The sequence below is a fragment of the Marinifaba aquimaris genome, assembly GCF_013328345.1.
GTDB lineage: Bacteria > Pseudomonadota > Gammaproteobacteria > Enterobacterales > Alteromonadaceae > Marinifaba > Marinifaba aquimaris.
This window is the reverse complement of the sequence record NZ_JABULX010000001.1, coordinates 1-230,686: the sequence shown is the minus strand read 5'-3', so window position 1 is coordinate 230,686 and position 230,686 is coordinate 1. Positions and strand designations below refer to the sequence as shown.

Below are 230,686 nucleotides of genomic sequence, written 5' to 3'. Positions count from 1 at the left end.
GCATTACCACTGGTAGCAACATTGACACCGATGATTTGCCCTTGTTCGTTTAATACTGGTCCACCACTCATGCCCGAGTTGATTGCACCAGTGAAATGAATTCGCTGGTAGTAGCTTTTATTAGTAATACCGTTGTAAATACCGGGAACCACTATCATGCCGTAATCACTTGGGTTACCAATTGAGTAGGCCTGGTTACCTTGGATAGGTTCAGCTTGGGCTAACTCAAGCGGTTTAACTTGATGAGTTGTTTTTAATAGAGCTAAATCGTTGACGATATCGAAATTACTGATACTCGCGCTGTGTCTTTGTTTATCTGCTGTTTCAAGTTCAATTTTGTAGTGTTCTGGTTGGTGAATAGCATGTGAGATAACGTGAAAGTTAGTCGCTACTGTTTTACTGTCTGCAACGTAAAACCCTGAACCTATCGCAGTTTTGTTACCACTACTGGTTTCAATTACTTGCACTTGTACAACTTGCTGAGCATATTCGCTGAACAAGCTTTGTGCGTCATTATTTGGCTGATTAATTGCCTCGTTGGCACTTAACGATTTCGAATACGTAAAAAGTAAGAAAATCAGATAGATAAAAACGTGTTTGCTGCACGCCATAATAACAAGGTCATCCTTAGAGTTTGCAAGAACCAATCAAAAGATAGGTTAGAATGACTTAAGAGTACCACAGTCGATTGTTTAATAACTAGTGATAGAAAAATAGAAATAGATTGGCAATAAAATGCGTAAAAAAGAGATAAATAAGAGAGTTGGGTAAGTGAGCAAGCACTTACCCAATATAACTTAGCGTTTTAAAGCGTCTGTTAAATGTGGCTGAATTGTTTTTAAGATATTCGCCACTACTTTAGTATTACCAGCAACGATGTTACCTGATACTAAATAGTTATGACCGCCAACGAAGTCTGTCACTACGCCACCCGCTTCACGAACGATTAGCTCGCCCGCTGCAGTATCCCAAGGCTTTAAGCCTAGTTCCCAGTAACCATCAACACGACCTGCTGCAACGTATGCTAAGTCTAGTGCTGCTGAACCAGCGCGGCGAATATCCGCTGTAAATTGGAATAACGCATTGAACGTTTCTAAGTAAGCTGGTGTGTGTGATTTGTATTTGAATGGGAAACCTGTTGCTAACAAAGTGCCATTTAAATCTTTAGCACTAGCAACACGGATACGGAACTCGTCTAATTGAGCGCCTTTGCCACGACAAGCAGTAAATAACTCGTCACGGATAGGATCATATACAACACCCAATTCTGTTTTACCTTTTACACGAAGTGCAATTGATACAGCAAAGTGAGGGACACCACGAACAAAGTTTGTTGTGCCGTCTAGTGGGTCGATAACCCATTGGTAATCAGTGCGTTTACCCGTCTGCTCACCGCCTTCTTCACCAACGAAGCTGTGTTCTGGGTATGATGTTTTGATAACTTCAATGATGGCCGCTTCAGCAGCATGATCAATGTTAGTTACGTAATCATTTTCTGATTTATTCGTTGTTTTAACTAAATCTAACTCTGAAAAACCACGAGCAATAATATGCCCAGCCTTACGCGCAGCGCGTACAGCAATCGTCAGCATTGGATGCATTGTATTAATCCTATCTGTAAAAGAACTTGGTAAGTATAGCGCGCAAAAAGCGCAGCCTGCTTACTTAACTTGACTACGCTTTTGGCCTAGTCGAAAAATCGCGGCGAATTATACATGTATTTATCGAGAAATGCTAAAGGCTAATCATGTATTTGCATTTATTTTCATGTAAAATATTGGCTCTAAAAAATGGCGTAAGGTTTATCATGTTAGAAAATATTCGCGTTGTATTAGTTAATACATCCCATACAGGTAATATAGGTTCGACTGCTAGAGCAATGAAAACTATGGGTTTATCAGACTTGTGGTTAGTTGATCCCGTGTCTGAACCAGATAGTAAAGCGTCAGCACTTGCAGCTGGTGCAACTGATGTATTAGGTAACGCGAAAATTGTATCTTCGTTGGACGAAGCATTAGCCGATTGTTCACTCGTTATCGCAACAAGCGCGCGTTCACGCACATTAGACTGGCCTGTTTTGTCTCCTCGTGAAGCCGGGCGCAAAATGATATCTGAATCAAGCCAAGCTAAGGTTGCGATAATTTTTGGTCGTGAAAATAATGGCTTATCTAATGACGAGCTGCAAAAAGCGCATTTTCATGCGGTTATCAATGCTAACCCTGAATACTCATCACTGAACCTTGCGCAAGCCGTACAAACGGTTTGCTACGAAGTAAGATGTGCTTTTGTTGAGCAACAAGAGTCAAATACTGTAACCGAACAAGAAGCTTATCCGCTCGCTGAAGACTTAGAGCGTTTCTACACTCATCTAGAAAACACGCTGACAGACGTCAACTTCATCGTTAAAAATCATCCGGGTCAAGTAATGGCAAAACTTCGTCGTATGTTTAATCGCATTCGACCTGATTCTCAAGAATTAAATATCTTACGCGGCATACTGTCGTCTGTTGATAAAAATACAAAAAAATAAATAGGAAAACGCAAGCATCATGTTTGAGCGCTTAAAAGAAGACATTAATGCGGTATTCCACCGAGATCCAGCAGCCCGTAATTTCTTTGAGGTATTGACCAATTACCCAGGAATGCATGCTATTTGGTGGCACAGGTTGAGCCATTGGTTCTACAAAAAAGATCTAAAATGGTGCGCTCGAACAGTTTCAAATTTAGCGCGCTGGTTAACTGGAGTCGAAATACATCCAGGTGCACAAATCGGTCGTCGTTTTTTTATCGACCACGGTATGGGGATTGTCATAGGTGAAACGGCGGTTATTGGCGATGACGTGACGCTTTATCACGGTGTGACGTTAGGTGGCACAACTTGGAATAAAGGCAAGCGACACCCAACACTAGAAGATGGAGTGGTCGTTGGTGCTGGCGCTAAAATTTTAGGGCCATTTACTGTCGGGAAAAACGCCAAAATTGGTTCGAACTCTGTTGTAGTTAAAGAAGTACCGGAAGGAGCGACGGTTGTCGGTATTCCAGGACGAATTGTTAACAATAAAACGGATGAGAAGCGTGAAGCCATTGCCAAAAAGTTAGGTTTTGATGCATACGGTGTATCTGACCAAAACCCTGACCCTGTAGCAAAAGCTATCGGTAATATGCTTGATCATATGCATTTAATGGATAGCAAAATGGCTGAGCTTTGCAAAGAAATGAAAAAAATGGGAGCAGATGTTTGTGATCAAGCCTTACCAAACATCAAGGTTGCACCTGAATTTGTGGAGGCTGAACAGGCCGCTGCAACAAAAAGAGAGAAAGAACGCGAATCGTTTGATCCGCAAATTTGATTGCCCCGTAATCTTAATACCTGACTAAATTACTCAAGAATTAATTCTTGACTAAAATAGTCAGGTATGTGAAAATTTATAACAGATTTGACCTCATAATTACGGAGAGACTATGCGATTAACCTCGAAAGGGCGTTATGCTGTAACCGCGATGCTTGATGTTGCATTACATGCTTCAGATTCGCCTGTCCCTCTAGCTGATATATCTGAACGTCAAGAAATATCACTTTCTTACCTAGAACAACTTTTCTCGCGTCTACGCAAACACCAGCTGGTTACCAGTGTTCGCGGTCCAGGTGGTGGTTATCGCCTCGGCTGTGATATGGCTGATATCTCTATCGGCAGCATCATTGCAGCGGTAGATGAATCAGTAGATGCAACGCGTTGTCAGGGGCAAGCCGATTGCCAAGGCGGAGTTAGATGTTTAACTCATAGCCTTTGGGAGGAACTTAGTGGTAGAATCGCCGACTTTTTAGATGACATCAGCCTACAAGAACTCGTTGATAGGCAAGAAGTCAAAGACGTAGCCTCTCGTCAGAACAAGAAAAAGCAGACACACTCTGCTTTCGCGTTGGGTCAAGTTAAATTAGATGAAATTGAATTAGACGTTAAAGTCTAATCGCGTAGAACTACGCCACGGAGATTTAAATGAAGTTACCAATTTATTTCGATTATTCAGCAACAACACCGGTAGATCCTCGTGTTGCTGAAAAAATGATGCAATACCTGACAATGGATGGCCAATTCGGAAACCCAGCGTCGCGTTCGCACCGTTTTGGTTGGCAGGCAGAAGAAGCGGTTGATATCGCGCGTTCTCAAATTGCTGATTTAATCAATGCCGATCCAAGAGAAATCGTTTGGACTTCGGGCGCAACTGAATCTAATAACCTTGCTATTAAAGGTGCTGCTAATTTCTACAGCAAGAAAGGCAAGCACATCATTACAGTTAAGACAGAACACAAAGCTGTTTTAGATACTTGTAGAGAGCTAGAGCGTCAAGGTTTTGAAGTAACTTACTTAGATGTACAACAAAACGGTTTAATTGATTTAGACGTGCTCAAAGCAGCAATGCGTGAAGATACAGTTGTTGTATCTGTTATGCATGTTAACAATGAAATTGGTGTTATTCAGGACATTGCTGCCATCGGTGAGTTATGTCGTGAACGCAAGATCGTATTCCATGTCGATGCTGCACAATCAGCAGGTAAAATTGATATCGACCTTAAGACACTAAAAGTTGATTTAATGTCTTTCTCTGCACACAAAATTTACGGCCCCAAAGGTATTGGTGCGTTATACGTTCGTCGTAAGCCTCGTATCCGTTTAGAAGCTCAAACTCACGGCGGTGGTCATGAGCGCGGTATGCGTTCTGGTACATTACCTACACATCAAATTGTCGGTATGGGTGAAGCTTTCCGTATTGCTAAAGAAGAAATGGCAGTAGAAAACGAGCGCCAATTGGCATTGCGTAACCGCTTATGGAATGGCGTTAAAGATATGGAAGAAGTCTATATCAATGGCGATTTAGAGCAGCGTGTTGCTGGCAATATCAATATCAGCTTCAACTATGTTGAAGGTGAGTCGCTAATTATGGCTTTAAAAGATATGGCTGTATCGAGTGGTTCTGCCTGTACATCAGCGAGCTTAGAACCTTCATATGTATTACGTGCAATTGGTCTAAATGACGAGTTAGCGCACAGCTCAATCCGTTTCAGCTTCGGTCGTTTTACTACTGAAGAAGAAGTTGACCACGCGATTGACGTTATCAACAACTCAATTGGCAAGTTACGTGAAATGTCTCCTTTATGGGAAATGTTCAAAGACGGTGTTGATTTAAATCAGGTTGAGTGGGCACACCATTAATTAATGGGTGTTTGACGAATTAAAGTATTATCGCAAGGTCTAATTTCATGATGGGCTTTGCGCATTATCTACAAATAGTAGAGGTAAATAGTCATGGCATACAGTGATAAAGTTATCGACCACTACGAGAATCCTCGTAACGTAGGTTCTTTCGACAAAAACGATCCTAACATTGCAACAGGTATGGTCGGCGCACCAGCTTGTGGTGATGTAATGAAATTACAACTTAAAGTAACAGACGAAGGTGTTATTGAAGACGCTAAGTTTAAAACTTATGGTTGTGGTTCAGCAATTGCTTCTAGCTCCTTAGTAACTGAGTGGGTTAAAGGTAAAACTTTAGATGAAGCGGCAGAAATCAAGAACACTGATATTTCACAAGAGTTAGCATTACCACCAGTGAAAATCCACTGTTCAATCTTAGCTGAAGATGCAATCAAAGCTGCGATTGCTGATTACAAAGAAAAGAAAGCTTAAGTTTATATAATTAAGGAGTAGTACCCGATGGCTATCAGCATTACAGAAGTTGCTGCAAAACATGTTGAGAAGTTTTTAGTTAACCGCGGAAAAGGCATTGGTCTACGTGTTGGTGTTAAAACTTCAGGCTGTTCGGGTATGGCTTACGTACTTGAGTTTGTTGACCAGCTAAACGAAGATGATGAAGTATTCGAATACTTCGGTGTTAAAGTCATTGTGGATGCTAAGTCATTAACTTATATCGATGGTACAGAGTTAGATTTCGCTAAAGAGGGGTTAAATGAAGGTTTTCAGTTTAACAACCCTAACGTGAAAGATGAATGTGGTTGTGGCGAAAGCTTCCACGTATAAACCATGAACTACTTTGAACTATTCGACTGCCCAGTTAGCTTTGATTTAGACAAGTCAGAGCTAACGCAGCGTTACCATTCTCTTCAAAAGCAATGTCACCCAGACAAACACGCTAATGCGAGTGAACAAGAAAAACTGGCAATTGTGCAAAAAGCCGCACAAATTAACGATGCTTTTGACACGCTAAAGACTCCCATCAAACGTGCTGAATACATGCTGCAACTTCGCGGTATCGATATGCAACACGAAACAAAGACCTTACAAGACCCTATGTTTCTAATGCAACAAATGGAATATCGAGAGCGTCTTGAAGATATCAAAACAAGTGATAATGCACTTGATGAGTTGATGGCCTTTGAAGATGATGTAGCGACTGAGCGTAAGGCGATGCTCAAGCAATTACAAACTCAGATAGAGCAGTTAACTGAACAAGCTGATTTAGCAGCTGCGGATCAGATCCGTAAATTAAAATTTATTGAAAAATTACAGCAAGAGTTGTCGCGCTTAGAAGATGAACTAGTTGAGTATTAATCGACTTAACTTTTTATTTCCTACCTTATTTCATTTAAAATAAGCGCACTCAAAACGGCATCATAAAAATTATGGCATTACTTCAAATATCAGAGCCAGGTCAAAGCAGTTCACCCCATGAGCATAAATGGGCAGTTGGTATAGATCTTGGTACAACTAACTCTCTTGTCGCCAGTGTTCGCAGCGGTGAATGTTTACCGTTAAAAGACGAAACTGGTGAAGTCATATTACCTTCTGTCGTACGCTATCTTGCTGGTGATGAAAAACAAGTTGGCCAATTGGCGTTAGCCAATGCTGAGCTTGATCCAGAAAATACGATCGTGTCGGTCAAGCGTTTCATGGGCCGTGCGGCTAAAGATGCAAAAGCTAGCTTCGCTGATTTACCTTATCAATTTATAGGTGAAGAAGATGCATTAGTTGCATTGCAAACAGCTCAAGGCACAAAATCACCGATTGAAGTCTCTGCTGACATTTTAACTGAGTTAAAAGAGCGAGCTGAAAAAACCTTAGGTGATGAGCTAAAAGGTGCTGTTATTACTGTTCCTGCTTATTTCGATGATGCTCAGCGCCAATGTACTAAAGACGCTGCTGAATTAGCAGGTCTAAAAGTTCTAAGGTTGCTAAACGAGCCGACTGCAGCTGCTATTGCTTACGGCTTGGATTCAGGTCAAGAAGGTATTATCGCCGTTTATGACTTAGGTGGTGGTACGTTTGATATCTCTATATTAAAGCTGCACCAAGGTATTTTTGAAGTCATGGCAACAGGCGGTGATTCAGCTCTTGGTGGTGATGACCTAGATGAAGCCATTGTCGTATGGCTTAAAGAACAGTGGCAATTAACTGATATTTCTCCACGTCTTTCTCGCGTGCTGACTGAAGCGGCCAAAAAAGCAAAAGAACAGCTGACTGACAATGATAAAACGCAGATTGTCGTTGAGCTTGATGACCAAACGTCTAAAGAAATCGAACTGTCAAAAGAGCAGTTTGAAGCGTTAGTTCAAACACTTATTAAACGTACTTTAATGGCATGTCGCCGTGCATTAAAAGATGCTGAAATCGAGACTGACGATGTCATTGAAGTTGTAATGGTCGGGGGTTCAACACGTGTGCCATTAGTACGTGAAAAAGTAGCTGAGTTTTTTGATAAAGAACCACTTACCAGCATCAATCCAGATCAAGTCGTTGCTATTGGAGCAGGTATTCAAGCTGATATTCTAGTGGGTAATAAACCTGACTCAGAGCTAGTACTGCTTGATGTATTACCTCTTTCATTAGGTATCGAAACTATGGGTGGCTTAACAGAGAAAATTATTTCTCGAAATACCACTATCCCCGTTGCGAAAGCTCAAGAGTTTACCACTTTTAAAGATGGTCAAACGGCGATGGCTGTCCACGTTGTTCAAGGTGAACGCGAAATGGTTGCAGATTGTCGTTCATTAGCTCGATTTGAGTTAAGAGGCATACCTGCAATGGCAGCTGGTGCTGCTCATATTCGTGTTACTTTCCAGGTTGATGCAGATGGTTTACTGTCAGTAACCGCTATGGAAAAATCAACCGGAGTACAATCAAGTATTCAAGTTAAGCCATCTTACGGTTTATCGGAAGAGCAAATTGCGAATATGTTAAAAGCGTCAATGGAAAATGCTAAAGATGATATTCGAGCAAGAATGCTAGCTGAGCAACAAGTCGAAGCAGATCGCTTATACGAATCATTAACCAGTGCGCTAGATGCCGATGGTGCGGCTATTTTACCAGAGGCAGAGTTAGCCGAATTACGTCAATCACTAGAGCAGTTAAAGTCTTACCGAGATAACGGTACAGAAGAAGAAATTAAGCAACAAATCAGTGCTTTAGATACTTTAAGCCAAAATTTTGCTGCTGCTCGAATGGATTTATCAGTTAAACAAGCCTTAGCGGGCCAAAATGTAGACGAGGTATAGTCATGCCACAAATCATATTTTTACCACATGAAGAATTATGCCCAGACGGTGCCGTTATTGAAGCAGAAGAGGGCGAAACGGTTTTAAACGTTGCGCTTAAAAACGACATTGGAATTGAGCACGCTTGTGAAAAAGTATGTGCGTGTACCACATGCCATGTGATCATTCGTGAAGGCTTTGATTCGATTGAAGAAAGTGATGAACTAGAAGATGATATGTTAGATAAAGCTTGGGGTTTAGAGCCTGAATCTAGACTGTCTTGTCAGGTTAAAATTACTGATGAAGATTTAGTGGTTGAGATCCCTAAGTACACCATTAACATGGTTTCTGAAAATCATTAAATAAATTACTGATATTCAAATTAAAAAAAGCCAATAACTTTGTTATTGGCTTTTTTATTGGATAGATTATCAGCTTGAAAATATTGGGCCGTAAAGCCTTAGCTATAAAGGGACATCAAGCTGTTTAAAATCTGTTTTAAGCTTCGAATAAGAACTGGTTGCGTTCGATTCGAGATTTGATCCAATTACGGCGAGCCTGTAATAGCTCTCGGTTATCCGCTACTTCAAAACAAACCTGTGTAAAGTTTTTAGCGAGCTCCTTGTAAGTCATCTCACCACGGACAGCCTGATTAGTTAAGGCATCAAAATCAACTTCTGGGTATTTCTTTTCTACTAGAGCACGTACGCTACTTTCGCTAAGACCAGTACTAATTTTAACTGAGCTCAAACGATTGAACTCTTCCGCGGACCACACGCCCTCTAATAAAGATAATAAACTACTACTCATCTTCTTATTCTCTCTACACATAACTTTAAATTTGTATCTGAATTGTATTCTATGTTTCAACTTTGAAACGCTCAAGTATTGAGCGGCCGATAGGTTGAAACTGTGTTAACTTGGTTTGATTTGGTATTAATCTTGTCGCTAACATGCGGTTATTTGTTAGCAAGTGACCTAGATCGTTCTTAAACTAGCTTGCATCGAGTACATAGGTATCTAGTTCGCTCAAGATGGTTTGATGGTGTTGCAAGCGTTTTGCAATAAAATCATGTAACTTAGCTTTATTAACTTCCGCTTGCTCGTTATCAAAGCAACGCAGTGCCATTTTTTGGCAGCTCGCTTTAATCGTTACATTGTCATACAACCTAGCATTGAGATATGCATCGGCATCAGTACCCAATTTATCTAGAATTGATTGAGATGAGGCTGGCACTTGGACAGGTGTTTCAGACATTGCATTAAATGCTTCTGCTGCCCAAATACCTTCCAAGAGGTTAAGAATATTTTTGTTCATTTGTCACTCTTTACTACAGCTTGTAACAGTTTGTATTTTATTAATAGTAAAGAGTGATATCAAAAACACTTTTCATAACTTTTCATGAAAAGATTATAGGTGAGATTAACTTTTCTTGTATTTTGCTGTTTACAAAATGTACACAAGTTTATGAGTTTTCAGCAATTTCTTCGAGCACTTGTAAGCACCAAGTTTCGATTCTTTGTTCACTTAAGTCGTATTGGTTTTCATCATCAAGAGATAAACCTACAAAAAAGGCTTTATCTTCGGTGAGCGCTTTCGACTCTTCGAACTCGTAGCCTGCTACAGGCCAGTAACCAATTCGCTTACAATTGTTGTGCGAAATCGCTTCGTGGAGCATACCAACCGCATCCTGAAACCACTTACCATAGTCTTCTTGATCGCCCTGACCATAAATAGCAACAATCTTATTGTTTAGATCTAATTCAGAAACCTGCTCCCAGCGAGATTCCCAGTCTTCTTGTAACTCACCAAAATCCCATGTCGAAATACCAAAAATCAGTAAGTCGTACTGGGCGGTATCGGTTAATGGAACATCTTTAATATTGTGGATATCAACAATGTCTTCACCAATAAAAGCTTGAATTTTTTCCGCTGTCATTTCTGTGTAGCAGGTAGTCGAGCCGTAAAATAAACCTATTTTCATAATCGTTTTTAAATATGATGCCTAAGTTGAGCGCACGTTTGTTAAGCCTAGATATTGATACTTACAAATTTTGACGAAGATTTAACGACGCCAAGTAAACCAACTGAGCTAAAATATATGATGCGCAAATGGACTTTAAACCAAATAAATATGGGCGCTATTGTAGCAAAACTGCAATCAAACAACATGATGTTTAGTTTTTCTTGATGAAATTCAATACGAAAACTAAGTGACGTCAGATTAAACTGGGTTTGTGAGGGAGTTTATTTTTTATGGGACTATATGCTCAAGCTGTATTAGAAACACAAGTTGGCAAAATTGCAGTTTTTAATAACGAAGAAGCACTAACGGGTATCGACTTATTTGCAGATAGTATTCGTTACCGTATCAAAAATGCCAACGATTTAACTGAGCAGCTTGTCTCACAGCTATCGGCTTACTTTGCAGAGAATTTACTTGATTTTGATGTACCCATATTTTTGCAAGGCACCAGTTTTCAGCAAACAGTTTGGCAGGCTCTGTGTGATATACCGGCAGGTGAGTGCTGGACATATGGCCAACTGGCAAAAGAGTTAGGGACAAGTCCAAGAGCGATTGGCGGTGCTTGTCGCCGTAATCCTATCCCCATTGTCGTGCCTTGCCATCGCATTGTCGCGGCTTCTGGTATCGGCGGGTATTCAGGCCAGTGGCAAGAAGGGAAAAAAGTTGATATCAAAGCTTGGTTATTGCAACATGAGCAAAATCAAATAGATGACCAATCTTGATGTGCAACAACCGCTAGACGACTTTATCGAACACCTTTGGATTGAACTCGGGCTTAGCCAAAACACTATGGCAGCCTATAAAAGAGATCTGAATCAATTCAATCATTACCTTATCCATCAAAAAATAGCATTACTCGATGTTCAAGAGTTGGATGTAAGTGCTTACTTAGTCCACCTCTATGATAAAAACATTGGTGCACGCAGTGTTGCCAGAAAGCTGTCTTGTCTTCGAAAGTTCTATAGCTACTTATTGCTAGAAAAGCAGATTAACCACGACCCATGCGCTAACATTGATAGTCCGAAACAAGCCAAGCCATTACCTAAAACACTGTCTGAAAAAGACGTTGAAGCATTACTTGAAGCGCCAAATGTCGATGATGATATTGAGCTTAGAGACAAAGCTATGCTTGAGTTACTTTATGCGTGTGGCTTGCGGGTGACCGAGTTAGTTTCTTTGCAGCTCGAGCAAATTAATTTAAGGCAAGGGGTGATTCGCGTTACCGGTAAAGGTAACAAAGAACGTTTAGTACCTATGGGAGAAGAAGCCGCTGAATGGTTAGCACAATATATTAAATATGCACGGCCTAACTTAATTGCCGCGGGCCATAATGTGGTGTTTGCATCTAAACGCGGTCAACAAATGACAAGACAAACATTTTGGCATCGCATCAAGTATTACGCCGTTCAAGCGGGCATCCGTTCTGATTTATCGCCTCATACACTGAGACACGCCTTTGCGACACACCTAGTTAACCACGGTGCAGATTTGCGTGTAGTACAGACTTTATTGGGCCATTCAGACCTATCAACTACCCAAATTTATACCCATATTGCCAAAGAGCGACTGCAAAGTATTCACGCTGAACATCATCCAAGAGCTTAACGGTTGGACAAGTTAAATTGTTAAAATATCGTTTCAAAGTTGCATTAGCTCGTGTTTGTCTGTAACTTTTTTAGCATTAGCGCGGTCTTAGTAGATATCTGCGATATTTAAAAAATAAAAATTTGGAAAAAGTATGTTTAAAAAATTACTCCTTTCAGTGACGGCAGCCAGTTTAAGTTTTAGCGCGCTAGCAGCTGAATTATCAAATGAAGTGAAATTAGCCTTAACCGAAAAAGTTCAAGGTTTAGGTTTAGAAGTCATGAGCGTTGAACCTTCACAAATTGAAGGCCTAGTTCAAGTGGCAACACCACGTGGTATTTTCTACTTAAGTGAAGACGGTCAATACTTCATGCAAGGCCAAATCTTCAATATGAATGAAGAAATGCGCAACGAAACTGCTGCAGCCATGCGCGTTTTAGAAGAGCCATTACGCAAAAAGCGTGCTGAGAAACTAAAAACAGTGGCTGACTCTTCAATCGAATTTAAAGCAAAAGATGAAAAATATGTGGTAAATGTCTTTACCGATATCTCTTGTGGCTACTGCCGTAAATTACACAACGAGATGCAAGCTTATAACGATGCTGGCATCACAGTACGTTACTTAGCCTTCCCTCGTGGCGGCTTAAAGTCTAAAGCATTTAGCGACATGGTGAGTGTTTGGTGTTCAGAAGATCAACAAGATGCGATGACTGAAGCAAAAGCAAGAGGCACAATTGCTAAAGCACAATCTTGTCAGCAGCCAGTACTACAACACTACGACTTAGGTGTTGAGTTTGGTGTAACGGGTACACCAGCAATTGTTTTAGATGATGGTTCTATCATTCCTGGTTACCAACCAGCAGCACAATTATTAAAGCGATTAAACGCTTCATAATTTGACCGAAAATTAATATGATAAAAAGCCGATTGAGTTAGCCTCAATCGGCTTTTTTTATTTTTGTCATTCCAACTATCGGTTTTTCCATGTCTGTGCAAATTCAACGTCGCCAATCTGAGCGTGCTTCACTCGATGGAGCACATCAATTTCACCCAACTTTGCAGCGAATCTTACTCAATCGCGGTATTGCTCATACTGATGAGCTTAACTTTTCTGTGCAAGCACTACCCAGACCAGAATTAGCCAATATTGATAAAGCGGTCGCGCTTTTAGTTGAGGCGATTAAAAACAATTTACGCGTTATTGTCGTTGGTGATTTTGATGCCGATGGTGCAACCAGCACGGCTTTATCTTGTTTGGCATTAAAGCAATTAGGCGCAAACAGCATCAACTTCTTAGTGCCGAATCGATTTGATTTTGGCTATGGCCTATCACCAGAAATTGTCGAAATGGCGCACCAGCAAGGTTGTGATCTGATCATGACAGTGGATAACGGTATCTCGTGTATTGCTGGTGTCAATAAAGCGCATGAACTGGGTATTAAAGTTATCGTTACCGATCACCACTTACCGGGTGAGCAATTACCAAGTGCTGGTGCCATTGTTAACCCAAACTTAAATGACTGCCCATTTCCGAGTAAGAATATTGCTGGGGTTGGTGTGGCGTTTTATTTAATGTTGGCATTACGTGCCGAACTTAAAAATCAAAACTGGTTTGAACAACAAGGTATCGTTATCCCGAATTTAGCCGAATTGCTCGATTTAGTGGCACTTGGCACAGTGGCTGATGTCGTGACTTTAGATCAGGTTAACCGCGTGTTAGTACAGCAGGGGATTAATCGAATCCGCCAAGGAAAATGCCGAGCCGGTATTCGCGCTTTACTTGATGTCGCCGAACGCAACCCACAGTTTTTAGTTTCAAGTGATTTTGGTTTTGCCATTGGCCCAAGGCTTAATGCCGCTGGGCGTTTAGATGATATGACGCTCGGTATTACTTGTTTAATGACAGATGATTACGCACAAGCGCAAATGTTGGCGTGTCGATTAAACGAGCTTAATAAAGAGCGCCGTGAAATTGAAAGCGGTATGCAGCAAGAAGCAATAAAAGCCTTAGATAAAACCTTCGTTGCTGAACATGCCAAAGGCATTTGTTTATATGATGCCACTTGGCATCAAGGCGTGATTGGTATTGTTGCCGGACGCATAAAAGAAAATTACTACCGCCCGACTGTAGTGTTTGCACAAGGTGATAATGGCGAATTAAAAGGCTCATGCCGTAGTATTAATGGCTTTCATATTCGCGATTGCTTGGAATATATCGCAGGGCGCAACCCAGATTTAATCATTAAATTTGGTGGTCATGCCATGGCCGCTGGCTTAAGTATTTTAGAAAGCAAATTCGCGCAATTTAAAATGGCTTTTGAGCAAGCCGTTGATAGCTTAATTAGTGAAGATGCGCTTGAAAATGTGATCTTAACCGATGGCGCACCAGCTACAACAGACTACCAAGTTGAAACCGCAGAGTACTTAAAACGCGCTATGCCTTGGGGGCAAAATTTCCCAGAGCCGGTATTTGATGATGAATTTGTCGTGATTAATGAACGCGTCTTAAAAGAAAAACATTTAAAATTGGTGTTACAACACGCATCAGGCATGAGCTACGATGCCATTTGGTTTAACTATGACCAAAGCTTTTGGCATCAAAAATCACATCATCAAATTCGCGTGGCGTTTAATTTAGATACCAATCATTTTCGCGGTAAAACCACAGTGCAATTAATGGTAAAAGCGGTTGAGGATGTTTAATCAGAGATGATTCAAACACAAGGATGTATAAAGCGTAAATGAAATTATTCACTTTTTTTTATTACAGTGGCTTTGAAACTATGCTTAAGGATTTTCCAGATAAAGATCCTTATAAGCTTACCCGAAGTGATATTTCATTCCCACTAGGGCTTTGTTTTGCATGCTTATTTATGTTGATTTTGTTTAAGATTGATGTGTGGGATTATGTTATAGCTAATTGGGATCCTGAGTATGTGAAAGGGGGAAAGTTTAACCCTTTTGCGCCTTCTTCTGTACTGTTCTTTATCTGTTGGTTTTTAACTTCAAGAGGGGTTAAAGCCTATTTTGGTCGGCCTAAAGTACATCAGCAAATAATGGGTTATTACCGCGTCAATGGTCAGGCAACGGATAAATACAATAATTATGGTCGCCTATTATTGTTGTTTATTTTTATCTGCCCGGTTATACCCGGTGTATTAGGTGCGATGGGCTGGGGTTGGTACAGCGCCATCCCGCTTTTACTCTGCTGGTTGGTCATCGAATTACTTATTCGATACGAGTTTGAATGGCGAGTTAAACCGCAGGAAAACCAATAACAATTGATAAAGTAGAATATCTATCGACATAACCCAAGTTATGTTGATGTCTGTGTTAAGTAGTGGGTGACTTTATTTAACATCGTCTTTCCTGCGAAGGCAGGATTTTGTTTATTTCAACCAAAGATAAACTTTAATCGCGATGAGCTTATTTTCTTGATTGGCATTTTTGATACTTTATTTTAGAATATTATTAAGCGTACTATTAAAAGTACTTTTTTGGTTTTTGAGTGTTGAGTGAGGTTTTTATGATTTCCGTGACAGCTAATGAGTTAAAAAAAGGTGGGGTCACTGCACTTGAAAAAGCCATGCAAAGTGATGCTGATCATCAAGTTGCGATTGATGTGCGTGGTAAAGCCAAATATATGGTGCTAGATATTAATGAATATCATGCCTTTCGTGAGTACGAGTTAGATAAGGCGATTAAAGAAGCCGAAGCAGATTATGCTGATGGCAAGTTTAGTGTGGTGGATGATTTTGCATCGTTAGCAGAAGAGTTAAAGCAACTGTCAGAAGCAGAGTAAATGCTTAAGATCATTAGGCCAGTGAGCTATCAAAAAAGGGAAAAGAAGTTTTTTAAAAAACACCCTGAGCTCATCAAGCAATACACCAAAGCCCTTAAGCTATTGAGTTTAGATTTAACCCATCCTTCTTTGCGTTTACATGAGATCAAATCAAAGGCTTGCCATTCAATATCTATCAATATGCAATATCGGGTATTACTCACTCTCAAGGTACTTGAAAATGGTGAGGTGATATTAATTGATATTGGTGATCACGATATTTACCGATAACTTGATTTAAGCTCGAAAAAACGCTCAATATCTCTCAAATTCCGCTTCAATTATTCCCATCTCCCTACTATAAATCAGCGGACTATTTCGCTATAATCGCGCGTCCAATTTTCCCTATTAAATTTATCACTGGAAGCTTATTTTCAATGTTCGAAATTGCACCTATCCAGAACCAAATAAAAGATATCGCTGAGCGCACCGAGTTGCTTAGGGGGTACCTTTGACTTCGAGCAACGCCAAGAGCGCCTAACCGAAGTTGAAAGAGAGCTAGAACAACCTGAAGTTTGGAATGAACCTGAGCGCGCACAAGCCTTAGGTAAAGAGCGTTCTGAGCTTGAAGCGGTTGTTAAAACCATTACTGATTTAACCTCAGGTCTTGATGATGTTGAAGGTTTACTAGAACTGGCCGTTGAAGAAAACGACGAAGACACGCTAAACGAAACACAAGCCGAAGTTGACGAGCTAATCGCTAAACTAGAAAAGCTTGAGTTCCGTCGTATGTTCTCTGGCAAGCAAGATACTTGTAACGCCTACATTGATTTACAATCAGGCTCAGGTGGTACCGAAGCACAAGATTGGTGTGAAATGCTACTGCGCATGTACTTGCGTTGGGGTGAAGCACACGGCTTTAAAACCGAATTAATTGAAGCTACAGATGGTGATGTAGCTGGTATTAAAGGCGCAACCGTTAAATTTACGGGTGAGTATGCCTTTGGTTGGTTACGAACAGAAACTGGTGTTCACCGTTTAGTACGTAAATCGCCGTTCGATTCGAACAATAAACGCCACACGTCATTTGCTTCAGCCTTTGTTTACCCAGAGATTGATGATGATATCGAAATTGATATCAACCCAGCCGATTTACGTATTGATACTTACCGCGCCTCCGGTGCCGGTGGTCAGCACGTTAACAAAACGGATTCTGCGGTACGTATTACGCACTTACCAACGAACATTGTGGTGCAGTGTCAAAGCGATCGTTCACAGCATAAAAACAAAGACCAAGCGTTTAAGCTATTAAAAGCTAAAATGTATGAGTTTGAATTGCAAAAGCAAAATGCTGAAAAACAAGCATTAGAAGAAGGTAAGTCAGATATCGGGTGGGGCAGTCAAATTCGCTCTTACGTATTAGATGACTCGCGTATCAAAGATTTACGCACAGGGGTAGAAAACCGCAATACGCAAGCCGTATTAGATGGTGATTTAGACCCGTTTTTACAAGCTTCATTAAAAGCGGGTTTGTAATTTAACCCGTTGCATAAACCGAATTAATTTTTAAATTATTGTTGGTGATGGGTAAAAAGACCCAAAGCCTTTTTAAGACAGGAACAGACATGTCTGAACAAAATCAAAACGCGCAAGAAGAAAACAAGTTAATTGCTGAGCGTAAAGCAAAATTATCAGCGATTCGTGAAAATTGCGATGCTAACGGTCACCCAAATGATTGGAACCGTGAAAACTACGCTGCCGATTTACAAAGCGAGTTTGGCGAAAAAGAAAAAGCAGAATTAGAAGAGCTTGGCCATGTAGTAGCAATTGCTGGTCGTGTTATGGCAAAACGTGGACCTTTCTTAGCGATTCAAGATATGACAGGTCGCATTCAAGCTTATGCAGATAAACAAACGCAAAAAGACATCAAAGAAAAGTACGGCCAATTAGATATTGGTGACATCATTGGTGCTAAAGGTGAATTACACAAATCGGGCAAAGGCGATTTATACGTAAACATGACTGAGTACAAGTTATTGACTAAGTCATTACGTCCATTACCAGAGAAATTCCACGGTTTATCTGACCAAGAAATCAAATACCGTCAGCGTTACATCGATTTAATGACATCACAACAAACACGTGATGTATTCCAAATTCGTTCAAAAGTGGTTAGCGGTATCCGCAACTTCTTAACAGAACGTCGTTTTATGGAAGTTGAAACGCCGATGTTACAAGTGATCCCAGGCGGTGCGACAGCTCGTCCATTTATCACTCACCACAACGCATTAGACATTGATATGTACTTACGTATCGCGCCAGAGCTTTACTTAAAGCGTTTAGTGGTTGGTGGTTTCGATCGCGTATTTGAAATTAACCGCAACTTCCGTAACGAAGGTTTAAGTACTCGTCATAACCCAGAATTCACGATGATTGAATTCTACCAAGCGTATGCGGATTACAACGACTTAATGGACTTAACAGAAGAAATGTTACGTACATTAGCGCAAGACGTATTAGGCACAACAACGGTTGTGAATACGGTACGCAACGACGAAGGCGAAGTGTTAGAAGAGAAACACTACGACTTTGGTAAGCCGTTTGAGCGCTTAACGATGAACGAAGCGATTTTAAAATATGCGCCAGAGTTAGATGCTGAGGTGATTAATAACCCAGAAGAAAACTTCGAAGCATTAAAAGCCATTGCTAAACAAGTGGGTGTGCCAGAGTCTGATAAGCAAAAAGCTTGGGGCCCAGGTAAGTACTTATGTGAAATTTTCGAAGAAACAGCAGAAGAGAAGTTAGATCAACCAACTTTCATTACTGCTTACCCTTGGGAAGTATCACCACTTGCACGCCGTAACGATGAAAACCCATTCATCACCGACCGTTTCGAATTCTTCGTTGGTGGTCGTGAGTTAGCCAATGGTTTCTCTGAGCTTAACGATGCAGAAGATCAAGCAGCGCGCTTTAAGAAGCAAGTTGAAGAAAAAGATGCAGGCGATGATGAAGCGATGCACTTTGATGAAGATTACATCACAGCGCTTGAGTATGGTTTACCGCCAACAGCAGGTGAGGGTATCGGTATCGACCGTCTTGTGATGTTATTCAGTGATTCACCAACAATTAAAGACGTGATCTTATTCCCGCACATGCGTCCAATTACTGAATAATTTCAGTTTTTAAAAGCATTAAAAAAGCCCGCTGATACCTCTCTATAAAGAGCTATATCAGCGGGCTTTTTGTTTGTTAACTAAAAAGCTAATTAACTAAAATTAGTTTTTAAAGTTCTTAAATTGGAACGGCTGACCTAAATCGGCTTCGCGAATTAATTGCATCACTGCTTGTAAGTCATCACGCTTTTTACCTGTTACGCGTAACTCTTCACCTTGAATTGCCACTTGCACTTTGATTTTACTGTCTTTAACTAATTTAACGATTTTTTTGGCAACGTCTTTTTCAATACCTTCTTTAATCGTCACTTTTTGCGTGCAGGTTTTACCAGAGATCTCAGCTTTTGAAATATCCATCGCTTGTGGATCAATCTTACGAGCAACTAGTTGCTTACGTAAAATATCAACCATTTGCTTAACTGAATGCTCACCTTCTGAGGTTAAAATGACCGCAGGTGATTTCCATTCAAAGCTGGCTTCTACACCACGAAAGTCAAAGCGCGTGCTTAATTCACGGCTTGAGTTTTCAGTGGCATTGCGCATTTCATCTAAATTAACTTCTGATACAACATCAAATGAAGGCATGTTTATTCCTTAATAATTCTATTCACTAAATATGATGGGGTATATATTAGCATGTTCATCGCTTGGCTAAATAAATAAAACATCGTTAGATGTAGCGTTAAATTGCACATTAAAAAAGGCGCTTAAAAGCGCCTTAAATCACAATAGCTAAGCTCAGCTAGTTAGCTTATTCAGCAATAGCAGTAAATGTTACGCTGCCTTGTCGAGGGATCACTTCTAGGTTGTTTTGACCAAAACCTTCTTGTCCTGGACAGTTATGAATCTCGGCATTTAACAAAATAGTACCCGATTCAAGCTGAGCAAATTGCCCGGTACCTGCCACTAAGTTAAGTTGTTCTGTACCTTTTAAAATTTGCCCACCAGAACAAAGTAAGTCACCTTGGGTTGGGATAATAAAGTCGCCAGAAGTATAAATTGCTCCGGTTCTTTCTTTATCCATTAATGTGTGGCTACTTGTCATCGTGTTCAGGTCAAAGTCACCTTTGAAACTGCCTCTAACGACAACACGACGTTTAATTCGTACTTTTTCTTCATGAGAAAGATCTCGCCAGTCCTTGCGAAGTAGTACGATTCGGTATGAGCCCACTTGTTGCGGTGCTTCACCTAGTTGAGGGCGGCTAACTTCTAGTGATTCAATACTGCCTCGAACAGGAATGTATTCACCTTCTATTACGCCTGAGTTCCAAGATGCGAATGCATTAGTCGAGAAAAGGGCAGCAGCGAGTGCTACTGAAGTGAAAGTGTGTTTCATAGTGCTTTCCTTGGTCGTTATGTAAAAATCGCCATATACTCCTTATCTATGGCTGTAAAACCCTAGCTTAAAAAGTCTAATTCGACAACTAGGGTTTTTCTTAAATGTTAACTAAGTCACTGTTTTTATTATTTATTAAGGCTTAATCGCAATCACGTCGCAGCGCAGTAAACTAAAAATACTCTCTGCTGTATTACCGACTATTTTCGCGCTTAATCCCTTACGTCCTACTGTGCCTACTATGACTACACCAGAGCGACTTTTAGCTGCAACACTTGGTATGACTTTGGCTGGATCGCCTGCTTTAATAAAGCATTGTGTTGCCGGGATATCTAAACTTTTTGCGATATCATCAAAGTTATCTCTGAATTCTTTTTCGGCTTTGATTTCTACTTCGTCGGTATATTGCAAACCAAACTCTTTAAGTAGAGCCGATGTTTTTGCGCAATAGACTAAGTTGAGTTTCACCCCTAGATTATCAGCCATATCTTTCGCTTCATGAATGATCTTGCGGTTAAGTTCCCACTTTTCATCACGCTTAGTCGCTAAATCTATACAGGCTAAAACGTTGTTGGCTTTTTTCCATTTCGAAACAGCAGAGATAAAAACCGGTGCTTGGCATTCTCGTATTAGGTGCCAGTCGGTAGAAGTATAAGTGAGGGCTTCAGAGCGCTTACCTGTTTTAACAACCAGCTTGGGATTATTCTTTACCGTAAATTCATTGACCCAGTCATGAATACGCTTTGACCAAATAATTTCAAAACTAAAATCGACTTCACCTTTTAGTAAGCTCTCTACTTGTTTTTCTGCTTGTTGTTCCAGTTGCGCGAGTAATTTGGTTTTGAGTGATTGCGCGTGATCACCAAGCGTTTCTTCATCTTCGTAGATAAAGTAAACAACATGCAAATGGGCGTTGTAGACCTTTGACATGTTCTTAGCTTGGTTAATCGCTATCGGCTCATCTTGGATAGGATCCGCAACGACAAGTATCTGGCTCATCAGGTAACTCCGTGAAAATCTATACTTTCAGTCTAGCCTAATTATTTGCAAAGTTATTGATTTAAGTCAGAATTGTTTTCTAATTGCGTCAAATTTAATAAAAGTGTGACAAATGACAATGAGAGAACATGAAAAGCTAAATTATGTTGAATATGCAGCATTTGATCTAACACAAACCAAGCGTTTTTTTACTCAAGTATTTAATTGGCAGTTTACCGATTACGGGCCTGATTATTGTGATTTTACTGAACAGGGCATTGATGGTGGTTTTTATCGAGCTGATAAAAAGTCAGTGCAGGCACAAGGTGGAGCACTGTTGGTTTTTTACAGTAACGATTTAGTGCAAACGCGAAATAAAATCGTCAAAGCGGGTGGGGAAGTGACTCAAGATATCTTTGATTTTCCAGGCGGCCAGCGTTTTCATTTTACTGAACCAAGTGGTAATGAGTTTGCTGTCTGGAGTGATAATAAGGTTGATAATTAACTGTACCTACTAGGATGTAGGTACGTTATTTCGCAGTTCAAGTAACATTTGATAAGCACTTTCAGCTGACATATGGAAAGGGTCGAAGCATGGCCCACCTGAATATTTTAAATTAATTTTGCTGGTTAATTGGGATTCGGGTACGTAGCCCATATTCCATTGCTCGAATTCTCTATTGGTTATTTCTTTATAATCGAGCAGGATAATATTTTGATGCCTTGGGTCATTGAGAATTGCGCGGTAGGTCTCATTGACATCAGTGCGTGAGCCTTCCAAACATTGTAAAAAGAACTTTCGATTAAAACATAACAAGCCTGTGACATTACATTTCGCATTATTTAGCTTTGCCCCAAGTAGAATATCTTTGATGTCTTGCGGTTCAAATACAGGTGAAGCCTGACTGGCGTATATCATACGTACCAAAAACATAGTCCATTACTCTTTTTCATCTAAGTGGCTAAATGAGTCTAGAAAGCTTTGGTAAAAAAGCCAATTTACTTCAGTGCCAACAAGCGTTTGATGAACTTATCTGCTAATTCATTACTAGGGGCATTCAGTTCATATTTATTGTGGAAAAAAATATGCAGCTCAGTTTGCTTATCTGTTAAATACAGGTTGTAGCCGTCAAAATCTGACTGCGCGTAAAAACCTTGATAACTAAAGCCATCTGGCGTCTTATCACCATTTTTTGAAATCAAATTGAAGGCCTGAAGCACTTTGTGAATATCGATACTGTTTTTCATGATAAAGCCCATTAGCTATTTACTAAAAACATACGTATTTTTAAGCTGTTAACGATCAATTAACCGATTAAAATGGCCTGTAGAATTAGCCTAATTTTGATCTTAGGCTACAAGGCTGACGTAACTTAAACTATATATCATCTAAGAATTATCATTTGGCAAATGCTATGAAGGAAAACGCACCTGTACTCATTACCGGTGGTGCCCAAAGAATTGGTTTAGCAACAGCTAAACTTTTGCACCAGCAAGGAAATAAAGTGGTGATCACTTACCGAACGCCTAAAGATAGTCTTGAAGCACTTGAGGCGATGGGCATCACATGCATTCAAGCTGATTTATCGAGTACAGATGGGGTACAAAGCCTTATCAATGAAGTGAGCAATCGTTATTCGGCGCTCAGTGCTATCGTCCACAATGCATCGGATTGGATGGCGGAATCAGATGCAGACGATCTAGATGTGTTAATGCATAACATGTGGCAAGTACATGTTGCAGCGCCATACAAACTTAATTTAGCGCTTGCGCCTTTGCTAGATAAAGCCGCTGCTACAAAAGGCTACGCTGATATTATTCATATGACAGACTTCGCTGCGCAAAATGGAAGCAATAAACATATTGCTTACGCAGCAAGTAAAGCAGGCCTTGCAAACCTCACCTTATCATTTGCCAAAAAATTAGCACCAGCGATTAAAGTGAACAGTGTTGCCCCTTCTTTGTTAGCTTTTAACAAAGGTGATACAGATGAGTATAAACAGACATCACTTAAAAAGTCGCTACGCGGTATTGAACCGGGTGTAGAAGAGGCGGCTAATGCGATTTCATTTATTTTAAATAGCCAATATTACACTGGGCGCATCATTGAATTAGATGGTGGGCGTCACCTTGTTTGCGGTGGAGATAAAAAATGAGCATGACGATTAAGGAAGTCAGTGAGTTAGATACCTGCACACATTCATCTTATGCGCTAAAAGTACGACAAGCCCTGATTGAACAAGGCTTAGAAACACCAATGTTAGCGAACGGTTTAACTGAAAGTGAGAAACTCGGGCGCATTGAATCGGCAATGACAGATATTGTCACTACACTTGGCTTAGATTTAGCAGACGATAGCTTACAAGATACTCCCAAACGCATAGCAAAAATGTATGTGCAGGAGATTTTCTCTGGGTTGGATTATGACTATTTTCCAAAAATTGCCCTTATCGAAAATAAGATGCAAGTTGATGAAATGGTTAAAGTGGCTGATATCAGTTTAACCAGTACATGCGAGCATCATTTTGTCACCATAGATGGTTTAGCCAGTGTGGCTTATATCCCAAATAAAACCGTGATCGGATTATCCAAAATTAACCGTATCGTACAGTTTTTTGCTCAACGCCCTCAGGTACAAGAAAGGTTAACTCGACAAATAATGGTGGCACTACAAACCTTGCTCGACACTCAAGATGTAGCGGTTGTGATCAATGCGACGCATTATTGTGTTAAAGCTCGTGGAGTGATGGATGCAAACTCATCAACGCGCACTTCTGCGTTTGGCGGTGAGTTTAAAGACGATGTACATTTGCGCCAAGAGTTCTTGGCTCGCTAACTGGTGAGGTGTGAAAAAGATGAAGCAATTTACCCTTTTTTTTGACGGAAAATGTCCTTTGTGTGTTGCTGAAATGAAAAAATTAACGGGCTTTGATAAAGACAACAAGCTCAACTTAATTGATATCCAGCAAGCTAACTTTAACGAGCAGTACCCTGATATTGATAAAAACCAAGCGTCAGCTATTTTGCATGCGATTGACCAAAAAGGTGAGCTCTTGTTAGGCCTAGATGCAACCTACCATGCATGGCGACAGGTCAATCGTCACGCTTGGTTAGTTATTTTACGCTGGCCGGTTATTCGCTTTTTTGCTGATAAAGCCTATTTATTCTTTGCTAAAAATCGCTATCAAATTTCTAAGCTCTTTACCGGTAAAGCCTACTGCCAGCAGTGTGATATCAGTAACCGAAAAGATTGTAATTAGGTAAAGTAAATGAAACCTGTCATTGTCATTATCGGTGCGACCAGTGGTATTGCTGATGCTTTGCTTAATCAATATGCCAAACAAAGCAACTTGTTAGTCACTATTTCACGTCATGATATTGAAACTCGAGATAACCATGTTCACTTTTCAGTAAACTATCAAAATGGTTTACAAGATGAAATCGCCAAAAACACAGCGTTATTGAGTGATTGGCTATTGGAGCATGACGCTTATATCACTCGTGTTTTTATCTGCACAGGTATGCTACACGATAAATCAAAAGGCATGATGCCTGAAAAGAGCTTAGCTCAATGCACTGAAGCGATGTTTGTTCAGCTATATCAAGTTAATACCATCTTGCCGATAACTTGGCTGCAGTCTTTAACGCCTTTGCTCAAACACAAACAAGCTTGCGTAGTATCCGTGTTTTCTGCGCGGGTTGGCAGTATTGAAGATAACCAGTTAGGTGGCTGGCATGCTTATCGCGCCAGTAAAGCCGCACTCAATATGTTACTCAAAAATGTAGCAATTGAATGGGCGAGAACACACAAAAACTGTAAATTAGTGGCTTTTCATCCCGGTACTACAGATACAAAACTCTCTGAGCCATTTCAAAAAAATGTGCCAGAAGGTAAGTTGTTTACAACTGAATTTGTTGCTACTCAATTGCTAACGATTATTGATAATATCGAATTTGATAACCAACTGAGTTATCTCGACTGGCAAGGTAAAAGCATCAAATATTAAAAAGTTTCACCCCATTTTGATCTTTGATGCGTTTTTATGGAAAACAATAAAAGGATCGCTTATGACGTTACTAAAACTACTTTCTATTTCATCACTTATCGCATTGACCAGTGCTTGCGCAACGAGTCCAACCTACCAGATTGAACAGGCTGAGTATTCTAGTTGGGCTGGACATGGCAGTGAAAAATTTCACTACACGCGTAAAAAGACGATTTTACTCAACACTGAAACAGGTGAAACCTGGCATTTGCAGTACCACAATGACAACAAAACACGTGATGGTTATGACTGGGAAAGACTGACTCCACCTGAGCAAGTAACCCGCCCGCAAACTAAAACAGACACTACAGATAATTAACTTTGGACGTTTAGACGTCTAGACGTAGAAATAATTCCACTTTCTGCTATTATGACAACATTCACTACAGGCTAAATCGCTTTAGCCTGTTTTCTCGTGTTAATAGTTGTAGATTGAGAGTGCGTCATGCCTATTAAAATTCCAGATCAATTACCCGCGTTAAAAGTCTTGAATGAAGAAAATATCTTCGTCATGTCTGAATCTCGTGCAAAAGGGCAAGATATTCGTCCGATGGAAATTGGAATTTTAAACCTGATGCCAAATAAGATAGAGACAGAAGTACAACTGCTACGTTTGCTTTCTAACTCTGTACTGCAAGCCAATGTCGATCTGATTCGCATTGATACTCATATCTCTAAAAATACACCTGCTGAGCATATGGATGCGTTTTATCGTTTATTTGACGATATCAAAGGTAAGAAAAATTACGATGGCTTGATTATTACAGGTGCACCCCTTGGCTTGATCCCATATGAAGAAGTCAATTACTGGGACAAGATGACGGAGATCATGGATTGGGCTAAAAAGCATGTCCAGTCAACTCTTTATCTTTGTTGGGCTGCGCATGCTGGGCTGTATCATCACTTTGGTTTAAACCGCGATATTCGCCAAGACAAGCTCTCAGGTGTGTATTTACACCAGTTAACAGACCCGAAAGATCCTTTGTTACAAGGCTTTGATGATGAATTCTGGGCGATTCACTCGCGTTACGCGCAAGTGCCGCTTAGTGGTATTGAAAGCGCAGAGCAGCTTAAACCATTAGCCACTACTGAGCAGGGTGGTGCTTATTTGACTGCAACAACGGATAAGCGCATGGTGTTTATTACTGGTCACCCAGAATACGATGTTAATACCTTAAATGATGAATACAATCGCGATTTAAACGCTGGGTTAAATCCGACAATACCTGAAAACTACTACCCAGATAATGACCCAACAAGAACGCCAAGAAATAAATGGCGAGGCCATGGTAATTTGCTTATTTGCAATTGGTTAAACCACTATGTATATCAGCAAACACCTTATGACTTAGCAACGCTGGGATAATAAAAATTTAACAAAGGCCGATGATTTATCGGCCTTTTTTATTACCCTTACACAATTTAATACAACGACTCAGAGTGCTTTATGACAAAACTAACCGCACAAGATTATATTGACCAATTACAATTACTTGAGCACCCCGAAGGTGGATATTTTAAAGAAGTGTATCGCGCTGAAGGTGAAATTTATGATGAAAGTTTGCCAGAAGGCTGTGAGGATTCTCGCAGTTACTCGACGTCTATTTACTTTTTATTGAAAACTGGCCAGTTCTCAGCTTTTCACAAAATTAATCAAGATGAAGGTTGGCATTTTTATGCAGGCGATAGCCTGATCATTCACATGATTTCTCCATCGGGTGAATACTCGTATGTTACCGTCGGACAAGATATCTTTGCAGCTGAAACGTTTCAATATTTTGTACCCGCTGGCTATTACTTTGCCGCAGAACTGGCAGATAAAGATATAAACCCTGCTAACCAAACTTCTGGTTATAGCTTAGTCGGTTGTACTGTAGCGCCTGGCTTTGATTTTGCTGATTTTGTTATGCCCAGTAAAGCTGAACTCATGGTACAATTCCCGCAACACAAACAGATTATCGAGAAGTTAGGTTTTGGCGGTTAAATGCAAATTAATCGCATAAATATACAAACGCTTACGACGTCCAACGTTAACCGCAGTTTTAAACAAATTACCTAACGAGTAGTAAAAGGTTTTTATCAATGAAGCAACATCCAGCTCGTGCACAAATCGAAGCCATCTTAAAAGAGCGCATTATGATCTTAGATGGTGGTATGGGTACTATGATTCAGTCGTATGGCCTAACCGAGGAAGATTATCGAGGCGAACAATACAAAGACTGGCACCTTGATGTAAAAGGTAACAACGATATGTTATCGATTACGCGTCCTGATGTGATCAAAGAGATCCAAGGCAAGTACTTTGCTGCTGGTGCGGATATCATTGAAACCAATACCTTTAACGCTACGACCATTTCGATGGCCGATTATGAAATGGAAGCCGAATCACGCGCGATTAACGTCGCCTCTGCAAAGTTAGCAAGAGAGTTAGCCGATGAATTTACGGCCAAAGAACCTCATAAACCGCGCTTTGTCGCTGGTGTTTTAGGGCCAACATCTAAAACCGCTTCAATCTCTCCTGATGTAAACGATCCGGGTTACCGTAACATCACATTCGATCAACTTGTTGAAGCTTATGTTGAATCAACTGAAGCCTTAATTGAAGGTGGCGTTGATTTAATTTTAATCGAGACAATTTTTGATACGCTTAATGCCAAAGCCGCTGCATTTGCCGTAGAAGTTGCATTTGAGAATGTCGGTATTGAATTACCTATAATGATCTCAGGTACGATCACTGATGCGTCAGGTCGTACACTTTCTGGTCAAACGACAGAAGCTTTTTATAACTCACTGCGTCACGTTAAACCTATTTCAATTGGTTTGAACTGTGCACTTGGTCCAGATGAATTACGCCAGTACGTTGAAGAGATGAGCCGCGTATCTGATTTTGCTGTGTCTGTTCACCCTAATGCCGGTTTACCAAATGCCTTTGGTGAATACGACTTAAATGGCGCCGATATGGCGGTGCAAATTAAAGAATGGGCTGAATCTGGCTTTTTCAACATTATCGGTGGTTGTTGTGGTACATCACCTGAGCATATCTCTGAGATTTACAACGCCGTTAAAGACATTCAACCGCGTAAAATTGAGCCACGTGAAATCGCATGTCGTTTATCAGGTTTAGAGCCATTATCAATTGAACAAGATTCGTTATTTGTTAACGTCGGTGAGCGTACTAACGTTACGGGTTCTGCCAAGTTTAAGCGTTTGATTAAAGAAGAGCTTTATGATGAAGCGTTAGAAGTTGCCAAAGAGCAGGTTGAAAACGGCGCGCAAATTATCGATATCAACATGGATGAAGGCATGTTGGATTCAGAAGCTGCTATGGTGCGCTTCTTAAACCTCATTGCTTCAGAGCCTGATATCGCGCGTGTACCGATTATGATTGACTCATCGAAATGGGAAATCATTGAAGCTGGCCTTAAGTGTATTCAAGGTAAAGGTATCGTTAACTCTATTTCACTTAAAGAAGGTGAAGAGAAGTTTATCGAGCAAGCTAAATTACTACGTCGTTACGGTGCTGCGGTTATCGTTATGGCGTTTGATGAGGTTGGTCAGGCTGATACGCGTGAACGTAAGTTCGAGATTTGTAAGCGCTCTTATGATGTTTTAGTTGATAAAGTCGGTTACCCGCCAGAAGATATTATTTTCGATCCGAATATCTTCGCTGTAGCCACTGGTATTGATGAGCACAACAACTATGGTGTTGATTTCATCGAAGCCTGTAAAGACATTAAAGATAACCTGCCGTATGCGATGATTTCAGGTGGTGTATCAAACGTATCATTCTCATTCCGTGGTAATAACCCTGTTCGTGAAGCGATTCACGCGGTATTTCTTTACTACGCAATTAAAAATGGTTTAACCATGGGTATTGTAAACGCAGGTCAGCTAGCGATTTACGATGATATCCCAACTGAACTAAAAGACGCTGTAGAAGATGTTGTTCTTAACAAAGACGATGGCGCGACTGAACGATTACTTGATATTGCTGAACAATACCGTGGTACAGGTGCCGTTGAAGAAGATAAATCGGCACAAGAGTGGCGTTCTTATTCGGTTGAAAAACGTCTTGAGCATGCCTTAGTAAAAGGTATTACTGAATTTATCGTAGAAGATACTGAAGAAGCGCGTCTTAACGCAGAGCGTCCACTACACGTTATTGAAGGGCCATTAATGGATGGCATGAACGTAGTAGGGGATTTATTCGGTGAAGGTAAGATGTTCTTACCTCAGGTTGTAAAATCTGCCCGTGTAATGAAACGCGCTGTTGCTCATTTAGAGCCGTTTATTGATGCTGAGAAAACCGAAGCTTCATCAAACGGTAAAATTTTAATGGCGACAGTAAAAGGTGACGTGCACGATATCGGTAAAAACATCGTTGGCGTGGTACTTCAATGTAACAACTACGAGATTGTCGATTTAGGCGTCATGGTACCGGCTGATAAGATCTTAAAAACCGCGATTGAAGAAAAGTGCGACATGATTGGCCTGTCAGGCCTTATCACGCCATCACTTGATGAAATGGTACATGTCGCCAAAGAGATGGAGCGTCAAGGTTTTGATATTCCTCTACTTATTGGTGGTGCGACGACATCAAAAGCCCATACCGCGGTTAAGATTGAGCAAAACTACTCACACCCTGTAGTGTATGTACCAAATGCATCGCGCTCGGTATCCGTGGCATCAGCTTTATTAAGCGATGAATTAAAACCTGCCTTTGTTGAAAAACTACAAGTTGAATATGAAAAAGTGCGTGACCAACACTCGCGTAAAGGCCCGCGTTCAGAAAACGTCAGTTTAGAAGAGGCAAGAGCAAACCGTTATGTACCGAGTTTTGATGAGTACACGCCTGTTAAACCTAAGCAATTAGGCATCCAAGAATTACAAAACGTATCAATTAGCGATTTACGTTCATACATCGACTGGACGCCATTTTTTATGACATGGCAGTTAAGCGGTAAATATCCAAAAATTCTCGATCACGAATTAGTTGGTGAAGAAGCGCGTAAACTGTTTAAAGATGCCAATGATATCCTCGATATCATTGAAAAAGAGGGTAAAGTCAAAGCTAAAGGTATCTTTGGTTTATTCCCTGCAGCATCAGAAGGTGATGACATTTATGTTTATACCGATGAGTCTCGCTCAGAAGTATTAACGCGTTTACATCACCTACGTAGCCAGTCGAAGAAAAAAGACGGTCAATTTAACCGTTGTTTATCAGATTATGTGGCAAGCACAGAATCAGACATTCCTGATTATATTGGTGGCTTTGCGGTAACAGCCGGTATTGGCGCAGACGAATGGGCTGACCAAGTACTTAATGATGATCACGATGATTACACGTCGATTATGATCAAAGCCGTTGCCGATCGTTTAGCTGAAGCCTTTGCTGAATACTTACACGAGCGTATTCGTGTTGATGCTTGGGGTTATGCCGCGGATGAAAAACTTGATAACGAAGATTTAATCCGCGAACAATACCAAGGTATTCGCCCAGCACCAGGTTATGCCGCTTGTCCTGAGCATACCGAGAAAAAACGCTTATGGGATTTACTCGATGTTGAAAACCGCATTGGTATGAAGTTAACCGAAAGCTGCGCTATGTACCCAGGTGCATCCGTCAGTGGTTGGTACTTTGCTCACCCTGAGTCGAAATACTTTGCTGTGGGTAAAGTCAGCAAAGATCAAATCGAGTCTTATGCTGAGCGCACTGGTATGACGGTTGAAGAAACCGAGCGTTGGTTGCAGAGTAATCTTTCTTACGACGTGTAATTATTTTTTACTATTTAATGATGATGGATTAATCTACATCTCTTAAATATTAAGAAATGTAGATCCATAAAGTCTATTCTTATTTATTTTTTGATATAGCTTAATTATTTTAATGGAGCATTGAAGCTCGGTATATATTTTCATTGAAAACTAGGATTTCAAAGATATGAAGCTTACTTACATAGCATTACTATTCACAACAATTTTGTTAAGTTCCTGTATGAACAAAGATGAATATTATTGTTTCATTGATGAAGCCTATCCTGGTAGCAAGCTTTGTTATATAAATACAGGGAATGAAGAAAAGAATAATCACGTAAAGAAAAAAGTTATAGCTTTCCATAAGGAGCCATTAAAACATGCCACAATTAGGGAAGATCTGGCAAAGTCTGTTCCATCTATAGTAGAGTTTGAGAATAGCTTAAATCAGTATCACAAAAAAAATAGTGCTAAAGTCGTTGATTTTGTAATAACAATAGAAGAGTACAGTGCGGTATTCTTCAAAGGTGAAGACTATCCAAAACTATTTTTCAGTCATAAAGATGATTCTTTTATTTTCTTCAATAAGATACCTGATGAACTTGCTGGTCTATCAATGTATCATGAAAAAAACCAACATTGGGCTCTATTGTAATTCCGCATTCTAATTGCAACCTCCAGAGAGGTGGAGCTCTTTTTATCTCCCCTCCGAAGGAATCATTCTATTTCTCAGATCAAAACTCACTTACATATTGTTCATATAATGGAATGTTCATTTATGATGATGCAGATAAAAGATATGAGGAATATGAATGTAGATTAATATTTACTCGATTTATGGAAGCAGGGAGAGGTAGTTTCTGTGGGGAATCTGCTCAACATTTAAATTGGCTTGCAGTTTGTCATCAAGAGTATGGCAAAGAGGATTGTTAGTTTACCCGAGGTTTATTTGAGCCTATTACCTGGATTAATTTAAATTACTCGCTGACAAATATTATTGAAAATTGATAGTCACCATTTTGATAAAGATACCAAATTTTTTACTAAAGCAAACAAAGGTGACTTAGATATGCTATACCAATTATTATTAACTTCTTAGAATTTTAGTTAAATCTTAAAGTTAAACTTCCTTTGAACAAAAAAACAGCTGTTGACGCTTGGTTTATTTTTGTGCCAGTGTAGTACGTAAATAAACCGCCTGTTTCATCTGAAATAGCGCTGATAATAAAAAGGAAGTTTAATGAAACCCAGTTTAAAACCCGCTAACCCTAATTTTTCTTCAGGCCCTTGTACTAAGCGCCCCGGCTATGACTTAGCGAAATTATCGACTGAATCTTTGGGTCGTTCTCACCGAAGTAGTATAGGTAAAGACAAACTTAAAAAAGCCATTGATGAAACAGCTCGTTTGCTTGAATTACCTGAAGGTTACAAGGTGGGTATCGTTCCAGGTTCGGATACCGGAGCGATGGAAATGGCGATGTGGTCACTTTTAGGTGAGCGCCCTGTTGATGTCTTTGCATGGGAGTCATTTGGCTCGGGCTGGGCGACTGATGTGGTTAAGCAGTTAAAACTTGATAATGCCAATATTTATACGGCTGATTATGGTCAGTTACCTGATTTTAACCAAGCTAATCAAGCGCATGATGTGATCTTCACTTGGAATGGCACAACGTCAGGTGTCAAAGTCGCTAATGCAGATTGGATTGAAAATAACCGCCAAGGTTTAACTATTTGTGATGCTACCAGCGCGGTTTTTGCAATGGACATGCAGTGGGACAAAATTGATGTCGCGACTTTTAGCTGGCAAAAAGTCTTGGGCGGTGAAGGGGCGCACGGTGTGCTTATTTTAAGTCCGCGAGCGGTTGAGCGTTTAGAGTCTTACACGCCATCTTGGCCAATGCCAAAAATCTTCCGTTTAACCAAAGGCGGTAAATTAATTGATGGTATTTTCAAAGGCGCAACCATTAATACGCCATCGATGTTATGCGTAGAAGATTATTTAGATGCGCTTAATTGGGTTGATGAAATTGGTGGTTTATCAGCAGCGGTTGACAAAAGTGAAGCTAATTTAGCCGTTATTGAAAACTTTGTAGAGGCGAATGATTGGATTGATTTTCTTGCCCAAGAAAAGGCAATTCGTTCGAACACCAGCGTTTGCTTGGAGTTAAAGGCCGATGCAGAGCAAGTCAAAGTCATGACTAAGTTACTCGATGCTGAAGGTGTGGCTTATGACATCGGCGCTTATCGTGATGCGCCTGCAGGGCTACGTATTTGGTGTGGTGCAACCGTCGAAACACAAGATTTAGAAGTGTTATTACCTTGGCTTACTTGGGCTTATCAAGAGGCGACAGCTTAAAGGCTGTGCTGTTGTAAAAGTTATAATAATCATCAATGGAAGAGACAATGAAAACGATCAGAACTTACAACAATATTGCAGCTAAAGGTATTAATACCTTCCCACAAGAACAATACCAAGTATCAGCTGATGTTGCAGAGCCAACGGCTATTTTATTACGCAGTCACAAGTTACACAAAGAAATTATTCCAAAGTCAGTACTGGCTATAGCGCGTGCAGGTGCTGGGGTTAACAATATTCCGGTGAGAGATTACACCAAACAAGGGATTGTTGTTTTTAATACCCCAGGTGCCAATGCCAATGCAGTTAAAGAGTTGGTACTGGCGGGCTTACTATTGTCATCTCGCGGCATTAGCCAAAGTATGAGTTATGTCGACTCGTTGGCTAATGAAACCGATCCTCATGCGTTACACAAAAAAGTTGAAGCAGGTAAAAAGCAATATGGCGGTGCAGAGTTAGAAGGTAAAACACTGGGAGTTGTCGGGCTTGGGGCGATTGGCGCGAAAGTGGCTAATCTTGCTTTAAGTTTAGGTATGAATGTTATTGGTTACGATCCAAAGCTTAGTGTTGAAGCTGCGTGGCGTTTATCAAGTAAGGTGAGCCGAGCGGAGAACTTAAACTCGTTATTAGCCCGCTCTGATTATGTGACATTACACGTACCTGTAGTTGAGGCGACAAAAGGCTTTATGAATGAAGAGACATTTTCAGCAATAAAGTCAGGCGCTAAATTAATTAACTTAGCTCGTGGGGAGTTAGTTGAAGAAGCCGCTGTTATTCAAGCGCTGGATACTGGAAAGTTAGATGCTTATGTAGCCGATTTTCCGAGTAAGGCGCTGATTGCTCATGAAAAGGCTATTTTATTCCCGCATTTAGGTGCCAGCACTGTTGAAGCAGAAGAAAATTGTGCTGTGATGGGCGCCAAACAACTCATCGACTTTTTAGACAATGGCAACATTGTTAACTCTGTTAACTTCCCAACTATTTCGATGGAACGTACATCCGGTTATCGCATCACTTTTGCAAACGATAACGTGCCAAAGGTTTTGGGTAGTGTGCTCAATTTACTAGCTGATTTAAATATTAATGTATTAGATATGGTCAATAAAAGTCGAGATGACATTGCTTATACTATTCTTGATATTGAGCCAGAGCCTAATGATGAATTACTTGCAGCAATTGCAAATATTGAACATGTATTTCACGTTAGAAAGGTCTAGTGCTTTTTAGTATTGGGCAAGTATAAAGAAAAAAGGTCAGTAAATCTTGCTGGCCTTTGTATTTTTAAAATTCGCTTTAGTTGCTGTCAGATCACAACTGTACTTTCTGCAACTCATCGATGACATAGTCCATAGGCAGAGCAAAACCTATTCCGTGAGTGTTTTTGAGTTTAGATGTATTAACACCAATGGCTAAACCATTCGCGGTTATTAAAGGACCACCACTATTCCCTGGATTTATTGGCGCATCAGTTTGTAGCATTAACGTTCCTTTTAGCTTTCTAAGTCCAGAGAAAACCCCCGCTGTTATCGTATATCTTAGGCCAGAAGGGCTGCCGACAGTATAGAGTTTAGTCGCTTGTGGGATATTTCTATATCTCATACTTTCGATGAAGGGACAGTTTTGTTCAGGGAGACGAAAAAAAGCTAAATCGTATTTTTCTGATAAGTGAACATCGTAAATGTCATAGTCATTACCATTTATGAGTGACACCTTTAAACTTTTATATCTGACATCCCACTCTTGATCTTCTACTTTTTTAACAATACTCGATTTCATGGTTTCGGGTAATGTATTAATCTCAGCAACCAGTTGCTCAATACGTTTAGCTAACTGTTTGGCTTTACTCTTTTGATTTTTGCTACGCGCTTGTTTGTATTGCGATTTTAATGCATTTAGCTCATCAACTTTGCCTTGCCAATTGACTAAATAGCTATCGTAAAAAGCCTTAGAGCTTTGTTGGCTTTGAATATTTTTATCAACATTAAACTCTACAACATGACGGTTAGTGACGACATCGCATTGCTCGTTAATGATAAAACCTGAGCCGAGTGTATCCCAAGCAGTTTCAATAAATACCGTAGCATTCCTGGCTTGTTCAACTGTATTTTTAGGTGGATGAGATCGCGCTAGTTGAGCCGATAAACCTGAAGGTGTTGTTGGGTTAATCAATTGATTTTTTACGCTAGGTTTCGATGTATCGGTTGGGCTTTGTTGATAAAAATAAAGAAAAAATAAGCCAAGCATTACGATGAGAAAAACTTTACCCGCCGAACTTTTTTTTGGCGTTTTAGAGTTGGTCTTTTGATACGAAAAGGATGCTTTGTTATCTAGATATTTTTGATATTTAGCAAAATAAATATCGCAATTTTCGCATTTAACTTCGTTCTCTTGGTGATGTCCACACTTCGGGCATTCCATAAATATCCTTTTTATACACGTCCTTTTACCGTTTAATTATATAAAAACTCAATTATGAAAGACAGATACCTTTTTCAATTAAATATAATGGTTATGTCATGTGACCACTTTTATTTCTATTTAACCGAACAAAAAATCATTCGAAACCTTTGTATTTGCTAAATCGATAAAAGCTGCCTTACTGATAAAAAGCTATTTTTTTGATGAGGTTGGTTTATGCACAGTGAAATTCATAAATCGCACCGAGCGGGTTGGTTAAGAGCTGCGGTTTTAGGTGCCAATGATGGTTTAGTATCAACCGCTAGTTTGATTATTGGCGTGGCCGCTGCTGGTTCATCACATGATGTCATTTTATTATCGGGTGTTGCAGGCTTGGTAGCTGGCAGTATGTCGATGGCTGCGGGGGAGTATGTTTCGGTCAGCTCTCAAGCTGATACTGAAGCAGCCGATCTGAAAATGGAGCAAGAGTCATTAAATAATGATATCGAGGGGGAAACTCAGGAGTTGGCTCAGATCTATCAAGCTCGTGGGCTCGAGCCTAAACTTGCTAACCAAGTTGCACAAGCGTTAATGGAACACGATGCACTTGGTGCACATGCAAGAGATGATATTGGCATCACGGATGTTAATCGCGCTAATCCACTTCAAGCTGCCTTTTACTCGGCTTGTACATTTTTAATTGGTGCGGGAGTCCCTCTTATCGCTATTTGGTTTATTGAACTTGATAGGGTCATATTGACCACTACTCTAGTGTCGATTTTGTTTTTAGGTATTTTGGGCGGTTTAGCGGCTTATTTAGGAGGAGCATGTATTGCTAAAGGTGCAATGCGCGTTGTATCTTGGGGTTGCTTGGCCATGTTGGCAACGGCCATTGTCGGTAGTGTTTTTGATGTTATGGTATAAAAATTAAAAGGTTTAGGGAAAACGGCCTAAACCTTTTATTGACTAAGCCAGGCAATTAGATTTTTTTAAACAGTAATGTCATTCTGTTCGATTCGCCAATAGCCTCTAATGCTTTTTTCTTGGCTTCATCGTCTTTTGCATTTAACAGTGTCGGTGGTAAGCGCCACACAATTTCATCGGCTTTTGGCTGGTCTTTTGGGTTGGCATTGATATCAGACTCATCAACTAGTTTAAGGCCCGCCTTTTCCATTGCTGCAATGACATCTGCTTTATTGAGATAACCAGTATCACCTTTTAGGCCACTAACATCACTACTGTGCTGAACCACACCCACTACACCACCTTTTTTCAGGATACGATGTGTTTCGGCTAATGCCGTATCCAAATATTGACCATTGTCATTAAAGCGATTGAGGTTGTGTAATGCACGGATATATAAAACCGCATCAACAGAATCACTCATTGTTTCTGGGAACGTGCCAAAGGTATAGCTTTCCGCTTTTGGGGTATTTACAGGGGTCCATTCTTTTACTTGGCTTGGGAAGGTTTTTGTTCTTCCAATGCGATCTTTGATGAAATCTTCACTCGCCCATGTGAAGTTACTCCACAAGCTGTCTTCGTAGTTCACACCAATTAATTTACCTTCTTTACCTAAATAAGGTGCAATCACTTTAGAATACCAACCACCGCCTGGTAAAGCTTCAACAACCGTCATACCAGGCTCAATACCAAAAAAGCTTAATGTTTCTTTAGGGTGACGAGATTGATGTCTGGCTTTATGTTCATCTGATTGCGCTGCTAACACAGCATCGAGTTTTTTACTCTGCGCTTTATTTAATACTTGAGATGTACTTTGTTTCAGTGAGCTTGTTTGTGAACTTTCAGCTGCATTAGCTAAGCTTATAGTGCAAGTTAACGCTAAGCCCACTGATAGTGCGTGTTTAGTGAAGGTTTTCATAGGTATTCCTTGTTATTTGATTTAGTGCTTCCAGGTCTGATCAGAGTGATTTAATCACTTGCTCAGTTTTGTTGTGTTTTACTGCAACTTCAACAACTGGATTTTTGATTAAACGGTGGATGATTGACTTGGGGATCATCAACAAAATAAAGCCCAAAAGTAAGTTTGCTGCTGCTAATCCAACAACGATACCTTCAAAGCCTGAAATAGATGCACCAATCCATGCAAATGGAATAGTGAATATAAACAGGCGAATTGAGCTTATAAAGACGCCAAGGTTAGGTCGACCAATGGCGTTACTGCAACTGACGTATAAATAAATCATGGCAAGTGCGGCATAGCTTACCGGTAGTACTTTTAACGCAAAACTGATCCCATCTGAAATCAAGCTTGCTCGACAGAAATTGGCACCAATACTCGCTGACTGCCAAAAAAGTATCGCAGCAACCACTAACTGCCAGATAATACTGATGATAATTGCCAATTTAAGCGCCTGTTTAATTCTCTCGGCATTGTTTGCACGCCAATTTTGGCCAACAAAAATGGGTAGGGATGTGGTCAGTACCATAGGTAAAAGTAGGGCGAGTGGCTCAAGTCTTAAAATGACGCCGTATACTGCAACTGCTTCACTGCCTTGTCTTGCAATAATCACCATTAAAATTGATAGCGCGATTGGTGTCATCAGTTGTATGGCTGACACTGGCAAGAGCAACTTGAATAAGGATTTAAAGACTGAGAAATCAAAAGCCGATGACTTAAAAGCGGTGACGTTGATTAACCCTTCTTTGTTTAATATTAATAGAGCGTATGCAAAGCTGGTGATACAAGCAATAAGATGGGCTATCCCTAATAGACTTAACGGTGTTAAATCAAAATTAAACCAATTGGTAAAGAGGAGTGCGCTTGTTAAGCTCACCTGCACAGTGGCAAACAAAACGAGTAGTTTGGCCGCGTATTTCATCTGCCCTAATGCTCTTAACAGCCCAAATACCATCATCATTAGTAGAAAAAAGGGCAAAGCTAAGAGTTTAATCATCATATATTCATTGATGAGCGCATAATATTGTTCGGCATCATAGACTTGCTCTAGGCCAAAGACATAGAGCAACGGTTTTAATTGCCAAATAAAGGCAAGGCATAAACTCAAGCCAATAATTAAGGTGAAAATAAAGGTTGCTGGTATTAGTTTTTGTGGATAGTTGCTGTGACTTAACTTGGTTGCAGCGACAATACCTAATGCAACAGCCATTGCCGTGATAATGGTTTGTAAAGGCAGTGTAAAACTGAGCGCAGTGAGCTCTAACTGCCCAAGTCGCGAGGCAAAAAATAACTCGAGTAAATCAGTTGCAAATAATGCACTTATTGCCCAGAGCATAGGTGTTGTCAGCTTACTCAGTACCTTTTTAGGGCATGCCGTTACCATCCAATCGACTTTTGCAGCCGCTGCACACCGATTTTTACCTTGCTGGAATGTTGTCATTATATTTATAGGTACATTGAGTTTAAATTTGAATTAAACATACTCCCTACATTTAGTGAATACCAAATCAAATACGGTGAATGTATTTATACGGTGGATAAGAGGTTTATGAGCTATTTAACTACCGCCTTTTGAAAAGTTGCATGATTGCTATTAAACAAAGTATGAAAGTGCTGGGTTCTGGTATATTTTTCCGCTCAGCTGTGGGGGAGAATGCCGTAATTAGTCTAGACCAGTCGCCTGGGCTGGTAGCTGTCCAGTTAATCTCAGTATTGTTATTTACAAAAGAGGTCGTATCGCCAAACTCTAAGCCTCTAAGTCCAAAGTCATTATAGTCAAGGCCAGGTAAACCAAGTGCTTCGTCACTGGCAAAAAGCTGAGCATCTTGAGTTATAAAAGCAAACACTTCTGAGTCAAGATTGATGGTGGCTGAAATAGTGCCAGCTATTGTTCCCCCTTGGCTGTTTAACAATGGATCCCACTGTATGTAGTGACTCGATACTATGGTGCCAGCCAAGATATCATATGTGCCATTACCGTTGTCTTGAATAAAACTGGCACTGGTATCAAATACGCGATTAACCGTTAAGTTTTCAGTTAAGGTGATATTTTGTCTTTCATTCCATAATAACAAGACTCCATTATTAGGGTCGGGTGTAACGGGGTTAGGCGGTGTATTAGTAATCGTGCAGGTTGCAGTACAGCCTGTAACCGAGATAATCGTTGCTTGTATAGGAGTACTGAATAAAAACGCCACAAGCCCCAATAACTTCAAATATTTTAATACACGCATCAAAACCACCAATTGCTATTGAGTATTAAGCGATAGATGCTTAAAACATACCAAAAGTTAATTACCTGATTTTTCTGACTTTAGTTAGGCCAAATACTGGTGGGTGTCTAATTATTCGACAGTTTGCAAGGGGACTGTTCATTCAACCTTGCTTGCCAACTTCACAATTGGCAAGCAAGACCAAAGAAATCAATTATTTATTCTCGTAACAACACAGCCTAGTTGTTATTGCGAGCAAAATTAAAAATATTGGCAGTACCGAAGGTTCAGATGCATCATTTATTTGTGCATTAGTCTGAATAACCATAACATCAGCTTGTGTATTTTGCTGAGTGCCTATTTGCGGCTGGTTATTTAATGGTATCTGTATGTTGTTTTTATGCAATTCCATTTTGCCGAGGGTGGTATTGCAACTGGGATAACAGTTGTCTGAAGGGATAAGTGATGCAAATGCTGAACTGCTAGCAAGTGCAAGATAACTCGCTATTATTACTTTTGCGCAACTCATAGCTCTACTTCCTCTGATTAAATCTAACTACAAAGCATGGAGCAGGGGTAATTCTAGTTAAACCCTTATATTGCGCTCTACCTTTTTTTACCAAGTTAAAATTAATGTGGCTAAGTCGTTAATTTTATTAAGGTTAGACATTGCTCAGTTAAGTGTTACATTTTATTTATACCGCGTCTTAAAAAATCATTTATGCATTCAAAAAAACTAGACTTCACGCTAGAAAGTATCTTAAGAAACCAGTTTGGCTTACATCAAGAACTTGAGCTAATTAAACAATTACAAGCTGAGCCCTATTGTTTGTTCACCGACTATAAACTGGCTGATTCTTTTCAACTCTTTTGTATGCACTTTAGTCTTTATAACGCCTTGTATCGGTTAAGAGACAAGTGGCTGGCGGAATCTGTTGCGGTGATTTCTATTGAATTAAGCCGCTTTACCATTGAGCCGTATACTGAAAATACTGGCCAAGCTAGCTTGGCGCTTACGTCATCAGACCCGCTTCGCAGTTACTACCTTGACTGGCAAAACTTTAAGCAAACTAATGAGGATGATCTAGAGCAAATGCTGAATGCCTTTTGGCAGAAAATGGCGTGTTATTTAATTGAACCAGAGGAGAAAAATAAAGCCTTTGTTATTTTAGGTATCGAGCCGACTGACAATACATCAGAAATAAAGCAGGCCTACAAAAAGTTGGCTCAGCGTAACCACCCAGATAAGGGCGGTGAAACGCATACTTTTCAGCAGTTAAATTGGGCTAAGAATATTTTAATTAACTAGGCTGCAGCAGCTGGTGTTTTACTATTTGCTTTAGACACAACCACCTGGTTACGCCCACGGGCTTTAGCTGCGTATAACGCTTTATCAGCACGTTCAATAAAGGCTGAAGGTGATTCATCTGCTTGTTTGTGCGCAACACCAAAACTGGCGGTAAGCGTTATCCCTTCAGGCCAATCATAGCCTTCTATTTCATGACGCAAGCTTTCGGCTAGATCGGCTGCTTCATTGAGTTTTGTATTAGGGCAAGCCAGTAAAAATTCCTCACCACCCCAGCGCGCAAACAAATCAGTATTGCGGCTATATTCTGAAATAAGCTTAGCAAATGACTTTAATACAAGGTCACCAACGTTATGACCATGTGTGTCATTGATAGGTTTGAAATGGTCAATATCGATAAAAATTAAAGACAAGTTGGGTGGGTCTATATAAGAAAAATCTGAGTCAAATACGTTTTTAATACCACTGCGATTAAGTGCGCCTGTTAATGGGTCGCGCTCTGCCTGATCTTTTAATTCTCTACTTTTAACATTGAGTATTTGGTTTAACTGCTTTAATTCTTTTGCGCGTTTTTGAGCGTTAACGAGCGCTTCTCGTGAGTGAGTAAGATGAGAAATCATCAAGCCAATCGCTGATAGTACCCACATTAATATAATTACAATGTAAACACTTGAGTTACTGAAAAGCTTACCCTTGAATTCAAGCTTATCGACAATGATGCGATATTTACCTGCAGGGATGTTGTTACCCGTTGCTATTTCTATTGTCATCGCATGATCAAAGTCGGGTGCGGAATGCTCGACTGCAATAGCGCGCTCAACTAACCACCAGGTGGCTACTTGTAATGATGACATTGGGATTTTTGCTGGGTAAGTACTGTTGTGTTCAAAGTACTCTACAGCATTGTATTTCCATGAACCTTCGTCAAAGAGGCTAGAGTAAGCGGGGTTATAGCTACGGATTTGAAGTCTTATACCGACGTGAGTTGGCTCTTCAAATCTAACGTAAGTGGTAACTGTATCAAAAGAAGAAAGGTCAAAGCCGACGCGATCGTTCTCATTTTCAAGATCATTGAGTGCTATGGCTATTTCACAGTAAGGCCAAGGATAATCAGAGTGGACAATTTCACACTCCAAAATCATTTGGTCACCATTGATTTTAATGTTAGCTGAAGATTGGCCCCCATTGGTACCATCTGAAATAGCTGAGTAATTAAAACCTGTATTGGCGTTAACAACAAGAGTGTGATTTAGCGAGTAAGTCTGAAGAAGAACAATCACTGCAGTCATAAAAATTAGACCAAAAATGATGATGTTAATCAGTTTCTCTTTACGCATTTAACAACCTACTTAAAGAATGACGGGTCAAAGTAAACTTATTGTTACAGTAATTAACGCTTTGAATAAGTTTCATACTATCACATTGCATTTATTAATTAATAGTTAATATTCGATAGCGAACAATTAGTTTTGTTATTTTAAAGCAATTTTTGATAATTATTTAAACTAAAGAACCCAGTCTTAGCTATTGCAATCACTTTTCTGACCTCTAGACTAATTATTGACCAGTTGTTCTGGTTAATAAACTCTTAACCTGTAATTAATCGTTACATTGTAGTACCTAGAGGATAAAAATATGATCTTGCTTGTTGGCGGAGAAAAAGGCGGCAGTGGTAAAAGCTGTCTTGCTCAGAATATTGCTGTTTATTTTGCTAAAGAAAAAGACGCTAGTGTCATGCTAGTTGATTGCGACCCTCAAAAAACCACTTCAGATTGGATTCAAGCTCGGCACTCAGCACCTAATTTACCCTGGATTAACTGTGTTCAATTATACGGTAAGATACGCTACGAGTTGCTCAGTTTTGAAAACCACTACGACTACGTTGTTGTTGATTGTGGTGGTCAAGACAGTACTACACTTCGCGCAGCCATGTCTGTCGCTTCCCATGTTTTACTACCCCTAAGACCAAAACGCCGCGATTTAAAAACACTACCTCATATGGAAGAGCTCGTCTCTTCATGTCAAATGGTTAACCCCAGAATGATCCCTAGGGTGGTGTTGACACAATGCCCATCGTTGCCTAATCAAGCCGGCCGAATTTTGGAGTCAAAAGACGTGTGTCGTAGCTACAATTTAGCCGTACTCAACTCAGTGACATTTTCTCGCAATCTTTATGATGACAGTGAGGAGTGCGGTGAGTCTGTACTTGAGATAGAAGGTGATAGTAAGGCTGCTCAAGAGATCCGAAATATAATCTCTGAAATAACATCAATTGCTGTGGAGGAAGAAGATGGGGTTCGCGGATCTGAAATCGGCTGGCAAGCCGTCGGCTAAAACGAGAGTGCTCGATAGAGAATTAACGCTTGAAGAGTTTATCGATGGTGCGGCGTTACATGCCAAAGGGTTAAAACAAGAAGTTGCCATTAAACCAAAGCAATTGTCAGCTAAAGAAAAACGATTCACGCCTGCCACGTTTACTTTAAATAATGAGGTTAAAGCTGATTTAACTGAGTTGTCTGAAGCATTGGGGGTGTCAAAATCGAAACTAGTCAGAATCATGACTCGCCATTTGGTATCGATGGGGGAGATAGAGCAACAATTGGTTATGAAGCTCTATCAAGATGATGAACAATAATTAACTTATTGGATATCTAAGGCAAACTCGGACTGCCTTATGATGTCTCCTACTTGCACACTTCCCAATAATCTCTCTGTCGGCGTTTTCGCAAAACTATTTTGCTGATAAGCTTGTGTCACTTCTACTTCATAAGGGCTGATTATAAATTGAGGTCTAGCACGACCTTGTTTATCAATGAAACTAGATTGGTGGAGAATACGAAATTTATCACCAGTCTTAATGCCATTGTTTTTACCCAAGTTAAGCCCTAGCTGATAACCATCAACACTAACGATTTTGGCTTCAACACTTTGACAGTGCATTAAGTTTTCAATATCTGAAAAGGCACGGTTAATTTGCTCGGCTACCATTTGACCATAGTTAGATTGCCAGAATCGTCTGGATTGAAGATCGACTTGTTTTTTTAAATCAAAATCCCACTCGGCTTCACTGGCATATTCAAACTGGGCAATGTTCTCTCCACTGAAGGTATTGTAGACAAAGACGTTCATTTCAAAGAAGCGGGTGGGCGTTTGCCAAAAGCTAGGGTGCTCGTTATCAATAGATATATCATCTAAGCTCGCTGTAATTAAGTATTGAGTATCTGACTGATTTGCTAGCGAAAGCAGTTGTGTACTGTTCTCCGTGCGTTTCATTAAGTCTTGACTCGCCAATGCCATTTTATGGTCAATGTAAGTACGTGCTTCAACTTCTTGGCTATCTGATTTGAGTAGTTTAAATAACCTTTGACCAATAGCTTTGTCTAAATCATATAGCTCACCTACTTTAGCCTGATATTGGTTCTTTAGTTTAAATTGAGCTACAGAAAGAGGTTTGCGGTAATCAGCGGAGCTGCATTGCCGCTCTTCGGCAAAAATATCTGCACGAAGTACAATTTTTATTTCATCTCCTTGAATTTTTTCACTGATTAACTCTATGTCGTTTACCACTCCACTTGCTCTTACTTCAAACATATCTTGGGTGAGTAAGCCATTAGTCACCTGTTGAGCGCTGGTAACTGCTGCACCAGAAAACAATAACGCATCGCGAACAGCATCTTTAATCGCTGCTTTTCTAGCTTTATCGATATCACCTTTGTATATATTAGCTACGCCTGTCGCTTGGTACCAACCAGCATGTGTTGGCAGTGCTACTAACGTGCAGAGTAATGTGAAAAAGCTGGCATAAGCCTTGATTGTTTTAATGAGTAATTTACACATAAAAAGTCACTATTACTGATTGTCTCAATGGATACTACTTATCGTAGAGCCGCCATTATTTTGTCATATCCAATGGCTTACCCTAATAAAAGCGGATTTATAGGGGATTAAGCGAAATTTGTGCCACTTTAAATTGACCTTAAATGAAATTTTGGCTCGATTTGTGCTTTGTCATACAACAGAAGCCACATTTTAGGTAAAGGCCAAATTTATGACAGTTAAACAATTAGCAAAAATTGGCATGCTTATACTAAGCACCAGTTTGACTGCTTGCTCGGTAAATTCAAGCCATAGCTACAACACGCCAGAAACGCCTGCTCACTCAGTTAATAACTATTATCAACCGCAAATGAGTGATTTATCGATAAAGGCCTACACCTATATGTTGGCCGATGAATTATTGACTCAACCTAACGCATCTTCTTTATCTGGGCGGTTAGCGGTTACAAGTTTTGTTAATCAACAAACGAGAAAGTCTGAATATGTCGAGGGTGATGTTTTAGCTCAGTTAGGCGAGCAGTTAGAAGCTGGCTTTATTTATGAACTGACAAAACGCGGTTTTACGGTAACGGATTTCAAATTAATGCCAACAATCAAGGTCTCTGAAAAAGGCGATCAGGTTTGGAGCCGAAATGTTGATGAGTTGGATAGAAACTTAAACGCTAAATATGTCTTGGCTGGTTCAATCAGTGAACACGAGCGAGGTGCTATCGTCAATGTGCGTATCATTGGCTTGAACGATCAGCAGGTTATCACAGCAGCCCAAGGCTTTATTCCAGATAATGTGTTTTGGTCAGATCAAAACGTAACATTAAAAGATGGATATCTTTTACACAAAGGTGAGCGCAGACGCGCGTTTTAGGAGGGGTTATGAAGATAATTTTTACTATGCTTTTAGTTATGGGGTTAACGGCTTGCGCAACAGAGCCTGTGACTATGGAAAAACATTACGAGTGGGAATATTTGATCCCAGATGAAGATTATGTGGTCGCAGCAACAGGTTATGCAGCCATTGATATTCAAAAAGGGCACAACGCCTCAAGCAAGATGATTAAAGCAATTAAAGCATCCAAGTTAGATGCTTATCGAGATCTGACTGAAAAGGTGCACGGTCAAAAGCTTTATTCACAAATGAAAGTTTCTGATTTAATGCTGGGCAATGAGCAATTAAAAGCATCAGTACAAGGTGTTATCAAAGGTGCTCGTGTTATCAAAACCTACCAACTAGATGGTATTTATGTCACTGAGTTGGAGTTAAACCTCAGGGACTTATATCGAATTCGCGCATTCACTAACGGCCAAGCAAAAGCTGTCCGTGCTAGATATTTATAATTGGAGTATTGACACATGAACAAGCAATTATCACTTTTAGCCGTTTTGGCTTTAGCCGGTTGTGAGTCAACTGGTTGGTACTCAGATGAAACGCCTGAATCACCTGAGACGATGGAAAGCTACATGGCTGAGCAATCAGAACAAAGCGATGAAGTTTTTTTAGGTCATAAGGATGGAGAGCAATTAGGGCGCTGGGCAAGAGACCCACATAAATACTTAAATAACTATCATGCTAACGTACATGCTGGTTCAACCCTTAAAGTAAGTGATTATGTCGAAACGATGGCAACTCGCTTAGTTAAGAGTATGCGCTTTGTTAATCAACAGACGCCAATTGCTGTCGCTAGTTTTGTGCCAATGGATTCTGATTTAGAAGAAACTAACTTAGTTGGTCTGCACCTGGCTGAAAATTTTGTTCATGAAGCTCAGCAATTGGGTTTATCAGTCATTGAATATAAATCAACAGGCACTATTCGAGTGACGAGCAAAGGTGATTTCGCTTTAAGTAGAGATGTAGATGAATTAAGGCAATGGCATCCGATTGAATATGTGTTAACTGGCACTTATACATCAACATTAGATGGTATGGAAATTCACGCTAAAGTGATCGGTTTGGAATCAAGAGCGGTTGTAGCGAGTGCTCAAGGCTTTATTCCACAAACGGTGGTATCTCAAATTAAGCCATACAATCACAAAGATGGTGTTAAGTTATCTAAAGGTTAAGTAACAAATAATACTGATTGTTAAAAACATTAAAGCCCGAACTTAAAAACTTGGGCTTTTTTTATTGGGCTTAATTAACCCAATAATTTGTAGTGAAGCTCACTACCTAAGTAGTCGCTTTTATTTAATAGCAATATGCAAGTGAATTAGGCTTTAATGCCTTTACCCAATGTGCTCGCTGTCGCTTTACCTGACTTGGTATATGTCATTGAGTTAGCGCTTTTGATGGTCAACATAGACTGTTTAAGTTGGCTGACATTATTTAAGCTGGTTTGAATAACACGCTCGTTGATAGCCGTTTGCTGTTTGAGTGCTGATAAATATTCATCACATTTTTCAACGGCTTGCTTGAATTCTGGGTCTTGTTTAAGAGAGTCTAAATCAGGAAGGGACGCGATCGCCTGATCTTGGTTCTTGATCGCGTCTAACAAGCTGGCCTTTTTTTCGGCTAAAGTGAGGATCTGCTCAGCTTGTCTTGCTTTGAACGCATCAAGCTCCTCAATCAAAAGATTGTTAAATTGATCTAAATTATCAATTTGTTGCTCAATGAGTTCTATTGCTGATGGCATAACTTATTTTTATAAACCGAATAACTTACCTTCAGAGGCAATAATGTTTTGTGCCAAACGCTCAGCATCGACTTTGTAACCACCTTCGCTAATCGCTTTTTTAAGCTTATCAACTTTTTGTTGGTCGAAACCTGAAGCGTCCTTCGCTTTTTGTGTTGCGTTACTAACTTGCTGTGCAGAGTTAGTCAATGAAACTGAATCTTGGCGTGGTGCACTTGTTTGTGCCTGCTGCGCAGATTGAGCTTGTTGATTATTTTGTTGAACTTGTTGCTGATTTCGTTGTTCAGCCTGTTTGGCATTAACTTGATTGTTATTGCCTAAATTATTGATATTAATAGCCATTGTTTTATTCCTCACTACAAAGGATTTTGCCCTCGTTAAATATATCGGCTTAGCTTGAGAAATCTTTAGGGAAATTTATAAAGAAATTTCGATTTTTCCCACACCGACAACCCGTCCCTGAACTGTCCTTTTGGAGCTGGTGTTTCTAACACTTATTACATCACCAAAAGCCCCGTCCGATAAGGCTATACCCGAGGTTTTAACTGATAGACCTTTGGTTTTAGCCTGTATTGTAACGAGTTCACCTTTGCAAACAAAGCATAGATTTGAATTCAGTATAGCTTGTCCTGAGCGTATTTGTCTTTTTGCTTTTGAACCAATCACTAATTTTTCATCAGTAATTTGATCTTTTCTGGCATAGGTTTTATCCACTTTTGCTCGTTTTACATTTGAAGCAGAAAGGGTATCGCCTTTGGCTATGTTAGTTGAAGCAACCACTATGGGTACCAACACTTTTAATCTAATGGGTACATAAAGTGACCAACCTTCCTCGTCTAAACATCTTACTCTGACGGTGAGGTTTCTAGAAAAACTTGAGAAGTTTGGTGCGCTTAAAGACAAGGCTTGCTGACATGGTTTAATTTTAATTCGCGAGTCGATAGCGGATGCTTGCGCCTTTAATTCTTCTTCGTCATTTTTTGGAAAAATCGATTCGGCATGCTCTTGCGCTAAGTGTTGAATTTCTTGTTTTGAATATGTTTGTGCATGAGCAAATTGACTAAGTAGCACAATAAAACAGCAGCTTAGTTTAAAAATAAATCGCATATTTAAAATATCCATTTGATTGACATAAATTTTTTCAAAGTTTGGCTATGCTTAAATAGAAAAAGCGTTATATTAAATTTAGCGTCAAAAAACTAACGATTTGCTAGCGTTTGACGATAAAAAACAAACCTCTAAGCAAATCTGCAAAAATTGCGCCTGAATTTATAGTGGAGAACATAATGGCTGGAATACTTGATTCGGTAAACCAGAGAACACAGTTAGTTGGCCAGAATAGACTTGAATTATTATTATTCAAACTCAACGGTCGCCAGCGCTTTGGTATTAACGTATTTAAAGTTCGTGAAGTTTTACAATGTCCGCCGCTGACTTCGTTACCAAAGCGAAACCGCTTTGTAAGAGGGGTTGCACATATCCGTGGGCAAACAATTTCTGTTATCGACTTAAGTATGGCGACAGGCGGGGGCGAAATTCAAGACCTCTCCAATTGCTTTATCATCATCGCGGAATACAACCGCTCGGTACAAGGCTTTTTAGTTAACTCTGTTGAAAGAATTATCAATATTAACTGGGAGTCTATCATGCCACCACCAAAAGGTGCTGGCCGTTACAGTTATCTAACAGCGGTAACGCAAATCGATAAAGAGCTTGTTGAAATTTTAGATGTTGAAAAAATTCTCCATGAGATTATGCCAATATCTGCGGAAGTAAGTGCTGAAATTATCAGTGAGTCACTTGAAGAAGAGTTAACTGATAAATTTTTATTTATCGCTGATGACTCATCTGTTGCACGTAATCAAGTTAAGCGTGCACTAGAAGGCTTAGGTGTTCCCATTAAATTAGCAATTAACGGTAAAGATGCATTACAGCAGCTTTCAGAACTTGCCGAAGAGACTGGCGATATTACAGATAAAGTGGCTTTATTGATTTCTGACATTGAAATGCCAGAGATGGATGGCTATACCTTAACTGCAGAGATTAAAAATAACCCTAAGTTAGCAAACCTTCACGTTATCTTGCATACGTCACTGAGTGGGGTATTTAACCACGCAATGGTGGATAAAGTAGGGGCTGATGATTTTATCGCAAAATTCAACCCGGATGAATTGGCAACATCAGTGCAAAAATGGCTGAAAGTATAGATAAATAGGCGAAATAAACTAAGTGTCACATAAAAATTTAGCTGATGCTGATTATCAAAAATTCTGTACCTTTTTAGAGCATCAATGCGGTATCGTACTGGGCGCTAATAAGCAGTATTTGGTGAAAAGCCGATTAACACCTCTTATGGCTCGCTTTTCGATTGAGACTTTGTCGGAATTACTCGACAAAGCCATCCGAGTAGGTGAGCGGCAATTGCGTGCCGCCGTTGTCGATGCCATGACTACAAACGAAACCTTGTGGTTCCGTGATACCTACCCATTTGATGTACTGAAGAAAGATATTTTTCCACATTACGGCAATAAGCGTATTAAGTTTTGGTCTGCAGCGTCATCAAGTGGTCAAGAAGCGTATTCAATTGCAATCTCTGCTTTGGAGCACAGAAAAGCCAATCCAGCCCAAGCTAATATTCAGATTCTAGGCAGTGATATCTCTCCAACTATGCTTGATATTTGTCGCTTTGCTGAATATGACTCACTTGCGTTAGGGCGCGGCTTATCACCAGATAGAAAGCGCAACTTCTTTAATGATATTGGCAATGGAAGAATGCAATTAAAGCCTGAAGTAAAGAGTTTAGCTAGCTTCAGACAGGTGAACCTACTTGATAGTTACTCCTTATTAGGTAAGTTTGATGTTATCTTTTGTAGAAATGTGCTTATTTACTTCTCGGCAGAAGTTAAATCAAAAATACTCTCTCAGTTTGCCCAATCACTGAACCCTGATGGCTACCTTTTCTTGGGGGCCTCGGAATCAATAACCGGTTTGAGTGATGAATTTGTTATGCAAAGGTGTAACCCAGGTATTGTTTACCGTAAAAAATAATCAATGAAAGCTAGCCTCCTGTGCTAGCTTTTCTTTTTCTAGCCCTTTACTCCCTCTATTTTTTTTCTATGCCAATTCTTGGCACTCATTTTGCTTTTATTATTTTGAAGGTAAATTGGAGACGAAAAAATGGCGATTTCCCTAGATAAAGCTTTTGGCATACATCCACAAGCAATCAAGCTCAGGCTTGAACGTTCTGAAGTACTAGCCAGTAACATAGCAAATGCAGATACGCCTGGTTACAAAGCCAAAGATTTTGACTTTGCTTCAGCGTTATCGGGCGCCAAAAAACAGTATCAATCTGAAATGACACGTACCCATGATAAACACATAGGTGCGGGTAAAACCATGTTAAACGATGGTCTGCAATTTCGTATTCCCAGCCAACCTGATACGGGCGATGGCAACACAGTTGATGTCAATGTCGAGCGGGTTGAGTACCTAAAAAACAACATGGCCTATAACGCGAGTGTGCAATTTATGACTGGGCGTATTAAAGGGCTAAAAGCGGCAATAACAGGACAGAGTAAGTAATTATGAGTTTATTTAATGTTTTTGACATCTCAGGTACGGCTATGAGTGCACAGTCTGTTCGCTTAAATACTACGGCCAGTAACCTATCAAACGCGAACTCAGTTAGCAGTTCTATCGATCAAACTTATCGCGCTCGTCACCCTGTCTTTGCGGCAGAAATGAACCGCGCAACGGCAAATATGGACGATAAAGCCAGTGTCGGCGTGAAAGTATTGGGTGTTGTTGAGTCAGATAAGCCTTTAACTGTTGAATACAACCCCAATCATCCAATGGCCGATAAAGATGGTTATATTTACAAACCAAATGTCAATGTCATGGAAGAGATGGCTAATATGATCTCTGCCTCTCGTTCATACCAAACCAATATTCAAATTGCTGACTCAGCTAAAAAAATGCTGTCTCGTACTTTGCGTTTAGGTCAGTAAGGAATTAAGCGATGTCTAATGTATCTGCAACTAATACTCTAGATTCAATGCGTTGGGATCGAACCGATCCAGCACTAAGCGGTGAAGACAAGAGTAATCAGCAACTTTCTCAAGAAGATTTCTTTGCTCTGTTAACGACTCAGTTAGCAGCGCAAGATCCAACTAAACCGACTGACAATGACAAGATGATTGAACAGATGACTAACTTTACCATGGCCGATGGTATTACCGGTTTATCTAAGCAATTTGAAAGTTTTACAAGCGAGTTTAGTGGGTTTATGGAAGCAACTCGTGCCCAGCAAACATCAAATAAAGCATTGCAAGCTTCAAGCATGGTTGGAAGAGAAGTGTTAGTGCCCGCTGAAGAGGGCGCGTTATTCCAATATGGCGATGATGTTTATGGCATGCGTGGTCAATTACAAACCGATATTGCTTACAACGATTTGCGTATGCAGATCAGAAATGAAAAAGGCTCATTAATTGCTGAAGTTGAAATGGGGGCGACCAATGGCAAACCATTTGACTTTATGTGGGATGGGAAAGACAAAGAAGGCAACCAGTTAGAGGCAGGTGTTTACCAATTATCGGCAACGGGTATTAATGCTAATAGCGGTAAACGCGAAGAAATTACCGTAGCGACATATTCTACGGTCGATAGTGTGCGTTTTGGTCAAGGTAATGAACTAACCATGAACTTACGTGGTTTAGGCACATTTACTATGGATGACATTATTGAGGTTGCACCTTAAACGGCAGAAACAAATTAATCAGTGTCAAATAATTAACTTGGCACTGAATATGCAAAATTTTTCACGTTAGAAATTTTGCATATTCAGTGATTGCAAAACACTGCCAAAAAGCAAACTTATATGAATAGACCTTGAGCCAGCAGTATAGGCAATATAGGAAAGAGAGGTAGAAACTATGTCGTTTAACATTGCATTAAGTGGTATTGCTACAAGCCAGACCGATATCAACACCACTGCTAATAATATCGCAAACTCCAATACTTATGGTTTTAAAGAATCACGAGCTGAATTTGCTGATGTCTTTGCATCATCCATTTTTGGCGCGGGTAAAACTAAAGTTGGGGATGGTGCCTCAACCGCGGTCGTTGCTCAGCAGTTCCAACAAGGTAGCTTGATCTTTACCAAAAACGCGCTTGATTTAGCTGTGACGGGTAATGGTTTTTTTGCCGTTACTGATGGCTTAGAATCAAGAGAGATGAGTTATACACGTGCCGGTAACTTTAAACTTGATGAAGATAACTTTGTTGTGAGTAATGGTGGTAACTATTTACAAGTTTACCCTGTAAATGAAGATGGTACATCACAAGGTGTTAGTTTAAGTACTACATCACCTTTACGTATTCCTGATTCAGCAGGTGTTCCACAGGCTTCAAGCGAAATTGATATGACAATGAACTTGGATGCCAGGGAAGCTGGTTTAGATCCTGCTCTATTTGATCCAACTGACGATACTACTTTCCATGCTCGATCATCTATCACTGTATATGATTCTCTTGGCGCAAGTCATATTATGACAACGTATTATGTAAAAAGTAACCAACCACCAACAACTGCGGGTGAAACTGAATGGTATGCTTTTGCCACAATTGATACCGACCCGGGGACAGGTCAGCCTTATCCCCTTGATTTGAATGCTATTGCCCCAGGTGGTGGTTATACTCAGGTAACAGCCGCTCCAACTGGTGCTATTGGTGACGGTGACTATGTTGGTGTTCCCATTTCATTCAATTCATCTGGCATTGTAACGCGAGTTAATGGTTATCAGCCAGGGATCGATCCTGAACCTTTTGTGCAAACACAAACATTTGCTAGTGCTAACTTTTTAACTAACGGGGCAGATGGTGGACAGCAAATTACTATCGATTACGATGCACCTACTCAGTTTGCGTCAGATTTTGAAGTAACTGCATTAGAACAAGACGGTGCGACAGTTGGCCGATTAACAGGGGTAACCATAGATGAAACCGGTCTGGTATCGGCTAATTACTCAAATGGTACCGTTGATAATATTGGCCGGATTGCGCTAGTGCGATTTGCCAATGATCAGGGTTTGCAACAAATAGGTGATACCAGTTGGAAAGAGAGTTTAGCGTCTGGTGAGCCACTTGCTGGTGAAGCCGGTTCGGGTACTTTTGGTGATATTCGCTCATCTGCACTTGAACAATCAAATGTTGATTTAACCAAAGAGTTAGTTGATTTGATTACCGCGCAAAAAGCGTTCCAGGCTAACTCGCGTTCGTTGGATGTTAACTCTCAGTTACAACAGACCATTTTAGGTATCCGATAACCTAAAGTTGTTTAAAAACTAGCCAAGCCGTCAAATATCCTACCTCCTATTTGACGGCTTTTTTGATCCTTTTCTATAAGGTATTAGCTATTTTAACTTACTGTTTTTACTTGTTTTTTCGCTAAATTTAATTCTTTTTACTTTGTTGGCATCCATGTTGCAATGTTTCCTATATAGAGTGATTAGTCAATTTTTTAACGGTGGTGCAGTATGGATAAAATGTTATGGGTAGCCATGAGTGGTGCTAAGCAGAATATGCTTGGTGTTGCTATGCATGCCAATAATTTAGCCAATGCAAAAACCATAGGCTTTAAAGCTGACCTTGAACAAGCTCGAACCATGCAAGCATTTGGTGAAGGTTTACCAACAAGGGTTTTTTCAATGACTGAACGACCTGGACAAAACATGTCTGGCGGTGGGTTAATTACCACAGGGCGTGATTTAGATATTGCCATTCAAGGTAATGGTTGGATTGCTGTCGAAGATAGTCAAGGTCGAGAAGCTTACACCCGTGAAGGTAATTTGCAAATTACCCCTGAAGGGCTTCTAACCAATGCACGCGGCAATGCTATTTTAGGTGAAGGCGGCCCAATTATCTTACCTGTACCAGTTGAAAAAGTAGAAATTGGCTTTGATGGCAGTATTGTCGTTAGACCACAAGGCGCGCCAGCGAATTTTATCGAGGTTGTTGACCGTATTAAATTAATCGAGACCGATTCTGACTTTAACTTGAATAAAGGCACGGATGGGTTATTTCGTCCTGAAGAGCTCAACGACTTCGGGCAATGTGGGTTCTGTGAGTTGTCACCGAATGTGAAAATAATTAAAGGCGCGTTAGAAGCCAGTAACGTCAACCCAGTTGGTGAAATGGTTTCTATGATCAGCTTACAAAAACAGTTTGAAATTCAAACTAAGTTGATGAAACAAGCCGAAAAGATCGATCAGCAGCAAGACATGCTGATGCGCGTATTTTAATCGAATTAGAGTTTTTTGGAGGTATATTATGCATCCCGCTTTATGGATCAGTAAAACCGGTTTAGACGCTCAACAAACCGACATCTCAGTGATTTCGAATAACCTAGCGAATGCTAGTACGGTTGGCTTTAAGAAAAGCCGAGCTATTTTCGAAGATTTACTCTATCAAAATATCAATCAACCAGGCGGGCGTTCATCGCAAGATACTGAATTACCGAATGGTTTAATGTTAGGTGCTGGCTCAAAAGTTACAGCTACTCAAAAAACCTTTACTCAGGGCAATATGTTGACCACTGAAAACTCACTGGATGTGATGATTCAAGGTAAAGGCTTTTTCGAAATTCTTCAGCCTGATGGCACTATTGCTTACACACGCAATGGTCAGTTTACCTTAAACGATAATGGTGAAATTGTGACGTCAGGTGCGGGCTTCCTATTACAACCGAATATTGCTATTCCACCAGATGCACAATCGATTACCGTCTCTCAAGATGGCGAAGTATCAGTTAAGCAGCCTGGTAATGCAGATAACACTGTTGTTGGGCAGTTAACGATTTCTGATTTTATCAACCCAGCTGGACTTGAACCAATAGGGCAGAACTTATTTCAAGAAACAGCGGTAAGTGGCGCGCCTGTTCAGGGTAACCCAGGTATTGATGGTTTAGGTTTAACGGTACAAGGTGCGCTAGAAACATCAAATGTTAATGTGACTGAAGAGTTAGTTAACTTAATCGAATCACAGCGTGCATTTGAGATGAACTCGAAAGTGATATCAGCTGTTGACCAAATGTTAGGCCAAGCGATTCAGCAACTTTAATCCAAATAGTTAGCTTGCTGGAGGGTAGTAAGATGAAAATTAAATTAATGACAGTATTTGCCGTAATGATGCTTTCAGGGTGCATGTCGACCAAAGAACCAGCACCCATTCCAGATGATCCTTACTACGCCCCCATTTTTCCTGAAGAGGAAAATTCAAATATTGTGCCTTCTGGTTCTTTGTTCAAAGTTAACTACAGCAACAGTATTTACTCTGATGCAAAAGCACGTCGGATTGGCGATATCATTACGGTTATTTTGCAAGAGAATACTCAAGCTTCAAAATCTGCAAAAGCGGAATATGGTAAAGAAAATGGCATCGATTTACAGCCTATTAGCGCCTTTGGTAAAAATGCCACTTGGAAAGGAAATCCACTCGCTTTATCACTGGATTATGAAACGGAATTCAAAGGTGATTCAAAAGCGGATCAAAGTAACAGCTTAAATGGCCAAGTATCGGTCCATGTTATTAAAATTTTGCCAAACGGTAATCTAATTGTTCGCGGTGAAAAATGGCTGACACTCAATACAGGTAAGGAATACGTTCGCTTAACAGGGATTTTGCGACCTGCCGATATTAGCTCAGATAATACGATTGGTAGTAATCGAGTGGCAAATGCACGTATTGAGTATTCGGGTACAGGTTCTTTTGCCGATGCGAATAAACAAGGCTGGTTGTCAAAGTTTTTCTACTCAGACTGGTTCCCATTTTAATTGAGGTGCGAGATGCGATTATTTAAAGCACTTTTTATCACTTTTTCTTTACTGGTGATCAGTACCGCCAGTTATGCTCAAAGAATTAAAGATTTAGCGTCTATCGAAGGGGTTAGAAGTAACCAGCTTGTCGGTTATGGTTTGGTGGTTGGTCTACCAGGAACAGGTGAACAAAGTCCGTTTACAGAGCAAACGTTCCGAGCCATGCTCACGAGCTTTGGCATTACCATGCCGAACAATTTAAAGCCTAAAATTAAAAATGTTGCGGCGGTAATGGTGACCGCTGACTTACCTGCATTTAGTAAACCTGGCCAAAAAATTGACGTTACTGTTTCATCTATTGGTAGTGCCGGTAGTTTAACGGGTGGTACTTTAATGCAAACCTTCTTAAAAGGTTTAGACGGTAACGTTTATTCTGTCGCGCAAGGTAACCTAGTTGTGGGTGGCTTTGGTGTGCAAGGGGAAGACGGCTCAAGTGTTGTGGTAAACACTCCTACAGTAGGGCGTATTCCAAATGGCGCGATTGTTGAAAGAGAGGTGGCAAGCTCATTTGGTCATGGCGATTATTTAACATTTAACCTCAATCGCAGTGACTTTACCACTGCTCGAAGAATGGCAGAAGCCATTAATAATTTAGTTGGCCCAAATACTGCATCTGCTATTGATGCAACATCTGTTAGAGTTTTAGCGCCACGTGATATTAGTCAACGCGTGTCTTACATTGCAACACTAGAAAACGTTCGCTTTAAACCTGCTGATTCACCGGCCAAAGTGATCATTAACTCACGTACCGGCACTATAGTTATTGGTAAAGACGTTCGCCTACAACCTTCTGCGGTTACTCATGGCGGTTTGACTGTAACCATTGCTGCTGATCAGCAAGTGAACCAGCCTAATCCATTTGGTGATGGTGAAACCGTTGTCACTAAACAAACGCTTATCGATGTTGCACAAGACGATACGCGCATGTTTGTTCTCGATACGGGAGCAACACTTGATGATCTCGTTAGAGCCATGAATGAAATCGGTGCTGCACCGGGAGATTTAATGGCTATACTCGAAGCATTGAAGGAATCCGGCGCGTTACAAGGTGAGTTAGTAGTGATTTAAATCACTGGTGAGGCAACAATGGTTAATCAGCTTGAGCAAGTTTCAAACGTTCATGATTTAGCCGGCTTAGACAATCTTCGTCAAGCCGCGTTAAAAAATGATAAAGGTGCGCTAAAACAAGCGGCGCAGCAGTTTGAATCTATCTTTATGAACATGCTACTAAAAAGCATGCGACAAGCCGAAGATGTCTTAGCTGATGAAAACAGTCCATTCAATAGCCAAACCACTAAGTTTTATCGTGACATGCAAGATCAGCAAATGGCATCTGAGTTATCTAAATCAGGTGCATTGGGGTTAGCCGATATTATTGTTGATCAACTCAGCCCTGAAAAGGGTAAATATATGCCTGCTGACACACTCAGAGCTGATTTGTTTAATCCTGATCTAAATAAGCAAGATAAAGCGCATACGCAACCCTTATCTGGTTTATTAGCTTATGGCGAAATGGAAAAAAATGCTGTCATGCAAATGGCAGCAGAAAAATTGAAGCAACTTCACTCAGCTGAAAATAATCAACCTGAAGAACAAAAAGCTTTTAATCAGCAAACAGAGAAGCAAGATGAAGAGTTAGTTGCTCAAGCCCAAAAAGGTGCTTCGTTTACTGATAAGCAAGACTTTGTGCAAACCTTAATGCCTATTGCTGAAAAAGTTTCTAAAACCATTGGTTTACCAGCCGTTGCTATGGTTGCCCAAGCTGCCCTTGAAACAGGGTGGGGACAGCGCATGATAAAAAGAGAAAACGGCGATAGTGCTAATAACTTTTTTGGTATTAAAGCTGACAACCGTTGGTCAGGAGAGTCTGCGCAAGTAAACACGTCCGAATTTAAATTTGGACAAATGGTTACCGAAAAAGCTGATTTCAGAGCGTACGATGATATCGAACAAGGTTTGGCGGATTACGTAAGCTTTATCAAAGATCAACCTCGCTATCAAAAAGCTGTTTCCGTTGCGGATAAACCTGAGCAATATTTTGAACAATTACAGCAAGCGGGTTATGCAACTGATCCCAATTATGCGAAAAAAATCATGTCTGTATTAAAAGACGCTATTTTTGGCGCGAAATCTGCATATTAATTTTATAGCGATTTACGTCAAATTTAGGACACCTTTGCCGATATAAAGGTGAGTGAGCGTTAGATTATGTCGAGTCTTTTACAAATTGGTGTTTCAGGCATTATGGGCAACCAAGCCAACCTGCAAACAACCAGTAATAACATTGCGAATTTAAATACGCCGGGCTACACCCGCCAGCGTACTGAACTGACTTCTCGCCCTGAATTTGGTTTAGGTTCAATCGATCAGAATCGAATTTTTGATAAATTTGCCATCGAACAATTCAGACGAGACACTTCTGGCGCCAGCTATTATAAAACTTATGCCGACAATACTTTTGTTCTCGATACTTACTTTAGTGATGAGAATACCAGCATCGCTAAGGGAATGGATGATGTTTTCCAGCGTTTAAATGAGGCAAATGATGATCCCACTGCTATTACACCCAGACAGCTAACCTTATCTGATGCTCAAGCACTGATCTCTAGAATGCAGGGCTTATCCGAGCGAGTTATTGAGCAAGAAGAAATTATCAATGACGAGTTAGAGCTGGTCGCTAACGAGACAAACTCCATTCTCAACAGCTTATTTGAAATCAATCAGCAAATTGTTTCAATGGGATTAGAAGACGGCCAACCTAAGGCGTCAATGAACTTATTTGATGAACGAGATGAACTCGTTCGCGAACTATCAGAAACCCTTTCTTTATCAATTATCGACCAAAACAATGGCGGTATTATCATTAATACTAAAGAAGGGCAGCCTCTGATGTTACAAGGTGCCGTTTATAACTTCAGAGCGGTGCCGGGCGACCCAGACCCAAACCGTCAAGAGCTAGAAATCTATGATACTAAATCCAACAGCAATGTGATTAGTCTTGCAAATGATGATTTAGGCGGCAAGTTGGGCGCTTTGATGGATTTTCGCAAAGACGTGCTCGATGAAACAATCAATTCATTAGGTCAACTAGCCATTGCCTTTGCCGATGCGATGAATGAACAAAATAAGCTCGGGGTCGACTTACAAGGTAATTTGGGTGGTGATATTTTTAATGTGCCCGCTACCCGAGCATTTGGTTATGAAGATAACTCTTCGCAGCTACACGAGATTGATGTTCGAGTTGAAGCGGGTTTAGGCGGAAGTGTTACCAACTTTGATTACTTTGTTGAATTTACATCGCCAACTCAGTACACGATCCAGCCGATGCAAGCTGGAGAACTCATTGGCACGGCAACAGGCCCTTTGACAGTTGGGGCTGGCTACAATGGCAGTGCTGCTGGTTTGCCGGATGGTATTGAAATTGACTTTGATCCACTAAGTACTAATCCGCCATTTGTTGCAGGCGACTCTTTTTTAGTTAGGCCTACGCGTTTAGCGGGAGTTGAAATTGAGCTGGCTTTAGATGATCCCGAACAGTTAGCACTTGCGGCACCGCTAACGGTCGAAAAATCGATTGATAATTTAGGTACGGCAGATATTTCACTAGAGTCCGTTACCAGTACCGATACGACTAACGCGCCTCTTAACGAATCTGCTTTTGCAGCAGGTGGGGGCTTTGATACTGATGGGCCTGCCAGTATTGTCGTTAATGCGGCAGGACAATTTGAAGTTTATGATTCAACCGCGACACTCATTGCTACCGTTCCTAATGGTGAAAACATCATGGAGCAAATCACGACTGGTGCCTTGTGGCCTGGTGCACTGAATGTGGGGCCAGATTACCCAGGCTATGATGTTTCAATTACAGGGACGGTCGAACCCGGTGATACGTTTAACTTGGCGTATAACAACACCTCTTTAGACAATAACTTTAATGGTTTAAAGCTAGCTGATATTCAATCTGAAGATGTAGTGAGAAGGAATGTAGCCGGAACAGGCGAGAACTCCGTCACTTTAGGTGAAACCTATTCCAACTTAATTGGCTATGTTGGGGATACTGCAAATCGTGCGAATATCAATCGCGATGCAACAACCGCTGTTTTAGAGCAATCAGAAAATAGGGTAGCCGATGCATCGGGTGTTAACTTAGATGAAGAAGCGGCCGATTTAGTAAAATTTGAACAAGCATATAATGCTTCAGCAAGGATAGTCACTATTGCCCAAGAGCTTTTTGACACTATCCTGTCTTCTGTGAGGTAATCACATGCGCGTAACAACCAATATGATTTATCAAAATAGTATTAATGGTATTTTGGAAAATCAGAAACAATTACTCAGATCACAAGATGTGATCATCGAAGGTACACATATCTTAAAGCCTTCTGACGACCCTACAGGCGCAACAAAAGTAGTGCGTTACGAAGAAGACTTGGCGCGTTACGAGCAATATGAAAAAAACATCGTGTTACTTAATAACACGCTCCAAGATAAAGAATCGGCATTAAAGAACAGTAATGATGCTTTGTTAAAAGCGCGCACGCTTATGATGCAAGCCGGTGACGGTGCTTATGACTTTAGCGACCGAAAGTCTATTGCTGCTGAGCTATCTCTTATTCGTGATGAATTGCAAGATTTAATGAATAGCACTGATGCCAGCGGTGACTATTTATTTGCTGGTTCTAAAACGAATACTCCACCGTTTCAGCGTGATAGTAATGGTGTATACCAATATGAAGGGGATCAGATGGTCAATCAGATTCAAATTTCAGATACCCTGAAGTTGGAAACGGATGCACCTGGCTCTGGCTTCGCTATTTTTGAAAATATAGATGGCCCAAGTACGCTAACAATAAATGGCACATCAACGGCAACTGGCTCTTATCGAGTAATCGAGCAAGATGCATTTGAAGATTTTCATGATCAAAACTATGTGGCTATCCCACCCAGCCCGGCAGGTAGTAATGATTTTAGTATTGTACTTGCTGCTGGCTCCTATCAATTACAAGACAATTTGGGGAATGTGATTGATTCAGGCAGCTTTGATGCTTCAGGTACTGATATTGTTCGTTACAAAGGCCTCGAATTTGATGTAACAGGCACACCAGGTCAGCAAGTTGATTTTACCTTAGATCCACCCGTGAAAAAGAACCCTCTTAATGTACTTGATGAGCTGGTGCAAACATTGAATACGACGGAAACGTTTACTGAAGGCCTGCAACAAAAATTACAAGGTAGTATTTATTCCCTTGATAAAGCGCAGGTCAGTATTGGTAATGGCCGCTCAGAAATAGGTGGCAGGCAGAATATAGTCAAAAGTGTTGAGTTGAGTAATGTTGATCAAACGATTAATTTAAAAGAGGCGAAAGCTAAGGTATCAGAAACCGATTTAGCTGAAGCCATTTCAAATTTGCAGCAACATGAAACTGCACTTCAAGCTGCTCAGCAAATCTATCCAAAAGTGACTGGGCTATCTTTACTGAGCTTTATTCGCTAAAGTATTAATAATTAACTACCAAAAAAGCCCAAGTTTCGCTTGGGCTTTTTACTTTGTGTCGCTATGGTTAGTGCTATTTTCTGATCAAATCGCAACACGGAGTCAGCAATGAAGTTATACGGTAGTTATACCTCTCCTTATGTCAGGCATTGTCGTATCGCCTTAATTGATACCCATACCCCTTTTGAGTTTATCGAGACTGATGCACAAGCCAGTGCTCAGTTATCACCTACTAAACGAGTGCCTTTATTAGTTGACGGCGACATACAATTAACAGACTCTAGTAGTATTGTCCGTTACATACGTGAACAAGCTGAGCAGCGCTTTTTACCTAAAGTGTCCGATTTGGAAATGTTTAATCTTGCTAATACGGTAATGGATACCTGCGCCAATATTTTCTTTATCAACAAGTATGACGGCATTACTCCAGAACAAAGCGCTTACCTTGCCCGTCAGCAAAGTCGAGTCGATTCCAGCTTAGATGCGCTAAATCAGCTTAGTTTTAATCATCAGCAGCCATTTCACGATGGTGAAATTCGTCTGGCTTGTGTGTTGGCATGGGGGATATTTCGTGAAAGGTTTAGCATAGATAGTAGGGAAAACTTGCAAAACTTCCTTAGCCAGTTCGAACATTACCTCCCATTTACTCAAACTCGACCCACTTCTGTTTAGGTTTTTACCCAAACCAGTAACTTTCTTTACTAGTAGTTTGTTTCGCCTTGGTAACAAGGCGAAAAGTTGCCGTTTATCGGCAAGTTTTTTTATAACTTTAGTATTATTTAAATTTATTTTTATTTCACTAATTGCTCGTCAGGTAAGGCTTAAACTTTAGTTTTTTTTTTACCAAAAAAGGCTAAAAAAGCGTACTTTTTTGCCTAAAGCCATCATTAAAGCCTCCGATATATTAAGTGTCAGAGGATAATAATGAAAAATACCTCTTACTGAGCCCAAATTGGCTCTAACTATTAAAAAACTAAAGTTTAATACAATATCGTAGGAGAGATTGTTATGGCTATGTTCGTTAATACTAACGTATCGTCATTAAATGCACAGCGTCAGTTATCTACATCAGGTGGCGCTTTAGATGTATCATTTGAACGTTTATCATCTGGTTTTCGTATCAACCGAGCTGCAGATGATGCCGCGGGTCTTCAAATTACCGACCGTATGACCTCGCAAATTCAAGGTTTAAACCAAGCAATTCGTAACGCAAATGATGCTATATCACTTACACAAACCGCTGAAGGTGCGATGCAAGAGATCACTAACTCTCTACAGCGTATTCGTCAGTTAGCGATTCAATCGCAAAACGGTATCAATGGCTCATCTGACCGTTTAGCACTGCAAAAAGAAGTGTCTGCACTTAAAACAGAGATCAGCCGTATTGGTCAAACTACACAGTTTGCTGGTGTTGACTTATTGACGGGTGATTACTCTGCTGCATTCTTAGTGGGTGCTAATGGTGGTCAATCTATTTCCGTGAACTTATCACGTAATGGTGGTTTTGGTGCATCGGGTCTTGGCCTTGCTAGTCTATCTGTTTCCACAGAGCAAGAAGCTTCTGCTGCTTTATCACTCATCGATGCCGCTATTTCTACCATCGGTGGTACACGTGCTGATTTAGGTGCCCTACAAAACCGTTTCCAGTCAACGATTCGTAACTTATCGAACGTTGTAGAAAACGTATCAAGTGCCCGTTCTCGTATCAAAGATACAGACTTTGCGGCCGAAACTGCAGAATTGACACGTAATCAGATTTTACAACAAGCGAGTCAAACGGTATTGAGTCAGGCGAATCAGCGTCCTCAAGCCGCATTATCGTTATTAGGTTAATTCGTTAGCTAGATAGCTTCTCTCCAAGGTCACTCAGTGAGATGGGTGACCCGAGTAGAAAACTGAAAATAATAAGGAGTGATATTCGACTTATCAACTTAACCAAGCAGAGCAGGTGAGATGGCTTTGCTTATAAGTAACAAACTGAAATCTATATGTTGGTGGTGATTTTGTGAGATGGATCGATACCAAGTTGGTTTCAGCTAACAACGATTAATAACGATTTGTTACTTTAAATTTATGTGTGGTTATCGACCACAGCTCTAGTTCGCTCAAACTCTCTCCTATCGATAGAGCGTTGACCGAGAACTTGTTTCTCGGTCATTTTTCCCTGTTTGTTATTAAAATTGTTTTAGGTGCTTATTTTTGGTTGTTAACTTTGGTTAAATTAATTGAAAATGATTAAAAATAAATCTAAAGTGATTTTGTTTTTTACCGATAAATAAGTTGTCAATAGACAAAGTTGCTAAAAATTAGAGTCTGGTTTTTAAAATTAGGTGAGAGCTTTGATATTTAGCGTTTTTATAACTTAATTGAGGTAAGAGTTATGGCAATGTTTGTTAACACTAACGTTTCATCGTTAAATGCCCAACGCCAGTTATCAAATTCTGGCAACAACTTAGATGTATCATTTGAGCGTTTATCATCAGGTTTCCGTATTAACCGTGCAGCAGATGACTCTGCTGGTATGCAGATCTCTGATCGTATGACTTCTCAAGTTCAAGGTTTAAACCAAGCAATTCGTAATGCCAATGATGGTATTTCGCTTGTGCAAACTGCTGAAGGTGCAATGCAAGAGATTACAGGCTCTTTGCAACGTATTCGTCAGTTAGCGATTCAGTCACAAAATGGTATCAATTCATCAAGTGACCGAGCGGCACTACAAAAAGAAGTATCTGCACTTAAAACTGAGATCAGTCGAATTGGTCAAACAACACAGTTTGCTGGTGTAGATTTATTGACAGGTGATTACTCTGCTGCATTTTTAGTCGGTGCAAATGGTGGTCAGACAATTTCAGTAAACTTGTCATCTAATGCCCCTGCTGGTGGTTTCGGTGCTTCAGGTTTATCTATTGGTAATTTATCTGTTGCTACTGCCGCTGATGCTTCAACAGCTTTAACATCAATTGATGCGGCAATTTCAACAATTGGTGGTGCTCGTGCCGACTTAGGTGCTTTACAAAACCGTTTCCAATCAACGATTCGTAACTTATCGAACGTTGTAGAAAACGTATCAAGTGCACGTTCACGAATTCGTGACACAGATTTTGCGAGTGAGACAGCGGAATTAACGCGTAATCAGATCTTACAACAAGCGAGTCAAACTGTGTTAAGTCAGGCGAATTCTCGTCCGCAATCAGCGTTATCTTTACTAGGTTAATGATACAGCACTTATTCGCTTTAGTTAGCCTGCTGAAACTTCATCGCTAATTAAAGGAATAGACGCTCGCTCTCACCTAAATCTGGAGCGTGGCCGAGTTGAAATGCTCGGCTTTTTTGGACAGATTTAGGGAGAGGCGCCTTTTTGATTGATTAATCATCAAGATAAGTGCTGTTTTTGCGTGTTTGGTAAGACCTTGCCAAAAGCAGCCAAAAATCCGCCGACAATCGGCAAGACTTTCCTCTCTTTTTTCTTCAAGCACCACCGATAACTTAATTGTCCGACACAAAAACAATAAAAACACGGGCATTTAATTTAAAAATCTTGGAGAGAGAATCATGTCTTTATTTGTAAATACTAACGTATCTTCGTTAAATGCTCAGCGTCAGTTAATGACATCAGGTAATGGTTTAGACGTATCGTTTGAACGTTTATCATCAGGCTTTCGTATCAATCGTGCAGCAGATGATGCAGCGGGTCTTCAAATCACTGACCGTATGACATCGCAAATTCAAGGCTTAAACCAAGCTATTCGTAATGCGAACGATGCAATTTCACTGTCACAAACAGCTGAAGGTGCAATGCAAGAAATCACGAATTCACTACAACGTATTCGTCAGTTAGCGATTCAAGCACAAAACGGTATCAATGGCTCATCAGACCGTTTAGCACTGCAAAAAGAAGTATCAGCATTAAAAACAGAAATCAGTCGTATCGGTGCCACGACTCAGTTTGCCGGCGTTGACTTATTAAGAGGTGATTACTCAGCCGCTTTCTTAGTGGGTGCAAATGGTGGTCAATCCATTTCAGTTAATTTATCTCGTCAAGGCGGCTTTGGTGCATCGGGTTTAGGTGTTGGTCAAATCTCGGTCGCGACAGAGCAACAAGCGTCTGCGGCGTTAACGTTAATTGATGGTGCGATTTCAGTAATAGGTGGAACACGTGCCGATTTAGGTGCATTACAAAACCGTTTCCAATCAACGATTCGTAACTTATCAAACGTTGTTGAAAATGTATCAGGTGCACGCTCGCGTATCAAAGATACCGACTTTGCGGCAGAAACAGCGGAATTAACCCGAAATCAGATTTTACAACAAGCAAGCCAAACGGTTTTAAGCCAGGCGAACCAACGTCCACAAGCGGCATTATCACTATTAGGATAAAGCTAGGTTAATCAAAAAGCTCAACCGACTTACGATAGAAAAAATACTGGTAGAAAGTTGAGCGCATACTATTGACGGAAAAGTGGTGTTTTTAAAGTGGAAAAGGATTGCCATAAAGTGGCAGCTGGTTTGAAATTTTTGTGTTGTTTTTCGATTTCAATACGCTAAGTAACTTAAAACTTGCTAACTAAAACTGCTTAGTCGGTAAAAAACTAACTTTAAATTTGCTCTTTCTCTCCAAGTCTGAGCATTGAACGGGGTAAAACAATTGTTTTACCCCGTTTTTTTATTTTTATCGTCACTGATTTAGATAAAATAAAAAATTGGCATGCAACTTGAAACTAAAACAATGTGTCAGGAAATTGAATTCAACCTCAAGTTTTCATTTTCTTACATGCGATTATTTTTTATTTGTAGGTACCCAAGTAAAGAATGATCATTTAACTTGCGAACGATTATTCGATAGGAAGAGTAAAGCAAGTTAGATTTCAGCCGGCGATAGTTAGGAAACCATCTCACACTCACCTAATTATTCGCCGGCTTACTTCCATCTGTTTATCTTATCCCGTTATAAAACACCTCCTTTAATTCTATTGCTTGAGTTTTTTGATTTTTATTTTCTTTATTAAATTTAATTAAAACAATAGCTTAAGTTTTTTTAGTGAATTTATGAAAAAAAACTTAAAAAAATACTAAAGCTTGTTAAGAATCTTCCGATAACTACTACGAGGGGAAAAATAATGGTTTGATTTTGGGTTGAGGGACCTGATTTCAAATGAAGTTTTAAGGTTACTCGTTTTCGAGTTTTGAGGAGAAACTTAGTTAAGTTGGGGAACTAGCTAGGTGGACCAGGAGATTTAACTATGTCTATGTTTGTTAACACAAATGTGTCTTCAATTAATGCTCAGCGTCAATTAATGAACTCTGGCAATTCTTTAGATACATCTTATGAACGTCTATCTTCAGGCTTCCGTATTAACCGTGCAGCAGATGATGCCGCGGGTATGCAGATTTCTGACCGTATGACGTCACAGATCCAAGGTTTAAACCAGGCGATCCGTAATGCAAATGATGGTATTTCAGTGGTACAAACTGCTGAAGGTGCATTACAAGAGATCACTACTTCACTGCAACGTATCCGCCAGTTAGCGATTCAATCGCAAAATGGTATCAATGGTTCTTCAGACCGTGCAGCACTTCAAAAAGAGGTATCAGCACTTAAAACTGAAATTAGCCGTATCGGTCAAAACACACAGTTCGCCGGTGTTGATTTATTAAAAGGCACGTATTCTGCCGCTTTCTTAGTCGGTGCGAATGGCGGTCAAACTATTTCTGTGAATCTTTCTTCTACAGCTCCTAATGGTGGTTATGGTGCTTCAGGTTTAAACATAGGTAGTGTTGATATCAGTACTGCAGGTGGTGCATCTGCTGCTTTGGCATCGGTTGATGCTGCTATTTCAACAGTTGGTGGTACCCGTGCAGATTTAGGTGCACTTCAAAACCGTTTCCAATCTACAGTGCGTAACTTATCTAACGTTGTAGAGAACGTATCTGCAGCCCGTTCTCAGATTCGTGATACAGATTTTGCTAGTGAAACGGCTGATTTAACGCGTAATCAGATTTTACAGCAAGCGAGTTTATCTGTTCTGAGTCAAGCGAACCAACGTCCGCAATCAGCTTTATCTTTATTAGGTTAATAAGCGTAAAGCTAGCTAAGTCTCTGAAATAGGTTGCTATAATATAAATATAGCAACCAGCTTAGCTGACGTAGTTTGGAGGTCAGTATGGATATTAATATATCTCAAGCTGGTACTAATTTTGCTTATCAGGAATCAAATAAGCCTGATCTTAATGATCAAGCTGTTGAAAAGGCTGATAAAGCTAAAAATAGTCAAACTTCTGACAGTCTTTTTACTGAGCCAAATCTTGATGCAACAACGCAAGGTATAACTCAAGTTCAGCCGCAAGCGGTCGATAAAGTAAATAGGCAAGAGGAAGATGTCGAATCTGCACTCTCTGAAGTGTCTGAATTTGTTCAACAGTCTAATCGAAATTTGAATTTTTCGTTCGATCCAGACTCTAATCAAACAGTGATTAAAGTAACAGATTCGGAATCAGGAGATGTAATCCGACAAATTCCATCAGAAGAAGTAATCGCACTTGCTGAGCGTATTAACAAACTACAGTCCGATGTCGGTGAAGCTGTTGGCATAGGAGTATTTGTTAATAACCAAGTGTAAATGATTTGAGAGGTTCATCATGGGTATCCAGTCGATCGGTGTCGGCTCTGGTTTAGACTTAGACGGCTTAGTAACTCAGTTATTAGAAGTTGAAAGACAACCAAAATATGATCGTTTAGACAGACGAGAAGAAGAGCTAGATGCTGTTATATCGGGTTTAGGCAAACTCAAAGAAAAAATGGGATCTTTTAAAGATTCTGTTGATGGACTTCGAAATTCATTCGATTTGCAAGGTCGTAAAGCTGTTGCTTCTCACCCAGGTATTGATGGTGAGGGCAATGGCCCTTTCACCGCCGAAGCGGGTAACAGTGCTACGCAAGGCTCTTACCAAATTTCTGTTGAGCAACTTGCTCGTGGTAGCCGTTTCGAATCTGAAAATGGCGCATTTACCAGTTCATCAGACTCTGTTAGTGATATTGCTGATACGCTAACTCTTTCCGTCGGTTCTGACTCTTTCGACATTGCTGTGACAGCTGGAATGACGATGCAGCAGCTTCGCTCTGCCATCAACGATGCCAGTGACAACTTTGGTGTTAAAGCTAATATTATCGATACGGGAACCGGAACTGGTGCAAAGTTAGTACTGACTTCAGAAACCACTGGTGCTGGCAATGATTTGACATTGTCTAATGCGGCAGGTGCGGGTAACGCAACGCTGCAGTTTATCTCTGATCCAGATACTGCCAATGGTGGTGGTGTTACACAAAACGCGCAAAATGCTAAAGCTGTTATCGACGGCTTAGCTGTAGAAAGTGCGACCAACGAATTTGACAATGTTATAGAGTATGTCTCTTTTGAAGTAACAACGTTATCAGAGGTCGATTATTTGGATACTGCAGGCGATCCCGTCTATAAAAAATCAACACTTGAGGTTGGTGCAGATAAAGATGGCCTTAAAAATAAAATCACTGATTTTGTTGATGATTACAATGCGCTTATCAAAGAGATTGATACATTAACTAAATACGGCTTATCAGAAGCCGAAGATGATGGCCCTCTTGCTGGTGACTTTATGACTCGTGGTATTGAAACAGGGCTTGCAAGTATCATTTCACAAAATGTAGCGGCTTCTGAGCTCGGTACTTTATTTCAAATTGGCATCTCTATTAATGATGATGGCGAACTTGAAATCGGTGATATTGATGAATATGGTCTCGGGTCAGGGCAAGAAAAACTCGATAAGGCGCTTGATGAAAATTACGATGATATTGCGACTTTATTTTCTGATGAAAACGGAATAGCTAATCAGCTTTATGATTATCTTCACCAATATACCACTTATGGTGGCTTACTTGTTTCACGTGAGGATAACTTAAAAGAGCAGCTTGAAGGAGTTGGTGATGAAAGAGCTAGGGTTGAATTACAAATGATGGATTACGAACAAGTACTAAGAGATAAATATATCAATTTAGATTTAACAGTGGCTAAATTAAACCGTACCGGTAATTCGATTGCTGCGGCGTTAGGTTATTAGGAGTTAAATGGTTATGTATAAAGCTATAAATGCTTACCAAAAAGGTAACTTAAAACAAGAAATCGCTTTGGCTGATCCACACAAATTAACCTTAATGTTAATGCAAGGCGCCTTGGATAAAATGGCTTTTGCCAAAGGTTGTATCGAGCGAAAAGAATTTGAAGCCAAAGGGCAACACTTATCTAAAGTTACGGCAATATTAGTTAATTTGCGCGATTCACTAGATATGAAAGTAGGCGGCGAGGTCAGTGAAAACTTATTTGCCTTGTACGAGTACATGATTGGACGTATAACTGATGCACATGTTCAAAATAGTACTAGTATTGTAGATGAAGTGATACAGCTGATGTTGCCTATTAAAACAGCATGGGCTGCGATACCTGAGGATGCAAAGCAAGAAGCTTATCAGTTACAAAAACAGCAAAAAGCAGCCGTGTGAAAAAAAATATAGAGCTCGATTCTAAATTTACGTTGGACTTTTTAAAGTCCAACACTTTATCTATTGAAGAACTACTTAATAAAGCCGAGTATTCTGAGCAAGATTTATTTTCGCTCATCGAAGAGCGGGATGACCTGATTGAAAACTACATCAAGAGTAATGAAGTACCCGATCGACACTTTTTAGAGCAAGAGCTAAGTAACAATGAAAAGTTACTTACTATACTCAAACCCCTTCTAAAACAAACCGAAAAGCAACTTCACCACTTCGTAAGAGGCAGAAAAGCCGTTAAAAACTATAAATAGTTGGCATAACTTCGTGATTTTATTATGCTATTTTTAGCTGCCGCGATAGTCTGTTGATTGTTCGCGCAAGATCCTTATTTTTATTAGCTTGGTAGGCTTTATATATGTTTGATAATAAATCAATTCTTATTACTGGTGGCACAGGTTCATTTGGTAAATGTTTTATTAATTTTTTGCTTGCCAATTATAATCCTATGAGGGTCATTGTTTATTCTCGTGATGAGCTTAAGCAATTTGAAATGCAGCAAGAGTATCAGCACAAAGCTATGCGTTATTTTATTGGTAATGTTAGGGATAAGGAAAGACTCTTATCTGCCATGCGTGATGTTGATTATGTTGTCCATGCTGCTGCATTAAAACAAGTGCCTGCCGCTGAATACAATCCGATGGAGTGTATCAAGACGAATATCATGGGCGCACAAAATGTAATCGATGCGTGTATTGAAGCCAACGTACGCCGTGTAATCGCGCTATCGACAGATAAAGCTGCGAATCCTGTGAACTTATACGGTGCAACTAAGCTCGCATCAGATAAGCTTTTTGTTGCAGCAAATAATATTGCTGGTGCAAAAGGGCCCAGATTTGCTGTTGTTCGTTATGGCAATGTGGTTGGCTCTCGTGGTTCTGTTGTACCATTTTTTAAACAACTACTAAGCCAAGGCGTTGAAAAGCTTCCCGTGACACATACCGACATGACTCGTTTCTGGCTTCCACTAGAGCAAGGTGTTGAGTTTGTGGTTAAGAACTTCTCGCGCATGCAAGGCGGCGAAATATTTGTGCCGAAAATTCCATCTGTTCGCATTTTAGACCTCGTTGAAGCGATGAGTGGAACAAGAGAGCACGAATTAATTGGTATTAGGCCCGGTGAAAAAATGCACGAAGTAATGGTGCCAGAAGAAGTCGCTCACCAAACGATTGAGTTTGATGATCATTACGTGATCACTCCTGCAATTTCGTTTTTTGAAAAAGAGCTCAATTACAACAAGAATAAATTAGGTGAAGCAGGAGTATCTGCTACCGATGCTTTTGAATATCATTCCGGTACTAACCCTCATTTCTTATCAGTAGATGAATTAAAAGTTCTTAATAAAAACTTCGCATAGGCCGATATTAAGTTAATAAAGTAAAGTCGGATACGCGTTTTTATGTCTGAGCAATCTCATATTCCCTATGGCATGCATCACATTGAGCAAGATGATATTGATGCGGCCATTGATGTTTTAGAAAACCACTTTTTAACTCAAGGCCAAAAGGTCCCTGAATTTGAAGCTCGTCTTGCTGAATTTGCCGGCGCGCAATATGCAGTTGCCGTCAACTCTGGTACATCAGCTCTGCATATTGCCTGTTTAGCACTAGGTGTCGGTAAGGGGGATAAGGTATGGACAAGTCCAAATACCTTTGTTGCATCTGCAAACTGTGCTCTGTATTGCCAAGCCGAAGTTGATTTTGTTGATATTGATAGTGATACCTTAAATATTTCAGTTGAATCCCTTGCAGAGAAGTTACGCTGGGCTGAAAAGCATAACTGTTTACCTAAAGTTGTCATCGTGGTGCATTTTGCAGGTTTGAGTTGTGATATGCAGGCAATTGATAAGTTAGCTAAAAAATATTATTTTTCTGTCATCGAAGATGCGAGTCATGCTTTTGGCGGTCAATACCAGCAGCAGATGATTGGCTGTTGTAATTATTCAAGTGCCACCATATGTAGCTTTCATCCTGTAAAACCGATAACCACAGCTGAAGGTGGCGCTGTATTAACAAATGATGCAAAACTTGCTAAGCGATTAAATCTATTTGCTAAACACGGGGTGACTCGTGATGAAACTCAGATGAGCTGCGCGACTGAACGTTTAGAGCATGGTGACTGGTACTATCAGCAGGTTGAGCTTGGCTATAATTACCGGCTAAGTGATTTACAGGCAGCTCTAGGTATAAGTCAGCTTAAAAAACTCAGTCACTATATCGAGCTTAGGCTAGAGAAAGCCAAAAAATATCACGCCTTGTTAGCGAATCACTTAGATGAATATTCAATTAAATTGCCACTATTGTCAGAACAGTCTGCCTGGCACATATACACAATCCAAATTCCTGCCAAACAGCGCAAGGTCGTATTTGATGCCCTAAGAGCGAATAATATTGGTGTTAATGTTCATTATATTCCAGTGCACCTTCAACCTTTTTATCAACAGATGGGGTTTAAAAAAGGCGATTTTCCTATAGCTGAGCAATATTACCAATCGGCATTAACGCTCCCTTTATTTCCGGCATTAACATATCAGCAGCAGCAAAAAGTAATTGAATGTTTGTTAGCGGCTTTAAAACAAACTAAGCCTTAAGAATATCTTAAGCAAGCCGACAAATAGCATAATGAAACTGATTTAAAAAAGTTAACAAGAAATGAATTTAGCTGTTATTCCCGCTCGTGGTGGAAGTAAAAGAATAGCCAAAAAAAATATCAAGTTGTTCGCTGGTAAACCTTTGCTTGCTTACTCAATAGAGGCGGCAAAAGCTAGCCAAGTTTTTGACAAAATTGTGGTTTCAACCGATTGTGATGAAATTGCACAAGTTGCAATTGAATATGGCGCTGAAGTCCCATTTATTCGGCCTGCGGAACTATCCGATGATTTTACCGGGACCACGCCTGTTACCGAACATGCTATTCGTTATTTCCAGCAACAAGGAGATAGAATTGATTATGCATGTTGCATCTATGCGACCGCGCCTTTTTTAGAAGCAAGCTATTTACGCACCGGCTTAGCGCTGTTGCTGGAAAATGAAGATAAAGCCTTTGCTTTTTCATGCACGACTTTTGCTTTTCCAATTCAAAGAGCGATAAAAATGCAAGGCGGTGGCGTAAGCCCAATGTATCCTGAATATATCGCTAAGCGCTCTCAAGATTTGGTCGAGGCTTATCACGATGCAGGGCAATTTTATTGGGGTAAAGTTGGCAAAGGTTATTTAGCTGAACCAAAAACTGGCATGTTCTCAACTCACAGTTTACCCATCATCCTACCAAGGCATTTAGTTCAAGATATTGATACTGAGGAAGATTGGTTTAGAGCTGAGTTGATGTACCAAGCTTACGTTCAATCTAAACATTCAAATGACGATTAAAGAGTAAAGGAAAACATGAGCAAAAAAATCTTAATTATTCGAATGATGACTCTCGCCGATGTGATCAGTATTGGTGTTCCCGCACTTCGTCATTATCAACAAAAATACCTTGATGCTGAGATTACTTTTTTAACACATGACCAAGGTGCTGAAATTGCAGACTTGGTTGATAAACGAATTAAGGTTCAGCTACTGCCAAATGGAACCTGGCCAGATAACATTTTACCTGCGATGGAAAGCTTTTTGGGCTTGGCAGAGGATATAGTGAGAATTGGCTATGATGAAATTATTTGTTTAGATACGCATTTTATGCCTTGTTTTCTCGCTCGTTTTTTAAAAGATGCCGGTGAAAACGTCATCGGTAATACGATGAATAAGTCAGTGCAAGATCTCATCACTGAATTTCAAACTCAAACGCTTAAGCCTGAATATGTAAGCGATGCTCGAGAATATTTAGAATCAAGCTTTTTTACTATGGTCAGCTGGCATACGCAGTGGTGGCAAACATCACCCGCTGAGAAAGGTTATGGCGAGTATTATCTAGCTAAAGCTTGCGGGTTAACAAACTTTACTTACGACAATCACATCGATGTAGAGCCAGCTATTAGTTTAAATGAAGTCAAATCAGACAAAAAAATTATTGCCCTAGCAACTCAAACCACGGGACAGGAACAGGGATATCCTTTTACTAAGCAGCTCAAGTGGGCATTGGAAGACTTAGGCTATCATGTTGTCAGCAGCTTCAATTCTTCTACTCCCATCAAACAGCAATTAGCGCTTTTGAAACAAGCTGATTTAGCCGTCACCACAGCGAATGCATCATTATGGCTTGCTAAAGCCGTTGCTTGTCCTACATTGACGTTAGCAGGTGACTTACCACCAGTGACATTAATGGCTGATTATACGATTGAAAACAGTAGTTTGAGTGAAGTTGAAGTGGCCAGTCTCGTGGATAGTATCAAAGAAATCGTACCGCTAAGTTAATGAAAAATATTATTGAAATTGCCCAAAGAAAAATTGGTGAAGGGCAATTGCCATTCATCATTGCAGAATTATCTGGTAATCATAACCAGGATTTGGCACTTGCTAAAAAAATGATCAAAGCGGCAAGTGAAGCGGGTGTAGATGCTATCAAGCTTCAGACATATACAGCCGACTCTATGACGCTTAATATTGATTCAGATAACTTTAGAATCATGGAAAAAGACTCTTTGTGGTACGGTCGACATCTCCATGATTTATATCAGCAAGCTTGTACACCTTACGATTGGCATCAAGCAATATTTGATTATGCAAAAGAGCTAGGTCTAATCGCTTTTAGTTCGCCATTCGATGAGCAAGCCGTCGATTTCCTTGAAACGCTCGATGTTCCAGCCTACAAAATTGCATCTTTTGAGCTAACTGATATTCCGTTAATAGAAAAGGCTGCTAGCACTGGAAAACCACTGATTTTGTCAACCGGTATGGCCTCTAAAGCTGAAATCGAACAGGCACTAATGGCAGCAAAAGGTGTAGGTGCAGAAGATATTATTTTATTAAAGTGCACGAGTACTTACCCGGCGACACCTGAAAATACTAACTTAAATACTATTTCTGATTTAACTAAACGTTTTGACGTGTTGGTTGGGTTATCTGATCATACGCGAGGTATTGGTGTATCTGTGGCTGCAGTTGCGCTCGGGGCTTGTGTTATTGAAAAACACTTTGTTTTAGACCGAAATGCAGGTGGGGTTGATGCCGCATTTTCACTTGAACCTGCAGAGTTTAAAGCACTCGTCGAGGCCAGTGTTGCTGCTTCTCAAGCTATGGGGGCGGTTGTCTATGGTGGTACTGCAGCTGAAGAAAAGTCGAAATATTATCGACGGTCTATCTTTGCTACTAAGGCCATAGCAAAGGGGGAAGCATTTACGCGAGACAATACACAAGTAGTGAGGCCTGCTATTGGGTTAGCGCCTAAACATTATAAAAGTGTATTGCAAGCTCATGCCAAACACGCTTTAAATGCAGGCGATGCCATTTACCCTGATCATGTGTCTGGCTTTTTGGACTGATTCGGTGTGAATATTTTATTTAGGGTTGATGCCAGTTCACAAATGGGAACAGGCCATTTAGTTCGCTGTTTTGCATTAGCTCAAGCTTTAGACCAAGTAGAAATTCGCAGTATTTTTTTAGTTGATACTCAAACGCAAGCATTTTTAGAAAAGCTGCCTTGCTTTGACTTTCAATATATCACACTTGAAGATGCCAAAAGTACAACTGAGGTTACTCAATGTGCTGAGCAGTTTAATACCGATGTTTTGGTCATTGACGGTTATCACTTTAGCACTGAGTATCGTTTAGCGCTTAAGCAAAATGGTCTTTATATGGTTGCAATTGACGACAATAATGACTTAGGAGAACTACATGCTTCTATTATCGTCAACCCGTCTGTCTATAAAGCGAATACGCCAAATTATCCAAAACAGGGTGTAAAATTACTGACAGGTGAGAACTATCGCCTGTTAAGGCAAGAAATTACTGGGCAGTTACCTGTGACCTGGTCTAAGCGATCGGGAATTGCAATTATACTGGGGGGGAGCGATCCTCGAGCCCTAACATTACCAGTGACGATAAGTCTTATTAAAGTACTGAATCAACAGGGGATATCGCCTGATGTCAACGTTATTATTGGTGCAGCAGTATCTGAACAAGCTGAACTAATAAAACAGTTGTCATCTTTAAAATCTGATTACCCTTATCTTTGTTGGTCAATAAACCCTCCCAACATTGCCTCTATTCTAGCGAATAAACAGCTCGTTATCAGCGCAGCAGGAGGCACGCAATTTGAATTATTTGCATTAGCTACTCCTGCTATTTTACTTGCTGCCTATGAGAACCAAATAGCAAACAGCCAAATTGCAGCAGAGCAAGGTTGGGCAAAGGTGATCAATGTAGGCGCTGAGTTTGATGAATTAATTTTTGAACGTGTTTGCAAAGACGTTTTAAATGCGTCTGCATTAAAAGGTATGCATGATAAAACTGACCATTACGGTGATGAAGGTGCCCTCAATTGTGCTTTGGCTATAAAAAGTGAGTTTTTTCTTAAGCCACCTACACTTAAATAAGACCATATATAGAGGTTAAAGCATGAAAGCTGTTGTTTTTTTCTTGTTGTTTATAATCACTCCGAGCGCTTTTGCGAAAAGCTTGTTAATTCACGCTGGTAGCTTGATTGACGGTGTAGCCAGTACGGTTAAAAATAATGTCTCTGTTAGGGTCAAAGGAAATAAGATTGTCTCTGTTGAATTAGGTTTTATCACGCCAAGTGAAAGCGATGAGTTAATCGATTTATCAGAGCATACACTTATGCCGGGATTAATGGATATGCATACTCATCTATCTGGTGAATTTACTAAAGGCGCTTACAGTGAAAAATTCTTCTTGAATCCTACTGATTATGCACTACGTTCTACCGTCTACGCAAAAGATACACTTATGGCTGGCTTCACAACAGTGAGGGACTTAGGAGAGTTAAGTAAAGGGGTAACTGTCAGTTTAAGAAATGCAATTAATAAAGGCTGGGTAATTGGTCCGAGAATTTATACCGCTGGCAAAACGATCGCAACTACCGGTGGACACGCTGACCCAACGAATGGATTAAACCATGAGCTAATGAAAGACCCTGGGCCAAAAGAGGGTGTAATAAATAGCCCTGAAGATGCCTACAAAGCCATTCGTCAGCGATACAAAGAGGGAGCGGACGTAATTAAGTTGACCGTTACAGGTGGCGTATTGAGCTTGGCAAAAAGTGGTGACAACCCACAGTTTACTGATTCTGAACTCAATGCAATTATGGATGCGGCTAAAGACTATAATTTTGTCGTTGCTGTGCATGCACATGGTGCACAAGGAATGAAACGAGCTATCAGAGCAGGTGTCGATTCTATTGAGCATGGTACATTCATGGACGATGAAGTCATCAATATGATGATTGAACAAGGTACTTGGTATGTACCAACTATCACAGCTGGAAAATGGGTAGCAGAAAAAGCTCAAGAACAAGGCTTTTACCCTGAAGTGGTAAGGCCTAAAGCATCTGCGGTAGGCCCTAAAATTCAAAGTACATTCACCAAAGCGATTAACCGTGGTGTTAAGATTGCTTATGGGACTGATGCTGGTGTTTACCCTCATGGTTTAAATGCTCGAGAGTTCAGTTATATGGTTGAGGCCGGTATGAAACCTATGGATGCAATCAAGTCTGCAACAATCAATGCCGCAACTTTATTAAGGGTTGAAAACAAGCTAGGTAGTATAGAAGTTGATAAGCTAGCCGATATAGTAGCTGTTAAAGGCAACCCTTTAGTGAATATCAAATTAATGGAAAACATCGCCTTTGTTATGAAGGATGGAGTGGTTTATAAGCATGCAAAGTAAACTGGAAGGTTATCAAATCAGTTTAGATCCTCTGGTAGATGATAATTATAAAAAGTTAAGAGGGTGGTGTAATAAAGCTGAAATACGCCTAGTGATGCGAAATACTTCAGAAATTAGTGAATTAGCTCATGCTAAATGGTTTAGTTAGGTGACCCCATTAGTTCTGAAGAGCTTAACCGCACTACACAAAGAATTCTTCAAGAGAGACTTAATAATGATTTTCGAAAATAACCAAATACAAACATTAATTTTCCAAGCAATTGATGAGCTAAACGCACTGCGTGAAGAAGAATTAATTGATAAATCTCCATCTACAGCACTATATGGACAAGCCAGTCCACTAGACTCTGTCGATTTGGTTAATTTATTACTTTCGATAGAAGAGTTCTTAGAAGACGAATTTGATATCAGCTTTACCATTGCTAATGAAAAAGCGATGTCGTTGAAAAATAGCCCTTTCAAGTCAGTGGCATCATTAACGGATTATTTAACTACTGAATTAGCCACTGCAGATAGTTAAAAATATAAAATCGATAAGCTTAACAGCTAAGGCATTAGTCATGGATACGAGCAACTCAACTTTGGTTATATTGATTACGGGAACCAGTAAAGGCATTGGACTTGCTCTGGCTGAACATTACTTAAAACTTGGCCATGTTGTTTATGGTTGCAGCCGTTCTGAAGCGGCAATTGACCATGATGCTTATTATCACTTTGCTTTAGATGTGAGTGATGAAAAACAAGTTAAAAGTCTATTCTCTGCAATACGAAAACAGCATAAAGGTTTAGATGTTTTGATCAATAACGCAGGTGTTGCTGCTATGAATCATGCCATGTTAACGCCTATGGATACAGTCGAAAAAATCTTTAATGTGAATGTTTTTGCTAGTTTTTTATTTTGTCGTGAAGCTGTGAAATTAATGCGTAAAAGACCATCTGGTCGTATTGTTAATTTCTCTACGGTTGCGGTGTCTTTTAGTTTAGCTGGCGAAGCTATTTATGCTGCCTCTAAGTCGGCAGTTGAAACCTTGACTCGAGTACTAGCGAAAGAATTTGCAGAGTTTAATGTCACGGTTAATGCCATTGGTCCAACGCCTGTTCAAACCGATCTGATACGTAATGTCCCAGATGACAAAATCGAACAATTACTTAGTCAACAAAGCATTAAACGATTAGGCGAATTTGCCGATGTAATTAATGTGACTGATTTTTATATTCAGCCATCCAGTGACTTTATAACAGGTCAGGTTATGTATCTTGGAGGCGCTTGATGTTAGAAGCTCAATTTATCGGTTTTTTATTAGAACGTTTTGAACAAAATAGAGACAAAGACGCTATTGTATGGCGAGAGCAAGTTTATTCTTATGCTTGGTTAAAAGATAAAGTTGAAACTTGGCATCAGGCTTTAATTGATAGTGATATTGAGCATGGTCATGTTGTCATGGTTGAAGCGGACTACTCACCTAGTTCAATTGCGTTACTCATTGCCTTAATTGAATACCAAGCGATTATTGTGCCCATTACAGACTCTGTATCCCATAAAAAAGAAGAGTTTATTGAAACGGCGCAAGCTGAATATTTAATTCAAATTGCTGCTGATGATAGTTGCCAATTTACTAGCCTAAACCAAAACGCAGAGCATGATTGTTTCAGCAAGTTGAGATCTGAAAAAGTGCCAGGTTTGATTTTATTTTCTTCTGGCTCTACTGGGAAAAGTAAGGCAGCAGTTCACGATCTCGCTAAGCTATTGGAGAAATATAAAGTACCACGTCATGCACTAAGAGCGATCACCTTTTTACTTTATGACCACATCGGTGGGGTTAATACCTTACTTTATACCCTATCTAATGCCGGTTGTGTGATCACTGTTGCCGATAGAAAGCCCGATACTGTACTCGCTGCTGTAGATAAATTTTCAGCGGATTTATTACCCACATCGCCCACTTTTATCAATTTGATTTTGATCAGTGAAGCTTATCAACGCCACCAATTAACAAGCCTTAAAACTGTGACTTATGGCACAGAGCCAATGCCTGAATCAACCTTATTACGTTTTAATAAGCAATTTCCGCATATCAAATTATTGCAAACTTACGGTTTATCAGAGCTAGGTATTTTGCGTTCGAAATCGAAAGATAACGATTCCTTGTGGGTTAAAATTGGTGGTGAAGGTTTTGAAACGCGTGTCACCGGTGACAATATCTTAGAAATAAAAGCCTATTCTGGCATGTTAGGCTATTTAAATGCACCTAGCCCATATACTGAAGATGGTTGGTTTCATACAGGGGATCAAGTTGAAGTCGATGGCGAATATATGCGTATTTTAGGGCGTAAATCTGAAATCATTAACGTGGGTGGACAAAAGGTTTATCCCGCGGAAGTGGAGAGCGTTTTACAACAATTAGATTTTATCGCTGAATCTGAGGTTTATGGTGAAAAAAATGCGCTGCTGGGTAATGTCGTATGTGCAAAATTAAGATTAAATACTTTGGCCGCAGAGCAAGATAAAAAAACATTGAAACGTCAAATTAAGCAACATTGCTCGCAAAGCTTAGAGAGTTTCCAAGTACCTGCCAAATTTAAATTTGATGATAGTGAGCAATTCAGTCCTCGTTTTAAAAAGATGCGCACGCTCTAAGCTATATGTTTGAATTTAAATTAATGACTGAGGCTGATTTACCTCAAGTGATGATATGGCGCACTAGTGATTCGGTAACCGAGTTTATGTTTACCGACATTAAAGCAGATTTAGATGCACAAAAAACATGGTTTGCCAAAGTATCTAAAGATATAACTTGCTGCTATTGGCTTATTTATTATCAACAAAAGCCGATAGGCGTAATCAGTATCAATGACATTGATGTAACCGCTAAAATTTGTAGTTGGGGTTTTTATATTGGTGATAACAATTGCCGTAATCTAGGTGGTTTAGTTCCACCTTATTTTTATAATCATGTTTTTTTGAATACCGATATAAAGGCTATTTTTGCTGAAGTTATGGAGCATAACCATCAGGTTAAAAAGTTACATCGCTTGCATGGTTATGAGCTAATAAGAACACTCAAAGGCTATATAAAGAAAGGCGAAAGAACCTTTGATGTTGACTGTTATCAGCTAGCTAAAGCGGTTTGGTTATCTAAAAAGCGCTTTACTAAACTGATTGCTAATTTTGAAGTAGAGAGTAATTAAATGACTACAGCTAAGCTCAAACTGAGCGTAATTGTCCCTGTTTATAATTTAGAAAATTACATCACAGAATGTTTGGATGGATTAGTCGAACAGAAAGTTAACTTCAATTTTGAGATCGTAGTGGCTAATGACTGTTCTACTGATAATTCGCTGGCCATTGTCCAAGCATACCAGGCTCGCTTTCCTGAGCTGATCAGAATAATCGATAACAAAGTTAACCAGCGTTTAGCCCAAAATATGCGTTTATTGCTTGCTGTAGCGAAAGGCGAATACATTGCTTATATGGATGGTGACGATGTTGCCTTACCGGGTAAATTACAAGCGCAAGTTGATTATTTAGATAATCATCCTGACTGTGGCATGGTCTACCACGAAGTAGAAGTATTCGATTCAGATACGAATGCGACAAAAGGCTACTACACGCGTAATTATTATAATCGTCAGTACATTCCCCAAAAGGCCAATATTGAACATGTGGTTAAATACGGTTCATTTTTTCAAGCCAGCACCTTGATGTTTAGACGCCATTCTCATTTAGATAAAGTGGTGGACGACCAATGTAAAATTATATTAGACCAGCCATTTCAGGTATTAAATGCAGGTTTTTTACAAGGCAGTATCGAAGGCATTGGTGAGGTGCTAGGACGATACCGAATTCATGCAAATAGTTTTGGTGCGATGACATTAAAGGATCATACTCGTCGAGAGCAAGTATTAGCTGATCAATTGCAGGCAATTAGCAATGCTAGACAGTTTAATATTAGCGAAGATGTGATCAATCAAGGCAAGGCTCATTACTATTTTGCGACCGCACTATTTTTCTTGAAAATCGATAATATTGTCTTATTTGAAAAATACCTAAAAAAGTCAGATATAAATGGTTTTCGGTTTGATGAGCGTCATGGCTTAGCCATTGATTTAATTGAAGATCCTGATAGGGTTAAAGCTGAGTTAGGTTTTAATTAAAGACTTCTACGAGCCTAGCCGATATATAAAGAATGTAGCTTTGCTAGGTAAGAATGATGAATTTCAATAAGTATGACGTTGTAGTCATTGGTGCTGGGTTTTCTGGTGCAGTTATGGCTGAACGTTTTGCTAGCCAACAAAATAAAAGAGTTTTGGTATTAGAGCAACGCCCACATATTGCCGGTAATTGCTATGATAAAATTGATACTAACGGCGTGATGATCCATCAGTATGGTCCTCATCTTTTTCATACTCGCCATGATGATGTTTGGGATTACTTAAGCCAGTTTACCGAATGGCATCCATACGAACATAAAGTTTTAGCTCACATTGATGGCAAATTGTCTCCAGTGCCTTTTAATTTAAATTCCCTTTATGCTTTTTATCCTGAACAAGAAGCAATAGCTTTAGAATCCTTGCTCATTAAAAGGTATGGGGAAAATGCCAAGATACCGATATTAGAGTTAAAAGAAACGGACGAACCTGCTTTACAAGCATTAGCTGAGTTTATTTATAATAAACTATTTGTTAATTACACCTGTAAACAATGGGGTTGCAAGCCAGAAGATATCGCACCTGCGGTGACTGCTAGAGTGCCGGTGGTGCTTAATCGAGACGACCGCTACTTCCATGATAAGTATCAAGCTATTCCGAAAGCTGGATACAGTAAATTAATAGAAAACATGTTGAGTCATCCAAATATTCAGGTGAAATTAGCTACCGATGCAAAAAATTATCTTCAGCTAGATCTAGCTAGTAAACAGGTCTTATTTGAGGGGGATGTTTTTGCAGGTCAACTCGTTTTTACTGGAATGCTCGATCAGTTATTAGATTATGCTAAGGGGGAATTACCTTATCGGTCATTACAATTTCAGTTTGAACAGCATGACAAAGAATATTTTCAACCTGCAACAACGGTTAATTACCCAAATGATGAAGAGTTTACTCGTATTACTGAATTTAAACATATTCTTTCTCAAAAATTGAACGGTACAACTATCGTCAAAGAGTTTCCACAGGATTACGATAGACATGATCCCAAGTGTAATATTCCTTATTACCCAATTTTTAATGAACAAAACCAACAAGCATATGAAGCATATGCTGATGTGATCGGTGATTTTGATAATGTCATCGCAATTGGGCGTTTGGCTCAATATAAATACTTCAATATGGACGATGCTGTTAAAAATGCGTTGAACTGCTTTTCTAAACCAGAAGGGGGATAAGGTGAGTCAAGCTTTAGTTAGCGTTATCATTCCTGTTTATAATTCAGAGCAATTCTTAGAAGACGCTATTGGGAGTATATTGAATCAAACATATGCGAATTTAGAAGTCATATGTATCGATGACGGTTCTGTGGATTCATCATTTAATATTCTACAAAATTTAATGTCTAAGGATTCTAGATTAAAAATTTTTAAAAACCCTATAAACCTTGGTATCAGTGCAACTTTAAATAAGGCAATAAGCCTCTCTAGTGGTGAATATATAGCGAGAATGGATGCTGATGATATTGCTTTACCTCATCGGTTAAATGAGCAGGTTGCTTTTTTAGAGAAATATGAGGATGTAGATATTGTCGGGTCATGGGCCTTATTATTCGGTGATCGGGATGAGGTTTTTTATTACCGACGTTATGATGAGTTTATTAAAGCAATGTTATTTTTTAGGCATAATGGCTTCCCTCATTATTCCTTATTAGCTAGGAAGGGACTCTATAACGAATTTGAATATGATCCGCTTTACGATTCTGTTGAAGATACAGAACTTTGGTGCCGTATTGTTAAAGAAAAACCTTCTGCGAAGTTTGCTAATATTCAATCTGTATTAACGCATTACCGAGTTCATAAAACACAAACAACTTCACTTCTTAAAGATAAGCAAGAATCTCTCTACCAGAAGATTATCTTTAATTATCTTAGGTTTTTTATACCTGATGCCAGCCATGAGCAATTTAAGCTGCATTACCAGTTAGTGCTCAGGCCTGATAACTTAAAAGAAGCTGAATTGATAGAAATAGGGCGCTGGGTTCAGCATCTTTATACAGAATTTAATAAACGCATTGGGGATAAGTATTTTGCTATTGATGAACGTTGGTTTCGTTTATGTAAATTGCAGAAAAATACAATTAATGCTCATGAAATATATCTGAAGTTTTGTAATACAAAGGAACAGTTTTGTTTCATTTAACGATAATAAAGGTTCTTAAACTGCTTTGAGCAGGGAAACACATGTTAAAAAATATACGAATCCATATTGAGAAAGATGAATCTAAGCAAGAAGCAATTGAAAGTGCTCTTGCGGAGGAAATGAAAGAAACGTATAGCAAAAATCTCATTGCGTTTAAGCAGCACATACCATCTATGGTTTCATATGCCAAGCACGTAATAACGAATAACGCTGCTATTTTTTGCAATAAGTTTGGCCAACATAATATTGTTGATTATGGCGTAGGACGTACTTTATATGGTTTAGAACCTAAGGTAGAAATAAAAAAACAGCTCGAGTTATTTGAAAATAAAGCTTTTTATATTGATTTCGAAAGTAGTTTGAGGGCTTCTGAAAATATTGTTGATGTTAAACATTGCCAAAAATTAAATGAGCTACCTTTTTACATTAATCAGTCCGAAAGAACTACTCTGCCAGATAAAGTAAATACTCTTGTTGTACTCGGTCTCGGGTTAGGGCTGCACATAAGTTATCTCTTAGAGCACTATGAAATTGAAAATTTAGTTATTTACGAACCTGAATTACAATACTTTCAGTGTTCAATGATGTCTGAAAATTGGCAAACTATTTTAGAGTCTGCTCAAGAAAAACGAACACAGGTTTTTTTTCAAATAGAAAAAGATGCTCGCGACATCATTAGTGATATAGGGGAGTTGGTTGAGCACATGTCAATTCCGGGGTTTTATCTATTCAAGCATTACAATCATCCCGTTTTTAATAGTATAGAAAAAGCATTATCAGAGAAAAATTGGGAGCAATTAAAGCAGGACGGTCTTGAATTTAACTTTACTGAAAGTGCTATAGATTATTTGCCAAACTGGACACCTCCTTTATACCTAGATAATTATACTGCAGTTGATAGAGAGCATAGTGATAGGTTCAAATCTAACTTAAACACTTTCAAAAAATACTTTCCTGATATTTATGAAGAGTTTAAAGAATATAAACCAACACATTGGTTACCAATAATTAACCCTGACGGCGAAGTTAATATCCTTAAAAAAGATAGTTTAGCCCCTTGGTATGGAGAAAGCCCTAAAAGAGAGTGCGAGATTAGTTATGCGGCTTTTGAACAACAGCCACATAGGGATGGATTGGTTCTTGGTTATAAAGGAAAAAAGCTTAAAGACTACTACCACTATCGTTTTGTAAACCAAGCCGAGCAGGTATTAAATGATCTTAAAGAAGATGTTGGCCGGTTACCTGAAAGTGTTAAGGGGTTAATTGTTTTTGGTGTCGGTGTTGGCTACCAATTGGAAACTCTTTCGAATAAACATGAAATAGAAAATTTATTTATCTGTGAACCTAATAGAGATTTTTTTTATGCATCTCTATATGCTGTTGATTGGCAGGGTATTCTGGAAAAAGTAGATGAATTAGGTGCTAGGGTTTACATAAATATTGGTGATGATGGAACTAACCTATTTAAAGATTTATTAAATCAATTTTACACAATAGGGCCGTATGTTTTAGCTAGCACCTATTTTTACCAAACATATTACAATAGTGAATTAGTGAGTGCAGTTGCTCAGCTTAGAGAGCAATTACAATTCATGATATCAATGGGGGAATATTTTGATCATGCTAGGTATGGTATCGCCCATACGCTAGAGATGGTTTCACGTGGTACGCCTATCATGCTTAATAAGCCTGAACAGTATTTGAGTTATAAAATTACTGAAGTTCCCGTGTTTTTAGTCGGCAATGGTCCATCTCTTGATAATTCTATCGAGGCTATCAAGGAATGGTCTGAGCAAGCGCTTATCGTTTCCTGTGGAACCGCACTCATGCCACTATATAAAAATAATATCACTCCAGATTTTCATTTAGAAATAGAACAAAATAGAGCAACACATGATTGGTGTAGCCGTTTAGAGAACTTTGAATATTTAAAGCAAATTAGCCTTATATCCGTCAATGGCATTCACCCTGATACTGCTAACTTATTTAAAGATTGTTATATAGCCCTAAAAGAAGGTGAATCATCGACTGTTTCCTTTAGTGAAGTGAACACTGACAAAGAGTTTATTCAGTTGCAATATGCATTTCCAACGGTTTCAAATTTAGCTATGAATATTTTTAGCACTGTTGGTTTTAAACAAATATACCTTTTTGGCATCGACTTGGGTTTTGTTGATACGAGTAAGCATCACTCAAAATTATCAGGTTATTATTTAGGTGATGGTAAAGAAATTGCTGACTATAATGAAGGACATAATACATCTATTCGAGTAAAGGGGAACTTTCGAGAGTTAGTTAATACTAAATATGAATTCAAGGTCTCAAGATCCATCCTAGAACAAACCATTGCTAATAGAAAAATAGATTGTTTCAACACTAGTGATGGGGCTTATATCTCTGGCACGACACCTTTGCCGATAGATCTTGTATTGTTGACCAATACACCAGAATCTAAACAAGAAGCAATGCTACAATTTAAGGAGGCTTGCTTTGATGTTGTGGATGATTATTCTACCTTTAAAGATACTTTTTTGGATAAGTACTCGCTTGAAGTTTTAAAAAATGAACTTGATGTATTTATCGAAAATGCTTCAGCAGCAATCACTAGTTATGCTGATTGCGAAGCTTTAATTGATAACCAGAAAAAGTTATTGCACTTATCTTACCAACATGGAAAGTCTTCGCTGTTTTATCTATTTTATGGAACATCAAACTATGCTAATTCAGTACTCTCTAAAATTATAGCGTCTTCTGAAGAAACCGGTTCTTCCATTAGCGCTTTGGAAACAGTTAGAAAAGCTTGGTTAAATTTATTGCAAGATATCAAAGCCGACTATCTAAATGATATTGAAGGATTAGATTTTTGCTCTGCATATGCTGGTCAGAGGCAGCCACTCTATATTAAAGAGAACCATCCTGAAGGCTCTTATATTCCTTATTTAAAAATGGCAGGTTGTAGGGAGTTGGTTGATGAATACTGTGAAAAAATAAATTGCAGAGTTGGACAATTAAATCATACAGGTCGACTTCAGCGGGATAGCATACTCATTTTGGATCAATATGAAGATAAAGTGAGTTGGAAAGAATCTGTAACTTGTTTTTTTGATAAGGTCAAAAATAATACTTTATCTGAGAATGTACTTATTGGGGTTAATTATCCTGATAGTATTATTAAGAAACTTAAAAAATTAATTCCAGATCAAATTAGTGTCTCCTTTTTTTGGTGGCCAGGTGGTGTATATAACGAAGCTAGTTGGCAAGCCTTTACAGATGGCAAAAATGTTTGGGGTGGTCCATTACTTCATCGTCATTATTGTGAATTCATTATAAACTTTAGTGGCTGCCATGAAGATTTTAGTTGGTTTTTGCCAAGGTTGACTGTTGTATCGAATGAAGCTGATAACCCTATAGTTAGTTCCGTAACTGAGTTTTTTAGTTCTGTTCCTTGTTATGTGGTCTTCCCAAATTACATTGCTATTCCAAAACACAACTTAATTTGTTCCGATGCAATATTGGATCATATGGGGAATAGGGGGCGTCTAGTACAAGGTGGTTTGAAGAGAGGGGACTTAATTTTACAAACTATAGATGATAATGGGATCTCACATATTCGAAATCAATTCCCAAATCTAAATTCTTTGAATTAATGGCGGAAGTATTTTGATGAGCCAGAAAGTTTATATTTGCCATACCTATTATCACTTATATACAGCAATCTTGTTTGCTTATCGTGAATACTCTATGTGCGAAAAAATATCAAAAGCAGTGCTAAGCCTTCATGTTACGCAAAATCAAAAAGAGCTATTTGAATTAAAAGAGGTACTGACTTTAAATATTGGTTGGTTAGAGTTTGATTTTTTTGATAGTTATTCACTTCATATGCAGTGGAAAGAGCTAGACGAGAGCTCTAAAAATAAATGGGGGCGTAATGAGGAAAACCCTTATTCTTCGTTTATTAATGCTATATTAGCCAAAGACATACATATTTTTACTTCAGGGTTATTGACTCAATTTATTCTTAAGCAAGCAAATAAAGTTAACTTGATTGCAGATGGTGATTACTCTTATACCTACATACCTGAAATTCCAGAAGCTACAAAAAAGCGGGTATCAAAATTAGGTTTTTTTGAGCCTTATTTTTTGAGTCCTAAAATATCTAAAATATACAACCAAAAGCCTGAATTACTGGTGCAGGAGTTACAAAATAAGAGTGTCCAATATTCATTGAATGAACTTGAACTATCTTTACCAAAAATGGCAAAGGAAAATGTAATAAATTCATTTTTAGAATCTAAGGTTAATTTTAATAAAGGCGTTAATGGCACTAAAAAAACACTGATTTTTTTAACGAGTGTTTTAGCACTAGATGGTATATGTACTGAAGAGGAAGAGGTTGCCGCATATGAGAAAGTGATAGCCTTTTATCAAGCTATCGGTTACCAAGTGTTTATAAAGCCCCACCCCAGAGATAAAGGTACTTTTTCTAAGTTGACTGTTAACAATGTGACCTTACTACCTCAATATCTGCCTATTGAAGTCTTGAATTTACTTGGCGAAGAAATAGTAGATTTATTATTGTGTTTTTGTAGTACGGCAGTTAATAACATTATGTTTGCTCGGGAGGTGGGTTCAATATTTGAGCAAGATGATTTAATTGGCGATTGGAAAGTTGCGTTTCCTCATGTGATCGATAAACACATACAAAATAAAGAAAGAGATTATTAAAAAATGACTAAAGTATTGATTACTGGTGCGGATGGTTTTATCGGCTCTCATTTAACAGAGCAAGCTCTTCAAATGGGTTATGAAGTAAGAGCTCTTTCCCAATATAACTCATTTAATAACTGGGGATGGTTAGAAGATGTTGCCTGTCACGATAATTTAGAAGTCGTGAGCGGGGATATTCGAGATTCTTTTTTCTGTGATAGCTTAGTGTCTGGGTGTGATGTCGTTTTTCATTTGGCCGCATTAATTGCTATTCCTTATTCTTATCAAGCACCTCAGAGTTATGTGGATACTAATGTATCTGGTACTTTAAATATATGTGAGGCTGCAAAAAAATCAGGTGTATCTCGTTTGCTCCATACTTCAACTAGTGAGGTTTATGGTACAGCTAAGTACGTACCAATTGATGAAAAACATCCTATTAAGCCTCAGTCTCCCTATAGTGCATCTAAAATTGGCGCTGACTCTATTGCTATGAGTTATTTTAATTCTTTTAACCTTCCTGTAACGATAGTTAGACCATTTAATACTTATGGGCCGAGGCAATCAGCTAGAGCGGTTATTCCGACGATTATAAGTCAAATTGCAAGTGGCCAAAAAAGAATAAAACTAGGTGATTTAAGTCCGACAAGGGATTTCAATTTTGTATTAGATACTTGTAAGGGATTTCTTGAACTTGCTGAGTGTGAAGACGCAGTCGGTGAGATTGTAAATATTGCATCCAATTATGAAATTTCGATTGGAGATACGCTCAACCTAATAAAAGAAATAATGAACAGTGATGTTGAATTTGTTAGTGATTCAGAACGTTTAAGACCTAGCCAATCAGAAGTATTTAGGCTCTGGGGAGATAATAAGAAAATAAAAACATTAACTAACTTTAGCCCTGATTTTGATTTAAAGGCAGGTTTAACTGAAACAATAGATTGGTTTACACAAAAGCATAATTTATCTAAATATAAGTCTACTATTTACAATGTCTAATGTTGTTGACTCCCAGAGAGTCGTTTCTTTTATTAGAGACCTATATAAAGAGCAAGATTTTATTCCTTTACATGCCCCAATCTTTAAAGGGAATGAAGCTCAATATGTGAATGATACCTTGGCTTCTACTTTCGTCTCCAGTGTTGGTGCATATGTAGATAAATTTGAAGGTGCTATTAAAAAGTATACAAACGCAAAAGGAGCAGTCGCGACCGTCAATGGTACAGCTGCATTACATACAGCCCTTCATTTAGCAGGAGTGTCAAGCTCTGACTATGTCATAACTCAAGCGTTAACTTTTGTAGCAACCGCTAATGCTATTAATCAGGTTGGAGCAATCCCTTTATTTGTTGATGTATGTGAGCAAACATTGGGACTTTGTCCTATTTCACTGGAAACTTATTTGGATGAAGATACATTCTTGAATGAAGGCGGAGAATGTATTGATAAAAAGTCAGGAAAGCGTGTTAAAGCTATTCTACCTATGCATACTTTCGGTCATCCGTGTGATTTAGATGCTTTAATTATGATTGCCAAAAAACATAATTTAGTTGTTATTGAAGATGCTGCTGAAAGCTTAGGTTCTTTCTACAAGGGGCGTCACACTGGAACTTTCGGTGATTACGCAGCAATCAGTTTTAATGGTAATAAAATTATTACAACGGGTAGTGGAGGGATGGTCTTAACACGCTCTTTGGAAGATGAGAAAAAAGGTCGCCACATCACAACTACCGCTAAAACTCCACATCCTTATGAATATGTTCATGATCAGGTTGGGTTTAATTATCGGTTGGCCAATTTAAATGCGGCTTTAGGTTGTGCGCAAATGGAAAAGTTAGAGCTGCTATTGAAATCAAAACGCGAAATTGCTTCAGCCTATAAACATTTTTTTGTAGATACTGATTACCAGTTTGTTGCAGAACCTAAAAATTGCAGATCAAATTATTGGCTGAATGCAATTATATGCCCTGATGAAAAATCAAGGCAGCAGATGCTTGAATTTACTAATAATGGAAATGTAATGACTCGACCTGTATGGACGTTGATAAATGAACTTCCCATGTATGCTGATGCTCCATGTGCTAATGATCTGCCCATTAGCCAGTTTCTTTCCAAACGTTTATTAAATTTACCTAGCAGCGCGATTGTAGAGTGATCATGAAAAACAAAATAGCCGTTTTTACAGGTACTAGAGCTGACTATGGTTTATTACTTCCTCTCATAAGGTTAATAAATGGAACTCCGAGTTCAGAGTTGCAACTTTTAGTAGGTGGTACTCATTTTTCTCCCGAGTTTGGCTCTACTATTAAACAGATTGAAAATGATGGGTTTAACATCTCGGCAAAAATTGAAATGCTGCTTTCGTCCGATAGCGATGTTGGCATTGCTAAAGCCATGGGGTTAGCCATGATAAGTGCAGCTGAGAATTTGGAACGTTTGAAACCTGATGTACTTGTCGTTTTAGGGGATCGGTTTGAAACATTTGCTATTGCGCAAACAGCTATGATTGCTAGAGTGCCTATAGCTCATATCCATGGTGGTGAAATTACGCAAGGGGCTATGGATGAAAGTATACGCCACGCTATTAGTAAATTATCTCATATGCACTTTACCTCGACAGAACGCTACAGAGCTCGCTTGGTACAGTTGGGAGAAAACCCTGAATTAATATTTAATGTAGGTGCTCCGGGTATTGATAATATATCTAAACTATCTGCAATGCCGCTAAGTGAAATAAGTGAAAGTCTTGATATAGAGTTAAACCCAAACTCGTTTTTTTTAGTAACTCACCATCCCGTCACGTTAATACCAGAACAAGCCCAAACAGAGTTAGGGGCGTTATTTAAAGCATTAGATCGTTTCCAAGATCACAAAGTGATAATTACATACCCTAATGCAGATCAAAGTGGAAAAGCACTAATTAATATGATCTTAAGTTATGCACACAACAATAAAGGTCGTGTTGTCGTTTCACCATCTTTAGGTCAGCAAAGATATTTAAGTCTGATGAAATATAGTACTGCAGTCATCGGTAATTCTTCTAGTGGGATTATTGAAGCGCCATCTTTTGGTGTTCCTTCAATTAATATTGGAGATAGGCAAGAGGGACGTATAAGTGCTGAAAGTACCTTACACTGCAATGCTAAGGTTGAGTTTATAGTCGAACATATCGACAAAGCATTAACACCTGAATTTAGAACGTTTTGTCGTCAAGTGGAGAATCCTTATGGTAACGGGGGAAGTAGTGAGCGTATTTTTAACACAATCAGTCAACTTTTACCTTTTAAGAATATCAAAAAACCTTTTTTTGATATTTCAGCCTCATAACCAGCGGAAATGACCATGAAGGGAAATAAAACATTTATTATTGCTGAAGCGGGAGTTAATCATAACGGCTCTTTCGAGTTAGCAAAGCAATTGATTGATGTTGCAGTGATAGCTGGTGCTGATGCTGTCAAATTCCAAACTTTTAAAGCTGAATTATTAGCGACGAGCAACGCTAAACAAGCTAATTATCAAGCGGAAAATACTGGTCTTGAGGAAAGTCAGCTCAAGATGCTTAAGCGATTGGAATTAACTCACCATGAATATGCTGGTCTAAGAGATTACTGTATAGAGAAAAATATTGAGTTTATGTCTACCGCATTTGAGGAACAGAGCCTTAATTATGTTATTAATGATTTAGCTGTTTCAAGATTAAAGGTAGGTAGTGGTGAGATCACTAATGGTCCATTGCTTATCAAGCATGCACGATCTATGAAGCCAATCATACTCTCAACTGGCATGTCCGATATGAAAACAATTGAAGATGCACTAGCCGTTTTAGCATTTGGTTATTTAACTAAAGAAGGAATGCCAGGATCTTTAGATGAATGTAAACATTACTATCAGAGTGATTCCGGTCGTGATGTTTTATTAAAGAAGGTCTCTCTTTTACATTGCACATCTCAATACCCAGCACCATTAGAAGATATAAATTTAAATGCTATGGTGACAATGAGGGAGCACTTTGGCCTTGCTGTAGGCTATTCCGATCACAGTCAGGGCACTGTCGTTTCATTGGCCGCAGTTTCAGCTGGTGCTAGTATCATAGAAAAACATTTTACTTTAGATAGAAATTTACCTGGTCCGGATCATAAAGCATCCTTAACACCTAAAGAGTTAAAGCAACTTGTTGATGGTATTCGGTGTGTTGAGATTAGCCAAGGACGTTTTGAAAAGTTACCAAGCGAAGATGAGATTGAAGTGGCTAAGGTCGCCAGAAAAAGCTTAATTGCTGAGGAAAATATCGCTGCTGGAGAGTTATTTACCGAACAAAATGTTTCAATCAAACGTCCTGGTGTAGGTATGTCACCTATGATGTATTGGAGCTTGATAGGGAAACAATCTAAGCATGCTTACAACAAGGGAGAACTTCTAGATGAGTAAACCAATAGTCTTTTTGGGGAACGGCGGTCACGCCTCTGTTTTATATGATGTTGTAAGTAAGCAAGGTACAGATATTGTGGCAACAGTCAGTGAAAAAACACCTCAATCAGACTCTTTGTTTAGTCAATTTGAAAACTACAATGATGATGGTTTTAGATTTGAATTTAAACCCAATGATGTGGAGTTGGTAAATGGTATTGGTTTTATGCCCTTTACTGATATAAGGCAAAGAATCTATCAAAAATATAAAAACTTGGGTTATAAATTTGCTTCTGTTATTGATAATTCAAGTACAGTATCACCGAGTGCTAAGTTAGGAGAGGGAGTTCAGTTATTAATGGGCTCAATAGTTCAAGCAAACGCTAAACTTGGTGACAATTCGATTGTGAATACCGGCGTAATTGTTGAGCATGATTGTAATATAGGGAATCATTGTCATTTGGCACCGCGCAGTTTGTTGTGTGGTCATGTAGATATTCAAGATAACGTTTTTATCGGAGCGGGAAGTACGATAAAAAATAACCTTTTAATAGCGGAGTCATCCGTTGTTGGTATGGGTTCTAAAGTTTTGAGGAACGTTGCTCAATCTGAAGTCTACTTTAACAATTAAAAAGTCTTAATTTCTTAAGCTTCTTGCCGATAAAAAATTAATAACCTCTGTTGTATGTTTAATTAGTGATAGATCATGACTGTGTCAAATTGGAAAAATATTGTCGTTAATCGGAGTATACCCATTATTTCTGCGATGGAAATATTGGATAAGCAGAGCTTAAGGATCATTCTTGTTTTAGACGGTGATGGTAACTTACTTGGTACGTTAACTGATGGTGATATTAGGCGTGCTATTTTAAATAACATCTCTCTTGAAACGTCAGTTGATAAAATAATGAATGCCAAACCTACAACGGTTAATAAAGGCACTAACCTCAAAAAAATAAAACGAATAATGCAAGAAAGAGATTTATTGCAAATTCCTGTTCTTGAAAAAGGGCGTTTGGTTGATCTTGTCTCATTAAAAGATTTATTAAAACCAGTTAAACAGTTAAATCCTGTTTTGCTTATGGCTGGCGGCTTCGGAAGACGATTAGGCGATCTCACTAAGACATGCCCTAAACCTATGCTGAAAATTGGCAGCAAACCGATTATGGAAACAATCCTCGAAAGTTTCGTTGAGGCAGGATTTGTCAATTTCTATATTTCTGTTCATTACTTACCAGAGGTTATTCGAGATTATTTTGGCAACGGTGAACAATGGGGAATCAATATTACTTATATTGAGGAGCCTAAGCCGTTAGGAACTGCTGGAGGTTTAGGTTTGTTACCAAAATTAGAGAGCAGTTTGCCTTTGATTATTATGAACTGCGACCTTCTGACTAAATTAGACTTTTCAAATTTACTGTCATTTCATTATGAAAACAACGCTTCTTTGACCATGTGTGCACGTCAATATGAATACCAAATACCATACGGTGTTATCAATACTGAAAGCGGAGAAGTAACAGGAATATCTGAAAAACCTATATCAACGCATTTTGTTAATGCTGGAATTTATGTCATTGAACCTTCGTTATTAAATGAAATTTCAGGTGATGAATATTTAGATATGCCCGACTTAATAAACAATTATCTAGAGATGGGACGAAGTATTCAGGTATTCCCTATACATGAATACTGGTTAGACATAGGTAAGATTGATGACTTTCAAAAAGCCCAGCATGATTTTAACTTAGAGTGCTAACTGAAAAATGAAGCATATTGCCATTATTCCTGCACGCTCTGGCAGCAAGAGATTACCGAATAAAAATCTTAAAATTTTTGTCAATAAACCTTTAATTGCCTGGACTATTGATGCTGCTCTGCAGAGCAAAGTGTTTTCTGAGGTTATTGTCTCAACCGATTGCCAAAGCATTGCGGATGTTGCTATTGAATTCGGGGCTAAAGTACCTTTCTTAAGAGATTCAACTTTAGCCAGTGATGATGCTAAGTCAGCAGATGTTGCAATGGACGTAATTGAAAAATTAGCGTTGTCTGGTGAGGATGAGTTTACTTGGCTCCAACCTACATCTCCTCTTAGAACTTCTGAATGTATTCGCCAAGCTATGCAACAATTTAAGCTCACTGAAGCGGACTCTCTTGTATCTGTTACTGAGTGTGAACACTCGCCACTTTGGTCCTGTCAAGTTAGTGAAAACAATCAATTGAGCAGTTTAATTGCAGAGCAAGCTTTACTTGAGAATAGTCAGTCGCTACCTACTTACTTCCGCTTTAATGGGGCTATATACATCAATCAGGTTGGTCGGTTTAAACAAAGTTGTGCTTTTTATAGTTCCATAGCTAAAACTACGGCATTTAAAATGCCTAACACTAAATCCGTTGATATTGATACTGAATTAGATTTTATGTTCGCGGAGCTGATTATGCAGCAGGGATTAAATGAATAAAGTTGTTTATGTAGTACATTGCATCGATACAGAAGGGCCATTAAATGAAACCTTAGATGCTACTTTTACTCGCTTAAAAGAGATTTTTAATATTTCGCTTCCAGCAAGTGAAGAGAATTTAAAAAAAATCCAAAATTGTCAGCTAGATTTAGGTGGGATAGAAAAGGAGGTTGCAAAAGTCTTTGCGCCTCACTTACTTGATTATAATCGGGATTGGGCAGACGTATCTTCAATGCTGGATAAGATAATGTCAAAAACATTTCGAGAGCGATACTTGGATTCAAATGGAAGAGGTTGGCTTTATAACTGGCACTGCCTTGACTTTATTGGGTTTACTGAAAATCCGCGTCACCGTGATCAACGGGACCATGCTGTTTTTGACTTCTATTCACAGCGAGACGATTTGTTTGATGATCAAATAGAGTTTCATCATCATCCTGTTGGTTTCTATAAAGTAGGAACATCTCCTGCAACTAATTACCTCAGTCAAAACCCAGTAATATTTGAGATTATTGCCAAAAAAATTATTGAACGGTCATGGTTTCCTACCGTTTATCGACCTGGTTTCCATACCACTAGGCCTGATAGTCATTGGTTTTTAGAGCAATACATCCCTTTCGAATACGCAAATCAAGCGCAATCTGTATCAGATTTTGATCAGCAGCTTGATCTAGCTAATGGACGATTTGGTGATTGGAGAAGAGCACCTTTGGATTGGGCTCCCTATCACCCTTCCCATGATGACTATCAAATACCCGGCCACTGCCGAAGGGCAATTGCTCGATGTTTGAATATTGGTACTCGGTTGAGGCTTTTATCTGCATCAGATGTAGAGCAAGCTTTTGAAGAAGCTAATTCAGGTAAGCCTGTCATATTGTCTTTTACTAATCATGATTTCAGAGACATGTCTCCTGATATTGATTATGTATATCGCTTAATATCTGAAGCCAAAAAGAAATATCCCGAAGTCGACTTTGTTTACTCATCTGGCAAAGATGCTATGCGAAAAGCACTCAGCTTAAATGAAATACCTCCTTTAGACTTTTCATTGAAAGTGACAAATAACCAGTTAAATGTCTCTTCAAATCACCCTGTTTTTGGCCCTCAACCCTTCCTAGCGATTAAAACAAAGGATGGCCAATATATTCATGATAACTTTGATTTTGATAAACCATTTAATCAATGGAAGTATACTTTTGACGATTGTACCGTTAAAAAAAGTGACATTGAGAAGGTGGGCGTTGCCGCCAATGATAAGTATGGCAATAGCCAAGTTTGTTTAATTGATTTCACCACAAACCAAACTTGGAAAGAAAACAGATAAATGGATACTAGCGTTTTTAATAAAAAATATGCCGAATACTGGTCAAATACAATCGAAAAGTCAGTTGATGGTTTAAAAGTACCAGGTTTGGATCTACAGGCTAAATACTTATCCGTTATTTCCAATTATTTTGAAGGTTATGAAGACCCTCTTCAAATTTTAGATGTTGGATGTTGCCATGGCCGTAATTTTGAATTGCTCAAAATGTTAAACGGGCAGGTGCATGGTATAGATATATCACAAGATATCATCCAAATGGCAAGTGAGAAACAATATACATCCTTGAAAACGGCAGGAATGGAAGATATTCCCTATCCTGATAATTACTTTGATTTTCTTTATGTTTGGGCTGTATTTGATTTGGTTAAACATACTAAAGCATTAATAGAAGCCAATCGTGTGATGAAAATAGGGGCTAAAATCCTTCTTACAGGAAAGAGTGCAAATTACTTTTCAGATGATACAGCCGCTTTGGTGGCGGAACGAAATGCTAAGTTAAAACAGTTTCCTCATAAATTTATTGATGTTAATCAACTTGTATCTGAACTACCTAGTTTAGGTTATGAAGTGTTGAATCTTTATAAATTCCCTCGTAGAGGGGACTTAGCTGAAAATACCTCTATTGACTCTAGTGAGCAATACTACGAATTTATTCTGATTCTAGAAAAACGGAATCAACCATTAAATAATGCTCCGAAAAACTTTGCTTATGAGTTTTCGTACACAGCGCATAACTTATCGCAAAGCAACGGGTTTGGTGATGTGTTGGGCTTTTTTGAGCAAACTGATTTTATTTCAACTATTCAAAACTCAGTTAGTGGTGAGTAAAGGGAACTATAAAGATGGGAAATGAAAAAATAAAAATTTCACAGCAAGATAACTTTAAAGGTAATTTTGGTTTAGTTCTTAGGTCATCGGCAATCTTTTATGCAATTTGCAATCAGTCTGTTAAAACGACAATCAGTTTCTTGAATTATTGGAAATTAAAAAGAAATTTAGATGTTAAAGTCGTTGTAAGTTGCAGGAAAATGAATGGTCAATTGCTTGAGCGATTCTATCCCGAGTTTTGCGGTGGCATGGTTGTAAACATAACACCGGATTACGAAGATTTTGAGGGAAGCATTGAAGTTGAAGTTTTCAGCCTAGAAAATTTAGTGATTCCATATGCAGCGATTATGGCCACTTATGAAACCCCAGAGTCTATTTCTATGGTGCATTCGTATACACGAAATTATTCGCCATATGAAATTGAAGAAGGTAGAACGATTTCAAAGGGGCGGGAGTCATGTTGGACCGTTCATGCTAAAGACAAGCTTAGTTCTTTTTGTGTGATGCATAATGGTAGTGTTGAGCAACCTGCTCAATCAGCTCTTATTAATCTTAAAAACCACAATAATGAAAATTTTTCTTTTCAATTTGATATTCCGGTATTGAAACCTTATGAAACGTTGCGTTTGAATATAGATGACATCGTTACAGATCTAGAACAGCTATCGGGAGGTAGGCCTTTAAATGCTAGTATCAACTTTGAGTTGGCTCATGGTTTTACTCGGCTGCTCGTAGGTAATGAAAATATAGAGAGTGGTGAGCTGCAAGTTACTCATTCCAATTTTAATTATTCAGAACATCAAACAGATAATTGTTCTGAAGAGAGTAAAACCGCTTACATGCATCTAATTAAGCCAAATGGTCAATTGGCTGACGTTATTGTGTATCCCGATATGCAAAAAGGGGATTATGTACTTAAAGACGATACAATAGAAACCGATTTCTATTCAGGTCAGCGGTTATACTACAAGCCTATAGCAAGTACCTTGGAATTCAATTCAAAAAATGCGACTTTACCTACAAGAATTGTTACCGCAATTACCGGTGGTCAAGAAGGAAAATTGCCTTATGAATGTTCTCTTGGCGTTATTCATAATGAAAGACCTAAAAAAAGACTTTACTGGGGAGTTGCATCGGCTAGTAATGCAATTAAAGGTAAGCTTTATATTGCGGCGATTGAGGAAGTTTACGGTGTTTGTGAGCAGAATATAATCATTCGTTTATATTCTGCTGTTTCTCATGAATATCTAGAGTTAACTATTCCTCCCTGCGAAATACCCTCATTTTTAGAAGGTGTTGAGTTTGATGAAATGTTTGAGAATGCTTGTTTGTTCTTAGGAGAAGAGCTTGGTTACTACACTGTCTTCTCAGAATATGGTGGTTTGTTTGTTTATAGCAGTTTACAAAACGAGAATGGTTCATTGACGATTGAACACGGTTTTTAGCTCGTTCATTAAACCCTTATTTATAGAGTCTATTTTTGATGTTGAATATTTTATTAGTTGGTGCAGGCCAGTTAGGTAGCAGACATTTACAGTCATTTGCTTTACTAAAAACGCCCTGTCACATGTATGTTATTGAACCAAATGATGCGTCTAGGGTTAGGGCAAAAGAACGCTGGGATGAAGTTAATAAGGATAATCACCATTTAATAACATTTTGTAATTTTGATGATGTTAGGTCATTAAAATTGGATGCCGCAATTATTGCAACGCTTTCTATTGGGCGGTTAAATATTCTTAAAATGGTATGTGAACTTTCAGTACAGCATATTTTATGTGAAAAGACAGCTTTTCAAAGTATTTCTGATTATGAAGCTGCTATATCTACTGCGGCAGAGAAAAAAGTAAATGTTCGATTAAATTACAGTTATAGGTTGAGTGAAACAATCAAGCACTACTTAACATTGGTGAAACCTCCTATAGATATTGAAATTATTGGATCCAATGTTGAATTAGGCTGTAACTTAATTCACTACTTAGATTTATTCAGTTTGTTTAATAGTACAAAGGTTACAGAGTTAGAGGTACCTCAGTTGTTAATTGAAGATAATAATACTAGATCAACAAGCTTAAAGTCTTTCTATGGATTGGTAGAGGGAAAGGCTGAAAATGGTGCGGCATTTAAAGCGTCTTTTTCAAATGAATCAAACCTTGATTATCAAATAATTTTTTCATCACAAAAAGAAATAGCAGTAATCAATGAATCTCAAGGGCATTTTTCGGTTGGAAATGAAAAGGTTGAATTTAATATACCTTACGCGAGTAAAACGACTGCATTTGAAGTGCTTGAAATGCTGAAGGGAAAGTCGAGCCTTCCAACACTGCAAGATTCTTATCTTAATAACTCTTTACTACTTAATGCTATTAATTGTCATATTTATCCTGAGGTTACTAAAGATTGCATATGTCCAATAACTTAGGAGTATTTGGTAAAAAAGTCGTTTTTATACACATTCCCAAAAATGCTGGTACTAGTGTTAAAAGCTTATTAAATAGTGTGAAAGACAATATTCATTTTGATGTGATTTCTACATCTAATGAACTTAGTTTTGATGATTGGTTAGCAAGTTTTAAATTTTGTATTGTTCGTAATCCTTATGATAGAGCCGTAAGTTCTTATTGTTATCATGTTAAATCAGATTACAAAGGTGACCTATATAAAAGGTACCCCAATTTAAAATCGATGTCTTTTTATGATTATTTAATGTTAAGAAAAAATAATCGTGAATTTTTATTGATGCCACAAGTTAACTTTATTACTAGGCGTGATTCTGATGTCGGAGTAAACGAGATACTTAGGTTAGAGCAGCTTCAAGGTGATATAAAAAAATTATCGAAAATTTTAGGTGTTGAACTCGACTTACATCACCTAAATGCATCTCCACGAACAAAAGACTATAAGACGTTTTATACGCAAGAAACGTTCGATTTAGTATCAGAAATATATCAAGAAGATTTGTCTCGTTTTAATTATTCGTTTTAAGGTTTAGGTTAGGTATTAAATGATTTGGATTATTGGTTCGGGTGCAATGGCTGTTGAATATGCCAAAGTCCTTAATGCTCTCGAGTTGGAATACCAATGTATAGGTCGAGGTAAGGCGTCTTGCGACAAATTTGAAGCAGAGACAGGGCATACCGTTATAGCTGGAGGTATTGATGCTTTTTTATCATCGACAACTCAAACTGCCACTTATGCAATTGTAGCCGTGAGTGTTGAAGAGTTAGCAAAAGTCGGTAGCTTGCTTGTTGAATATGGCATAAAAAAAATATTATTAGAAAAGCCTGCAGGGCTTACCATTAATGACATTGATACTCTCAATTCAAAAGCTATAGATGCCAAATGCGATGTCTTTGTCGCTTACAACCGTCGTTTTTATGAATCAGTTAATCAAGCAAAAAGGTTAATTAAAGAAGATGGTGGAGTAACTTCTTTAACATATGAAATCACTGAGTGGGCTCATGTTGTTAAAGATGCCCATTGTTCAGTAGAAGCGAAACAAAACTGGTTTTTAGCTAATACGACTCATGTTATTGATTTAGCTTTTTATCTGGGAGGAAAACCAGTACAGATGCAGAGCTATAACTCAGGGAAACTAGATTGGCACCCTAGCTCTAGTAACTTTGCTGGTGCTGGTATCACTGAGGTTGGTGCACTATTTTCTTATCAAGGAAACTGGAACTCTCCCGGGAGATGGAGCTTGGATGTGATGACGAAGAAGCATCGATATATTTTTAGACCAATGGAGTCACTCCAGATTCAAGATATTGGCTCTGTATCAACTGAATTCGTTGATTTGACTGATGAATTAGATCAAAACTTTAAACCAGGGCTATTTTTGCAGACTGAAGCTTTTTTGTCTGACAAACCTAATGGTTTATGTAGCCTTTCAGAACATATTCGCCATTTTGAACTGTATCAAAAAATGGCTGGTTATAAATTGGATTAAAGTGCTTTTGTTTAAAACCGATAAATATAGATCAAAGGGGTAATTATGAAAGCAGTGATTCTAGCCGGTGGGCTGGGAACTCGTATTAGCGAGGAATCCCATTTAAAACCTAAGCCTATGATTGAAGTCGGTGGTAAACCTATCCTTTGGCATATTATGAAAATTTACAGTTCATTTGGTGTTAACGACTTTGTTATTTGCTGCGGTTATAAAGGTTATGTAATCAAAGAGTATTTTGCTAATTATTTTTTACATAACTCTGATGTGACTTTCGATATGCAAAATAACACAATGACAGTGCACGATAATCATTCAGAACCTTGGAAAGTCACTCTAGTGGATACCGGTCTAGAAACCGGAACTCTAGGGCGCTTACGCTTTGTTGAACGTTACTTGTCGGGGGAAAAGCGTTTTCATTTTACTTATGGTGATGGTGTTTCAGATATTAATCTCAATAAGCTATTAGAAAGTCACCAAGCGAGTAATAGATTAATTACGGTTACTGCAGTACAACCTCCCGGACGGTTTGGTGCTCTTAAGATTAAGGGGAACGATATTACTGAGTTTCAAGAAAAACCAACAGGCGATAATAATTGGATCAGTGGTGGTTTTTTTGTCATTGATAATGATGTCTTTAAACAATTGTCTGACTTTCAATCTTCCGAAATGTGGGAGCAAGCGCCGATGGAATTTTTTACTCAGAACAATCAGGTCAATTGCTTCAAACATCAAGGCTTTTGGCAACCCATGGATACCCTTAGAGATAAAAACTATCTGGAAGATTTATTTTTAAAGCAAGAAGCACCATGGGCTACATGGGAAAAATAATGAAGTTGAGCTTTTGGAAAGATAAAAAAGTATTAATAACGGGTAACACTGGTTTTAAAGGCTGCTGGTTATCAGCATTGCTAAATCGTTTAGGTGCAACTACCTATGGTTATTCACTGGAAAACGACAGAAGCGAGCCGAATTTATTCGATTTTGGTGGTACTGGCAAAACTGATTTTTATCGGTTTGGAGATGTTGCTAATTATGAAATGCTTGAAAGCTATTTAGATGAAGTTCAACCTGATATTGTTTTTCATTTGGCTGCCCAGCCTCTGGTTCGAAAGTCTTATATCAAACCGGTAGATACTTATCAAACTAATGTTATTGGAACGATTAATTTACTAGATATTGCTAGAAAAGTTGATTCAATTAAAGCGTTAGTGAATGTCACAACGGATAAGTGTTATGCCAATAATGATTTAGGAAAAAGCTTTGTTGAATCCGATTCTTTAGGTGGTAATGATCCTTATAGTGCCAGTAAGGCATGCTCTGAAATAATAACCCATTCCTATCAAACGAGTTTTTTTGCTGATAGTCATTGTGCCATTGCTTCAGCAAGAGCTGGAAATGTAATAGGTGGTGGTGACTGGTCCGAAGACAGGTTATTACCCGATATTTTTCGTTCTTTATATAATAATGAAAAAATTGTAATTCGTAACCCGTCCTACACTCGGCCTTGGCAGCACGTATTAGATCCTTTATTCGGTTACCTTTTGCTTGCTCATCAATTATTTGTTGAAGGAAATAAATTTTCTGGGGGATGGAATTTTGGACCAGAACGATCAGAAGTCGCTAGTGTCTTAGATGTAGTTGAAAAAACATTAGCGGTGATGGGTAAATCTAAAGCTATGATTGAGCTTGAAGGTACAGCGGGACTTAAGGAGTCAATTTTACTTTCACTAGACTCACAAAAAGCTGAGCATTATTTAAATTGGAAAGGGGCTTACAATACTGAACAAGCCATTGAATTAACGGCTTCACTCTATTCTGCTTGGTTAGAAAAAGATAAAACCAGATTCCATTCTATCTGGCTTCATCAAATTGATGATTATATAAAATTAAGGTTTGAAAATTAATGTCTCGTTTAGATTCGATAAAAAATGAGATTCTTGAAAAAGTTTCTGAATATTCTTTGCAATCTGATGTAAAAAAACTATTCATACCAGGTGAAACTTATATTCCTGCCTCAGGAAAATCGGTTGGTGAAGAAGAGCGAATGTTGATGGTTGAAGCATCCTTGGATGCTTGGTTAACAACAGGGCGTTTTAATGACCGATTTGAGAAATCTTTAGCTGAATACTTAGGTATTAAATTTGCGTTAACTACTGTTTCTGGTTCTGCTGCTAATTTACTCGCTTTTACTGCCTTAACGTCAGACAAGTTGGGGGAGAAAAGAATAAAGCCTGGTGATGAAGTCATTACTGTCGCTGCCGGTTTTCCAACAACAGTAAACCCTATCATTCAAAATAACTGCATCCCCGTTTTCGTCGATGTTGAATTGGGGACGTATAATGTTGATGTTACTCAACTGGAAGGTGCCATCACGAATAAAACTAAAGCTATAATGATGGCCCATACTTTAGGGAACCCTTTTAATTTAAAAGTTGTAAAAGAATTAGCGAATAAGTATGACCTGTGGCTTATAGAAGATTGTTGCGATGCCCTTGGTTCAGAATACGAGGGGAAAAAAGTAGGTACTTTCGGGGACTTAGCTACCTTTAGTTTTTATCCTGCGCATCAAATTACGATGGGGGAAGGAGGCGCAGTTGTTTGTAACTCGCGTAAACTTTATAAAATTGTTGAATCTTTTAGAGACTGGGGGAGAGACTGTTACTGCGAACCTGGGCAAGACAATACCTGTAATAGACGCTTTGAACAGCAGCTAGGTGAGCTTCCATTTGGCTATGACCACAAATATACGTATTCTCACCTTGGCTATAATCTTAAAATCACAGATATGCAGGCTGCATGTGGTGTCGCTCAGTTAGAAAAGCTTCCGGGGTTTGTTGATAAGCGTCGTGAAAACTTTGAGTTGCTACGATCGCTTCTTAAAAATCAAAAACACCTTATATTGCCAGAGCCAGAAGAATATTCACAACCTAGTTGGTTTGGTTTTCCAATAACTGTTAACACCCTAAACACTTCACTATCAAGGCTCGATATATTAAAAGTACTTGAAGGAAGAAAAATTGGAACACGATTACTATTTGCGGGCAATCTTATCAAACAACCATATTTCAAAGATTTGAACTACAGAGTACATGGTGAATTGAAAAATACAGACTTTATCATGAATAATACTTTTTGGGTGGGTATTCACCCTAGTGTGACTAATGAGCAGATTAACTACATGGCTAACATTATTTCTGATGAGTTAGCTTGAGTATGATTTCCATTATTATTTTGGGAGCTAATAGTTATTTAGGAGCTAATTTAATAGCTTACTTATCATCTAGTTATAATGTGGTGGGGGTTAGTCGTAGTAAATCGCCAGGAGATTTTAGTTATAATACGGAAGAGGAACTCTTTTCTATAATATCAGAAATTAAGCCTTGTTTAGTTATAAATACTATTGGGTTGTATGAAAACTCTTGTAACAGTACATCGGATATTTTAGAAAGTAATCTACTATTTCCTGTAAGGGTTTTGAATAAGTGCAATGAATTGAAAATTAAAAACTTTTTTCAAGTTGGTACTATATTAGACTCGCAACTCAATTTTTATGCAAAATCTAAAAACTCAATATGTGAAATTGCTCCATTAATCTCACACTATACTAATTTTGTTTATTTGAAACCTCATTTGTTTTTTGGTCCAGGACAAAAAAGTACATCTTTTTTTGGTTGGTTATCTAGGAAAATAGAAAATAATGAACCTTTAGACTTAACTTCCGGTAATCAAAAAAGGGATTTTATTTACATAAAAGATTTAATGTCTGCATTTCACTTATTAATTAGAAACTTGGAGCTAACAGCGTCATTGGAGTCAATTGAAATTGGTAATGGAATGGCTGTTTCTATTAAAGATTTTGTCAATGAGGTTATACGCGTTGATAAACAAACACAGGGTTTAGAAGTAAATTTTGGGGCTATTCCAGATAGGGTTGGTGAACCAAAAGAATTAGCTTCAAATAATGAGTTTCTTCGTACCTTAGGTTGGAAGGCTATTTTTAATTATAAAGAAGCTATTGAAGATATTTATAATGCTCAAAAATAATATATGTATTTTAGGCGGTGGAGTGGCAGGTTTATCTGCTGCATTTCATATTAAAGAGCTAGGAGAAGATTCAATAGTATTTGAAGCTTCGAATAGGGTTGGTGGACTTTTAAAAGGGTTCACAATTAATGGTTTTTATTTTGATAATGCTGTGCACTTGTCATTCACTAAAGATGAATATGTTAAAAATATCTTTGATAAAACCCCACACCTTGCTCATAAACCAATAGCATACTGTGTAGAAGATCAAGTTTGGTTAAAGCACCCTGTTCAGAATAATTTATTTCCATTGCCTTTAGACGAAAAAATAGAATTAATAAAATCATTTTTTGAAAGGCCAGATATTCAGCCTAATAACTATGAAGAGTGGTTACAGCATCAATATGGAAAAAAAATTTCATCGCGCTTCCATCACATCTACACTCAAAAGTATTGGTGCCATGAACCTAGTCAAATGTCGATAAGTTGGATTGGCGACAGAGTAAGGTGTTCCTGCGCAGATGAACTTTTATCTGGAGCTCTTGAAGAACGATGTGAAAATCATTTCTATGCTTCTGAGATGAGATACCCTAAGGAAGGAGGTTATTTTTCTTTTATTAAGGATTTAGTTTCCGATTTAAATATTCAAACCAGAAAGCGAGTGGAAAATATATCTCTGAGTGAAAAAAAACTTACATTCTCAGATGCTAGTCAAGTTGGTTTTGAACATTTGATTAGTTCGTTACCTTTGCCAATTATTATTAGCTTGATCGATGAAGCTCCTTTTGAAGTTAAAAAAGCCGCTTCATGTCTAAAATGGACTACAGTTGATCTTATTTCTATCGGGGTTAAAACTGAGTCTATTTCACCTCACTTGTGGTTTTATATATACGATGACGATATTTTAGCTTCTCGAGCATATTCTCCATCATTAAAGTCGAATGATAATAGCCCTGATGGTTGTTCTTCAATTCAATTTGAAATTTATAATGCCTCAACAAGTAAAAAATACTCTTCTGAGCAATTGATTGAAAATTGCAAATATGCGCTAAAAAAGTTTCAGCTTTGTGAGCTTGATGATGTCCTTTTTTATGATCATAAACATTTGCCATTTGGCAATGTAGTCTTTGATTTAGGAATGGAAAAAAGAAGAGATACAGTAATAAATTTTCTGAATAAACATAACATTTATTCTTGTGGACGTTTTGGAGAGTGGGATTACTTTTGGAGTGACCAGTCATTCATGAGTGGAAAAAAAGCTGCAGAACAAGTTATATACGAGGCTAAAAGTAAATGTTAACCGTCATAATTCCGACCCATGAAAGACATTTCATTTTAAAAAGAACAATCGCATACTGGCAAGAGAAACCAATTAAGGTTGTTATTTTAGACTCTTCCGCAGTGGCTTATTCTTTTACTTCCTTGCCAAATAACATCAGCTATAGGCATTTACCCGGCATGCGTTTTGCCGAAAAGATATTAAGCGGTATTGAATTAATTGAGCACCCCAATATTGCTTTGTGCCCAGACGATGATTTCTTAAATTCTGATTTACTACTTTCTAGTGATTCTTTGATGCAAAAACGCTCTGATATTGCTATCTCATTTGGTAAATTCTTCCGTTTTACTTCAGACAATTATCAACAGTTTGAATATGCTGGTAGGCCTATTCCTTGGCCAAAACTCAAAGGTGATTTAGATATAGATGTGAAAAAATTCGCTACTCGGTATACCCAAGTACTGTGGTCTCTTTACAGAAAAGATGTATTAAAAAATGCGTTTCACGCTATTGAATTAGCTAATTTTGATAATGATAACTTTATAGAGTTGACGATATCGCTTACCGCTTTGGCTAGTGGTCAATTAAATATGGTCGATGATGTATGGGGCATTAGGCAAGCTGATATCGATGGAAATTGGGGAGAAAGACATGTAAGGATCCAAGATGTTAATCATGGTGACTTCAAAAAGCTTAAGGTTGTGTTAAAAGATTATGTATCGGAAAATATAATATCTCTTTTTCAGCGTTACTATATTTCTAGAGTTGGTCCTTACGGTGTTTTAGAGCGTTATAAGCGCCGGTATGGTTATGGCGTAGTTAAGCGCCATGATGCGATCGTGAAAGGGCACCCTTTTTGCAAAGATGTAACCCAATTTCTTGAATATTTTACTGAATAAACGCTGAAAACACTATAAAGGCAAGTCACGGCCTGTTTTATGAAATCGATTTGAGCTTTACATCCCGTAACAACTCACTATTAGTTCAAGGATTGAACTAAATTGCCGATAATCTATACTAACAAGTGTGAGGGTTTAACTTGAGGGCATGATGATGAATGTAGGTGGTATCTCATCAAGTGGTGGATTATTAGATCAAATCCAGAAGAAGCAGGAAGATAACTTAGAAAAGTTGGCTTCGGGCAAAAAAATTAATAAAGCTGCAGATGGTGCAGCAGCGCAGCAGATTATTGACCAATTAACTGCTGAGTCGAATGCTTATCAACAGTCTATACGCAATTCGTATGATGGGGTTTCCGTTGCACAGGTTGCTGATGGTGCTCTACAGGGGATTAGTCAAGATACCCAACGCATTAGAGAACTAACGTTACAAGCGGGTAGTGGTATTCTTTCTGATGGTGATCGTCAAGCAATTCAGGCTGAGATCTCAGGTTTACAAGAGAATATTCAAAGCACTGTTGAAAATACTGAATTTAATGGCCAGTCATTATTTACTCAAGATGGAGAGCTGAGTTTTCAGGTTGGCTCTGGGCCTGGGCAAACTAAATCAATAGATACATCTGATTTAGCAACTCAATTTGATAATTTAGGTTTAAACAGCATTGATGTTACTGCGCCTGGTGGAGTTGATGCTGCGTTATCATCACTCGATGATATTTCTAGTCTAGTGGGCGAACAGCGCGGTGATTTAGGTGCAACTCAAAACTCATTTGAGTCTATCATTGGCAATCTCAACACGACGAATGAAAACGTGCAAGCTGCGCGCAGTCGTTTGCAAGATACCGATTATGCCCAAGCGACTGCTGAACGTACTCAAAATGACATCTTGAGTCAAAGTACCATTTCTGTAGCTAGCCAAGCTAATCAGCAGGCTTCTCAAGTACTTGGTTTGTTGCAATAAATAAACTGTTTAACACTATTTTTAAAAATAGCCTGCTTAATGCAGGCTTTTTTATATTCCCTCATTTGTATGCTCCAATATATTTTTGCTTAATAAATAATCGCACTGTCACAAATATTTCACTATCGATATAACTTGTTACATCTTTTTTTACTTACTGTGTTTTTTATCTCTTTGATTTTGATTGTTTTATTTTAGAATCATCAAAAAATTGGCGCTATTGTGTTTTTGTGCCAAAAAAACCTTAACATCGTCAAAAGATGTTCTATTATTACTTGCAATAACAATTATTTGACACAGCTATGCAATCTAAGAAAAGAATCCTACTAATTGAACAGCCGTCTGGTCATTTTGACGCGCTTAAATCAATTTTGCAGTTTATCGCAGAGGATTATGATGTTGTATCTTTAGAGAAGGCATCTTCACAAACTAAACTTAAAACAGATTGGAAGTGTGTCGTACTGGCCTGTCCTAATGAAGTATTTGAGCAAGCTAAGCAGATTGTAGTTGATGCACCTGAGTTACCTTTTATTGTTAATCATGGTTTAAATGACCTTGAAGCTATTGCTAATGTGATTGGTTCTGTAACAGATGAGATCACTTACCCTGAGCTTACACAACTTCTCGCACATTGTGAGTCGTACATTCGCAATAAACCTAACCAAAACATTAAATCAGCTAAAGACTTACTACAGACGCTGGTGGGGTCTTCTAGCGAGATGCAATCAGTTCGACGTATGATCGAACAAGTCTCTCCAACAGACGCAAATGTGCTCGTGTTAGGGGAGTCTGGAACGGGTAAAGAAGTGGTTGCACAAGCCATTCATCGATTGTCTAACCGCAAAACTGGCCCGTTTGTGCCTGTTAACTGTGGTGCTATTCCACCTGAATTACTCGAAAGCGAATTATTTGGCCATGAAAAAGGGGCTTTTACTGGGGCGATCAGTACTCGTAAAGGTCGTTTTGAAATGGCACAAGGTGGCACATTATTTCTAGATGAAATTGGTGACATGCCTTTGCAGATGCAAGTGAAATTACTTCGTGTTTTACAAGAGCGTTTATTTGAACGCGTTGGTTCTGGTAAAGCGATAAAAGCGGATGTCAGGGTTGTTGCTGCAACTCACCGAAATCTTGAATCTATGGTAAATGATGGCAAATTCAGAGAAGATTTATTTTATCGTTTAAATGTATTTCCTATCGAAACGCCTTCACTACGAGAACGCAGAGAAGATGTTCCTCAACTACTTAATGAGTTGACTAGACGTTTGGCCGATCAAGGTCGGGAAACGGTTAAGTTCACCGATTTAGCTCTACAATCTCTAATGGAACACAAATGGGCGGGTAATGTTCGTGAGCTATCGAATTTAGTTGAACGTATGATTATCCTTTACCCGAATCAAGTGGTTGATGTGGGAGATTTACCTAAAAAGTATCAACACATTGAAATTCAATCTTTTGAACCTGAATATCCAGAAGAGATTTTGGAGCGACAAGCGCTTAATGATTTATTTTCTTCTGATGAAGAAGATGATATTCAGCAAGAGCAAGGCTCACAGATTATTGCGTATTTGCCCGAAGAAGGTATTAATTTAAAAGAGTACCTAGCGGATTTAGAAATTGATCTGATTAATCAAGCTTTGATCATGCACACAGGGGTTGTTGCTAGAGCTGCCGAGGTGTTAGGTATTAGACGAACTACCTTGGTCGAAAAAATGAAAAAGTACGGTATCAACCAATAGCTGATATTAAAGAGGTAGGTTTATCTTAAACTTGCCTAATGTCCTAAAGCTTCACTATTCCTTTCTTTTGCTAAATATACTTTCCTAACAACAAGCTTTTTTACGCTTGATTTTTAATTCAGAGCGCAGCAATTTTTATTACTGTCAGTAAAATGACTAGCGTCAAAAAAAGTCTTATCTTAATGATTATTATAGGTTTTTATCTTTGGCATGGTTAATGCTTTATTCAGTTAAATGAATTTTTGACACATACCGAGGTCGACTTTGTCAACTCATCAAACTGAAACTGCAGATACCAATTTAGCTATTGAAGCTTATCCAGGTGAATTGGATGAGTTGAGAGCCAAAGCGTCTAGAACTTCGCACTTAGTAGACCATTTACCCGCGGGGGTTATTGTCATTGATGGTAAAGGGATTGTCGCTGAGGCTAATCAAATTGCGAGTGATTTATTATCTGAACCCCTTGAAGGTGAGCGCTGGATTGAAGTAATTGATAGGGCATTTGCACCTCAAGCGGATGATGGTGCTGAGGTGTCTTTAAAAGATGGCCGTCGGGTCCAGATTCAAACACAAGATCTCTTCCCGTATTCAGGTCAACTCGTGTTATTAACTGATTTAACGGAAACTCGTTTATTACAAGCTAGATTAGCCAATATGAAACACTTATCTGTTTTAGGTAAGTTAATGGCTTCGCTTGCTCATCAAATTCGTACACCATTGTCTGCTGCTATGTTATATGCAGCAAACTTAGGCAATAGCTCGCTGACTCATCAAGCTCGCAGTAATTTTCAAAATAAACTTATCGATCGATTACACGACTTAGAAAATCAAATTACTGACATGTTGCTATTTGCACGTTCTGGTAAACAACAAGTTGCTGAAACCTTGTCTTTGCAAACCCTGCTCACCGAAGTTAAAGCCGGAGCTGATGCGATGATGTTACAAGCTAAAGCTCAAATGACATTGGATTTACCAGACCCTGATATTTTGATTTACGGTAATCAAAATGCGCTGGCTAGTGCAATACAAAACCTAATCCACAACAGTATTGAGATTATTGGCGAGGATGCCCAATTAGATTTAGCCGCTAAAGCCGACCCTGAAGATAAGAATTTTGTCATCATATCTGTTAAAGACAATGGGCCTGGTATTAATCAAGAGCAGATAAACAAAGTGTTTGAACCTTTTTATACCACCCGAGGCCAAGGAACTGGTCTAGGTCTTGCTGTCGTTAAGTCAGTAGTAGAGCAGCATAACGGTCAAATCTCTATCGAATCAAAACAAAGTCAAGGCGCAAAATTTATTATGCGTTTACCTATCGCAGAAGTCGCTATGTCTGCTCAGCAGCAAGTGGCTTAATGAGGTTAATGAGAGGTAATGAATATGGAAACTAAAGTACTCGTTGTAGAAGATGATAAATCTCTACGTGAAGCCATTGTTGATACATTAGCCATAGCTGGTTACGCGGCAGTTGAAGCCGATAGTGGCGAGCAAGCTTTGGTTAAATTAGCCGAGAATGAAGTGCAGATTGTTGTTAGTGATGTACAAATGCCCGGTATCGATGGTTTGTCATTGCTCAGAAGTATTAAAAGTAAAGCGCCTTCATTACCTGTATTACTGATGACGGCATTTGCCAATATCCAAGATGCCGTTAAGGCGATGCGAGATGGTGCCACAGACTACTTATCAAAACCTTTCTCTCCAGAGGTACTATTAAGTCTAGTTTCTCGATATGCGCCTATTCAAACTCAGGATATTCCAGCACCGGTTGTAGCGGATGAAAGCTCCAAATCATTGTTGCAATTAGCGGCAAAAGTAGCTCAATCCGATGCTTCAGTAATGGTCATGGGGCCGAGTGGTTCAGGTAAGGAAGTACTTGCTCGGTACATCCATGATTGTTCACCTAGAAAAGATGAAAACTTTGTAGCGATTAATTGCGCTGCCATACCTGAAAGTATGTTGGAATCTACTTTATTCGGCTATGAAAAAGGGGCTTTTACTGGTGCATTACAAGCATGCCCTGGTAAGTTTGAACAAGCACAAGGCGGAACTATCTTACTCGATGAAATCACCGAAATGGACTTAGCACTGCAAGCTAAGTTACTACGTGTACTACAAGAGCGTGAAGTGGAGCGACTGGGCTCGAGTAAAATGATCAGTCTAGATGTAAGAGTTATTGCAACGTCCAACCGAGATTTAAAGCAAGCGGTTGCCGATGGTGAGTTTAGAGAAGATTTATATTATCGACTGAATGTTTTTCCACTTACTTGGAAGCCTTTAGCAGAAAGAACAAAAGATATTCTTCCCTTGGCTGAATGTTTAATAGAAAGACACTGCGCAAAACAAAACATCATAGTTCCTGAGTTAGACGTGGAAGCTAGACATAAGTTAATGCAACACGCATGGCCAGGTAACGTTCGTGAATTAGACAATGTCATTCAACGTGCTTTAATTTTACAAGCTGGTGACGTTATTACTGATGCTGATATTTTAATTGAGATGGATACCTCAATTCCGTTAGCTACACATTCTGAACAAACCACTTCGCAAGGTGCAAGTAAAAATGATCGATTACCTGATGAATTAAGGCAGCAAGAAAACCAAATTATTCTTGATACATTATTGGCTTGTCATGGCAAACGTGCATTGGTTGCAAGTAAACTTGGCATTAGCCCAAGAACCTTGCGATATAAAATAGCAAAAATGCGAGAAGCGGGTGTTGAGATCCCTGTTTAACTTGTATTCGTAATACCAAATTATTAACCACAGCCCACCTTAATAGGTGGGCTGTTTGTTTTTATAGTTTTACAAAAATGACCAAAGTAGGCGAAAACAATTTGTAACTTAAGAGAAACAAAACTAGTTTCAAAAAAGTACATACCTACAATGAACAAAAAATAAATCAAATATAAGGTGAGTTATGCTACAAGCATTGATTGCCCGAGCACCCCTGATCATACTTTTATTCAGCTTTGTCAGTTTATTGACTTGGCTAAATTGGCCTGAAGCTGAAACGGCACTAAATAAAAAGCGTGGAGATAGGGCGGTTAAAGTTGTTGCAGAACAGGCAAGGGTGAAACCTTTTATTGATAAACTCTTTGCACTTGGTACTGCACAAGCTAACGAAGCCGTTAACCTATACAGTCAATCAGCTGGGCGAGTACAGGATATTCTGTTTGATGATGGTCAAGCCGTTAAAAAAGGGCAGGAGTTAATCAGGCTAGTCCGGGATGAAGAAAAAGCCGAAATAGCAGAACTCAAAGCTAAGTTAGCAGAAGCTAAAGCACAACTTGCTCGCTTGACTGATTTAACAAAAAAGAACTCTGCAGCACAATCTGCACTCGATGCACAGCGAGCTGAAGCTCAAGCCATTGCGGCGCAGCTAAAACAAGCGCAAGCTAAATACGAAAAATTTACCGTCAAAGCACCTTTTGATGGTGTTTTGGGATTGAGGAACATCAGTGTTGGCGCTTTTGTTTCAACTTCAACAACAATTACGACATTAGATGATACTCGCTCTATTAAAGTTGACTTTACCGTGCCTGAAAAAGAACTCAATCGCCTGGCTATTGAGCAACAAATTGAAGTGAAAAATGCTGCGCACCCTGATACCACTTTTACAGGGATAGTGACAAGTATTGATTCGAGAATCGACCCTACTACACGTGCGATTAACATCAGAGCGAAAATAGATAATGAAAAGGGTTTATTAAAACCTGGCATGTTACTCGATATCTCTTTAGTTCGAAGTAATGATCAAGCCATGTTTGTAGATGAAAAAGCAGTATTTCCTAAAGCGGACAAACAATTTGTTTATCTGGTCATTGATGATAAAGCAGTGTTGACGCAAGTGGAAATAGGTCGCAGACGTCCCGGAATTGTTGAAATAACAGCGGGTGTTGAACAAGGCCAAAATATTGTTGTTGAAGGTGCAATCAAACTGCGAAATGGTGCGGCGGTCACTATGGTTACAGAGGGGTAAACCATGTTGTTATCAGATGTGAGTGTTAAGCGCCCTGTTTTTGCTAGTGTGATCAATCTGTTGGTGATCACATTTGGTATTGTCGCATTTACACTTTTACCGCTCAGAGAATACCCTGATATTGATGCGCCTGTTGTTAGTATTAACACCAGTTATCCGGGGGCATCGGCTGCAATTGTTGAGACTAAAATCACCCAAGTTTTAGAAGATAGGATCAGCGGTATCAGTGGCGTGAAAAATATTACGTCAACCAGCCGTGATGGTCGGTCGAGCATTTCAATTGAATTCGAGCTATCGCGAGATATTGACGCGGCAGCTAATGATGTCAGAGAGAGAATTTCAAGGGCGTTAAATAATCTTCCCGAACAAGCCCTGCCGCCTGAGGTTTTTAAATCAGATGACGATGATGATGTGATCGCTTGGTTTAATCTTCGCAGCGAAAATATGTCTGTGTTGGAATTAACTGATTATGCTAATCGTTACATTGTCGATAGGTTTGCCGTTGTTGATGGTGTTGCTCGTATCCGAGTCGGTGGTGGTCGTGATTATGTAATGAAGTTATCGCTTGATAGGCAGGCTATGGCTGCCCGTGGTATCACGGTAAATGATATTGAAAACACGCTGAGAAACGAAAACGTCGAACTGCCAGCTGGACAAATCAAATCAGTAGAAAGAGATTTTGCCGTTAGAGTTAATCGAACTTATTTAAGTCCAGAAGACTTTAAAACTATGGTTATTGGCAGAGGGACTGATGGCCATTTAGTCAGTGTTGCTGAGGTCGCAAAAGTTGAATTAACCGCTGCTGATGATAATACCTTGTTCCGAGGTAACGGGGTTAATATGGTTGGCCTTGGCTTAATTAAGCAATCGAAAGCGAATACGCTTGAGGTTGTAAAAGGTGCAAGGGCTGAATTACAAGAAATTGCCAAATCATTACCACAAGGTACGTTTATCGTTGATTCTTACGACTCTTCTGTATTCATCCAAGGTTCGATTGATGAGGTTTATAACACGTTACAAATCGCTATTGTGTTAGTTATCGCTGTAATTTTCCTCTTTTTAGGCAATATCAGAGCGACTTTGATACCCGCAATAACAGTGCCTGTGGCATTGATTGGTGCATTCACAGTACTTTATATGTTGGATTTTTCAATCAACCTACTGACATTACTGGCATTGGTATTGGCAATTGGTTTAGTGGTTGATGATGCCATTGTTGTACTTGAAAATATCTACAGCCGAATTGAAAAAGGCGAGCCTCCATTAGTAGCAGCTTATCAAGGTGCTCGAGAAGTTGGCTTTGCTGTCATTGCGACAACACTAGTTCTGGTAGCCGTCTTTGTACCCTTAGTGTTTTTACAAGGCAATATTGGCAGGTTATTTACTGAATTTGCTTTAGCTATTGTTGCTGCCGTTATTTTTTCAAGCTTCACGGCTTTGACCTTATCGCCAATGATGTGCTCAAAGTTCTTAAAAGCTCAACCGAAACAAAAATTAGATAAACCAAGTATTTTCAAACGTGCGTTCAGTACTATTGAGGAAGGCTACCAGCATATATTGGCAAAAAGCCTTCACGCCCCGTTGTTGCTTTTGTTGGTTTTCCTTCTCGCGTTATTGTCGGTTGATACGCTGTTCAAAGCCTTGCCCAGTGAATATGCTCCGAAAGAAGACAGAGGTGGTTTTTTTGTCTCAATGCGAGGAGCAGAGGGGGCAAGTTTTGAAAGTAACAAACGCAACATCGAGAAAATTGAATCTGTTCTGATGGAATCATTAGAACGAGGTGAGTTAGAGCGTGTATTAGTGCGAGTGCCTGGCTTTGGTGGTTCTGGTGGTATTGCTATTGTCGGTATGCCAGAGTGGGATAAACGGGAAATTGATACCTTTACCTACATTAATAATTTAAGACCTCAATTAGGTGAAATTGTTGATGTACAAGCGTTTGCTATTATGAGACGCGGATTAGGTGGCCGTGGGTTAGGTCGGCCTGTACAGTTTGTATTGCAAGGGAATACTTACGAAGAACTTGCTATGTGGCGCGATACTTTGTTTGAAAAAGCACAAGCAAATCCTAGTTTGATTCGTTTAGATAGTGATTATCAAGAAACGTACCCGCAATTTAGTGTTGAAATTAATCGCAAAAGAGCTGCTGATTTAGGCGTGTCGGTTGCTGAAATCGGCCGTACTTTGCAAACGATGCTCGGGCAAAGACGTGTTACTACTTACATAGAGCGCGGTGAAGAGTATGACGTTCTGCTTGAAGGTGAAGATAGCGATTTTCTAAGTCCTAGTGATATCGATAACATTTATGTACGCTCAGCTAGAACAAACCAGTTGATCCCCCTAGCTAATCTGGTTGAAATCACCGAACAAGCAACATCGGCCAAATTAAATCGTTATAACCGCCTTAGAAGTATTACTATCTCTGCAAATTTGGCGGATGGTTACACGTTGGGAGAAGCACTGAATTTCCTTAATAACCTCGTCGTTGATGAATTACCAGCACATGCAAAAGTTGACTACAAAGGCCAATCACAAATGATGCAAGAAAATGCTAATTCCATGCTGTTTGTATTTGCCCTCGCATTGTTAATCGCTTATCTGGTGATGGCTGCTCAGTTCGAAAGCTTTACCCATCCAATTGTAATCTTGTTAACCGTGCCTCTTGCACTCGTTGGTGCTCTTGCGGGCCTGTATTTTTCTGATATGTCTGTGAATATATTCAGCCAAATTGGTTTGGTAATGTTAATTGGATTAGCGGCTAAAAATGGTATTTTAATTGTCGAGTTTGCTAATCAGCTACGCGATAAAGGGGTTGAGTTTGAGCAAGCTTTACTTGAGGCGTCCAAACACAGACTAAGACCTATCATTATGACTTCAATCACTACTGTGATGAGCGCCATACCGCTTGTTGTTGGTACAGGACCTGGTTCTGAAAGTCGAATGGTAATTGGTATGGTGATATTAGCTGGGGTGACGGTTGCATCGATTATGACGCTATTTGTTGTACCTGCTGCATATTATTGGTTGTGTAAGAATACAGATTCGCCACAGGCGGTAACACAAAGGTTGAAAAAACTACTCAGTAAATAAAACAAAAAAGCTCATTAAAAATTTAATGAGCTTTTTTATATTCAGAATTAGAAGTGGAGCTTACTTTTTAGGTAACTCTACTTTTTTTTCATCACTTTGTTTGAAAAGTACTTGAGTGTGGCCAATTACTTGAATTTGCTCAGCACCCGTTTCACGAACAATTGCATCCATGATGAGTTTTTTCTCTTCTCTATCATCAGTTGGTACTTTTACTTTGATGAGCTCGTGATGTCCTAAAGCGTTGTCGATTTCAGCGATAACACCCTCAGTTAAACCATTGCTGCCAAGTTGTACCAGTGGCTTTAAAGAGTGAGCAAGGTTTTTTAAATGCTGCTTTTGCTTATTAGAAAGTTGCATATTGAATACTTTTTCTCGGGTAAAGGTTGAATTCCTGCTATTTTAACGCCATCTAGGGTGTATTACTAATTTCTGGCCATATTTATGTCGCAAAAAAAGCATTCAGGCAGTTCTAAACGTTGGTTAAAAGAACATTTTGATGATCATTACGTGCAAAAAGCACAAAAGCTTGGGCTTCGTTCACGTGCAGCTTTCAAAATTGAAGAGATTCAAAATAAAGATAAATTGATAAAACCAGGTCAAACGGTTGTCGATTTAGGTGCTGCACCAGGAGGTTGGTCGCAATACGCTGCCGATATCGTCGGTGATGATGGTACAGTTGTCGCTTGCGACATTTTAGAAATGGATTCCATCGCAGGTGTTGATATCTTACAAGGCGACTTTAGAGAAGAAAGCGTACTCAATGCTTTACTTGATCGTATTGGTGGTCGTAACGTAGACGTTGTAATGTCAGATATGGCACCTAATATGGCCGGTAATGATGCTGTTGATCAGCCAAGAGCTATGTATCTTGTAGAGCTTGCACTGGATATGTGTCATCAGGTGCTAAAAGCCAATGGGTCATTTGTGGTTAAGGTTTTCCAAGGTGAAGGCTTTGATCAATATTTACAAGACGTACGTAGTGCTTTTAAAGTGGTTAAAACGCGCAAACCTGACTCTTCTCGAGCTCGATCTCGTGAAGTTTATCTCGTTGCGACTGGATATAAATGTTAAACCTATTTATCATCTATTAATTGTTATAGATTTAAACAGACTATTCAGCAATTTTGCTGAGCTTAATATCGTTTTTCAAAAGAGGTTAATGTCTTGAGTGATATGGCAAAAAATCTAATCCTTTGGGTTGTGATTGCATTAGTTTTGATGACAGTGTTTCAAAACTTCAGCCCAACGGGTGAAACTGGGAAGAAAATGGATTACACCACCTTCGTTAAAGAAGTTAACCAAGGCGGTGTGCGTGATGCTCAAGTTGACCCTCACGAGGGGATTATTCGCGGTACCAAACGAAGCGGTGAACGCTTTGAAACGGTAATGCCACTTCGTGATGACAACATCCTTGATGAAATGATCAAAAAAGATGTAAAGGTTGAAGGTGTTAAAGCTGAAGAGCCTAGCATTCTTACTTCTATCTTCATCTCTTGGTTCCCAATGCTACTTCTTATCGGTGTGTGGATTTTCTTCATGCGTCAGATGCAAGGTGGCGGTGGTAAAGGTGCGATGTCTTTCGGTAAGAGTAAAGCGCGCTTAATGAGTGAAGACCAAATCAAAACAACTTTCACCGACGTTGCAGGTTGTGATGAAGCTAAAGAAGAAGTTGCTGAATTAGTTGATTACTTACGCGACCCTACAAAATTCCAAAAGTTGGGCGGTCGAATTCCAACTGGCGTATTAATGGTAGGTCCTCCTGGTACAGGTAAAACCTTATTAGCCAAAGCGATTGCTGGTGAAGCTAAAGTACCATTCTTCACTATTTCTGGTTCTGACTTTGTTGAAATGTTTGTAGGTGTTGGTGCATCTCGTGTACGTGACATGTTTGAACAAGCCAAAAAGTCTGCGCCTTGTATTATCTTTATCGATGAAATCGATGCGGTAGGCCGTCAGCGTGGTGCAGGTTTAGGTGGTGGTCACGATGAGCGTGAACAAACATTAAACCAAATGCTTGTTGAGATGGATGGTTTTGAAGGCAACGAAGGTATCATTGTTATTGCTGCAACTAACCGTCCAGATGTATTAGACCCAGCATTACTTCGCCCAGGTCGTTTTGACCGCCAAGTAACGGTTGGCTTACCTGATGTTCGTGGTCGTGAACAAATTCTTAAAGTACACATGAGAAAAGTACCTCTAGGCGACGATGTTGAAGCAGCTGTGATTGCCCGTGGTACACCTGGTTTCTCTGGTGCTGATTTAGCTAACTTAGTTAACGAAGCTGCACTATTTGCCGCTCGTAACAACAAGCGTCTTGTTTGTATGGAAGAGTTTGAAAAAGCTAAAGACAAGATCTTAATGGGTGCTGAACGCAAGTCTATGGTGATGAGCGAAGAAGAAAAAGAAATGACTGCTTATCACGAAGCAGGTCACGCTATTGTTGGGCGACTTGTACCCGAACATGACCCAGTTTATAAAGTATCTATCATTCCACGCGGCCGTGCATTAGGTGTAACCATGTACTTACCAGAGCAAGACCGTGTTAGTCACTCTAAACAGCATTTAGAAAGCATGCTTTCTAGCTTGTTTGGTGGTCGTTTAGCTGAAGAAATTATCTACGGCAAAGAAAAAGTGACGACTGGTGCTTCGAATGACATCGAGCGTGCTACTGATATTGCTCGTAAAATGGTTACTCAGTGGGGTTTATCTGAAAAGTTAGGTCCATTGTTATATGCAGAAGAAGAAGGCGAAGTATTCCTTGGTCGTTCATCTTCACAAGCTAAAAGCATGTCTGATGAAACAGCACGCACTATTGATGAAGAAGTTCGTCGAGTAGTTGACGAAAACTACACGCGTGCAGAGAACTTGCTTAAAGAAAATATGGATATACTTCACGCAATGAAAGATGCGTTAATGAAGTACGAAACTATTGATGCAAAGCAAATTGATGATTTGATGGCACGTCGACCAGTTGGCGAACCTCAAGATTGGAGCAATCAAAATAACTCAGACAATTCATCTAAACCAACAGGTGGTGCTGAGGCTAAATCAGATAACAAGACTGAAGCTGAGCAAAGCCCTGAACAAAAAGTTGAACCTGAGTTAACGCCTGACGACAAAACATCTTAAGGTTTATCACTCTTTAAAAAAATGCCTCTCTTAGTAGAGGCATTTTTCATTGTAAAAACGAAAAGCACAATTAATGAGCAAAGACTTCACTACTTTACTTCAAACAACGACATCACCTTTGGTGATGGGCATTTTAAATGTTACCCCCGATTCATTCAGCGACGGTGGCCAGTTTGATCAAATAAACTCGGCAATAGAACAAGCTGAATTAATGATACAACAAGGTGCTGACATCATAGATATCGGTGGTGAGTCGACAAGGCCGAATGCCGAAGAGGTTAGTTTAGAAGAAGAGCTATCTCGTGTTATTCCTGCGATCAAAGCAATTAAAAGCAAATTTGATGTCTGGGTTTCGATTGATACCAGTAAAGCCGAGGTGATGAAGCAAGCTGTTGAAGCTGGGGCTGATATTATCAATGATGTTCGAGCATTGACGCTACCAGGGGCGCTGGATGTTGCAGTACAAGCTCAAGTACCTGTTTGCCTAATGCATATGCAAGGGCAACCTAAGAACATGCAAAACAACCCTCAATATGATGAAGTTGTTACTGATGTACTGCAATATTTACTTGAGCGGGCTGATGAGTGTACGCAAGCAGGTATTGCAAAAGCCAACATCATTATTGATCCCGGGTTTGGTTTCGGTAAAACTGCCGATAACAATTTTAAAATACTTAATCAATTAGATGCGTTTACTGCATCTGGTTATCCTGTACTAGCTGGTTTATCTCGAAAAACGATGATTGGCCATGCAACAGGGCAAGATGTTGAAAACAGAGTTTATGGAAGCGTAGCCGGTGCGTTAATTTGTGCCCAAAAAGGTGCTGATATTATTAGAGTGCATGACGTTCAAGCGACAGTCGATGCATTGGCAGTATTAGAACATACTCAACGAGCATAACAAGAAGAGTCATTATGGAAAGAAAATATTTTGGAACAGATGGTATTAGAGGCAAAGTCGGTGAAGGTAAAATCACACCTGAGTTTGCACTTCGACTAGGTTTTGCTGCTGGACGAGTATTATCTCAGCAAGGACACAAAAGTGTTTTAATTGGTAAAGATACCCGTATCTCTGGCTATATGATTGAATCCGCTCTAGAAGCTGGTTTATCTGCAGCTGGTGTTAACGTCGGCTTATTAGGACCAATGCCTACTCCTGCTATTGCTTATTTGACTAGAGCCTTCCGCGCTGATGCTGGTATTGTTATTAGTGCCTCGCACAACCCGTATTATGATAACGGCATTAAGTTCTTTTCAGCAGATGGAATGAAATTAGATGACGATATTGAATTAGCTATTGAAACTGAGCTGGATAAACCTGTAGAAGTTGTCAGCTCTGAGTTACTAGGTAAAGCAAAGCGAATTGATGATGCTGCTGGTCGTTATATTGAATTCTGTAAGAGCCGATTCCCGACTGAGCTGTCTTTAAAAGGTCTGAAAGTTGTTGTTGATTGTGCCCATGGTGCTACTTACCACATTGCCCCTAAAGTATTAGAAGAATTAGGCGCTGAAGTTATTTCGATTGGTGTTACTCCAAATGGTTTAAATATCAACGATAACTGCGGTGCAACATCATTAAATCAGCTGCAAGAAAAAGTTAAAGAAGTTAAAGCTGATTTAGGTTTTGCTTTAGATGGTGATGGCGACCGTATTATGCTTGTCGACCATAAAGGCAATATCATCGATGGTGACCAAATTGTCTTTATTATTGCACGTGAAGCACTCAAACGTGGTCAATTAGACGGTGGCGTTGTTGGAACACTGATGAGTAATCTAGGACTTGAAGTTGCATTACGTAACTTAGGTGTGCCATTTACACGCTCAAAAGTAGGTGACCGTTACGTACTGGCTGAGCTGCAAAATAACGGCTGGTCAATTGGTGGTGAAAATTCAGGTCACGTATTAAACCTAACTCAAACTAGTACAGGTGATGGCATCATCGCAGGCCTTCAAGTTTTAAAAGCGATAATTAAAACAGGAATGAGCCTACATCAATTAAGCCAAGGTATGGAAATGTACCCTCAAGTATTGGTCAACGTTCGTTATCAGGCTGATCAAGCTTCACCATTAGATTCTGATGCCGTTAAATCGGTTACAGAGGAAGTTGAGAGTGAATTAGGTGATACGGGACGCGTTTTACTTCGCAAATCAGGCACTGAACCATTGATTCGCGTCATGGTTGAAGGTAAGGATGAACAGAAAGTAACCGAATCAGCGAATAAAATTGCTGAAGTTGTTAAGCAAAGTTTAAATTAAATGAGTTAACTACTTGTAACTAGTAGTAATGATAGCTAAAATCACGCCCGCTCTATTGGAGTCAGTATGACAAAACGTAAACCCGTTGTTGCAGCAAACTGGAAAATGAATGGTGATCGTCGCTTAGTCGATGATTTAATGAATACTTTCCAAGGCTCAGCTATTTTCCAACAAGTTGAAGTTGTTTTAAGTACACCAGCAACCTTGTTAGATTACAGCCAACAACAAAGACAAAACGCCTGCCCAGAAATAGTTTTGGCAGCGCAAAACATGAGTCATCTTGATTCAGGTGCCCATACAGGCGAGCTATCTGCTCAAATGTTTAAAGAAGTGGGTTGTGATTGGGTTTATTGTGGTCATTCAGAGCGTCGCCATGTTTATGGTGAAAGCTCAAAGCTAACTGCTAAAAAGTTTGTCCAAGCTAAAGAAGCTGGGCTAGTACCTGTACTTTGTGTAGGTGAAACTGAAGAAGAACGCCAAAAAGGTAAAGCTTTTTCAAGACTCACATCTCAAATTGAAGCTGTGATTAATTTAGCAGGTAAAGATTGCTTTGAAGGTGCACTCGTGGCTTATGAGCCAGTTTGGGCGATTGGTACTGGAAATCCAGCCACGCCAGAAATTGCACAAGAGGCACACAAGTTTATTCGTGGTATGATAGCTGCAATGTGTGCTGAAACAGCAGACAGCGTAAGAATTTTATACGGTGGAAGTGTAAAGCCTGAGAATGCCCAGGCGTTATTTAGCCAGCCAGATATAGACGGAGGTCTTATCGGTGGAGCGGCACTTAAACCGGAGCAGTTTATGAGCATATGCCAAGCTGCAGTTGGACAATAATTGGATAGATAAATGTACGAGATTTTATTAGGCGCGTTTTTATTAACTGCAATTGCTTTAGTTGGTTTGATTTTAATCCAACAGGGTAAAGGTGCAGACATGGGCTCTTCATTTGGTGCTGGTGCATCAAACACAATGTTCGGTTCGTCGGGCTCAGGTAACTTTTTAACAAAATCGACTGCAGTATTAGCGACAATCTTTTTTGTATTAAGCCTTATTTTAGGTAACTTATCTTCTAAGCAAAATAAGCAAGTTGATGAGTGGGAAAACTTAGCTGCTCCTGAGGTATCTCAACCTCTAGCTGAAGATATCCCAGCTGTAGAATCACAAGATTCTGACGTACCAAACTAATCTAACAGTTTAAAATTTGCGGATGTGGTGGAATTGGTAGACACGCCATCTTGAGGGGGTGGTGGCTTAGGCCGTGCGGGTTCAAGTCCCGCCATCCGCACCAACTACTAACAAGCGTATCAATTGATACGCTTTTTTTTGCCTTAAATTCACTCCAATACCTTACTGTTGTTGATAACTGACATTTTCACCATTATTCGTGAGAATAATTTACCTTGTGTTAATTGCTTGTCGCTAAAAATTTAAACAATATGCGCAATAAGAAATAACGTAAGAGAAATGTCATGAAATTATCGAAACTGATTCTTGCATCTAGCTTAGCTCTGACTGCTATGACTGCATCAAATACAGTATTCGCTGGTTCGGAACCAAGCCAAGCCGAAAAAAAATGGGATGTTTTAGCACCAGACTTACCGCTTAAACAAGTTAGTATTAGCACTGAGCAAACAACTTGGTCTAATTTAACTTTAGCTAAAGATGGCCAGTCATTCTTTTTTGATATGTTAGGTGATATCTATCAAGTTGACATTGAAGGTGGTCAAGCTAGAGCTATTACAGAAGACTTTGCTTGGAATATTCAACCTAGCGTCAGTCCTGATGGCAAAAGTATCGCTTTTATTTCAGATCGCGGTGGTATTTCTAGTTTGTGGTTAATGGACTTAAACGGTGAAAATAAACGCCAAATTAGCCAATTTAAAGAAGACATTGTCCATTCACCAGCATGGAGCCCTGATGGTAAGACAGTAGCCGTAACCAAAGGTATTATGTCTGGCCGTAGTATACCAGCAGGTGAAATTTGGTTATTTAATATCAATGGCGGTAGCGGTATCAAAGTGAAAGCCAGAGTAAACGGTGAGCACGATCAAAAAAATATCGCTGATGCCAAATTCTCGCCAGATGGCAAGTATCTTTATTACACCAGAGACATCACTCCAGGTCGTACCTTCTCTTACAATCGAGATGCGTTAAAAGGCTTGTTTGCCGTTATTCGATATGAATTGGCAACAGGTGTAGAAGAGACGCTTATTTCTGGGGTTGGAGGCGCTATTGTGCCAACACCATCGCCAGACGGTCAGTCAATTGCTTACATTAGACGTGTAAATGAAAAGACTGCTTTATTTGTAAAAGATTTGAAATCGGGTATTGAAACTCCGCTTAACACTAATATGGAACGTGACCTACAAGAAGGCTTTGGCTCTGAAGGTTACTACAGCTACTTTGAATGGACACAACAAGGCGATGCAATCGTTTACTGGAGTAAAGGCCAATTTCAACAAATCGATGTAAATACTAAAGCAGTAACACCTATTCCAGTTAAAATTGACGCCAAGTTGCAAGTAGCTGATCCTGTTCGACCTGAAGTGGTATTTGATGATAAAACCTTCGATGTCAAAATGGCACGTTGGGCTCAAACATCACCTGATGGTAAAAAAGCTGTTTTCCAAGCACTGGGGAAAATATATGTTAAAGACATCAAATCAGGGAAACTCAAGCGCCTTACAAAACAAAACGATCACGATGAATTTTACCCACGCTTCTCGCCAAATGGTAAGCACATTGTTTACACAACTTGGAATGATGAAAAACTAGGTTCGATTCGCTTGGTAAAAGCTAAAGGCGGTAAGGGTAAAGTATTATCTAAAGCACCGGGTCACTACGTAGAGCCAAGCTTCTCAGCTGATGGCAAACAGATTGCCTATAGAAAATTCAGTGGTGGTTATATTTTGAGCTCTGAGTGGTCACTAGAACCTGGCCTTTATGTGACAGACATTAAAGGCAAGTCTCACAAACGCGTCAGTAAGTCGGGTTACCAACCACACTTCTCAGGTGATGATAACCGCCTGTATTTCACTAATTATGTGCCCGGTTCACATGGTACGAAAAAAGAATTTCTCAGTGTAAACCTATCTGGTGATTTAAACGCAAATGACCAAAAGGTCCATGTGACAGGTAAAGATGTGACTGAGTTTAGGTTATCGCCAGATAAGCAAACACTTGCGTTTGTTCATCAAAATAAAGCTTATATCGCCGATTATGTAGAATATGGCCAAAAGCAAGATATCACACCATCTGCAAAACAAGTTGTTGTTAAACGAGTCAGTAAGCAAGCAAGTGAGAACTTACATTGGTCTGCTGATACCCTACAGTGGTCTTATTCAGATACATTATATTCAGTCAAACTTGATCAAGTTCACGATGAAGGCTTCCAAGCGCTCAATGACGGTCTTTCGCTGAGTTTCAAAAAAGCGGTAGATAAACCTAAAGGAGTTATTGCCTTTACTAATGCAAATGTCGTGACCATGCGTGATGCTGATAATCAACAAGAAATCATTAAGCAAGGTGTTGTTGTTGTAGAAGGTGAGCGAATTATCGCTGTTGGCCAAGCTAGTGAAGTTAATATTCCTAATAATGCCCAAGTGGTGGATTTAGCAGGTAAAACACTGTTACCAGGTTTAATCGATGCACATGCTCATGGTGCCCAAGGTCGTGAAGAGATTATTCCTCAACAAAACTGGATTAATTATTCAGGTTTATCTTTTGGTGTGACAACCATTCATGACCCGTCTAATGACACTTCTGAGATCTTCGCAGCAAGTGAACTACAAAAAGCGGGCAAATTAATTGCGCCGAGAATTTTCTCAACGGGTACTATCTTATACGGTGCCAAAGCTCCTGATTACAAAGCCCAAATAGATAACTATGACGATGCTAAATTCCATATGCAGCGCCTCAAATCAGCTGGTGCAGTATCGGTTAAAAGCTACAACCAGCCACGTCGTGATCAGCGTCAACAAGTCTTGGTTGCTTCTCGCGAACTCGATATGTTGGTTGTGCCTGAAGGTGGCGGTAAATTCCACCAAAACCTCACTATGTTGTTAGATGGCCATACAGGTTTAGAGCATGCTTTGCCAATTGCACGCGGCTATGATGATGTTACCCAACTTTGGTCTCAAACTGATTTTGGTTACACCCCAACTTTTGTTGTTGCTTATGGTGGTCTAACTGGTGAGAAATATTGGTATGACAGAACCAATGTCTGGCAGAATGAGCGTTTAATGCAATTTGTCCCTAAGTTTATTGTTGAGCCTATTTCAGTGCGTCGCCAGAAAGCGCCTGATTCTCATTATAACCACATTGAGATCGCCAAGTACGCTAAAGAGCTACGTGATAACGGTGTCCGAGTGATGATTGGTGCACACGGTCAACGCGAAGGTTTAGGTGCCCACTGGGAAATGTGGATGATGGCACAAGGTGGTTTTACGCCGTGGGAAGCTTTACGAGGTGCTACATATGATGGTGCTAAACATCTAGGCATGGACAAGCAAATTGGCAGTTTAGAAGTTGGTAAGCTAGCTGATATGATTGTTATTGATGGTGATGTACTCAGCGATATTCGCCTATCTGAGCGCGTCAGCCATACCATGATTAATGGCCGATTATACAATGCAGCAACGATGAATGAATTGTTCGATCGTGCGACGAAACGTGAACCTTTCTACTTTGAACGCTTAGATGTGACATCCATGCCCACATCTACCCAAAAAGCAATTGAAGCGAAAAAAGAGCGTCATCACTGGGTTCACTAAATACCAGCTTGGTTTTATATTTATAAAGGCTCCTATCGGAGCCTTTTTTCTATTTGCAATTAAGGACGAGTTAGTAATATGCTGGCTCGATTGTTTTAGATTTTTTATTGCCAATAAAGTGAATATACAAGTTGTCGATTTTACCGCAGCCAATGCACCAGAGTGTTTTGTACAATCATTAAAAGAAACTGGGTTTGCCGTTTTAATTAATCACCCTTTAACTTCTGAGCAATTGACTGAGTTGTATCAAAGTTGGCAAGCGTTTTTCGATTCTGATGAAAAGCAGCAGTTTATTTTTGATCCAGCTAAGCAGGATGGTTTTTTTTCTACCGAAACGTCTGAAACGGCAAAGGGCGCAAAAAATAAAGACCTGAAAGAATTTTATCATTACTACCCTTGGGGCAGGGCCCCGCAGGCATTAGCGAGTATTACTCAAAGTTATTACCAACAAGCATCTCAATTAGCTTCAACACTGTTGGATTGGGTAGAGCAATACTCTCCTGAAAATATTAAGCAATGCTATTCACAAAGTTTATCGTCGATGATTGACTCCACACCGAATACTTTACTTAGAGTTCTACACTACCCACCACTAACTGGAGATGAGCCAGAAGGGGCAGTCAGAGCGGCTGCTCATGAAGATATCAATTTGTTAACGGTTTTACCTGCGGCGAATGAAGCGGGGTTACAAGTTAAAGATAAGACAGGTAATTGGTTAGACGTTCCTTGTGACTATGGCAGTTTAGTTATCAATATAGGTGATATGTTACAAGAAGCCTCTCAGGGATATTTTCCTTCAACTAGTCACCGCGTTATTAACCCTGAAGGAAAAGCTGCCTTTAAGTCACGTATTGCTTTACCGCTATTTTTGCATCCAAAGTCTGATGTCGTGCTATCTGATAGGCATACACAAGCGAGTTATTTGTTAGAGCGGTTAAAAGAGTTAGGGCTCAAATAATGACAAAGAAGTTTTCAGCTTATGCTCGATTTTTTAGCTCACAACTCGTGGTGATTGTGTTAATTACCTTGGGTATTTTTGGCCTTGCTGCTTTGGTTAAGTTTATTTTATTTGGTGGGTATTTTAAGTTTGTCGGCTCAGGCGGTAATCCGTTGAGTCATCCTTTTACCATTGTGTTGGCGTTATTGGCATTAGTGATAAGTTTAGGCATCTCTTGGTACAAAAAGTACCAAGAGAAACGCATTATTCAGTCACTTAAAAGGCACAAAAAAGCTAAATCAAGTAGTGATAGTGAATAGCTTTTAGTGATCAAATAAATTAAGTTTACTCGCTTGTTTTTGGAACATCTCGATATCCGGCATCAAGCTGTAGTTAAAGTCAGTCAAATTGTGCAATTCAGTTTCTGAGCCAATCACTAAGCGTCCAGCTTCCACATTATTTAGTTTTTGATTAATTAAATCTAACACCGACTGTTTATCTATATGTGTAAGCTCCATCGCGATGCGCTCTCGTCGTTTGAAAGTTTCATCTTTTAAGCCTATGGCCATCCAAAAACGCTGTGCCTTAATGCGCATGCTCGTATCTTTTTCAAGTAGCTGATGCGATAAACCCGATTTGAGGTTTTCCCATTCATCTTCAGGAATCGATGCAATGTGCTCTGGTAAAGTACTGAAAAATTTATCAATTTCAGCTGTTAATTGATTTACACCCGCTTTATTAGATTGTATGTAAGCGATAAAGCCTGGACATTGGTTAATTGGCATATAACCCGTACCTAGCATATAACCCAATTGCTTTTCAGTCCTAAGTGTGTGGAAAAATATTGGGGATACTATCTGGTTAAGTAATGTATAAAGTGCGGTGTTGTACTCGCTAATTTCTGGCGCTTGATAGTAAATAATGACGCATTGATCTTGGTGATCTGTTTTTACGGGTAAATACAAACTCTGATCTTGCGGTAGTTGGTACACCAAACGTTCTATTTCACTTGACGTTTTTTTGTGATTCAACAAGTGTTTTTTGATGTGGTTGCAAATGGTGTCCAGCTGAGCTTGTTGATTATCACCATAAATCAACGCCTCTATGTGCACTTTATCGAATAAGCTCAGATAAAACTCAACAAACTCATGCCAAGTGACAGTGGCCAATAAATCAGCCATATCATTATTTTGGAACTGGTTGTTTTGTAAGATACAACCGAGCAAGCTGAAAAGCTTAGAAACAGGTTTACCTTTATTGGTATTTTTCCAGCTTTGGAATACGCGTTGTTTTATTGTTTCAAAGTGCTCGGGTTCAAAATGACAATTGGCAATTTGTTTGATTAAGCTTTCAATAAATAAAGGCTGCTTGTCTGAAAAACCTGATACATGAAGAGTCATCCCTGCTTGGTGCGGGTAAACGTGATAATTCATCCCTGCCGCTTCGGCGAGGTAGTTATCTTCAATCACCGAATCTATAAATAGCTCGATGAATAAGCGGGTCATCGCCACTTTTTTTATCGAGCCTTGGCTGTTGGGTAAATCAAACGACAAATAAATATGCCCTTTAGGAATGTTAAAGGTTCTATCTTGTTTAAACCAAACAACTAAACCGTCTTGATCGATCACTTTAACGGGCTCGGTGAGGATTTTTTCAAGCGGTAGACTGTCTGTTCTCTCAGGAATAAATGGGTTAAGTTGAGGTAGCTCAAAATCACCCTCGTCAGCCTCTGCTTCACGTAAGCTCTGTAAAAAAGGCTCAGGTAATGCTTGGATATTATAAGGTGCATCGTACCAACGACAGACGTGAGGGTAGTGTGCTGGGCTACCTGCATCTGTTAGGTGAATTAGACGCATGTTTTCTGGTGTTAACGCTTGGCTTATCTCATCGAGCCAACTCTCGTCTAATCCATCCATCATGTAGTCACCATAAAGTAAGTCATCGGCTTCAAATTGATGCATACTCATGGCAAGTCCACTTACGAGATCAATTGCTTTAGTGGGTTCTTGATAACGGAAAGCCATCTCCGCTAATTGCTTTTTCTCTTGATAAATAAAGTCTAATCTAGGCTTGGTATCGATAAATTTAAGGTAAGCAAAAACAATATGGCAAATCCCTTCAATTGCCTGACACCCTTGTTCGGTTAGCTGAATACTGATGTTAAAGTCTTTGAAGTTTGAACCATCTACACCACCACCAGCAGCTAAACCATGTGCTAAACCATTATTTTTTAGAAATGATAGCAGGCTGCCACTGCCTTCATGACCCAGTAGGTAACTGAAGTAACAGATACTCTTGTCGCGATATTTTTGGTAAACACTTGGCATATCGAATGAAAAGATCAGTTGATGGGTCTGCTTTAGTGTTTGCATCGTGATGAGCTGAGATTTGTGCTCTGGTAAATACAAAGGTTCGGCTATTTTAGGTTTTGGTGTGTTATTGCCAGTGACCGCTGAAAAATACTCTTTGACTAGTTGATATTGTTCATCAGCCGGAAGGGGCGCGCTGACAACAAGTGTCATCCAGTTAGCTTGATAATTCTGTTGGTAAAACTGGTGCAATCTTTGTTTAAGTGAAATTTCGTCAGTGTCGACCAATGTCGCTAAATTACCCACTGAAAAGCGACTAAATGGATGAGCAGGATTAGCTGTTTCTTTGTGAACTTGGTATAGCCTGCGTAAATCATCTCTGACTTTGAGCTGAAATTCAGACTCTATCGCTTGTCTTTCTTTATCGATAAATTTGGGATTAAACAAAGGGGCAATAAAAAATTGGCTGAACCTATCGAGCGCACCTGCCAAGTGACTAGCGCGTATATCAAAAAAGTAGTTCGTGTGTTCACTTGCCGTCCAAGCGTTGTGATGACCACCATGTTGGTTGATAAATTGAGGAAAGTCGTTGGCATCAGGGTACTTTTCAGTACCTAAAAACAGCATATGCTCTGTAAAATGAGCCAAGCCAGGGCAATCATCTGGATCATCAAAGTGTCCGGCATTTACTGCAACTGATGCTGCGGCTTTTCTTGCATGAGGATCTTCGATTAATAAAACGCGTATGCCGTTATCTAACTCATGGTATTGGTAGTTCTTCTTATCATTTAAACTTTTTTTGATCACGTTTTATCCTGTGAGCCAGATTGTTGAACTGTAGCCAGTATTATGTCGACCATATATGACTAAAGTTTAATTGCCTATAGTCTAAATATAACAATAATTTAATGCATAACTAAAGAGGGTCGGTTAAGTTTAGACCATGAAAACAACAACAAATAAGTTATTACAAAATAGCTTAGTTTAAAGGTCGAAATATACTGCACAAGACACTACATTTAGCGCAATTAATCCTGACCAAGTTGCTATTCAACTTTTTCATTTAACTTGGTTATTGAATATATAGATCAGTCAGTGTTATGTCTTTAACTATTGTTTTGCAAAAAGCCATTATACTGACTGCAACACAAGGCAAATTGTCTTGTAAAGAGTAAAATATGCAATTGTTTATTATGCGTCACGGTCAAGCTGAGTATGGCGCAGATCTCGACTCTAATCGTCAGCTCACGGAATTAGGTGAAAATGAAGCAACACGTTCAGCGCAGTGGATACTCAAACAATGCTCTGAATTTGATTTAGTTTTAGTGAGTCCTTATATCCGCGCCCAGCAGACCTGGGCAAAACTAGCTCAAGCTGGTGTAGTGGCTAAACAAGTTGAGACGATCAATGATTTAATGCCAGACTCAACACCGAGCCAGGCAGCATCAGCCATATGTGCTTATGGCGCTGATGCCAAGAGTGTTTTAGTGGTTTCACATTTACCTCTTGTTAGCTATTTAGTCGAAGAATTTACTATTCATGCTGGTCCGCTTTTTTCGACCGCGGGTGTGGCACAAATTGATGATATTGATTTGAGTACCAGTATTCACAGAGGTGAGCTGGTTAAGTTTATTGCCCCTGCTCATATGGCAGAGGTCGCTGTTTAGCTATTATGGTTAGCGCTGTTGCTTGAGATCGTCATTGTCTAAATCGATCAGTACAAGTAAGGCGCCGTGCCCACCATGCTCTAAAGGTGCTTGGTGAAAAGCCACTACTTTGGGGTGTTGAACTAGCCAGTGTGGGATTTTTTGTTTCAGGATCCCTGAACCCAAACCGTGCACGATACAGATACACTCAACATGCTGCTTTTCTGCTGCGTGAATTACTCCTGCTAGCTCTAGTTTTGCCTGCTCGCGTTTCAATCCGTGTAAGTCTAATATTAAATCTGGATAAAAATCACCGCGTCTTAATCGCTTTGCGCAGTCTTTGGCAAAGCCTTTTTGTACGTATTGTAATGGGCCTTGATGACTAAGCTCAGGTTCATAACTATCAGAAAAATAAAAGTGGGCTTCTTGAACTGCGCGCTTTTCTATATCTAATGCTATTTTCTGCTTGTTCCTAACAGCCTCTGGCTGTATCTTGTCCTGCTTAATTTGGCGTGTTTCACCTATACTTTGGCGAAACAAATTTATATCGTCATCGCTTAACGAATCATTAGTACTCATAATGGCTCATTGACCTCATATTTAATGTGCCCATTATCAGCATAGAAAGCCGAAGATCAATGTTAAATCAAAATCAATCAATTGAAGCTATCAATGAATTAAGCACTGTGTTTGACATGGTGCGCTGGACTGTTTCACGCTTTAATGAAAACCAAGTCTTTTTTGGTCACGGTACAGATAACGCTTGGGATGAAGCCTTTTATTTAGTTCTTTATGCGCTAAATTTACCATTTGAAGGCGGTAAAGACTTATATCCTGCAAAATTAACTCGCTCAGAACGTGAAGTTATCGTTGAGTTAGTCACTGAACGCATCAATAAGAAAATACCACTGGCCTATTTAACAAACCAAGCTTGGTTTAATGGCTTACCTTTTTACGTAGATGAACGCGTATTGGTACCGCGTTCACCTATTGGCGAGTTGATCAACAAACAATTTGAGCCTTGGGTTGAACCTCACAACATTCATCGTGTACTCGATTTGTGTACTGGTTCTGGGTGTATTGCAATTGCCAGTGCTTATGCATTCCCTGAAGCTGAAGTCGATGCGATTGATATATCAACAGATGCACTTGCCGTTGCAGATACTAATATTCATGAACATGGTTTACATGATAGAGTGTTCCCAATTCAGTCTGACGTGTTTGATGGCATCCAAGGGCAGGTTTATGACTTGATCGTCACTAATCCTCCTTACGTAGACCAAGAGGACATGGACTGCCTGCCAGATGAATTCAAACAAGAACCTGAATTAGGTCTAGCATCTGGATATGATGGTTTAGACATCACCCGTCGAATCTTGGCGCAAGCAAGCGACCATTTATCGGAAAAGGGTGTCATCATTGTCGAAGTAGGTAATTCTATGGTTCACATGCCAGAAGTTTACCCGGACGTTCCATTTACATGGTTACAATTCGATAATGGTGGAGATGGTGTATTTGTAATTACAAAACAAGAATTAGAACAATACAAAACACAATTTGCAGCTGCGTACGCAGCACTTGAAAAATAAATAGAAGAAAGCAGTTTAGAGAAAGCTATGTCAGGAAATACAATAGGAAAGTTATTCACAGTCACTACATTTGGCGAGAGCCATGGTTTAGCCCTAGGTTGTATTGTTGATGGTTGCCCTCCGGGTATTGAGATCAGCGAAGAAGAACTTCAAATTGAGCTAGATCGCCGTAAGCCGGGTACGTCTAAATTTACCACTCAACGTCGCGAGCCAGACCAAGTAAAAATTCTTTCTGGTATTTTTGAAGGTAAGACGACAGGTACATCTATTGGTATGGTGATTGAAAATACCGACCAACGTTCTAAAGATTACTCTAAAATTAAAGACGTTTTCCGTCCTGGTCATGCTGACTATACATATCATCACAAATATGGTCACCGCGATTACCGCGGTGGTGGCCGCTCAAGTGCCCGTGAAACAGCAATGCGCGTTGCTGCTGGTGCAATTGCTAAAAAATACTTAAAACAAAAGTTTGGTATTGAGGTTAAAGGTTATTTGTCACAGCTTGGCCCAATCAAAGCTGAGCAAGTCGATTTTTCAATTGTTAATGAAAACCCGTTCTTTTTCCCTGATTCGACAAAACTAGATGAGTTAGATCAGTATATGCGCGATCTGAAAAAAGAAGGCGATTCAATTGGTGCTAAAGTCACAGTTGTTGCTACAAGTGTACCTGTCGGGTTAGGCGAGCCTGTATTTGACCGCTTAGATGCAGAAATTGCTTACTCTTTAATGAGTATAAATGCTGTTAAAGGTGTTGAAATGGGTGCAGGCTTTGACTCGATTGAGCAAAAAGGCTCAGTTCACCGTGATGTGATGACGCCAAAAGGCTTCTTATCTAATAATGCAGGTGGTGTCTTAGGCGGTATCTCTACTGGTCAAGATATTGTTGCTAGTATTGCAATGAAACCGACATCAAGTATTACAGTACCGGGTGAAACAATCGACGTAAACGGTGAAACGACTGAAGTCATTACCAAAGGTCGTCATGACCCATGTGTTGGCATTCGTGCTGTGCCTATTGCTGAAAGTATGCTTGCCATTACATTAATGGACCATGTTTTACGCCACAGAGCGCAAAACCTTGATGTTCATGTCGATACTCCTGATATTGCAAATCCATAAAAGTTTACACTAAAGGCTGCTTTAGCTTGCGGTAATTACTACTTAGTAACAGTTTAATAATAAAGCCGATGTTAAAATTAACGTCGGCTTTTTTATTGGAGTATTAAACAGTTAATGGATACGCGCTTTTTTCGCTTCTCCCAAGTTTATTTTGCATATTTTGCGATTTTAGGCGTTGTTTCTCATTATTTTGGTTTATACCTGAGTAACCTTGGCTTGAACCCTGTCATGGTCGGGTCTTTACTGTCTTTAATGACACTTGGTCGAGTACTTGGACCCGTTGTTTGGTCGAGTATTGCCGATAAAACTGGGCAACGTCGGCTTATTATTCAGCTTGGAAGCTTGCTCGCTTGTTTGTGTTTTGCTGCGCTTTGGTTTCTCGATTCACTCATTGGCTTAACCTTAGCTCTGGGCGCTTTTTCTTTGTTTTGGTCGGCGATATTGCCACAACTTGAAGCGTTAACCGCGCAAAATATCAAAGGTCAGGCCAAGATATATAGCCGGATTAGGATATGGGGCAGTATTAGCTTTATTATTTTAGTCATGCTTACTGGCATCACATTTGAATACTTCGGTGTAAAAGACAGTATTGAAGTCATGACCATGTCTCTTTTGATACTGTTATTAATATCTAGTTTAAGGTTGCCAAAAGATAGAAATTTTCAAACTCAATCTAACCTTACCGTATCGATAAAAAGTAAATTGACAGAAAAGAACTGTGTGACCTTTTTACTATCGGCATTTTTATTACAACTGAGTTTTGCAGCTTATTACGGCTTTTTTTCTATATACCTGACAGAGCGCGGTTACAGTGGTTTTCAAATCGGTAGCATGATCGCCTTTGGGGTTTTTTGTGAAGTCGTTATTTTTTGGTTTGCCGGTAAAATATTATCTGTTGTTAGTTTAAAGTCCGCATTAATATTTTGTTTTGCCGCTACCGCTATTCGCTGGTTAGTACTTGCTGAATTTGCAAATTGGTTCTGGGTATTACTGTGTTCTCAATTGTTACATGCCTTTAGCTTTGGTTTACATCACGTTGCAGCTCAGCGTTTTATCCGACAGCACTTTAATTCTAATCAGCAAAGCCGAGGTCAGGCTTTTTACTCATCAATCAGTTTTGGCATTGGTGGGGTATTAGGCAGCTTTATTGCAGGGTGGTCTTGGTATTACAGTCAAGAATTCACTTATTTAGGCGCGGCTGTAGTGGCCTTATTCGGCGCCGTATTATTGCTGCAATTTCAATCTCCAAAAAACGTAGAAAACTCAATCAACGCAGAACGAGCTTAGTTGAACCGCTCTGTGTTTTTTTTGACTGGCGGTCAATAAATGTGGCTGTCTTCAGTATTTAATTGTTAATTAAGCTTTTATTTTCTTTAATAAATAGTTAGTCCATTTTTAACAAGATTTAATTTCACTTCTTTGTTGTTTAAATGGTTTAACTCTAAATGTCTTCAGTGAGCACTTAGCTGACTGAGTTATTCGTTTTGGAGTTAAAGATGGCAATTAAAACAATCACTACCTCGAGTGTACTATTTGTAGCAACAAGCTTATCTGCAATGAGCTTTGCTCAGTCGAAAATAATGTTTGATGATTTTAACTATCAAACCTTAGCCGATGCCGAAAAAAATGGCTGGGTTGCTCGAACTCAGGTCGGTCATCCCGGTATTAAAAACGCAACGTGGTGGCAAGAAGGGATATCATTTCACCCCGATAAATATGATTTAAATAACCAAGTGATGCGACTGACCTCAAAAACGGATGGAACAGCGACCAATACACGTCATACGCAAATATGTCATCAACGAAAATATCGCGAAGGCACGTATGCCGCCCGGGTTTATTTTAATGATGAACCTCAATTTGGTCCTGACGGTGATGGTGTTGTCGAAACTTTCTATACCATCAGCCCACTTGATTACCCAATGGCTGAAAATTACAGTGAAATGGATTTTGAGTACTTGGCTAATGGTGGCTGGGGGCAAAATACGCACACTCTCTTTTCAACATCATGGGAGACTTTCCAATTAGAGCCTTGGACTAAAGTTAATGCTTTTGATACTTATTCCAAAAGTTTGCAAGGCTGGAATACTTTAGTGTTACAAGTAAATGATGAAAAAATAAAGTACTACATCAATGGCTACTTATTCTCAGAGCACGGAGCTAATGTATATCCAGAGCAAGCTATGTCAATCAACTTTAACCTGTGGTTTATGCCTGAAAAATTGGTGCAACATCCGCAAATGCGCCAATATTTTCAAGATGTAGATTGGGTTTACTTTAATCAAAGTGAGATCTTATCTGAACAAGAGGTTTTGAATGCGGTTGCAAAGTACAGAGAGCAGGGCATTAAACAAAAAGATTCGGTGCCTGATTGGCAACCAAAATTAGCCAGTTATTGCGGCTTGTAAATTCAGATGATTGTTAAGTTATGCATAGTATTGAAGCCCAGATAAACTGGGCTTTACTGTTTTTAGCGTGTAGATAAAAAAATCCTTGAAATAACGCGTTTTTTTAGCTTGAAAAATTGTGTATGCGTCTGCATTGAGTATACTAGCGACGGGTTCTATGAAATCCGCATAAATAACTTTTCACTGTAGATTCGAGGGTTTGAGTTAGCCTAGCTAGATGAAAGAGTATTTACGTTGTTATACCAAGTGCTTTTTGATCTAGCTAATAAATCAAACCTCAGTCTATTGAAGTAGAAAAGTTTGTAAAACTTCAATATTTAAAGGAATTTTTTGTGCAAGCAATTACCAAAACTTTCCAGTATGGTGAACATACTGTAACTTTAGAAACGGGCGTTATCGCTCGTCAAGCAAGCGCTACTGTAATGGCTACTATGGATGACACAACTGTAATGGTTGCTGTTGTTGCTAAAGATAGTGATGAGCCTCGTGACTTTTTCCCATTAACGGTTAACTACCAAGAAAAAACTTACGCAGCGGGTAAAATCCCTGGTGGTTTCTTCAAGCGTGAAGGTCGTCCTTCTGAAGGCGAGACACTTACTGCGCGTTTAATCGACCGTCCTATCCGTCCTTTATTCCCTAAAGGTTATGACAGTGAAGTACAAGTTGTAATCACTGTAATGTCTGCTAACCCTGAAGTGCAACCAGATATCATCTCAATGATTGGTGTTTCTGCTGCGCTATCAATTGCGGGTATTCCTTTCCAAGGTCCAATTGGTGCTGCACGTGTTGGTTATAAAGACGGTCAATACATGTTAAACCCAACAACAACTGAACTAGAGACAAGTGAACTTGATTTAGTTGTTGCTGGTACTGAAAGCGCAGTATTAATGGTTGAATCAGAAGCTAGCATTTTATCTGAAGATGTGATGTTAGGCGCCGTTGTTTTCGGTCATGAGCAATCTCAAACGGTTGTTTCTGCAGTAAATGATTTTGTTGCTGATGTTAAACCTGCTGCTTCAACTTGGACTGCGCCAGTAGTAAACGAAGAATTAAAAGCTAAAGTAGTAGCTGCTTCAGAAGCCGGTTTCACTGCGGCTTACCAAATTACTGATAAGTTAGAGCGTAAAGCGGCTGCTGATAAAGTAAAAGCAGATGCGTTAGAAGCATTATTAGCTGAAGATGAAGAGCTTGATACTAAAGAAGCGGGCGATATGCTTAGCTCTGTAGAGAAAAACGTTGTACGTAGCCGTATCATTGCTGGTGAGCCACGTATCGACGGTCGTGATCCAGAAAGCGTTCGTGCACTAGATGCTCGTACTGGTATTTTACCTCGTACACACGGTTCATCTTTATTCACTCGTGGTGAAACACAAGCTATCGTAACGGCTACTTTAGGTACTCAGCGCGATGCGCAAATCGTAGATGGGTTAACGGGTGATTCAACTAATCACTTCATGCTTCATTACAACTTCCCTCCGTACTGTGTTGGTGAAACAGGTATGGTTGGCTCGCCTAAACGTCGTGAAATTGGTCACGGTAAATTAGCTAAACGTGGTGTGCAAGCAGTAATGCCATCGGTTGAAGAGTTCCCGTACACAGTTCGTGTGGTATCTGAAATCACTGAATCAAACGGTTCAAGTTCAATGGCTTCTGTATGTGGCTCTTCACTAGCATTAATGGATGCAGGTGTTCCGCTTAAAGCTTCTGTTGCGGGTATTGCGATGGGTCTAGTTAAAGAAGACGATAAGTTCGTTGTTTTATCAGACATTTTAGGTGATGAAGATCACTTAGGTGACATGGACTTTAAAGTAGCGGGTTCTTCTGAAGGTATCACTGCTTTACAGATGGATATCAAAATTGAAGGTATCACTAAAGAGATCATGCAAATTGCTTTAAACCAAGCAAAAGCAGCGCGTTTACATATCTTAGACGTGATGGATAAAGCGATTGGCGAGCACAGAGACGAAGTGTCTGAGTTTGCACCACGTATCTACACAATGAAGATCAATCAAGACAAGATCCGTGACGTAATTGGTAAGGGCGGTGCAACTATCCGTGCTTTAACTGAAGAAACGGAAACAACGATTGAAATCGAAGATGACGGTACAGTTAAAATTGCTGCAACTGATAAGACTAAAGCTGATGCTGCAATCGCGAAGATTAAAGCACTTACAGCTGAAGTTGAAGTAGGCACTTTATACGATGGTAAAGTAATGCGTATCGTTGATTTCGGTGCATTTGTTGAAATCTTACCGGGCAAAGAAGGTCTTGTTCACATTTCTCAAATTGCTGAAGAGCGTGTAAATAACGTGTCTGATTACTTAAAAGAAGGTCAGCAAGTTAAAGTTAAAGTACTTGAAGTTGACCGCCAAGGCCGTGTGCGTCTGAGCATGAAAGCTGCAGTTGAAAAGCCAGCTGAAGCAGCGTCAGAACAACCAGCTGAATAATAAGTCGTTTCGACTTAATAAAGGGAGCATTTGCTCCCTTTTTCTTTATCTAATGGGGCTTTTGTGGTATTTCTTATTAATTGACCTGAATACTGTATAAAGCATATATTTTGAAAAAAATCATTGCCGTTGGGCTTTTATCTATTATGGGTTTAGCAGGTTGCGCCAACACACCAGCGCCATCTGTTAATGATTATCCTACCGCTCGACCACTCATTGCATTACCGTTGAAGCCTTCCGTGCAACAAGAGTTAGCCATCAAGCGTCTAACTGATATTTTATCTGCCGTTGATTTGACCGAAGAGCAGCGTGCTGAGTTACACTTCCAGCGCGGAGTTCGTTTTGATGCTATGGGGCTGAACAACCTAGCCCTTTACGATTTCAATCAATCGTTAAAGTACAAACAAGACTTTGTTGAGTCTTACAATTACCTTGGCGTTTATTACACTTTGAACCAAGAGTTTCCTAGCGCTTACGATGCTTTTGATTCTGTCCTCGAATTGGAGCCTGAACACAGTTTTGCCGTATTTAATAGAGGAATAGCGCTTTACTATGGCATGCGTCCCGAGCTTGCGATTGAAGACTTTAAGCGTTACCAATCGAAGAAAGATAATGATCCCTATCGTGCTATTTGGTTGTACCTAGCAGAGCGCGAAATTGATGAAGCGCAAGCGAAACAGCGTTTAACGGCTAGCATTGATAAAATTTCTGACCAAACATGGGCTAAAACCGTTTTAGGCCTTTATTTAGAACGCATTAGTATCAATCAATTTTTATCTAGTTTAGCTATAGGCGTTAAAGATGAGGTTGAATTAGCGCATCGCCTTTGTGAGGCCTATTTCTACTTAGCTAAGTACTATCAATACAAGCAACAAGAGCAGCAAGCTAAAGTCTATTTTAAGTTAGCTTTAGCAACAAATGTTTATGAGTTTGTCGAGCATCGATATGCTACGCTAGAACTCGAACTAGCGACGCACAAAGCGAGAACTGAAGCATTAATTCAAGCTCGAAAAGCGGCTCGAGAACCTGCGCTCAACTAATCGCTCTATATCATGAAAAGTGAAATGTTTGATGTAACCTCAAAAAGGTTGTCTTTTTTACTTTTCACGGTTATCAGCGTTGTCTTTTTATTTTGTTTGTACTGGTTTCGATTCCATCAGGTTGATATTTGGCAGGAGCTAGTCGAAGACGTGCATCGACAAAAGCTTGCTTTCGCTAACACGCAATCTGCACAATGGAAAGCTACCCCCTGGTTGACTAGACAAACTCCTGTCAGTGGTTTTGCTGATAGCTACCAGAAAGAATATGATCTCTCATCGTTATTAAATACCCCCATTAGCTTTATCCAAACAATGCCTGATCCACTTGTGATGATGATGGCAAAGATTGGACATGCCGATGCGCAATATCTATATGCAAACACGTTTACTGGTCAACAAAAAAAATACTGGCTCGAAAAAGCGATTGAACTGGGCTCACCACAAGCAAAGCTTGCACAGGCTAAAAATGCCGAAAAAGCAGGGGATTTACAACGAGCTTATCACTTGGTTTCTACTGTCAATTCTGCGCAAGCAAAATTGTATCAAGCAAAATTAAAATTAAAGCTAGGCAAAGATCCCAAAACTGTTTTTACAGATGAATTAATTGCGCTAGCAGACTTTCAGGCACAATTTAGTCAAGAGTATTTTTCATACCAAGCTCATTATCATAATAACTTGCAATTACTGGATGAATACTTAAATAGCGATTCTTTAGAACAGCATACAAAATGTGATAAACCACTTTATATCTTTGGCCAAAATATTTATCAATTAAATAAAGCCCACGAGACATTAAAGGCTGTATTAACCAGTCATCCAGAGATTTTCTCTTCATTTTGCCTGCCTAAAATTATTTGGTTAACTCAAGGAGTTAAAGAGCAGCTAAAGTGGCACTCTGAAGATTATGGCTATCGTATTGTAATAAATGCACATCAGCCTCGTGCTTATGTCAGAGGGCATAGTATGTATATTGATGATACCACTAGTTATAATGTCATTCGCCATGAATTGGCACACTGGCTGGGTTTTGAAGATGAATATTCACTATCTAGCCACATAGCCAACAATGTTTGTCAGCTAAATAAAGGGTCTTTTGAAGTACTCGGCCATAACCTAGTTATTGTCGATAGCAAACTGAGCTTTGAATCACTCGCATCTGGTATCGAGTTTATTGAAGCGGCATTCCCATGGGCTGCGTTTATTGATAATAAATCCAATTGGTTAGCGCCTGTTGGCAAAGGAAAGTTTAAGCTTTTTATTTTGAATACAGATACGCAAAATGATACTAGTACTATTGGTTTATACCAAGCTAAGACTTGCGATAGATACCCTGAGCTACAAAGTATAAAACCTATCTATTTCCCTTCTTTTATGTTTCAGCATGATAATGCTATTCCTGATTTTTATCTCGAACTGATTTGATCTTTTAGCTATTACATTCTTAACTAAATATAACTCCTTATAAGAGGGGTTTTAAATAAAGGATGAATTATGAAAAAGATCACATGTGTTTTTTTAACCTTATTGGTTTGCAGTTTTAGTTTAATGGCTCATGCCAACACACCACAGACAATTGCTGCGGCTTATGCTAATAAGATCGATCTAAATCAAGCCAGCATATCCCAGTTAAAGATACCCAAATTAATTGGCGATAAACGAGCTCAAGCGATTATTGCTTTTAGGGATGCTAGAGGAAAGATTGACTCTTTTGAGCAACTAGAGTCAGCAGAAGAACTAAATATTGGAGAGAAAGTTAGTCAGGCGTTACAGCAAAAATTTTATATCAAATGATTAGGCATAAAAAAACGCAGCTAAGCTGCGTTTTTTCTATGTTAAACACTGTTAGTGTTTACTGAAGGCCTAATTTCTTCTCAAGGTAGTGGATGTTAGTACCACCATTTTGGAAGTGTTCGTCATCCATAATACGTTGTTGTAACGGCTTATTAATTTTAATACCTTCAACCACTAATTCGTCTAAGGCATTTTTCATACGTGCAATAGCGATACCGCGGTTTTCACCATAAGTGATTAACTTACCAATCATTGAATCGTAATGAGGTGGTACAGTGTAACCTTGGTAAATATGAGAGTCCCAACGAACACCTAAGCCACCAGCAGGGTGGAAGCGTTTAATGTTACCTGGAGAAGGAATAAATGTATCCGGATCTTCGGCGTTAATACGACACTCAATAGCGTGACCGTGGATCTTGATGTCATCCTGCGTTAAAGAAAGCGGCTGACCAGCAGCAATCTTCAACTGCTCTTTGATTAAATCAACGCCTGTTACCATTTCTGTAACTGGATGCTCTACCTGAATACGCGTATTCATCTCAATGAAATAGAACTCACCATTTTCGAATAAGAATTCGAAAGTACCTGCACCGCGATAACCAATCTCGATACATGCACGAGTACAACGTTCACCGATAAACTTACGCATTTCTTCAGTGATACCTGGTGCTGGTGCTTCTTCAACAACTTTTTGGTGGCGACGTTGCATTGAACAATCACGCTCACCTAAATGAATGGCATTACCTTGGCCATCAGCCAATACTTGAACTTCAACATGACGAGGGTTTTCAAGGAACTTTTCCATGTAAACCATATCGTTGTTAAATGCAGCACCCGCTTCAGATTTTGTTAATTCAATTGAATCAATTAATTCATCTTCTGAGCGAACAACACGCATACCACGGCCACCGCCGCCGCCTGCCGCTTTTACGATTACTGGGTAACCAATGCGCTTAGCGATAGCAATGTTTTTATCAGCATCTTCGCCTAATGGGCCGTCAGAACCTGGTACACAAGGAACACCTGCTTTTTTCATTGCTTTGATCGCTTCAACTTTGTCACCCATAATGCGGATAGAGTCAGCTGTTGGACCAATGAAGATGAAACCACTTTGCTCAACTTGTTCAGCAAAGTCAGCATTTTCTGATAAGAAACCATAACCAGGGTGAATCGCAACTGCGTCAGTTACTTCTGCCGCGGCAATAATGCGAGGGATATTTAAGTAACTCTCGACTGAAGGTGCTTTACCAATACAGATCGTTTCATCTGCTAAAAGCACGTGTTTAAGTTCACGGTCTGCTTGAGAGTGAACAGCTACCGTTTTGATGCCTAGTTCCTTACATGCACGTAAAATACGTAGGGCAATTTCACCACGGTTAGCGATAACGACTTTATCTAACATAGTTCAGTCACCTTATTCGATTTCGAATAATGCTTGGTCGAATTCGATCGCTTCACCATTCTCAATTAGAATTTGTTTGATTACACCTGATTTATCAGCTGTGATCTCGTTCATCATCTTCATCGCTTCGATGATACATAATGTTTGACCTACTGAAACCTTAGTACCAACTTCTACGAAAGCTGGTGCTTCAGGCTTAGATGCGCGGTAGAAAGTACCTACCATAGGCGATTTTACTAAGTGACCTGTAGGTGCTGCTGCTTCGGCTACTGCAGGAGCTGCTGGCGCAGGAGCCGCCGCAACAGGTGCTGCTGCAACTGGAGCTGATTGTAATAACGTTTGTGTTGCAACTGGAGAAGAACGGCTGATGCGAACTGACTCTTCACCTTCAGTAATTTCTAATTCAGAAATGCCTGATTCTTCAACTAATTCGATTAGTTTTTTTACTTTACGAATATCCATTGCCATGATTTGAATTCTCTCTTATTTATGTGTTTGTTTCTTACAATGCTAGGTTAAGCATTGCGTGTTAAAAACTGGTTTGCAGATTCAAGTGCATATCGATAGCCCGCTGTACCTAAACCACAGATAACGCCTTTAGCGACGTCTGAAAAGTATGAGTGGTGGCGGAATGATTCTCTGGCGTGCACGTTTGAAAGGTGAACTTCTATAAACGGAATATTCACCGCTAGTAATGCATCGCGTAGGGCGACACTTGAATGGGTAAATGCTGCAGGGTTAATAATGATGAAGTCTGTATTTTCAAATGCCTGATGTATGCGGTTTATTAATTCAGGCTCAGAGTTTGATTGTATGTGATCGAGCTCTAAGTTTAATGACTCGGCTTGTTCAGATAAGCTCTTGACGACATCGTCTAATGTTTCACTGCCATAAATTGCTGGTTCACGTTTACCTAACATATTTAAATTAGGTCCGTTAACAAGCAAAATCTTATTTTTGTCACTCGACATATGAAAATCTCTAAAATCAGCTAACGTGTCGATAACTTCGCCAAAATGGCTGTTATCTCAAGTTGGGACTAAATATAGCTGTATTTGACCGAGATTAAAATGAAAAATTCATATAAAAATGAGATTTTTCTGCACTTCTTGTAATTTGGCGGGAATTCGTAACATTTCTAAAACAATTCGATGTCATTTTGACTATCTACTGTTTCGGTGATCTTGTTTTCAGCAACTAAAACATCATAGTTGCAAACCTGATTTTTACCATTTGATTTTGCAAAATAGAGCGCTTTGTCGGCTCTTTCTATAATGGTGGTAACGAGTAGGTTAGGGTCGATTTGGCAGCAACCAATACTGATCGTGACATGACCAACCTGTGGGAAAAAGTTGTCGGCCACTTTTTTACAAAATCGCTCTAGCACCTGATAAACCGTAGGCTCATCGATATTTTTAAGCAAGACGGCAAACTCTTCACCTCCGTAGCGGAATAATAGATCATCCTCGCGAAACGATTGTTGCATCAACTGGGCAAGGCTCAACAGCACCTCATCGCCAATTAAATGGCCAAATTTGTCATTCAACCTCTTAAAGTTATCAATATCGAGCATGGCGTAATAGTGATGGGGTGATGAGTCATTATTGTCTCTATGCCTGCGATTATTACTACTTTTCAGTATTAACTTTTCAATGGCGCCGTTAAACGTCTGGCGGTTCAGTAAACCTGTTAGCGGGTCATGATTGTTGGTGCGTAGTAAATTGAGTTGGTTGGCATAAATCGCACTGTAGGCACTTACTTGTTGAAACTGCTCAATAGAAAAATCTATATTTTCTATAAATAAGAAACCAAAATAGAGATTTCTTACCATAATCGGCAGGATCGTTTTTTGCTCACATAGGCCATCATTGATCGATTCTGTTTCGTTAATGATGGCATCCATTACCTGAGTGTCTTTTTCAACAATATCGCTATCGGTTTGGTTGGATGTATTGAAGATAAGCTCGTAACGGCCTACTGCGGCCGACATTCGATTTGAGTAAAGGCGTATTCTATGACCTGGGCTCGTTTCAAGGATAAGCCTGATAAACACTCTGTGTAAGTTATCGACATCTACCTGAGAGGTGAGCTCTATAATAGGTTCGTAATCAAAGCCGGTTTGCAAAGTCAATGAGCTCTCTCTTCGTTATTTTATTCAATGAGTATAGCGATAATTCAGTCTTGTTCGCGCTTTATTTTGTCACCGCTTCAATGAACGCTTCTGGAGGTAAAAAGCCTCTGATACGCTTTTTCACCAATTCTTGACCTGCCTCATCGAAGATCATCACTGTTGGAGCTGGTGGGCCAACCAAATTGAGCGACTTGATATATTGATCTTGTTCACTGTTGTATTCAGTGACGTCCAGTTGTAGCCAAGTGTAATCTGATAATGCATCTTGTACTGACTGATCTGCAAATGTAAGGTGCTTAAATTCTTTACAACCGACACACCATTCGGCCGTGATATTCAATATTACCGGGCTATTTGTTTTATCGGCATTCTCAATGGCGCGCTCTAATTGCTCTATTTGTTTGAAGTCAGTAAAAGGTAGATTGAGCTTTTGATAACTCAAGGTAAGCTGAGCAAAATAAACCAAAACTAAGCAACTCAAACCACTGATAATAGCGCTAAGGACTTTGCTATTTTGCTTGATAAATTGAATGGCAAAGTAGATGACGCAGGCGATAGCTAGTAACGTTGACAGTACTAGAATCCAATACTCGTCAACAAAGCGAGCCATTAGCATAAGTGGAACTGCCAGTAAAAAGAAGCCAAATAGCTTTTTGATTTGCTCCATCCAGCTACCCGCTTTGGGTAACCATTTACCACTACTTGCGCCTATGATCAAAAGTGGCAAGCCCATACCAAGCGATAAAATATAAAGCGAAATAAAGCCGATAAACAGATCTCCGGTTTGAGCGACATAAAGCAGTGCTCCCGATAATGGTGCAGTTGTGCATGGAGAAGCAATCAAACCTGACAAAATGCCCATAATAAGCGCACTTTTCAATTTACCACTTTGTTGTTGGTCACTGGTTTTACTGAGCTTATTAACCCAACGGCTTGGTAATTGGATTTCATAAAAGCCAAACATCGCGCCACTTAGGGCAATAAATAATAACGTTAAAAAGCCAAGAACCCACGGGCTTTGCAGGGCAGCTTGAAAGCCAGCTCCCGCAGAAGCGGCGACTAAACCGAGTAAGGCATAAGTCAATGCCATACCTTGAACAAATACAAAAGAAAGTAACAAAGCTTGCTTGTTAGATAGTTGAGTTTTATCGCCTTTAGGGCCGACTAAAATACTTGATAAGATCGGGTACATAGGGAAGACACAAGGTGTTAAAGAAAGACCGACACCGAGGGCAAAGAATAGTGCCAAAGTGATGGGTAAGCTGTTTTCGCTCAGTGCTTGGCTCAAACTAAATTCGTTGGCAGATAAATCGAAATCACCTGTTTGTGTTGTTATATCGGTTGCAGATTGAGTGTTAATTGCGTTCAGTGGTATTTTTAAAATACTAGGCGGGTAACATAAGCCTGCTTCAGCACAGCCCTGATATCTAAGATTTAATACACTGTTTTCAAGCGCGAAATTAAGTGGAATAGTTAAGCTGACATGGCCTTTATAGATTTGTGTGTTGCCAAAATACTCATCTTCATAAGGTTCGCCTTCAGGCATTAATACTTCACCTGAACTGGCTTTATGACCTTTAAATTTAAATTGAGCTTGGTAAAGGTAGTACCCTTTTTCAATATCAAAGCTGACAGTTAGTACATCAGCTTGCTGCTGATAACTGGAAATAAAGGCTTGTTCAACGGGTAAAAAATCAGGCTCAGATTCAATTATTTCGTAACCTGTACCACTGTCTAAAAAGTCGAGTTTATTTTGTCCGAAGTTATTGTCTTGAGCTAGGCTTGTTGAAACAAAAAACAGATTGATAAAAATAACCAGACAAGACAACCAAGACTTCATTCAAAATTCCTTAACTTATGACGCGGTTTCAACACTTTGTTCTAACCAAGCTAAATAGTCAGCATCGATTTGTTGGATATCAATACCGATGACTTCGGGTACATCATACGGGTGAATTGCTTTAATCGCTTGGTTAATTGACTCAAATAAGCTTGCTTTAGTCTTAATTTTTAGCATGACCTCTGTCTCGCTTTCAATTTTTCCTTGCCAAAAGAAGCGAGATTCAACTTCTGAGATTATATTAATGCAAGCGGCCAATCGTTTGTCGAGTAGCATATTCGCAATTTGTTTAGCCGATGTACGATTGGGACAAGTGCAGAAGATAAGTTGAGCTTTCGTTGTCATTATTTTTCCTATTAAAGTCATTTAAATTGAACAAACTCGATAAATCTTTGTCATAATATGTCAAAAGTTCCTGAGGAAAGCTTGATATTTTTCTACTTAACCTCATTTAATTAACATCATAAGCGATAAGAGAACCAAATGTTTATTAAATTATTTTTATTGTTTGCCGTGATGCCAATCTTAGAGATTGCACTGTTACTTGAAGTAGGTGACATGATTGGTGGGTGGACAACGCTAGCCATAGTGATTTTGACTGCTTTTTTTGGCGCCAAGCTAGTCAGAGAACAAGGCATTTCAACGATTCAAACCATGCAAGCTAAGGCTGCTCAAGGTGAGATGCCTGCTATGTCACTTGTAGAGGGATTATTATTATTAATCGCTGGTGTGTTATTAGTCACACCAGGTTTCATCACTGATATTCTAGGTTTGGCCTTTGCTATACCAATGACACGTAAAGTAATTGCGAAAGCTGCTTATGAACAATTTAAGCATAACATCAGTGTTCAATCTGCTGGATTTACGCAGCAGCAAGGTTTTTACCAGCAAGGCTTTAACCAACATCCTCACGAACCTTCAATGCACCACGATGCGCCAAGTAATGGCAGCACAATTGAAGGTGAGTTTCAGCGAAAAGACTAACCTGCTAGCTGGGTTGTTCAATCATTGATAAAAAATCCTGCTTTTTTGCAGGATTTTTTATTTTTCCTCTTGTATTTATTCATGCCATCCCCAAATAAGGTTGCAACGGAAGATAACTTCCCACTTTTTATCAAAACAACACTTTTGTTCTTAGGAGATAAGACACATGGCAATTCGTCCACTACACGATCGTGTGATCGTTAAGCGTTTAGAAGAAGAAACCAAATCAGCAGGTGGCATTGTATTAACAGGTAGTGCAGCAGAAAAATCATCAAAAGGTGAAGTTGTTGCTGTAGGTGCTGGTCGCGTTTTAGATAACGGTTCACGCCAAGAATTAGAAGTTAAAGTTGGCGACACAGTTTTATTTGGCTTTGCTATCGATAGCACACAAAAAATCGACGGCGAAGAGTTATTAGTGATGAAGGAAGAAAACGTTTTAGCCGTTTTCGAATAACTTCTTCATATCCAGACTTTATACGGCATTGTCATCAGCTTTTACTCGGTCACTTATTAAAATAAGCTCCCTCGTAAAAACTTCGACGGCTTTGTCTTAAGCTTGACTATTTTGAAGTCAGTAAATTTAGTCAGGTAAAAATAAATTTGTAATTTGAGTGAATACTCAACATTAAAGACACAACAGAATTTAGGAATTAACAACATGGCAGCAAAAGAAGTTCAATTTGGTAACGACGCTCGCGTAAAAATGCTTGCAGGTGTAAACATTTTAGCGGATGCAGTTAAAGTAACTTTAGGTCCAAAAGGCCGTAACGTAGTTTTAGATAAATCATTTGGCGCACCGACAATCACTAAAGATGGTGTATCTGTCGCGAAAGAAATCGAATTAGAAGATAAATTCGAAAACATGGGCGCGCAAATGGTTAAAGAAGTTGCGTCTAAAGCAAATGACGAAGCGGGTGACGGCACAACAACTGCTACAGTACTTGCACAAGCTTTAGTTAACGAAGGTTTAAAAGCCGTTGCTGCGGGTATGAACCCAATGGATCTTAAGCGCGGTATCGACAAAGCCGTTGCTGCTGCAGTAACTGAGTTAAAAGCATTATCAGTAGAATGTGCTGATAACAAAGCAATTGCTCAAGTAGGTACTATCTCTGCTAACTCTGATTCAGAAATCGGTGAAATCATTGCTCAAGCAATGGATAAAGTAGGTAAAGAAGGCGTTATCACTGTTGAAGAAGGCCAAGCTTTAGAAAATGAATTAGACGTGGTTGAAGGTATGCAGTTCGACCGTGGTTACTTATCTCCTTACTTTGTGACTAATGCAGAAAATGGCTCTGTTGAGTTAGATAACCCATTCATCTTATTAGTAGATAAGAAAATCTCTAACATTCGTGAATTATTACCAGTACTTGAAGGTGTTTCTAAAGCAAGTCGTCCATTAGTGATTGTTGCTGAAGACGTTGAAGGTGAAGCTTTAGCAACATTAGTTGTAAACAACATGCGTGGCATCGTTAAAGTTGCTGCTGTTAAAGCTCCTGGTTTTGGTGACCGTCGTAAAGCAATGTTACAAGACATCGCTATCTTAACTTCAGGTACAGTTATCTCTGAAGAAATCGGTTTAGATTTAGAAAAAGCATCTTTAGAAGATTTAGGTCAAGCTAAGCGTGTTGTTATCTCTAAAGACAACACAACGATCATCGACGGTATTGGTGAAGAAGAAGCAATTGCTGGCCGTGTTGCTCAAATTAAAGGTCAAATCGAAGAGTCTTCTTCAGATTACGACAAAGAAAAACTTCAAGAGCGTTTAGCTAAATTAGCTGGCGGTGTTGCTGTAATCAAAGTAGGTGCGGCAACAGAAGTTGAAATGAAAGAGAAAAAAGACCGTGTTGAAGATGCATTACACGCAACACGCGCTGCGGTTGAAGAAGGCGTAGTTGCTGGTGGTGGTGTTGCACTAGTTCGCGCTGCTGCGAAAATTGCTGATTTAACAGCTGACAATGAAGATCAAAACCACGGTATTGCTGTTGCATTACGTGCGATGGAAGCGCCAATGCGTCAAATCGTTACTAACTGTGGTGAAGAAGCATCAGTTGTCGTTAACAATGTTAAGCAAGCTGATGGTGCAAACTATGGTTACAACGCAGGCAATGATACATACGGCGATATGTTAGAAATGGGTATTTTAGACCCAACTAAAGTAACGCGCTCTGCATTACAATTTGCTTCATCTGTAGCATCACTTATGATCACAACTGAAGCTATGGTTGCAGAAATCCCGCAAGATGCGGCGCCAGCAGCACCAGATATGGGCGGCATGGGCGGCATGGGCGGTATGGGCGGTATGATGTAATCGCTTTATAAGACGCCTGTAACCCGCTTTAAGGTTACAACATGTCCTATATTTAAAAAGGATGCTTGTTGGCAGCAACAAGCATCCTTTTTTTATGTTCAAAAAATATCGCTAACAATACAAAAGAGTAGGGTTGTTAAGAGTAGCTAAGCGGATTGAGTCTTTATTCGGCTAAATTCGTTGCCTGAACCTATTTGATAAACGTCTAATTTGTCAGTTTTACGTTGTTGAGTGAAACTGAGTGTACTCACATGACTACCTCTTGTTTCAATTTTATGTGTCCAGCAATATAAGTCATTAACGTTAAAAGATGATATTGGTGTGGTCATGTTAATGGGCGGAACAATTAAGCGCTGCCTTTCCTTAAAAATGCTGGAGTCGTGATACTTCACTGTACTTTCTAAAACTGTCCAATATAGATTAAATAGGGCTATTGCCTCTTCTTCGCTATTCGTACTAGCGATATCCTCTGCACTTTGTTTATTAATGAATTGTGCTGCTTGTCGATAAAACGGCTGTGAAGTTGATGTATCTTCAATGTCGATACCAATGTTGTTAGATGATATCCCTATCGCTATCGCAGAGTGGCTATGCGACAAGCTAAAGTGTAATGGCTGTTTGTCTTTTAAACTGGGTTTGCCATTTTGACTGTATTGAAATCGTACTTGATTTGGAGCGCAGGATAGTTTTTTAGCGAGTATATATTTTATATAGTACCTGGTGAGCAAAAAAACGAGCTTGCTGTGTTTAGGTTTATAGCTTTGATACCTTAACATTTCAGCGTGATCTAAAAATGATAGTGCCTCTTTGGTGTTAAAGCCCAAGCCATGGCTATCTAACGGCAAGTAATAGAGTTCACAGAAGTTTTCGTGCATGGTCAGTATGAGTTGTCAGGCTTTTTAAAGTGCTGTCAAAGATAAAAAATAGTGTCGAGTAAAATAGAAAGGTAAACACTGAGTTGGACAGTATTTACCTCCCGCATTTAGATTGTCATTCGATAGGGTAGAGGTGCTAATCCTCCAGTTCGACTAAGCACATTTCCTCGTAAACCTGTTCAACCCATTTATCAACTCGATTTTGTGTGAGTTCAGGCTGCCTATCTTCATCAATACACAAGCCGACAAACGTATCATCATTGATTAATGCTTTTGATGCGTCGAATTGGTAGCCTTCTGCTGGCCATTGACCAACAAGAATTGCGCCTTTATTGTCAACAATATCGTAAAGACTATGCATCGCATCACAAAAATAATCTTTGTATTCTTCTTGGTCACCTAAACCAAAAATAGCCACTAACTTATCTGTAAAATCAATGCTTTCAAAATCAGGTATTAACTCATCCCAATCACATTGATTTTCTCCGTAATACCAAGTTGGAATACCTAAAATAAGTAAATCAAATTCAGCTATTTGCTCTATTGTGCTTTTGGCAATATCCATGACTTCAACCATTTTATCGCCTAGCTTTTTTTGAATCATGTTGGCAACCGCTTCAGTATTGCCAGTGTCACTACCAAAAAATAATCCTACTAATGCCATTTTTACTTTAATCCTTTTATTTTTAATTACTGATTATTGGCAGTTTTCTAACAACGACTGTTCAAATGCCTTCTCAACTCTAATACCATGTCCCACTGTCTGTAACATGGGGATGTCGCTATCGTCATCACCAAAAGCCCAGCTATTTTTTAGGTCGATATTGTGTTTAAGAGCAAATTCCAACACCTTAGTTCTTTTGATACTACCAATACAGGGGGCGCCAATAAGCTCACCCGTGTAGTGGTTATTGATAATTTCAGGTGTAGTGTGAATGATGTGATTAATGGGTAATCGTTCTTGCAATGGTTTTAGCAGAGGCATAAAAGAGCCTGTGACTAAAACGATTTGGTAACCTTCTTTAGCCAACCTTTGCAGCTCGTTTATGCTGCTTTCAATGTAAAAATTATCGTTTTTTTCTTGTTCAACAAACCAGTTGTAAGCAGCTTGTTCGACTACATCTGTCGAAATGCCTTTGTAGATAGAAAAGTAATATCGGTTTAGTTCTGATCTAGGCGTACCGTTATTAAGACCGTTATAAAGGTTTTTTAAGAAAACCGACATCGACGGCAGGTCAATGTCTTTGCTGTTGTTATCATTTAAATATTGAACAAATGATACGAGGCTTTTTACTGATATTAGCGTGTCATCAACATCAAAGAATGCTGCTCGCTTTTTTATATTTAATAACATGATTACATCCGTATAGGCTGTTAATTTAATGGCGTTGTGCGTTTATGGGATTCCAAGCGATTGGATAGGAAGTTTGCTAAGACGTCCTTAAATCGTTCTGGAGCATCTAACAGAATTGCATGGCCTGCATCGGTAAATTCAACAATTTCTAAATGTGCTGGTTTACTCTCTTTAAAAAAGCCATAGTAGCTCTCGTTAAGAAACTGATCGTGCTTACCTCTTAGCATAATGGTCGGTATGTTACTTTCATACAAAGCGTTGATTTCATTTAGTACTAAACCGTTAGCTAGACTTTGTCCTAAGGCTTCTCTAAAGCTGCCTTGTGTTGATGCGATATGCTGGCTTAATAACTTTGTTTTAGCTTCGTCGTTATCCTTAATAAATGCGCTAGCAAAGCGCTCAACCTCATGTTCCGTTAAGGTGTTTTGGAAGAGTAAACCACCTGTTGGATCTGGCTTAAATGCATTTTCTATGGTTTCTAATGAAATTGGAGGGGATGAAATAAGGCATAAGCCAATGGCGTTAGCATGAAGCTGCAGTGCTTCTAATAGTGCATGGCCCCCCAAACTTTGTCCGATTAAGATATATTTATCTGTAGTGATGGTTTTTACTACTTCATGAGTAAATTCACCGAGCATGGCTATCGATATAGAATCTGGCGAATTAGGGTAATATGAACTTTCACCATGACCAGGAAAACTGACCGATATTAATCGATATTGTTTACCTATTTCAGAGCAAAGTAATGATTCGTATGCGTTTGCTGAACTAGAGTTTCCATGGAATAAAATAATGGGGAGACTATTTCCCTCTGATTCGATGAACTCTGTTTTGATACCGCATACAGATTTAAAGTACTTTTTCATTTTTAAGATACCGATTGTATGGTTTGAAGTGGTTTTAAGTTGTTATTAATTGCCTGCTCTAAACCATATAATTCATGGTTGTTAGACTCGTACATAATCATTCCGTCTGGTCGAACGACAGTAATGGTTTCATTACTAGCAGCTTGTTTGATTATGGATTGAGGTAACTGAGCAATACACTCTCTTTGTGTTTCAATTGCATATGACTCATTAACCGCTTCATTAAATTGAAAATAGATAACCTGAGCTTTCGGGTATTGAAAAATTTTATCTCTAAGTTTATTTAATTCAGTTTTTGAGCGATTTAGCCAAGTTATAGGTACCAGGCACCAGAGTGTTGGTGCATCAAACTTGTCTGAAAATAAGCGCTTATTGTGGGCTAAGTAGGTTATTACGGGGCAGTAGCAACCTAAGTTATTTTGTTCAACCGTGTCATCATTAGGTAGTGGTAGTTTTTGGGCCATACCTGAGTGCGCTCTTGGCGAAATGTCACGCAAATATGCTCTGTTTTCTAACTTGGGTGATAACTGGCTAATAATAGGGTGTTCAGTTAACTTCCGAGTTATCAATTCGGTAGAAAGTTCTGATACTTGTGCTGCCGCCTTTATTGCAGGGAGCCTTTCATGCTCATAAGATTTTAATAAGCTTTCTTCGCTGAGCTTGTGATATACAGCACTTAATTTCCAGCCTAAGTTAAAAGCGTCCTGTAGGCCTGTGTTCATACCCGTGCCGCCAATTGGACTAAATAAGTGCGCAGCATCACCGGCTATAAAAGTACGTTTGGACACTATTTTATCTGCCACTCTGCTATAAAATGGAGCGCGAGATATCCACTTCGCTTTACCTAAAGAAAAGGCTTTGCCAAAGTGACGAGCGATAATACTCTCTATTTCTTGTTCTGATGGTGGCTCTGTAGGTACTTCACCATCGTATTTAGCGACAATACGCCACTTATTTTCCCCAATGGGGACAATGATGAAAAAGGTATCGGGGTAAACATAATACTGAACTTCGGTATCTTTGATGTTTAGGTCTAATGTGAAATCGCCTAAAACAAAGTACATATCATAATCAAAGCCGTCAAAGTTGCAGTTTAGGTGCTCTCTGACTTTGCTGTGCTTTCCGTCACATCCGACAACATAGCGGAATGATTCCTCAAGCACTTGCTCGCCTTTTGAAATAGTCACATAGACATTGTCTTTGTTCTCTTTTATTTCATCTAGCTTGTGAGCCCAGTGCACTTGATGCCCTTGTGCACTCAAGGATTGTAGGAGTTCTTCTTCAGTAACTGATTGTGGTTGAGTCATTAAATAGCGAATATCGCCATCTAATTGATTAAAGTTAATAGAAGAGTAGCGTTTGTTTTCCCAATGAATGTTTAAGCGTTGAATGTGTTTACTGCTAGCACCTATCTTTTGTTCAACGCCAATTAAATTGAGGCCATGTTGGCTGCTAATATTTAATGCAAGACCTTTACTGTCTTTAGTGGGGCCGGACTTAGCATCAATTATTTTGAATGGCACGCCTCGGCGTGCCAAATCGTTAGCTAGAGTTAGGCCTGTCGTTCCTGCACCAATAATTAATATTTCAATTGGTTGTTCCATGACCAAACCTGTTAAGCTATTTCTAGTTCTTTTTCTAAAATATTTTCATTTATTTCAGACAATGCTTTGACAGCACCTTGCGATTTACGACTTTCAATTTTGCCAAGAATTTTCGAATCACAAAGTGTGACATCTAGTGAAATAGTGCCAATATGCGTATCAGTTTGCGTAATGCTTGTTCTGACCTCTACGGTGATATTTTTACTAGAAACTTTCTTTTCAATAATCGTCGTTTGAAGCGAGGTTGGTAGCGGGAATAAATACTCATTAAAGTTAGATACAAAGTTATCTAAAATTAAGCCAAATGAAGCGTTCTGACAGTATTCTAACTCCAATACGACTATGGTCGCTTGTCTTGCTGCTTCCATTAATAGCATTGCGCCAACATGTTGGTTCGTTACGTGATCTGAAAGTCGGTCAACTTTATCTGTGATACTTAAATTGAAACCGTAACTCAGCTTGCCAAGTTTTTCAGGAGCCGTGATTAGCACGTTCTCTTCTGTGCACTTGTGGGTATCTGATAACTTGGCAATCGGTGGAATAGATTGAATGTGCTCGATCTTTCTCTCTACCAACAGCTCTTCAATGAATTTCCTGTTGTGGTAATTGATACCCTGTCCAATAATGATATTGGCGTGTTGATGGGGCCAATCTGTGTGCTCGGTTACTTTTTTATAAAAATCTGAAACCGTGTACACATGATTTTGTTTGGCAAATTCTTCATAATCATCGCCAACAATGATGTAAAAAAAGTCTTCCATAATTTTTCCTAATAGCAGCTTAAGTCGTTACCAATTCTCTGCTTTTTACTGGTTAATCTTGATTATTAGAAAAGTGCTTTTCGATATGTTCGCAATAATCAGCTGAAGTATTCATTCTTAACATCGAACCAAAGAATATCTCTTCACGCGCTTGTGGCGTCTCTGCGACAATAGGTTTAATGGCGTTATTTAACCAACCGTTGCCGTGAATAGCGTCAATGGCGATATGTGTTTGGTGGTAGACGCTTGCCTTATCTGAAACGCCTAATCGCTTGAAGCCTCTGGTTAAATGAGAAAATCTGTAAGGAGAGATGATTTCAACTGTACCTAAGGCACCTAAACCAATATTCAGGTGTTTTCTGTGAAGGACTGAGTACAGTAATGTGTTGCCGCAGGCAAGAGCTTGCCAAGATGCGCGATCAAGTACATCAAGGAAACCTTCACCATCTTTAAACACATCAATTTCATCATATAAATTAGAGAATAACTTGGTGTGAACTTCATCTGGCTTGCCATTACCCATTTCATCCCAGAAGTTACTGGCTAATTCCATTTTGACTTCTGGTTTATCAATACCGACTTGCATTAAAGCAATTAAATCGTCAAAACGCGGATCGATTGTCACTTCCTGAGAAAAGAAGTAAGTCATCTCTTCTTGAGTACATTCATCTGCAAGGTATTTAAAAATATCGTGCTGTGATGACGGGTGTTTTAATGCATATGATTTTAACCACTTTGTGAACTCACGCGCGTCAGTTGGCATCTCTTCTTTTGGTGTTCTGCTTTTCTCAAAAGAGATCCAAGCGCTTTCAAGCTCTAGCATGATTTCCATCAAGATAGGGTCATACTGTGATGAGTTCGCAAAGCTATTGATTTGATAGTCATAAATCGTGTTTAACGATTTGTGAAGTTGAAATGCAATGCCATCATCATTCGGGCCGCAGAATCGTTCGGTTACCGTTTTGAGTAATTGCCTTACGTGTTTAAGTTCGTTAGGCGCACTTTGTAAGTATTGATAAGGTTTAGCATGCTCTAACAATTGCATGAGTACTTCAGGTAATGTTTGGTAATCCTCAAGTGTGATTTCAAATTCGACTTTATCGTTTATTGACTCTAATACGATGTCTGATGAGTTATCTGTGATCATGATTTTGCTCTTAAGTTAAATAAAATGTTTGATGACGTTTTGTCTATGCTGATTTTGATAAGATTTTTTCTGGATATCGGGAACCGAAAACTTCATCTGGTGAAAATATTTCATCTAGGGTCGATAACACGCTGCTTGGAATATCAAGGTTTTGTGCATCGAAATTGCTTTGTAAGTATTTGCTTGTTTTACTACCAGGGATGATATGAACATTTGAGGCTCTTGATAGCACCCAATGCAATGCTAGCTGAGATACAGGTGTAGAAATTTCTTGAGCTAGCCCTTCTAATTTTTTAACTAGCAGCATGTTTTTCTCAATGTTTTCATCATTAAAGCGCGGTAATCGTTTTCTAAAGTCGAGATCTTCACTGACGCTATTCATGAAATTTTTGTCGATGTTGCCACCTAAGAAGCCACGACCAAGCGGGCTAAAAGCTACTAATGCGATATCGAGTGCTGAACATGTTGGCAATACATTTTCTTCGACTTCGCGTGACCATAAAGAGAGTTCACTTTGTACTGCTGCGATTGGGTGAATGTTGTGGGCGGCTTTTATTTGTTCGCTCGATACTTCACAAAGGCCGATATTTTTAATTTTGCCTTCGCGAACTAATTCTTGTAATGCCCCCATTGTCTCTGAAATATCAGTTTCAGGATTAAGGCGGTGAACATAATATAAATCAATGTAATCTGTGTTGAGGCGCTTTAAAGACGCTTCACATGCACTTTTGATATAGTCGGCGCTAGAGTCGACGGAAATACTGTATTTATCGGTTTTACTTCTGACAATGCCGCCTTTAGTGCTGATAAATAAATTACTTCGTTCAATGCCTGATTCATTGATAAATTTACCCACTAATTCCTCATTGTGACCTTGGCCGTACATATCTGCTGTATCGAAGTTTCTGTAGCCAATGTCATAAGCTTGCTTAAGTGTTTGAAGAGAAACTTTATCGTCTGTTGCACCGTAAAATTCGCTCATTCCCATACAGCCTAAACCAACGGCTGAAATATTGTTTTTACCAAGTTTTCTGAACATGTTGATAATCTCGATTAATAAAGAGTTACTTTGTTTGTGTATAGAAAAAATACTAAGGTCATTTAAAACCAGATATAAGATGTCAAATATGACAGGTATAACTGGCTATTTAGCCATCAGCGCGCTGTTGCTCATATCTATGTGCAATGCCACTGTGCGCTCTACGCCTATTTTCAAAACTTTGCCTTCGCCTAAACGGCGAATTTTCAGGCCTACTTGTCTCAATAGGCGTTCACAGGCAACGGTTGTGACTGTCACGTAAGAGGTGATCTGTTTGCTTAAGGCAAATTGATAAAAGGATTGAATTAAATCTAAACTGATATTACTGATGTAGCCTGATTGCGATTGAGAGCTACCTTTACGAACGGCGAATCGGCTAATTTCCCAGGTGTTTTTATTTTTCGGTGCGTCTTCGCCTTGTAGTAGTTCTGGAAAAATTGACTGCAACATATAATCACCCTCACAAGGTAGTGCTCGCCAATAACCATTTATTGTTTTATCATTTTTAATGACGATATGTGTCGGAGACAGATCGTCGAAATAATCCCTTTCTAAACCGTTTACAGAGGGGATATCCCAAGACAGTCGCTCTATAAATGTGTCATGTCTGAGTTTAAAGCACTCATTAAGAATTTGATCGAAGTTAGTGGTTGAGTTCTCTTGGGCAAAAATAATGTCGTTCACGTCAATTTTTACTAGATAGTTGAATAGTAAATAGACAATATTGCGAATGACTGAGTACTCATAGCTGTTAGATTTTACAGTTAGCAAAATGATGCTTTTGTCTTTACTATCTATACGTGAACTTTTATTTTGAGTGGCAACTTGCTGTTGCAGCGAGGCTATCTCATCAATATATGGAAATATTAAAGGGACATAATGCCTAAGGATTTATTGGCTATTGTTGGTATTGCACTTACGTTTATTGCTTATATACCTTACATCTACTCCATTTTTCAGAAAAAAACTAAACCTCATGTGTTTTCATGGGCAATATGGGGGGGAACAACGTTTATTGTTTTTCTCGCTCAACTATCTGATGAAGGAGGAGCGGGGGCTTGGGTAATTGGTGTTTCTGCTTGCTTAGTGATGTGTATCGCAATATTGGCCTTCATCAAGAAGTCAGACATTACGATTTTTAAATCAGACTGGTATTTTTTATTTATCGCCATTGTGGCGTCAATGTTCTGGTACTTTAGCTCCGATCCACTTTGGACCGTTATTATATTAACAATAATGAATGTGGTTGGGTTTGGGCCAACGCTGAAAAAAGCTTACGCTAACCCATTTGAAGAAAACTTGAACTTCTTTTTGATTGTTGCAGTAAGAAACACAGTTTCTGTTATGGCACTTGAAAACTATTCATTAACGACTGTTTTTTTCCCTGTTGTTACCGCTATTGCCTGTTTAGCAGTTGTTTTGATCATGGCTTATCGAAAATCTACGTTCGTTAGGACTTAAGACACTTTTCTATATCAAGTTCGCATTGGTTTACACTTGTTTGCACTTACATTTATGCCGTTTTGTGGCTAACTAAGCGGTAATTTGTTTATATATGAATGGATTAAATTTAATGGGAAATAACTATGATAATAAATCTAAAAGAGTGGTAGATGATAAATTATTCATTTTCCTCTGAGCGTGAAACAAGCCCTCCAACCAATGTAATAAACCAAATGAATCAGTCATTAAGTGCGGCACTCAGTTATTCAGAGCGGTCTGGTTATGGCTGGAGCTTAATAAGTAGTATGTCCGATGTTTTAGATTGCTCGGGTACGATGGCAGGGGTTGAGCAAAACAAAATTTCTCAACAAGTTGCAAAATACAGCGAACAAATTGAATCCATATATTTGACCATAGAGCCAGTTGAGGGATTATTAGACGTTAACGAGCTTATTAACAGTATTGGTAGTAGTGCTTGCAAGCGTATTTTTATCAGTCATTCCACTCAAGTCAGTGATGATACCAGCACGGTATTTAGACGCTGGGCAAACGACTGGTCAGGTTGTGTTTTTTATCTTCCTTATAATTTAATCGCGGGCGATCTTGCGTCAGGCGTTAATACCGCACAACACTATAACCGTCCTTGGGTCAGTGCAATATGCGCCGGTAATCTCAGCGGTCAAAAATTACCCCTCGATAGTTTAACTAATGAATTTGGCTTTACTGCCCATATTGCAGAACAAGTCAGCCATTCTAGAGCAATCATTTACACGGTATCAGAATCATCTTTGTTAGCTTGTTTACCTAAGGACAACAAGGTAGGAGAGACAATTCCAACCTACGGCTTAAATAGCGCTTCTGATATTCATTCGATTCTGACTTATTTATTAAAAGAGGGACGATACAATGTTGTATTACTCTGTGATCTGCACTCATTGGCCAGTTATGTAGAGCTGGGTAAGATAGATGAAATCATCTATCATTTTTCGACCCAAAAAGGTGTGAACCTTCACGATAGCCGTTACCATGATAATCAGAGCGTACTTGATATTAGTGACTGGGCGACGGTATCAAGTACACTCGTGGGCGAGTGCAGTCGTGTTGTTTACCTCAATAGAGCTAAATACACTGAAGTAAAAAATCACACTTTACTACAATCTAGGTTGAATTAATCCACCCAAAATAGCTTTGGCAACAGCGTGCTGCCTGTTTGTTGCACCAAGTTTTTGAGTTGCTCCGGTTAAATGGAAAATGGCTGTTCTTTCTGAAACCTTGATGATTTTAGAAATCTCCCACGTCGTTTTCCCTTCACAAGCCCAGAATAGGCACTCTATTTCTCTGGGTGTCAATTTCTTCGATTTTTCGCTTTGCTCTGCGTTCTTTATTCGTGTGATGTTATTAAACAGATGAGAGCCGAACGATTGAGCGGGGAAGATAGCAGATAGCATGCGGTTATCTATATCTTCGCTGTTGTTTGTTGAGAGGCTGAAAACGCTGATTTCACCTGTATGGGCTTTATACGGAATAGATAAACCATTCACTAACCCCATCTCAGATGCATTTTGCATTATTGTTAACCCCTCAGGGGAGATGTATTCTTTTCTCTCAACTAATTTATCCCAGCGGATAGGCGCGGTATTTTCAAAACTGTATTTGACGACAGGATCGTGTTTTTGGCAATCCTGTTCCCAGTATGTTTCTAGCCAATCTGAAGGGTAGTTTGATAATGAAGTGATATTAGGCGAAACAAGAGAGGTTACTTTACAGATTGCGAAAACATAGTATTCGAATGAAAATAACTGGCAGAATTGTTCACAAAGTGACTCTATGTCATTGATACTAACAGCTGAATTAAGCTGGGTTGTGAGTTTTTCACATTCGTTCAAATGCATGAATGTCCCTATATTCTTTAAAAACTAAAATCAAGTATCCTTACTCTGGCGCTAGATGGTACTTGTTAATAACTTAAGTTTCTAGTAATAAATAACTTGTTGATATATTTAATTTTAATTTCATGTAACTGTTGTTTTTATGTCACTTAAGTTTGATAAGTGGCAATTGGGGGGAAACAAAAAAAGCGATGTGGGCTTTTTACTGAGAGGTCTATGTTCATCACAGCGCTTACTTACCCGAACTTAGCCTCAGAACTTAGCCAGTCCAAGAATAAGTAAGCAGATATTCGTTAATGATTATTCAAATAACGAGTAGAGTTATGTTTATTGTGAAAAAATTTCTTCTAATTCTTTAGGGGCATTTTTGAAAATTTGATGCATGTTAGTTGAGAATTCATCCGGAAATACCTCGTATTGACGTTCACAATATGAGTTAAGTACAGATTCAGCTATATTGATTGGGCTTGGCTTTGGCCCTTCATAATTTGCAGCCAGTCTTGTATCAAAAGGCCCTGGGTAAACGCCTTGTACAAAAATATCATCTGCTGAGAGTTCTGCTCTTAATCCTTGAGTTAAAAAGTGTAGCGCTCCTTTTGAGGCTGAATAGGTGCCCATTGCTTTGAAATTACTCAGGCCCGCTATTGAAGATATGTTAATAATGCCCGCTTTTGTTGATAACTTTAACAATGGCAACAATGCTTGAATAAGGGAAATACTGCCAAAGTAGTGGACGTCCATTTCTGCTTTTGAAATATCCAGTGCATTTTCCGATGAAAAACCACAAGCAGAGGCTATGCCCGCGTTATTAATCACTAAATCTAATTGGCTGATGGTACTAGATAAATTGTTGATATCGCTTTGCTTTGTGACATCTAATAGTACTGGTGTGACATTGGGCAGATTGAGCTCCTTTATTGTGTCACATCCACTTTGAGTTCTGCACCCAGCATATATATGTTCAACATCGCTTTTAGATAACGTTTTTACAAACGCTAATCCTAAACCTCTTGAACTACCTGTTACTAAAATGTTGGCGTTGGTTAAGTGTGGAAAATTCAAAGCTGATCCCTTCTGTAATTGTATTTATTTTGCCGATATTTAATGACGATAAAACCAGCTTTTAGCTGTCTTAATCGCTATTAGAAGTATTGTTAGCTTATCGAGTATATGGAAAAAAAATCGCACATCACCTGTAAGTTGTTGCAGCTAGCTAGCTGTAAAAATATCCGAAATAATCCAAAGCTAAAGTAACGCTAATAAATTAAAACTAGGAAGTTTTTGTAATGTTTGAAATGTTAAATCCACCAACGCGCCATAACCCGAGTGGGTATACTCATGGTGTCATCATTCCTGAAGGTAAAAGAATGATGTTTATTTCAGGGCAGTTATCAGGAAATATTGATGGGGTATTGGAAAGTGAAGATTTTGTTGTTCAGTTTTCAGCTTGTTTAGATAATGTTTTAACTGTGCTTGAAGCGGCCGGAGGCACATCTAAAAATATTGCTAAGATGAACATTTATATCACAGATTTCCCTTTATACCGCTCTAAAAAAACAGAACTTGCGGTAGCTTGGTGTTCGCGCTTCGGTGAAACATTCCCGTCGATGACGATTATCGCAGTTCAAGAGTTATTCGACCCCAAAGGCAAGGTTGAAATAGAAGCCATTGCATTTGTTGATTAATACTATTGAATCTAAAGTAAATTAAGAAAACCTGATTCTATATTAAAATCAGGTTTATTGATGAACTTGTACTGAAAATAACAAGTTCATCTCCTTATAAAGCGTCACCTATCAGTGATAGCATTATTTCCTTACTTCCTCCTGCAAGAGACAAACCCATCGCTTCGGTACTATATCGCTCAGCCATATTGCCATTGAGATAGCCAGATAGGCCACTCCGTTCTGAATAGGCATGTGTTAAGGCACTAAGAAGTTTACTGCCCATATATTTGAGGGCAGCAGAATCTTTGGTTGATAATTGCTTTTGCTCTTGGTTTTGAACACAAGCTTCAAAATACTCTTGATAAGCGATTAATTCGATCTTTAGCTTTACTGCTTGATTGTTTTTACCGTTAGGTAAGGAGAGTAATCGACTGAATAAATGCTCCGCTAAACCGAGCATTCTTGCACTGACAAATAAGCGCTCCGTTTCTAAATGTTGCATTAACATGATTAACCCAGCACCAGACTGACCAATTAAATTTTCATTTGGGATCACCGCCTGTTGCGCGTTAAAGCCTCCCAAACAACCTTCATAGCCAATGGTCGGTAATGCATCCTCTCGAGTGATCCCTTGAGTATTTAAAGGGACAAGAAACAAGGAATAACTGAAAGGGCTTCGGCTTGGATGCGTTCTTGCCAAGACAATGGCGACATCAGCAAAGGGCAGGTTAGTGATGCCTCTTTTCGTTCCATTTAGCACCCAACCATCGTCACTTTGCTCTGCTGAAAAGCCTATGCCCTGTAAGTCACTACCCGCATCGGGTTCTGTCATCGCAAGAGAGAATATCGCTTCACCGTTTAATGCTTTTGGCAGCCACTTAAAAATGAGACTTTGACTCCCTTTTTCGAGTAAACACCTTGCCCCAATATCAATGTGAGATGTTAAACATAACCCTATGCCACCAATAGGTTGTTGGGCAAGGGTATAGTGCAAATAGAGTTGTTTTCTTATGTTGTTTTGGCCATAGGGTTCTGTCCAACCTGATACTAACAGCTCTGAATCAGATAAGGACTTAATCAGCGCTCTTATCGGCAGGACATCTTGTTCAGACCAGGCCTGAATATTAGGTTTAATTTCGCTTTCGAACCACGCTTGCACATGTTTTTTAAATATGTTGTCGTTAAGGTTCATTGCACATTCCCTGAATAGTTGTTTGTTTCAGTATGGATATCATTGAGTAAATACTCTTCTGATTCTAAGAAAAGCGTACCCCAAAACGATTCCTGATAATGACCAGATAAACGACTGCCTTTTTGGTAGTGTTTGACGCCGCCTAAATGCATTGCTTCTTTTGATACTTGTTGCATTAATTGACTGGTTAAAAATTTAGCTGCATGAGTCAATTCTTTACAGCTGTCATCAACTAATACCTTGGTTAACGCTTTATTAGTGAGCGCTTTGTTTGTTAACCATTCCGCTTCAAAAGTCGCGAGTTTTTGCTTTAAAACATCATTATCAAGAAGTGGCTTATTATTTGATTTTCTCGAGCGCAAAAAAGCAGTGATATTATCTAAATTGATTCGCGTTCTATTATTTAATCTCAGGCAAGATAAAACCCGATGATTTAAGAATGCTTCTCTTATTATTTCTGGATTAAGGTGTTTTAACCGGTGAAGTTCGCCTACCTCCACTTTGTCGAGAGTCAGGTTTGCAACCGTAAAACGATCACTGATTGAAAGTTGGGTCTGCGAACTTTCACTTATACCTGACGAATTTCTTGATATCACAAAAGCGGCGAGGTTTTGCGTTTGCTCAACTTTGGCAAATACTAGGTGCATATTGACTTCAGGAGACAGTAATACTGGCGGTAAGTCACCATTTAGCTGCCACGTGTCTCCTTTACAGGTTGCAATGATATTCGTTTTGCTTGGCGTTATTTCATTCTCTAGCTCATAAGCTATCCGGCTAAAAAGTGTTTTGCCTGAAGCAATCGCTTGCAGTGTGCTCGTCGCGCTTTTTTCAACGGTATCGCCTGTATCTAAAAGCTTAGCGACGATATTTAATTGATAAGCGATTAATTCACTGGCTAGAAGTGAAGGCAGTGCCCCTAAACTCTCATCCATTATAGATTGTAAAATGAGCTGTTTTTGTGGGTGTTCTCGCACTGCTTCTTTTGCTGTGGCAAGCTGCTGGTGATATTGAGAAATAACCTCTGTACAACTTAAGGCGATGCTGTTGTCAGCAGGTTCAATAAAGCTAGAAAGAAGCTTGGTTATTTGCTCTTTAGTCGCTAGCATCTCTTGAACTGCCAAATGCTCCTTGATTAAGTCACTTCTATTATCAAACAACTGCTAACTCCTCATTATCAGTGGCTATGATGCTTTCGTAACTGCTTTCTTGTTGATAATGTTCAAGTGCTAACGAACGCACTAACTTAGCATTAACCTTGCCGCTCGCGCTTAAAGGCATTTTATTTATTTGCGCAATCAATAGAGGACGCATGTACGATGGCAGCTGTTTACTAGCTTCTGTTTTTAAAGAACTGAGATCCATTGTTAAATCTTTCACTTTAACAATAACCGCGAGACACTCACCGTGTTGGGCGTGATCAACTTTTAAGACAACGACGTCTTGAACGCCTTTTGTTTTTAGAAAAGGTGCTGCCACTTCGCCTAAATGAATGCGATAGCCATTAACTTTTACTTGCTCATCAATACGGCCAAGGAATATTAAGTTGCCATCTTGGTCATATTGCACTCTATCTCCAGTTCGGTAATAGCGCTTATCATTATGAATAAATAACCGAGTATGGTTTAAGGTATCCCTTTTCAAATAATTGTTCATCACTTGAGGGCCTGCTATACATAGCTCTCCAAAATCGTTACCGTCTTTTTTATCTAACATGACGTTAATGTCAGGAAGCGGAGTACCTATAGGGAAATCTGAATAGTGCTTAATATTTTCTTTTGATATTTCAAAAACGGTACAAACACAGGTGGTTTCTGTTGGGCCATAACCATTTAATACTATGGTATTGGGAGCCGCATCTAACCACTTTGCAATGGTGTTTGGGTTTAACACTTCTGCGCCCGTCATGATGCATGAAAGGTCAGCGAAGTTATTTTCATTGAAACCTTCTATTGCGCTTAACATGGTCAGTGTTGAACCGACACCGCAAAAGTGAGTAATGCGATTAGTCGATAGAATATCCAAATACCTCAGCGGTAATGGAATATTGGGGCCTAACCATACAGACGCACCTTGATATAGAGGTAACAATACATCTGCAATGGATACATCAAAATATAATGCTGAAGTATTCATGCATCTCGCATTACGTGTTATGCCCATGTAGCAATTAACCGCAGTAAAAAAAGCGTACATTGCTTGGTGACTAATACATACACCATTAGGTGTACCGGTAGAGCCTGAGGTATATAGAATGTAAGCAGGGCTGGATAAATCAGTATCGGAAGGTTCGAAACGAGAAGATGAGATAGCTTGCGCGTTTTTAATGTTAACTACTGGTGCACAGTTGAACCACTTACTGGTTGAGTCACTGACAACAATGGCTTTTGCTTCACTGTCATCTAAAATACTCTGCAGCCTGGGCTTAGGTGAGCTTGTATCGACCGGGACATAAGTCGCATTGACCAATAAGGTACCCAATATAGCAACGATAGCATCGTTGCTTTTAGGTAGTAAGATCACAACGCGATCGCCTGGCTCTACTCCTACTGCTTGTAAGTGTGATGCAAGTATTTTGGCACGTGCCGCAAGCTCTTGATAACTAAGTGCTTGTGAACCATCATCTATTGCCATTTTATTGGGCTGAGTATCAGCCCAATGAAGAACACGATGAGTTAACGCTTGCATATTAGGCTGCTCTTTTTTGTACAAGTTGTGTAAGGGCACCAAATGAAGATAAGCCGTCTATATCTTCCACTTCTTGGCCAAAACCAAAGCCAAAAACTTGGCTGATTTTCACGCTAAGCGAAACAGCATCCATACTACTTAAACCGTATTGGCTTATGAAATCATCTTCAGGCTGTAAAGATATATCTGTTGATGTGAGGTTTTTTACGCTAGCAATAATTGAAATTAATTGTGCTTCGATTTTTTCTACATTTAAGTCGTTCATAATAAATCCTGAGTTACTTGTTACATGGGTTGTGGTCAATATTGGACTTACGCATACTCAACTAGTGGTTCATCTGCGGTTGTGTTTTTTGAGTATGCTTGCAGGTGCAAATACAAAGACGTTGATAACTTTTCTACCATTTCGTCTGATAAGCAGGGCTGAGGGTAAACAAGGTTGATATGTTGTTTACCTAAATATTCATAACAATGAATCACAATTGAGAAGTTAGCGGCGACGCGGTTAGCCAGCATCATGTAATCAATGATTTGTAACTGCTCGTAGTTTGACGTTATCTCTATGCTACCCATGTTGGTGATACCAACGCCTTGGATAAATTGGTTTAGTGTTGAGAGTTTTTTGGTGCCGCTATCAATTTCTTCATAGTTATTGTCCATCGGTGATAAGCAAGACGTCATCATTTTATGTAGCAGCGCCTTCTCATATACTGTGGCTAGTTCAACGATATTCTGATTGTTGGTGTCGATGGTATTTTCGGCAATCGACATATAACAACCCAGGTTCGAACCCGCGGTGTTATTTTGTAAAAACCTCAAAGAGACTGCTGTACCAAAATTAAAAGGCGTTTGTAAAAATGCGTTGTCATGGATAGCTAAACAAAAAGCGGCTGAGATAATTGAATTCAGTTTGAGTTTATTTTCAGTTAAACCTTGATTAAGAGATTGAAGCATCTCAGGTTCAATAATGATGTTTTTCCAGCCTGTTTTACGATGTGAAATAGGGCATTCAATGTCATGTTGACGAGGTGGTTTAAGGTTTGTTGGCGGTGTATTCGGCACGTTGCCATACAGGTAATCATCGATAGGCTCTGGCAGCTCAATAACATTTTCGAGACTATATTCACGTTTTAAAAGCAGTGTATTTAAAATCTCAAAAAACGTATTGGCTAATTCATGCATACCATTAGCGTCAATAATAGAATGGTGAGCACTGAAGGCTAAAGTATAATTTTCATTAGCATCCTCTTTGAGGATTGTTATTTTCCACAGAGCCTTTTCTTGCACTAATGGCTTATCGACACAGTCGCTAATGATCGTTTGTTTTTCATGTCCTTTACTGAGCTGGACTATTTTGATTTCAATGTCAGTGAAATCTACATTTTGGCAAAACCACAGCTCATTGTTTTTATTTTGAATACTGCACTGTAAAGGTATGTATTTTTGATATAGATAATGTAGCGCTTTTATTAATAACTCATCAGATAGCAAGCTATTGGCTTTAAAATCTATAATCTGCGTGCCTTGAGTTGAACCGCTCAAATTCGCATGGAAAAGTGCCATTCTTGACTCAATAGCCCCTAATTTCCGTATTTTTCTATTCAGCTGTTCATTATCTATTGAATTCACGCTACCTGCTCCATTGTTCAACTTTTTCTCAAAGTAAATGCGTTGAAATTTAATTGTGACCAAGAAAATTGGGCTTTGGATAAGGCCAATTTAAGAGGCGTGCAGCATGTTATATCGATAGCTAGAAACAGAACATTGTAATATCTGACAGGTAGAGAGGGCTTGAAAATTAGCACAATATAACGCCGCAAAAAGTGACTAAAAAAGGCGAGTATTGCCATTTTCGTTACTACATAGGCTTTTTATTTTATGTAACCCCTTAAACTTTATTGTTATTGGAGTAGAGATAACTAATGGATGATTCTAAGAAAAAGTGGTTGATTGCATTTTCTGTATCATTGGGGGGGATCATGTCCTCTTTAGATACGTTTATCCTTTTTGTTGCCACTCCTAATTTAAGAGGGATTTTTTCTGCAACGATAGCTGAAATAAGCTGGGTAAGCACAAGTTATGCAATTGCGTCGATGACGTGTATGTTTTTATCTGCGTGGTTTGTTGGACGCTATGGCAGTCGAAGCGTCTATTTAGGTGGGCTTGCTTTTTTTGCTGCAGGCTCTGTTTTTTGCAGTATGTCAGTGACACTAGAGCAGCTTGTTTTTGCTCGGGTAATTCAAGGTTTAGGTGCGGGGGTTTTGTTACCTGTAGAGGGGGTCATATTACGAAAAACCTTCCCTCCTAAACAGCACGGCTTAGTGATTGGCTTGTACGGTACCTCCATAATGTTTGGTCCCGCTTTTGGGCCCATGCTAGGTGGAATCATCATTGACCAATACAGTTGGCAGTTAATTTTCATTCTCAATATACCGATTGTCATTATCAGTGCTGTGATGGTTCGAAAGTTCCTTGTTAATGAAAATACCGAAGAAAATAAAAAAACATCACACTTTGACTTTATGGGTGTCATTTTACTTTTAATCAGTGTTATCAGCTTAATTTGGTTATTGGAGCGAGGAGAGCGCACCTTTTGGCTTGAAGATGACTTTAATTTACTGCTGATAGTTGTCTCTTTTGCATCTTGGGCATTTTTAATTGCCCATTCTTTAATGGTCGAAAAGCCATTACTTGATTTTAGAATTCTCCAGTACCGCGTGTTTGCTACCGCAAACATGTTGAACTTCTTTGCTGCGTTTTTGATTAGTGGAACGTTATTTGTTCTGCCTATTTATATGCAGGAATTATTGGAGTTTTCTCCTACCCAGGCAGGGACCGCAATGGCACCTCGTGCTTTTGTTATGATGCTAGCGTTTCCATTTGTAGGATGGCTGTTTAATCGCGTGCCTGCAATTGCTCTGATTACTTTCGGTATCGGAATGGGGATCTTAAGCGGCGTGATGATGTCTGGGTTTACCGCTGAAACCGGTTGGCACGATATGATTCTGCCTCAAATTATTCAAGGTGTGAGTGCCGCATTTATATTAGGCCCTGTGACGACCGCAGCGTTAATCAGTATTCCAAAACCCAAAATGCCCAATGCCGCAGCACTTGAAGCAACTACGCGTTTATTGGGAAGCACAATTGGCATTGCCGCTTTTTCTACGCTGATTACTCATTATCAATTACGTACATGGGAATTGTTAAGACACAATGTGACCTTATCGAGCACTGTTTTATACAAGCGTTTTAATGGTGTTATTGACTTCTTTTACAGTGAAACGTCGAGCTCTTTATTCGCGTTAGAAAAAGCATACAGGGCATTGAATGGAAGGGTAACTGAGCAAGTTCAGGCACTTACCTATATGAATTTATTTCAAATAATCACTTTAGGCTTTCTGATAATGTTGGTGCTTTCTTTTGGTTTATCTCTAAAACCAAAACCTGAAGCCGTTTCTTAATCACTATTACTTCAAATATTTTACGGAATAAAACAATGAGTAAAGTAAAAACTTTTTTTTCAGACTTAAGAAGCCAGGTTGGACTGGTGATATTCGCAGTTGTACTGGTCATAAGTGGCTGGAGTTATTCGACTCGTCATATCGAGTCAACGAATAATGCAACGGTGCAGTGTGATGTTATTGATGTTGTCTCTGAGGTCAATGGGATAATAAATGAAATAACGTTTGAGGATAATCAAAGCGTCAAACAATTCGATGAAATAGTGAGTCTGGAAAGTGCTCAGTTTGTCGCTGATGTCAGTCGAACACAAGCATTGCTCAATATTAAAAAACAGAGCTATAAAGAAGCGCAGAATAATGTGTATTTACTTAAAGTCGACAGAGAAAAAGAACGCCAAGAACTCGTGGCTGAAACACAATCTGCACAAGAAAAAATTAATTCTATGGTCGCTTCAATAGAAGAAGCAAAGCAGCAGTTACAATCGTCTGAGACTGACCTTAACTTTTTGAAAGAAGACTTTGAGCTCGCTAATCAACTGACCAGTAAAAAAGCGATTTCGGAAAGAGAGTACAAAAATACCAAACGCTTGTATGAGTCTAAATTAGCACAACATTCTGCACTGTCTTCTAAATTAAAAAGTCTAGAGGGGTTATTAGCAATAGAAAAAAATAATTTATTGAATGCTAAAAATGATTTAGTGGCATTTGAAGAGTCGACGTCTATCGTGCTAGATAACGCACAAGCTAAAGTAACCACAGCTAAAGCTGATGTTGATTTTTCCAAGGCTGAATATGAGTTATCCAATATCAATTTAAAGCGGACGAGCATTTTAGCCCAGAGTACCGGGAAAATTACCAATCGTCGCGTATCTTCCGGTGACTATATTGAAATCGGTCAGCCTTTAGCCAGTATTGTCTCTTGTCAGCAGAAAGCTTGGATTAGAGCTAACTTTAAAGAAACTCAAATTGGCAATATGAAACAAGGGCAAAAAGCAGAATTTACAATAGACACTTACCCAGATGTTACTTTTGTCGGCATTCTTGAGAGTATATCAAGTGGAAGCGGTTCAACTTTTAGCGTTTTACCTCCTGAAAATGCCACGGGTAATTTCACTAAAGTAGTCAAAAGAATGCCGGTGAAAATTATGGTCAGTGATCACTTAGATAAAGAGTTTAGAATAGGTGCTTCTGCTAACGTTAAAGTCTATTTACAGTAATAATATGTTTTATAAGGGGTATTTAAGTCTATTTAAATACCCTGATAATGCCTTTCAACAAAGAGTCAATTGTGTTTTGATTTAATCGTGCTAGAGCGTTCAATCGCGGCTTCAGTTGCACTTTTATTTGATTGATTTGTACAACTACATCCGATTCTTCAATATCTTTTCTTTTCATGTCTAATCGATGACATTCAAGTTATTTCTCTGTTGTTATGTCCGAGTTCACACTTTCACTACCTAACCTTTGCTGTGTGATTTTTGATTTCATACCCTAATTAAGCACAAATATTTAACTTAAAGGAGTAGGACTGCAATGAATAAGGGCAGGTATAAATGGCAGTTAGGGTTTTGCGCCCTACATTTACTCGCATTTCCAGCATTAGCATCACCTAGTGCAGATTATGTTACTAAACAAACAAACAAACGAAGTAGGCGAAGTCATCAGTACTGTTAAAGGCAGTCAGTTTGGCCGTAAGCTTGACTATAACGATAATCAATATATGCATTTTCGATTCGATGATGCTGAAACAGGGGCAATAGATGAAGCGGGCCTAACCAATAGCTGGGCAAGCATTACTGATACAAATAATCGAGCTGGCAGTCAATTTAGCGTGTTACACGAAAGCGCGGGTCAAAACGATACGGCTCCAACCAAAACTTATCAACCTATCACGACTCGCTTCGGCGATACTCGAACCCATGATGTGCGTTATAACTTATCCGTAGATGTCAAAGACCAAACAGAGGTCAACCAATACTTTGCATCCGTTTGGGTACGCTTGTCAGGTGATTTTGCCAACCTTAGTACGCATAAAGCGAATCAAGCAAACTTTATTTCTTTTCAACCTGATCGCAGTACAACTTCAGGTTTAGTTGGCGGGCCTGGGATTGGTGCTTCAGGTATTTTTAGTCCACCGCGTTTAGCCGTTGGAACGGGCAGTGGTGAGCTTACTCAGTATCACGGTGATAACTTATTAGCACAAATGGTTCCTGGGCAATGGCACAGGGTGGATGCTTGGGTTAGCGTCAATGACGCTTCAACCAATTATACTGATGTCGCTCGTTTTTGGCTTGATGGTGAACTCATCACAGAACGACAGCAAGCAGGTTTTAGACAAACTGAATTTCCACAGATGCAGGCAATTCATTTTGTTAATTATATGAAAAACCTTAACGATGGTGAGTATAGCTAGTCATTACAAACTGACGACCACTACATCGACTTTAGCGATGCAAGCGTTGAGTTAACTAATCCAGCTACCTTCAGCACCGCTCCTTATCGCGATATCCCATGGGTTACCGCTTTTATCTGAACAGCAGCTTGCACCAGGTTCAGTGACACCTATCCCACTTAGACAAATGATGATTAGGCCGGTTGAATGGCAAGAGGGCAGTGATGTTAATCATCATGGTGTTCGTGACCTTTATAATCACCAAAAAGTGATGTATACACCGCATACACTGATTCAAAAAGACAGTGATGGAAATGTCATCCACCAGCAAAATGTGACTATCGATAAAACACTGTTTATCGATCTCTAGCTACTGTTTTAGCTCAATAAAGCCGCATTGCGTATTAAATGCGGCTTTTTTCTTTTAGCGCCTTTGCATTCTTTTTTCTTAATACGCCATTTAATCACTACAGCTGCAGCATACGTGTTTAAGTATGGTTAGCACTATGTCGGCTACTGATAAGCGAAACGCTAACCTTAGATATCGAGATAAAAGCTCAACTGCCATTTCACTAGATTACTAATGCGCAATAAGCACGAGGATAAGTTCGACTAAATTCATTGTTTTTTATATGCTTTATTTAGGTAATTATGATAATTAGTGGCTTAATTTGGAAATGGATAAACAAGATTTAGCGCATTACCCTTCTTTAAATGTATTGATCATTGATGACCAAACACTGGTTCACAATACGATTAAATCTGCCTTGTTCGAACTTGGGGTCAACAATATTAAAACGGCAGAAAATGCTTATTACGCCCTAAGATTATGCCAACAAATGCCTTTTCACATTGTTATTTGTGCTTTTAATGTCCAGTCCGATAAAGATGGATTTCACCTCCTCGAGGAAATGAAGTTTAAAGGTTATGTCACTAAAAGAACTGTGCTGATTTTTTTAAGTGCCGACACTGCTGAAACACTGGTTAACAGTATTGTTGAATTACAGCCTGATGATTTTTGGGTAAAACCACTTTCTCCAAAACAAGTACAAGACAGACTTGCCGCTACTTTAGAAATTAAACAAAAGTTATTTGACGTATATACCGCCGTTGATACCAAAGCTTATGGTAAAGCCATCTATTATGCTGAGCGACATTTACTAGATAAAGAAATGGTAAAATTTCATCTGCATTTACAAAGAATGAAAGGTGAGAGTTTCTTAGCAATTGCGGAGTATCAAGAAGCCGAGGCATTTTTTACAAAACTGCTCGAATCCAATAAGTTATCTTGGGCTTATTTAGGTTATGCAAAAGCATTGATGAAGCAGGATAAAATGGACGAGATACAGGACTTGCTGCTTGAATTACAAGATAAGCCCGACACCCGCTTTGCAACCTATGACTTACTCGCTCAATATCATATTGATCAAGAAGAATACGAACAAGCGTATGATTTGATGCAAAAAGCCGCCAAATTATCGCCGAGGAATATCGAGAGAAATAAAAAAATTTGGGATTTGGCTCGTCTTACTCATGATCATGAAGGACAGTTTAAAGCTACTCAAGCCATGGCAAAATATGCCCGAAACTCCATCCATGACTCACCTGAACTGATGTTAAATGTGATTCGCTCAGGTATCGATTTTGCTTCTACGCTCAATGGCGAGCAATCTAATAAAGTTGCCAAACAAGTTGAAAGCTATATTCAACATGTGGAGTCGAGTAGTCAGGATATTGTTGAACTCAAAGAACAAGTTATCGTGGCAAAAGCTCGGTTGCACAATGTTAGAGAAGAGCAGGCTTTAGCCGAGCGACTCGTTGAAACCCACCTGACATTAAAAGCCAGTTCGTCGCTAGAAGATAATCTAGACAAAGTTAAAGTTTTTCACGAACTGGGTAAAAAAGAAGATGCCTTGGCTTTACTTGAAGCGATTAAAAACCAAATAGTGGGTGATAATTTAACAAGTCATGTTGTTTCTCGTTATATCGAGCAAGAAATGGATCATCGAATGACGATCCCATTTACAGCCAAGCAACTCAATAGCATGGCTGCAGAGCATTATAAAAAGAACCGCTTTGATTCAGCATTAACCACACTCAATCAAGCGTTAGCCCTGACGCCTAAGAACATACGTGTCATGTTAAATATCTTAAAAGTGCTGTCTAGTATTGATGCTGGCGAGGGCTTATCTGTTGACCAAAAAGCATTGACCCAAGATATGTTCAGTTTACTTGAAGGCGTCGATTTATCTCCCCAACAGCAGCAGATATTGGATGAACTCGCATCCAAAATACCTGCTGTGACAGAATAAGCTTGATTTAGTTTTTAGCTTCCTCTGTTGGAAATAGTAATTTTTCTGGGCTAAATGCTGCAAGAGCTGGGCGTTCTGCTAACGCTAAAATATAGCGATTTAGCTCAGGGTAGGTCGCTTCGCTCAATTCTCCAACCGCTCTTAGGTAAGCTAAATTTTGCCATGCAAATATATCAAGCAAACTGAACTGATTTTTATGCCAGTAAGTCTGTCCTTTGAGCTTATTTTCAAGAGCATCGAGTTTGTGAGGTAATCGCGACTTGGTTCTTGATTTTATGTCTTCTGAATCACCAAACACTCTTAGCGATATCAAGTTTCCGCTCAATTGATCCAGAGAACTGGTTAAGAAAAACAGCCACTGGTTAAATTCATTACTAGTCTCATCAAGTAGTTCAGGTTGGTATTCTCTTGCTAATGATAAACATATTGCACCTGCTTCAAATTGGATCTCGCCGGCTAAGTTTTCATAAGTAGGCACCAAACCAAATGGGTTTAAATGGCTGAATGGCGGTTTTAAATGTTCTCCTTGCTGGGCATCTAACTTAACTGCTTCTAAAGAAAGGTTGAGCTCTTTCGCTAACCACCTAACTTTTAAAGAGCGGTCAAACTGAAATAAATGATAAACCTTGCCAATTGCCTGCATATTATTCTCCATAAATTTATAAGTAACCGATTGGTGTAAAACAGATTAGGCGAGAAAAATTAAAGCTGCAAGCTATTTTTTACCAAGTGGTGTAAAATAAAAGTACAAGGTGGAGGAGACAAATATTGGCAAGAACAAAAGCATATGACCGGGAAGTGGTATTAGAAGTAGTGACTCGGGCTTTTTTAGAAAAAGGATATGAGTCGACGAGTATGGCCGATTTAATGGCGGTAACCGGTCTAAATAAAAAAAGCTTGTACAATGAATTTGGCAACAAGGAAGCCCTTTTTTTACAAGTACTCGATGCTTTTGTTAGTAAAGAAAGGCAAGTCTTATCACCTATTCTCACGACAGAGCCTCTGGGTTTTAATAATATTCGACGCGCCTTTGATTATTTATTTACGACCTTTTCAGAAACCGGCTGCTTACTTGCATTAAGCCTCAATGAAGCTTCGTGTATCAGTGAGCAAGCTTTGCGTTTTATTAATGCATCTTTGTTATCAATTGAAGAAGGTTTTAAAGTGAATTTAAGCCATGCTTTATCCAACGAAATGGATGCTCAAGCTTATGCCCGCAATCTACTTGCACTTATGCAAGGTTATACGAGCCTAACCCGATCCCCGGCACTTAGAGAGCCCAACTTAGCTAGTCTAAACTTCTTACTCGACCAAATTGAATATCAAGTCAATCTTGCAAAGGAAAACTAATGGAACTGCTTTGTAGCCAACAGATTTCACCAAAAAATGCATTTCACAATGCCTTTACCGACTTTATTGAATTTCAAGGTACTTTCTATGTTTGTTACCGCCAAGCGACAAATCATGTCAGTAAAGACGGCAAGATTATTATCTTGAGCTCAAGCGACCTAAATAAATGGTCAAAACACTCAACGCTTGCTCAATACAATGCTGATTTACGTGATCCGAAACTGTCTATCACCCCAGACAATCAACTTTGTTGTTTGTTCTACCGCAAGGTGTTTAATCAGCAGGGTGTTAATATTGAAAACAAAAGTTGTGTTAGCTTTTCTCAGGATGCTAAAACTTGGTCAGCCTTTAAATTGGTTTCGCCAAATAACTGGTGGTTATGGCGATTGAGATGGATACCCAATCAAAAAGAAGCGTTAGGTATTGCTTATCGTCGTTCAGAAAACCGTGTTGCATTATATCAAGGGAATCCACAACGTTATTTAGACTGCACCGTGAATGATTTAATGAGTTTAGCTACCCATGGAAAGGGTTATCCCAATGAAAGCGATATTATTTTTAACCAAAAAGGCGAGGCTATATGCTTGTTAAGGCGCGATGCAGGAACAGGCTCTGCCCAGCTTGGTATTGCCAAAGCGCCTTATAAAAAGTGGCAGTGGATTGACTTGGTTTATTACCTTGGTGGCCCATGCCTAATTCAGCTCAAAGACGGCCGAATTTTAACGTGTTCAAGGGTGTTCACTAAAGCTAAAGGTCCACAAACTTATCTGCTTGAAATACAAATAAATGAAAACAACTTGGGACAATATCAAGCTAAGCTTTTACCTTTATTTGCCTTACCTTCAGCGGGGGATAATTCATACCCAGCTATGATAGAAAAGCAAGGTCACTTGTATATCAGCTATTATTCTGAGCACGAATCTTATCCGTCCGATATATATATGGCAAAGGTTGTACTTGAAACATAGAGTGGCTTTACGAGCAGCGTAAAGCCGCTGGCTTTAACCCTATTGCCAAACTTAATTAAGTGTTTTATCAAGTAAGCGATTTAAGGTTTTGGCAAGCTTTTCCGAGACAATTGGTTTAGTCAAATACGCATTCATCCCTGCTGCAAAACACTTATCTTCGTCACCTTGCATCGCATTGGCTGTTAGCGCAATGATAGGTACATTTGCGATGATAGGTAAGTTGTGCTGTCTAATGCGCTCCGTTGTTTCGTAGCCATCTAAAACTGGCATCTGACAGTCCATTAAAATGGCATCAAAAAACAGTTCTTCATTGTTAATGATATCTAATGCTTCTTGGCCGTTATTCGCTGTAATGACCTTAGCGCCAAGGTTTTGTAGCATAATGAGCGCAACTTGTTGGTTAATGAAATTATCTTCTACGAGTAAAATACTCGGCTGGCTATCTGCCGTAGTAACCGGCTCTTCTACTTCAACCGTCCTAATATCCAGTTTCGTCTGACCTTGTTGATTGAGCGACGTTTCAACATACTTAATCAGTTCATTTGCTTTAATCGGTTTGCTCACCATTTGGGCTAAGTGACAAAAGCCATCGTGCTTTTGTGGTGAGCTTTTACCAATTAACAAAATTGGACTTTGAATGAGCGCTGGGTGTTCTAATTCGTCGGGTAATAATTCGGTATCTATGATCAGCAAGTTGTGTGATGAATTCGTTGAAATTTGTTCTAGGTCATCAATTAGTTGGCAAGATACCCCCGCATTTTGCAAAACTTGCTGGGTCACTTGTTGATGGATTTTTCCTTTGATCAATAACGCTACTTTATCGGTCGATGATTCGAAATAGGGGTTTTGAATTTCTGGGTTTGAGGCTGGTTTAAACTGTATGTTTAAGCTAAAAGTTGAGCCAATATTTTCTTCACTATCTATTTGGATGTCACCGCCCATAAGGCGTGCAAGTTGTTTAGATATGGTCAAACCTAAACCAGTTCCGCCATACTTACGAGTAGTGGAGGCATCTGCTTGAGTAAATTTATCAAACAGCTCTTCTACTTTCTCTTTGGCAATACCAATACCTGTATCTAACACGTTGAAAGTAACTTGAGATTGATTGACATCGACAGAAAGATAAATGTGACCTTGTTCAGTAAACTTGATTGCATTTGTCAGTAAGTTGCTGAGAACTTGTCTTAATCTGTGTGGATCGCTAATGATATATGTTGGAACTTTCGGCGCGATGTAAAAAGCAAAGTCTAGTGACTTATTGTGTGCTCGAATACTCAAAGTTTCAGCCAGTTCTGATACTAGCTTGTGTAAGTCAAACTCAATAAGCTCTAAGTGCATCTTACCCGCTTCAATTTTTGACAAATCGAGAATATCATTGAGCAGATTTAATAACGCCTTACTGCTTGATTCAAGTAGTGTGGCATAGTGGCGTTGAGAATCATTGAGCTCACTTTTTAGCAACAGATCATTCATGCCTATGATGCCATTCATCGGAGTTCTGATCTCATGACTCATATTGGCTAAAAATTCACTTTTTGCCTTGTTTGCTGCTTTTGCTTGTTCTTCTGCACGTTTTAAATCGGTAATATCTTGAAATGCTCCTAATAGGCGAATGGGAGCACCGTCTTGGTAAATAGCTCGCCCTGTTGCCCTTACCCAGATATGTCGTCCTTTGGCTGTGATAAAAGGCAATTGCACATCCCAACCAAGGCCGTTGGCTATACCTTGTTCCACAGCAGCGGTGATCACATCTCTGACTTCTGGGGCATAGAAATTAATAGCTTGTTCAACACGCGGTTTGTAATCGAGCGGCACTTCGTGGATATGAAAAACTTCTTCACTCCAAAAAAGCTCATTATTGGCTAAATCGAGTTCCCAGCCACCCAATTTAGCCATTTTCCCGGTTGTTTCTAATACTTGTTGTGAACGCCTTTTCTCTGCTTCGAGTTGTTTTATTTTACTTAAATCTTTACCTATGCCTAAAAAGCCATTTATGTTGCCTTGCTCATCATAAAGCGCGGTGACGGATAATTGTACGGGAAAACTCGAACCATCTTTGCGTATATAGGTCCATTCGTTTTCATCGGGTAGCCCCAATTTAGCTTTGGCTACAAAGGTTTCAAAACCGACTTCAACATCATAGTTGAGCTCTTTGGTTAATTGAGCTGAACGAGCGATGACTTCATCTGGCTGATGAATTAATGCTGGTGTTTGCTGGCCGACTAATTCGTCTGAACGATAGCCTAATAGTTTTTCAGCGGTGTGGTTAAACGTGGTGATAGTGCCATCTAAGGTTGTCGAGATGATGCTGAAGTTAGCACTATCGAGTATGCCTTTTTGTAGCGAAAGCGAAGCTTGTAATGCTTGTTCTGTCTGTTTTTGCTCTGTGATATCTGATTGTAAGGCCATAAAGCCGATTAATTTGTCATTTTCAAATAGCGGCTGACAGTAAATTTTTAACCAGTAACTCTTTCCTTGTTTTGAGTAATTAAGCACCTCTTCGGTAAAAGGGGTCGCATTAGTAATAGCAACACGCATGCGGCGCAATACATCTTGTTCAATACCACCTCGCTGCAAAAAATCTTTGGGCCTTTTACCTAATACTTCATCTTCGTGATACCCCGAGATACGAGTAAAGCTTTGATTGACCCATTGTATTTTTTCATCGGCGTCGGTAATGACAACAGCATTGTTTGTGCTTTCAACTACTTTAGCCAACATGGCGTTTTCTTGGGCCGCTAGCTTTAAATCATGCTCGGCTTGATACTGGTGGGTTAAATCTCGGCAGTAACCAATACCTTTGATTTGGCCATTTTCTTTTTCAAACCGACAAAATATTTGTAGGTATTTAAATTGCTCTTCTGGTGTTTTTAGTTTGATCGAGGTTTCAAATTGACCATTTTTTGAGATGGCTTGAGTGAGTTGGTGCTGAAATTTATCTCGGCTGTTTTGGTCGTCAATTAAGTTCAGCCAACTGGTGATTTTAGGCGTATATTTTAACGGATGGACCTGATGCATGCGATACATCAACTTGTCCCATTCTAAATTGTTTTCACTTGGATAGTATATCCAAATGCCAATTTGCGCTGATTCTGTGGCAATGGCAAATTCCTTTGTCAGGTTTAGCAGCTGTCTTTCGATTGAATGTTGATGACTGATGTCGAGTAAGGTGACTAACATACAGTCTTTTTGTAAGTGACGAAATGAAGCCATTCCTAAACTGACATAGTGCTTTAAACCATAAGCATCAATTGCCCAACATTTTACACCTTTATCCATTGCCAGTGATTGCTTCTCTTTACACACTTCCCTTAGATAAAAGGTGTGTTTGTAACCGAGCTCTTCGGGTAATAGTAATTGAATGGGCAGGCCGACTAGCTCCTCAACAGGGTAGCCATAAGTTTGTGCAAAACTTGTATTTGCCGAAATAATCAAACCACTTTGGTTTACCAATAATGCACAACAGGGTAAATGGTTGAGATCTGCGTGCGAGGTATCAGGGCTAGAGGTCTGTTCAGTAACAGCAGAAACGAGCTTTAAATCGATTGGACTGGCACTTAATAAGCGATAGTCATCAAAATTTTTTGCTGTAAGACTGAATTTTAATGCCAGGCTAGTGCCTTGTTTTGTTTTAATTTGATAGGCAAGGTCCAGGCCTTTTTGACCTGAGCGTTGGTAAAACTGTCCAAATTGATAGATAGCTTGTTCAGGCGTTAAATTGGGAAAAATTAATTCGATTAGTGACAGGTTAGCTAATTCATCTATCGAATATTCGATAGTATCGGCGAAAGCGTGATTACACCAAGTGATTTCACCATGACTGTCTATTTCTATCATAGCGCATGGCAGGTTATCTAAAAGTGGGTAATCGTGTTTACCTAACGGCCTTGGCCAAGTTAAGTTTGATGAATCAGACATAATGCAACTTTTATCCTTATTTCTCATTCAAGAATAAGAATAAAAGTGGTAAATGGCTAGTGTTTAAGTGGTAAATCTATGCTTTGAATCTGTTTTTTATTGTTGATTTAACAACGAGTTAAATCAAAGCTGATCACCTCTTTAATATGTGCGTATTGGCCTGCTAGCATCAGCAACCGATCTAGCCCCATCGCGACACCAGAACAATCAGGTAAACCCGCAGCAATGGCTGATAATAAGTTTTCATCAATCGGCTTACTATGCTTGCCGTTGGCTTGGCGCATTAGGTTATCTTGTTCAAATCGCTTTCTTTGCTCAGTGGCATCGGTTAACTCATCAAAGCCATTAGCAAGCTCAACCCCTTTAAAATAAACTTCGAAACGCTTTGCTACCCGAGAGTCGTCTGGATTCAATTTGGCTAAACAAGCCTGAGATGCAGGGAAGTCATAGATGAAATAAGGCTGAGTTTGAGCGATTTTCTGCTCGATAAAAAAGCTAAAGATAAACTGCAACAGGTCATCTTTTTCTGTGAGTATGTTCGCCATATCCGCTTGGGCATTGTTGCGTAAAAATGCTTGGAGTGATTCAGTTGATGCTTGGAGTGGGTCTATGTCTAATACCTCAATGAAAATAGCCTGATAGCTATATCGCTTAGCAGATGAAACATTGAGTATTACCTGCAATAAACTATCCATTTCATCCATCAAATCAGATAAATCAAAACCGACTCGATACCATTCCAGCATGGTAAATTCAGGATTGTGATAACGGCCAGATTCATCATCTCTAAACGCTTTACAAATTTGATAAATGCACCCTGAGCCTGAAGCTAACATTCTTTTCATTGCATATTCAGGCGATGTTTGTAGGTAAAGCTCGACACCTTTTGGAAAGTGTGGCCCTGTGTATTGGCTGGTTAAATTTTCCAAGTGAAGATCAGTAATACCACTGGTTGCTAATAAAGGGGTTTCAACCTCTAAAACATTTCGCTCTGCAAAAAAATGTCTGATTTGTGCAAACATCTTCGCTCTTTGTTTAAGTGCGGTCAGGTTTGCGCTGGCTTGCCAATTCATTCTTGTATCTCTTGGGTATCTGGGCTAAAAACAAAAAAACCTGCATAAAGCAGGTTTTTTCAAAGTGAGTAAATAAAAATTACTTACTTGCACGACCAACGTATTCGCCAGTACGCGTATCAACTTTGATAACTTCACCAATTTGAACAAATAATGGAACACGCACAACGGCACCTGTTACTAAAGTCGCTGGTTTACCACCAGTACCTGCTGTATCGCCTTTAAGACCTGGATCTGTTTCAGTGATTTCAAGCTCAACGAAGTTAGGTGGTGTTACGGCGATTGGGTTACCGTTCCATAATGTGATTGTACATTCATCTTGTTCAACCAACCATTTTACGCTGTCGCCAACGGCCTTTTCATCCGCAGCGATTTGTTCGAATGTTTCGTTGTTCATGAAGTGCCAAAACTCACCGTCGTTGTATAGGTATGCAAGGTTAGTATCCATTACATCTGCACCTTCAACACTTTCACCTGACTTGAATGTTTTTTCTAAAACTTTACCGCTGATTAATTTGCGAATTTTTACACGGTTAAAGGCTTGTCCTTTACCTGGTTTTACTAATTCGTTTTCTAAAATATTACAAGGCTCAGCATCAACCATAATTTTTAAGCCGGCTTTGAATTCATTCGTGCTATAGTTCGCCATAATTCACTCTATCGTTAGACTTAACAAAGCATTGTTAAGTGGAAGATTTAAAATAATCCCGCAATTTTAACCGAAAATGAGCAATTTTGAACCTTGTTGGCAAAAAGAACTCGCAAAATCTTTTAGTTGTGCCAAATCTTTACTAGATTATTTGCAAATTTCTCCCCACATTTTTGAAGCCGGCTTTGCCGCAAAAAAACTATTTGCGTTTCGCGTACCTAGGCCTTTTGCTCAACAGATGAAAAAAGGCGATCCTAACGATCCACTTCTCTTGCAAGTCATTACCCAGCAACAAGAACTGGTTGAAACGCCTGGTTACGTCAAAGATCCACTAGAAGAACATCAAGCTGTCATTCCTGGCTTATTACACAAATATCAAAGTCGTGTATTAATGATGTTAAAAACAGGTTGTGCCATTAATTGCCGCTATTGTTTTCGTCGACATTTTCCTTATCAAGAAAACAGCTTAAATCGAGCGAGTTGGCAATCTGTGATTGACTATGTAAAGAGCGATCAACAAATCAATGAGCTTATTTTAAGTGGGGGAGATCCATTGATGGCTAAAGATGAGCACCTCATCGATTTAATTAGCCAATTAGAGGGGGTTGAGCATTTAACACGTGTGCGTATTCACACGCGTTTACCCGTTGTCATCCCGCAGCGTGTGACAGATAAACTTGCCCAAGCACTAGCCAATTCATCGCTTAAGGTCGTTTTGGTGTTACATATCAATCATGCCAATGAAATATCTGAGCAGTTAGCTGCGGCTCTCAATAAGCTTAGACAGCCTAACATTACATTGCTCAATCAAGCTGTCTTGTTAAAAGCAATAAATGACGATGTGAAAACACAAGTTGAACTATCAGAGCGGCTCTTTTCGGTCGGTATTTTACCTTATTACCTGCATTGGTTTGATAAGGTACAAAATGCCGCACATTTTGATTCAACCGATTTAGACCACCAAGCTTTATATCAGGACATGCTCAAAGCTTTACCCGGTTTTTTAATGCCGAAATGGGTCAAGGAAGAGGGGGGGAAAGCGAGTAAAACCCCAATTAAATTTGTTGAGGTAACTAACTAGGCGGGTAAAAAATACGAAACCTCTAATGGGTAATTAGAGGTTTATTTGTATTACGAGGGTTGCCAAGCTCAGCCATCCATAGTTAAGTTTGGCGTATCAAGTTAAACCTTGATATTGATGTTGCCACCAACTGCCGGGTTTGCTGATTGAGGGGGGATTTCAGCAGATTTTAAAAGCTCCATAGCCGCTTTTCCTTCAGCTTCTTGTTGCCCTTTTGCCAACTTAGCAGCACGTAACTCTGCGCCACCTTCGCCAGCACCTTGCATTTGGGGACTTGGTGTTGAACCTACTTGCATAGCATTTTCTCCAATAAAACATCAATTTGGTTAACGAGAGTTTCAACGCCCTCATCAGCTTATCGGTCAAAAAATGAATAGCTTTAATGTTTTTTTTATTTTTTATTTTTAGTCGACAAACGGCTTTGGTAAAATCAATACAAATCATGATTAAGAGATAAAAATGGAAAAAGTAATTGATGCCTTTAGGCAGAACTTGCAACTGGCTCATGAAAAAGCTAAAGCCTGTGATTTAGTTTTGGATGGTTTTGCGGAAAAGGGCTTAGGGAAGTTTCAAGCGATTTTCCCCAAAGACTCGGGTTTTCAATGTGAGGCCAATCGCGTGGTGCCTTATGTAGAAGAATTAGCTAAACGTTTTTTAGAAGCAACCGGTAATGGTACAGAAACTAAGATTGAACCGGCTAAACTGACTGAACTGGCTAAACTGCTTAATCAAATTTTTGCTCTTGAGCACCAACTTGAACAAACCGCTGCTGCGGAAGTGGCCAGTGAGACTAAAACTGACGACTAATAAATAACCTATTTTGCGCTATACTTAAAACGGTAAGGTAGCGCAAATTGGGGGATTTGTGATGGAAATCGGCTCATTACAATCTGGCCTTAATACAAACTCAACAACCAGTAGTACTGGAAATGAAGAACTGAACCGTCAGCTTCCCAGTGCTAGCCCGCAAGCGAGTCAAGTTTTTAGCAACCAAGATGACCAAGTCTCGTTGAGCCCGCAAGCGCAAATTCTCAATCAAACCGACAAAAATAATCAAGAGTTAAGTGAGCAACTGGAAACCGCTAATGCTCAACGAACGATCAGCTCTGATTTCGTGCGCGTATCGAGTAGCGTAGGTGAAGCTGCTAGTAGTTTTGGTTTGAATGAGCAACAAGCAATAGACCTCTACAAAAAGATAAATGCGCTTTTGTAGTGGTTAATCTAAGCGTGCTGTCAATTTTATGTTGCAGTGTTTTATCAGCTTTACACTGCTAATTCTCCTACAAAGCTGGTCAAAAATATCAGTACAACGTTTACTAAGTCGAATATAACGAGTTTCGTAGCATTAATACGAACATAGCAAGACTAAGTTTGGGTGTATTATGAAATCAAGCGCTAAATATGTAGCCAAACCAATAGATGATGCTGGGTATATTGAGTGGACCGAGCAAGAAAATGCCACTTGGCAACACTTATGCGAGCGACAGCATGAGCAAGTAAAAGCATATGCTTGTGAAGAGTACATTCGTGGCTTAGAGGCACTGGATTTACCCCAAGATAGAGTTCCTCAACTCGCTGAAGTTGATGAAGTGTTATTGTCAACAACGGGGTGGTCGATAGCGCCTGTTCCTGCGTTAATTAATTTTGACCATTTTTTCTCATTACTGGCAAACAAGAAGTTTCCTGTGGCTACCTTTATTCGTACCCCACAAGATATGGACTATTTACAAGAGCCAGATATTTTCCATGAGATATTTGGCCATTGTCCAATGCTAACTCACCCTGACTTTGCGCACTTTACGCATATTTATGGTCAGCTAGGTAAAAAAGCAAATGCTAAGCAACGTATTTATTTAGCAAGACTTTATTGGTTTACCGTTGAATTTGGCCTTTTGCAGCAGCAAGGCGAAAGAAAAATTTACGGTGGTGGGATTTTATCCTCACCAGAAGAGACGCGATACGCTATGTTTAGTGATAAGCCGAGGCGATGTCGCTTTGATATCGACAATGTTTTAAGAACACCTTACCGTATTGATGAGCTTCAGCCTCAATACTTTGAAATAGAAACAATCAGTGCGTTATTCGAGCTTAGTAAGCTGGATATTATGGCGCATGTTGATGAAGCGATTTCGCTTGGTTTATTTGATGCCGAAGCAATTTCGCGTGTTTGTTAACAATAAGAAGGAAAGCAAACTATGACTAATTTATGTGATTCTACCTGTGAGCCATGTCGCATCGGTGCACCGTTAGTAACCAAAGCAGAACAAGCTGATTTATTAACAGAACTAAAAGATTGGAACGTTAAAAATATTGATGGTGTTGATCAGTTAATCAAAGTATATAAGTTTAAAAATTTTGTTGATGCTTTGGCCTTCACAAATTTACTAGGGGAATTGGCAGAAGAACACGGCCATCATCCTGGCTTGCTTACCGAGTGGGGCAAAGTAACGGTTACTTGGTGGACGCATAAAATTAATGGCTTACACAAAAATGACTTCATCCTTGCAGCTAAAACGGAACAGGTTTTTTCTGAAGGGCCGGGTAGTTTAGAGCCCGGTATCTACTAAAAATCGCTCGCTGAGTGTTATTTATGACACTCAGCTTTTTTTTCATGCCGATTCAAGTTACATTCTGCATAAATAGGCCACAGGATAGGCGCTGAATGTCCATCTTTATTCATACATTTCGACGACTTATACATCATTTTATGCGACTAAGCTGGAAAAGCTTGGTATTTATCGCTCTTGGTCATTATGCCATCGGTTATTTGCTTTGCTTAGGACTGGGGCAGGGGCATCTCGTAGATAGCTGGCACACTTATTTTCATTTTTGGATAGTGACAATAAGTACAGTTGGTTATGGCGACTTATATGCCGAAGGTGGTGCGGTTAGAGTTATTATTGATCTATGGTTTATCGGGCTTGGTCTCGGTTTATTTGGCTCATTACTCGGCAAAACAGCAGAATTTATATTTCATTTAATTAGTAGGCATGTGCAAGGTATGAAGAACTTTCACTCACTCGATGATCACATTATTTTATTTTGCAACGATCAAGAACAAGCCATTAAGTCTATCGACTTATTATTGGCAGATAAAAAGCGTCAGAACCGCAGTATTTTGTTTTGCACTACAGATAAAGAAATGACCCACCCATTTTATGATAATTCATCCGTTGAATTTGCCAAGGTCTCTAGCTTTGCCAGCGATGAAGAAATGGCGAGAATCAACCTCGCTAAGGCTTGTCGTGTGATTATTAACGCAAGCTCAGACGATGAAAATTTAGCATTAACTGTACATGTATCCGGTTTGGTTAATGAGCAATGCCATATTGTCACTCACTTTGATGATGCTAGTTACATACAGTCGCTTGATAGGTTAAAGCTCAATGTTGAGTGTTCGACATCTAAAAGGGTTGAGCAATTAGTTCGAGCTTCACAAGATCACGGCGCTACGGCCGTTATCAATCAGCTTCTTGATACTCGTGATGGCATTACGCTGTATGTATTGAAAATGCCTTTTGGTCAGCATGGCCAATTTGCTCAAATGAAACAACATATCTACAGCAAGACTGGCGCTAATGTTATCGGGGTTGCTTTTGATGAGCTTGGTAAGAGTTTGGAATTAATGCCTAATGCTGATTTAGCATTATCTGGCGATAATATCTATTTGCATTACATGCACAGTGAACGAATTAGCTTCGAGCAGATTGCATAATATGACATTAACTGATTGGTTACCTTTTTTATTTATTTGTGTATTGGGCGCAGTTTCACCTGGTCCAAGTTTTATTCTTATTGTTAAGCACGCAATTAGCTATTCTCCAAGACATGGCATAGTTGCTGCCATTAGCCATGCTACGGGTATTGCACTGTACGCATTGGCCACTATTTTGGGGATTTCGGCTTTATTAATTGCTTCACCTGAGGTTTATCAATTTATTGTTTATGGTGGGGCGGGCTTTTTGGCTTATTTAGGTATTAAAGCTTTAATGAGCAAGAAAGAAAAAATTGAAATTAGTGCTGAACCACAATCGCAAATCCCTTTATACAAATCGGCGATTCAAGGTTTCGCTATTGCTATTTTGAATCCTAAATCGGCCATCTTTTTTACGGCATTGTTTAGTCAATTTATCGATAGTGAAAACTTGTCATGGCAGACGTCGAGCGTATTACTGTTAACACCTTGGGTTGTTGATGCAATTTGGTTTATTTGGGTGAGTTTAGTGATTCAAAAGGTCAGTCATCACTTATCTTCGCCAAATGGTGTTTTGTGGTTAAACCGTGTTTCGGGCTTATTGTTTATTGGCCTTGCATGCCGCGCATTTATGGCGGTGTAACCCCATTTTTAACTGAATAAATGTAGCTTTTATTCATTTATCGAGATTTAATCTGTGGCTAGCTTTGATTCTGATTTTACTTTATTAAACGCTAGCCCTAATTCTCAACGCATTTCATGTAGCATTTTTTATTAAAAAATCGCTGAAAAATTATTACAAAAAGGATGCGTTTTCAGGTATGCTTAGCGCATAAAATTGTTTAATTCTGCTTTTTTATTCATTTTAAAAGCATATTTATCTATAGGATTTCACCATGTTCCAAGATTTATCAACACTTCCACCAGACCCGTTATTAGGTATTGCTGTTGCATACAAAGCAGATACTAACCCAAAGAAAATCGATTTAGGTGTTGGTATTTACAAAACCGAAGAAGGCACTACGCCAATTTTAGACAGTGTTCAACAGGCTATTACTACGTTAACTGAAACTGAAGACTCTAAAGCGTATATTGCTGCACAGGGCAATGCTGACTATTTAGCGGGTATGCAGGCTTTATTATTAGGCTCTGATAATCCGTTACTTACGTCTGGTCGCATTTCAGCAATTCAAGCGCCAGGTGGTACAGGTTCATTGCGTTTAGGTTCTGAGTTAATCGCTGCGGCAAAGCCTGGTGCAACGGTATGGGTAAGTGACCCTACTTGGGCGAACCACGTGCCATTAATGAAGTCTGCTGGTTTAGATTTAAAAGTTTACCCTTACTTCGATACTGAAACGAATTCACTAAAAGCTGACGAAATGTTAGCAACGCTAGAAACACTTGGTGAGAACGACGTTGTTTTACTTCACGGTTGTTGTCACAACCCAACTGGTGAAGATATTCCTTTAGACGTATGGCGTAAAATTATCAAGTTAGCCGTAGAGAAGAAATTTACTCCTTATGTTGATATTGCATACCAAGGTTTTGGTGTTGATTTAGAAACGGATGTTCAAGGTGTACGCGAGCTAGCTGCTGCTGTACCTGAAATGTTAATCGCTGCGTCTTGTTCTAAGAACTTTGGTTTATACCGTGAACGTACAGGTATGATTGCCGTTATCTCTGAAGATGCTGACAAAGCTGAAGCAGTGCGCACTAATACGCTTAGTATTGCACGCGGTATTTACTCAATGCCACCTTCATACGGTGCAGCGTTAGTTGGTATCATCTTAAAAGATGAAGAACTGACTAAAGTTTGGAAAGCTGAATTAGCTGAAATGTGTGAGCGTATGAACAGCTTACGTACATTATTAGTATCTAAGTTAAAAGAATTAGGCGTAGAGAAAGACTTCAGCCATATTGAACGTCAGGCGGGCATGTTCTCTTTCTTAGGCATTAACAAAGAACAAGTACAACGTTTACGCGATGAATACAGCATTTATATGGCTGGTAACAGCCGTATCAATATCGCTGGTATCTCTAAAGCAAATGTTGAGTACTTAGCCGAATCTATTGCTGCAGTGTTATAATTCATTGCCAATAAGCTAAATTTTTAAAAGCCACTCTTAGAGTGGCTTTTTTATTTTTGGCTTTTAAATTTTTAAATCTTTACTGCCTATTGCGTCATTTTTTTCACGTTATGGCTTGAAACCTTTTCATCGAACCCCATTTCTAATTTCATCAAATAAAACGCGATGTTTTATTTTCATTATTTCAAATATAGATATGAATAAGTTAGGAGACGCTTTTCAATGTCAGATGTAGCTCAAAAAGAAACGCATGGCTTTCAAACCGAAGTAAAACAACTACTTCAATTAATGATCCACTCACTATACTCAAACAAAGAAATTTTCCTTCGTGAGTTAGTTTCTAATGCTTCAGATGCAGCAGATAAATTACGCTTCAAAGCATTATCTGATAATGGTTTATATGAAAATGATGCTGATTTACGCGTTCGCGTTTCAGTAAACAAAGACGCGCGTACAATTACTATTAGTGATAATGGTATCGGTATGACGCGTGAAGAAGTTGTCAATAACTTAGGTACGATCGCAAAATCAGGTACAAAAGAATTCTTCAGTAACTTATCGGGTGATCAAGCCAAAGACTCTCAGCTAATTGGCCAATTTGGTGTTGGCTTCTACTCTGCATTTATTGTTGCTGAAAACGTTGTGGTTAAAACACGTGCAGCCGGTGTTGCTGCTAATCAAGCTGTTGAGTGGACTTCACAAGGTGAGGGTGAATACACATTAGCTGACATCGAAAAAGCAGAACGCGGAACAGAGATCACGCTTCATTTACGTGAAGATGAAGAAGAGTTCTTAGATGATTGGAAAGTGCGTTCAACGATCACTCGTTACTCAGATCACATCAATATCCCAGTTCAAATGTTCAAAGAAGCAGTTGAAGCGATTAAAGATGAAGAAGGCAATGAAACTTCACCAGCTGAGCCTGCTCAATGGGAAGCAATTAACAAAGGTACGGCTCTTTGGACTTGTGAAAAGTCAGAGATCAAAGATGAAGACTATAAAGAGTTTTACAAAACGGTTGCCCATGACTTTGACGATCCATTAGCTTGGAGCCACAACAAGGTAGAAGGTAAAACTGAATACACTAGCTTGTTGTACATTCCTAAACGCGCGCCATTCAATATGTGGGATCGCGAAGCGAAAACGGGTATTAAACTTTATGTTCAACGTGTATTCATTATGGATGATGCCGAGAAGTTTTTACCGAACTACTTACGTTTCGTTAAAGGTTTAATCGATTCAAATGACTTACCGTTGAACGTATCTCGTGAGATTTTACAAGATAATAAGATCACACAAAGCATCCGTTCAGGTAGCACGAAAAAAGTACTTTCTCTATTAGAGAAAATGGCTAAAAACAAACCTGAAGAGTACGCTTCATTCTGGACGGAATTTGGTAATGTCTTAAAAGAAGGTCCGGCTGAAGACTTCTCAAATAAAGAAAAAGTAGCGGGTTTACTTCGCTACGCATCAACAGAAAATGATTCTGCTGAACAATCGGTGGGTTTAGATAGCTATATTGAGCGAATGAAAGAAGGTCAAGATAAGATTTTCTACATCACGGCTGATAGTTTTGAAGCGGCGAAAAATAGTCCTCACCTTGAGATTTTCCGCAAAAAAGGCATCGAAGTTTTACTTATGTCAGACCGCATTGATGAATGGTTAATGTCGCACCTGACTGAGTATAAAGAAAAGCAGTTTCAATCTGTTGCTAAAGCAAACATCGACTTATCAAACTTAGATGATGAAGAAGAGAAAAAAGCACAGGAAGAAACAGAGAAAGAGTTTGAAAGCTTTGTGGAACGGGCGAAAGCTGCCTTAGGTGAGAAAGTTAAAGAAGTAAAAGTGACACATCGTTTAACTGATTCACCTGCTGTTATCACGACCGATGATAACGACATGAATACGCAAATGGCTAAGTTACTTGAAGCTGCAGGTCAAGCTGCGCCCGAAACTAAGTACATCTTCGAAGTAAACCCAGATCATGCACTAATCAAGCGTGTTGCTGATGAAGCGGATGAAGAGGCATTTAAAGAGTGGGTTGAAGTATTATTAGAACAAGCAACATTAGCAGAGCGTGGCAGTCTAGCTGATCCTGCAACTTTTGTTGCTCGTTTGAATAAATTACTGTTAAAGGTTGCAGGTTAATTTACTGAAAATATCTATAGGGAGTACGGTGCACTCCCTTTTTTATTAATGGCTTGTAACTTAAGTCACGAGAGTGTAAATTCTGCGCAAGCAAAAATTAAGATAATTAGAAAAGAGGTTTTCATGCGCATCATCTTATTAGGCGCGCCAGGTGCTGGTAAAGGCACACAGGCTCAATTCCTTATGGAAAAATACGGTATCCCACAAATTTCTACAGGTGATATGTTACGTGCTGCAATCAAAGCAGGTACAGAAATGGGTATCGCAGCTAAAAAAGTGATGGATGCTGGCCAGTTAGTATCTGACGATATCATTATCGGTATAGTTAAAGAGCGTATCGCACAAGACGACTGTGCAAAAGGTTTCTTACTAGATGGTTTCCCACGTACTATTCCACAAGCGGATGCTATGGTTGAGAACAACATCGACATCGACTACGTCTTAGAGTTTGATGTACCGGATGATGTCATCGTTGATCGTATGGGTGGCCGTCGAGTTCACGCAGATTCAGGCCGTGTTTATCACGTGGTTTACAATCCACCTAAAGTAGAAGGTAAGGATGACGAAACTGGCGAAGACTTAATGATTCGCGATGATGACAAAGAAGAAACGGTTCGTAAACGTTTAGGTGTATACCATGACCAAACAGCTCCACTTGTTGATTACTACAACAAGTTAGCAGCAGATGGTAAGTGTAAATATGCAAAACTTGATGGTACACAGAAAGTTGAAAGCGTGAGTGAAGAACTTGCTAAATTACTAGGTTAATGCCTAACTTGCTTTAAAAAACGCAGCTTTATGCTGCGTTTTTTGTTTCTAGGGTTTGAAAACCTCCATTTTAAAATACAGCCCTTTTTGAATATACCCCTCGAAGATCCTCAATCCTTTGTTAACTAAATGTTCATTTCATGGTAAATTTGCGGCCAAAAATTTAATCGCTCGATTTAATAGGTTTTAAAAAAATGAAAATGACCACGGCTGAATTACGAAGCGCCTTTTTAGATTTCTTCGCGAGCAAACAACACCAAGTTGTTGCAAGTAGCTCGTTAGTACCTGCTGATGACCCTACTTTATTATTTACTAATGCCGGTATGAACCAGTTCAAAGATGTGTTTTTAGGCAGTGAACAACGTAATTATACCCGCGCGACATCGAGTCAACGCTGTGTCCGTGCAGGTGGTAAACACAACGATTTAGAAAACGTTGGTTATACCGCTCGTCACCATACATTTTTTGAAATGCTAGGTAACTTTAGTTTCGGTGACTATTTCAAACAGGATGCGATTAAATATGCTTGGGAATTTTTAACTCAAGTAGTGAAATTACCAACTGATAAACTACTTGTTACGGTATATGCAACTGATGATGAAGCTTTTGATATTTGGCAAAATCAAGTTGGCGTGCCGGCTGATCGTATCATTCGTATTGGTGATAAATCACCAGAGAAGAAGTATGAATCTGATAATTTCTGGTCAATGGGTGACACAGGCCCGTGTGGCCCTTGTACAGAAATCTTTTACGATCACGGAGAGCATATTTGGGGTGGTGTACCTGGCTCTCCAGAAGAAGATGGTGATCGTTTTATTGAAATTTGGAACTTGGTATTCATGCAGTTTAACCGTCATGCTGACGGAACAATGGAAGCGTTACCTAAGCCATCTGTAGATACGGGAATGGGACTTGAACGTATTGCTGCAATTTTGCAGGGTGTGCACTCAAACTATGAAATCGATATTTTCCAAAACTTAATTAAAAAGACAGCTGATTTATTATCTGTTACTGACCTTGAAAATAAATCACTTCGTGTAATTGCTGATCATATCCGTTCTTGTAGTTTCTTAATTGCTGATGGTGTTATGCCGTCGAATGAAGGTCGTGGTTATGTTTTACGTCGTATTATTCGACGCGCAATTCGTCATGGTAATCAGCTAGGTGCTAAAGACGTATTCTTTTACAAGCTTGTTGAACAATTAATCACTGAAATGGGAGACGCTTTCCCTGAATTGAAGAAACATCAAGCCATTGTTGAAAAAATGCTGCGTATTGAAGAAGAACAATTCTTGAAAACGCTGGACCGCGGCTTAGCCATCTTAAATGATGAATTAGCTAATCTTGAAGGAACAGTCATTCCAGGCGATCTTGTTTTCAAACTTTATGATACTTATGGCTTCCCAATGGACCTTACCGCTGACGTTGCTCGTGAGCGAGACTTAACGGTAGACGAAGCCGGTTTTGATGTGGCTATGCAGGCTCAACGTACTCGAGCTCAACAAGCCAGTAACTTTGGTAAAGATTACAATGATGCGTTAAGTACTGATAAATCATCTGAATTTGATGGTTACGAGCACATGCAATTTGCTGCTCAAGTGATCGAAATTATTAAAGAAGGTGTATCGGTAGATAAGATTGCAGCAAATGATGATGCGATTGTTATTTTAGATAGAACACCTTTCTATGCTGAGTCAGGTGGTCAAGTTGGTGATAGAGGTCAGTTAAGTGAACAATTCCAAGTAGCTGATACTGTAAAACTTAATGAAGCAATTGCTCATAAAGGTCGTGCATTAGCAGAGCTTTCTGTCGGCAATACTGTTGACGCAAAAGTAGATGCTGAGCGTCGTCAAGCGATTAAGTTAAATCATACGGCTACTCACATACTTCATGCGGCTCTTCGTCAAATATTAGGTGAGCACGTAAGTCAGAAAGGTTCATTAGTTGATAGTGAGCGCTTACGTTTTGACTTTGCACACTTTGAAGCTATCAAAGCTGAAGAACTGTGCAAGATTGAATCATTAGTGAATGAACAAATCCGAGCTAATAAAGTTCTAGACACTAAGCTTATGGAGCTAGAAGAGGCTAAAGCTGCAGGCGCAATGGCATTGTTTGGTGAAAAGTATGACGATCAGGTTCGCGTAGTTAGTATGGGAGCGTTCTCGACTGAATTGTGTGGTGGTACTCACGTTGATAGAACGGGTGACATCGGCTTTTTCAAGATTACATCTGAGTCAGGCATTGCCGCAGGTGTAAGACGTATTGAAGCGGTAACGGGTCAAGCTGCATTTGATGCCGTTCAAGGTTTGCAAGTAACCCTCGCTGATATCGCTAGCTTATTAAAATCTGATAACGCTTCAGTAGTAGAAAAAGTCAAAACTGCACTGGATAAGAATAAAGAATTAGAGAAATCTTTAGGTCAGCTCAAAGATAAACTTTCGAGCCAAGCCGGGGCTGATTTGCTCAACCAAGCTACAGAAGTAAAAGGTATTAAGTTACTTTCAGCTGAAATTGAAGGTGTTGAACCAAAAGCACTTCGCACCACAGTGGATAGCTTAAAAGATAAAATTGGCTCAGGCGTAATTGTGCTTGGACTTAAAGGTGAAAACAAAGTTAATTTGATTGTGGGTGTGACTAAAGAGCTGAGCAAGCAAATCAAAGCGGGTGAGCTTATTGGCCATATTGCTCCGCAAGTTGGCGGTAAAGGTGGTGGTAAACCCGATCTCGCACAAGCTGGTGGTTCACAGCCTGAAAATTTAGCTGCTGCACTTGCAAGTGTGACGACTTGGCTTGAAGAAAAAATCTAAGTCTATATTATTGATAAAGTTAGCTTAAAAAATTGTGCCATTTTTTAAAGATAGTTTATATTGGATATAGACTATCTAAAGGAGATGGCTCTACACAGACGGTTAGTAGTTAGGAATAAGGAGCAGGATATGTTAATTTTGACGCGCCGAGTAGGTGAAACTTTGATGATTGGTGATGATGTAACAGTCACTGTTCTTGGAGTTAAAGGTAATCAAGTGCGCATCGGTGTTAATGCACCTAAAGAAATCTCTGTACACAGAGAAGAGATTTACATGCGAATTCAAGCTGAGAAAAATCAGCAAGAGCCGGGTAACAGTTTCTAATCTGTTTCTCGTTATTCAACAAAAGCCAGCTTCAAGCTGGTTTTTTTATGCCTATCGGTTAATTAATACTGAAAGTAATAACTGTAAGTAAATAATGCTAAAGGTTAGCGAAATTATAGCAGTGTTCGATTAATAAACGCTTTGTGTGAAAAACAGTAAAAACCTGACTAAAACACCTACTTAGCCCCATATTGAGTTGACTTTCCTTGCTAAATGTAAGAGTATTTGGTGAGTTTTAATTATAAAACTGTCAAGTTTACAGGCGGTGATAAGCTGGTCTTATCAGCCAAAATCAAACATTAAATTTCATTGGGAATCGTGTCTAAGATGATGAAGAGTAAAAAGCTTGCATCTGCAGTCGCATGCGCATTAGCACTGTCTATTCCGGCAGTAGCATCGGCAGACCCGCTTGAGAATCTACATAAAGAAGAGAAGAAGATTCATAAAGCAGCAGTTAAATCACAAGAAAGAGTTGATCGTATCTACGAACAGTCTCTAGACCTGTTGGCTGAATACCGCACAATCGTTGACGAAACTGACAACTTACGTGTTTACAACGATCACGTACAACGTCTAGTTGATGGTCAAAATGCACATATTGCATCTCTGCAAAAGCAGATTGATGGTATCGAAAATACTAAACAAGGTGTTGTACCTCTAATGTACAAAATGATCGACTCTTTAGAGAAGTTCATTGAATTAGACGTACCATTAAAGTTAGAAGAGCGTAAAGCGCGTATCGAACGTATCCGCGATTTAATGACTAACCCTAACGTTACAACTTCAGAGCAATTCCGTCAGGTACTAGATGCTTACCAAATCGAAAACGATTACGGTACATTAATTGCTGCATACCAAGGTGATGTAGACGGTAAAACTGTTGATATCGCACACGTTGGTCGTACAGCTTTAGTTGCTCAATCTCTAGACTTCAAACAAGTTTGGGTTTGGGATAACAGTGCTCGTCAATGGGTTGAATTAGGTGATGAATACATCAAGCCTATCAAACATGCTATTCGTATGGCTCGTAAGCAAGTTGCTCCTGACTTGATTAAGTTACCTATCTTCGCTGCGGAGAGTGCACAATAATGAAACAGATTAAAACTTTATTAACAGTATCTGCTCTAGCACTAACTTCTATCAGCTTCACAGCGTCTGCTAGCACAGCTGAGTTAGATAAGCTTTTAGAGCAAGTTAAATCTGATCGTATATCAGAAGTTAAAATTAACAAAAAACGCGAAGCTGAATTCAAAGCAGCTCGTGATCAAAAGCAATCTTTAGTTAACAAAGCAAAAGCTGAGTTAAAAGCTGAAAAAGCACGCCAAAAGCGCTTACAGCAAACGTTTGCAAATAACGAAAAACGCATTACTGATAAAGAAGTAGAATTAGATAATGCTAAAGGTACGTTAGGTGAGATGTTCGGTGTTGTTCGTCAAGCATCTGGTGAGGCTTTAGGTCGTGTATCAACTTCAATTGTTAGTTCACAACCTGAATTTTCAAATCGTACTGCTACGTTAGAAAAATTATCTGAAGCTAAAGAGCTTCCAACTCTTGCTGAGTTAGAAGACTTATGGTTCGCATTACAAACTGAGATGACTGAATCTGGTAAAACAGTTAGCTACGATGCGCCTGTTTATGCTTTAGACGGTTCAGAATCAACAATGACTGTAACGCGTATTGGTGTTTTCAACTTACTATCTAATGGTGAGTACTTAACATATAACACTGAAAACCCAGCTTCACCTAAGATTCAGCCGTTAGCTCGTCAGCCTGAAGGTCACGTGTTATCAGCCGCTGCTACTTACCAAGGTCAAGGTTCTGGTTTCAGCTCTTTATACCTAGATCCGGCTCGTGGCGCTATCTTAAACATCTTCAAGCAAAAAGCGACATTATCTGACCGTTACCACCAAGGTGGCGTACCTGGTTACGTTATCACTGGTGTTTTAGTGTTAGGTCTATTGATTGCTTTAGAGCGTTTCGTGACTCTATTCTTAGTTGGTTCAGCTATGAAGTCACAGCTTAAGAACTTAAACAACCCTAATACTAAGAACCCACTAGGTCGTATCTTAAAAGTTTACCAAGACAACAAAGATGCTGACGTTGAAAACTTAGAGCTTAAACTTGACGAAGCTATCTTAAAAGAAACGCCTCGTATCGAGCGTGGTATCAACGTAATCAAGATCTTAGCTGCTATCGCACCTTTATTAGGTCTATTAGGTACAGTTGTTGGTATGATTGGTACGTTCCAAGCAATTACATTATTCGGTACAGGTGATCCTAAGATCATGGCTGGTAATATCTCAATGGCACTTGTTACAACGGCTCAGGGTCTAATCGCAGCATTACCACTTATCTTCATTCACAGTATTGTTGCTGGTCGCAGTAAATCAATCGTGCACGTTCTTGAAGAGCAAAGTGCTGGTATCGTAGCCGCTCACGCGGAGAAGGAGCAAGCATAAGATGTTATTCCTGATTGACATTTGGGAAACTGTCAGGGGATTTATATCGACAGGGGGCGACGTGTTATACGTTGTCTTCGGTGTGCTAGCCATTATGTGGTTTTTAATGATCGAGCGTTACTGGTTCTTAATTCTTGAGTTCCCTAAGTATCGCAAAGATTTAATTGCTCGTTGGGATGCAAGAAAAGACACTACATCATGGTATGCGCATAAAGTACGTGATTTCTGGATTTCAGAAGCTTCAGAATTATTAAAAGCACGTATTTTGTTGATTAAAACCTTGGTAGCTTTGTGTCCACTCATCGGACTATTGGGTACTGTTACGGGTATGATTAGCGTATTCGACTCGATGGCAACATCGGGTACAGGTAATCCACGTTTGATGGCATCTGGTATTTCCATGGCAACAATCCCGACAATGGCGGGTATGGTTGCAGCACTTTCGGGTGTATTCTTTAGCTCACGTATTGAAGCGCGCGCTAAAATGGAAGTAGAAAAACTAGTGGACAGTTTGCCACATCATTAAGAGAGAATTAAGTTATGGCACGTAGACGTCATCACGAAGAAGAAGAAGCAGCTATTGACATGACTCCGATGCTCGACATCGTATTCATCATGCTTATATTCTTTATTGTTACGACATCATTTGTTAAAGAAGCTGGTATTGAAGTTGATAAGCCAAAAGCTAACAACACCAAAGCTGAGCCTAAAGCAAATATATTTATTGCAATCAATGACAAAAACGAAATCTGGATGGATAAGCGTCAAGTAGATGTTGAGCGTGTTCGCGCCAACGTTGAAAAGATGCTTGCTGAGCAGCAAACCGATGTTGTTATTGTGCAAGGTGATAAAGAAGCGAAACATGGTCTAATTATGAAAGTAATGGATCAAGTTAAAGCGGCGGGTATCGAAAGAATCACTGTAGCAGCGGAGAATTAATATGGTCCGTTTGTTGCTGTCGATTCCGATTGGTTTAGCTATTACGTTTGGTCTATTTGTATTAATGGCTGAATTAATCGCTAACAACCAAAAAGGCCCAGAAGAAGCCGAAAAAGCGCCTCGTATCGATATCGTTATGAGTAAGCCAAATGAAGGCACTCAAGAAAGGCAGCGTACACCACCTCCGCCTCCACCACCGCCGGCAGAGCCTCCAAAACCTCAGCAATCTACACCTGAGGTAGCGGATGCAGACGCGTCAGGCATTAATGTTGATATCCCTGCACCAGATACTGGTGTTGGTGATACAGGATTAGGTGGCCTTGGCGGTAACCTGATGCAAGATGGTGATGCTACACCTATCGTGCGTATCGAGCCTCAGTATCCAATGCAGGCGGCTCGTGAAGGTAAAGAAGGTTGGGTTAAACTGAAGTTTACGATCGATGAGTTAGGTGGCGTAACTGATATTGAAATTATCGCCGCTGAACCTAAGCGTATTTTCAACCGTGCAGCTAAAAAAGCGTTGTCACGTTGGAAGTATAAGCCGAAAATCGTTGATGGTAAGCCAATGAAGCAGCCTGGCATGACAGTACAACTTGACTTCACGTTAAACACTGGTGGTTAAGTTAAAAGAGGCTAGGTTTTATTAGCCTAGCCCCTAATAACTGTTATGTGGAAATATAACGAGGTAATTATGAGCATTAAATACGCGATTAAAAATGCCCTACGTTGTTTTACTTTAGTGTTAGTCGCACTAAGTTTATCAACACCAGCACTTGCTGCTGAAGATGGCAAAAAACCAAAGCGTAAAACTTACGTTATGTCTAAAAACGTAGGTAAGAAAGTGCAGAAAGCTTTCGAGGCTTATCAAGAAGATCGCATCCCTGATGCAATCAGCATGCTTGAAGAGATTGAAGCTAAGCAACCTTTTGATGTCGCATTCGTTAACCGTTTATTAGGTAACATGTATGCAGGTCAGAAAGGCCAAGCTAAGAAAGCAATCGGAAAGCTTGAAAAAGCGGTAGAGTTAGATGTTCTTAACAAAGTTGAACAAGAGCAAGCTATTAAATTACTTGCTGATTTAAACTTACAAGAAGCTAACTACCAAAAAGCACTTAATGGTTACAAAGAGTGGATGGCATTCGCAGGTCGTGAAGATCCTGAAGTGTATCTACGCATATCTCAATCTTATTATCAGTTGAAACAACTTGATAAAATCATTGAGCCAGCTGATAGAGCTATTGCTTTATACAAAAAGCCTAAAGAAAGTCCTTATTTGATGAAAATAAGTTCTTACTATGAGCGTAAGATGTATAGAGAAGCTTCTGAAGTTGCGAGTACTCTTGTTAAGCTTTTCCCAACTGACAAACGTTGGTGGGTTCAGTTAGGTCAATTCTATTTATTAGATGAAAACTTTGAGCGTGCACTTTCTTCTTATGAACTTGCTTATAAGCAAGGCTTCTTAGAAAAAGCTAACCAATATACTGCATTAGCGCAATTATACGCTGCATATGGTATTCCGGTTAAAGCTGCTCAAGTTCAGAATAAATATTTAAAGGCTGGTGTGATTGAGAAAGATGAGAAAAGCTTAGCTTCTCTTGCTAACTACTATCACCAAGGCCGTGACTTTAAAGATGCTGCGAATACTTATTCAGAAGTAGCTAAAATGACTCAAGATCCTGACTATTACAAAAAAGTTGGTGATTTATTACTGATGACTGAAGATTACAAAGGCGCAATTAGTGCCTTCAAGAAATCTTTAGAGTTAGGTACTAAGCAGTCAGATTCGATTACTATGTCTTTAGTAGAAGCAAACTTTTACAGTGGAAACTATAAATCTGCTTATAAGTATGCAAAAGAAGCTAAGAAAATTAAGAAGTACAGACAGTCTGCTTCTGGTTGGATGAGCTATATCGAAGACACAGCTAAACGAAAGAAAGTTAGCATTTAATAACGACTTTTAAGTTGATTAAAAAAGGACCCTAAGGGTCCTTTTTTGTTATCGGCATTTTATACAGGCTTGTTGGCAAGGGTTATTTAGTAGTGAATTTTGGTCGATAGGTTCTTCACAGTAAGCACATAAACCATACATGCCAATTTCAATTTGGCTTAAAGCCGCAATAATACGTTTGCACTTTTTTTGAATGTTAGGCTGTAGCTCAGGATGTTTGTGCTCGAAGCTTTAAAGTAAGCTATCTAAATCACTTCGATTAAAAATAACCGAACATTTCAATTTTATTGAAACAGCTTGCTCTAATATGTCTAGACACTGACAAAGTTCTGACTCTAAGCGAAGTTGGTTTTGTTTGATAAGAGATGCTGAAATTGGCAATGTAAATACTCCCTATTCATATATAGGTGAGTGTAAACTTACTCTGATTTAGCGTTATGACTTAAATCAAAGCTACTTCAAATAGTGTTTTAATTGCTCAATGATGGCGTCACTGGTTTTTAAGCGCTTGATTTTATCAAAGCAGTCAACAGCTTCAGGGTAGGCAAGTTTTAAATAGCTAAACCACTGTTTTACTCTAAATGGGTAGTAGTTGGGATGATTAAGTTTTTCATCGGCTAATGTTTGGTGTTGAAATAATAAGTACTCAACCACACAGGGCCAATCTGGCTTGGTGCTTATCCCTAATTTGATATTTTTAGCGAGTTCTGGATTAGCTAATGCGCCTCTACCGATCATGACATCATCACAACCACTCTCAAACTGGCATTTTGTGTAGTCTTGATAAGTCCAAACTTCACCATTGGCAACTATGTTTGTACTGACTTGTGATTTTATTTCTTTTATAAGATGCCAGTAAGCAGGAGGTTTATAACCTTGTTTTTTGGTTCTAGCATGAATGAACAGTTCATCGGCTCCGGCTGCTTCAACTTGTTTAGCAATATCTAGAGCGTTGTCAGAGTGATCAACACCTAATCTGATCTTTGCTGAAACAGGTATGTTTTCAGGTACAGCATCTCTTACTTGTTTAACAATTTGTCCTATCGTTTCTGGATAGTCGAGTAAAACAGCACCACCTTTGTGTTTGTTGACCGTTTTAGCGGGGCAACCAAAGTTAAGGTCGATACCACTTGCGCCTAACTGGCAGGCTACAATGGCATTTTGAGCCAATATATCAGGACACTGACCAAGCAGTTGGAGACGCACTGGGGTTCCCGATAAGGTCTGACATCCATGTTTTAGCTCTGGACATATTTTATAAAATGCGCGCTCTGATAAAATATGATTCGACACTCGAATAAATTCAGTGACACATAAATCATAACCACCAATACTTGTTAGTAACTGCCGCATTGTATAGTCAACGACACCTTCCATAGGTGCTAAAATTAAACGCAAAATAACTCCGGTCAACGAAATAAAGTTCGATTTATCAATAAAATATGCAATAGTTTAAAAGGTGAAAGGTCAACCATTTTAAAAAAACGTATTTTATACGAAAGAAAAACACAGATCTTTAGGTCTCTACTAATAAGACACAACAACCTCGAATTATTTTGGAAGGAAATATTATGAAAACGCTTAAAAATACATCTGTCGCAGCAGCTGTAGGTGCTGTAATGGTAGGTTCAGTTTCAGTTGCGACAACTGCTAATGCATCTCCTTTTGCAATGCAAGATTTAGCTTCAGGTTATGAAGTTGCTGCTGCTGAAGCAAAATGCGGTGAAGGTAAATGTGGCGAAGGCAAGTGTGGCGAAGGTAAATGCGGCGGCCATAAAGCAAAAGAAGCTAAATGTGGTGAAGGTAAATGCGGCGGCCATAAAGCAAAAGAAGCAAAATGTGGTGAAGGTAAATGTGGCGGCCATAAAGCTAAAGAAGCAAAATGTGGCGAAGGCAAATGTGGTGGCCATAAAGCTAAAGAAGCAAAATGTGGTGAAGGTAAATGCGGCGGTGCTAAAGCTAAAGAAGGCAAATGTGGCGAAGGTAAATGTGGTAGCAATCACTAATACTGTCACGCTTTAATCACTATTGATGAGGCTAACTTTTGTTAGCCTCATGTCGTTTATCGTTTGAGGTTTTATGAATAAGCTTTTAAATATTAATCCAGTAGGTTTAGGCCTTCGCAGAGAAATGCTCGATGAGTTTGTTCAAGGTGTTCCAACTGAAGTTGGATTTATGGAAGTTGCCCCTGAAAACTGGATGACTTTAGGTGGAAAATTTCAACGTCAATTTAGGCAGCTAACTGAACAGCATGATTTTCTTTGTCATGGTCTTTCCCTGTCTATTGGCAGTGTTGATCCGCTAGATATCAATTTTTTAAAAGAGCTTAAAAAATTCTTTGATCTTCATAACATAAAAGCTTACTCAGAACACCTTAGTTACTGTTCATTTCAAGGTCATATGTATGACTTGATGCCCATTCCATTCACCGAAGAGGCTGTGAAGCATGTCGTCACTCGGGTTAAACAAGTACAAGACATATTAGAAAGGCCACTGATACTAGAAAACGTATCTTATTATGCAGCACCTGGACAAGAAATGTCTGAAATCGCATTTACCCTTGAAGTACTTAACCAAGCTGACTGTTCACTGTTGTTAGATATAAATAATATTTATGTTAATTCAGTTAATCATCGATATGATGCAAATGCGTTTCTAGAGCAATTACCAACAGAAAGAATTGCCTATGCGCATATTGCTGGACACTACAATGAAGCTGAAGACTTAATTGTCGATACGCACGGTAGCGATGTTATTGATGAGGTATGGTCTTTACTGGAACATGCATACAAGGTGCATGGCCACTTTCCAACCTTGCTTGAACGCGACTTTAATATCCCTTCTACTTCTGAATTGATAAATGAATTAAAAAAAATTCAGCTTATTCAAGAAAAAACAATGCAGAATAATAAGCAAAGCGCATGAATAAAACACTAAGCGAACAACAAAAGCTCTTTACTCAAAATGTTCGTAATCCTGAAGAAATGCCGCTACCTGAAGGTATTGAACAGCGCAGAATGGCGATTTACCAAGAGCTGTTTTTCAATAATATAGACGGGTTTTTGTCTTCAGGATTTCCCGTACTAAAGAGCTTGTATACTCAAAGTCAGTGGCAACAAAGAGTCAGAGCATTTTTTATTGAACATCAATCAGAATCTCCGCTGTTTCTTGATATTTCAGCTGAGTTTGTTGAATACCTGTCAAATAAATACCAATATACTGAAGATGACCCAATTTTTATGTTGGAGTTAGCTCATTATGAATGGGTTGAATTAGTAGTAGGGACAAAAATTGAAAAAGCTTACTATAAACCTGTTGATGAACATGCAGTAGATGCGAGTGAGTTAGTTTTATCCGAGTTTGCTTGGCCTTTGAGTTATCAATTTCCTGTACATCAAATTTCATCTGAATATCTACCTGATAAAGCACCGTCTGAACCTACACATCTAATCGTCTACCGAAGCTTTGATGATAATGTAGAGTTTATGCTAGTTAATGCCGCTACAATTCAGTTGGTGGCTACTATTGAGCAAAACCCCGCTATCCAATTAGCAACATTAGTCGAAAAATTACTTGCTGTAATGCCAAATTTTAGCAAAGAGCAGATATCCCCCGGCGTAATCGATATTTTAAATGGCCTGGCTAAACGAGGAATTATTAGGCAGTTCCATCACTTACAGCTCAGTTAATAATCTTTTCTAAGTAAAAATTTAATTTGCATTTCGCAGTTGAATGGCTAAGATATGCGCCTTTAAATTTAGAGGATTTTGATATGGGTCAAACAACAGGTGAATTTGAAACGGCAAATGTACTTCACTTATTCGTCGCTATTGCGTTAACTTTAGGCTTACCTTTATTGCCTATGGTGCTTAGCTGGTTCAAGTACTTATCTGCTTAATCCTCTAATTAATATTTTTATTAAGGTAAGATAATGCATATTTTACTTGTCGATGATCATGAAAAGGTCAGGGTAAATATTTATCAGGCCCTAATCGAACAAGGCCATACAGTCACACAAGCTGATAATGGCTTGTGCGCATTGTCTTATTTTAAAAAAGAACAGTTTGACGCCATTATTGCTGATTATAAGATGCCAATAATGGATGGCCTTAAGCTATGTGAAAACATTTTGTCTGAATATGACTTTTCTTCAGATAATATCATTGTATTGAGTACGGAAGTGAATGAGCACTTCAAGGCTAAAGCCAATAAACTCAAGCTTGAATGGTTATCTAAGCCTATCGATATAGACGTGCTGCTCGAAAAGCTTGCCGAGCTTTCTCCAAGCCAAGCGGCATAACTCCTTCCTCTGTATTTGGGCTTTGCTTTTTCCGCTCAATTTGTTTTAATGCACTCAAGCTATTTAAACCAACAGGTTACCTATGGACGCCAGTGTTCTTGAGCGTATTCAATCTTGTATAAAAACCATACCTGACTATCCCAAACCTGGGATCTTATTTCGCGATATCACATCTCTATTACAAGATGATCAAGCTTTTTCATTATCTCTAGACGCTTTAGCTGAACCTTTCTTAAATAAAGGGATCACGAAAGTTGCAGGTACTGAAGCTCGAGGATTTATTTTTGGTGCATGTTTAGCACAAAAGTTAGGTGTAGGCTTTATTCCCGTGCGCAAAGCTAATAAGTTACCTAGAGATGTAGTTGGACAAGATTATGAACTTGAATACGGCACTGACAGGTTGGAAATACACACTGACGCTGTTGGCAAAAATGATCAAGTGCTTATCGTCGATGACTTACTAGCAACGGGTGGAACGGTAAAAGCAACCGCAGAGTTGATTGCACAACTTGGTGCTAACGTGCACGCAGCGGCTTTTGTTATTTCATTACCTGATTTAGGTGGTGAAACTGTGATGGAAGAAGCTGATATTGAGACCTTCAGTTTATTTAGGTACACAGGCGAATAATGAGTTATCAAGCACTAGCCAGAAAATATCGTCCTCAACAGTTCTCCGAACTGATGGGGCAAACTCATGTTGTTACAGCATTATCTAATGCACTTGCTAATGATCGTTTGCATCACGCATATTTGTTTACTGGTACGCGTGGTGTTGGCAAAACAACAATTGCGCGTATCTTTGCTAAGAGCTTGAATTGTATTAATGGCGTGACAGCAGAGCCATGTGGTCAGTGCCAAAACTGTGTTGCTATCGAAGAAGGGCGATTTGTCGATTTAGTTGAAGTTGATGCCGCATCGAGAACAAAAGTAGAAGATACGCGTGAGATTCTTGATAACGTGCAATACAGTCCTACACAAGGCCGGTATAAAGTTTATCTGATTGACGAAGTGCACATGTTATCTCGCCATTCTTTTAATGCCTTGCTTAAGACATTGGAAGAGCCACCACCGCATGTTAAGTTTTTATTGGCAACGACGGATCCTCAAAAACTACCCGTCACAATTTTATCTCGCTGTTTGCAGTTCAGTTTAAAGGCACTCACCCAAACTCAATTAGAACAACAGTTAAGTCGCATTCTCGATGCTGAACAGTTGAACTATGAAGCAACGGCTATTAGTCAATTAGCCCTAGCTGCAAATGGTAGTGTCCGAGATGCATTGAGTTTAACGGATCAAGCTATTGCTCAAGGCAATGGTCAAGTACAGGCCCAGATTGTACGCAATATGCTGGGTTTACTTGATGAACAACATATTAGCCAGCTTGTTACTGCTCTTGTCTCAGGTCAGTTTGATCAGGTTATGGCTGCTATAGAGTCTCTCTCGATTGCTTCAATTGAACCCGAACAAGCGTTAGTAGAGTTGCTAAATTGCTTCCACCAAATCGCACTTATTCAAGTATTACCGCAAGCAAGCGTGCTGAACCCCAAATTAGCAGAGCTGCTAAAGCAAATTGCAGCACAGATGAGTGCTGAACAAGTCCAGCTGTTTTATCAAATATTACTCAAAGGTAGACAAGACTTACCGTTTGCAGCAAACCCAAGATCAGGTCTGGAAATGACCTTGTTGCGCTTGATTGCTTTTCAGCCTGTTACATCTGTCGATCTTAATCTGGCGCAACAACCTCAATTGGTTGATTCAGAAAAAAAAACAGTTGAATTAGCCACACCGCATGCGCCCCTTGACAGTTCATCAACGCAAATTGCAACTGATGAGCAATCTATGCCGGTTGAAGATACGACCAATGCAGCTGCTGTTATTACTGAAGATGAACCTTCTTATACTCATCAGGAACAGCCTCCAGCGCCAATATATTCTATAGATGAAGCCAATTCAGTCTCAAACTCGGAATCGAGTCTAACTGATAAATCTGAAGAAGCGGATACTAATACAGAGTCTGATAGTACGTTTACAGCTTTAAATCATGAGCCAGTTACAACTGCCGATGCACACGATGCTAGTTTGGCTGAATTAGCCGCACAACAAGCACAAATTGAAGATTTAGCGATGAGTATGCAAGGAGCGCAAACTGCCTCACCTGAAATGACGGTGGAGCAAATCGCTGAACGGTCAGAGCCCTCAGAGCGAATTGACAGTGCTCAGGCATTAGATATGGTGTCTGGCCTGATGAGTGCTATACAAACAGGTCGAGAGCAACCACAAAGTGATGAGACACCTAGTGACGTAGCCGATGAAGATGATTTAACGGCTAAAGTATCACAACTGTCTGAACAGGCCGCGCAAATCAACCAGCAAGCAGTTGAGCAGCATGAACAAGCTTTAGCGGATTCAGAGCCGCCACCTTGGCAAACTGAACCGGTACAATCGTCTCATGCTCATCTCGAATTTCAACAGGATACACCTGACTTAACTTCATACGAATTAGAGCAAAAAGTCAGAGCAGGGGTGACAAATTCATCTGAGGTTGACCTTTGGTCGCAACTTGTTGATAGTGCCGAATTAATTGGTTTACAGCGTCAACTTGCCATTCATTCGACACTGGAAAGAAAAGATCACCAGGTGATGTTAACGATTGAAGCGGCACACCAACATTTATTGACAGAAGAAAACTGTCAAAAAGTGCAAAATGCGCTATCTACACTTTTTAATTCTGAGATACAATTACTAACACAAGTTGCAGAGGGTACTCAAGCAACCCCATTTCATTTACAACAAGGGATTAATCAAGAAAGGTTGAACTATGCAGTTGAACTCATTGATCAAGACCCGAATGTACAAGCACTAAAACAGAGGTTTAATGCTCAAGTAGTGCCAGACTCAGTTAAACCCTTATAGCAAGATTAATAGGTGAAAGAATATGTTTAAAGGTGGTATGGGCAACATCATGAAGCAAGCGCAACAAATGCAAGAGCGCATGCAGAAGATGCAAGAAGATATTGCTAAGATGGAAGTGACGGGCGAAGCGGGTGCAGGCATGGTTAAAGTTACTATGTTAGGCAACCACAATGTTCGTCGAGTAGAAATTGATGATAGCTTAATGGACGATGATAAGGACATGCTTGAAGATTTAATTGCAGCAGCGATTAACGATGCAGTTCGTCGAGTTGAGCAAACTAATAAAGAAAAAATGGCTGAAGTCACAGGTGGTATGCAAATGCCGCCTGGCATGAAAATGCCATTTTAATCAATCTAAAAAAGCCGACTGACATGTCGGCTTTTTTGTTTTTTACGAGAAAACCTAAAAGCTACACTGAGCGTTTAACCGTTATCAATATAAATTAAGTTATACTGAATAAAGCTATTGCAGTTTAATTTCATGGTTCTTTGGTGTGTCTATTACAAAGTTTTTGCAAGTTTTTCTGTTGGGGATATGTGTTTTTTTAATGGGCTTTAGTCATTCAGCTGACTATAAAAAAACTGAAGAAAAAGACCAATCTAAGATACCCGACAGCTATTATGTTATTTGGCCCTCACATTTAATTGAACAAACTACTAATCAGTTTATTCAAGCAATACAAATTGATATTAGCTGTGCTTATTTCTCATCTTTAGGTTTTATTCCTAGACATTGGCAAGTCAGTCTAACCGAAGAATTCACTGACAGTTACCAATTGACCCTTTTTACTAACAAAGGGCTAGCCAATCTAAAAGACCTTAGCTTTTTAAATGCTCAAATTACTGTTACCAAGCTCAAACCCGATTGTTTCTCTATGCAAACTCAAGTGAAGCGCTTTGCTGACAAACAGTATCTGCCTTTAGAAAAAATGAAGCTGGTACCTATTCAAACCCAATAAAAACTTGTGTAGACAAACTCATTGACTTATTAGTGAAACAGGGTAAGTTCAGTGAGTTATCATAACTGTTCTAGGATTTATTTGTTTAACACTATGACGCCACTGTTAGAAGACTTAATTACAGCATTAAAAGTATTACCTGGTGTTGGGCAAAAATCAGCTCAGCGCATGGCATTCAACTTATTAGATACGCGCAGAGATGGTGCGCTTAAATTGTCAAAAGCCTTATCTGAAGCGATTGATGGTATTAAGCATTGTGTAACTTGCCGCAATTACAGTGAAACTGAACAGTGTGAAATTTGTCAGTCTGCTAAGCGTCATGAGTCAGGTCAAGTTTGTGTTGTTGCAAGTCCTGCTGATGTAGTGGCTATTGAGCAAACAGGTCACTTTAATGGGCGTTATTTTGTTTTAATGGGGCTGTTATCTCCTCTAGATGGTATTGGACCAAATGAATTGGGTCTTGATCTATTATCGACACAAATAAGCCAAGGGGATATTAAAGAGTTGATCTTAGCAACTAATCCTACTGTAGAAGGTGAGGCAACAGCGCACTACATCGCTGAACTGGCTAGCGGTCATGATGTAAAAGTTAGTCGAATTGCACAAGGTGTTCCTGTAGGAGGAGAGCTTGATTTAATTGATGGCAAAACCTTAGGGCATGCCTTTGCTGGCCGACAAGCAATTGAATAAATTTAAATTTTCAATAATCATAAAAAAGCCAGCATTTGCTGGCTTTTTTATTACTTAAACTAGACTAGGCGCGCGACTTAACAATAATACTGTCTAGCCATGAAGTAGGCAGTATTCGTTTTAGGAAACCAAATAGATAGGTAGGAAAAGTCACATAGTAACGAGCTTTGGGTTTTGAACTTTCTAAAGCGTGTAGCACTTTTTTAAAGACGGCTTCTGGTGGCAAGGTAAATGGTGCCGCTGGGCCTTTAGTTACTAATTTATTTCGTGTATTGATATAGTTTTCTTTATGCACACTGCTTTCAACATCAATGTGCTTATCAAACTGTTTAAGAGCGTTCGCTCTAAACTCACTCAAAATAGGCCCTGGCTCGACGAGACAGACGTGTATATCGGTATTCGCTAGCTCTAAACGCAAGGTGTCAGATAGGCCTTCAATTGCGTATTTAGAGGCATTGTATGCACCGCGATAAGCCATAGAAACGATACCTAAAACAGACGAGTTTTGGATAATACGGCCAAAACCTTGCTTGCGCATATGAGTAATCATTAAACGGGTCAGTTGGTGCCAGCCAAAAACATTCGCTTCGAACTGCTCGGTCAGTGCTTGACGTGATACATCTTCTAAAGCTCCTGGCTGGCCATAAGCTCCGTTGTTAAACAGTGCGTAAATTTGGCTATTTTCAGCCGTTTTCTCAGCCCAAGTAAAAGCACTTTCAATACTTTTAGCATCAGCATAATCGAGCTGGAAAGATTCAAAACCTAGACCCGCCAGCATATCAACATCTGTAGCTTGTCTGGCTGTTGCTAGTACTTGGTAGTTTAATTTTTTGAGCTCTTTGGCTACACATAAACCAATTCCGGTAGAGCAGCCTGTAATTAGAATTGTTTTTCGATTTGTATTATTCGTCATTGTTTTGCGAAATTAAGCAAATTTGACGAGTAGTATAATGTTTCATTTAAACACAAAGCGAGTGTTATCTCGCTTTCGTTGGATAAGAAGCTTATACCAGAGGATTAGGGCATTGACTGGTAAAACCTGATGCTTGTGTGGTGATGTACAAGTTAACGGCCAAACTAACTTGATTGAGTTGCTGCCAAACATCAGTGTCTGTTCTTTTAGGGCAAATGACTTGTTGGATATAAGCACTGGTTTGTTCTTCAGACAGCGATAACTTTTCTGGTATCTGAATTAGAGCAAGTACTTTACCAGGTTCGGTTTCAGTACCTTGGTACCGCCATTCACCATAAAGGAAACGCTGTTGAAAGTTCTTATGAACAATATCGACAGTTTCTTTTGGCACAGGCTTTAAATTTACTTCAATGGTTTGGTTACAGCCTATTAAAGTAAAAAAACTAATTATCAGTACACTCAAACAACGCCAATTATACATTCTAACCTCAACTTCAATCTGTGGTTAGGAAATGTATCGGCGCAATCAGTAAAAACTTAAATTAAGCTGAATCAACACCTGTTAGAAAAGTTCTATATTTTGGTTGTTCGTTTCATCTTCTGGAGGTTCGACGAACAATAAGTCTGGTGAAATTGCATTCATCGCTTTATGCAGCTTTTCATTGATTTCGATGAACTTTTCGTTGCTGTTTGCTTGCTCTGTGACACTGTTTTCAATTAACTCAATTAAGAATTTTTCCTGCGATTCGGTAAACTCAAAGTCGTGAAAACTTAAGCCAATCTGCATCACGATGTTGTCAATAATTGCCTGTCTTTCTTCTTGTAAAGATAATGTAGTTGCTTGTACATCGTTAATGGCCTGTTGTAATGACTTGTAGGCGTATTGCAGTTGTTGCGCATTTAACAGTGCGCGATAACGCATCTCTAAAGCCGGGATCAACTTAGCTAATACATCAATGAGCAAACTATATTCGGTGCTATCTTTACTTGGCATGTTTTTAACTAACAAAGATACATGCTCATCGTTGAACATGGCGCGATCTTTAAATTCATAAATTCGCCCTTTGTCTCGTAATAAGCTGAAAACTTTCTTTTCAATTGGGGTACAAAACACTGTTTGTTGCGAAAAGTCGTGAATACTGTCTGGTGCTTCAAAGTGCAATGCAGATTGAAGTCCTTGTTGCTCCATATAGTTGAAAACCATACTAGCAAGTGCTTTTTCACTATCTGCTAATTGAATATCTGACAGTAAGTTAACACTACTGCCATAAAATGCTGCTTGCTTTAATGTTACGTCGACTAAGGAATTTAGTTCTTTCTCTTCAAATACTAAGCTATTGATAAGGCGTTTATATTTATCAATCACCTTTATTTTTTTAACGATGTGATTAGCCGGTAAATTTTTAGATATAACATCGTAAGCACCTAATTCAAAACACCTTAGGGTATTTTCTTCATTTTCGTCTTGAGTTAAGAAGATGATGGCGGGGGCGGGCGAGCGTTTGTGAAATTCCATGGCTTGTTCTAGCTCATGTTCAGGAACATTCTTACTATTAATCAGTATGATGTAATAATCTTCTTCTAACTTAATTGCTTCACTAATTGTCTGGCATTCAGCAACATCAAAGTGTTTATCTAATAGGGGACGCAGGGAGGCTGCTAATTCTTGATTAGCGTTTATAAATAGCAGGCTGTTGGCCATAAAAATACTTCACCACAAAAAAACAGGTGGATCCATTATAGCTAAAAACGATATGAATGGGAGAGGCAAAAAAGCCCACCGAAGTGGGCCTAAGGAAGGAAGCTTTTTATTTAGAAGCTAATTGCTTTTTAAGCAATTGCTTGGGCGGGTAATACAAAATCTAGTTCCAATGATTCTGCTACCTGCTGATTAGTTACTGTGCCACGATAAACGTTTAAGCCTTCAAGAAGGTGCTTATCTTCTACTAATGCTTGTTTATAACCTTTATTTGCTAGTGCAACGATAAATGGCAAGGTTGCATTATTTAAAGCAAACGTTGATGTTCGAGCAACAGCACCTGGCATGTTTGCAACACAGTAATGAACAACATCATCTACAATGTAAACAGGTTCGGCATGTGTAGTCGGCTTAGATGTCTCAAAACAACCACCTTGGTCAATTGCTACATCAACAATCGCTGCGCCTTTCTTCATTTCTTCTAACAATTCTTTAGATACTAACTTTGGAGCTGCTGCACCAGGAATAAGTACAGCACCTACTACTAAGTCAGCTTCTTTAACAACGCGTTCTAGGCTATCAGCTGTTGAGTAAAGTGTTTTAACACGGTTGCCAAACTGTGCATCAATTTGGCGAAGTACAGCAGGATTGCGATCCAGTACTGTGACGTCAGCACCTAAACCAACTGCCATTTGCACAGCATTACGACCAACCATACCGCCACCGATAACGACAACTTTTGCTGGTTCTACACCCGGTACACCGCCAAGTAACATGCCTCGGCCACCGTTTGATTTTTCTAACGCTTGTGCACCTGCTTGGATTGACATACGTCCTGCTACTTCTGACATCGGTGCTAATAATGGTAAACCACCGTGATTATCTGTAACGGTTTCATAAGCAATACAAACCGCTTTAGAGTTGATTAGGTCGTGAGTTTGCTCCGGATCGGGTGCTAGGTGTAAGTAAGTAAATAAGATTTGGCCTTCTCTAAGCATTGCTCGCTCAATTGCTTGTGGCTCTTTTACTTTTACGATCATTTCGCTTTGTGCAAATACATCTGCAGCTTGAGGTAAAATTGTAGCACCTACTTTGGTATAATCTTCATCTGAAAATCCAATGCCAGCACCGGCTTGTGTTTCTACAACTACTTGGTGACCTTGACGAATAAGTTCACTAACGCTAGCTGGTACCATACCTACGCGGTATTCATGGTTCTTAATCTCTTTTGGTACACCTATAATCATTTTCTTCTCCGCTTCAATTTGTTGCTTGAGTCGGCTGTGTATACAACCGTTTATATATTTTTCTATTTTAGGTGCTGATTTCTTTTATTAATCACTTTATTTTTTCAAAGTTTGGATATAAGTTCTGGTTATGGTTTTTAAAATAGATATTAATTCTGTTTTGTAACGAGTTTGTAATCATGGCTAAATTAGATCGAATTGATAAGCATATTTTGGTGGAACTACAAAAAGATGGCCGTCTTGCCAATGTTGAATTAGCGAGACGAGTTGGACTCTCTCCAACACCTTGTTTAGAGCGCGTTAAGCGGCTAGAAAGAGAAGGTTTCATTGAGGGCTATCGTGCCAAAGTGAATTATCAAGCACTGGGACATGGTCTGTTAATTTATATAGAAGTGAAACTTTCACATGGCGGCTCTGATAGTTTTAAAGAGTTTAGCCAAGCCGCTAATTTATCTGAGCAAGTTTTGGAGTGCCATTTTGTTTCGGGTGAGTTTGATTTCTTAATTAAAGTCCGGGTGGCTGATATGTCAGAATATCGAGCCATGTTTGATAAGAGTATTCTCGCATTACCACATGTTAAAGAGACAAAAACCATCGTCGTGATGGAAGAAATTAAAAATGAAAGAGACTGTGTGATTTATCCTTGAATCAGCTTAGAATGTGGATGGTTAGCAAGGAATGTTATTTTTATAAAAGAGGCCGCAGTTGAGCGATAACAAAAACAACAACCTTTTATCTGGTGTACAAAGATTATTAGAAGTCGGTTTAATCTCTAGTGCCGGTTTTGCCTTATTTGTCCTTATCTCGTTATTCACTTTTTCACCTGAGGATCCAAGTTGGAGTCAATCGGGTTTTGATGGGCCTTTTGTTAATTCTGCCGGTGCAGCTGGCGCTTACATGGCTGATCTTTTATTTTTCTTCTTAGGTGCTATGGCTTATGTAGTACCTATTGCCACTATGTATATTGGCTGGACAGTATTTCGCCGCCATCAAAGCTTTTTTGAAACCGACTTCTTAGCACTAGGTCTCAGACTGATTGGCTTATTACTATTGATGATTGCTACTACTTCGATGGCAAGTATGAATATTAACGATATTTATTACTTCTCGTCTGGTGGCTTAATGGGTGATGTCATCAGTCAAGCCTTGATCCCATACTTCAACTTTATTGGCACGACATTATTGCTATTGTGTTTTTTCTGTACTGGATTCACCTTGTTATTTGGTATTTCTTGGCTTGATATCATTGATGGTATTGGCGATAAGACGATTGCTGGTGGTTTAAAAATATGGCAAGGCATACTTTGGTGTAAAAGCAAAATCAATCGAGAGCCAGAATATGAATTTAAGTCGCCAAGCGCAGAATCTGTTGAAAAAGTTCAGCCTGTTTCAACGGATGCAAGTACTGCTGATGAACAAGATTCAGATAAATTAGCGTTAAATAAAAATGGCTACAAACACACGGCATCAGCGGATAACGTTGAGCTTGTACTCGAAGCTAAACCTGCAGAGCAGTTCATCGTAGAAAATGCCAATGCAGATACACTCGCCGATGATGAAAAAGAAAAGCCGGGTTTGATGAGCCGTTTATTTAGTAAAAAGGCAGACGGTGACGTAAGTGTTGCAGCAAGTGAGGAATCTCATCGCGATGAGAGTACTGAACAAGTACTACCACCATTTTCCGCAAAAGAAGAAGCTGAAACTAGTGTAGCTAATGCGAGTGATGATAAAGACGAGTCTAATAGTTTAGAACGCTGGCGCGCTCCTATGTCTAGTGATAATGATACTTCAAGTTCAAGTGAAGCTTCGGTTGATCGGATAGAGCCTGTGTTTGATGCTAATACAACAGAGCAAGTCGGCCAATCTGATCAAATAGATTTAGAAGAGTTATTTCAACCTTCTTTGTCATTAAATGAAAACGACAGTGGTGAGAAAAAACATATCAAGGTGCGTGCTGCGACTGACTCTGTAAATGCCAAGCCACTCAATGGACTGAATGCTTTACCTAAGGTGCCTGAAAAGCCCGAAGGAAAAGTCCCGTCGTTTGCTTTACTCGATAGGGCCGATAAAAAGCAAAACCCAATAACACAAGAAGAAATGGATGCGGTTGCTCGATTAGTTGAAGCAAAACTAATGGAGTATAAAATTAAAGCTGATGTTGTTGGTGTATATCCAGGGCCTGTGATCACTCGATTAGAGCTTGATTTAGCACCAGGTGTGAAAGTTTCCACCATTTCTAATCTATCAAAAGATATCGCACGCTCTCTATCTGCCGCTTCGGTTCGCGTAGTAGAGGTTATTCCCGGAAAGCCTTTCATTGGTCTTGAGTTACCAAACAAAAATCGTCAAACCGTTAGGCTAAGTGAAGTGATTGAAACGCCTGAGTTTGAAGGCTCGGGTTCACCATTGACCATGGTACTAGGGCCAGACATTGCCGGTAAACCTGTTATTGCCGATTTAGCAAAAATGCCGCACGTATTAGTGGCGGGTACGACAGGCTCGGGTAAATCGGTACTCGTTAATACCATGATTTTGAGCTTCCTCTACAAAGCGACACCTGAAGATGTGCGTCTGATCATGATTGACCCGAAAATGTTAGAACTGGCCGTTTATGAGGATATACCGCATCTTTTATGTGAAGTAGTAACAGATATGAAAGATGCTTCGAATGCACTTCGTTGGTGTGTAGGTGAGATGGAACGCCGATATAAACTGATGGCTGCAGTGGGCGTGCGTAACTTAAAAGGGTTTAATGCTAAGGTGGCTGAAAACATAGAAGCGGGCACACCATTAACCGATCCTCTGTGGAAGCCAGGTGATTCAATGGATGAAACAGCACCAGAGTTAGAAAAGCTCCCTAGTATCGTAGTCGTAATTGACGAGTTCGCTGACATGATGATGATTGTTGGTAAAAAGGTAGAGGAACTCATTGCTCGTATTGCGCAAAAAGCACGTGCAGCCGGCATTCATTTAATTTTGGCAACACAAAGACCATCTGTTGATGTCATTACTGGTTTGATTAAAGCGAATATTCCGACTCGAATTGGTTTATCGGTTTCATCAAAAATTGATTCTCGCACGATACTCGATCAGCAGGGAGCAGAAAGCCTCTTAGGTATGGGGGATATGTTGTACCTTCCTTCGGGCAGTAATATACCGACACGTGCTCACGGTGCTTTTGTTGATGATCATGAAGTCCATGCCGTTGTTGCTGATTGGAAGTTACGCGGTAAACCAAACTACATTGATGAAGTACTCAGTGGTGAAGAGGAAATTTTGTTACCCGGTGAGCAGCCAGAAGCAGATGGCGACAGTGAGTATGATGCATTATTTGATGATGCTGTTGCCTTTGTGACAGAAACTCGCAAAGTTTCAATTTCCAGTGTCCAGCGTAAGCTTAGGATTGGTTATAACCGTGCGGCCAATATTGTCGAGCAAATGGAAATGGCAGGTGTCGTCAGTAGTGCAGGTCACAATGGTAGTCGAGAAGTCTTGGCTCCTGCTGCACCTAAAGATTAACCTTTGAAATTAATAGTTAAGTGAGAATATTACCGCTTTTATGAATACGATTTTTTGTTTTTTAAATAAAGGCATAAGCCTAATGCTAACAGGTTTATTGGCAAGCCTTTTGAACATTAACCTTGCTGGTGCGCAAACCAATACAGCGACAGAATCAACAGAAACGATAGAGGTAGAAGAGTCTAGCGTTGTCACCAAACTTGATAAACGTTTAGATGCGATTAAAGGCTTTACCGCGCAATTTAATCAACAAGTGACCGATAGCCAGGGAACGGTAATTCAACAAGCCGAAGGCCGATTATCTTTGTTGCAACCGAACCAATTTGTATGGCACACCGTCGCACCGGATGAAAATAAATTAGTCAGTGACGGTGAAACAATGTGGTTTTATGACCCTTTCATTGAACAGGTCACCGCTTACAGCTTATCGGAAGCGATTAACTCTAACCCGATATTACTTTTACTCGGTAGCGAAGATAAGAACTGGCAGCAGTATGAGGTTTCTCAGTTAGCCGCTACACATTTTAAAGTGGCCGTTAAAGACCCTGAAGCGCTAATTGGTAGTATTGAAATCATTTTTGAAGCTGAAAGTTCATCCGTCAATTCGCTTATTATTCTCGATAGGCAGGGCCAAGTCAGTCACTACCGTCTCAGTGAGTTTGCACTGAAAACTGATTTTTCAGCATCTTTTTTTGCCTTTGAAGTGCCTGCCGGAGTGAGCTTGGATGACCAACGCTGATTTGTTCGCCGATAGCACGCACCAGCCGCTTGCAGCGAGAATGCGTCCAACCTCTTTAGATGACTATGTTGGGCAGCAGCACATTTTAGCGAAAGGTAAACCACTTCGCAGTGCCATTGAGCAAGGTCGGATCCACTCTCTAATTTTATGGGGACCACCGGGGACAGGCAAAACGACCCTTGCAGAATTAATTGCACTTTACATTGATGCACATGTCGAACGTTTATCTGCCGTGACATCTGGTGTCAAAGACATTAGAAAAGCGATTGATGCTGCCAAAGATGTGGCCATGCAATCGGGCCGTCGAACTTTGTTATTTGTTGATGAGGTACATAGATTCAACAAAAGCCAGCAAGATGCATTTTTACCATACATCGAAGACGGCACGGTGATCTTTGTTGGCGCAACAACTGAAAACCCATCTTTCGAGCTTAATCGAGCATTGCTTTCAAGAGCTCGTATCTATTTACTGAAAAAACATACCTATGACGATTTATCTGGGCTAATGGCTAATGTGCAAAGTAAACCTGAACAAAGCATGGAAGCCGCTAGTTTAGTTTATGATGAAACGGTTCAATCGGCTCTCATTAAAATTGCCAATGGTGATGGTCGTAATTTATTGAATCAGCTTGAAATATTAGCGGATATGATCGAGCCAAATGAACAAGGGCAACGCATTGTTGAGCAAAGCCACTTATCTAGCTTATTTGATTATGTACCGGCGACGGGTGACAAAGGCGGTGATGCTTTTTACGATATGATATCAGCTTTTCACAAATCGGTTAGAGGGTCTAGCCCTGATGGTGCATTGTATTGGTTTGCTAGAATGTTAGCTGCTGGCATGGACCCTTTATATGTCGCGCGCCGATTATTAGCTATTGCATCAGAAGATATAGGTAATGCAGATCCTAGAGCGATGCAATTAGCGATTAATGCATGGGATACATTTACTCGAGTTGGTCCTGCTGAAGGGGAGAGGGCGATAGCTCAAGCTGCCGTTTTTATGGCATGTGCACCAAAATCAAACGCTGTATATACCGCCTTCAAAGCTGCAAAAGCTGATGTTAGAGAAAACCCTGATTTTGATGTACCCGTTCATTTAAGAAATGCCCCGACCAGTTTAATGAAAGACCTTGGCTATGGTGCTGAGTACCGCTACGCTCATAATGAAAGCAATGCATATGCAGCAGGACAAACTTACTTTCCTGAAGAGTTGGGAGAACGAGCTTACTATCACCCAACAGATCGTGGTCTTGAAAAACAAATTACTGATAAGCTCGCGTTTTTAAAATCACTCGATAATAACCATATATAGTGTGGATAACATGTGCTTAACCTTGGGGTAAGGTGTTTTTTAGTTGTTGGTAGCTGAAAACTTGAGTAAGCGCATCTTTCTTGCCCTAAAGGAGCTAGCGGCTTTTTTTATCAACTGTTAGAATACTCGCAAATTATACAACCGAACATTATTTTGAGCGCATCCTTTGTTTACTTTTATATTGCGATTGGCGGTGCATTAGGTGCATGTCTTCGTTACTTTTTAAGTCAACAAGCGCTTATTTTGTTGGGTAAAGGCTTTCCTTACGGCACCTTACTTGTCAATGTACTGGGCTCTTGTTTACTCGGCTTACTATATGGTTTAGCCGAACAAGGACAATTTGTCAGTGCTCCGATGAAAACCGCCGTTGGGATTGGCTTTTTAGGTGCGTTAACAACGTTTTCGACATTTTCTTATGATTCGTATCTGTTAATGCAGCAAGGCGCTTGGTTCAAAGCCGCGCTAAATATACTTTTAAATGTGTTGATTTGTTTGTTGGCTGTTTGGCTGGGAAGCAAGTTAGCGTTAACGATTAAATAATAGCTCAGAAATATTGGGACACTAATGTTAGATCCTAGACACCTACGTAATGACCTTGAAAAAACGGCCGACATTTTAAAAAATCGCGGCTTTGAATTAGATGTAGCAACGATTGCTAGCTTGGAAGAGCAACGTAAATCATTACAAGTAAAAACTGAAGAATTACAAAATGAGCGCAACTCGCGTTCTAAAAATATCGGTAAAGCTAAAGCTCAGGGTGAAGACATTGCACCTTTATTAGCTGAAGTGGCCGATTTAGGTGATAAATTAGACGCTGCAAAAGCTGAATTTGAAAAAGTGCAAGAACAGCTTGTGGCTATTACAGCCACAATTCCTAACCTGCCAGATGAGTCTGTACCTGTTGGTAAAGATGAAGACGAGAATGTAGAGATTCTAACTTGGGGTACACCCAAGTCATTTGATTTTGAAGTAAAAGATCACGTTGATTTAGGTGAAGGTGCAGGTGATGGCCTTGATTTTAAAAATGCGACAAAGTTAACAGGTTCTCGTTTTGTCGTTATGCGTGGTCAAATTGCTCGTCTAAATCGTGCAATTGCTCAATTTATGCTAGATCAACATACGTTAGAGCACGGCTATCAAGAAATGTACGTGCCTTATTTAGTGAATAGCGACACGTTATTTGGTACAGGTCAGTTACCTAAATTTGGTAAGGACTTATTCCACACTAAAGAAGCCGGCGATGGCGTGATGGGCTTCTCGTTAATTCCAACAGCAGAAGTACCTTTAACGAACTTAGCACGTGATGAAATTTTAGATGAAGAGCAGTTACCATTAAAAATGACAGCTCATACACCTTGTTTCCGTTCTGAAGCCGGTTCTTCTGGGCGTGATACGCGTGGTTTAATTCGTCAGCACCAGTTTGATAAAGTTGAGTTAGTGCAACTTGTTAAGCCTGAAGATTCAATGGCTGCACTTGATGAATTGACAGGGCATGCTGAAAAGATTCTACAGTTATTAGAATTACCATATAGAAAAGTTATCTTATGCACGGGTGATATGGGCTTTGGTGCTGCTAAAACTTATGATTTAGAAGTTTGGTTACCTGCGCAGAATACTTACCGTGAAATCTCTTCATGCTCAAACATGCAAGATTTCCAAGCGCGTCGCATGCATGCACGCTTCCGCCGTAAAGGTGAGAAAAAGCCAGAGTTATTACACACATTAAATGGTTCTGGCTTAGCAGTGGGTCGTACCCTTGTTGCTATTTTAGAAAACTATCAACAGGTAGATGGTTCTATTGTTGTACCAGAGGCATTAAAACCTTATATGGGTGGTATTGAAGTCATTGGTGGTTGATACTATTATTGACTCTAAGTTAATAAAAAAGCTCAGTTTTTACTGAGCTTTTTTGATTCTACACTGAGCTTTCGCCTTTAACTTATTGTTGGATTGTAATAAATGTCAAAGAAACCCAATTACGCCAAAATGTTTTTAAAAACTGTTTATTGGACACTTATTTTGGGAGTGTTTTTAGCCGTATTCTTCTTAGGCTTTGAGGCTTATGAGACTTACCGAGTATCTGGAAACTAAGCTAAATACACTTGGCAGGTTTTGGTAAACCAGCAATTTTTGTTGCTTGCTTAGCCGGCCCTTTTGGAAACAGTTTATATAAATAAGGGCTGTTTCCTTTATCTTCGCCAAGTTGCTTGGCAATAGCTTTAACGAGCACTCTTATTGCTGGGCTTGTTTTAAACTCCAAATAAAAATTTCTGACAAAATTGATGACTTCCCAATGTGCTTCACTGAGCACGATATTTTCTGATTCTGCTAATAAGGGCGCCATATCAGGCTGCCAGTCCATATAATTGGTCAGATAGCCATGTTTATCGAGAGGAACTGTTTTACCTTCAAAGTTAAGTGTGTTTTCCGCTGTCATAGATTTACCAATTTAAAATCGCGTCGTGCTCTACCGTTAATTCTACCATCTTAGGGTAATCTATTCTGATTACTTCAATTTCATCAACTGATAAACCTCTTGCATCAGCATCTTCCGCCAGTAGGTAGATACTTTCGCAATTAGGTAAGCCTTTGATAAGCTGATAAACGCCATCTTGTGCTAATAAAATGGCATCATTGTCTAAGAGTATTCGGTTGAGCTCTGTTAATTCTGAATCACTAAGTACACGTGTGATATGGAAAAGTTGCTTCATGTTCAAAACCTCATCTGACATTGGCACTGTCTTAATTGAGCATAAAACTCTGGTGCATCAACAATTACTGTATCTATGGTTAAATCATTCGCCGTGAGACCATAATCATTGAGAGACTGATCCAGCACGTAGACTTGTTCTATCTCATATAAATCGAGAGCCTTGAATGTTGAGGTAAAGTCTTTACTGCCTATTGCTTCACCGTTTTGTTCTTTCATTAATTGCAAGACACCGGCATCTTTGAAAAATAACCGAACGTCTTGTTCGTATGTGCCTAAAACCAGCGCTAAATCAAGTGCTTCTCTGCCCAGTTGAGTCTGGTAGGGAGAACTTTGGTTAATAATTGCTGTAATCAAAATTGAATAACCTTATCTGCAGATTGCTGAAGCTGAACAAACTCACCTAGACCCAAAATTTCAAAGCCTTTGGCAATGTTGAATTGTTGATGACCATGGTAATCGGCTTCTTCTTTATTAAGCACGCCTCTTCGTTGGGCTGCTGCAGAACAAGCAATCAGGCGTGTTTGTTCCCCAATAGCCACCCATGAATTTGTTATATCGAATTCATCACTTGGTGAAGAGCGCAAAGCATTTGCAGCATCGATCGCTTGATTATAAAAAAAAACGCCAAGCAGCTCGTGAGTGGAGTCGAGTACTGCTTGAGCATACTTTACTGCACTTATACTAGCTTGATGATCGCTAGCAGAGGTTACGATTATAAGTATTTTTGCCATTACTTTTTTGTAGAAATAAAAAAGCCCCGACTGAGCGGGGCTTATTAAAAACGGGTATCTTAATTAATCGTCGTTAGAGAAAGACATTAAGATACTTAATAAGCTAACAAAGATATTATAGATAGAAACGTATAATGTCACTGTTGCTAAGATGTAGTTACGCTCACCGCCGTTCACAATAGAACTTGTTTGCATCAAAATTGCACCTGATGAGAATAAGATGAACATTGCGCTAATTGCTAAGCCCAATGCTGGAATTTGCAAGAATAAGTTAGCAATAACGGCAACGATTAATACAAAGAAACCAGCTGTCATCATACCGCCTAAGAAAGACATGTCTTTTTTAGTCGTTAAGATGTATGCACTTAGACCAAAGAAAGTTAAAGCAGTACCACCCAACGCCGTAACGACGATATCAGCTGCTCCTGCACCTACTAACATAGAAAGTAACGGGCCTAATGTGTAACCCATGAAACCCGTTAGTGCAAATACAGAAAAGATACCTGCTGAAGAGTTAGCTGTTTTATGTACTAAGAAAAGTAAACCATAAAAACCTACTAAAGTAATAATCATACCTGGATGAGGTAAACCTAATGAGCCGCTTAAAAATGCTGTAAAAGCACTAAATGCAAGCGTCATTGCTAATAAACTGTAGGTATTGCGTAATACCTTGTTAGTTTCTAATACCGATGCCGCGGATTGCTGAGCATATGCAGTACGATTTTCCATGATAATAAAACCTCTTGAGTGTTTTTATTGATTTAGAATCAGTTTAGTTGTGAAGGTGTTTCTTTAATATGAATATTAAATTAAACCATGCACATGAATTACATAACTTTAGTACCCTTTATAAGGTCTTAAGTTATGAGATTCAAGGCTACTTCCACCTGAATCTGTTATTTTGACATATTATGACGATAAAAAGTTCACTCTGCTAGCTTTATGGCGAAATAATGTGCCTGAATGACTAATAAATAGCCGAACGAACAATTTATTTCATTTTTACGAATTTTTCCCTTTACAAGATCAAATTAAGGTCTTAATATTCGCGCCGTCCTTGAGTGAGGCACCTCACAAAAGGCTTTGCAATTTGATTGCGGTGAGATGGCTGAGTGGTTGAAAGCACCGGTCTTGAAAACCGGCATACGTTAATAGCGTATCTAGGGTTCAAATCCCTATCTCACCGCCACTTTTCAAATTGTATGCATTTTAGAATGCGGTGAGATGGCTGAGTGGTTGAAAGCACCGGTCTTGAAAACCGGCATACGTTAATAGCGTATCTAGGGTTCAAATCCCTATCTCACCGCCACTTTTCAAATTGTATGCATTTTAGAATGCGGTGAGATGGCTGAGTGGTTGAAAGCACCGGTCTTGAAAACCGGCATACGTTAATAGCGTATCTAGGGTTCAAATCCCTATCTCACCGCCACTTTTCAAATTGTATGCATTTTAGAATGCGGTGAGATGGCTGAGTGGTTGAAAGCACCGGTCTTGAAAACCGGCATACGTTAATAGCGTATCTAGGGTTCAAATCCCTATCTCACCGCCACTTCCTTTATAAGCGCTCTGCTTAATTCAGTAACAAAACCAAAACAATTACTCATCCTAATAAATATCGATTTAGCTACTTTTGACCTTGCCAACATAAAATTACATTTTAGATACGCAAATTATCAAATCCCTTATATAGGTAGATAAAACTTTACATCTTGTTAGATTTTGATAATGTCTTGTTGGATATACATCTATCTATTTACTCTCTTTAATTAATTGCGTTTAAGGGTTAGCGATTTTGATTAATATTCTACTGGTCGATGATCACGAACTTGTTCGTACGGGAATTAGCCGTATCTTGGAAGATGTTCGAAGATGTTCGGGGGATCAAGGTAGTAGGGGATGCGAAAACAGGTGAAGAAGCCGTTTCGTTTTGCCGTAAAAACAATCCTCATGTTGTACTTATGGACATGAATATGCCTGGCATAGGTGGATTGGAAGCTACTAAGAAAATCTTGCGCTTTTGCCCTGATACCAAAGTTATTTTCTTAACCGTTCAAACTGAAAATCCATTCCCAGCAAAAGTGATGCAAATCGGTGCTGCCGGCTACCTGACCAAAGATGCGGGTTCAGAAGAAATGATCAAGGCTATTCGTCAAGTTCATACCGGGCAGCGTTACCTTGCGCCTGAAATTGCCCAACAAATGGCTCTAGGTCAGTTAAATGGTAATGATGACAATCCTTTTGATAGTCTGTCAGAGCGAGAGCTGCAGATAATGTTGATGATTACGAAAGGGGAAAAGGTACAAGATATTTCTAACCAACTTAACCTAAGCTCAAAAACGGTGAACAGTTATCGTTACCGCATGTTTGAGAAGTTAAATATTAACGGCGATGTAGAATTAACACACTTAGCGATTCGACATGGCATGCTGGATGCGAGTAAACTATAACACTACTCGCTTTACCAGTAGAGGCTAGACCTTGCCCAATACCTCTTTTGACTACAAGTCCTTTCTTAAAACGCTGACTAACCAAGCAGGTGTTTATCAAATGTTTGATAAACAATCTGAGGTTATTTACGTCGGCAAAGCTAAAGATTTAAAAAAACGCGTTTCTTCTTATTTTAGAGATACAGTAACTAATGCCAAAACACTCGCTTTAGTGGCTAATATATTCAAAATAGAAGTGACTGTTACCCATACTGAAACTGAAGCGCTCATTCTTGAAAACAATTTGATCAAGTCGCTGTTGCCGAAATACAACGTACTGCTCAGAGATGATAAATCTTATCCGTATATCATGGTAACTGACCATAAACACCCAAGGTTAACCATTCATCGAGGTGCACGAAAAGCAAAAGGGCATTACTACGGACCTTACCCTTCTGCAGGGGCTGTCAGAGAAAGTCTTAGAGTGATGCAGAAGCTATTTCCGGTTAGACAATGTGAAGATGCTTATTATCGAGCACGTTCTAGACCTTGTTTGCAGTACCAATTAAAACGTTGCTCAGCCCCATGTATTGAAGGGCTTGTTTCAGATGATGAATACTCACAACAAGTTGATTTGGTTAAATTGTTTTTATCGGGAAAAAATAATCAGGTTAATCAAACGCTGGTTAATAAAATGGAACAAGCCAGCCAATCACTTGAATTTGAAAGTGCAGCTAAATATCGGGATCAAATTGCTGCACTTAATAAAGTACAAGAACAGCAGTGGGTCAGTGGCGATCATCAAGAGCTCGATATTTTAGGGTTCGCAATGCAGCATGGTATTGCCTGTGTTTTTGCGTTGTTTATTCGTGATGGAAAGGTGTTGGGGAGTAAAGCGTATTTTCCAAAAATTCCTGCCAATGCCGATCGAACGGAAGTTTTGACTTCTTTTGTGGCTCAGTTTTATATATCAACAGCAAGTGCAAGACAGCCGGGTAGTGAAGTTATCCTATCTGAAGCAATTGATGAGCAAGCAGGTCTTGAACAAGCCATTTCCGATAGCCATGATCGAAAAATCAAACTATCAGTGCCAAGTCGAGGCGAAAAGGCACGGTATAAGGCTCTGGCTGATACCAATGCCAAAACGGCGGTAGAAACTAAGCTCAACCAAAGTTTATCTATGGCTAATCGCTTTGAGCTACTTGATGAGGTAATTGAACTAGGTCGACCTATTCAACGCATTGAGTGTTTTGATATTAGTCATACTATGGGGCAGCAAACAACGGCATCGTGTGTAGTTTTTAATCGAGAAGGGCCTTATAAGCAGGACTATCGTCGGTACAATATTGAAGGTATCACACCTGGTGATGACTATGCTGCGATGGCACAAGCACTCGAAAGGCGATTTAAAAATGCTAAAGAGGATGAAAAAATCCCGGATGTACTTTTAATTGATGGTGGTAAAGGTCAGTTGTCGCAAGCAGAAGCGTTTTTCAATGATTGGCAGTACAAAATGCCATTTTTAATCGGTGTTGCAAAAGGTACCAGCAGAAAGCCAGGATTAGAGACACTTATATTACCTGGCAGTCATGAAACGATTGAATTGGATGCCAATTCACCCGCTTTGCATTTAATTCAACACGTCCGCGATGAGTCCCACCGATTTGCCATCACCGGACACCGTGCTAGACGCCATAAAGTTAAAACAACATCTAGTTTGGAAGATATTCCAGGCGTGGGTGCTAAAAGGCGACAAGCATTACTCAAACACATGGGCGGATTGCAAGGATTAAAACAGGCAAGTGTTGAAGAAATAGCCCGTATACCTGGTATTAGTAATAAAGTGGCACAAATTGTTTTTGATCACCTGCATGACAAAGCCGACTAATTAATGTAAAAATAAGGCAGTTTTTACGGTCACAGACCTAGTAGCAATAATTTATGTTGAATATTCCAAACGCATTGACCTCGATGCGTATAGTTTTTATCCCTGTTTTTATCGTTTGTTTTTATTTACCGTACGAGTGGGCTCACTTCGCTAGTGCTTGTATCTTTGCCGGTGTAGCGTTTACTGATTGGCTAGATGGCTATTTAGCTCGAAAGTTGCAACAACAAACCAAATTTGGCGCCTTTCTCGACCCTGTCGCTGATAAACTCATGGTTGTTAGCGCATTAACCTTAATTACTGAGCATTATGCTGAGCCAGCGATTACCGTTGCTGCAATTGTTATGGTAGGTAGAGAAATACTCATTTCTGCACTCAGAGAGTGGATGGCAGAGTTAGGTAAGAGAGCACATGTTAAGGTGAGTGAAGTTGGCAAGTGGAAAACCATGGCACAGTTAATGGCACTTACTGGTTTAATTTGGAGTGAACCAGGTGTGATATATGGTATGGCCCTGTTCTTATTATATGTGGCTGTGATCCTGACACTTTGGTCTATGTGCGTTTATATCAAAGCCGCATGGCCAGAATTAATGAGTAAAGATTAAGCAAAAAAGCCGTATTTGCACATTGTTTGAGCGAACAGTAAAAAGATTGAAATAATTTGTTGACTCAAGCCAATATATTTGTAGAATGCGTCCTCGTTCTCAAGGAGATAGTTCAGTTTGGCAACTGAGCGGTTTAAAGACAATATCTCTAAAAGATTAAGCGACTGTAGCTCAGTTGGTAGAGCACGACCTTGCCAAGGTCGGGGTCACGAGTTCGAGCCTCGTTAGTCGCTCCAATTTTAGTAGTTAGCTCATCTAATTACTTACTTGCCTAGCAAGTGATTGGCGGAATGGCAGAGTGGCCATGCAGCGGATTGCAAATCCGTCTACCTCGGTTCGACTCCGGGTTCCGCCTCCATTTATTATCCACATTGTTACATGTGTGACACACTCGAAGCCCGGGTGGTGGAATTGGTAGACACAAGGGATTTAAAATCCCTCGCTGGTAACAGCGTGACGGTTCAAGTCCGTCC

228 protein-coding genes, 7 tRNA genes and 1 pseudogene (1 of these 236 cut by a window edge) are annotated in these 230,686 nt (G+C 39.4%); 176 read left to right on the top strand and 60 right to left on the bottom strand.

The annotated features are described in order from the left end of the window. Together HR060_RS01175 and suhB are read right to left on the bottom strand one after the other, a co-directional pair. Positions 1–611, bottom strand: the start of a protein-coding gene (locus HR060_RS01175; RefSeq protein WP_174198425.1) for a S1 family peptidase. The gene continues 694 nt to the left of window position 1, outside the view; the window shows 611 of its 1,305 coding nt (coding positions 1–611); its start codon is at positions 609–611; its stop codon lies beyond the left edge, outside the window. Positions 612–797: 186 nt separating this feature from the next. Further along, on the bottom strand, positions 798–1,601 hold the full coding sequence (gene suhB, locus HR060_RS01170; protein WP_174198424.1) for an inositol-1-monophosphatase: 804 nt from the start codon (positions 1,599–1,601) through the stop codon (positions 798–800). A gap of 206 nt (positions 1,602–1,807) precedes the next feature. On the opposite strand from suhB, the gene trmJ reads away from it, so the two are divergent. The 9 genes from trmJ to fdx all read left to right on the top strand — a co-directional run bounded on the left by trmJ (position 1,808) and on the right by fdx (position 8,850). Then, the gene (trmJ, locus tag HR060_RS01165; RefSeq protein ID WP_174198423.1) at positions 1,808–2,530 is read left to right on the top strand and encodes a tRNA (cytosine(32)/uridine(32)-2'-O)-methyltransferase TrmJ; all 723 of its coding nucleotides are present in this window, start codon (positions 1,808–1,810) and stop codon (positions 2,528–2,530) included. A gap of 19 nt (positions 2,531–2,549) precedes the next feature. Beyond that, a complete protein-coding gene (gene cysE, locus HR060_RS01160) occupies positions 2,550–3,350 on the top strand; it encodes a serine O-acetyltransferase (RefSeq protein WP_174198422.1) in 801 nt (266 codons plus the stop codon). A 112-nt stretch (positions 3,351–3,462) separates the two neighbouring features. Beyond that, positions 3,463–3,969 (top strand): Fe-S cluster assembly transcriptional regulator IscR, encoded by a 507-nt coding sequence (iscR, locus tag HR060_RS01155; RefSeq protein ID WP_174198421.1) that lies wholly within the window; start codon positions 3,463–3,465, stop codon positions 3,967–3,969. Between the two features lie 29 nt (positions 3,970–3,998). After that, a complete protein-coding gene (locus HR060_RS01150; RefSeq protein ID WP_174198420.1) occupies positions 3,999–5,213 on the top strand; it encodes an IscS subfamily cysteine desulfurase in 1,215 nt (404 codons plus the stop codon). Between the two features lie 93 nt (positions 5,214–5,306). After that, positions 5,307–5,687, top strand: coding sequence for a Fe-S cluster assembly scaffold IscU (gene iscU / locus HR060_RS01145; RefSeq protein WP_174198419.1), 381 nt, complete (start codon positions 5,307–5,309; stop codon positions 5,685–5,687). A gap of 27 nt (positions 5,688–5,714) precedes the next feature. Next, positions 5,715–6,038, top strand: a complete 324-nt coding sequence (gene iscA, locus HR060_RS01140) for an iron-sulfur cluster assembly protein IscA (protein ID WP_174198418.1) — start codon at positions 5,715–5,717, stop codon at positions 6,036–6,038. Positions 6,039–6,041: 3 nt separating this feature from the next. After that, positions 6,042–6,569, top strand: a complete 528-nt coding sequence (gene hscB, locus HR060_RS01135; protein WP_174198417.1) for a co-chaperone HscB — start codon at positions 6,042–6,044, stop codon at positions 6,567–6,569. Between the two features lie 71 nt (positions 6,570–6,640). Next, positions 6,641–8,509, top strand: coding sequence for a Fe-S protein assembly chaperone HscA (gene hscA, locus HR060_RS01130; RefSeq protein ID WP_174198416.1), 1,869 nt, complete (start codon positions 6,641–6,643; stop codon positions 8,507–8,509). Between the two features lie 2 nt (positions 8,510–8,511). Next, a complete protein-coding gene (gene fdx, locus HR060_RS01125) occupies positions 8,512–8,850 on the top strand; it encodes an ISC system 2Fe-2S type ferredoxin (RefSeq protein WP_174198415.1) in 339 nt (112 codons plus the stop codon). A gap of 136 nt (positions 8,851–8,986) precedes the next feature. Here the strand turns inward: fdx and HR060_RS01120 are convergent, their stop codons facing one another. The 3 genes from HR060_RS01120 to fldB all read right to left on the bottom strand — a co-directional run bounded on the left by HR060_RS01120 (position 8,987) and on the right by fldB (position 10,473). Next, complete coding sequence (locus HR060_RS01120; protein ID WP_174198414.1) at positions 8,987–9,298, bottom strand: hypothetical protein; 312 nt, start codon at positions 9,296–9,298, stop codon at positions 8,987–8,989. A gap of 184 nt (positions 9,299–9,482) precedes the next feature. Next, positions 9,483–9,806: a hypothetical protein gene (locus HR060_RS01115; protein WP_174198413.1), complete on the bottom strand. Its 324-nt coding sequence runs from the start codon at positions 9,804–9,806 to the stop codon at positions 9,483–9,485. 148 nt (positions 9,807–9,954) lie between these two features. Next, positions 9,955–10,473, bottom strand: a complete 519-nt coding sequence (fldB, locus tag HR060_RS01110; RefSeq protein ID WP_174198412.1) for a flavodoxin FldB — start codon at positions 10,471–10,473, stop codon at positions 9,955–9,957. Between the two features lie 272 nt (positions 10,474–10,745). Here fldB and HR060_RS01105 point away from each other — a divergent pair, with 272 nt between their 5' ends. The 9 genes from HR060_RS01105 (at position 10,746) to lysS (ending at position 19,053) form a co-directional block, all read left to right on the top strand. After that, positions 10,746–11,237 carry a methylated-DNA--[protein]-cysteine S-methyltransferase gene (locus HR060_RS01105; RefSeq protein ID WP_174198411.1) on the top strand — a complete coding sequence of 164 codons (492 nt, stop codon included), beginning with the start codon at positions 10,746–10,748 and terminating at the stop codon, positions 11,235–11,237. Further along, positions 11,224–12,120, top strand: a complete 897-nt coding sequence (gene xerD / locus HR060_RS01100; protein ID WP_174198410.1) for a site-specific tyrosine recombinase XerD — start codon at positions 11,224–11,226, stop codon at positions 12,118–12,120. Before HR060_RS01105 ends, xerD begins: the two co-directional genes overlap by 14 nt. A 133-nt stretch (positions 12,121–12,253) precedes the next feature. After that, positions 12,254–12,994, top strand: a complete 741-nt coding sequence (gene dsbC / locus HR060_RS01095) for a bifunctional protein-disulfide isomerase/oxidoreductase DsbC (protein WP_174198409.1) — start codon at positions 12,254–12,256, stop codon at positions 12,992–12,994. A gap of 89 nt (positions 12,995–13,083) precedes the next feature. Next, a complete protein-coding gene (gene recJ, locus HR060_RS01090) occupies positions 13,084–14,802 on the top strand; it encodes a single-stranded-DNA-specific exonuclease RecJ (protein WP_174198408.1) in 1,719 nt (572 codons plus the stop codon). Between the two features lie 38 nt (positions 14,803–14,840). Further along, positions 14,841–15,377: a hypothetical protein gene (locus HR060_RS01085; protein ID WP_174198407.1), complete on the top strand. Its 537-nt coding sequence runs from the start codon at positions 14,841–14,843 to the stop codon at positions 15,375–15,377. A gap of 248 nt (positions 15,378–15,625) precedes the next feature. Continuing rightward, entirely contained in the window at positions 15,626–15,901 is a 276-nt protein-coding gene (locus HR060_RS01080) for a hypothetical protein (RefSeq protein ID WP_174198406.1), read from the top strand. Next, positions 15,902–16,171: a type II toxin-antitoxin system RelE/ParE family toxin gene (locus HR060_RS01075; RefSeq protein WP_174198405.1), complete on the top strand. Its 270-nt coding sequence runs from the start codon at positions 15,902–15,904 to the stop codon at positions 16,169–16,171. 146 nt (positions 16,172–16,317) lie between these two features. Then, positions 16,318–17,416 (top strand): peptide chain release factor 2 gene (gene prfB / locus HR060_RS01070; RefSeq protein ID WP_174198404.1). Its coding sequence is split into 2 segments (ribosomal slippage): positions 16,318–16,392 and positions 16,394–17,416, totalling 1,098 coding nucleotides; the frame shifts between segments, so codons are not numbered across the junction. Positions 17,417–17,505: 89 nt separating this feature from the next. Continuing rightward, positions 17,506–19,053: a lysine--tRNA ligase gene (lysS, locus tag HR060_RS01065; RefSeq protein WP_174198403.1), complete on the top strand. Its 1,548-nt coding sequence runs from the start codon at positions 17,506–17,508 to the stop codon at positions 19,051–19,053. A gap of 102 nt (positions 19,054–19,155) precedes the next feature. On the opposite strand, the gene HR060_RS01060 is transcribed toward lysS, so the two are convergent. From HR060_RS01060 to HR060_RS01050, 3 genes are all read right to left on the bottom strand, one after another. Further along, complete coding sequence (locus HR060_RS01060; RefSeq protein WP_174198402.1) at positions 19,156–19,638, bottom strand: YajQ family cyclic di-GMP-binding protein; 483 nt, start codon at positions 19,636–19,638, stop codon at positions 19,156–19,158. A gap of 166 nt (positions 19,639–19,804) precedes the next feature. Further along, the gene (locus tag HR060_RS01055; RefSeq protein WP_174198401.1) at positions 19,805–20,389 is read right to left on the bottom strand and encodes a hypothetical protein; all 585 of its coding nucleotides are present in this window, start codon (positions 20,387–20,389) and stop codon (positions 19,805–19,807) included. Between the two features lie 135 nt (positions 20,390–20,524). Then, entirely contained in the window at positions 20,525–21,388 is an 864-nt protein-coding gene (locus HR060_RS01050; RefSeq protein WP_174198400.1) for a universal stress protein, read from the bottom strand. 118 nt (positions 21,389–21,506) lie between these two features. Between HR060_RS01050 and HR060_RS01045 the strand changes: the two genes are divergently transcribed. Further along, complete coding sequence (locus HR060_RS01045; RefSeq protein WP_217434843.1) at positions 21,507–21,872, top strand: VOC family protein; 366 nt, start codon at positions 21,507–21,509, stop codon at positions 21,870–21,872. Between the two features lie 9 nt (positions 21,873–21,881). On the opposite strand, the gene HR060_RS01040 is transcribed toward HR060_RS01045, so the two are convergent. Further along, on the bottom strand, positions 21,882–22,301 hold the full coding sequence (locus tag HR060_RS01040) for a BLUF domain-containing protein (RefSeq protein WP_174198398.1): 420 nt from the start codon (positions 22,299–22,301) through the stop codon (positions 21,882–21,884). A 65-nt stretch (positions 22,302–22,366) separates the two neighbouring features. Next, positions 22,367–22,615, bottom strand: coding sequence for a DUF3081 family protein (locus tag HR060_RS01035; protein WP_174198397.1), 249 nt, complete (start codon positions 22,613–22,615; stop codon positions 22,367–22,369). A gap of 167 nt (positions 22,616–22,782) precedes the next feature. Here HR060_RS01035 and folM point away from each other — a divergent pair, with 167 nt between their 5' ends. From folM to HR060_RS00980, 11 genes are all read left to right on the top strand, one after another. Then, complete coding sequence (gene folM, locus HR060_RS01030) at positions 22,783–23,523, top strand: dihydromonapterin reductase (protein WP_174198396.1); 741 nt, start codon at positions 22,783–22,785, stop codon at positions 23,521–23,523. A 2-nt stretch (positions 23,524–23,525) separates the two neighbouring features. Beyond that, the gene (gene folE / locus HR060_RS01025; protein WP_246283042.1) at positions 23,526–24,203 is read left to right on the top strand and encodes a GTP cyclohydrolase I FolE; all 678 of its coding nucleotides are present in this window, start codon (positions 23,526–23,528) and stop codon (positions 24,201–24,203) included. Between the two features lie 19 nt (positions 24,204–24,222). Then, positions 24,223–24,627, top strand: coding sequence for a thiol-disulfide oxidoreductase DCC family protein (locus HR060_RS01020; RefSeq protein WP_174198394.1), 405 nt, complete (start codon positions 24,223–24,225; stop codon positions 24,625–24,627). A gap of 9 nt (positions 24,628–24,636) precedes the next feature. Then, positions 24,637–25,374 (top strand): SDR family NAD(P)-dependent oxidoreductase, encoded by a 738-nt coding sequence (locus tag HR060_RS01015; protein ID WP_174198393.1) that lies wholly within the window; start codon positions 24,637–24,639, stop codon positions 25,372–25,374. A gap of 61 nt (positions 25,375–25,435) precedes the next feature. Next, positions 25,436–25,732, top strand: coding sequence for a hypothetical protein (locus tag HR060_RS01010; protein WP_174198392.1), 297 nt, complete (start codon positions 25,436–25,438; stop codon positions 25,730–25,732). A 126-nt stretch (positions 25,733–25,858) separates the two neighbouring features. After that, positions 25,859–26,779, top strand: coding sequence for a homoserine O-succinyltransferase (locus HR060_RS01005; RefSeq protein WP_174198391.1), 921 nt, complete (start codon positions 25,859–25,861; stop codon positions 26,777–26,779). Between the two features lie 81 nt (positions 26,780–26,860). After that, positions 26,861–27,397: a cupin domain-containing protein gene (locus HR060_RS01000; protein WP_174198390.1), complete on the top strand. Its 537-nt coding sequence runs from the start codon at positions 26,861–26,863 to the stop codon at positions 27,395–27,397. A gap of 98 nt (positions 27,398–27,495) precedes the next feature. Continuing rightward, the gene (gene metH / locus HR060_RS00995) at positions 27,496–31,188 is read left to right on the top strand and encodes a methionine synthase (RefSeq protein WP_174198389.1); all 3,693 of its coding nucleotides are present in this window, start codon (positions 27,496–27,498) and stop codon (positions 31,186–31,188) included. A gap of 220 nt (positions 31,189–31,408) precedes the next feature. Further along, complete coding sequence (locus HR060_RS00990; protein ID WP_174198388.1) at positions 31,409–31,822, top strand: hypothetical protein; 414 nt, start codon at positions 31,409–31,411, stop codon at positions 31,820–31,822. Positions 31,823–32,407: 585 nt separating this feature from the next. Continuing rightward, complete coding sequence (locus tag HR060_RS00985) at positions 32,408–33,523, top strand: phosphoserine transaminase (protein ID WP_174198387.1); 1,116 nt, start codon at positions 32,408–32,410, stop codon at positions 33,521–33,523. A 47-nt stretch (positions 33,524–33,570) separates the two neighbouring features. Continuing rightward, positions 33,571–34,740 (top strand): phosphoglycerate dehydrogenase, encoded by a 1,170-nt coding sequence (locus HR060_RS00980; RefSeq protein ID WP_174198386.1) that lies wholly within the window; start codon positions 33,571–33,573, stop codon positions 34,738–34,740. A gap of 91 nt (positions 34,741–34,831) precedes the next feature. On the opposite strand, the gene HR060_RS00975 is transcribed toward HR060_RS00980, so the two are convergent. Continuing rightward, complete coding sequence (locus HR060_RS00975) at positions 34,832–35,941, bottom strand: S1C family serine protease (RefSeq protein WP_174198385.1); 1,110 nt, start codon at positions 35,939–35,941, stop codon at positions 34,832–34,834. A 216-nt stretch (positions 35,942–36,157) separates the two neighbouring features. On the opposite strand from HR060_RS00975, the gene HR060_RS00970 reads away from it, so the two are divergent. Further along, the gene (locus HR060_RS00970; protein ID WP_174198384.1) at positions 36,158–36,844 is read left to right on the top strand and encodes a VIT1/CCC1 transporter family protein; all 687 of its coding nucleotides are present in this window, start codon (positions 36,158–36,160) and stop codon (positions 36,842–36,844) included. Positions 36,845–36,899: 55 nt separating this feature from the next. Here HR060_RS00970 and HR060_RS00965 read toward each other — a convergent pair whose 3' ends face one another. The 4 genes from HR060_RS00965 to HR060_RS00950 form a co-directional block, all read right to left on the bottom strand. Then, the gene (locus HR060_RS00965) at positions 36,900–37,802 is read right to left on the bottom strand and encodes a class I SAM-dependent methyltransferase (protein ID WP_174198383.1); all 903 of its coding nucleotides are present in this window, start codon (positions 37,800–37,802) and stop codon (positions 36,900–36,902) included. Between the two features lie 40 nt (positions 37,803–37,842). Then, on the bottom strand, positions 37,843–39,282 hold the full coding sequence (locus HR060_RS00960; protein ID WP_174198382.1) for an MATE family efflux transporter: 1,440 nt from the start codon (positions 39,280–39,282) through the stop codon (positions 37,843–37,845). Between the two features lie 121 nt (positions 39,283–39,403). Then, positions 39,404–40,075, bottom strand: coding sequence for a hypothetical protein (locus tag HR060_RS00955; protein ID WP_174198381.1), 672 nt, complete (start codon positions 40,073–40,075; stop codon positions 39,404–39,406). Positions 40,076–40,268: 193 nt separating this feature from the next. After that, entirely contained in the window at positions 40,269–40,583 is a 315-nt protein-coding gene (locus HR060_RS00950) for a hypothetical protein (RefSeq protein WP_174198380.1), read from the bottom strand. 192 nt (positions 40,584–40,775) lie between these two features. On the opposite strand from HR060_RS00950, the gene HR060_RS00945 reads away from it, so the two are divergent. Next, on the top strand, positions 40,776–41,363 hold the full coding sequence (locus HR060_RS00945) for a DNA-J related domain-containing protein (protein WP_174198379.1): 588 nt from the start codon (positions 40,776–40,778) through the stop codon (positions 41,361–41,363). Here the strand turns inward: HR060_RS00945 and HR060_RS00940 are convergent. Then, on the bottom strand, positions 41,360–42,697 hold the full coding sequence (locus HR060_RS00940) for a GGDEF domain-containing protein (RefSeq protein ID WP_174198378.1): 1,338 nt from the start codon (positions 42,695–42,697) through the stop codon (positions 41,360–41,362). The two genes, HR060_RS00945 and HR060_RS00940, sit on opposite strands and share 4 nt — an antisense overlap. Positions 42,698–42,995: 298 nt before the next feature. Between HR060_RS00940 and HR060_RS00935 the strand changes: the two genes are divergently transcribed. Next, complete coding sequence (locus HR060_RS00935; RefSeq protein WP_174198377.1) at positions 42,996–43,694, top strand: nucleotide-binding protein; 699 nt, start codon at positions 42,996–42,998, stop codon at positions 43,692–43,694. Beyond that, positions 43,651–43,995 (top strand): ribbon-helix-helix domain-containing protein, encoded by a 345-nt coding sequence (locus HR060_RS00930; RefSeq protein WP_174198376.1) that lies wholly within the window; start codon positions 43,651–43,653, stop codon positions 43,993–43,995. The genes HR060_RS00935 and HR060_RS00930 overlap by 44 nt, the downstream gene beginning before the upstream one ends. Before the next feature lie 5 nt (positions 43,996–44,000). On the opposite strand, the gene HR060_RS00925 is transcribed toward HR060_RS00930, so the two are convergent. Next, entirely contained in the window at positions 44,001–45,197 is a 1,197-nt protein-coding gene (locus tag HR060_RS00925; protein WP_174198375.1) for a flagella assembly protein FlgT, read from the bottom strand. 211 nt (positions 45,198–45,408) lie between these two features. On the opposite strand from HR060_RS00925, the gene HR060_RS00920 reads away from it, so the two are divergent. The 3 genes from HR060_RS00920 to HR060_RS00910 are packed head-to-tail and all read left to right on the top strand — an operon-like array spanning position 45,409 to position 47,252. Continuing rightward, positions 45,409–46,059, top strand: coding sequence for a FlgO family outer membrane protein (locus HR060_RS00920; protein WP_174198374.1), 651 nt, complete (start codon positions 45,409–45,411; stop codon positions 46,057–46,059). An 8-nt stretch (positions 46,060–46,067) separates the two neighbouring features. Then, entirely contained in the window at positions 46,068–46,529 is a 462-nt protein-coding gene (locus HR060_RS00915; protein WP_174198373.1) for an LPP20 family lipoprotein, read from the top strand. A 15-nt stretch (positions 46,530–46,544) separates the two neighbouring features. After that, a complete protein-coding gene (locus HR060_RS00910; RefSeq protein ID WP_174198372.1) occupies positions 46,545–47,252 on the top strand; it encodes a FlgO family outer membrane protein in 708 nt (235 codons plus the stop codon). A 146-nt stretch (positions 47,253–47,398) separates the two neighbouring features. Here HR060_RS00910 and HR060_RS00905 read toward each other — a convergent pair whose 3' ends face one another. From HR060_RS00905 to flgA, 3 genes are all read right to left on the bottom strand, one after another. After that, a complete protein-coding gene (locus tag HR060_RS00905; protein ID WP_174198371.1) occupies positions 47,399–47,821 on the bottom strand; it encodes a flagella synthesis protein FlgN in 423 nt (140 codons plus the stop codon). Between the two features lie 9 nt (positions 47,822–47,830). Then, positions 47,831–48,163, bottom strand: coding sequence for a flagellar biosynthesis anti-sigma factor FlgM (gene flgM / locus HR060_RS00900; protein WP_174198370.1), 333 nt, complete (start codon positions 48,161–48,163; stop codon positions 47,831–47,833). Between the two features lie 75 nt (positions 48,164–48,238). Continuing rightward, a complete protein-coding gene (gene flgA, locus HR060_RS00895) occupies positions 48,239–48,928 on the bottom strand; it encodes a flagellar basal body P-ring formation chaperone FlgA (protein ID WP_174198369.1) in 690 nt (229 codons plus the stop codon). Between the two features lie 179 nt (positions 48,929–49,107). Between flgA and HR060_RS00890 the strand changes: the two genes are divergently transcribed. From HR060_RS00890 to HR060_RS00575, 64 genes are all read left to right on the top strand, one after another. Beyond that, the gene (locus tag HR060_RS00890; RefSeq protein WP_174198368.1) at positions 49,108–50,028 is read left to right on the top strand and encodes a chemotaxis protein CheV; all 921 of its coding nucleotides are present in this window, start codon (positions 49,108–49,110) and stop codon (positions 50,026–50,028) included. 22 nt (positions 50,029–50,050) lie between these two features. Then, on the top strand, positions 50,051–50,869 hold the full coding sequence (locus HR060_RS00885; protein WP_174198367.1) for a CheR family methyltransferase: 819 nt from the start codon (positions 50,051–50,053) through the stop codon (positions 50,867–50,869). A gap of 129 nt (positions 50,870–50,998) precedes the next feature. Further along, positions 50,999–51,403 carry a flagellar basal body rod protein FlgB gene (gene flgB, locus HR060_RS00880; protein ID WP_174198366.1) on the top strand — a complete coding sequence of 135 codons (405 nt, stop codon included), beginning with the start codon at positions 50,999–51,001 and terminating at the stop codon, positions 51,401–51,403. A 2-nt stretch (positions 51,404–51,405) separates the two neighbouring features. Beyond that, positions 51,406–51,828, top strand: a complete 423-nt coding sequence (gene flgC / locus HR060_RS00875; RefSeq protein ID WP_174198365.1) for a flagellar basal body rod protein FlgC — start codon at positions 51,406–51,408, stop codon at positions 51,826–51,828. Positions 51,829–51,839: 11 nt separating this feature from the next. After that, the gene (locus HR060_RS00870; protein WP_174198364.1) at positions 51,840–52,577 is read left to right on the top strand and encodes a flagellar hook capping FlgD N-terminal domain-containing protein; all 738 of its coding nucleotides are present in this window, start codon (positions 51,840–51,842) and stop codon (positions 52,575–52,577) included. Between the two features lie 175 nt (positions 52,578–52,752). Next, positions 52,753–54,144, top strand: coding sequence for a flagellar hook protein FlgE (flgE, locus tag HR060_RS00865; protein ID WP_174198363.1), 1,392 nt, complete (start codon positions 52,753–52,755; stop codon positions 54,142–54,144). 210 nt (positions 54,145–54,354) lie between these two features. Further along, positions 54,355–55,119, top strand: coding sequence for a flagellar basal body rod protein FlgF (locus HR060_RS00860; RefSeq protein ID WP_174198362.1), 765 nt, complete (start codon positions 54,355–54,357; stop codon positions 55,117–55,119). A gap of 28 nt (positions 55,120–55,147) precedes the next feature. Further along, complete coding sequence (flgG, locus tag HR060_RS00855; RefSeq protein WP_174198361.1) at positions 55,148–55,936, top strand: flagellar basal-body rod protein FlgG; 789 nt, start codon at positions 55,148–55,150, stop codon at positions 55,934–55,936. Positions 55,937–55,968: 32 nt separating this feature from the next. Further along, positions 55,969–56,649 carry a flagellar basal body L-ring protein FlgH gene (gene flgH / locus HR060_RS00850; protein ID WP_174198360.1) on the top strand — a complete coding sequence of 227 codons (681 nt, stop codon included), beginning with the start codon at positions 55,969–55,971 and terminating at the stop codon, positions 56,647–56,649. A gap of 12 nt (positions 56,650–56,661) precedes the next feature. Then, a complete protein-coding gene (locus HR060_RS00845; RefSeq protein WP_174198359.1) occupies positions 56,662–57,759 on the top strand; it encodes a flagellar basal body P-ring protein FlgI in 1,098 nt (365 codons plus the stop codon). Between the two features lie 18 nt (positions 57,760–57,777). Beyond that, positions 57,778–58,833, top strand: a complete 1,056-nt coding sequence (gene flgJ / locus HR060_RS00840; RefSeq protein ID WP_174198358.1) for a flagellar assembly peptidoglycan hydrolase FlgJ — start codon at positions 57,778–57,780, stop codon at positions 58,831–58,833. 66 nt (positions 58,834–58,899) lie between these two features. Next, positions 58,900–60,951, top strand: a complete 2,052-nt coding sequence (gene flgK, locus HR060_RS00835) for a flagellar hook-associated protein FlgK (RefSeq protein WP_174198357.1) — start codon at positions 58,900–58,902, stop codon at positions 60,949–60,951. Positions 60,952–60,955: 4 nt separating this feature from the next. Then, positions 60,956–62,185 carry a flagellar hook-associated protein FlgL gene (gene flgL / locus HR060_RS00830; RefSeq protein WP_174198356.1) on the top strand — a complete coding sequence of 410 codons (1,230 nt, stop codon included), beginning with the start codon at positions 60,956–60,958 and terminating at the stop codon, positions 62,183–62,185. A gap of 108 nt (positions 62,186–62,293) precedes the next feature. Beyond that, the gene (locus tag HR060_RS00825) at positions 62,294–62,857 is read left to right on the top strand and encodes a glutathione S-transferase family protein (RefSeq protein ID WP_174198355.1); all 564 of its coding nucleotides are present in this window, start codon (positions 62,294–62,296) and stop codon (positions 62,855–62,857) included. Positions 62,858–63,193: 336 nt separating this feature from the next. After that, positions 63,194–64,018, top strand: a complete 825-nt coding sequence (locus HR060_RS00820; RefSeq protein ID WP_174198354.1) for a flagellin N-terminal helical domain-containing protein — start codon at positions 63,194–63,196, stop codon at positions 64,016–64,018. Between the two features lie 547 nt (positions 64,019–64,565). Then, the gene (locus HR060_RS00815; RefSeq protein ID WP_174198353.1) at positions 64,566–65,399 is read left to right on the top strand and encodes a flagellin N-terminal helical domain-containing protein; all 834 of its coding nucleotides are present in this window, start codon (positions 64,566–64,568) and stop codon (positions 65,397–65,399) included. A 338-nt stretch (positions 65,400–65,737) separates the two neighbouring features. Next, positions 65,738–66,562 carry a flagellin N-terminal helical domain-containing protein gene (locus tag HR060_RS00810; protein WP_174198352.1) on the top strand — a complete coding sequence of 275 codons (825 nt, stop codon included), beginning with the start codon at positions 65,738–65,740 and terminating at the stop codon, positions 66,560–66,562. Positions 66,563–67,425: 863 nt separating this feature from the next. Further along, complete coding sequence (locus HR060_RS00805) at positions 67,426–68,259, top strand: flagellin N-terminal helical domain-containing protein (protein WP_174198351.1); 834 nt, start codon at positions 67,426–67,428, stop codon at positions 68,257–68,259. Positions 68,260–68,346: 87 nt separating this feature from the next. Then, positions 68,347–68,802, top strand: a complete 456-nt coding sequence (locus tag HR060_RS00800) for a flagellar protein FlaG (RefSeq protein WP_174198350.1) — start codon at positions 68,347–68,349, stop codon at positions 68,800–68,802. Between the two features lie 19 nt (positions 68,803–68,821). Further along, a complete protein-coding gene (gene fliD / locus HR060_RS00795) occupies positions 68,822–70,276 on the top strand; it encodes a flagellar filament capping protein FliD (RefSeq protein ID WP_174198349.1) in 1,455 nt (484 codons plus the stop codon). A 13-nt stretch (positions 70,277–70,289) separates the two neighbouring features. Beyond that, entirely contained in the window at positions 70,290–70,715 is a 426-nt protein-coding gene (gene fliS / locus HR060_RS00790; RefSeq protein WP_174198348.1) for a flagellar export chaperone FliS, read from the top strand. Next, on the top strand, positions 70,712–71,020 hold the full coding sequence (locus HR060_RS00785) for a hypothetical protein (RefSeq protein ID WP_174198347.1): 309 nt from the start codon (positions 70,712–70,714) through the stop codon (positions 71,018–71,020). The genes fliS and HR060_RS00785 overlap by 4 nt, the downstream gene beginning before the upstream one ends. Positions 71,021–71,124: 104 nt before the next feature. Continuing rightward, a complete protein-coding gene (gene pseB, locus HR060_RS00780; RefSeq protein WP_174198346.1) occupies positions 71,125–72,123 on the top strand; it encodes a UDP-N-acetylglucosamine 4,6-dehydratase (inverting) in 999 nt (332 codons plus the stop codon). A 42-nt stretch (positions 72,124–72,165) separates the two neighbouring features. Further along, entirely contained in the window at positions 72,166–73,356 is a 1,191-nt protein-coding gene (gene pseC, locus HR060_RS00775; RefSeq protein ID WP_174198345.1) for a UDP-4-amino-4,6-dideoxy-N-acetyl-beta-L-altrosamine transaminase, read from the top strand. 61 nt (positions 73,357–73,417) lie between these two features. Next, positions 73,418–74,134, top strand: coding sequence for a pseudaminic acid cytidylyltransferase (gene pseF / locus HR060_RS00770; RefSeq protein WP_174198344.1), 717 nt, complete (start codon positions 73,418–73,420; stop codon positions 74,132–74,134). A 15-nt stretch (positions 74,135–74,149) separates the two neighbouring features. Next, positions 74,150–75,118, top strand: a complete 969-nt coding sequence (locus HR060_RS00765; RefSeq protein ID WP_174198343.1) for a glycosyltransferase family 9 protein — start codon at positions 74,150–74,152, stop codon at positions 75,116–75,118. Further along, positions 75,118–76,185 carry a pseudaminic acid synthase gene (gene pseI, locus HR060_RS00760; RefSeq protein WP_174198342.1) on the top strand — a complete coding sequence of 356 codons (1,068 nt, stop codon included), beginning with the start codon at positions 75,118–75,120 and terminating at the stop codon, positions 76,183–76,185. Before HR060_RS00765 ends, pseI begins: the two co-directional genes overlap by 1 nt. Before the next feature lie 6 nt (positions 76,186–76,191). Continuing rightward, on the top strand, positions 76,192–77,238 hold the full coding sequence (gene pseG / locus HR060_RS00755; RefSeq protein WP_174198341.1) for a UDP-2,4-diacetamido-2,4,6-trideoxy-beta-L-altropyranose hydrolase: 1,047 nt from the start codon (positions 76,192–76,194) through the stop codon (positions 77,236–77,238). A 22-nt stretch (positions 77,239–77,260) separates the two neighbouring features. Then, positions 77,261–78,547 (top strand): metal-dependent hydrolase family protein, encoded by a 1,287-nt coding sequence (locus HR060_RS00750; protein WP_174198340.1) that lies wholly within the window; start codon positions 77,261–77,263, stop codon positions 78,545–78,547. Then, positions 78,537–78,695: a hypothetical protein gene (locus HR060_RS00745; RefSeq protein ID WP_174198339.1), complete on the top strand. Its 159-nt coding sequence runs from the start codon at positions 78,537–78,539 to the stop codon at positions 78,693–78,695. The genes HR060_RS00750 and HR060_RS00745 overlap by 11 nt, the downstream gene beginning before the upstream one ends. Positions 78,696–78,761: 66 nt before the next feature. Further along, positions 78,762–79,067, top strand: coding sequence for a hypothetical protein (locus tag HR060_RS00740; RefSeq protein WP_174198338.1), 306 nt, complete (start codon positions 78,762–78,764; stop codon positions 79,065–79,067). 40 nt (positions 79,068–79,107) lie between these two features. Further along, a complete protein-coding gene (locus tag HR060_RS00735; protein ID WP_174198337.1) occupies positions 79,108–79,818 on the top strand; it encodes an SDR family NAD(P)-dependent oxidoreductase in 711 nt (236 codons plus the stop codon). After that, positions 79,818–81,185 carry an ANL family adenylate-forming protein gene (locus HR060_RS00730; RefSeq protein WP_174198336.1) on the top strand — a complete coding sequence of 456 codons (1,368 nt, stop codon included), beginning with the start codon at positions 79,818–79,820 and terminating at the stop codon, positions 81,183–81,185. The genes HR060_RS00735 and HR060_RS00730 overlap by 1 nt, the downstream gene beginning before the upstream one ends. A gap of 5 nt (positions 81,186–81,190) precedes the next feature. Continuing rightward, on the top strand, positions 81,191–81,736 hold the full coding sequence (gene pseH, locus HR060_RS00725; RefSeq protein WP_174198335.1) for a UDP-4-amino-4,6-dideoxy-N-acetyl-beta-L-altrosamine N-acetyltransferase: 546 nt from the start codon (positions 81,191–81,193) through the stop codon (positions 81,734–81,736). After that, on the top strand, positions 81,737–82,702 hold the full coding sequence (locus HR060_RS00720; RefSeq protein ID WP_174198334.1) for a glycosyltransferase: 966 nt from the start codon (positions 81,737–81,739) through the stop codon (positions 82,700–82,702). A gap of 53 nt (positions 82,703–82,755) precedes the next feature. Then, complete coding sequence (gene glf, locus HR060_RS00715) at positions 82,756–83,931, top strand: UDP-galactopyranose mutase (RefSeq protein ID WP_246283036.1); 1,176 nt, start codon at positions 82,756–82,758, stop codon at positions 83,929–83,931. 1 nt (position 83,932) lies between these two features. After that, positions 83,933–84,895, top strand: a complete 963-nt coding sequence (locus HR060_RS00710; protein ID WP_174198333.1) for a glycosyltransferase — start codon at positions 83,933–83,935, stop codon at positions 84,893–84,895. Positions 84,896–84,936: 41 nt separating this feature from the next. Further along, positions 84,937–88,542: a 6-hydroxymethylpterin diphosphokinase MptE-like protein gene (locus HR060_RS00705; protein ID WP_174198332.1), complete on the top strand. Its 3,606-nt coding sequence runs from the start codon at positions 84,937–84,939 to the stop codon at positions 88,540–88,542. 16 nt (positions 88,543–88,558) lie between these two features. After that, a complete protein-coding gene (locus tag HR060_RS00700) occupies positions 88,559–89,620 on the top strand; it encodes a glycosyltransferase family 52 (RefSeq protein WP_174198331.1) in 1,062 nt (353 codons plus the stop codon). Between the two features lie 3 nt (positions 89,621–89,623). Beyond that, a complete protein-coding gene (locus HR060_RS00695; protein ID WP_174198330.1) occupies positions 89,624–90,604 on the top strand; it encodes an NAD-dependent 4,6-dehydratase LegB in 981 nt (326 codons plus the stop codon). Continuing rightward, positions 90,597–91,760, top strand: a complete 1,164-nt coding sequence (locus HR060_RS00690; protein WP_174198329.1) for a LegC family aminotransferase — start codon at positions 90,597–90,599, stop codon at positions 91,758–91,760. Before HR060_RS00695 ends, HR060_RS00690 begins: the two co-directional genes overlap by 8 nt. Positions 91,761–91,762: 2 nt before the next feature. After that, the gene (gene neuC, locus HR060_RS00685; protein WP_174198328.1) at positions 91,763–92,932 is read left to right on the top strand and encodes a UDP-N-acetylglucosamine 2-epimerase; all 1,170 of its coding nucleotides are present in this window, start codon (positions 91,763–91,765) and stop codon (positions 92,930–92,932) included. Between the two features lie 15 nt (positions 92,933–92,947). After that, the gene (gene neuB / locus HR060_RS00680; protein WP_174198327.1) at positions 92,948–94,033 is read left to right on the top strand and encodes an N-acetylneuraminate synthase; all 1,086 of its coding nucleotides are present in this window, start codon (positions 92,948–92,950) and stop codon (positions 94,031–94,033) included. Then, positions 94,026–94,643 carry an acetyltransferase gene (locus tag HR060_RS00675; RefSeq protein ID WP_174198326.1) on the top strand — a complete coding sequence of 206 codons (618 nt, stop codon included), beginning with the start codon at positions 94,026–94,028 and terminating at the stop codon, positions 94,641–94,643. The genes neuB and HR060_RS00675 overlap by 8 nt, the downstream gene beginning before the upstream one ends. 81 nt (positions 94,644–94,724) lie before the next feature. Then, on the top strand, positions 94,725–95,771 hold the full coding sequence (locus tag HR060_RS00670) for a nucleotidyltransferase family protein (protein ID WP_343044127.1): 1,047 nt from the start codon (positions 94,725–94,727) through the stop codon (positions 95,769–95,771). Positions 95,772–95,778: 7 nt separating this feature from the next. Further along, complete coding sequence (locus HR060_RS00665; RefSeq protein WP_174198324.1) at positions 95,779–96,474, top strand: acylneuraminate cytidylyltransferase family protein; 696 nt, start codon at positions 95,779–95,781, stop codon at positions 96,472–96,474. Next, a complete protein-coding gene (locus HR060_RS00660; protein ID WP_174198323.1) occupies positions 96,467–97,798 on the top strand; it encodes a hypothetical protein in 1,332 nt (443 codons plus the stop codon). Before HR060_RS00665 ends, HR060_RS00660 begins: the two co-directional genes overlap by 8 nt. Next, complete coding sequence (locus HR060_RS00655) at positions 97,799–98,626, top strand: class I SAM-dependent methyltransferase (protein WP_174198322.1); 828 nt, start codon at positions 97,799–97,801, stop codon at positions 98,624–98,626. A gap of 14 nt (positions 98,627–98,640) precedes the next feature. Next, positions 98,641–100,071, top strand: a complete 1,431-nt coding sequence (locus HR060_RS00650; RefSeq protein WP_174198321.1) for a hypothetical protein — start codon at positions 98,641–98,643, stop codon at positions 100,069–100,071. Between the two features lie 38 nt (positions 100,072–100,109). Beyond that, positions 100,110–101,048, top strand: a complete 939-nt coding sequence (locus tag HR060_RS00645; RefSeq protein WP_174198320.1) for a Gfo/Idh/MocA family oxidoreductase — start codon at positions 100,110–100,112, stop codon at positions 101,046–101,048. After that, positions 101,033–101,611, top strand: coding sequence for a sulfotransferase family 2 domain-containing protein (locus HR060_RS00640; protein ID WP_174198319.1), 579 nt, complete (start codon positions 101,033–101,035; stop codon positions 101,609–101,611). The genes HR060_RS00645 and HR060_RS00640 overlap by 16 nt, the downstream gene beginning before the upstream one ends. Before the next feature lie 19 nt (positions 101,612–101,630). Then, positions 101,631–102,575 (top strand): Gfo/Idh/MocA family oxidoreductase, encoded by a 945-nt coding sequence (locus HR060_RS00635; RefSeq protein WP_174198318.1) that lies wholly within the window; start codon positions 101,631–101,633, stop codon positions 102,573–102,575. Between the two features lie 45 nt (positions 102,576–102,620). Next, on the top strand, positions 102,621–103,403 hold the full coding sequence (rfbF, locus tag HR060_RS00630) for a glucose-1-phosphate cytidylyltransferase (protein ID WP_174198317.1): 783 nt from the start codon (positions 102,621–102,623) through the stop codon (positions 103,401–103,403). After that, entirely contained in the window at positions 103,403–104,479 is a 1,077-nt protein-coding gene (gene rfbG, locus HR060_RS00625) for a CDP-glucose 4,6-dehydratase (protein ID WP_174198316.1), read from the top strand. Before rfbF ends, rfbG begins: the two co-directional genes overlap by 1 nt. Further along, a complete protein-coding gene (rfbH, locus tag HR060_RS00620; protein ID WP_174198315.1) occupies positions 104,479–105,786 on the top strand; it encodes a lipopolysaccharide biosynthesis protein RfbH in 1,308 nt (435 codons plus the stop codon). The genes rfbG and rfbH overlap by 1 nt, the downstream gene beginning before the upstream one ends. Positions 105,787–105,788: 2 nt before the next feature. Beyond that, positions 105,789–106,619 carry an NAD-dependent epimerase/dehydratase family protein gene (locus tag HR060_RS00615; RefSeq protein WP_174198314.1) on the top strand — a complete coding sequence of 277 codons (831 nt, stop codon included), beginning with the start codon at positions 105,789–105,791 and terminating at the stop codon, positions 106,617–106,619. Further along, positions 106,606–107,898 (top strand): protoporphyrinogen/coproporphyrinogen oxidase, encoded by a 1,293-nt coding sequence (locus HR060_RS00610; protein ID WP_174198313.1) that lies wholly within the window; start codon positions 106,606–106,608, stop codon positions 107,896–107,898. Before HR060_RS00615 ends, HR060_RS00610 begins: the two co-directional genes overlap by 14 nt. Further along, positions 107,892–108,776: a TIGR00180 family glycosyltransferase gene (locus tag HR060_RS00605; RefSeq protein WP_174198312.1), complete on the top strand. Its 885-nt coding sequence runs from the start codon at positions 107,892–107,894 to the stop codon at positions 108,774–108,776. The genes HR060_RS00610 and HR060_RS00605 overlap by 7 nt, the downstream gene beginning before the upstream one ends. A 151-nt stretch (positions 108,777–108,927) precedes the next feature. Further along, positions 108,928–109,737, top strand: coding sequence for a flagellin N-terminal helical domain-containing protein (locus HR060_RS00600; RefSeq protein ID WP_174198505.1), 810 nt, complete (start codon positions 108,928–108,930; stop codon positions 109,735–109,737). 302 nt (positions 109,738–110,039) lie between these two features. Continuing rightward, a complete protein-coding gene (locus HR060_RS00595) occupies positions 110,040–111,476 on the top strand; it encodes a sigma-54 dependent transcriptional regulator (protein ID WP_174198311.1) in 1,437 nt (478 codons plus the stop codon). A gap of 264 nt (positions 111,477–111,740) precedes the next feature. After that, positions 111,741–112,835 (top strand): sensor histidine kinase, encoded by a 1,095-nt coding sequence (locus tag HR060_RS00590; RefSeq protein ID WP_217434839.1) that lies wholly within the window; start codon positions 111,741–111,743, stop codon positions 112,833–112,835. A gap of 24 nt (positions 112,836–112,859) precedes the next feature. Further along, positions 112,860–114,212: a sigma-54-dependent transcriptional regulator gene (locus tag HR060_RS00585; protein WP_174198310.1), complete on the top strand. Its 1,353-nt coding sequence runs from the start codon at positions 112,860–112,862 to the stop codon at positions 114,210–114,212. A 184-nt stretch (positions 114,213–114,396) separates the two neighbouring features. Further along, complete coding sequence (locus HR060_RS00580; protein ID WP_174198309.1) at positions 114,397–115,458, top strand: efflux RND transporter periplasmic adaptor subunit; 1,062 nt, start codon at positions 114,397–114,399, stop codon at positions 115,456–115,458. Positions 115,459–115,461: 3 nt separating this feature from the next. Next, positions 115,462–118,548, top strand: coding sequence for an efflux RND transporter permease subunit (locus HR060_RS00575; RefSeq protein WP_174198308.1), 3,087 nt, complete (start codon positions 115,462–115,464; stop codon positions 118,546–118,548). Positions 118,549–118,608: 60 nt separating this feature from the next. Here the strand turns inward: HR060_RS00575 and yhbY are convergent, their stop codons facing one another. Continuing rightward, on the bottom strand, positions 118,609–118,905 hold the full coding sequence (gene yhbY / locus HR060_RS00570) for a ribosome assembly RNA-binding protein YhbY (protein ID WP_174198307.1): 297 nt from the start codon (positions 118,903–118,905) through the stop codon (positions 118,609–118,611). 84 nt (positions 118,906–118,989) lie between these two features. Between yhbY and rlmE the strand changes: the two genes are divergently transcribed. The 10 genes from rlmE to HR060_RS00520 all read left to right on the top strand — a co-directional run bounded on the left by rlmE (position 118,990) and on the right by HR060_RS00520 (position 129,962). Continuing rightward, positions 118,990–119,619, top strand: coding sequence for a 23S rRNA (uridine(2552)-2'-O)-methyltransferase RlmE (gene rlmE, locus HR060_RS00565; RefSeq protein ID WP_174198306.1), 630 nt, complete (start codon positions 118,990–118,992; stop codon positions 119,617–119,619). 93 nt (positions 119,620–119,712) lie between these two features. Next, entirely contained in the window at positions 119,713–121,677 is a 1,965-nt protein-coding gene (ftsH, locus tag HR060_RS00560; RefSeq protein WP_174198305.1) for an ATP-dependent zinc metalloprotease FtsH, read from the top strand. Positions 121,678–121,750: 73 nt separating this feature from the next. Next, entirely contained in the window at positions 121,751–122,578 is an 828-nt protein-coding gene (gene folP, locus HR060_RS00555) for a dihydropteroate synthase (RefSeq protein ID WP_174198304.1), read from the top strand. A gap of 11 nt (positions 122,579–122,589) precedes the next feature. Further along, on the top strand, positions 122,590–123,933 hold the full coding sequence (gene glmM, locus HR060_RS00550) for a phosphoglucosamine mutase (RefSeq protein ID WP_174198503.1): 1,344 nt from the start codon (positions 122,590–122,592) through the stop codon (positions 123,931–123,933). A 66-nt stretch (positions 123,934–123,999) separates the two neighbouring features. After that, the gene (gene tpiA / locus HR060_RS00545; protein WP_174198303.1) at positions 124,000–124,767 is read left to right on the top strand and encodes a triose-phosphate isomerase; all 768 of its coding nucleotides are present in this window, start codon (positions 124,000–124,002) and stop codon (positions 124,765–124,767) included. Between the two features lie 12 nt (positions 124,768–124,779). Then, on the top strand, positions 124,780–125,118 hold the full coding sequence (gene secG / locus HR060_RS00540) for a preprotein translocase subunit SecG (RefSeq protein WP_174198302.1): 339 nt from the start codon (positions 124,780–124,782) through the stop codon (positions 125,116–125,118). 18 nt (positions 125,119–125,136) lie between these two features. Continuing rightward, positions 125,137–125,221: transfer RNA gene (locus tag HR060_RS00535), tRNA-Leu, on the top strand. Positions 125,222–125,402: 181 nt separating this feature from the next. Beyond that, entirely contained in the window at positions 125,403–128,705 is a 3,303-nt protein-coding gene (locus HR060_RS00530; protein ID WP_174198301.1) for an amidohydrolase family protein, read from the top strand. Positions 128,706–128,823: 118 nt separating this feature from the next. After that, a complete protein-coding gene (locus HR060_RS00525; protein ID WP_174198300.1) occupies positions 128,824–129,663 on the top strand; it encodes an isopenicillin N synthase family oxygenase in 840 nt (279 codons plus the stop codon). Beyond that, a complete protein-coding gene (locus HR060_RS00520; RefSeq protein ID WP_174198299.1) occupies positions 129,663–129,962 on the top strand; it encodes a hypothetical protein in 300 nt (99 codons plus the stop codon). The genes HR060_RS00525 and HR060_RS00520 overlap by 1 nt, the downstream gene beginning before the upstream one ends. Before the next feature lie 3 nt (positions 129,963–129,965). Here HR060_RS00520 and HR060_RS19720 read toward each other — a convergent pair whose 3' ends face one another. Further along, positions 129,966–132,758 carry an insulinase family protein gene (locus tag HR060_RS19720; protein ID WP_174198298.1) on the bottom strand — a complete coding sequence of 931 codons (2,793 nt, stop codon included), beginning with the start codon at positions 132,756–132,758 and terminating at the stop codon, positions 129,966–129,968. Between the two features lie 371 nt (positions 132,759–133,129). On the opposite strand from HR060_RS19720, the gene sixA reads away from it, so the two are divergent. Beyond that, positions 133,130–133,618: a phosphohistidine phosphatase SixA gene (gene sixA / locus HR060_RS00510; protein WP_174198297.1), complete on the top strand. Its 489-nt coding sequence runs from the start codon at positions 133,130–133,132 to the stop codon at positions 133,616–133,618. A gap of 9 nt (positions 133,619–133,627) precedes the next feature. Here the strand turns inward: sixA and smrB are convergent, their stop codons facing one another. Continuing rightward, a complete protein-coding gene (smrB, locus tag HR060_RS00505; protein WP_174198296.1) occupies positions 133,628–134,176 on the bottom strand; it encodes an endonuclease SmrB in 549 nt (182 codons plus the stop codon). Positions 134,177–134,235: 59 nt separating this feature from the next. Here smrB and prmB point away from each other — a divergent pair, with 59 nt between their 5' ends. The 8 genes from prmB (at position 134,236) to HR060_RS00465 (ending at position 143,994) form a co-directional block, all read left to right on the top strand. Then, on the top strand, positions 134,236–135,186 hold the full coding sequence (gene prmB / locus HR060_RS00500; protein ID WP_174198295.1) for a 50S ribosomal protein L3 N(5)-glutamine methyltransferase: 951 nt from the start codon (positions 134,236–134,238) through the stop codon (positions 135,184–135,186). Between the two features lie 27 nt (positions 135,187–135,213). Then, entirely contained in the window at positions 135,214–136,308 is a 1,095-nt protein-coding gene (aroC, locus tag HR060_RS00495; RefSeq protein WP_174198294.1) for a chorismate synthase, read from the top strand. A 114-nt stretch (positions 136,309–136,422) separates the two neighbouring features. Beyond that, positions 136,423–137,595: an MFS transporter gene (locus HR060_RS00490; protein ID WP_174198293.1), complete on the top strand. Its 1,173-nt coding sequence runs from the start codon at positions 136,423–136,425 to the stop codon at positions 137,593–137,595. Positions 137,596–137,804: 209 nt separating this feature from the next. Further along, a complete protein-coding gene (locus tag HR060_RS00485; RefSeq protein ID WP_174198292.1) occupies positions 137,805–138,716 on the top strand; it encodes a glycoside hydrolase family 16 protein in 912 nt (303 codons plus the stop codon). Between the two features lie 332 nt (positions 138,717–139,048). Next, complete coding sequence (gene pnp / locus HR060_RS00480) at positions 139,049–141,163, top strand: polyribonucleotide nucleotidyltransferase (protein WP_174198291.1); 2,115 nt, start codon at positions 139,049–139,051, stop codon at positions 141,161–141,163. A 110-nt stretch (positions 141,164–141,273) separates the two neighbouring features. Continuing rightward, the gene (nlpI, locus tag HR060_RS00475) at positions 141,274–142,203 is read left to right on the top strand and encodes a lipoprotein NlpI (protein ID WP_174198290.1); all 930 of its coding nucleotides are present in this window, start codon (positions 141,274–141,276) and stop codon (positions 142,201–142,203) included. A 24-nt stretch (positions 142,204–142,227) separates the two neighbouring features. After that, a complete protein-coding gene (locus HR060_RS00470) occupies positions 142,228–143,625 on the top strand; it encodes a hypothetical protein (RefSeq protein ID WP_174198289.1) in 1,398 nt (465 codons plus the stop codon). Positions 143,626–143,694: 69 nt separating this feature from the next. Continuing rightward, positions 143,695–143,994 (top strand): ComEA family DNA-binding protein, encoded by a 300-nt coding sequence (locus HR060_RS00465; RefSeq protein ID WP_174198288.1) that lies wholly within the window; start codon positions 143,695–143,697, stop codon positions 143,992–143,994. 58 nt (positions 143,995–144,052) lie between these two features. On the opposite strand, the gene accC is transcribed toward HR060_RS00465, so the two are convergent. From accC to cutA, 6 genes are all read right to left on the bottom strand, one after another. Continuing rightward, positions 144,053–145,396, bottom strand: a complete 1,344-nt coding sequence (accC, locus tag HR060_RS00460) for an acetyl-CoA carboxylase biotin carboxylase subunit (protein ID WP_174198287.1) — start codon at positions 145,394–145,396, stop codon at positions 144,053–144,055. A 12-nt stretch (positions 145,397–145,408) separates the two neighbouring features. Continuing rightward, positions 145,409–145,858, bottom strand: coding sequence for an acetyl-CoA carboxylase biotin carboxyl carrier protein (gene accB, locus HR060_RS00455; protein WP_174198502.1), 450 nt, complete (start codon positions 145,856–145,858; stop codon positions 145,409–145,411). A 53-nt stretch (positions 145,859–145,911) separates the two neighbouring features. After that, positions 145,912–146,367, bottom strand: coding sequence for a type II 3-dehydroquinate dehydratase (gene aroQ / locus HR060_RS00450; RefSeq protein ID WP_174198286.1), 456 nt, complete (start codon positions 146,365–146,367; stop codon positions 145,912–145,914). A gap of 167 nt (positions 146,368–146,534) precedes the next feature. Further along, positions 146,535–147,527: a GGDEF domain-containing protein gene (locus HR060_RS00445; RefSeq protein WP_174198285.1), complete on the bottom strand. Its 993-nt coding sequence runs from the start codon at positions 147,525–147,527 to the stop codon at positions 146,535–146,537. A 61-nt stretch (positions 147,528–147,588) separates the two neighbouring features. Continuing rightward, positions 147,589–149,367, bottom strand: a complete 1,779-nt coding sequence (dsbD, locus tag HR060_RS00440; RefSeq protein WP_174198284.1) for a protein-disulfide reductase DsbD — start codon at positions 149,365–149,367, stop codon at positions 147,589–147,591. A 15-nt stretch (positions 149,368–149,382) separates the two neighbouring features. Then, positions 149,383–149,712 carry a divalent-cation tolerance protein CutA gene (gene cutA / locus HR060_RS00435; RefSeq protein WP_174198283.1) on the bottom strand — a complete coding sequence of 110 codons (330 nt, stop codon included), beginning with the start codon at positions 149,710–149,712 and terminating at the stop codon, positions 149,383–149,385. Between the two features lie 138 nt (positions 149,713–149,850). On the opposite strand from cutA, the gene HR060_RS00430 reads away from it, so the two are divergent. The 3 genes from HR060_RS00430 (at position 149,851) to groL (ending at position 152,659) form a co-directional block, all read left to right on the top strand. Continuing rightward, entirely contained in the window at positions 149,851–150,351 is a 501-nt protein-coding gene (locus HR060_RS00430; RefSeq protein WP_174198282.1) for an FxsA family protein, read from the top strand. Between the two features lie 166 nt (positions 150,352–150,517). Continuing rightward, positions 150,518–150,805, top strand: coding sequence for a co-chaperone GroES (locus HR060_RS00425; RefSeq protein WP_174198281.1), 288 nt, complete (start codon positions 150,518–150,520; stop codon positions 150,803–150,805). A 204-nt stretch (positions 150,806–151,009) separates the two neighbouring features. Further along, positions 151,010–152,659 carry a chaperonin GroEL gene (groL, locus tag HR060_RS00420; protein ID WP_174198280.1) on the top strand — a complete coding sequence of 550 codons (1,650 nt, stop codon included), beginning with the start codon at positions 151,010–151,012 and terminating at the stop codon, positions 152,657–152,659. Between the two features lie 146 nt (positions 152,660–152,805). Here groL and HR060_RS00415 read toward each other — a convergent pair whose 3' ends face one another. From HR060_RS00415 to HR060_RS00375, 9 genes are all read right to left on the bottom strand, one after another. Further along, positions 152,806–153,534 (bottom strand): 4'-phosphopantetheinyl transferase family protein, encoded by a 729-nt coding sequence (locus HR060_RS00415; protein WP_174198279.1) that lies wholly within the window; start codon positions 153,532–153,534, stop codon positions 152,806–152,808. A 136-nt stretch (positions 153,535–153,670) separates the two neighbouring features. Then, complete coding sequence (gene fldA / locus HR060_RS00410) at positions 153,671–154,198, bottom strand: flavodoxin FldA (protein ID WP_174198278.1); 528 nt, start codon at positions 154,196–154,198, stop codon at positions 153,671–153,673. Between the two features lie 33 nt (positions 154,199–154,231). Then, positions 154,232–154,888, bottom strand: coding sequence for an HAD family hydrolase (locus HR060_RS00405; protein WP_174198277.1), 657 nt, complete (start codon positions 154,886–154,888; stop codon positions 154,232–154,234). 20 nt (positions 154,889–154,908) lie between these two features. Further along, positions 154,909–155,754, bottom strand: coding sequence for an alpha/beta fold hydrolase (locus HR060_RS00400; RefSeq protein WP_174198276.1), 846 nt, complete (start codon positions 155,752–155,754; stop codon positions 154,909–154,911). Positions 155,755–155,756: 2 nt separating this feature from the next. Further along, on the bottom strand, positions 155,757–157,358 hold the full coding sequence (locus HR060_RS00395) for an FAD-dependent oxidoreductase (protein WP_174198275.1): 1,602 nt from the start codon (positions 157,356–157,358) through the stop codon (positions 155,757–155,759). A gap of 11 nt (positions 157,359–157,369) precedes the next feature. Further along, positions 157,370–158,119 (bottom strand): AfsA-related hotdog domain-containing protein, encoded by a 750-nt coding sequence (locus HR060_RS00390; RefSeq protein ID WP_174198274.1) that lies wholly within the window; start codon positions 158,117–158,119, stop codon positions 157,370–157,372. Between the two features lie 52 nt (positions 158,120–158,171). Further along, positions 158,172–159,266 carry an iron-containing redox enzyme family protein gene (locus HR060_RS00385; RefSeq protein WP_174198273.1) on the bottom strand — a complete coding sequence of 365 codons (1,095 nt, stop codon included), beginning with the start codon at positions 159,264–159,266 and terminating at the stop codon, positions 158,172–158,174. 43 nt (positions 159,267–159,309) lie between these two features. Continuing rightward, on the bottom strand, positions 159,310–160,305 hold the full coding sequence (locus HR060_RS00380; RefSeq protein WP_174198272.1) for an aldo/keto reductase: 996 nt from the start codon (positions 160,303–160,305) through the stop codon (positions 159,310–159,312). Positions 160,306–160,410: 105 nt separating this feature from the next. Next, complete coding sequence (locus HR060_RS00375; RefSeq protein ID WP_217434835.1) at positions 160,411–161,076, bottom strand: acyl-homoserine-lactone synthase; 666 nt, start codon at positions 161,074–161,076, stop codon at positions 160,411–160,413. A gap of 108 nt (positions 161,077–161,184) precedes the next feature. Here HR060_RS00375 and HR060_RS00370 point away from each other — a divergent pair, with 108 nt between their 5' ends. Then, the gene (locus HR060_RS00370) at positions 161,185–161,766 is read left to right on the top strand and encodes a hypothetical protein (RefSeq protein ID WP_174198271.1); all 582 of its coding nucleotides are present in this window, start codon (positions 161,185–161,187) and stop codon (positions 161,764–161,766) included. Positions 161,767–161,918: 152 nt separating this feature from the next. Then, the gene (locus HR060_RS00365) at positions 161,919–162,920 is read left to right on the top strand and encodes a hypothetical protein (protein WP_174198270.1); all 1,002 of its coding nucleotides are present in this window, start codon (positions 161,919–161,921) and stop codon (positions 162,918–162,920) included. Here HR060_RS00365 and HR060_RS19255 read toward each other — a convergent pair. Further along, positions 162,900–163,640, bottom strand: coding sequence for a helix-turn-helix transcriptional regulator (locus tag HR060_RS19255; RefSeq protein WP_174198269.1), 741 nt, complete (start codon positions 163,638–163,640; stop codon positions 162,900–162,902). The two genes, HR060_RS00365 and HR060_RS19255, sit on opposite strands and share 21 nt — an antisense overlap. Positions 163,641–163,964: 324 nt before the next feature. Beyond that, entirely contained in the window at positions 163,965–164,699 is a 735-nt protein-coding gene (locus HR060_RS00355) for an SDR family NAD(P)-dependent oxidoreductase (protein WP_174198268.1), read from the bottom strand. A 224-nt stretch (positions 164,700–164,923) separates the two neighbouring features. Between HR060_RS00355 and HR060_RS00350 the strand changes: the two genes are divergently transcribed. Continuing rightward, positions 164,924–165,322 carry a RidA family protein gene (locus HR060_RS00350; RefSeq protein ID WP_174198267.1) on the top strand — a complete coding sequence of 133 codons (399 nt, stop codon included), beginning with the start codon at positions 164,924–164,926 and terminating at the stop codon, positions 165,320–165,322. Between the two features lie 94 nt (positions 165,323–165,416). Here HR060_RS00350 and HR060_RS00345 read toward each other — a convergent pair whose 3' ends face one another. Genes HR060_RS00345 through HR060_RS00325 form a run of 5 tightly spaced genes read right to left on the bottom strand, consistent with a single transcriptional unit; the run spans position 165,417 to position 170,810 of the window. Next, positions 165,417–166,496: an acyl-CoA dehydrogenase family protein gene (locus HR060_RS00345; protein ID WP_174198266.1), complete on the bottom strand. Its 1,080-nt coding sequence runs from the start codon at positions 166,494–166,496 to the stop codon at positions 165,417–165,419. Next, positions 166,493–167,653: an acyl-CoA dehydrogenase family protein gene (locus HR060_RS00340; RefSeq protein WP_174198265.1), complete on the bottom strand. Its 1,161-nt coding sequence runs from the start codon at positions 167,651–167,653 to the stop codon at positions 166,493–166,495. The genes HR060_RS00345 and HR060_RS00340 overlap by 4 nt, the downstream gene beginning before the upstream one ends. Then, entirely contained in the window at positions 167,646–169,181 is a 1,536-nt protein-coding gene (locus HR060_RS00335; protein ID WP_174198264.1) for an amino acid adenylation domain-containing protein, read from the bottom strand. Before HR060_RS00335 ends, HR060_RS00340 begins: the two co-directional genes overlap by 8 nt. A 1-nt stretch (position 169,182) precedes the next feature. Further along, on the bottom strand, positions 169,183–169,446 hold the full coding sequence (locus HR060_RS00330) for an acyl carrier protein (protein ID WP_174198263.1): 264 nt from the start codon (positions 169,444–169,446) through the stop codon (positions 169,183–169,185). Positions 169,447–169,493: 47 nt separating this feature from the next. Next, a complete protein-coding gene (locus HR060_RS00325; protein ID WP_174198262.1) occupies positions 169,494–170,810 on the bottom strand; it encodes a condensation domain-containing protein in 1,317 nt (438 codons plus the stop codon). 293 nt (positions 170,811–171,103) lie between these two features. Between HR060_RS00325 and HR060_RS00320 the strand changes: the two genes are divergently transcribed. From HR060_RS00320 to HR060_RS00300, 5 genes are all read left to right on the top strand, one after another. Further along, positions 171,104–172,642, top strand: a complete 1,539-nt coding sequence (locus tag HR060_RS00320; protein WP_174198261.1) for a DHA2 family efflux MFS transporter permease subunit — start codon at positions 171,104–171,106, stop codon at positions 172,640–172,642. Between the two features lie 35 nt (positions 172,643–172,677). After that, positions 172,678–173,859 carry an HlyD family secretion protein gene (locus HR060_RS00315; protein ID WP_174198260.1) on the top strand — a complete coding sequence of 394 codons (1,182 nt, stop codon included), beginning with the start codon at positions 172,678–172,680 and terminating at the stop codon, positions 173,857–173,859. Positions 173,860–174,263: 404 nt separating this feature from the next. Beyond that, positions 174,264–175,055 (top strand): hypothetical protein, encoded by a 792-nt coding sequence (locus HR060_RS00310; RefSeq protein ID WP_174198259.1) that lies wholly within the window; start codon positions 174,264–174,266, stop codon positions 175,053–175,055. 142 nt (positions 175,056–175,197) lie between these two features. Continuing rightward, the gene (locus HR060_RS00305; protein WP_174198258.1) at positions 175,198–175,404 is read left to right on the top strand and encodes a hypothetical protein; all 207 of its coding nucleotides are present in this window, start codon (positions 175,198–175,200) and stop codon (positions 175,402–175,404) included. 307 nt (positions 175,405–175,711) lie between these two features. Continuing rightward, positions 175,712–177,346 (top strand): response regulator, encoded by a 1,635-nt coding sequence (locus tag HR060_RS00300; protein WP_174198257.1) that lies wholly within the window; start codon positions 175,712–175,714, stop codon positions 177,344–177,346. Positions 177,347–177,353: 7 nt separating this feature from the next. Here the strand turns inward: HR060_RS00300 and HR060_RS00295 are convergent, their stop codons facing one another. Beyond that, the gene (locus tag HR060_RS00295; protein WP_174198256.1) at positions 177,354–177,989 is read right to left on the bottom strand and encodes a glutathione S-transferase family protein; all 636 of its coding nucleotides are present in this window, start codon (positions 177,987–177,989) and stop codon (positions 177,354–177,356) included. 125 nt (positions 177,990–178,114) lie between these two features. Between HR060_RS00295 and HR060_RS00290 the strand changes: the two genes are divergently transcribed. Continuing rightward, positions 178,115–178,696, top strand: a complete 582-nt coding sequence (locus tag HR060_RS00290) for a TetR/AcrR family transcriptional regulator (RefSeq protein ID WP_174198255.1) — start codon at positions 178,115–178,117, stop codon at positions 178,694–178,696. Further along, on the top strand, positions 178,696–179,664 hold the full coding sequence (locus HR060_RS00285; protein WP_174198254.1) for a hypothetical protein: 969 nt from the start codon (positions 178,696–178,698) through the stop codon (positions 179,662–179,664). The genes HR060_RS00290 and HR060_RS00285 overlap by 1 nt, the downstream gene beginning before the upstream one ends. 51 nt (positions 179,665–179,715) lie before the next feature. Here HR060_RS00285 and HR060_RS00280 read toward each other — a convergent pair whose 3' ends face one another. The 3 genes from HR060_RS00280 to efp form a co-directional block, all read right to left on the bottom strand. Continuing rightward, a complete protein-coding gene (locus tag HR060_RS00280) occupies positions 179,716–183,582 on the bottom strand; it encodes a PAS domain S-box protein (RefSeq protein WP_174198253.1) in 3,867 nt (1,288 codons plus the stop codon). 107 nt (positions 183,583–183,689) lie between these two features. Continuing rightward, complete coding sequence (gene epmA, locus HR060_RS00275) at positions 183,690–184,655, bottom strand: elongation factor P--(R)-beta-lysine ligase (protein ID WP_174198252.1); 966 nt, start codon at positions 184,653–184,655, stop codon at positions 183,690–183,692. Positions 184,656–184,734: 79 nt separating this feature from the next. Then, positions 184,735–185,304: an elongation factor P gene (gene efp, locus HR060_RS00270; RefSeq protein ID WP_174198251.1), complete on the bottom strand. Its 570-nt coding sequence runs from the start codon at positions 185,302–185,304 to the stop codon at positions 184,735–184,737. 76 nt (positions 185,305–185,380) lie between these two features. Between efp and epmB the strand changes: the two genes are divergently transcribed. Beyond that, entirely contained in the window at positions 185,381–186,385 is a 1,005-nt protein-coding gene (gene epmB, locus HR060_RS00265) for an EF-P beta-lysylation protein EpmB (protein ID WP_174198250.1), read from the top strand. Positions 186,386–186,486: 101 nt separating this feature from the next. Here the strand turns inward: epmB and HR060_RS00260 are convergent, their stop codons facing one another. Next, positions 186,487–186,681, bottom strand: a complete 195-nt coding sequence (locus HR060_RS00260) for a hypothetical protein (protein ID WP_174198249.1) — start codon at positions 186,679–186,681, stop codon at positions 186,487–186,489. Between the two features lie 163 nt (positions 186,682–186,844). Here HR060_RS00260 and HR060_RS00255 point away from each other — a divergent pair, with 163 nt between their 5' ends. The 17 genes from HR060_RS00255 (at position 186,845) to HR060_RS00175 (ending at position 203,559) form a co-directional block, all read left to right on the top strand. After that, a complete protein-coding gene (locus HR060_RS00255) occupies positions 186,845–187,192 on the top strand; it encodes a hypothetical protein (RefSeq protein ID WP_174198248.1) in 348 nt (115 codons plus the stop codon). Between the two features lie 61 nt (positions 187,193–187,253). After that, the gene (locus tag HR060_RS00250) at positions 187,254–187,598 is read left to right on the top strand and encodes a hypothetical protein (protein WP_174198247.1); all 345 of its coding nucleotides are present in this window, start codon (positions 187,254–187,256) and stop codon (positions 187,596–187,598) included. Between the two features lie 169 nt (positions 187,599–187,767). Beyond that, entirely contained in the window at positions 187,768–188,559 is a 792-nt protein-coding gene (gene phhA, locus HR060_RS00245) for a phenylalanine 4-monooxygenase (protein ID WP_174198246.1), read from the top strand. A 21-nt stretch (positions 188,560–188,580) separates the two neighbouring features. Then, positions 188,581–188,952 carry a 4a-hydroxytetrahydrobiopterin dehydratase gene (locus tag HR060_RS00240; protein ID WP_174198245.1) on the top strand — a complete coding sequence of 124 codons (372 nt, stop codon included), beginning with the start codon at positions 188,581–188,583 and terminating at the stop codon, positions 188,950–188,952. Between the two features lie 140 nt (positions 188,953–189,092). Next, positions 189,093–190,100: an ion channel gene (locus tag HR060_RS00235; RefSeq protein ID WP_174198244.1), complete on the top strand. Its 1,008-nt coding sequence runs from the start codon at positions 189,093–189,095 to the stop codon at positions 190,098–190,100. Position 190,101: 1 nt separating this feature from the next. Next, positions 190,102–190,722, top strand: a complete 621-nt coding sequence (locus HR060_RS00230; protein WP_174198243.1) for a LysE family translocator — start codon at positions 190,102–190,104, stop codon at positions 190,720–190,722. A 253-nt stretch (positions 190,723–190,975) separates the two neighbouring features. Then, positions 190,976–192,166, top strand: a complete 1,191-nt coding sequence (locus HR060_RS00225; RefSeq protein ID WP_174198242.1) for an amino acid aminotransferase — start codon at positions 190,976–190,978, stop codon at positions 192,164–192,166. Positions 192,167–192,388: 222 nt separating this feature from the next. Then, positions 192,389–194,314 (top strand): molecular chaperone HtpG, encoded by a 1,926-nt coding sequence (gene htpG / locus HR060_RS00220; protein WP_174198241.1) that lies wholly within the window; start codon positions 192,389–192,391, stop codon positions 194,312–194,314. A 123-nt stretch (positions 194,315–194,437) separates the two neighbouring features. After that, positions 194,438–195,082 carry an adenylate kinase gene (gene adk, locus HR060_RS00215; RefSeq protein WP_174198240.1) on the top strand — a complete coding sequence of 215 codons (645 nt, stop codon included), beginning with the start codon at positions 194,438–194,440 and terminating at the stop codon, positions 195,080–195,082. Positions 195,083–195,276: 194 nt separating this feature from the next. Continuing rightward, positions 195,277–197,889 (top strand): alanine--tRNA ligase, encoded by a 2,613-nt coding sequence (gene alaS, locus HR060_RS00210; protein ID WP_174198239.1) that lies wholly within the window; start codon positions 195,277–195,279, stop codon positions 197,887–197,889. 129 nt (positions 197,890–198,018) lie between these two features. Further along, positions 198,019–198,213 (top strand): carbon storage regulator CsrA, encoded by a 195-nt coding sequence (csrA, locus tag HR060_RS00205; protein ID WP_174198238.1) that lies wholly within the window; start codon positions 198,019–198,021, stop codon positions 198,211–198,213. A 327-nt stretch (positions 198,214–198,540) separates the two neighbouring features. Continuing rightward, a complete protein-coding gene (locus tag HR060_RS00200; protein ID WP_174198237.1) occupies positions 198,541–199,302 on the top strand; it encodes a DUF3450 domain-containing protein in 762 nt (253 codons plus the stop codon). After that, entirely contained in the window at positions 199,302–200,672 is a 1,371-nt protein-coding gene (locus HR060_RS00195; RefSeq protein ID WP_174198236.1) for a MotA/TolQ/ExbB proton channel family protein, read from the top strand. Before HR060_RS00200 ends, HR060_RS00195 begins: the two co-directional genes overlap by 1 nt. A gap of 1 nt (position 200,673) precedes the next feature. Beyond that, on the top strand, positions 200,674–201,198 hold the full coding sequence (locus tag HR060_RS00190) for a MotA/TolQ/ExbB proton channel family protein (RefSeq protein WP_174198235.1): 525 nt from the start codon (positions 200,674–200,676) through the stop codon (positions 201,196–201,198). 14 nt (positions 201,199–201,212) lie between these two features. Beyond that, positions 201,213–201,611: an ExbD/TolR family protein gene (locus tag HR060_RS00185; RefSeq protein ID WP_174198234.1), complete on the top strand. Its 399-nt coding sequence runs from the start codon at positions 201,213–201,215 to the stop codon at positions 201,609–201,611. Between the two features lies 1 nt (position 201,612). Beyond that, positions 201,613–202,233, top strand: a complete 621-nt coding sequence (locus HR060_RS00180; RefSeq protein WP_174198233.1) for an energy transducer TonB — start codon at positions 201,613–201,615, stop codon at positions 202,231–202,233. Between the two features lie 69 nt (positions 202,234–202,302). Next, positions 202,303–203,559, top strand: coding sequence for a tetratricopeptide repeat protein (locus HR060_RS00175; RefSeq protein ID WP_174198232.1), 1,257 nt, complete (start codon positions 202,303–202,305; stop codon positions 203,557–203,559). A 453-nt stretch (positions 203,560–204,012) separates the two neighbouring features. On the opposite strand, the gene HR060_RS00170 is transcribed toward HR060_RS00175, so the two are convergent. Beyond that, a complete protein-coding gene (locus tag HR060_RS00170) occupies positions 204,013–204,957 on the bottom strand; it encodes a tRNA-dihydrouridine synthase (RefSeq protein WP_174198231.1) in 945 nt (314 codons plus the stop codon). A 173-nt stretch (positions 204,958–205,130) separates the two neighbouring features. Between HR060_RS00170 and HR060_RS00165 the strand changes: the two genes are divergently transcribed. The 10 genes from HR060_RS00165 to recR all read left to right on the top strand — a co-directional run bounded on the left by HR060_RS00165 (position 205,131) and on the right by recR (position 212,421). After that, on the top strand, positions 205,131–205,565 hold the full coding sequence (locus HR060_RS00165; protein WP_174198230.1) for an HvfA family oxazolone/thioamide-modified RiPP metallophore: 435 nt from the start codon (positions 205,131–205,133) through the stop codon (positions 205,563–205,565). A gap of 73 nt (positions 205,566–205,638) precedes the next feature. Continuing rightward, positions 205,639–206,484: an HvfB family MNIO-type RiPP peptide maturase gene (locus HR060_RS00160; protein ID WP_174198229.1), complete on the top strand. Its 846-nt coding sequence runs from the start codon at positions 205,639–205,641 to the stop codon at positions 206,482–206,484. Then, the gene (locus HR060_RS00155) at positions 206,481–207,248 is read left to right on the top strand and encodes an HvfC family RiPP maturation protein (RefSeq protein WP_174198228.1); all 768 of its coding nucleotides are present in this window, start codon (positions 206,481–206,483) and stop codon (positions 207,246–207,248) included. The genes HR060_RS00160 and HR060_RS00155 overlap by 4 nt, the downstream gene beginning before the upstream one ends. Positions 207,249–207,331: 83 nt before the next feature. Further along, entirely contained in the window at positions 207,332–207,457 is a 126-nt protein-coding gene (locus tag HR060_RS19585) for a hypothetical protein (RefSeq protein WP_281362528.1), read from the top strand. 33 nt (positions 207,458–207,490) lie between these two features. Then, the gene (locus tag HR060_RS00150) at positions 207,491–207,859 is read left to right on the top strand and encodes a response regulator (protein ID WP_174198227.1); all 369 of its coding nucleotides are present in this window, start codon (positions 207,491–207,493) and stop codon (positions 207,857–207,859) included. An 82-nt stretch (positions 207,860–207,941) separates the two neighbouring features. After that, the gene (gene apt / locus HR060_RS00145) at positions 207,942–208,487 is read left to right on the top strand and encodes an adenine phosphoribosyltransferase (protein ID WP_174198226.1); all 546 of its coding nucleotides are present in this window, start codon (positions 207,942–207,944) and stop codon (positions 208,485–208,487) included. Then, positions 208,487–210,772 (top strand): DNA polymerase III subunit gamma/tau, encoded by a 2,286-nt coding sequence (gene dnaX / locus HR060_RS00140; protein ID WP_174198225.1) that lies wholly within the window; start codon positions 208,487–208,489, stop codon positions 210,770–210,772. Before apt ends, dnaX begins: the two co-directional genes overlap by 1 nt. Before the next feature lie 22 nt (positions 210,773–210,794). Further along, positions 210,795–211,121 (top strand): YbaB/EbfC family nucleoid-associated protein, encoded by a 327-nt coding sequence (locus tag HR060_RS00135; protein ID WP_174198224.1) that lies wholly within the window; start codon positions 210,795–210,797, stop codon positions 211,119–211,121. A 199-nt stretch (positions 211,122–211,320) separates the two neighbouring features. After that, positions 211,321–211,731, top strand: a complete 411-nt coding sequence (locus tag HR060_RS00130; RefSeq protein WP_174198223.1) for a hypothetical protein — start codon at positions 211,321–211,323, stop codon at positions 211,729–211,731. Positions 211,732–211,824: 93 nt separating this feature from the next. Continuing rightward, positions 211,825–212,421 carry a recombination mediator RecR gene (gene recR, locus HR060_RS00125; protein ID WP_174198500.1) on the top strand — a complete coding sequence of 199 codons (597 nt, stop codon included), beginning with the start codon at positions 211,825–211,827 and terminating at the stop codon, positions 212,419–212,421. Positions 212,422–212,485: 64 nt separating this feature from the next. Here the strand turns inward: recR and HR060_RS00120 are convergent, their stop codons facing one another. The 4 genes from HR060_RS00120 to ald all read right to left on the bottom strand — a co-directional run bounded on the left by HR060_RS00120 (position 212,486) and on the right by ald (position 216,280). Then, a complete protein-coding gene (locus HR060_RS00120; protein ID WP_174198222.1) occupies positions 212,486–213,334 on the bottom strand; it encodes an SDR family oxidoreductase in 849 nt (282 codons plus the stop codon). 91 nt (positions 213,335–213,425) lie between these two features. Next, complete coding sequence (locus HR060_RS00115) at positions 213,426–213,815, bottom strand: hypothetical protein (RefSeq protein ID WP_174198221.1); 390 nt, start codon at positions 213,813–213,815, stop codon at positions 213,426–213,428. 81 nt (positions 213,816–213,896) lie between these two features. Then, positions 213,897–215,036 carry a response regulator gene (locus HR060_RS00110; protein WP_174198220.1) on the bottom strand — a complete coding sequence of 380 codons (1,140 nt, stop codon included), beginning with the start codon at positions 215,034–215,036 and terminating at the stop codon, positions 213,897–213,899. A gap of 128 nt (positions 215,037–215,164) precedes the next feature. Further along, on the bottom strand, positions 215,165–216,280 hold the full coding sequence (gene ald / locus HR060_RS00105) for an alanine dehydrogenase (protein WP_174198219.1): 1,116 nt from the start codon (positions 216,278–216,280) through the stop codon (positions 215,165–215,167). 179 nt (positions 216,281–216,459) lie between these two features. On the opposite strand from ald, the gene HR060_RS00100 reads away from it, so the two are divergent. From HR060_RS00100 to serS, 6 genes are all read left to right on the top strand, one after another. Continuing rightward, positions 216,460–216,927, top strand: coding sequence for a winged helix-turn-helix transcriptional regulator (locus HR060_RS00100; protein ID WP_217434834.1), 468 nt, complete (start codon positions 216,460–216,462; stop codon positions 216,925–216,927). Between the two features lie 58 nt (positions 216,928–216,985). Continuing rightward, on the top strand, positions 216,986–219,799 hold the full coding sequence (locus HR060_RS19715) for a DNA translocase FtsK (RefSeq protein ID WP_174198218.1): 2,814 nt from the start codon (positions 216,986–216,988) through the stop codon (positions 219,797–219,799). 82 nt (positions 219,800–219,881) lie between these two features. Further along, positions 219,882–220,538: an outer membrane lipoprotein periplasmic chaperone LolA gene (lolA, locus tag HR060_RS00090; RefSeq protein WP_174198217.1), complete on the top strand. Its 657-nt coding sequence runs from the start codon at positions 219,882–219,884 to the stop codon at positions 220,536–220,538. Then, the gene (locus HR060_RS00085) at positions 220,525–221,853 is read left to right on the top strand and encodes a replication-associated recombination protein A (protein ID WP_174198216.1); all 1,329 of its coding nucleotides are present in this window, start codon (positions 220,525–220,527) and stop codon (positions 221,851–221,853) included. Before lolA ends, HR060_RS00085 begins: the two co-directional genes overlap by 14 nt. Before the next feature lie 153 nt (positions 221,854–222,006). Further along, positions 222,007–222,393 (top strand): fluoride efflux transporter CrcB, encoded by a 387-nt coding sequence (gene crcB / locus HR060_RS00080; RefSeq protein WP_174198215.1) that lies wholly within the window; start codon positions 222,007–222,009, stop codon positions 222,391–222,393. Positions 222,394–222,417: 24 nt separating this feature from the next. Further along, positions 222,418–223,710, top strand: coding sequence for a serine--tRNA ligase (gene serS / locus HR060_RS00075; protein ID WP_174198214.1), 1,293 nt, complete (start codon positions 222,418–222,420; stop codon positions 223,708–223,710). A gap of 235 nt (positions 223,711–223,945) precedes the next feature. On the opposite strand, the gene HR060_RS00070 is transcribed toward serS, so the two are convergent. The 5 genes from HR060_RS00070 to HR060_RS00050 form a co-directional block, all read right to left on the bottom strand. Further along, on the bottom strand, positions 223,946–224,290 hold the full coding sequence (locus HR060_RS00070) for a TusE/DsrC/DsvC family sulfur relay protein (RefSeq protein ID WP_174198213.1): 345 nt from the start codon (positions 224,288–224,290) through the stop codon (positions 223,946–223,948). Positions 224,291–224,294: 4 nt separating this feature from the next. Then, complete coding sequence (tusB, locus tag HR060_RS00065) at positions 224,295–224,564, bottom strand: sulfurtransferase complex subunit TusB (protein WP_174198212.1); 270 nt, start codon at positions 224,562–224,564, stop codon at positions 224,295–224,297. 2 nt (positions 224,565–224,566) lie between these two features. After that, positions 224,567–224,920 (bottom strand): sulfurtransferase complex subunit TusC, encoded by a 354-nt coding sequence (tusC, locus tag HR060_RS00060; RefSeq protein ID WP_217434833.1) that lies wholly within the window; start codon positions 224,918–224,920, stop codon positions 224,567–224,569. Then, positions 224,917–225,297 (bottom strand): sulfurtransferase complex subunit TusD, encoded by a 381-nt coding sequence (tusD, locus tag HR060_RS00055; RefSeq protein ID WP_174198211.1) that lies wholly within the window; start codon positions 225,295–225,297, stop codon positions 224,917–224,919. Before tusD ends, tusC begins: the two co-directional genes overlap by 4 nt. Positions 225,298–225,360: 63 nt before the next feature. Further along, positions 225,361–226,026 (bottom strand): Bax inhibitor-1/YccA family protein, encoded by a 666-nt coding sequence (locus HR060_RS00050; RefSeq protein WP_174198210.1) that lies wholly within the window; start codon positions 226,024–226,026, stop codon positions 225,361–225,363. Between the two features lie 369 nt (positions 226,027–226,395). Here HR060_RS00050 and HR060_RS00045 point away from each other — a divergent pair. The 9 genes and pseudogenes from HR060_RS00045 to HR060_RS00005 all read left to right on the top strand — a co-directional run bounded on the left by HR060_RS00045 (position 226,396) and on the right by HR060_RS00005 (position 230,571). Continuing rightward, positions 226,396–226,486: transfer RNA gene (locus HR060_RS00045), tRNA-Ser, on the top strand. A gap of 29 nt (positions 226,487–226,515) precedes the next feature. After that, positions 226,516–226,606, top strand: a tRNA-Ser gene (locus tag HR060_RS00040). Between the two features lie 29 nt (positions 226,607–226,635). Further along, a tRNA-Ser gene (locus tag HR060_RS00035) sits at positions 226,636–226,726 on the top strand. A gap of 29 nt (positions 226,727–226,755) precedes the next feature. Further along, positions 226,756–226,846 (top strand) — tRNA-Ser (locus tag HR060_RS00030). A gap of 243 nt (positions 226,847–227,089) precedes the next feature. Next, positions 227,090–227,744 (top strand): annotated as a pseudogene (gene uvrY / locus HR060_RS00025) (UvrY/SirA/GacA family response regulator transcription factor). Positions 227,745–227,775: 31 nt separating this feature from the next. Further along, positions 227,776–229,611, top strand: coding sequence for an excinuclease ABC subunit UvrC (uvrC, locus tag HR060_RS00020; protein WP_174198209.1), 1,836 nt, complete (start codon positions 227,776–227,778; stop codon positions 229,609–229,611). A 53-nt stretch (positions 229,612–229,664) separates the two neighbouring features. Then, positions 229,665–230,213 carry a CDP-diacylglycerol--glycerol-3-phosphate 3-phosphatidyltransferase gene (gene pgsA, locus HR060_RS00015; protein WP_174198208.1) on the top strand — a complete coding sequence of 183 codons (549 nt, stop codon included), beginning with the start codon at positions 229,665–229,667 and terminating at the stop codon, positions 230,211–230,213. Between the two features lie 160 nt (positions 230,214–230,373). Next, positions 230,374–230,449 (top strand) — tRNA-Gly (locus HR060_RS00010). 48 nt (positions 230,450–230,497) lie between these two features. Further along, positions 230,498–230,571: transfer RNA gene (locus HR060_RS00005), tRNA-Cys, on the top strand. The last annotated feature ends 115 nt before the right edge of the window (positions 230,572–230,686 follow it).

What these genes read in the sequence shown, in the direction of transcription:
- epmA (WP_174198252.1), bottom strand. Translation starts at nt 184,655, where the DNA reads ATGAATTGGCAAGCCAGCGCAAACCTGACCGCACTTAAACAAAGAGCG.
- xerD (WP_174198410.1), top strand. Translation starts at nt 11,224, where the DNA reads ATGACCAATCTTGATGTGCAACAACCGCTAGACGACTTTATCGAACAC.
- HR060_RS00910 (WP_174198372.1), top strand. Translation starts at nt 46,545, where the DNA reads ATGAACAAGCAATTATCACTTTTAGCCGTTTTGGCTTTAGCCGGTTGT.
- HR060_RS00200 (WP_174198237.1), top strand. Translation starts at nt 198,541, where the DNA reads ATGATGAAGAGTAAAAAGCTTGCATCTGCAGTCGCATGCGCATTAGCA.
- iscA (WP_174198418.1), top strand. Translation starts at nt 5,715, where the DNA reads ATGGCTATCAGCATTACAGAAGTTGCTGCAAAACATGTTGAGAAGTTT.
- pseB (WP_174198346.1), top strand. Translation starts at nt 71,125, where the DNA reads ATGTTTGATAATAAATCAATTCTTATTACTGGTGGCACAGGTTCATTT.
- HR060_RS00395 (WP_174198275.1), bottom strand. Translation starts at nt 157,358, where the DNA reads ATGGAACAACCAATTGAAATATTAATTATTGGTGCAGGAACGACAGGC.
- HR060_RS00285 (WP_174198254.1), top strand. Translation starts at nt 178,696, where the DNA reads ATGGAACTGCTTTGTAGCCAACAGATTTCACCAAAAAATGCATTTCAC.
- HR060_RS00300 (WP_174198257.1), top strand. Translation starts at nt 175,712, where the DNA reads ATGGATAAACAAGATTTAGCGCATTACCCTTCTTTAAATGTATTGATC.
- flgE (WP_174198363.1), top strand. Translation starts at nt 52,753, where the DNA reads ATGTCGTTTAACATTGCATTAAGTGGTATTGCTACAAGCCAGACCGAT.
- HR060_RS00765 (WP_174198343.1), top strand. Translation starts at nt 74,150, where the DNA reads ATGAGCAAAAAAATCTTAATTATTCGAATGATGACTCTCGCCGATGTG.
- flgL (WP_174198356.1), top strand. Translation starts at nt 60,956, where the DNA reads ATGCGCGTAACAACCAATATGATTTATCAAAATAGTATTAATGGTATT.
- HR060_RS00690 (WP_174198329.1), top strand. Translation starts at nt 90,597, where the DNA reads ATGTCTAATGTTGTTGACTCCCAGAGAGTCGTTTCTTTTATTAGAGAC.
- tusD (WP_174198211.1), bottom strand. Translation starts at nt 225,297, where the DNA reads ATGGCAAAAATACTTATAATCGTAACCTCTGCTAGCGATCATCAAGCT.
- flgC (WP_174198365.1), top strand. Translation starts at nt 51,406, where the DNA reads ATGAGTTTATTTAATGTTTTTGACATCTCAGGTACGGCTATGAGTGCA.
- epmB (WP_174198250.1), top strand. Translation starts at nt 185,381, where the DNA reads ATGAGCAATTTTGAACCTTGTTGGCAAAAAGAACTCGCAAAATCTTTT.
- HR060_RS00425 (WP_174198281.1), top strand. Translation starts at nt 150,518, where the DNA reads ATGGCAATTCGTCCACTACACGATCGTGTGATCGTTAAGCGTTTAGAA.
- HR060_RS00600 (WP_174198505.1), top strand. Translation starts at nt 108,928, where the DNA reads ATGATGAATGTAGGTGGTATCTCATCAAGTGGTGGATTATTAGATCAA.
- aroC (WP_174198294.1), top strand. Translation starts at nt 135,214, where the DNA reads ATGTCAGGAAATACAATAGGAAAGTTATTCACAGTCACTACATTTGGC.
- HR060_RS00120 (WP_174198222.1), bottom strand. Translation starts at nt 213,334, where the DNA reads ATGACGAATAATACAAATCGAAAAACAATTCTAATTACAGGCTGCTCT.
- HR060_RS01080 (WP_174198406.1), top strand. Translation starts at nt 15,626, where the DNA reads ATGATTTCCGTGACAGCTAATGAGTTAAAAAAAGGTGGGGTCACTGCA.
- HR060_RS00195 (WP_174198236.1), top strand. Translation starts at nt 199,302, where the DNA reads ATGAAACAGATTAAAACTTTATTAACAGTATCTGCTCTAGCACTAACT.
- HR060_RS00255 (WP_174198248.1), top strand. Translation starts at nt 186,845, where the DNA reads ATGGAAAAAGTAATTGATGCCTTTAGGCAGAACTTGCAACTGGCTCAT.
- lolA (WP_174198217.1), top strand. Translation starts at nt 219,882, where the DNA reads ATGCTAACAGGTTTATTGGCAAGCCTTTTGAACATTAACCTTGCTGGT.
- HR060_RS00890 (WP_174198368.1), top strand. Translation starts at nt 49,108, where the DNA reads ATGGCTGGAATACTTGATTCGGTAAACCAGAGAACACAGTTAGTTGGC.
- HR060_RS01055 (WP_174198401.1), bottom strand. Translation starts at nt 20,389, where the DNA reads ATGAAACACACTTTCACTTCAGTAGCACTCGCTGCTGCCCTTTTCTCG.
- HR060_RS00960 (WP_174198382.1), bottom strand. Translation starts at nt 39,282, where the DNA reads ATGACAACATTCCAGCAAGGTAAAAATCGGTGTGCAGCGGCTGCAAAA.
- HR060_RS00100 (WP_217434834.1), top strand. Translation starts at nt 216,460, where the DNA reads ATGGCTAAATTAGATCGAATTGATAAGCATATTTTGGTGGAACTACAA.
- apt (WP_174198226.1), top strand. Translation starts at nt 207,942, where the DNA reads ATGGACGCCAGTGTTCTTGAGCGTATTCAATCTTGTATAAAAACCATA.
- HR060_RS00190 (WP_174198235.1), top strand. Translation starts at nt 200,674, where the DNA reads ATGTTATTCCTGATTGACATTTGGGAAACTGTCAGGGGATTTATATCG.
- fldA (WP_174198278.1), bottom strand. Translation starts at nt 154,198, where the DNA reads ATGGCATTAGTAGGATTATTTTTTGGTAGTGACACTGGCAATACTGAA.
- HR060_RS00315 (WP_174198260.1), top strand. Translation starts at nt 172,678, where the DNA reads ATGAGTAAAGTAAAAACTTTTTTTTCAGACTTAAGAAGCCAGGTTGGA.
- sixA (WP_174198297.1), top strand. Translation starts at nt 133,130, where the DNA reads ATGCAATTGTTTATTATGCGTCACGGTCAAGCTGAGTATGGCGCAGAT.
- HR060_RS01015 (WP_174198393.1), top strand. Translation starts at nt 24,637, where the DNA reads ATGAAACCTGTCATTGTCATTATCGGTGCGACCAGTGGTATTGCTGAT.
- HR060_RS00185 (WP_174198234.1), top strand. Translation starts at nt 201,213, where the DNA reads ATGGCACGTAGACGTCATCACGAAGAAGAAGAAGCAGCTATTGACATG.
- HR060_RS00470 (WP_174198289.1), top strand. Translation starts at nt 142,228, where the DNA reads ATGTTTGATGTAACCTCAAAAAGGTTGTCTTTTTTACTTTTCACGGTT.
- HR060_RS00280 (WP_174198253.1), bottom strand. Translation starts at nt 183,582, where the DNA reads ATGTCTGATTCATCAAACTTAACTTGGCCAAGGCCGTTAGGTAAACAC.
- rfbG (WP_174198316.1), top strand. Translation starts at nt 103,403, where the DNA reads ATGAAGTTGAGCTTTTGGAAAGATAAAAAAGTATTAATAACGGGTAAC.
- HR060_RS00945 (WP_174198379.1), top strand. Translation starts at nt 40,776, where the DNA reads ATGCATTCAAAAAAACTAGACTTCACGCTAGAAAGTATCTTAAGAAAC.
- HR060_RS00580 (WP_174198309.1), top strand. Translation starts at nt 114,397, where the DNA reads ATGCTACAAGCATTGATTGCCCGAGCACCCCTGATCATACTTTTATTC.
- folP (WP_174198304.1), top strand. Translation starts at nt 121,751, where the DNA reads ATGAGCAAAGACTTCACTACTTTACTTCAAACAACGACATCACCTTTG.
- HR060_RS00805 (WP_174198351.1), top strand. Translation starts at nt 67,426, where the DNA reads ATGTCTATGTTTGTTAACACAAATGTGTCTTCAATTAATGCTCAGCGT.
- HR060_RS00175 (WP_174198232.1), top strand. Translation starts at nt 202,303, where the DNA reads ATGAGCATTAAATACGCGATTAAAAATGCCCTACGTTGTTTTACTTTA.
- HR060_RS00235 (WP_174198244.1), top strand. Translation starts at nt 189,093, where the DNA reads ATGCGACTAAGCTGGAAAAGCTTGGTATTTATCGCTCTTGGTCATTAT.
- accC (WP_174198287.1), bottom strand. Translation starts at nt 145,396, where the DNA reads ATGTTAGATAAAGTCGTTATCGCTAACCGTGGTGAAATTGCCCTACGT.
- HR060_RS01045 (WP_217434843.1), top strand. Translation starts at nt 21,507, where the DNA reads ATGAGAGAACATGAAAAGCTAAATTATGTTGAATATGCAGCATTTGAT.
- HR060_RS00260 (WP_174198249.1), bottom strand. Translation starts at nt 186,681, where the DNA reads ATGCAAGTAGGTTCAACACCAAGTCCCCAAATGCAAGGTGCTGGCGAA.
- HR060_RS00350 (WP_174198267.1), top strand. Translation starts at nt 164,924, where the DNA reads ATGTTTGAAATGTTAAATCCACCAACGCGCCATAACCCGAGTGGGTAT.
- fliD (WP_174198349.1), top strand. Translation starts at nt 68,822, where the DNA reads ATGGGTATCCAGTCGATCGGTGTCGGCTCTGGTTTAGACTTAGACGGC.
- HR060_RS00860 (WP_174198362.1), top strand. Translation starts at nt 54,355, where the DNA reads ATGGATAAAATGTTATGGGTAGCCATGAGTGGTGCTAAGCAGAATATG.
- HR060_RS00695 (WP_174198330.1), top strand. Translation starts at nt 89,624, where the DNA reads ATGACTAAAGTATTGATTACTGGTGCGGATGGTTTTATCGGCTCTCAT.
- HR060_RS01050 (WP_174198400.1), bottom strand. Translation starts at nt 21,388, where the DNA reads ATGAGCCAGATACTTGTCGTTGCGGATCCTATCCAAGATGAGCCGATA.
- HR060_RS00845 (WP_174198359.1), top strand. Translation starts at nt 56,662, where the DNA reads ATGCGATTATTTAAAGCACTTTTTATCACTTTTTCTTTACTGGTGATC.
- HR060_RS00400 (WP_174198276.1), bottom strand. Translation starts at nt 155,754, where the DNA reads ATGAAAAAGTACTTTAAATCTGTATGCGGTATCAAAACAGAGTTCATC.
- tpiA (WP_174198303.1), top strand. Translation starts at nt 124,000, where the DNA reads ATGACAAAACGTAAACCCGTTGTTGCAGCAAACTGGAAAATGAATGGT.
- HR060_RS01020 (WP_174198394.1), top strand. Translation starts at nt 24,223, where the DNA reads ATGAAGCAATTTACCCTTTTTTTTGACGGAAAATGTCCTTTGTGTGTT.
- serS (WP_174198214.1), top strand. Translation starts at nt 222,418, where the DNA reads ATGTTAGATCCTAGACACCTACGTAATGACCTTGAAAAAACGGCCGAC.
- HR060_RS00345 (WP_174198266.1), bottom strand. Translation starts at nt 166,496, where the DNA reads ATGAACCTTAACGACAACATATTTAAAAAACATGTGCAAGCGTGGTTC.
- HR060_RS00160 (WP_174198229.1), top strand. Translation starts at nt 205,639, where the DNA reads ATGAATAAGCTTTTAAATATTAATCCAGTAGGTTTAGGCCTTCGCAGA.
- HR060_RS00110 (WP_174198220.1), bottom strand. Translation starts at nt 215,036, where the DNA reads ATGGCCAACAGCCTGCTATTTATAAACGCTAATCAAGAATTAGCAGCC.
- HR060_RS19585 (WP_281362528.1), top strand. Translation starts at nt 207,332, where the DNA reads ATGGGTCAAACAACAGGTGAATTTGAAACGGCAAATGTACTTCACTTA.
- HR060_RS00405 (WP_174198277.1), bottom strand. Translation starts at nt 154,888, where the DNA reads ATGTTATTAAATATAAAAAAGCGAGCAGCATTCTTTGATGTTGATGAC.
- HR060_RS00180 (WP_174198233.1), top strand. Translation starts at nt 201,613, where the DNA reads ATGGTCCGTTTGTTGCTGTCGATTCCGATTGGTTTAGCTATTACGTTT.
- HR060_RS00385 (WP_174198273.1), bottom strand. Translation starts at nt 159,266, where the DNA reads ATGATCACAGATAACTCATCAGACATCGTATTAGAGTCAATAAACGAT.
- flgK (WP_174198357.1), top strand. Translation starts at nt 58,900, where the DNA reads ATGTCGAGTCTTTTACAAATTGGTGTTTCAGGCATTATGGGCAACCAA.
- HR060_RS00905 (WP_174198371.1), bottom strand. Translation starts at nt 47,821, where the DNA reads ATGCCATCAGCAATAGAACTCATTGAGCAACAAATTGATAATTTAGAT.
- HR060_RS00660 (WP_174198323.1), top strand. Translation starts at nt 96,467, where the DNA reads ATGAATAAAGTTGTTTATGTAGTACATTGCATCGATACAGAAGGGCCA.
- pgsA (WP_174198208.1), top strand. Translation starts at nt 229,665, where the DNA reads ATGTTGAATATTCCAAACGCATTGACCTCGATGCGTATAGTTTTTATC.
- neuB (WP_174198327.1), top strand. Translation starts at nt 92,948, where the DNA reads ATGAAGGGAAATAAAACATTTATTATTGCTGAAGCGGGAGTTAATCAT.
- flgG (WP_174198361.1), top strand. Translation starts at nt 55,148, where the DNA reads ATGCATCCCGCTTTATGGATCAGTAAAACCGGTTTAGACGCTCAACAA.
- HR060_RS00915 (WP_174198373.1), top strand. Translation starts at nt 46,068, where the DNA reads ATGAAGATAATTTTTACTATGCTTTTAGTTATGGGGTTAACGGCTTGC.
- smrB (WP_174198296.1), bottom strand. Translation starts at nt 134,176, where the DNA reads ATGAGTACTAATGATTCGTTAAGCGATGACGATATAAATTTGTTTCGC.
- HR060_RS00640 (WP_174198319.1), top strand. Translation starts at nt 101,033, where the DNA reads ATGTCCAATAACTTAGGAGTATTTGGTAAAAAAGTCGTTTTTATACAC.
- prmB (WP_174198295.1), top strand. Translation starts at nt 134,236, where the DNA reads ATGTTAAATCAAAATCAATCAATTGAAGCTATCAATGAATTAAGCACT.
- HR060_RS00935 (WP_174198377.1), top strand. Translation starts at nt 42,996, where the DNA reads ATGATCTTGCTTGTTGGCGGAGAAAAAGGCGGCAGTGGTAAAAGCTGT.
- HR060_RS00320 (WP_174198261.1), top strand. Translation starts at nt 171,104, where the DNA reads ATGGATGATTCTAAGAAAAAGTGGTTGATTGCATTTTCTGTATCATTG.
- HR060_RS00820 (WP_174198354.1), top strand. Translation starts at nt 63,194, where the DNA reads ATGGCTATGTTCGTTAATACTAACGTATCGTCATTAAATGCACAGCGT.
- HR060_RS00925 (WP_174198375.1), bottom strand. Translation starts at nt 45,197, where the DNA reads ATGTGTAAATTACTCATTAAAACAATCAAGGCTTATGCCAGCTTTTTC.
- yhbY (WP_174198307.1), bottom strand. Translation starts at nt 118,905, where the DNA reads ATGCAACTTTCTAATAAGCAAAAGCAGCATTTAAAAAACCTTGCTCAC.
- HR060_RS01120 (WP_174198414.1), bottom strand. Translation starts at nt 9,298, where the DNA reads ATGAGTAGTAGTTTATTATCTTTATTAGAGGGCGTGTGGTCCGCGGAA.
- HR060_RS00085 (WP_174198216.1), top strand. Translation starts at nt 220,525, where the DNA reads ATGACCAACGCTGATTTGTTCGCCGATAGCACGCACCAGCCGCTTGCA.
- HR060_RS00295 (WP_174198256.1), bottom strand. Translation starts at nt 177,989, where the DNA reads ATGCAGGCAATTGGCAAGGTTTATCATTTATTTCAGTTTGACCGCTCT.
- HR060_RS01040 (WP_174198398.1), bottom strand. Translation starts at nt 22,301, where the DNA reads ATGTTTTTGGTACGTATGATATACGCCAGTCAGGCTTCACCTGTATTT.
- pseF (WP_174198344.1), top strand. Translation starts at nt 73,418, where the DNA reads ATGAATTTAGCTGTTATTCCCGCTCGTGGTGGAAGTAAAAGAATAGCC.
- HR060_RS00490 (WP_174198293.1), top strand. Translation starts at nt 136,423, where the DNA reads ATGGATACGCGCTTTTTTCGCTTCTCCCAAGTTTATTTTGCATATTTT.
- pseI (WP_174198342.1), top strand. Translation starts at nt 75,118, where the DNA reads ATGAAAAATATTATTGAAATTGCCCAAAGAAAAATTGGTGAAGGGCAA.
- hscB (WP_174198417.1), top strand. Translation starts at nt 6,042, where the DNA reads ATGAACTACTTTGAACTATTCGACTGCCCAGTTAGCTTTGATTTAGAC.
- iscR (WP_174198421.1), top strand. Translation starts at nt 3,463, where the DNA reads ATGCGATTAACCTCGAAAGGGCGTTATGCTGTAACCGCGATGCTTGAT.
- HR060_RS00825 (WP_174198355.1), top strand. Translation starts at nt 62,294, where the DNA reads ATGAAGTTATACGGTAGTTATACCTCTCCTTATGTCAGGCATTGTCGT.
- cysE (WP_174198422.1), top strand. Translation starts at nt 2,550, where the DNA reads ATGTTTGAGCGCTTAAAAGAAGACATTAATGCGGTATTCCACCGAGAT.
- recR (WP_174198500.1), top strand. Translation starts at nt 211,825, where the DNA reads ATGACGCCACTGTTAGAAGACTTAATTACAGCATTAAAAGTATTACCT.
- folE (WP_246283042.1), top strand. Translation starts at nt 23,526, where the DNA reads ATGACGATTAAGGAAGTCAGTGAGTTAGATACCTGCACACATTCATCT.
- HR060_RS00745 (WP_174198339.1), top strand. Translation starts at nt 78,537, where the DNA reads ATGCAAAGTAAACTGGAAGGTTATCAAATCAGTTTAGATCCTCTGGTA.
- HR060_RS00675 (WP_174198326.1), top strand. Translation starts at nt 94,026, where the DNA reads ATGAGTAAACCAATAGTCTTTTTGGGGAACGGCGGTCACGCCTCTGTT.
- HR060_RS00735 (WP_174198337.1), top strand. Translation starts at nt 79,108, where the DNA reads ATGGATACGAGCAACTCAACTTTGGTTATATTGATTACGGGAACCAGT.
- metH (WP_174198389.1), top strand. Translation starts at nt 27,496, where the DNA reads ATGAAGCAACATCCAGCTCGTGCACAAATCGAAGCCATCTTAAAAGAG.
- HR060_RS00650 (WP_174198321.1), top strand. Translation starts at nt 98,641, where the DNA reads ATGGGAAATGAAAAAATAAAAATTTCACAGCAAGATAACTTTAAAGGT.
- HR060_RS00665 (WP_174198324.1), top strand. Translation starts at nt 95,779, where the DNA reads ATGAAGCATATTGCCATTATTCCTGCACGCTCTGGCAGCAAGAGATTA.
- HR060_RS00150 (WP_174198227.1), top strand. Translation starts at nt 207,491, where the DNA reads ATGCATATTTTACTTGTCGATGATCATGAAAAGGTCAGGGTAAATATT.
- fldB (WP_174198412.1), bottom strand. Translation starts at nt 10,473, where the DNA reads ATGAAAATAGGTTTATTTTACGGCTCGACTACCTGCTACACAGAAATG.
- htpG (WP_174198241.1), top strand. Translation starts at nt 192,389, where the DNA reads ATGTCAGATGTAGCTCAAAAAGAAACGCATGGCTTTCAAACCGAAGTA.
- dsbC (WP_174198409.1), top strand. Translation starts at nt 12,254, where the DNA reads ATGTTTAAAAAATTACTCCTTTCAGTGACGGCAGCCAGTTTAAGTTTT.
- HR060_RS00310 (WP_174198259.1), top strand. Translation starts at nt 174,264, where the DNA reads ATGTTACTAAACAAACAAACAAACGAAGTAGGCGAAGTCATCAGTACT.
- HR060_RS00985 (WP_174198387.1), top strand. Translation starts at nt 32,408, where the DNA reads ATGAAACCCAGTTTAAAACCCGCTAACCCTAATTTTTCTTCAGGCCCT.
- pseC (WP_174198345.1), top strand. Translation starts at nt 72,166, where the DNA reads ATGTCTGAGCAATCTCATATTCCCTATGGCATGCATCACATTGAGCAA.
- HR060_RS00390 (WP_174198274.1), bottom strand. Translation starts at nt 158,119, where the DNA reads ATGGAAGACTTTTTTTACATCATTGTTGGCGATGATTATGAAGAATTT.
- HR060_RS00520 (WP_174198299.1), top strand. Translation starts at nt 129,663, where the DNA reads ATGACAAAGAAGTTTTCAGCTTATGCTCGATTTTTTAGCTCACAACTC.
- HR060_RS00575 (WP_174198308.1), top strand. Translation starts at nt 115,462, where the DNA reads ATGTTGTTATCAGATGTGAGTGTTAAGCGCCCTGTTTTTGCTAGTGTG.
- HR060_RS00605 (WP_174198312.1), top strand. Translation starts at nt 107,892, where the DNA reads ATGTTAACCGTCATAATTCCGACCCATGAAAGACATTTCATTTTAAAA.
- glf (WP_246283036.1), top strand. Translation starts at nt 82,756, where the DNA reads ATGATGAATTTCAATAAGTATGACGTTGTAGTCATTGGTGCTGGGTTT.
- ald (WP_174198219.1), bottom strand. Translation starts at nt 216,280, where the DNA reads ATGATTATAGGTGTACCAAAAGAGATTAAGAACCATGAATACCGCGTA.
- HR060_RS00365 (WP_174198270.1), top strand. Translation starts at nt 161,919, where the DNA reads ATGATAAATTATTCATTTTCCTCTGAGCGTGAAACAAGCCCTCCAACC.
- HR060_RS00610 (WP_174198313.1), top strand. Translation starts at nt 106,606, where the DNA reads ATGCTCAAAAATAATATATGTATTTTAGGCGGTGGAGTGGCAGGTTTA.
- rfbF (WP_174198317.1), top strand. Translation starts at nt 102,621, where the DNA reads ATGAAAGCAGTGATTCTAGCCGGTGGGCTGGGAACTCGTATTAGCGAG.
- folM (WP_174198396.1), top strand. Translation starts at nt 22,783, where the DNA reads ATGAAGGAAAACGCACCTGTACTCATTACCGGTGGTGCCCAAAGAATT.
- HR060_RS01005 (WP_174198391.1), top strand. Translation starts at nt 25,859, where the DNA reads ATGCCTATTAAAATTCCAGATCAATTACCCGCGTTAAAAGTCTTGAAT.
- HR060_RS00965 (WP_174198383.1), bottom strand. Translation starts at nt 37,802, where the DNA reads ATGAAAACCTTCACTAAACACGCACTATCAGTGGGCTTAGCGTTAACT.
- HR060_RS00530 (WP_174198301.1), top strand. Translation starts at nt 125,403, where the DNA reads ATGAAATTATCGAAACTGATTCTTGCATCTAGCTTAGCTCTGACTGCT.
- HR060_RS00980 (WP_174198386.1), top strand. Translation starts at nt 33,571, where the DNA reads ATGAAAACGATCAGAACTTACAACAATATTGCAGCTAAAGGTATTAAT.
- rfbH (WP_174198315.1), top strand. Translation starts at nt 104,479, where the DNA reads ATGTCTCGTTTAGATTCGATAAAAAATGAGATTCTTGAAAAAGTTTCT.
- accB (WP_174198502.1), bottom strand. Translation starts at nt 145,858, where the DNA reads ATGGATATTCGTAAAGTAAAAAAACTAATCGAATTAGTTGAAGAATCA.
- HR060_RS01010 (WP_174198392.1), top strand. Translation starts at nt 25,436, where the DNA reads ATGACGTTACTAAAACTACTTTCTATTTCATCACTTATCGCATTGACC.
- flgJ (WP_174198358.1), top strand. Translation starts at nt 57,778, where the DNA reads ATGGTTAATCAGCTTGAGCAAGTTTCAAACGTTCATGATTTAGCCGGC.
- HR060_RS00750 (WP_174198340.1), top strand. Translation starts at nt 77,261, where the DNA reads ATGAAAGCTGTTGTTTTTTTCTTGTTGTTTATAATCACTCCGAGCGCT.
- HR060_RS19255 (WP_174198269.1), bottom strand. Translation starts at nt 163,640, where the DNA reads ATGCATTTGAACGAATGTGAAAAACTCACAACCCAGCTTAATTCAGCT.
- HR060_RS00970 (WP_174198384.1), top strand. Translation starts at nt 36,158, where the DNA reads ATGCACAGTGAAATTCATAAATCGCACCGAGCGGGTTGGTTAAGAGCT.
- HR060_RS01115 (WP_174198413.1), bottom strand. Translation starts at nt 9,806, where the DNA reads ATGAACAAAAATATTCTTAACCTCTTGGAAGGTATTTGGGCAGCAGAA.
- HR060_RS00940 (WP_174198378.1), bottom strand. Translation starts at nt 42,697, where the DNA reads ATGCGTAAAGAGAAACTGATTAACATCATCATTTTTGGTCTAATTTTT.
- fdx (WP_174198415.1), top strand. Translation starts at nt 8,512, where the DNA reads ATGCCACAAATCATATTTTTACCACATGAAGAATTATGCCCAGACGGT.
- HR060_RS00705 (WP_174198332.1), top strand. Translation starts at nt 84,937, where the DNA reads ATGTTAAAAAATATACGAATCCATATTGAGAAAGATGAATCTAAGCAA.
- aroQ (WP_174198286.1), bottom strand. Translation starts at nt 146,367, where the DNA reads ATGTCGAGTGACAAAAATAAGATTTTGCTTGTTAACGGACCTAATTTA.
- HR060_RS00870 (WP_174198364.1), top strand. Translation starts at nt 51,840, where the DNA reads ATGTCTAATGTATCTGCAACTAATACTCTAGATTCAATGCGTTGGGAT.
- alaS (WP_174198239.1), top strand. Translation starts at nt 195,277, where the DNA reads ATGAAAATGACCACGGCTGAATTACGAAGCGCCTTTTTAGATTTCTTC.
- HR060_RS00615 (WP_174198314.1), top strand. Translation starts at nt 105,789, where the DNA reads ATGATTTCCATTATTATTTTGGGAGCTAATAGTTATTTAGGAGCTAAT.
- HR060_RS00595 (WP_174198311.1), top strand. Translation starts at nt 110,040, where the DNA reads ATGCAATCTAAGAAAAGAATCCTACTAATTGAACAGCCGTCTGGTCAT.
- HR060_RS00135 (WP_174198224.1), top strand. Translation starts at nt 210,795, where the DNA reads ATGTTTAAAGGTGGTATGGGCAACATCATGAAGCAAGCGCAACAAATG.
- HR060_RS01105 (WP_174198411.1), top strand. Translation starts at nt 10,746, where the DNA reads ATGGGACTATATGCTCAAGCTGTATTAGAAACACAAGTTGGCAAAATT.
- HR060_RS01075 (WP_174198405.1), top strand. Translation starts at nt 15,902, where the DNA reads ATGCTTAAGATCATTAGGCCAGTGAGCTATCAAAAAAGGGAAAAGAAG.
- HR060_RS00050 (WP_174198210.1), bottom strand. Translation starts at nt 226,026, where the DNA reads ATGGAAAATCGTACTGCATATGCTCAGCAATCCGCGGCATCGGTATTA.
- trmJ (WP_174198423.1), top strand. Translation starts at nt 1,808, where the DNA reads ATGTTAGAAAATATTCGCGTTGTATTAGTTAATACATCCCATACAGGT.
- HR060_RS00990 (WP_174198388.1), top strand. Translation starts at nt 31,409, where the DNA reads ATGAACAAAGATGAATATTATTGTTTCATTGATGAAGCCTATCCTGGT.
- HR060_RS00430 (WP_174198282.1), top strand. Translation starts at nt 149,851, where the DNA reads ATGTTTATTAAATTATTTTTATTGTTTGCCGTGATGCCAATCTTAGAG.
- HR060_RS00955 (WP_174198381.1), bottom strand. Translation starts at nt 40,075, where the DNA reads ATGCGTGTATTAAAATATTTGAAGTTATTGGGGCTTGTGGCGTTTTTA.
- flgM (WP_174198370.1), bottom strand. Translation starts at nt 48,163, where the DNA reads ATGGCTATTAATATCAATAATTTAGGCAATAACAATCAAGTTAATGCC.
- HR060_RS01150 (WP_174198420.1), top strand. Translation starts at nt 3,999, where the DNA reads ATGAAGTTACCAATTTATTTCGATTATTCAGCAACAACACCGGTAGAT.
- HR060_RS00700 (WP_174198331.1), top strand. Translation starts at nt 88,559, where the DNA reads ATGAGCCAGAAAGTTTATATTTGCCATACCTATTATCACTTATATACA.
- HR060_RS00975 (WP_174198385.1), bottom strand. Translation starts at nt 35,941, where the DNA reads ATGGAATGCCCGAAGTGTGGACATCACCAAGAGAACGAAGTTAAATGC.
- HR060_RS00335 (WP_174198264.1), bottom strand. Translation starts at nt 169,181, where the DNA reads ATGCAAGCGTTAACTCATCGTGTTCTTCATTGGGCTGATACTCAGCCC.
- recJ (WP_174198408.1), top strand. Translation starts at nt 13,084, where the DNA reads ATGTCTGTGCAAATTCAACGTCGCCAATCTGAGCGTGCTTCACTCGAT.
- rlmE (WP_174198306.1), top strand. Translation starts at nt 118,990, where the DNA reads ATGTCGCAAAAAAAGCATTCAGGCAGTTCTAAACGTTGGTTAAAAGAA.
- groL (WP_174198280.1), top strand. Translation starts at nt 151,010, where the DNA reads ATGGCAGCAAAAGAAGTTCAATTTGGTAACGACGCTCGCGTAAAAATG.
- HR060_RS00415 (WP_174198279.1), bottom strand. Translation starts at nt 153,534, where the DNA reads ATGCACGAAAACTTCTGTGAACTCTATTACTTGCCGTTAGATAGCCAT.
- HR060_RS00165 (WP_174198230.1), top strand. Translation starts at nt 205,131, where the DNA reads ATGAAAACGCTTAAAAATACATCTGTCGCAGCAGCTGTAGGTGCTGTA.
- hscA (WP_174198416.1), top strand. Translation starts at nt 6,641, where the DNA reads ATGGCATTACTTCAAATATCAGAGCCAGGTCAAAGCAGTTCACCCCAT.
- HR060_RS00930 (WP_174198376.1), top strand. Translation starts at nt 43,651, where the DNA reads ATGGGGTTCGCGGATCTGAAATCGGCTGGCAAGCCGTCGGCTAAAACG.
- flgB (WP_174198366.1), top strand. Translation starts at nt 50,999, where the DNA reads ATGGCGATTTCCCTAGATAAAGCTTTTGGCATACATCCACAAGCAATC.
- HR060_RS00155 (WP_174198228.1), top strand. Translation starts at nt 206,481, where the DNA reads ATGAATAAAACACTAAGCGAACAACAAAAGCTCTTTACTCAAAATGTT.
- HR060_RS01000 (WP_174198390.1), top strand. Translation starts at nt 26,861, where the DNA reads ATGACAAAACTAACCGCACAAGATTATATTGACCAATTACAATTACTT.
- HR060_RS00655 (WP_174198322.1), top strand. Translation starts at nt 97,799, where the DNA reads ATGGATACTAGCGTTTTTAATAAAAAATATGCCGAATACTGGTCAAAT.
- HR060_RS00740 (WP_174198338.1), top strand. Translation starts at nt 78,762, where the DNA reads ATGATTTTCGAAAATAACCAAATACAAACATTAATTTTCCAAGCAATT.
- flgH (WP_174198360.1), top strand. Translation starts at nt 55,969, where the DNA reads ATGAAAATTAAATTAATGACAGTATTTGCCGTAATGATGCTTTCAGGG.
- flgA (WP_174198369.1), bottom strand. Translation starts at nt 48,928, where the DNA reads ATGCGATTTATTTTTAAACTAAGCTGCTGTTTTATTGTGCTACTTAGT.
- HR060_RS00810 (WP_174198352.1), top strand. Translation starts at nt 65,738, where the DNA reads ATGTCTTTATTTGTAAATACTAACGTATCTTCGTTAAATGCTCAGCGT.
- lysS (WP_174198403.1), top strand. Translation starts at nt 17,506, where the DNA reads ATGTCTGAACAAAATCAAAACGCGCAAGAAGAAAACAAGTTAATTGCT.
- HR060_RS00635 (WP_174198318.1), top strand. Translation starts at nt 101,631, where the DNA reads ATGATTTGGATTATTGGTTCGGGTGCAATGGCTGTTGAATATGCCAAA.
- HR060_RS00585 (WP_174198310.1), top strand. Translation starts at nt 112,860, where the DNA reads ATGGAAACTAAAGTACTCGTTGTAGAAGATGATAAATCTCTACGTGAA.
- dnaX (WP_174198225.1), top strand. Translation starts at nt 208,487, where the DNA reads ATGAGTTATCAAGCACTAGCCAGAAAATATCGTCCTCAACAGTTCTCC.
- HR060_RS00380 (WP_174198272.1), bottom strand. Translation starts at nt 160,305, where the DNA reads ATGTTCAGAAAACTTGGTAAAAACAATATTTCAGCCGTTGGTTTAGGC.
- HR060_RS00070 (WP_174198213.1), bottom strand. Translation starts at nt 224,290, where the DNA reads ATGACAGCGGAAAACACACTTAACTTTGAAGGTAAAACAGTTCCTCTC.
- HR060_RS00720 (WP_174198334.1), top strand. Translation starts at nt 81,737, where the DNA reads ATGACTACAGCTAAGCTCAAACTGAGCGTAATTGTCCCTGTTTATAAT.
- HR060_RS00800 (WP_174198350.1), top strand. Translation starts at nt 68,347, where the DNA reads ATGGATATTAATATATCTCAAGCTGGTACTAATTTTGCTTATCAGGAA.
- secG (WP_174198302.1), top strand. Translation starts at nt 124,780, where the DNA reads ATGTACGAGATTTTATTAGGCGCGTTTTTATTAACTGCAATTGCTTTA.
- HR060_RS01060 (WP_174198402.1), bottom strand. Translation starts at nt 19,638, where the DNA reads ATGCCTTCATTTGATGTTGTATCAGAAGTTAATTTAGATGAAATGCGC.
- efp (WP_174198251.1), bottom strand. Translation starts at nt 185,304, where the DNA reads ATGGCGAACTATAGCACGAATGAATTCAAAGCCGGCTTAAAAATTATG.
- neuC (WP_174198328.1), top strand. Translation starts at nt 91,763, where the DNA reads ATGAAAAACAAAATAGCCGTTTTTACAGGTACTAGAGCTGACTATGGT.
- HR060_RS00370 (WP_174198271.1), top strand. Translation starts at nt 161,185, where the DNA reads ATGCCTAAGGATTTATTGGCTATTGTTGGTATTGCACTTACGTTTATT.
- HR060_RS00330 (WP_174198263.1), bottom strand. Translation starts at nt 169,446, where the DNA reads ATGAACGACTTAAATGTAGAAAAAATCGAAGCACAATTAATTTCAATT.
- adk (WP_174198240.1), top strand. Translation starts at nt 194,438, where the DNA reads ATGCGCATCATCTTATTAGGCGCGCCAGGTGCTGGTAAAGGCACACAG.
- HR060_RS00920 (WP_174198374.1), top strand. Translation starts at nt 45,409, where the DNA reads ATGACAGTTAAACAATTAGCAAAAATTGGCATGCTTATACTAAGCACC.
- HR060_RS00115 (WP_174198221.1), bottom strand. Translation starts at nt 213,815, where the DNA reads ATGTATAATTGGCGTTGTTTGAGTGTACTGATAATTAGTTTTTTTACT.
- HR060_RS00240 (WP_174198245.1), top strand. Translation starts at nt 188,581, where the DNA reads ATGACTAATTTATGTGATTCTACCTGTGAGCCATGTCGCATCGGTGCA.
- HR060_RS00485 (WP_174198292.1), top strand. Translation starts at nt 137,805, where the DNA reads ATGGCAATTAAAACAATCACTACCTCGAGTGTACTATTTGTAGCAACA.
- suhB (WP_174198424.1), bottom strand. Translation starts at nt 1,601, where the DNA reads ATGCATCCAATGCTGACGATTGCTGTACGCGCTGCGCGTAAGGCTGGG.
- cutA (WP_174198283.1), bottom strand. Translation starts at nt 149,712, where the DNA reads ATGACAACGAAAGCTCAACTTATCTTCTGCACTTGTCCCAATCGTACA.
- tusB (WP_174198212.1), bottom strand. Translation starts at nt 224,564, where the DNA reads ATGAAGCAACTTTTCCATATCACACGTGTACTTAGTGATTCAGAATTA.
- HR060_RS00645 (WP_174198320.1), top strand. Translation starts at nt 100,110, where the DNA reads ATGTTGAATATTTTATTAGTTGGTGCAGGCCAGTTAGGTAGCAGACAT.
- dsbD (WP_174198284.1), bottom strand. Translation starts at nt 149,367, where the DNA reads ATGAAGTCTTGGTTGTCTTGTCTGGTTATTTTTATCAATCTGTTTTTT.
- HR060_RS00815 (WP_174198353.1), top strand. Translation starts at nt 64,566, where the DNA reads ATGGCAATGTTTGTTAACACTAACGTTTCATCGTTAAATGCCCAACGC.
- HR060_RS01035 (WP_174198397.1), bottom strand. Translation starts at nt 22,615, where the DNA reads ATGAAAAACAGTATCGATATTCACAAAGTGCTTCAGGCCTTCAATTTG.
- pseH (WP_174198335.1), top strand. Translation starts at nt 81,191, where the DNA reads ATGTTTGAATTTAAATTAATGACTGAGGCTGATTTACCTCAAGTGATG.
- HR060_RS00250 (WP_174198247.1), top strand. Translation starts at nt 187,254, where the DNA reads ATGGAAATCGGCTCATTACAATCTGGCCTTAATACAAACTCAACAACC.
- HR060_RS01085 (WP_174198407.1), top strand. Translation starts at nt 14,841, where the DNA reads ATGAAATTATTCACTTTTTTTTATTACAGTGGCTTTGAAACTATGCTT.
- HR060_RS00230 (WP_174198243.1), top strand. Translation starts at nt 190,102, where the DNA reads ATGACATTAACTGATTGGTTACCTTTTTTATTTATTTGTGTATTGGGC.
- csrA (WP_174198238.1), top strand. Translation starts at nt 198,019, where the DNA reads ATGTTAATTTTGACGCGCCGAGTAGGTGAAACTTTGATGATTGGTGAT.
- fliS (WP_174198348.1), top strand. Translation starts at nt 70,290, where the DNA reads ATGTATAAAGCTATAAATGCTTACCAAAAAGGTAACTTAAAACAAGAA.
- HR060_RS00730 (WP_174198336.1), top strand. Translation starts at nt 79,818, where the DNA reads ATGTTAGAAGCTCAATTTATCGGTTTTTTATTAGAACGTTTTGAACAA.
- HR060_RS00225 (WP_174198242.1), top strand. Translation starts at nt 190,976, where the DNA reads ATGTTCCAAGATTTATCAACACTTCCACCAGACCCGTTATTAGGTATT.
- HR060_RS00950 (WP_174198380.1), bottom strand. Translation starts at nt 40,583, where the DNA reads ATGAGTTGCGCAAAAGTAATAATAGCGAGTTATCTTGCACTTGCTAGC.
- iscU (WP_174198419.1), top strand. Translation starts at nt 5,307, where the DNA reads ATGGCATACAGTGATAAAGTTATCGACCACTACGAGAATCCTCGTAAC.
- HR060_RS00130 (WP_174198223.1), top strand. Translation starts at nt 211,321, where the DNA reads ATGGGCTTTAGTCATTCAGCTGACTATAAAAAAACTGAAGAAAAAGAC.
- phhA (WP_174198246.1), top strand. Translation starts at nt 187,768, where the DNA reads ATGAAATCAAGCGCTAAATATGTAGCCAAACCAATAGATGATGCTGGG.
- HR060_RS00465 (WP_174198288.1), top strand. Translation starts at nt 143,695, where the DNA reads ATGAAAAAGATCACATGTGTTTTTTTAACCTTATTGGTTTGCAGTTTT.